We start from the raw sequence: 230,686 nt of genomic DNA on the forward strand, positions 1-230,686 counted from the left end.
TTGATATTCTTCTAAATCATAATTAAAAGATTTTATATATTTGATTTCTTGAATCAAAAAATCAATATTCTCTATTTTATCAAATCTTTTTATCTTTATGTTTTTTATGATATCTAAAAGAATTTCTTTTTTTTCCAATTCATCTATAATTTTATATTCATTAATAAATTCTTTATTACTAACACTAATATATTCAAAAGCAAGCTTTTCTATTGTATTTATTCTAAAATGTTTTTTTGTATCTTTTTCAAAAAAGCTTTCTTGATAATATTTTTCACTTTCTATATTATTGTAAATTCTTTCTGATTTTTTTAAAGATTCTTCAAAAGGAACTATCATTAAAATACTATCATTTTCTGCTAAACAATATGATTTTAACAAAAATGGAATTCTATTTAAAATAGTAGTAGTTTTTCCAGATTTACTTTTTCCTTTAATCATGTTATAGCCATTTGGTTTACTTTTTATAATTTTTGCTTGTCTACTGTTAAATTCCATTTTTATTCCTCCTATAATATATATTTTGTATCTTATTAATTCTATTTATTAATAAATAATACTATATAAATTCTAATAATGCAAAGAAAAACATTAAAAGAGTTAATATGAAAGATGTTTCTGTAAATTTATTTACATCAATGTTATAATAAAAGCAGATTATTTTTATTATCTTTTCATTTATATGCTTTATATATTATTAATTTACTTAGGAGGAGAATATATGAATTTACAATTTTCTAATAATCTATCTTATTTTCAAACAGGAATTTTTAATGTTTTAAATGATAAAAAATCAAAACTAATTGCCAACGGCAAAAAGGTGTACAACCTATCTGTTGGAACACCAGATTTTAAACCAGATAAACATGTTATTGATGCTCTTATAAACTCAGCTTCTAATCCCGATAATTGGAAATATTCCTTATGTGATTTGCCTGAATTAACAGAATCAGTCTGTACATATTATAAAAATAGATTTAATGTTGATCTATCTTCTAATGAAGTCATGTCATTATATGGATCACAAGAAGGCTTAGCACATATAGGATTATCACTTTGTAATAAAGGAGATATTGTATTGGTTCCTAATCCTGGTTATCCAATTTTCGAAATTGGGCCTTATCTTTCTGGAGCTGAAATCATTCATTATCCTCTTTTAAGTGAAAATAATTACCTTCCAGATCTAAAAAATATAGATGAAGATATTTTATATAAAACAAAATTTATGGTAGTTTCCTATCCACTTAATCCTGTATGTGCAATTGCTCCACCAGATTTTTATGATGAATTAATAAAATTTGCTAAAAAATATAACATAATTATAATTCATGATAATGCATATTCAGATATAATTTATGATGATAATATAGGCGGATCTTTTTTATCTCATAAAGGTGCTAAAGAAGTTGGAGTTGAATTTTATTCTCTTTCAAAATCATTTAATATAACTGGTGCAAGAGTTTCTTTTGTCCTTGGTAATGAAGAAATTATTAATCATTTTAAAATGCTTCGCTCACAAATAGACTATGGTATATTCCTTCCAATTCAATATGCTGCTATTGCTGCTTTAAATGGTCCACAAGATAGCGTAAAAAAACATTGCAGAGAATATGAAAAAAGACGAAATGCTTTGTGCTCAGGACTAAGAGACATCGGCTGGGATGTTCCTGATAGTAAAGGTACAATGTTTGCCTGGGCCCCTATTCCAAAGAATTACAAAACTTCATATGAATTCTGCATGGATCTCATGGAAAAAAGTGGAGTTATTTGTACTCCTGGAAGTGCTTTTGGTACTCTTGGTGAAGGCTATGTAAGATTTGCTTTAGTTTTACCAGTTGATGTTATAAGACAAGCTATAAAATCCATAAAGGATTGTAATATTATTTTATAGTATTAAAAATAATATTATAAATAAAAAGAATTAATATGATAAAGAGTAATTTTTATCATATTAATTCTTTTTATTATATAATTTATCTATTTTTAAATACTGATATGTCTATTATTTCATTTTGAAAAGCTTTAAGTAATGCTTTTTCTAAAACTAATTCTTTATCAAAATTTTTAACATCTTTACATTCTGCAAAAACTTTATTTTTTACTCCTTGAGCATTTCTATAAGTTAAAGTTACATATGGCTTATCATATTCAACTTCTAATATTTTTATTCCCCATGAAATTTGAGCAAAATCACCATCAACAGATAAAGTAGTTAATTCCTTTAGTTTGTCTGCTTCCTTATTAGGGTCTGATACTATTATTAATTCGTCTCCAACTTTGTACTTTGACATTTTTATCCTTCCTTTTCTAGTAATTTAGTTTATACTTATAAGTTTATTTTATACTTATTCAACATAAATTTAAAGCAATATTATAGATTTTTTTATTCTTTTCCTCTAAAAGTAATACTTACTAACTCTGGCTTATTTTTAAGTCTTATTCCTGGTCTGCTATGACCAAGTCCTCTACTTACAATCATGAACTTATTTTTAATTTCATAAATTCCGCTATTATATTTAGGAAAAAATTTGCGTTCTGGTGATAATAATGCTCCAACTAATGGAAGTCTTATCATTCCTCCATGAACATGACCTGAAAAGATTATATTAGCATTATATTTAACATATTCATTAAAAAATAATGGATTATGAATAAGTATGATATTATATTGATCTTCATTTAAATTAGTTAATGATTCTTCTATTTTATTATTCAACATATCTATTTTTTTAGCATTATTTATGATATAAAATTCATTAGATAAATTTATTCCGTATATATTGATGTATTGATTATCTATATATATTTTTTTATGATCATTATTTAGAATACAAATATTATACTTTTTCAATTTTAAATAAATATAATTTAAATCTTCTTTATCTAATCTATTCTCATGATTTCCACATATAAAATATGTCTTGTATCTACTTGCTATATTTTGAGCTAAATCTAAAAATATATTAAAGTCAGATTTTTTATCATATTTATTAATCATATCTCCTGTCATAACAACTATATTGGGCTCTTCTTTATTTATTTGTTGTATTATTTTATCTTTAATATCATAATTACTATGAAAGTCTGATAAATGAATTATTTTAAAGTTATCAAATTTCTCTGGGAGATTTTTATCTTCTATTATATGTTTACTTATTTCAAAGGATTTATTTCCAAAATATAAAAATGATAATAAGCTTTTTTTCATTAATTCCTCACTATATCTAATTATTAACTTTAATATTATATTGTTCACATTATACAATAAATTTATCCATTTATATATATTATATCTGAAATTATCTTTTTATACAAAAAAGGACACTATAAGCTTCAAAATAAATTTTGATTTTTCATAGTGTCTTTGTTATCTTATTTACTTTTGTTTTCATTATTTCTACAGTTTAGTTTACATAATAATTATTAAGAATTATAATATTACCTCTATACGGATGAATAATTAATTTTTTCTATGTCAATTATATATATATATGATTTTATTTCAATAATATAAACCTAATTTTATAAATATTTTTTAAGGCGTGATTTTTAATGAATAAAAATAAATCTATATTTACTTTTTCAATTATAATTTTCATATGTTTATCCTTAATTTCCACTTATTTTGGGGGATTTTATCCTTACAAGGACTTATCTCCTATAAGTACATCATCGTCTGAGATAAATTTATCTTATCTAATTGATAAATTAAATAATCCAAAGCTTAACTTATCTTCTAATGCCCTTTCTTTTTCTACATCTATCACTCTTAACGAAAATGATTTAAATAATATCTTAATGAGTGTACTAAAAGAATACAAAGATAATATAAATAAAAATAATTTAACTATATCTGGTGTAAAGTCAGAAATACATAATAATAAAATAACTATATTATTTAATGCTTATTATCATAAAATTCCATTTAGAGGACATATGATTTTTACACCAGCCTCTGGCTCTAATAAGATCATCTTGCATTTAGATGAAAGTAAAATTGGATTTATAAGCATAAGTAAGAGTACAATCTTAAGTAAAATATCTACTAATAATATCATTAATGTAGATATGAATAATAATGAAATTATTTTAAATTTAGATAAAATTCCAGGAGTTAAAATAGAAGATATAAATATTTCTGATAATAATCTCGTAATTACTTTTCAAGGAGAAATTAACATATATGAAATTATAAATTATATAATTCTGCATATAAAATAGATAAATAATAAAGACCACATATATTCTTATATTACTTTTAACATATGTGATCTTTGAATATTATTTAATTATTTCAAATATTCCTGCTTTAGTTGTTATCAATATTTGTTTATTCTCTTTTATGTAATTATCCAGATAATCTTTAAACTCGATTCTTTTCTTTCCTATAAGAATTGACTTTCCTTGTATGGTAGATGCTTTATATGAAACTAATGGCTCTGATTCACTTAAAATGATTTTACCTTCAAGTACGTTAAGACTTACATTGTTAAAATACTTTTTAAGTAGCTTTTCACCTTCTTCTAAATTAAATCTTTCTGAAAGCCCGTTATTACTTAACCCTGAATTAGGTGCGAATTTTTCACATAATTCATTTAGCTCATTCATTGTATTTTTTGAGTTAGTAGTTATATAGACCTTCCCATTTGGCTTAAGTACCCTTTTTATTTCTTCCAATGCTTTCTCTATATTAGAAACAAAATAAATCATATGCTCTGCTATAATTACATCAAATGTTTCATCTTTATATGGAATTTTCTCAGCATTAATTTCTTTATATTGAAAATCCATATTTATTTCCTTCAAATTATTTTTAGCACTTTTTATCATACTTTTGGAAAAATCTGATAAAGTTATATTTAGATCTGTTTCTATTTTTTCTTTATTTTTAAGCCAAAGCTTTCCATTGCCGCATCCTAACTCTAATACTTTATCATTTTTACAAAATTTCATATTCTCAAAGCACCAAACATCCCAGTCAATTTTATTTACATTATAGCTATGTAGATTACTTCTTAAATTCAGATTTTTATCACTATTATACTGCTCTTTTATTGTGCTCTCCATATTAGTTATTTTTATTATGTTAATTAAACTATCAGCATCTAAACTTCCATTTTCTTTGGCCTGCATTTCTGCCTTATCAAATACTTTTATAACTTCTTCAATATGTTTTTTCTTTTCTTCAAGGGCCTTTTTTTGAATACATATCATATTTTCTAGATTTTCGTTATTCTCATTTATAATGTGATTTATTTCTTTTAAAGATAAACCTATATATTTTAATGTAGTTATCTGCTGCAATTTTAAAAAATCCTCTTCTAAATATACTCTGTATCCATTTTCATTTCTACTTGATGGTATCAATAACCCTATTTTTTCATAATGAAGAAGAGTTTTTATTGTTACACCTGATCTTTTAGCAAACTCACTAATTTTCATTTTTAACCTCATTATATTAATTTCTTCACATCATTTCTTTTCTAATTTTATTCTTATTATTACCTTTAACTTTAACAAAAACTTAAATCTACATCTAAATTATACTAAATGTTTAATTTTATATCCATGTCTATATAAAACAAAAAGACTTATCTATATTAAAAATTCCTTAATACAAGTTCATTTTAACATTCAAATAAGTCTCTTCTTTATTTAAAATTTATGCTAAAATTTCTTTAATTGCTTTAACTGTTTCTTTTGCTATATATTCAGCATCCTCAAGAGATAATGTACTATACACTGGTAATGTTATTTCATTTTCATATTGTGCATATGCATTAGGATAATCTTTTATATCATATCCTAGGTTTTTATATAAAGTTAACATTGGAAGTGGTTTATAATGCACATTTGTAGCTATTCCTTTTTCAGCTAAATTTGTTATAAGTGCATTTCTTTGCTCTTCTTTAAATCCTTTTACTCTATATAAATATAAATGATATGATGTTTCTGTACCATTATCATCTTTTGTAAATGGGATAATTGAAAAATCCTCTTTGCTTAAAATATCTGTATAAGTTTTAAATATTTGTCTTCTTTTTTCAAGCATATCTTCATATCTTGTAAGTTGAACGAGTCCTATTGCTGCACCTATATCAGTCAAGTTACATTTAAGTCCATCATTTATTATATCGTATTCCCATGCGCCTGCTTTTAATTTGCTTAAAGCATCTTTTGTCTGTCCATGCATTGCAGTTGTTCTAAGCATTTTTAAAAGATCCTCATGTCCTTTAAAATTATTATCATTAAATGTAAGTCCACCGCCTTCACCTGTAGTTAAATTTTTTACTGCATGAAAAGAAAATGAATGAAAATCACATTGTGACCCAACATGCTTTCCTTTATACTTGGCTCCAAATGAATGTGCTGAATCACAAAGGATAATTATATCTTCACGATTTTTTTCTTTTAATACTGCCTTTAAAGCGTCATAATCAAAAGGTACACCAGCTATATCAATTGGCATTATTACTTTTGTCTTATTAGTTATCTTTTCAGCTACTTTATCTATATCCATTTCAAATGTATCTTTTTTAACATCTACATATACTATTTTAGCGCCTCTATGAACACCTACACTTGATGTAGCTGTATATGTATATGGACTTGTTATAATTTCATCGCCTTCTTTTATATCAAAGACTTTTAATACTAATTCCATTGCCGCTGTAGCACTGTTTAACCCAAGTGCATAATTTGCTTCACAATAGTTAGCCATTTTTTCTTCAAATTCAGCTAGTCTTGGACCAGATGTTATCCATCCTGACCTTAGTACTTCTGAAACGGCATTTATCTCACCTTCTGTTATATCTGGTGGTGAAAATGGTATTTTTTTCACTTCTCATCTCTCCTATCAATTTAATTTTGTTAGTTTTGATATTTGTTAGTTTTGATTTGTTTAATATTTTTTCTTTATCATAGATTAATTATATTTTATACCCATACCTTAGGTATGAGTCAATGCTTTATTATCTTTTATTTAAAATTATTATATATTTTTTAACTTTAGTTTCCGCAAAAATAAAAAGTTTATGAAATGCAGAATTCATAAACTTTTTATATAATATTTTTTTAAAGTACACTACTTAAAAATTTTTATGTTTGGGATTAGTAAAAGTTTCTTTAGATGTACTGTATTGAATTGTATGTATAACTACATAATCTATTTAAATACTTCACTTATATAATCTTTTATCTCTTTTAAATTCATGAAATTTTTATTACAATATCTTAAAATATCTTCATCTGCTATTTTTAGGTCTTGTACATGAAATCCAATCATTCCTCCAGCATATGCTCCCTTAATTCCGGCTAAAGAATCTTCAATTACAATACAGTCTTTTGGAGCTACCCCAAGCTTTTCTGATGCCTTTAAAAATATCTCTGGATTTGGCTTTCCATTAATTACGTCTTCTCCACAAACTATTGTATCAAACATTTCAAAAATATCAAACATCTTAATTTGTAAATCCAATCTTTCTCGTCTTGATGATGTTGCAAGAGCTATTTTAAAATTATTTTCTTTTAAATAGTTTAACAATTCATAAGCTCCATCCTTTATAGGAACCAATCTCCTTTTCACTCTATCTAAAAGCTTTTCATCTTTTTCTTTATACATCTCAATTATAGGTAGATTTTCACCATATTTTTCTTTAAAAACTTTCATTACATTTTCTTTTCCAGTTCCCATAAGAGAAATATATATGTTTCTATCTAAAGCATATCCATGAGTTTCAAATACATTTGTCCAAATATCTAGATACGCTTTCTCTGTATCAAAAATTACACCATCCATATCAAATATAACAGCTTTTACATTTTTCATGATTTCCTCCTAAAATTTCATTTATGCTATAATAATACCGAATTAATTCTAACATAAAATTAACTTTTAGTGTATTTAAAGTACTATACGTAATAAAATTCAATAAAAATAGGCAGCTCATGGCTACCTTTTTCTATTCTTAAGCTCTTATAGATTCTGTTATATCAACAAAAATTCGATTCTCTTCCAATATATTTATTATCTCTATCAAATCTAATTGACTAAAATCATTAAATAAACTTTTAAATGTGCTTTTTCCTATAGTATTTTTTTTACTTAAAAATGGCTTTACCCTTTCTAAAATAATAAACTTGTTCAAAATTCTACACCCTTCCGTTCTCTTTATACCTTAATAAACCAAATAACTTTACCCACTTTATATTATATATCATTTATCATTTGTTATAAACACTTTTAGTAATTTTTTACAAAAATATTTTATTATAATCATCTTTATTTATTATTTTCTCCTGACAATTGACCATTATATGATACTTAGTTCAAAATTGTTCCACACCATATTAATTTGCTATTTCTTTTTAAATATTCCTATGCGCATATCAACAGTAATATTTAAAGAATCAATTTCTTCTAATTTAGTTTTATTTTCTGGTGTACTCTTCCAATAGTGTGGAGTCATCTTTAAAAGACTTTGTATTTCTTCTTTATTTAATTCCATATTAAAACTAATATTTTCTTCTCTTAAATATTCATCTTTGTTTTCATCAGCTATATATACTTTCTCATTTAAATTAACTTCATTATAAATTATTTTTCTAAGCTCAATTAAGTGATTAGTCCTTGGCAGAACTCTAATAAAAATACCATTTTTCTTTAATACTCTATTAATTTCATCTATATCAATTGGACTGAAAACTGAAAGTACACAGTCTACAGAATCATTTTCCACTGGAATATGATAGTTATTGCCAACAGCAAATATACAATCTTTGTAGAGCTTAGCTGCATATTTTACTGCTTCTTTTGAAACATCCATTCCATAATAATTTCCTTCCACATCTTTTTTATCCATATAACTCTTTAATTGGCTTAAATAATAGGCCTCGCCACATCCAACATCCAAAATATTTATTTTTTCTTTTATGTCTTTTAAGTACTCATATATTACTTCATTTATTTTATTACATATAGTCTTATAGAATCCTCTATTTAAAAAATCAACTCTTGCTAAAACCATTTCTTTAGAATCTCCTGGATTCTTACTTCTTTTCTGATTGCTTATTATAAGATTAACATATCCTTGTTTTGCTATATCGTATGAATGATTATTTTTACATGTATAAACTTTCTTTTCCATGCATTTAGTAAGTTTGTCTTTACAAATTGGACATATTAGTATCATATTATTATTATTCATTAGTTATAACTCCCTTTCTTAAGTTTCTATTTCTGAAATAAAAATGCTAAATCTAATTTTAACATTATTTTAAATCTGTATTATACTTTATTGGGTAATTTTATAATTGTATTTTTAAATCATCTTAATCCAAAAATTTCATTTATCCTCGTATATTATTGCTTTCTACTACTCAATTATAGCATCTTCACACACAATATTTATATAATTATTTTAGAGATAATAAAAATCATCAGTAACATTCCTATTACTGATGATTTTTACGGTAAAGGTTTTTTATCTAAATGAAGATTTACAAATTATAGTTCTTCTCCATTTGTAGCAATAACATTTTTATACCAATAGTAACTATCTTTTTTATAACGGTTTAATGAACAGTCTTCATTTTCATCTCTATCTACATAAATGAATCCATATCTCTTTTGATATCCATTTAACCAACTTAACAAATCTGTACATGACCATGTACAATAAGCTAAAACTTCACATCCTTCTGATACAGCTTCTTTTAATGCTTCAATGTGTGCTTTTAGATAGGCAATTCTATAGTCATCATGAATTACATTACCTTCTTCTAATTTATCAAAAGCTCCAAGTCCATTTTCTGAAATAACAATTGGAAGGTAATATCTGCTTGTTATTTCTCTACATGCATATCTTAATCCACTTGGATCAATAGTCCAGTCCCAATCAGTCTTTCTTAAGTATGGATTTTCAGTTTTCTTAAATAATCCTGGTATACCATCTTCAGAAGATGTTCCTTTTTTACCAGTTGTATTCATTTCCCCCATACCAACTCCACCTTCAAGTGGATTATGCTTAATTGCAGCAGTTTGATAGTAGTTAACTCCCATAAAATCTAAGCATTTAGCAGCATCTAAAAGTATTTCTTTATCTCCATCTTCAAATACTGGAGCAATACCTTGTTCTTCTAATTGCTTCATTACAGTAACTGGATATCTTCCATATGCATAAACATCCATCCACCAATAGCTTTGGTATTCATCAAAATTTAATTTAGCAATTGCATTCTCTGAACTGCAGTCAAAGCTATAACTTGGTGAAAATGCGAAGCTTGCACCAATCATTCCATTAAGACCTAATTTCTTATATTCTAATACAGTCTTAGCATGTGCTATGTTTGCATGGTGATTTACTTGATAGAACATTTTTCTATCATTTACTTTGCCTGGTGGGTGATAACCTCTAAGCCATCCATGTTCAGTAAATACGTTTTGTTCATTCATTGTAATCCAGTACTTAACCTTATCTCCAAAACGTTTAAATAAAGTAACTGCATAATTTACATAATCATCAATTATGTTTCTGCTTTCCCAGCCATGATACTGATCTTCTAAAGCTTGTGGCATGTCCCAATGATATATTGTAACCATTGGTTCAATACCATATTTAATACATTCATCAATTAAATTTTCATAGAATTGTAATCCATCTTCATTAACTTCTCCATTACCATTTGGATAAATTCTAGTCCACGCAACAGAAAAACGATAAGTCTTTAATCCCATTTCTGACATAAGAGCAATATCTTCTTTATATCTGTGATAATGGTCTACTGCAACATCTCCAGTAGTTCCTTTGAATGTTTTTCCTGGAACTCTAACAAACTTATCCCAATTCGACATTCCTTTGCCATCTTCTAAGTATGCGCCCTCTACTTGGTATGCTGCTGAAGCACTTCCCCATAAGAAATCTTCAGGGAACTTCTTTTCTTTCATAAAAACCCATCCTTTCAAAACTTTTAAATAATTTATTTATGATGTGATTTTATCATTATAAATATGTATATATCAATATCTATTGCCAATATTGGTCAGTTGCTTCATATATTACTTAAACTATTATTTATATTGTGAAACAAATATTCATTTAAACATTCCCTCTTGACCAAAAAGTATCGTATGTCTTATTAAGATTCATTGATTTATCATATTGGCTTACAAATACCATACTGAAAAAAATATCAATTATATATTTTACTGAAGTAGAAAACATTATAGCTCCTAACTCCTCTATTTTATATGCATATGATGCATGAACATATTCGTCACATATACTTGCTAAAGTACTATCTTTTCTCATAGTAATAACTATTGTTTTCACTTTAGATTTCTTTAATGTTTTTGCTGCTGCTATAAGTTTGGGATTTTCTCCATCTCTACTAATAAAAATGCCAAGATGATTTTGTTTTGCAGTTAAAGCTAACAACTGCTGAGCATTACTTGCAGAATAAACATTTGATATTTTTCCACAATGAAAAAATTGATTACATGCATACTCTGCAAGATATAAATTTAAATCATAAGCAAAAAAATCAATATATTCTGCTTTAAGAATATAATTTGTTATTTTTATTATATTTTCTATAGATAATTCATTTTTAGTTTCATTTATAACCTGATTATTAAGTGATGTTATTTTTTCTACAACTGATATTGCACTATCTTTATCATTAAGGCTTATTTCATCATCTAGATTTAATAGTTGTGCTGATTTAACTTCACTTAAAAACTTTACTTTAAAATCACTATACCCTTTGCACCCTAGTTTTTGGCAAAAACGTACTACTGATGAAGAACTCGTATAAGTATATGTACCAACCTCTCTTGATGGCATATCAACTATTTTTTCATAATTTTCTAGTAAAAATCTACTTATACTTTTTTCTTTTTCATTAAAGCCTTTTTCACTCTTCATCATTTTTAATATATTCATTCATGTGCTCCTTTCTACCAAAAAAAGTATCTTGTGGCTACATAATAAAATATTCCACTTTTAATTAAACATTATTATTTTATCTTCTCTTTTGAATTTTTTAAATCCTTTTTCTTTAAAATTATATTTATTTAGTACTATTTTAGATATCTTTAAAAATTCTTTAAAATCAAAAATAATAAAGTCCATATAAGAATAATAAAATCCTGTTGCTCCACCAATGAGTTTTCCTATTCCATGTTCTTCTATTAAACTTACAATTTCATCTTCTATATTTATTCTGACTGATATCACTTCATTTTGATTTATATTTATATTTTCAAAAAATAAAAAACCATAAACTACTCCATTTTCGTAATTTCTATTATACATTTTATCAGAATAATTATAATATTCATTTATAATTGAAATATCTAAGCATGCTCCAGCTATTACATCTTCTCTCATATCATAATCACTTTCGGTGCTTGGCTGCATATGATAACTATAAAATCTATCAAATGGATTTTCATAGTCCTTCCACTTATTTTGGTTAATTACTTCATCTATATATGATTTTAGCTTATTCATAGATATACTTGTTTTTTCAAATATTTCTACATTTAATTCATAATTTAAATATTGATTTCCAGCATCATCTTCTTTTTCTTCTTCAATTAACATATCAAATTCATCTTTTGAGATATTATTTCGTTCTAATTCTATTTTTTTAGTATATTATCTTTTGATTTTTCATAAAAATCAATATAACCTATAAAATCCATAGAGTAAATTTCACTTATATACATATCCAATAATATAAAAAATAAATTATACCTTTCAGTTTCATTTAAAGTAGTAAGTTTTTCACAATACACTTTTAAATTAACTCTTTTTTGTTCAAAATCTATCTCTGGAATTATATACACATCTTCATATATAAGATTAATATCATACATATTTATATTGAAATTTTCCCCTTCTTTTATACGCGGCCTCGTATAATAAAAATTCCATTTATCTTTTAATTCTTCATTTGAACGTATATACCATTCATATAATAAAAATAGCTTTTCCCTACTTCCTTCTGGTGTTAGTATAAGTTCGTACTTCTTTTCATCATTTACACCTATTTCAAAATAAATTTCTTCAAAGGCAATATTTAACAAGTCATTTATATAATCATAAGCCTTGTCTATCTCATCAGTATTATCTATTAATTTTCTTATATATGCTTCATCTTGGATAAACTTACTCCAAAATGCTTTAATTCTTTCTTTAAAACATTTTTTCATTTTTGCACCTCACCTAATATTGCATTTTTATAGTTCTATGTTACATAAAATTTATAAAATACAATATTAGTTTACCATAAATTATCACTTTATCCATAAAAATATTCCCTCTTTATACTTAACATATAAAGAGGGAATATTTTTAGAAGCAATAAATAATTGATTTGGAACTAATTAACATTATTTTTACTGTTACTTTTGACTTTTTCTAAATAGTTAGTCTGATTTACTATATTTTCCTCAAAATTTTCTACTGCATTTTTTGTAAAATGTCCTACTCTTGCCATATTAATAAAACTGTTATTAGCATTCTTATTATCCATTATTTCTACCTCCTTCATTTGTTTTTTCATTTTAGTTTTCCACTAATATATGTTTTATATCAGTTTAATTTATTTACAATTATTAATGGTATAGTATATTCTTTCCCTTTGTCATATATCTGTGTAGAATCTATAATTCCTTCTACCTTTATTGGCTGATTTTCACGTAAGCTTTTAATATCAGTATATTGTGCTGCTATTGCAAATACTTCCGCATCTGCTCTGCAGCAATTCATGACTATTTTTCCTAAAATAAATTGATTATTAGATAAGTAATTCTCTTTACACACAAAACCATCTGTTATTATTTTATATCCTAAATACTTTTTAGGATTCATAGATATTTCCTCTAAAATAACAGCATTTTCTTCATTTATTACTATAGTCCTGTCATTTATGAGTTTTATAAATTCATCAACATTATACTTATGCTCATGATTAGTATTTGCTATTTTATCATTTAACAAAATATGTTTAAAATTTCCTGCATTATTTAAAGAAATCATTCCAAGTACTAAAGTTAAAATAAGCGGAAGGCTTTTTATTAATATATTTTCTGAGCTTTTTGTAGTAAATATTCTAGGGAATTGAAAGATCATCATAAGTGAAATCATTATGATAGCAAAAAATACATATATAATCATCTTTTTTCCCACATAAAAATCCACTTTATTCGTTAACATAATATATATCAAAAATATATCTAAAAAACAAAGAGTTAAAAAATATATTAACTCTCCAAAATTGAATCTTCGCAAAATTTAGTTCCTCCCATACTATTTTTTAAAAACCACATATCATAAATAATAAACAGATTAAGAAAACACAGCTTATGGTTACAAGTGACAATTTAAAAACGAAATTTTTTCTAAAGCTTCCATATAATATTATTAAGTTTTTTAAATCAAGCATAGGTCCAAGAATTAAAAAACCAGCTAGTCCACTTAATGAATTTGAATATATTAATGACTTTCCAACAAATGCATCTGCCTCTGAACAAAGTGATAAGCTAAATCCAAGAAACATCATAAATAATATAGTCATTATCTTATTATTTGATATAGATGTAAAATCAGCATGATTTGTTATTATTTGAAATCCACTTGATATTAAAGCTCCAAATATTAAATATTTAGTAATATCTAAAAACTCTCTGCTTGTATGGTTTATTATTAACTTTATTTTGCTTTCATTTCCATAAGATAAATTATTGCATCCACAATTGCATAAAATATCATTTTCCATATAATTAGATAATATTACTTTATCTTTATCCTGAATTTTATCTATTATTACACCTATTAATATTGCAACACAGAATCCTCCTACAGTACGTAAAAGTACCATTTCATGCATATCATAAAATGCATAATATGTAGATAATATAACTATAGGATTAACTATTGGTACTGCAAGCATAAATGTTACCCCAAGTCCTACTGGAAGCCCTTTCTTTATTAGCCTTCTTCCTATGGGTACTATAGCACATTCACATATAGGAAAAATAAATCCTATAAGAGCCATTTCAAAATATCCTAATATTTCATTTTTAGGTATAATTCTTTTTATATTATCTTCTGAAATATATATTTGAATTATAGCTGATACAAAAGATCCAAGGATTACAAATGGTATTGCATCTATCATTATACTTATAAATATTGTTGAAAAGTCACCTATGTCATTGAATTTAAAATTTATATTGGTTTTACTTATAATATGAAAGATAACTATAAACAAAGCCAATATAAATGTAGAAAAAAAACACTTTCTATTTTTCATATACTTACCTCATTCTTATCTACTCCAATAGTTTTTCATTTTTACTTTTATTTTTTTTATTATTCCTGTATCAAGCACATTAGCTTCTCTTAAATTTTGTTTCATTGTATATTTATTATTTACATTTAAAATATATGAGTTTGAATTCAAGCTTTTTATTTTTTGAATATATTCTTCTATTTGACCTTTGTTAAGCTTATCTGTGTTATTTAACACAACCATGTTTGCATTTTTTATAAAAGGAATTATAAAATTACCTAAATTATCTATATACTCTTTTAAATTAGTAGAATCACCTATAAAATATATAGTTGAAACTTTCATATACTGCCTATATACTTTCTTATTTATAATTCTTAAAATATAATTTATATCAGCTGTTCCATTATATTCTATTAATATTCTGTTGGGCTTGTATCTATCTATTTCATATAATATGCTTTCCCTAAAATCTTTTAGCTCTTTTATATAAATCACTTTGATAGGATAATTTATATCATTATTTCCATTTATATAAGTCTTACCTTTTTCAAATTGGAATACTAATACTTTCTCATCCTCAACTTGCGTTTCACTTATAAGTGAGTTTAAAAAAATTGTTTTTCCAGAACCTAAAAAGCCTGTTACAATCTCAACATTTATCTTCATTGCTAAATACAGCCCTCCCTTTGTTAATTAAATAAATTTAAAAGCTCCTTTTTATTTAATTCACTTCCTATAATTGAAATAACTTTTTTGTTTGACCATTTTATTTCTCTTATTTTAAATTCATTTGGAACGTAGTCAAATTGATAATATAATCCTGATTTATCTTTTATTATTCCCTTGGCTCTTATAATGTTCCCATATTTGTTATTACTGGAAATAAAATTAAATTTATGTTCCAGCTCTTTTGTACTTATAAATTTATCTATATGAATTGGATAACTTTCAAATAATTCATCTGCATTATGATTTCTCTTAAATTCTTTTCTAAATGCTTTTATATTGCTTTTATTGCTTAAATTTAATTTTTTCACGTTTTCATTTATTTTTAATTTTTTCATAAAATCTTCTTTTTTTAAATTATTCCAAGAATCTGAAAAAATGATAGCATTTCTATTTAATCTTTGTAGACTTAAATTTACTTCATCAACTGTTCTTTTATCTACAAGCTGCGTCCTGCTTATAACAATTTTATTAGCATTTTCTATCTGATCTAAATAAAACTCCTTAAAATTTTCTAAATATATATTATAATTATTAACATCAATTAAAGTGAATATATTACGTATTTGAATTTTATCTATAAATTTAATCTGCTCTAATATTTTTAAAATCTCACTTAATTTTGCAACTCCAGATGGTTCAATTATTATATTTTCTGGATCATATTTTCTCATAACCTCAAGTACTGAATCTCCAAAATCACCTGATACCTGACAACATATACACCCTGCATTTATTTCCTTAATCTTCAAATTACTTTCCTTTAATATTGCTCCATCAATAGACACTTCACCAAACTCATTTTCTATTATTACTGTATTTTTTCCATAAGCATTTTCATTTAATAATTTTTTTATAAGCATTGTTTTTCCTGAACCTAAAAATCCAGAAAATATATCTACAATTGCTTTCATATTCTTCTCCCTTGCATTACTATACGTATTTATTTATATTATTGTTTTTAATATTTAAGAACAAATTTACTACATAATAAAAAAGATTTGGTAGGTAATTAACCACCAAATCTTTTTTATTATAATTATATATTCTTATTTTTTATTAAATTTCAAATAGTGTTATTCATCGCTGCATACGCAAAATGAATTTTGAAGTTCTATATACTCTTCTTTGCTAAGAGATTTTAAAAATTTATCATAATGCTCCTCACTGCAAAATGTATCTACCTTATTTGTGATAAAATTATCTTTTAATTCTTTTTTACAAAATAAGCATTTTTTCATTCGATCATCACCTTTAACTATATTCCATTAAAATGTATTTCTTATTCTATTATACGTAATTGATGATATTTAATAAATTTTCTTCTATAAATAATACTAATACAATTAAATTTCTATAACTTTTGATACTATAAGATCTCTTTTCAACAGTCTATATGCTTTAATTACTACTAAGTGTCCATGGTTTTTCTATATTATTCTTAAGCTTATCATGTGTATTTACTAGTTTTCTAAGATTACTTTCAAGATCTTTTGCGCTCAAAACTTTTGAATTGTAGTCATTTTCTGTCATTAATCCATTTTCTACGCTTGCTTTTGCAAATTCTAATTTTTTATTTGTTGAATTTACTGTATCACTTAAATTATCTATTGTATTTTCTAAATCAAGTAATGCAGCATAGGATTCTTTTAATCCATTTTTTAATTTTTTCTTAGAATCCTCGAGCTTAACTTTTCCTTCATCAATCGAATATTTTCCATCGAGATAAGATTCATATCTTTGCAAATGTTTTATGTAACTTTCTATCTTGCTTTGATATTCCATCATCCCTAATGCATATCCACCATAATTAAAACTTGCAGTAGGTTTTCCATTTTCATCAGTTTCTGTAGAAACATATTTTGCTTTGTCTGGTACACTTGGTGGATCTTCATCAAGGATATCATCTACTCCATCATCTTTAACTTCATTAAATGTATCTTCTGTAAGATTTAATATTTCTTCATTATAATGCAAATATTCATCTAATTTCTCATCTATATAATTATCAATAGAACCATCAATTTTAAATTTATTATAATTAACACTTCTATCAAAAATACAATTTGATGTATTTAAATTTGTTAATACACCAAAATATTCCTTGTTTATGCTTAAAGAATTTTCTTTGGCTGTTATACTATCCTTTAAAGATTTTACTTCTATTTCTTTATCTTCTAAATCATTACTTTTGGCTTTTCCTATTTGTACTTTAGCCTTTAAATAATATAATTCATTATTTTTAATCTCAAAACTTTTCTTCAAATTTTCAATTTCTATCTCTTTTAGGATTATTGCATTATATTTATCTGTAATATCAGCAGTTATCTGATCTTTAAGAAAATTTTTTGTAGCTTCAGATTGATCTTTTTGAATTTCTAATTTATCATAACTAAACTCTAATAATTCATTATCAATGTCATCATCATTGATATCTTCATAAAAGTCATTTGAATATTCTTGAAGCTTTAATTTATCTTTATAATATTTAATTTCTTTTGATTTTAATTTTAATGAATCACTATTGCTAATAGCAGCATCAATTGCTCTGTCTAATGTAATAACTGAAACGCCTATATTATTGCTTGTACTTACATTAAAATCAGATTTTTCAATTGCTGAAACGCTAATACAATTTCCTCCAGCTAAACTTACACTTAATGCTAAAGCTATTAAAAGACTTATATTCTTTTTCATTTATTGCCACCTTCTAAAAAATATTTTTATAAGCTTACTCTAAAGTAAATACTGGTTCTTTTTCATTTATTTCTGACTGAATTTTTGTGTCATTCTCTTCTTTTTCATCTATATTTTTCTTTTTTTTCATAATCATAATCTTAATTGTAAATGATATAATCCCTATAATAAGCCATATAATTCCGAACCTCAAACTGCCATATATTCCAGGAATGGCTGCATCCCAGCCTGCACCCTTTAAATTCAAAAATTTTAGCGGTATTGCAACATGTACAAGAGGCAAAAACATCTTTACAAAAGCAACCAGTTTTTTGGGCATCATATATAGGGGATAAGTTACTCCTGATAAAAGTACAAATGCTGAGTTAAACATAAGATATCCTTGTAAAAATAATGCGGTATTGTCTACAATAGCTGAAATAAAAAATGATATACCTATTAAACTAAATAAAAATGTACACATTATTCCAGCGTATATAAATATATCCCCTCTTAATGGCAAAAAAAACATCTTACGACCTATTAATAATACAATAAAACTTGCAGCAACGCATCCAATTGACATTATTATTATTCTAAGTATTATATCTAAAATTATATATACAGTCTCCCTAGACTTAATATTAACTGATGTAAGTTCCTTTTTCTTTTCATTTAATAAAGGAATTATGAATTTTGTTATGAATGTCATTTGAAGTACCAATGGTATTAATGTATACATTATATTTCTTATATAACTTCCAGTCGGATCATACAATAAACGTTCTACATAAGAAAAAGTTCCCATAGTTGATGTTATATTAGTTGCATACATGTTATATCCCTGCATCATTTTCATTTGAACACCTGCATTTAATGTCCCAATAACCGTACCTGCATATGATAATGCATTTCCTCCAATCATCATGTTTGTATCATCTATTAAAAATAATACACTAGGTGATTTTCTTAAACTTACATCATTACCAAAATCTTTTGGTATTATCATTCCTGCAGTTATCTTTTTTTCCTGTATGGCCTTCTGCAAATCTTCCTGCGAATCTGTATAATAAATTACATTTAATCCTGGATGATTTTCAATCTGTGAAACAATATTTCTTGATAATGCTGAATCATCATTATTGCATATTCCATAAGGTATATCATTTATATAAACTAATTTATATGCATATGATATTAATATAAGTGGTACCAAAAGTGTTATTAATACAGAAATTACACGTGCAAATTCTTCTTTTAATATTTTTGATATATTCACTACACTTCCACCTCACTTTTTACAACTGCTTTTTTCTTTAAAGAAATTATTTCCATAAAAAACTTTAATGAAGTAATGAATATCATAACTAGTATAAATTTAATTAGCCATATAATGTGACTTGAGATACCATAAGCTTGATTTCCTAAAAGTGATATTTCTCTAAGAGGTATTATATAGTGACTGTTGGGAAGCCATTTTTCTATCTTACTAAATATTTCTGGCATAGCCATAACAGGAAAAGTATATCCAGCTAAAAGCATTGTAAGTGATATTAAACTGCAAGATGAAATAGGTCCTTCTTTATCATCTCTCTTAACTGACATTCCAAAAAATATTCCTATAAATGCATTTCCAATATTACATAGCAGAGATAATACTAATCCTGTTATTATAGAACCTTTATATGGCATATAAAACTGTTTAACTGATATTGCTACGCATATAAAAGAGCATATTGTTCCTATTATACCGACTAGAATTCCTTTCATAATAAGCTTAAGAATACTTTTATTTTCACATATAAATGCTCCAACAGCTGCGATTCCAACTTGTACTCCTGTTAATACTAACCCTTGAAGCATAAAGATTGCCATATTATTAGCTGGATTACCTAGTAATCTATAACTATAGCCCAGAGGTGCAACAAATGATTTTGCCATTTGCGGTGTCATTTTGAACTTTCCTTCTGCAATTTTCATAAGATAACCGCTTTTTATTGTATTTAATACTTCTGCGATTTTTCCTTTACTAGTACTTGCAACAGAACTTAAAGCACCATCATAAAAGGTCATTATCTTTGCTTCATGTCCATTAAGAATGTTTTCTGAAAAGTCATCTGGAATTAATATTCCTACCATTGCTTCACCCTTATCTATAAGTTCTTTTATATCATTATTATTTTCACTATATTTGATAACATTAAACGTATCATTTTGAGAGATCATATCAACTAAATTTTGTGTTGTTTCTGAAGTATCATGATTTACCACTACAGTTGGCACATTAGCAATTGGAAGTTTTGAAAATTCACTTCCTAAACATACTTCTAAACCTATTGAAACTACAAAAAGTATTATAATTGGAATAATCATATGCTTATGTTTAATGATTTTTTCATAACAATATTGAAATGCATGTCCAAAATATTTGAATATTTTGCTTTTATAGACTGATGATTTTTTAACTTTAATTATAATATTATTTTTATAATTACAAATCTTTTCAAAAAAACATTTAACTTTTGCCTTCATAATACTAATCACATCACTTTCCAAAGTCCACAAATGCAGTCATTCCAGCATGAAGATCAATATCAAGTTTTTCTAAATCTTTGAATTCAACTTTTACCCCATATGATAATATATCAAAATCTCCATTATCATTTGTGGCTTTCTTCATGGCAAAGTCAGCATTTTTATTGATCTGAACAACTTTTCCTTTAAATGCTTTATCTCCATATCCAGAAAGTTTTATACTAACCTCTTGATTCAACTTAACTTTTGAAAGCTCTGTTTCTTTAACATTACATGTAATTGATGGATTAGCTGTTTCTGTAACAACAACTACAGGCATACCAGAAGAAACCAAATCACCATTTTTAACATTAACCTTTGTTACTACGCCATCTACCGGAGCTGTTAATGTTGTATAACCTAGGCTGACTTCAACTTGTGCAAGTGATGCTTCTGCCTGCTTAAGCTGACCTTTGGCTGCTGAAATTCCTGCATCTGCTTGATCTACTTGTGCCTGAACGGCTGCAATTGTTTCGGCTGTTGCTCCTTCTTTTGCAAGATCATACTGATCTATAGCAGAATCAAGCTTAGCTTTAACACCTTCAAGTTCTGCTTCTGTACTAGCCCCAATATCATATAAAGCCTTTACTCTATCATAATCAGACTGTGCTAGTTTGTATGCATTTTCTAGCTGATCAAGCTGCTGCTCCCTTGTCCCATTTTTAGTGTCTTGAAGTTTTGCCTCTGCTGCTCGTTTACCAGCCTCAGCACTTGCTATTTGTGCTTTAATAGTTTCAATTGATGCTTCAACTGCTTGCTTTTGGGCAAGTATTGCATCACTATCTATTATAGCCAGTACTTGTCCTTTCTTTACAATATCACCTTCTGAGACATCTACTTCTTTAATCTTTCCAGCTGCCAAGGAATTTATATTACTTTCATCCATTGACACATTAGATTGTACTACTAAATTTGTTTGCCCCTCTACTATTTGATCACCTGTAATATTTGCTAGTGGTAAACTACATCCTGTGACTAAATTTACTAAAATTATTAGTGTTAATATTAATTTGATTTTTTTTATTTTCATACAAGTAATCCCTCCAAAGATTTATTCTTCATAATCTTTAATTAAGTTATTTTTAATTTTTAATAATAATTTATAAAAAGTTAATCTTTCTTCTTCTGTTAAAAAACTTAAACTTTTCTTTTTGAACTCCTCATTAAGTTTTAAAGCTTCCTCCATTATTTCTTTTCCGTATGAGGTTATTATTATTCTAATTCTCCTCCTATCTTCTTTATTTGAAACTCTTTCTACCATAGATAATTTAACCATTCTATCAATTAATGTACTTGCACTTGGCTTAGTTATATCTAATTTTTCACTAATTTCAGATAAACTATATCCTGTTTCACCTACAACATATAAGAAACCCAATGCTGTAAATTGTATTCTTGTTAATTTAAATCTCTTATAGAATTTATCATTAATTTTATTTGTAAGTTTTGACACTTTTGCCATTTCTGATATTATTTCCAGTGAATCTATTGTAGTTTTCTCATCCATTTTTCTATTCTCCAATCCACAAATATTAGTTAGGATACAAATAGTTAGTATGCTAACTATTTCATAAATAATAATTATATATATTTTTTTAACTTTGTCATATTTCATATCTTAAGATAAGTTTCATTTTTAACACATTGTTATATTTTTTTTTTTTATTATTAATAATAATTTTGGAAACGTTATTATTAATTTATAATTAAATTTAAACATTTTCAAACCTTAAAATATTTTTTATCTGAACTTTTTATATACATATAAAAAAGTTTAGATAAAATAATTAAAAGTGCAAATAAATAATTTTTTACAATTATTTATTTGCACTTCTATACTAAAACCTCTATATTTCATTTAAATTATACGGAATATATCTTAACTATTTCCAAAATAATATTAGTACATATATCCATTGCTTCTGCTGTTATATGCTCATATTCACCATGAAAAGCATGCCCACCGGTTCCAAGATTAGGACATGGTAAACCCATATAGCTTAATGTTGCTCCATCTGTTCCTCCTCTTATTGGTTCAACTATAGGTTCAACTCCAAGAGTCTCCATGGCCTTTTTAGCATTTTCAATTAAATGAAAACATGGTTTAATATGCTCAACCATATTCTTATATTGATCTTTTATTGTTACCTTAACTGTATTTTCACCATACTTTTCATTTAAAAGTTTTTCTACTAATAATAAAGTGTCTTTTTTAGCTTGAAGCTTATTCATATCGTGATCTCTTAATATATAATTCATGCTTGCTTTTTCAGTGCTGCCATTGAATTTTTCCAAATAATAGAATCCCTCATAGTTTTCTGTGTACTCAGGTCTTTCACCAGAAGGAAGCATTGAGTTAAATTCTATAGCCACATTTGAAGCATTTATCATAGTGTTTTTAGCAGATCCTGGATGAACGCTAACACCTTTTATTTCTACTTGTGCAGAAGAAGCATTAAAGTTTTCATATGAAAGCTCACCTTCTACTCCACCATCAATTGTATATGCAAAATCTGCTCCAAAGTTTTTAACATCAAATAGATCTGCACCTCTGCCAACTTCTTCATCTGGTGTAAAACCAATACATATTTTTCCATGAGGAATATTTTCCTTAATTATTCTTTCACAAGCTGTTAATATTTCTGAAATTCCAGCTTTGTCATCTGCGCCAAGAAGTGTAGTTCCATCTGTAGTTATTAGTGTTCTGCCTTTTAAATTTTTAAGGTGTGGGAATTTTTCAGGACTCAAAAATTTATTTGCTCCTTTTAATAAAACATCTCCCCCATCATAATTTTCTATTACTTGTGGTTTAACATTTTCACCTGGCGCTGCTGGTGCTGTATCCATATGTGATATAAACCCAATACTTTTTTTATCTTCATATCCCTTAGTTGGCTCTATATATCCATAAACATAACCATTATCATCTACCCTACAATCTTTAAGGCCTAATTCAATCATTTCTTCAACAAGAATATGTGCTAAATCAAATTGTCTTTTAGTACTTGGATGAGTTGTTGAGCTTTCATCTGATGTAGTATATACCTTCACATATTTTAATAAACGTTCGTAAGCTTTCATTTAAATTCCTCCTTCAATTTTTAGATATTTTTCTAAAAATTCATTTTGTCTCTTTCTTATTGTAAAAACTTTATCTATAAATAAATTACACACAATGAGTGTTATAGATGAAATCTTGAAAAATTTTACTAAGCTAAATAATAAAATTAATTGGACAACTAATGTATTTACTCTAGAATGACTTAAAGAATATACTGTTTTATTGATCAATGATATACTATCTTGTATTAGGAAAAATAACATAACATATACTGTAGATTTTATAAAGATTCTACAGTATGCAATAGGTTTTATGAATCTTATGTTTAAAAAACTAATACCAGTCAATATGCCTATAATGCCAATAAATATACTTTTCCTTGAACACGATATTAATGAACCATACCTTTTAAAATTTCTTATCATTATATACTTTTTATTTGATACTTCATCTAAAAATCTAAATTTTTTTCCAAGAAATAAAGTAAAAATATACGTAAGCATCATAGTTCCAATTGGAAGAGATATTATCGACAAATAAAATATTGCATTCTTTACTTCTTCACCTAATATTGCAACATATGAAAGCTCACTTTCTATTCCTTTTATAATGCTCTGGCCTGTTATCTTGGAAAAATTAAAATCTATAAATATCATTACTATGAATGATAATATTGACCCATAAAAAAGATCATCCAATATACTCTCTTTTTTAGAAACCAAAAAGGCAGATATGATACCAAAAATCATGCTTTGGCTCATAAATATAGCAGATGCCAGATCTCCAATTGCAAATACAATTAGCATTAATGATGTTATGCTTGATAAAATTGTATATCTAAAACCACATCTTAGGTATATTACAGCAATCAATACAGGGACAATAAAATCTATGTACCCTAAATACCCCATACCCGTGCCAATAAATATAACACTCAAAACTACAAATGCAGCTGACAGCATAGCCGCTTCTGTCATCTTTTTAATCTCCAAGTATATTCACCTATTCTTTCGTTAGATTATGAATAAAAATTTCTATAAATTCCTTTTATATTATTATAATACTTTATCTACAAAATATAACTATTAAAATTTATTTTTGACGAAATTTTTGATAAATTTAATTTTAATGCTGAGAAAATTCTATTTAGTTAAATATAAGTATATTAATTTTATAGTGTTTTCAAGTGCACTTATATGAGTTCTTTCCATACCATGTGATGCTGAAACTCCAGGTCCTATAAGCGCTCCACGAATATTATTTCCGCCTTTAAGTGCAGCACCAACATCTGAACCATACATTGGATAAATATCTACAGCATATTTTAATTCATTATTTTTAGCTAAATTAACAAGGTCAGTTACCATATTATAATCATATGGACCTCCTGAGTCTTTTGCACAAATAGATACATCATATTCTGTACAACTCAAATCATCACCTATACACCCCATATCAACTGCAATCATTTCTGTAATATCTTCAGGTATATATGATGCTCCATGCCCAACTTCTTCATATGTTGATATTATGATCTTTGTTGTATATTTAGGCTTTATATTTTTCCTATTTAATAATTCTAAAAGTGCCATAAGACACGACACACTGCCCTTATCATCAATAAATCTTGATTTTATAAATCCACTTTTTGTAATTGTTGTTTTAGGATCAATAAATATAAAGTCTCCTGGACATATTCCTAATTTCATAGCATCTTCTTTTGATCTTACTACTTCGTCAATTCTTACTTCCATATTTTTTAAATCTCTTGTTTTAGTAGTACTATCTTCAAAAACATGCACTGCAGGGCTTGTGCTTAAAAAAGTTCCTGTATATAGCTTTCCTTCCCTTGTTCTTATAATGCAATATTCACTGTCTAAAGTTGGAATTATAGGTCCTCCTATATTAGTGAATTTTAAAGTTCCATTACTTGCTATTGATCTTACCATTGCACCTAATGTATCCACATGTGCTGCAAGACCAATGACCTTTTCATTTGATAATCCTTCTATTGTAATTATGCCATTTCCTTTATTAGTTGTCTCAAACTTATATCCAAATCCTTCTGATATATTTCTAATTTTTTCTATAATATCAAAACAAAATCCTGTTGGACTATTAAATTTTAATATTTCTTCTGCTGTTTTTAATAAATAGTCTTTATCAATGTCTAGTTTCATAGCTTTCCTCCGTCTAATTAATTTATTCTATAATTGTATTATTTTTAATATTATTTTTAATAATTATACTATGTTCTATTTGTAAAATGAATATCTTAAAATACCAATATTAGAAATAAAGTCAAATTCGGTTAATAATTACAAAAGAGGCTGCATCAAAATTATATAATTATTTTGACTAAGCCCCTTAAATAGTATAAAAATGTTAATTAGGATAATAGTAAAAATGTGTAGATCTATCTGAAATTGATGTATCTTCATAAATTTTTCTTCTATGAAGTATTTGATCTCCATAATTATATTTTTGATTATCTACTATATACGCATATCCATCAGTATCCCACCCCATAAATATAAATACATGTGAATAATTATTAGTAAATACTATATCCCCTGGTTTTAAATATGATAAATCACTACATGATACAAATCCATAATTTTTTAGTGTATTTTCAAACTGATAAGTATTGCACATACTGTTTGGAATACTTAATCCTATTCTTCTAAGTGCTTCTGATGCAAAATAAACACAATTATTATCTGTTCTTCCATCATGAAGCTCAACTGCTCTTTTATCTACACTTTGTTGATTATTTATGTTTGTCATATATTTAAATAATCTAAAATTAACATTTGAATGAGAATATGTAGATGTTATAGTTGCATACTGTCCATTAGGTTGAATATATAAGCTATCACTCATCCACATATTTTTAGTTATTTTTCCATTAATATCAAGCCTATATTTTTTGCCACCTACAACTATATCAGAATTAACAACCATCTCTCCAGTTTCAGGTCTAAAATAATATTCTTCATTATTACTTAAAGTTACAAATCCATACTGCATTTCTCCATTTTCATTGAAATAGTATCTCTTTCCATCATATACATATAGGCCTTTAACCATAGCACCATTATCATCTACACAATATTTTTTATTGTTAAGAGAGAGCATTGTACTTTTTTGCATTTCTCCATTTTCATTAAAATAAAACCATTGTCCATTTACAGCTTTCCAAGCATTTTGGGCAATTCCTGTCTTATCATAATAATATGTTTTTCCATCTTTCTCCTCTAATCCTTCTCTAACAGTTCCATCTTCTTTAAAGTAAAAAGTTTGTCCTTCTATGTCTTGTTCTCCTGTTAAAGGATCACCATTTCTATCTAGATAGCACCATTTTCCTTTTAAAAAATGCCATCCTTTATTAAGATCAAACTTATTATCACTTACATCACAATATGTATAAGTTCCTTTTATAATCTTATTCTCAACTTCTTCAGGAATCTTTGTGAGTTTGTTCCACCCTAGATCTAGATATGAAAGTTTCTTTAATTCACCCAATTCTTCTGGAATTTCTCCATATAGTTTAGTGTTGTTTAAATTTAAATATTCAAGATTTGTTAACAATGTTATTTCTTCTGGAAACTTATCATCTATTTTCGTATTATTCAAGTCTATTTTCTTAATTAATTTAAAATCATTTTCAGTAAGAGTCTCTCCTGATTTTCCTAATTGCTTGGCTACTTCTTCTGTAAGCCAATTTTCATCTGACTTAATTTTATATACTGATTCTGTAACAGCAATATTATCTTTTTCACTTGCATGTGCTATTGCTGGTACACCACTAATTCCAACAGCTAACGCTAATAAAACAATTATTTTTACTTTATTATTTTTCATTTTGTCAATCCCCCCATAAGCATTTTACTTATAAAGTATATCATTTTATAGCAAATTCTACAAACACAAGAAAAAATTAAAGTTTATTCTAGATATTTTTAAAAATTTTATAGCTGATGACATTAAAATATAAATAAAGGGTATAGAATCAAAGTTTAGTGGATAACAACCGAAAATCAATATATGATATGCTCGATTGCGTAAATATTTCAGCCTAAAATAGAGTTTGCAATCAATTGTACTAGTTTATGTGATTACTTAGAAAAGCCTCCTATCCCCAATAAATAAGAAAAGATCCGAATTGCAGCATAGCTGCTCTTCTTATAAGTGCACATTCTTAAGAATATATATTCCTATATTTATAAATTGATACATTTTAAAAAATAATAAAATATTAACTTTCTAAATCTTTAACATATATAAATAACTCTTCCTTAATTTAAAAATATATTTATAAAAATAATATTGACACTATAAATTTAGATGAAACAAAGAAATAAAGCTCTCACGTTCGGCCAATGTCGTCAACTTAAGAAAATATAGAAAATTTAATAAAAAACACTTGACAATAGGTAAAAAAATGCAGCCTCGCTATAGATATTAAATTTATAGCGAGGTTTGATTTTATGAAAAATATTAAATTACTATCACAAATTTTAAAACGAACAAATAAATTAATTGTTTCAGATGAATATAAGCAGTCATATAGTTTAGGAAATTCTTTTTCAAGGAAAAGAAAACTATCGTTTTCTAATGTAGTTTATTTAATTTGTTCTGTATTACGAAAGTCTATACCTTTAGAAATAGATAATTTTATTGAAAATCATACATGTTTAAACTTTCCTAATATATCAAAGCAAGCATTTTCTAAAGCAAGACAAAATATTTCACCTGAAGCCTTTAAAGAACTATGTAGATTATTTGTTGATTCTTTTTATAATTCAAAAAAGAAATTGAATAAATGGCATGGATTTAATATTCTTGCAGTTGATGGAACATCTATACAAGTTCCTGATACTATTGAATGTGGTAAATACTTTGGAGTAAGTAAAAATCAAAATAAAACTCAAACAGCAGTTGCGACGGCATCAGCCTTATATGATATATTAAATGATATTATAATTGATGCTTCAATAACTAAATTTAAAACTAGTGAAAGAGAATTAGCAAAACAACATCTAGATCAAATCAACAATGAAAAATTATCAAAAAACAGTATTGTAATATTTGATAGAGGATACCCTTCTTATGAGATGTTTGACTATTTAGATACTAAAAATATGCTTTTCTTAATGAGAGTACCATCATCATTTAAAACAGTACAAAATATTGATTCCAATGATTGTATTTTGGAATATAAAATAAAGAGAAAATACAGAAAATTGCGTGTTATAAAAATAGAGCTTTCAAACAACATTACAGAAATATTAGTCACTAATATTTTTGATGAAAACATTAAATATGATGAATTTAAAGAGTTGTATTTCCTTAGATGGGGAGTCGAAAGTAAATACAAAGAGTTAAAAAGTAGTATTCAGATAGAAGAATTTTCGGGAACAAAACCAATTTCTATAGAACAAGACTTTTTTGTTTCTATTTATTTATCAATGGTTGTAGCTCTTATAAAAGATGAGGCCGATGCTGCGATAGCAGATGAAATTAAAGATAAGAATTTAAAATCAATGTATCAAGCAAATCGAAATTTTATACTTGGGCAAGTTTTTAATAGAATTATTAATTTATTAGTTAATGCTAAATTAACAAGAAAAATTTTAGAAATAATATTAGAAAAATCTAAAAAAATTCGCTCACAAATACGTCCCAATCGTTCTCGTGAGCGAAAAAACAAACATCCAAGGAAAAAGCATCATCACAATAAAAAATCATGCATTTAAATTACAAATAATTGCATATTTCAAAATTCACTTTAACCAGTGGATTTATTTAGTGTACCATTTTTTAGAAGAAATTTAAATATATCATCTAAAAATAATCGTGATTTATATTTACAAATTACTTAAGTTGACGACATTGCACGTTCGGCGGTGCCTTGCATTCAAAAATGAGGCTTTAGAATTTTTACATTAATGATTGTTCCAAAATTGTTTGTCCAATTTTACATTGGAGCAAACGATTTTGGGCACAATCATTGATGTTTAAATTCTTAGTCTCATTTTTGTAGCAAGCGAGCCGAATCTGAGAGCTTTATTTCGGTTATTTAACTCTAAACTTTCTACATCCTATATTTATGTTATGATTTAATTATCCTTTTGTTTTAGTATAGCGTCAAGTTTCTTTATTAATATTTCCATCTCTTCATCTGTTCCAATTGTTATTCTTAAATAATTATTTATTCTTTCTTTATTGAAATATCTTACAAGTATACCATGATCTTTTAGTTCCTTATAAAGAAACTCACCTTTAGCTTCTTTATGCCTTGCAAAAATAAAATTAGCCTTAGAATCAAGTACTATAAATCCCATTTCTTTGAGTCTAGCTATTGTCTTTATTCTTGTATTAATTATTTTATTTCTAGTTATTTCAAAATATTCTTTATCGTCAATTGCTGCACTAGCTCCAGCTAAAGCAATTCTATCTATTGTATAAGAATTTATACTATTTTTTATTTTATTTAGCCCCTCAATAAGATCTTTATTACCTATTGCAAAGCCAACTCTAAGGCCTGCTAAAGAACGTGATTTTGAAAAAGTCTGAACTACTAAAAGATTATCATATTTTTTAGTATATTTAACCATGCTTTCCCCACCAAAATCAACATAAGCTTCATCTATTATTACAACATTTTCTGAATTTGCTTCTACAATATTTATAAGATTATTTGTATCTATAAATTTTGCTGTTGGTGCATTAGGATTAGGAATAACAATTCCACCATTTTGTGTTCTGAATTTTTCAAGAGGAATATTGAAATTATCATCAACTTTTACTAACTCATAATTTAAATCTAATAATTCAGCATAAACCTTGTAAAATGTATAGCTTATATCAGGAAATAAAATCTTTTTATCTTTTGAGAAAAATGCCATGAATGAGAATGCTAAAATCTCATCTGATCCATTTCCAATAAAAACTTCATCTTCGTCTGCATTATAAAATTCTGCAATCTTTTTTATAAGATCACTACATGTTGGATCTGGATATAACTTCAAATCACCATTTACTGCATTTCTCATTGCTTCCATTGTTTTTTCTGAAGGAGGGTACGGATTTTCATTTGTGTTAAGTTTTATGTATTTTTTATCCTTAGGTTGTTCCCCAGGAATATATGCTTCTATGTTTTTTACTTTTTCATTCCAAAATTTACTCATAATATAAGCCCCCATTGTATGTAATCTAATTAATGTATATTATACATTAATTCAAAAGCATATGATAGTTTCTATTTTTAATTTTTCATTTTTCTGTAACATTATCTCATATAATACATAATATATAGTATAAATGAACTTAGGAGGAATAAATGAATGTCAAATAATAGAAACGAAAGAAATAGATCTTTTAATTGTACTAGCTCTGATGAAACTCATAATCATGAATTCTTAACTAGTACAAATTATGATGAAAATGATGAGTGTGAAATTCACAATCATAGAGTTGCTGGAGTAACTGGCCCTGCTATTCCTTGCAGAGGATCACACGTTCATAAAGTAGAAGCATTTGTAGACACTTACGATGGTCATATCCATAAAATTTGTGATACAACTGGACCTGCTCTAAGACTTCCTAACGGAAAACACATTCATATAGTTAAAGGTGAAACTACTAAAAATGATGAGAATAATCATGATCATGCTTACTACTTTGCAACATTAATCGATAATCCCTCAGATATTGATGAAGATGAATGTTCAAGATAGAATTTAAGCTATTAAAATAGTCTATATAGAAAACTCTATAAAATAATAAAATAGCTTCCTATGATAGATTTTAATATCATAGGAAACTATTTTATGTCAGTAAAAAATAAAATACGAGTTAATTCTGAAATTTTGAATATCTTTAATATTTACTATAATAATTATAATCTCAGTTCTGTTTTATATTAAAATCTTCTAATTTAGACCTTTCATATCCGAATTTTCTATTTATATATCACATATCCAATTATAATACTTTTATAATTTCAATATCAATATTTCTTATGGAATCTACAATAATATCCGCTTTAGATAAATCCTGATTGCCTGAATTTACATTTCTAAAACCGAAACATTTCATCCCTGCGTTTTTGGCAGCTAAAACTCCATTTCTAGAATCTTCAATTACAATGCATTCTTCTGGATTTACACCTATTCTTTTACTTACTTCTAAATAAATATCTGGCTTTGGCTTGCCCTCTTTTACTTCATCACCGCTTACAATACAATCAAAATATTTTCCTAACTGAAACTTTTCTATAACTGTAATTATTAATTCTTTTGGTGATGATGATCCTATTGCTGTCTTTATATTATTGTGTTTTAAACTTATTAACAATTCAGGTATTCCTGAAATTGCATTTATTTTAGTTTCTTTTATTCTCCTTATTGTTAATTCCATTTTGTATTCTAATATTTCCTTAATAGATTTTTGTATTTTATATTTATTTATAAGATCATTTAACATATATTCATTGGTAGTTCCAACATACTTATTTAATTCATCTTTTGAAATATTTACACCAAACTCTCTCATTGTCTGCATATCAACTTCAAAATGTATTGGCTCACTATCAATAATTACCCCATCCATATCAAATATAACAGCTTTCATTTTTTTCACCTTTTAATTATATTTCAGTATAAAGTTTTCTAAATACTCTTATACCATCAACGAATCCCATTTTCTCATAAAATTTATAAGCATTTTTACGAAAATCTGAAGAAACTAAAATAGTATAAATATATTTTTAAATATCTATGAACTATAATCATTCCCTTTAATTACATTTTAAATTTCAAATAGCTTTTCTCCTAAAATCACAAAACTTTGTAGTAAAAGAAAGCACTTTATATCCATATTACTATTTTCAGAAATTATTTTTTTTGCTTCTTCTCTTGAAATAATCATTGGCTCAATGCACTCATCATCTTCTAATCCATCAGTGTCTATTTCACCTTCGCACTCGCAAAATACTAAACTAACACATTCATCTGTCATACCTGGAGATAAATATAGTCTACCTTTTCCATTTTCCATTATATTAGTAACAGTAAGACCTGTTTCTTCTTTTAATTCACGAACAACCGAATTCTTTGCTTCTTCTCCATCATCAATAAGACCTGCTGGAAGCTCATAAACATAATCATTAACTGGGATTCTGAATTGTCTTATAATTACAAGCTTATTTGATGGTTTATGAAGTGCTGCTATTACCACTGCATCATCTTTATCTTTTTTCCCATTAAAGAATTTTTCTTTTAAATCTTCATCTTTTTTTCGTGAAGCAATCATCCAGGTTCTCTTATTACCTTTTTTATTTTCATATTCTGCTTCATAAAAACTTAAAAATCTAGTTTTGTTTAGTGTTTTAATATTAGTCACCTTATTTCTGTCCATTATGTATCCTCCCTATGTCGTATTAACTTTATTATCAACTAATTTCTTAAAAATAATTATACCATTTTTATTTCTTTTACAAAATACACACTATTATCAATTCCAGAATAATTTAAATTATTAATAAAAAAATATCTAAGATAAAAATTAAATTTTCATCTTAGACAGCTCTTACTATTATTCTTAAAATTAAATAGTTCTATTAATTGTTACATTGTTTAATGCAAATATTTCATTATTTATTAAGTTGCGTAAATAATTTTATAAAAATAAAGATATAATAATTCTATTTAGCTTTTATCAGAATTATTATATCTCTACAAAATTATTTTTATTAGTATTGGCTTACAACTAATAATTTTTTATATTTACTTTGAATCATTTTAACTACTGGAACACCTACTATTGTTACGACAACAAATTCTCCAATTGCAACTTCACCCATTGAAAGTACAAGAGGAAGTTGATAAAGGTAATTAAGCATCCATCCTATTATTAATCCATTAAAAATAGTAGGCCAAAGTGATGCAATAACAAGTGACTTTGTATTATTTTTAATATACTTTCCTGTAAGTGATATTGCATAAACACTTATGAATGTCGCAATGGTACCAAAAATAATATCAGCTATTCCATTAGGACCTAATATGTTTGCAATCAGACATCCAAGAGTAAGTCCACCAATATAAAATGGATCAAAAAAAGCTAAAAGTACCATTATTTCTGAAACTCTGAATTGTACTGCTCCATAACTTATAGGTGCTAATGCTAATGTTATAACAGCATAAAGTGCTGCAATTATTGCTGTCCTTGCTAATCTTTGTACTGTCTTTTTTTTATTATCCATAAAATAATACCTCCATAAATTAAAATAAGTGTAATTTAATAAATGGATTCCTCCTAAATTCTACTGTCAATTCTTAAGCAGTCATAAGGTTATTTATTCTTATATAGATAATAACTTTATAAAAATTGCATGTACTTAATATTTGGTGTTTAAATTCTAAGTATTAATAAAAATTTTTAAAAAATAGTATGATTATTTTTAGATATCTGCTCTTCACACATATACAAAAAAGTAGTATGCTGATAATTTTTATTTTTTATTATTCATACATTCCTTTTCTTATTTTTATAAAATTAATACATACATTATTCCATAAAAAATATATTAAGTGTAGATTTTACAATAATATAGTTTAATCAAAAATAAAAAAATCGTAGGTTAATATTACCTACGACAAATAAACACACAAAAATTAAGAATTTTAAAAAATATAAAATTCTTTTATTATTTGACCGTAGTTTTATTTAAAGTCAGGAGGCTTTCGAACTGACATTTATTAAATTTTCTTTTATGATTATATCAGATATATATGATAATTACAATATAAGTATTTCAACTTATATTATAATTATCATCTTTAGTAGCTTATTTTATTAACTAGTATCATTAACCACTTTTTAAAAATACATAAATTAAATATTAATTTCTTTTTACAAGAGCATAATACTTTCCAAATCTTCTTATCTTTTTTATAATTTCAAATCCCTCTTTGGATTCTCCTAAAATTTCATCTTTTGCTACTTCTAATAACATTGTTGGCTTTTTTTCTTTTCTACTTCTTGAAATAACTACTTTTTTCCCTTTATTATTTCTGTTTGGCATATTATTCTTATCCTTATTTAAGTACTACAGTTAGTATATTAAATAATTAAAAAATATGTTCTCAGATATTGTTTCAGTATCTAATCTTCTATAAATTTATTCATAATTTCCTCAACAATATAAATAAATTATCTTAACTTTATAATTTAAGTCTTTTCGATTATAAGATTAACATACTTGATGCTTCTATATTTAAATTCCACATTTTTTATAGTTTTATATTTAATAAAAATACTACCTCCTGAATTTGAATGTTCAGGAGTTTATATAATCTAAACATTACTTTATTAAACATTATTTTAATTGCATCAAAACACCTAAATAGACATTTAATTGATTATAAAGTCTATTTATCAAATAAAACTGTTTTTACCATAGCAAATCCTTCTCTTACATAACTAATAGGTATAAGATACCACTTAGTAGCACTAGAATAATTATCTACATTAGAATATCCATGTCTTTTAGCAATAATTCTGCTTCTTAGTGCATGAAAATCTGTCGTAACTATTTTTACGATACAATGCACCAACCTTTTCTGCAAAGCTATTGCTATTAGGATCGCCTTTTCCATCTATCATTATAAATTTCTGTTTAGGCACAGTAATTAACTCTGGCTTAGTTTTAGGTAGATATAACCCTTTTTCATGTTTTCTATATTCATGTTTCATAAACTTACCTCTCAATATTTCCATTTAAATAATCCTGTTTTTAATATGTATTACCAAAAAATCATTAATTTAGATTTAAAATCCTTACCAACCTTTCTTTAAAATATTTTTCTATAATAAAAATGTAATATTATCATAATGTCGATAAGGATTTAAAATTTATCCGTACATTTAATTATTTCTTCTTAATAGGAAAATAAATTTCTGTTATTATTTCTTCCCCGTCCATAGGTCCCTTAATATATTTTTCATAAGGATGTCCCCATATTTCATATTCACTGTTTTCAATATATTCAACCATTTTTCCATAACCTTCTGGAAGCTTTTCTGAGTATGGTCCTTTTACTACGGTCATTGCATATATCCCTCCTTTAAGAACCTTTGTAAACTCATTTGATTCTTTAACTGGAAGTGCTACTTCTGTATCATTTTCTTCCGGATTAAATTCACCATCATAATATATAGACATTGGTGCTCCAGCTACAGTTAATTTATTTTTTGCTACTATCTCAAATAACTTTCCAATATATTTTCCATACTCATCTACTTTCATAATTTGTCTGCTGCTTAAAATGTTCATATCCTCTGCATTAATAATTTTAACTTCTATATTTTCAATAAATGACATAATATCATATCCCTTCTCTAAATTTAATAAATCTACTTTTATTGATTTTTCAATATTTTTATATTTATTAAGTATTTCTTTTATTTCTTCTCTTTTTTCTTTAATTTTATTTTTTGTATATTCTAAATCATTTCTTATAAGTATTTCTTTTATTTCATCAAGTGAAAAGTTATAATTTTTTAATCTGTTTATTAAAAGCATTATTCTTACCTGGCTTACTTCATAAAACCTATAATTATTTTCTCCATTTATTTTCACTGGTTTTATTAAATCAATATCATCATAATGTCTTAAAGTCCTTGTTGTCACATGACATATTTTTGAGAATTCCCCTATAGATAACATTTAAATACTCCTTTCAATTTATATCTATCCGCTAGCTTGATTAAAGTATACTGTTTGACGTTACGTTAAAGTCAACTATATTTTAATTTTCTTATGATTAAATTATCACATATAATAGGATGATTTTATATTAATAAATATATTTAATAAATTTTAATATTAGTTTAATTATAACAATATGCTTAATTTATATGTTGTAAGAAGTGAATTGGAAATAATAAAAAATTATAAAAAACGAGAAATTACTTAAATTTCATAATTTCTCGCTTTTTAATATTTATTTAAATTTTAAAATTTATTAAACTTTTCTTAGTTTATATAAATTTCTGCATTTTCATGAATTTATATAACTTCTAAATATTTCCGAGCAAAGCAATAAAAGTGAGAGATTATCATAAATTTTCTATAATTTTAGAATTAATTATTTTCTTGGCTTTCTCATATTTATTAATTCTATAAATCTTTTTTGGCTTGGCAGATCTGAACTCTTTTCTTTTTTAGGAAAACCTTTTTCAAATTCATCTGCTTTTTCTCTGTCAACTTCAAAAATTCCATCCTCAAAGAATCTCCCCTTGCAGTTTTTTAAAGCTCCATTGTAAAGTTCAAAAGCCTGTAATGGTGCAGAATACATATCATCTGGAGTTCCTATTTCATAATTTTCAGCTGGAACAAAACCATATCTCTTATAATAGTCTGGATCACCATAAATTAATATTCCACGATATCCAAGCTTTCTTGCAACTTCCTTACTATGTTCAATGAGCCTTCCTCCAACCCCTCTATTTTGAAATTCTGGCAAAACAGAAATTGGTCCAAAACAAATAACGTCATTATATGAAGTCTTATCATCACATAATATTTTTGCCTTACTGTAAACAATATTACCTACAATTTTATCTCCAAGCTCTGCTACTATATCTAACTCTTTTATAAATGCATCTGACTTTCTCATAATATGAATTATATAATGTTCATCACATCCTGGAATATAAACATTCCAAAAAGCTTCTCTTGTTAAATTTTCAACTTCTTTATAATCTTTTGGCTCTTCTAAACGTAAATTTATATTTTCTATATCTATCATAAATTTCCTCCACTCTTGCTAACATACAATAACTAAGAGAATTTTTATATTTATTTACTTCATCTAGTATCTTAAACAAACTTCATATACCTAAAAATAATTATATCATAATTAAAATTCACATATTAAAAATATTTTTAGATTATTTAATATAATATATTTTTCTTATTTTTATTAAAATATAAAAAAATGAGAAATTATGAATTTTTATAATAATCTCTCATGAATATATAGAAATATAATTCTTATTAAATTTTACTATAACCTATATTTTAACATTGATAACTCTTTAATCCATGTGAGCTCCCTATAATAATTATAATTTTATAGTATCGTATTAATCTCAATAATATTCCGTTGTAAATACAATGTTGCTATTTTAATACGTTAATACTAATAATTAAAAACTTATTTGTAATCCATTAAAACATAATATTATTTTAATGAAATATAAATATGAATTTCAGCATTATCAATATCTGTATTTATGTATTCCTCAAAATCACATGTATAAGCTCTTTCCAAATTCATCTGCCAAAGTTTTTGCCAAAATTCATATACTGCCTTTTGCATTTGTCCTTTTACAACAAACTTAGCATAATTTCCAGCAGGTATTATTTTTAATATTGTACCAGTCGGAATCTTTTCGTCATTACTTATTTCACAACCTACACTCATATCATAATCTCCATTATAATCACTTTCATAATCAGAATACAATCCTATAGTTTTGTCATTAATTTTATTTTCAATTGCTGTAAAGATTCCTTCTTTAAAAAATTTATTCCAAAGTTCTCCAATACTCTTGTTCATATTAGGATCATTATTATTAGTCCTAATATTTAATCCTGCTACTTTCTTTTCTTTTAAATTTACAATTTCATAATTCATAACTTATCCCTCTTTTCATGATTGATAAGTTAAATATATCATTTATAAACTGACAGCATTATGTCATATTTATTATAAAATTCGCTTAAAATGATATTAAATCAGCTGTAATAATATATACTTTTCTAATTCATATTTTCTAACAACATTTATTTAATACATATACTATAATTAAATACATTGCTCTATTTTACTTTCATTATTTGTTTTATGAATTTCCTATAAAACCATTAGTTCTATTTGTACTTATAAAATCTACACCATAATTTATTAATGTACTTATCATTTCAGATTCATCAACTGTCCATACATTCACTAAAACTCCTTTATCATGTGCATATACAATACATTCCTTTGTTACAGTTCCTTTATCAGAATCTATATTCATGTGATTTTCAGAGCAAAAATCAATATTCTCTTTATTTAAATCAGCAAGCCATTGAATATTTATATTAGAATTTTTATGCCTTATATTTTCTAATATTTGTTTATTAAAACTTATTATTATTACATTCTCTTCGGCATTAAATTCATTAATAATATTTAAAAACTTTTTTATGTTTCTTTTTGATAAGCTTTTTATTTCTATTACTGATTTTATTTGTTCCTTATTGCATACATATAAATATTCTTGTAAAGTTGGAATTTTAATTTTTTTATATTTTTCAACATTATTTCCCGCATCTATGTTGAACTTTCTCAATTCTTTTAATGTAAAATCACTTACTCTACCACTTCCATCTGTCATTCTGTCTATAGTATCGTCATGCATAATAATAAATTCGTTATCCTTTGTTTCCTGAATATCACATTCACATGCATAAAAATTATGTTTACCTGCTAGAACATATGCTGGTAGAGTATTTTCCGGTGCACATGAACTTAAGCCTCTGTGTGCTATAAATTTAACTCTACATTCTTCATTCTTTATAGTTGCTTCACTTGTCAATATATTAAAATTCATAAATGCTAGCGCTATAGTAATTGTAATTATTGTTAATCTATAAAATAATTTGTTCATTAGGCTTCTCCTAATTTTCTTCTCTTATTTTCATATTATAAATAATATTATTTACATAATTATATTTTTTATAGATTAATTTTCATACTATTTAAAATATAAGAAGATAATTATATGTCCACCAAGCCAAGCTGTAATTAATAGATTATATTTATAAAATTATGATTAAATATATAATTTAGTTGTTTTAAAAATAATAACTTTTTAATAGTTTATATATTTTATAAATATAAAAATATATTAATTTACTTTTTCACCTATTTTATTAAGCAATTCTAAATTTCACATAACATAATAAGAAGCTGGTAAAAAAATAAATATCATCTATTTTTTGCCAACTTCTATAGTTTATTTTAAAATAGTATTTATATAATTTAATTTTGTTCTACAACACAATAAACTCATTACACTATTGCTGAAGCACTACCAGTTTCTTTTTCACCTTTTCCAAAAAGTTTCTTGAAACATGAAACTGCAACCATAAATCCAAGACAAATTAATAATATTGCAAATATTAATTGTAATCCATCAGTAAGGAATACAAATTCTCCAGCCCCTATTTTTTTTGCAATACCAAGAATAGATTGTACTAATGCTGTAAAAGTAACTGCAAGCATTATTCCCATTGGTGCCCAGAGCATAAATCCTTTTCTTTTTGTTGTTTTTAAAAATACTGCAAGTGAAATTAAAACTAATGCTGATAATAATTGGTTTGCTGCTCCAAATAGAGGCCAAACATTATTATAGCCACCAAGTGAAAGTATAAGACCAAGTGCTAATGTAAGTATTGTTGCAAAGTACTTATTAGTCATTAATTTTGCAATTCCACTTACTTCTTTACTATCATCACTAAATAACTCTTGAAGCGACATACGTCCAATACGTGCAACTGAGTCAAGTGATGTAAGTGCTAATGCTGATACGCACATTGTCATGATACAAGACGCTACATGTTCAGGAATTCCGAGAAGACCCAAAAACCCCGCTACATTTCCAGCAAATATTGAAAATGGTGTTCCTTCTGGCATTTGTCCACCTTTTGCTGCATATCCAACAACAACAAGTGCAACAACACCAAGTAATGATTCAATAAGCATAGCTCCATATCCTATGAAAAGCATGTCCTTTTCATTCTTAACTTGTTTTGATGAAGTTTCTGATGACACTAAACTATGAAAACCTGAAACAGCACCACATGCTATTGTTACAAATAATGTTGGAAATAAATACTTACCATTAACCTCAAAACCAGTAAATGCAGGTAAATTCATATCTGGATTTGCAACAACAACTCCAAGTACTGCACCAACTATCATTCCAATAAGTAAAAATGTACTTAAATAATCTCTAGGCTGCATTAAAAGCCACATTGGTGTTATTGATGCCAAAAAAAGATATATAAAAGTTACAACAAGCCAAGTTGACTTTCCAAAGTATAATGGAAATTTAATTCCCACAAATAACATTCCTACAAAAAGAATAATTCCTATAATAAACTGAAGTATCTGGCTTGGTTTTTTATATTTTATAAATAATCCAAATATCATAGCTACAACAATATATAACATTGATATAGATGCTGCTGCTGCATTAGGTGTGACTAATGAACCATCCTTTGCAAATCCATTAAAAGTATTAGCAACTATGTCTGAAAAAGCTGCAATAACTAATAATGTAAATATCCAAGCAAATAAGAAAAAGAACTTTCTTCCTGTTTTTCCTATATACTGCTCTATAAGTCCACCGATAGACTTACCTTCATTTTTAACTGATGCATACAATGATCCGAAATCATGTACTGCACCAAAAAATATACCGCCAATAAGTACCCATAGTAATACTGGTACCCATCCAAACATTGCTGCAATAATTGGTCCTGTTACAGGGCCTGCTCCTGCAATTGATGAAAATTGGTGTGAGAAAACAACTTCTTTTGGTGTTGGAATATAATCTTCCCCATCTTCCTTAGTATATGCAGGTGTTTTAGCATTTGGATCGATTCCCCAAGTTTTAGCAAGGTATCTTCCATAAGTAACATAAGCAATTACTAATACTACTATAGATATACCTACTATAGACAATCCATTCATTTTTAACATCTCCCTTAAATTAATAAATAAAAGAATAATTTCTCTTTTTTAAAATCATTAATAATATTATTACTTTTTTAATAGTTTGTCAAATTATTAATTGATTATATATCTATTTAACGCTATATTGCTATTTTTTATAGGCTTATATAAAATACAACAATATTTAAGACTAAAGTAAGCATTATAAATTTCTATCTATAAGTATATAAATTTGCATAAAAAACTGACATATGTAAAATAATATGCTTCCTTTATGACAGATAATTTTATCTATCTACCATAATAGGAACATATCATTATACACATGCCAGCAATATTTTAATAAATATAATCCAACACAACATAAGTTTACTCAATAATTTAATTATTACATTACTCCATATGCCATAATAATTAAGTCATCTTCCTTTATTGCATGTAATTTAATTAAATTATTATTTTGTATATATAAAACAGCATCATTAAATTCTTGTTTTGTGATTTCAAAATCCTTAAACCCAATTGGACCTTTACAAACTATGCCTCTCAAATCTCTTAGGGGCATCTCTTCAACTCTCTCTAATATTCTGATACAATTTTCATTCATAAAAAAACACTTCCCTTCTTTTATATTATTATACGCCCTTTCTGAAAACCTTTCCATAGTTTTTTGAAATTTATTTTCAATTTTTTGTTTTAAAATACATATTTTTTAATTTTTTTCTTTTAGTTTGCACTACTTTTGTTAATATTTAACTAAGAAGGGAGAATATGCGTTTTGAAAATTGAAAAGAAATTCATTATATTAACAATTATTTTTTCATTAATTTTGATCATGTCTCAATATCAATATACATATGCTAAAGACTTAAATGATCTTCTAATAATATCAGATACAAATATAACAGCTAATGATGCGGAGAAATGGGCTAAATCTAAAGGCGCAACAGAAACATTTATAGATTTGGCTGATCTATACTTGGAGTATTCTGAAGATTGCGATAATGTTAATCCTGCAATTGCTTATGTACAAGCCACTAAAGAAACAGGATTTGGTAACTTCGGTGGGATTTTAGATGAAAGTTATCATAATCCTTGTGGACTTAAAATTTCTTCAGGTGGAGGTAATAACTCCGCATCATCTCATCATGTATTTGAAAATTGGGATGAAGGTGTACAAGCACATTTAGATCATTTAGCACTATATGCTGGTGCAGATGGTTATCCAAAAAGGGATACTTATGATCCAAGACATTTCATTACACTAAAAGGAAAAGCAAAAACTGTAAATGACTTGACTGGTAACTGGGCTACAAGTAATATTTATGGTGAGGAAATAAATAAACTATATAGGGATTTACTTAAATATTCTGATGCTTCTATAAATGATGAAGAAATTGAGAATAATAATTATAATAAGTACTCTGTTCCTTATCCTGCTGAGCCAGAAAGTATACCTGAAGGATTAGACGCATCATCTGTTATACCATTAACAATAACAGATGATAAAGAAGACACTACTCCTAATGAAGATTCAAATATTGGATTTAAAACAGAAAATGATTCACTTGTTTATTATAGATCTGATTATACCAAAGTTATAGGCTGGCTTAAAACAAACGATAAATGGTATTTTATGAAAGATGATGGTACTGCTTTAACTGGATGGTTAAATGATTATGGAAGATGGTATTATTTCAGTGAATCTCATGAAATGATTAAGGGTTGGGAAAAAATCAATGATAAATGGTATTATTTCAAAACTTCTGGTGAAATGACTACTGGTCCATTATATGATGGCACTAATCTCTATTACTTTGATAGTTCTGGAACTATGGTCACTGGAACTGGATGGAAAGACTTCAATGGAAACTTTTATCACATTTCATCAAATGGAGTATTAAAAACAGGATGGATTAAAGATAATAATATATGGTACTATCTCCAGGGTGATGGAACTATGGTAACTGGATACAAAGTAATAAATTCCAAAATATATGGATTTGATAAAAGCGGTAAAATGATTACAGGATGGATTAAAGATAACAATAACTGGTATTTCTTTAATTCTGATGGAAATATGGCAACCGGCTGGTTAAAGGATTCTAATAGTAAGCGGTACTATTTATATAATACAGGTGCCATGGTGAAAGGATGGATTAACTTAAATGATTCGTGGTATTACTTAAATAATAGTGGTGATATCCAAACAGGATGGCTTAACTTTAACGAAGATTCTTATTATTTAGATCCTTCAACTGGAAAACTTTTAACAGATACAGTTATAGATAATATTCAAATATTCTCAGATGGTACAACAAAAAATTCTGATGATAAAAGTAATATATCAAGCTCTTCTAAAAAAAATAATGATGAAGTAATAATAGTGATTGATGCTGGACATTATAATAACGGTGACAAAGACAGTGAAAGAACTTTTAATGGAATTACATATTCAGAAACTGATCTTAATTTAGAGCTTGCTAAAAAACTCAAAGATAATTTAGAAGAAAAAGGATATACTACACTCATGACAAGAGAAGATGGTGATGATAGTAGTGTTAGTGTTACTTCTAGTTTAGCAAATAGGGTTAACATTGCTAACAATGCTGGCGCTGATTTATTTATAAGTATACATAATAATACTACAGCTGATTATGAATCTGACATAAAAGGTGTTGAAGTATATTATAGTTCTACGCGTCAAGATGATGAATTTGGAGGAAACTATAATTATGATAGAGTATTAAACAGCAAGAATTTAGCTACTTCTGTGTCAAAAAACATTGCTAGCTCAGTATCTACTAATAATAGAGGTGCAAAAGATAACAATTTATTCGTATGCAGAAATACTAATATGCCCGCAATATTAATTGAAACAGGATTTATTTCAAATATTGAAGAAGCTAAAAGATGTGCTGATAAAGATGAACAAGAAAATGTAGCTGAAGCTATTGCAGATGCAGTTTCTGAATTATATTAAAAAACAAATGGGTAGAGGATACATTTACACAAATATCCTCTACCCTAGTTATTTTTTAAATTCCATCTAAAGATATTATACTTACTATATTGTACTACTATATAAATATATCCTATTCAATTATTTTATATAATTTTCTTTACTTGTATACGCTACTATATAAATTCAATTATACCTTCATCAAGTCTAGCTATTCTAGCAAGGGAATATACATCGTATCCTTTATCTTCTAATAACTTTCTTCCAGGCTGAAATGATTTTTCTATAACAATACCTATACCAGAAACTTTTGCACCTGCTTCTTCAATTAATCTTGCTGCTCCAAGTGCAGCTTCTCCATTTGCTAAAAAATCATCAATAATTAATATATTATCATCTTCATTTATGTATTTTTTTGATAATGTTAACTCATAATCACTATTTTTAGTAAATGAATGAACAGTTGTTTGATATACTTCTCCATTTAGTATTTTAGAAGTTTGTTTTTTTAAAGTTACCATAGGCAAATTCATTTGCATAGCTGTCATAACTGATGGTGCTATACCTGAACTTTCTATTGTAAAAACTTTTGTTATATTATGTTCTTTAAAATATTCCTTAAAATATGTACCCATTTCATACATAAGTTTTGGATCTACTGCATGATTTAAAAATGAATCTACTTTTAATACACTTTTTGAAAGAGCTCTTCCTTCTTCTAGTATTCTTTTACGTAAGCTTTCCATAAAACTTTCCTCCAAACATTTTAATTCAAATTATTTTTCCTTTAAAACTAAGTTTAAAACAAGTGCTGTTATTGTTCCAGTAGAAATACCTGATGAGAATATCATACTTATTCCTAGTGGTAAACTTGATAAAATTTCTGGTCTAAATGTAACTCCAAGTCCAAGGCCGATTGAAGTGGCAATTATAAGTAAATTACGATTTGTAATTTTTACTTTGCTTAATGTCTGAATTCCAGCTGCTGCAACTGTTCCAAACATAACAATTCCAACCCCGCCAAGTACCGGCTGTGGCATTATATTTATAAGAGCTGCAAATTTAGGTAAAAAGCCCAAAATAACTAATATTATACCTGCCATAATTGCAACATATCTGCTTGCAACCTTTGTAAGTGGAATTATACCGATATTTTGGCTAAATGATGTATTTGGGAATGTACCAACTGCACCTGCAATCATACTTCCTATTCCATCTGATAGTACTCCACGACCAATAATTTCATCATTATCTTTAATACCAGAAACTTGGCATATAGCCTTAAGACATCCTACTGTTTCAATAGTTGTAACAAGATATGCTGGTATAAAAGGTATTAAATATTTTAAATTAAAATCTATACCATACTCAAATATTTTAGGAATCGAAACCCAATTTGCTTCTTTTACTACTGAAAAATCAACCATTCCAATTGGGATGCAAATAATATATCCAAACACCATACCGATAAGTATTGAAGCTGTACTTGTTAGTCCTTTTGCATAATGATTAAGTAATAATGTAAATATCATTACAAATAAAGCAATTGAAATATTAAGCATGCTTCCATAGTCTGCTGCACCATTTCCACCAGCAGCCCAGTCAATTGATACTGGAATAAGTGTTAAACCTATTAAGCATACTACTGTTCCTGTTACAAGAGGTGGAAACAACTTCATCAATGGCTTTATAAAAAAACTTAAAATAATTTCTATAAATGCACCAAGTATTGTAGCACCAAGTATTCCTGGAAGTCCAGCTATTGAACCTACTGATATTGCAGGTGATACGAATGTGAAATCTGTTCCCATTATACAAGCAACTCTTGATCCTACTGGTCCAATTCCTTTAGCTTGTATGAATGTTGCAATCCCAGCTGCAAGTATTGTTGCACTCATAAGCGCTGTTGATGTTTTTGCATCAAAACCCAATGAACTGCTTATTACAAGCGGTACAACTATTATTCCTCCAAATGCAGCAAATATATGCTGAAGTCCAAGTAAAATCTGTAGTGATAATTTCGGCTTGTCCGAAATACCATAAATAAGTCCTATTCCCCCATTATCAATATCACTTTTTTCTTGTATTTTTTGTTCCATTTTGTCTTCTCCCCCATGCATAATCTAATTTTTAGTCGATCATACGTGAACTTGGATTTTAATATTATGAACAAAAAACACCCTAAGATTATCTTAAGGTGTTTAAAATATGATAAATTCCTACTTTATCATAGAATAATACCTCATAGTCTGCTATTTTGGCTAGCAGGTAGAAACTTTTCAAGCCATAAATCGAAAATATACGAGTTCTGTATGATTGCGTAGAAATTATATCACGAATTAATAAATATGTAAAAGTTTTTTCTTATAAATTTACGCTTTTTGATATTGACAAGTAATGTAATACTTTTTAATTGATAAATTAATAAAATTTATACAAAGATATTATTAATTTTTACTACTAATATTCTAGTATTATTTACTTTTTATGCTTAGAAGTTTTCTTCTACTTTATTTAACCCATTGAATAGTCGTTTAGCAAAAACTATAAAGCATATAACTGTTGCTATTGTTGCAATTACATCAGCAAAAGGTTCTGCAAGAAGTACTGCTCTAAATTTATCATCCATTATCATAGGTAAAATGAATATTAAAGGTACTAGAAGTACAACTTTTCTAAGAAGTGCTAATAATAATGAAATTTTTGCTTTGCCTAAAGCTAAAAATGTTTGTTGACATGCTATTTGTGCTCCAAATATAAATATTCCTGCAAAAAATATTCTCATGCAATAAGAAGTTGTTTCTACAAGCTCCGGCTTATTATTAAACATATTAACAAATATTTGTGGCCATACCATTACAAGTGTACACATAATAAATGTATATGTTAAACATGATATTAATAATAATTTAAATGTCTTTTTTACCCTTTTAATATTATTTGCTCCATAGTTAAAGCTTAAAATCGGCTGTGCACCTTGGCTTATTCCCATTAAAGGTAATAGTATAATCTGCATTACACTGCTCATTATTGCCATTGAACTTACTGCAATATCACCACCATACTTTGATAATTGATTATTTTGAGATATCAATACTAAACTTTCTGTCGCCTGCATTATAAATGGTGATACACCAAGTGCGACAATTGAACTAACAACTTTAATATCTGGCAATAAATATTCTTTTCTTATTTTTAATATGCTCTTCTTTCCAAATAAGAATTGTAGTGCCCATATTGCTGACGCTAGTTGCCCTATAACTGACGCTAAAGCCGCTCCTTTAACACCAAAATCTAAGACAAAAATAAATATAGGATCTAAAATAATATTTATAACTGCACCTATCATAACAGTAAACATGCCTATTTTAGCAAACCCTTGAGTGTTTATAAAAGGATTCATTCCAATTGCTATTTGAACACAAATTGTTCCAAGAACATAAATCTTTAAATAATCAATGGCATAATTTATAGTAGCTTCGCTAGCACCAAAAGCCCAAAGCATTTGCTCCTTAAATACAGTAAATACTATTGTTAATATTACTGATATAATGATTATTGAAGAAAAACTGTTGCTAAGTATTTTTTCAGCTCCGTCCTTGTCCTGTTTTCCCATTTTTATCGCTGCAATAGGTGCACCACCCATACCAATAAGAGCACTAAAAGCAGAAATTAATGTAATTATAGGAAAGGCGACTCCAACACCAGCCATAGCCATATCACCATTTTCAAGCCTTCCGATAAAGACTCTATCTATTATATTGTATAGTACATTTACAAGCTGTGCTATTATTGCTGGAAGTGCCAGTTTAAATAAAAGTTTACCAATAGATCCACTTCCTAAATCATTTCTGTCACTTGAATTATTTTCTGTCATTTGTTTCTCCTCCATAATATAATTATAATTGCAATTATAATTATATTATATAACTTGTTAACCATATATTAAAATTCTATTAACTTTTATCATTGTTAATTGTATTCATACTTTCAATACATTAATTGCCAATTAAACATTATATATTTACATAATTAAAATAATTGTTATCAGCTATTATATCTATATATACTTTAAATAAATTCTATTTTGTTATTACTTTTATGTGCTTAGAACTCTAAAAACATATCATACCAAATAACATTTCCATGAACAGACTCTGAAATTCCCATATTATTAAATCCAAACTTTTCATAATAATGTATAAGTTTATCTTTACAAGTAAGAACAACTCCTTCTCTATTATATTTCTTAGCTGAATTTATCATATGATTCATAAGACTTTCTGCAATGCCTCGATTTCTAAACTCAGGAATAACATCTAATCCAAAAACACTTTGATACTTTCCATTTTGATTATGACGATTTATATTTTCATAAAGTTCATCAAAAATTGTCTTAGAATCAATTACAGCTCCATTTATAAATCCAATGACTTCACCATTTATTTCACCCACAAAAAAACTTTCTTTAAATGCTTTAATTCTTTCTTCAAGAGACCTTTTAGTTGCCGCTTCAGCATTTGGAAAACATATTTTTTCTATTTGGCTTATTCTTTCTAAGTCATTTATAGATGCTTGTCTTATAACTAAATTCATTCATTTTTCCCCCATTCTTTTAATTGCTCACATTTTTTATTATTTTGTTTTTCATACTTATATTAATATATTTTCACTTCATAAATATCAAGAAAATAAAGTCAAAAACCTATTATTTTTATATTTATGTTTTTACAATATATAAATATTCTTGTATAAAGATTAAAATCACTCAAGAATTATATCTCAAGTGATCTTAACCATTTTATAAACCTATTGAAATTATATATAACTATTAACTTTTAATCAATAATCATCATCTAAATATTTTTTATAATAAGAATTTTTGATAAATAATCTTAATATATCTAATTGATTATTTAGGTTATAAATATAGTTTTTCTTCAATATTTATAACCTTCCATTAATATTAAAATTTATATTTTTAAAATAATACTTATTATCTTGAATCTTTTCAAGTTCCCAAAATAGCTTATGTTTCTTAGACTCATCATTAAATTCTTGCTGAATATTTCTTTTTTCTTTTCTCATATTCATTATTATAGAGTTTAGATTTTTCCTTTTCCAATTTTTATAATCAAATTCCATTTCATTCAGCAGATTTACTGATGATATACATTCTATTCTCGGACCTCCTAAGTCCCTTTCAAGATTTCTTATAGTAAAATCATTTTGTCCAGGATCTAAAATAATAAAATACCCATAATCATATATACTACGTATTAACCTTCCATATATCTGTTTAACTTTAATACATACCTGAGGATAATTCACATCTCTATACTGTTTGTTTTGATATTCTCTAATTGCTCTAAGTATTGGATAATCAGGACTATAATTTGGCAGTTTATCAAGCATAACGCAGTTTAATCCATCTCCTGGTACATCAATTCCTTCAAAGAATCCTTTGCTGCCCAAAATAACTACTGTCCTATCTTTATCTTTTAAAGCATTTATGGATTTTTTATTCATATGAATTTCAATTTTACTTCCTCTTGTAAGCATTTCAAGTTCTTCATTAACCTTTTCTCGTCTTGCATTATTATTAAAAAGTACAAGTATATGCCCATTTATTTTTTTAGCTGTTTCAAATATAAACTTAGAAATATTTCTTACATATTTAGCATCATCATACCTTCCCACATCATTAAGTGCAAAAATTTTCGTTTGATTTTTTAATTTAAATGTTGAAGGAATAACGAATTCATTTGCTTTTTCCTGACCTAAATGCTTTTTCATCTGCATAAAACCATTATCTATCCTAAGTGTTGCAGACAAAAATGTAGTACTTTTTACATCCTTTAACATGTGCTCATTTACAAGTTCTCCAACATTTAAAGGGACATTTGTACATTTAAAGTATTTGTATTCACTTTCCACTTCCAGAACTTTGGCATAAAATTTAGATTTTTCTAAAAACTTATCCAATATATCAAAGGCATTTTTTATCTTAGAAATAAATTCTGTAATGCTTTTATAATCATTATCTGAAGATACATCCTCATCTCCAACAATGTTTTCTACATAACCGCTTAAAAGCTTAAATAAAGGATAAATGCTATATTTCAAATCTGATAGTTCCTGTCCTAATGGCTTTGTAATATATTTCAAATCTTCACGTGGTAGGAAAAACTCAGTTGTAAAATTATACTCCGTATCACATAATCTCATGCATCTTAAATCATTCATTACTATTTGAGTATTTACAATTATGTCATTTACAATGTAACGCATCTTATCTCTGTCTATTGTTTCCCTATGCCCAAATGAAGCATTTAAATTTAAAAGTAAGTATAAAATATTATTGTGCCCTTTTTCTATTGTTTCAAGAAGTTCTAAAAATTCTTCTGAATTAAATTCTTCACTAAAAAAATCATAACATTTTTCCATAAGATTATGTCCCTCATCTAAAATAATATGATTTATTTTCTTTTTTTCTCCATAAGGCCAACATGCTAAGAGTGAGTGATTTATAACCGTTAAATTTTCTTCGGGTAGTTCATTATATCTTTTTCTTAAATAACATGTTTTCTTACATTTCTCTAAATTACAATTATCATTATCACAGTTTATCTTGTTAATATAAGTATCAAGCTTAAAATGTTTATATATAACATAATTTATATTTTCAATATCTCCAGCATTTCCATCTTCAGCTAATCTTCTTAAAAATAATAAAGCCAAATTTCCCTGCTTATCAAATTCAAGTTCTTCACATTTATTTAATCTTTCCACACAAACATAATTACTTTTACCTTTTATAGCTCCATACTTTAATTTATCATCTAATTTTAATTTTTTTAAGATTGTTGGAATATCTTTTTCTATAAGCTGATTTTGAAGTTCCTTTGTATTTGTGGATATTATATAGCTTGAATAATCTTTTTTATTCTTCTGTTTATTCATATAAGCTTCAAGAGCTGCTATTGTAACATATGCAAATGTTTTTCCACTGCCTGTTGGTGCTTCGATAAAAATCCGTTCTTCTCTTTCAATGGTCTCTCTTATCTTTTTTGCAAATTCCTTTTGATCTTTTCTATACTGATATCCAAAATCTCCGCCATTATTCCATATTTCCTCATTTTCAAATAAATCTTCATACTTTTTATAATCAATATTTATATCTTTTAATATAATATTATTTTTAACCTTATCTTCATAATTTACATATTCATAATCTCCAAAATTAAAAAAAGCTGGTCTTAAAAGATATTTAGTCCAACACCACTCCTTCAGATGCTCATAATTTTTAGTTACTTGTTCATATAATGACTTCTTCTTTGGGCTTTTTTCTTCTCTATCGAATAATCTGCATAAAAGCGAATTTACAACTTTTAAAGTGTCTATCGAATCGTCTAGTCCTCTATGAGCTTCATTTTTTTCCATTATAGTTACATCTCCTATAATAGATTCCAAATTATATTCTCTTCGATCTGGTTCAAGTATTGCACAAAGCTCCATACTATCCATAATTTCATTTTCTACTTCTTTTATATGTGTCTTAAAAAAACGTCTCTCAAAACTTCCATTGTGACAAATAAGAGGTAAATCTTCTAAAAATTCTATAAGCTCAGATATTATTGTATTTAAAGTTCTCGCACTATAAAGTTCAGCTTCATTTAATCCGCTGCATAACTTATAAATCTCAGCAGGAACCCTTCCTCTTGGTCTTATTAGTGTTGTATATGTACTCAGTTCATTATTTTTGATTTTTACAGCACCAATTTCTATTATTTCAGACGTATTTTCATCTAGTCCAGTAGTCTCTATATCTAAATATATTACATTATCCAAAATGCTATTTAATGTATTTGGCATAATTACTCCTAAATTTTAAACAATCTATTTTTGCAGTATAAATAATCCAATAAAAATTTATATATTAGTTTTCATTCGTATTTTTCAAACCTTAGTATATATTCTGTATAACAATTGAATATATACTTCCTTTTTATTTAAATTGTTCAAAAGAACATATGTGCTATTTTTTATAATTATATCATATTTTCAAATATATAAACACTTATAGTACATTGAAGTTTATCATTAAAATTCGCTATATATAATATTATAACTATATAAATGCATATTAGAACTTATAAATAAATGTAACCATAATAAAGGAATTAATATTCTTAATTTAAAATATTTTCACAAAAAATCAGTTAAAACAAATCACTTATCTTTTTTGCAAATTAAATAGAATATTAATTCCTTTTGATCTACTTATTTAATTTTTATAAATTTATCCAGTATTCTTGCTTATTTATAAAATTAACTTTCTTCAATTAATCTTAGTCCCGCTGTATCAGTAACTGGAAGTGAAAATACAATCGATTTTGCTTTGCTTTCCATTCCAGCATTTTGCATTACAGCTTTCATTACTTTATTTTTTTCTTCTTTTTTAGTTACAAGAAATATGATTTCTTTTTCTGATGCTAATGAAACTCCAAGAAATTTTTCTGCAAGTTCCATTCCAATTCCTTTTGCATGTATAATAGTTCCACCATTAGCATTAGCACTTCTTGCAGCTTTCATTATTAAATCACTATATCCTTGATTTGCAATTACAACTAATAATTCATGTTTGGTTTCCTTCAATGTGCTTTCCTCTCCTTTTTCGTACTTTTGACCTTCTGTTAAAAACAACAATTCGCGTTTTCCACCAATGCTACTTAGTGGGATTGTAAATGCAATCCCAGTTCCTGGCACATCAATTTGAAGTTTACTTTGTAATCCTTTTTTTATATAATCCCATACTTCATCTGTAACTATTCCAAATATAACAGCTTTTTCTGATGACTCCAATCCAAAATAATCAAGCATCTCACTATTAGCTGTCCCACCCCCTAATGTAACCAATGAAACTGCCATTTGGCTTTCTTTATAAAAAGATAGAAATTTAGTAACCATATTACGACTTGTAATAGTGGTCATCATAAATAATTCACTCATATAAAACTCCCTTCTTATAATTCAACAATATCATAATCACCAATTAATTCAAGTGATTCTTTGACATCATTAACATTACCAGATGCCTTAGATTTTTTAGCTTGAAGCTTATGAATAAGACCAAGAATTTGTATTGTAATTAAAGGAGTCATAGCAACCATAGCAACAACACCAAATGCGTCCATAACAATATTTCCTCCAACAGATGCACATGCTCCCATGGCAAATGGTAATAAAAATGTAGCTGTCATTGGACCTGATGCTACTCCACCAGAGTCAAAAGCAATTGCAGTAAATATTTTGGGCACAAAGAAGGATAATCCTAATGCCACTACATATCCCGGAATCATAAAATATAAAATTGAAATTCCTGTAAGTACACGAATCATAGCCAATCCAATAGAAAAAGACACACTTATGCATAAACTAATTTTCATAGCAGATGCAGGAATTGCTCCATCTGTTAGTTCTTCAACTTGTTTTGTCAAAACATATACTGCTGGTTCTGCCATTACAATAAAATAACCTATTAGCATTCCAATAGGAACAATGATCCAATTATATGGAAGTAATGCAATTATTTGTCCAATATAATTACCAGCAGGCATGAATCCTACATTAACCCCTGTCAAAAATAATACTAATCCAATATAAGTATAACCAAGTCCAATTAAAATTTTAATTAAAGACTTTTTGTTCAGCTTTAAGGAAATCAATTGAAAAATTCCGAAAAACACGATAATTGGTAGAAGTGCTATTGCAATCTCAACAATATATGTTGGAAGTGCATTAGAAAAAAGCTGCCTAAGGGCAATAGAATGAGCAATCTCAGGAATAGTGACTGTAGAATATTCACTACCAGCTGGATTAAAAATCATTCCAAGTAGAAGAACCGCCATAATCGGTCCTATAGAACATAAAGCAACAAATCCAAAACTATCATCTGTTGCATGTTTATCACTACGAATTGAAGAAATACCAATGCCAAGTGCCATTATAAATGGTACTGTCATAGGTCCTGTTGTTACACCGCCTGAATCAAAGGCGACTGCTAAGAAATCTTTAGGTACAAAAAATGCTAATATAAAAACAATTGAATAAAAAAATACCAACATAGGCGGCAGTGCAATACTAAATAATATTCTAAGAAGAGCAATGCTTAAAAAAATTCCTACTCCTAAAGCTACTGCTACAATTAATACGCCATTAGAAATTGACGGTACTTGATTTGCTAATACCTGAAGATCTGGTTCAGATATAGTAATAATAAAACCAAGTATAAATCCAAGCACTATCATTATCCATAATTTTTTTGTTTTAGTCATAGAGGTTCCTACTCTCTCTCCCATAGGTGTCATAGCAATTTCTGCACCTAGTGAGAAAAAAGTCATCCCTATAATCAAAAGTACCGCACCAATTATGAATGCCATCAAAATACTTGGCGAAATAGGTACAATTGTGAAACAAAGCAAAAGAACAATTCCTATAATAGGCAGGACTGCTTTCAGTGACTCATTTAATTTTTCTTGAAGTTTTGTTCGATACAACCACATTCTTCCTTTCTTTTTTAAATTTTTTATTTCATATTTACATTATACATTAAAATAACCTTATTACACACCCTCTATTCAATAAAAAACTATTAATTTTTTGTAAAGTTAATTTTATATCAATACATTTTAATAATATTTTCTAAATTTTAAATATTTTATAGCTAAGTTTTTATCATAAAATTATCCCAACTTAAACTTTAAGTTGGGATAAGAATTTTATAGCCAGTATAATAATTATATACCGCCACATTCTCTCTTAAATATATCTTTAATCGATTATTATGGTTATTTTAAGTGATTATTTTAGTCATACGTGTATGCAGATAAAATTGTTATTATTAATTTAGTTTGCTGATAGTTTAAAAGAACTATTTAGTAATACAATCCTTTTAATCCTAATTATTTATTTTTAATTTAACTTAATTTTCATATGTTCTTCATACATTTCTAAATTTAAGATATTTTTAGTTTACTCTAATCAACCTTTTATAGCCAAAATAAATTTAATGATTGTTTTCCATTTTTCTAAAAGGCGTATACTTTTCTTTTCTTGTTTTGGGATTATAAGAAATATATCCGCCTTCATGTTCATAATATTTTTCTTTTGTATTTCTTTTATTCAAATTATATTTATTCATAACAAATCACGCCCTCTCCACATTTTAGACACATATAGTAAAATAATAAAATATTATATTATTTTTTAGAATATGTCATTATTTAAAACTATGGCTAAAAAAATATATGGTTTATATCAGTTGTTATAAATATAATATTCAATTTTTTGTGTATTTGCTTATTTATGAGTAGAACACCACTGATTATTTCCAGCTGTTTTTTCATGTTTGTCAAATGATTCTGCTGAATCATATGTCTTAGGAACTGAATCCCAACTATTATAAAATTCGCTTTTTTCATCTTTTCCATGACATGAGCAGCTGCTACATTTTGTACATTCACAATTTTTCTTATTCTCCATTTCAAACACATCCTTTCTTCTTTAATAGATTGTGCATATTTGAAACTTATATCCGTATATTTCTTCTCCTTAATTGTAATAGTTATGAAATACACCTTTCTGATTGGTATCTCGCACCACTTAATTTTACTTTTTCTATGTTCTTCTGCAATAATATCAAAGTCTTTTTGCGTATAATCTAAATTTAGTTTACCTTCAACATGATTAAAGTATAACTTTCACTCTTTACATTCCTTTTTCTATTCTTTCTAAAACCTCTAAGAATAAATTATACATTTCTACCTGATTATCTTGAATTGTTAATAAATAAATTGCTAAAAACACTACAATTGAGCAATATAATACTGCAACTGGTGATGTGAGTTTCTTGAAATAGCTATTCATATATGTGAATAAGCTGCTTCCAACAAGACTTGTTAAAAGTGATGGCCCAATTCCACATCCTCCACTTAAATATGAACCAAGCTTTGTTTTTATATGAATTTTTTCCATTGATATATTTAAATTTTTCTTTTCAATATAAAGAGCATAAATTTCATTAAACAATATACATATAGCTTTGTCTCTATTTTTCACTTTTTTTAATAATTTTTTATATCTATGTTTATATTTATAAGCTATTTCTGGCGTAACAATCTTGTAATTATCTTTTGATATTTTTTTAAATTTTATTATTTTTAATTCACTCAATCTTATACTCCTTAAAATTGCTGATACTATTCTAACTCATATTTTTGCTTATTTATTCTATGATTTTATTTTTTAATTGTGTTATATTATGGACATAAATTCTATATGAGATATAATAAAAAATGTACTATAGAAAAATTAAAGGAGATTTTTAATATGCTTTATGATTATCATATGCACTGCTCTTTTTCTGCTGATTCGAAAACACCAATGAAGGATATGATAGAGCAGTCAATAAACCTTAACTTAAAAGAAATTTGTTTTACAGATCATGTTGATTATGACATAATAGGGAATCCTAATGTTAAGATTGATTATAATAGATACTTTGAAGAATTAAATGCTTATAAAGAAAAGTATAAAGATAGAATTTCAATAAAAAAAGGTCTTGAAATGGGACTTCAACCTCATCTTCTTGAAAGATGCTCAAAAGAAATAAAAGAACATGATTTTGATTTTGTAATTTGTTCAATTCATACAATTGATAGAAATGAGCTATATACAAGAGACTACCATAAAGGAAAAACTCTGTACGAAGCTTATGAAGGTTATTATAAAATTTTATTTGATATAGTTAATTCTTATAATGATTATTCTGTTTTGGGGCATCTTGATTTAATAAAAAGATATGATACTACTATATTAGAAGATAAGTTATTTATTGATTACATAGAAGCTATTTTAAAAAAAGTAATTGAAAATGGTAAAGGAATTGAGCTTAATACATCTTCATTTAGGTACAACCTCCCCGATTTAATGCCTTCAACAAATATTTTAAAATTATACAAAGAATTAGGTGGAGAAATAATTACAGTTGGTTCTGATTCACATACTACTGAACAAATAGCTACTAAGTTCGACTATGTTAATGAAGCACTTAAAGACCTTGGCTATAAGTATACTTGTAGATTTAACAAGATGAAGCCTGAATTTGTGAAGCTATAATTGCATACAAAAATGCTTATACAAAAGTTTTTAACAATTGTATAAGCATTTATATATCCACTTTTATAATATAAATATATTCTCTAAAAACTTATATTTTTTATTTATGCATTTATATCTAAATTTATTCCTAAAATGGTAAAATTTGAATTATCGTCAGTAATAGCATTTCCTTCTGAATTACTGGTATTATCTGATTCACTGCTTTCAAGTACTTCTTTATAATTTACAATAGGATTTTGCAAGATTCCTTTTGATTTATCACTTAAAAATGTTGTTTGATCTCTATAAATTTTTCTGCTTATTTTTCTTACCTCATCCATAAAGCTTTTCTTAGTAATTGAATCTTTATTAGATGATAAAAATTCGTCTAATTGACCATCCTCTGCTACACTTAATAACTTAGTTTCATTTACTACTAATTTTCCATTGCTTTTTAATGTTATCCCAATATTTTCAAGTTCTTCTTTATTATCTTCAACAAGACTCCTTAACTTTTTTGTTAACTTCTTCACACCTGAATCAGTAGAATATTCTTTATTAGTATCTATAATATCATTATAACATTCAGTAAATTTCTTCATTGACCTATACATTTCTTTTTCGTCACCTTCACTTTTATTTTTATAAAGATCTGTTATGGTCTTCATCATATCTTTTGAATTTTCCTTTATGTCAGAAACATATGTAGATAAAGCCTCTGGAACAACATTTTTTGTTGTGATTTTTATATTTGGCTTTACTTCTGTACTAGCTTCACTGACACTATTTCCACTTTTTGCAATTTTTGAAGTAAAACTTACCGAACTAATAGATTTATTGTAAGAATTATTTATTATTGCTGAATTTATCTTAATTGACATAATATATCGCCACCTTAAATACCTGTTTTAATTCAATTTATTTTCGATATATTTTTTATTTACTTAAGATAATGTTTATCAATTTTATATAACTAATAAATTTGAAAGAAGCATTACTAAAAACTCTATAGCAATGCTTCTTTTTATAAATTTTAATGTGTTTATATTTAATTAGATTTTTCTTGTCTTTTCCAAAAAACAAAGCCTGAGCATAAGATTGAGAAACAAATAATCATAAATATCCAGAATAAATTATTACTCATACTACCAAACACAATTATTAAAGCTCCAATTATTGCTAATATAGGCGTAATTATTCCTATAAATATACTTTTAATTTCTTTATTTATTCCAAACTTTAATACTTTTACATAAAGAATTATATATAATAAGTAACTCATCGCCACTGATATTTCTGATATATCAGAATTTCCCATCATCGATAATTTTGTTGTTATATAGTGAATAGCCAGCCAGAATATTGATATAACAAATCCAACAATAGCCGAATTTACTGGTATATATAATTTTTCATCAATTTTTGAAATCTTATCTTTACATGGAAACATTCCTCTTATTGCTAATGAATATGGTTGTCTTATCATTCCAATGATTAACCCATTAACAGTTCCAATAATAGATATAACAACAAATGTTAGTAATATTTTAGACCCCAAATGACCAAAGATGTTTCTTGCTGCAAGATATACATGCTCATCTCCCAATGCCATTATTGTTTCAGGGCCTAAATATATACTTATTCCAACAAAATATAAAATATAAATTATTAAAATTAAAATTGGTGAAATGATTAAAGCTCTTGGAAGATTTCTTTTAGAATTTCTTACTTCGTGACCTATAGATGTTGAGACTGTCCATCCATCAAAAGAAAATGCTATTGGTGCAATTGCCGCAATCCATCCACTTGAATTTATTCCTTCACTCATATTACTAAGAGATAATCCATCTACATTACCAAAAACCAATCCTGCAAAAGCTATTATAGCCAATGGAAGAAGCTTTATTATTGTCGAAGCACTTTGAAAAATACCACCTAATCTTGCTGATATAGTGTTAATAAAAAACAATGATACTATAACAATAAGTCCTATTAATATTTGTAATTCAAAGCTTCCATTGATACCAAACAGCATACATAAATATATTCCAGCCACATATGCAACTACTGCTATTAATGTTGGATAATATAAAAATGTCATAAACCATCCAAATGCACATGCTATACGTTTATCCCAACACATTTCAGCATAAGCTATAACTCCTCCTGGCTCAGTAGTTCTAGAAGCTAATTCGCCCATTGCGAGGCCTCCAAAAATTATTGCAATTGCTGCTATACAGAATACAATAACACCAAGACCAATGTTTCCTCCAGTTGCTACTAAAATATTATCGCTTTTAAAAAATATACCTGATCCTATTACAACTCCAACTATCATAGCTATGGTTGTAAATAATCCATATCCTTTATTCTTCATTTGTTCCCCCCTATTTTCTTTATAACATACTTTTAATGCATAAATTATTGCGTATAAAGTTATAATTATACATTTTGTTTAGTATATAGCATTCTTCACCATTTTTCAACGACGTTTTGTATATAAATATTAATTTTTAATATATATAATTAAATTATAACGTATTGATATAATTTAATCACTTTTTATATTTAACTATCAATATATTTTCTTATACTTATAAATTGAATTTCTTTGTCTTGTCATAAAAATCATAGATACATCACGTCTTAAGTTATAATTCAGCAGATTAAGCTGTTCTTTTTAATGTATTGATATTTATAATCTAAATATAACTATCTCTTAATCTTAAAACATATGTATTTATAATAACACTTGATACAATGATTTTAGATGAAACAAACAAATAAAGCTCTTATGTGATGCAGTGTATTGCATTAAAAAATGAAGCTTTAGAATTTTTACATTAATAATTATTCCAAAATTGTTTGTCCGATTTTATATCTCACAAACGGTTTTTGTAACAATCATTGATGCTTAAATTTTCAGCTTCATTTTTCTAGCAAGCGCACACAGCATAAAGGTTTTATTTCAGTTATTTCACCCTAAACTTAGTACGTTCCTTATTTATGTCTCGCAATTATACTATTTAATTGTTGTATAAATTTGAAAAATGATTCCAAATTTATCTTTGATTAAAGCATGTGCTGGACTAAAATGAGTTTTTTTAAGCTCACTCATAATCTCTCCGCCTTCTATTAGCTTTTCATAAATACGTTTTGCTTCCTGAACATCATCTAAATTTATACATATAGAAACTTGATTTCCCTCTTGATAATCCATTCCTGGAAAAACATCTGAAATATTAATATTAGTTTCACCAATTTTTACTATTGAATATGTAATATAGCTTGATATTTTATCATTATTAGAACAATCCTTAGTTTGCTTAAAAATAACTTCAGCGTTTAGTGCTTCTTTATAAAATTCAATCGCTTCATTTCCTCTTCCATTCATAAAAAGAAATGGTGCAAGTTCTAATGCCATAGTTAAACACCTCCTTCGATCTATTATGACTATTATTCTCAATTACATTATACTACTAAAATAAAATTAAATATAGTGATTTTATAATCTTTTACCAAATTATAACTGATATTATTTTTAATCCCTTTATTAAGAACCATAATAAAGCTAAGTGAATTTTTAATTCTTGAATTAGCTATACGTAATTTAGTATAGCTATCAATAGTATTCATATAATAGTACCTCCTTGAACACTAAAAATTCTTCTTAATAAGATATCGGCTTTTTTACATATTATTTTATATATTCAATATTTTACTTGACTTGTGCATTAATTTAAGAAAATTTACCATTGGATTTTTATTGACATTTTACCAGTATAATTTTAAATAAAAAAGTAGCATATAAACCTCAAACATGCTAGATTTATTGTTGCGAAACCAAATCTAAGGAGATTTATATGCTGACAACAATATTAAACCAAAATGAAACAATTATCAACTATATTTCAGAGCTAAATCTGCCATATTCTTCTGCGATAAAGAATCATATGGTAAATATAGTATCTGGAATTATTGTAACAGAAGGAAGCAAAACTATTTCATCTGTTCATAATAAAATTACATGTAATAGAGATCGAAGTACTGGTTCAAGGTTTCTAAGTTCATATTCATGGAATCATGAATATGTTACGCAAGAACGCATATTTCATGCAATATCTGAAATTTCCAACACTTGTGAAGCTAGTGATGTTGGATTCCTAATCATTGATGATACCTTAACTAAGAAAAATACTTCAACTAAAAAAATTGAAAGCTTAGATTTTCACAATTCACATGCTGATGGCAATAAACCCAAATGGTCACACTGCTTAGTTACATCGCATTATAAGATTAATGATTATTCTATACCTTTAGATTTTAGACAATATCACCGAAAGGAATCGAGTAAAAAATTATCTAAAAAATTTCTAGATAAAAATGAACTTGCGATGGAACTGATGAATGAATTCACTCCTGTAACTAAAAACAATTATTTACTAGTTGATTCATGGTATACTTCAGCAAAAATTTTGCTTCACGGTTTAATAAATGGTTGTCACACTATAGGCAGAATAAAATCTAACAGAGTAATATATCCGGCTGGCATTAAAACAAATGTCAAAAAGTTTTCTTCATACATTAGGACTAATGAGACTAGCTTAGTTACCGCTAGTAATAACAAGTACTATGTTTATAGATATGAAGGAAAACTTAATGATATTGAGAATGTAGTTGTACTTATAAGCTGGACTAAAAACGATTTATCTGATAATCCAGCATTCATTATAAGTACGGATGTTTCACTCGATAATAAAACCATAATTTCATATTACGAAAAGCGTTGGGATATTGAAGTAAGTTATAGATATCATAAAACAGCTCTTGGTTTTGATGAATTTCAAATTCAATCTTTAAAATCAATACATAGATATTGGAGCATGATATTTTTAACGTATACTTTTCTTGAGATTTTCAGAGTCAAATGTGGGAAATTATATAAATTTAAAAATATTGGAGATGTAATATTACACTTCCGAAACAACTATTTGGTAAAAATAGTTTCTTTTGCACATGAATGTGCAGATAACGGGATTGATTTACAGTCTACTATTGCCAAATTAGGACTAGTAGCTTAAATTTTTCCTATTTACTGCACAAGTCTAGTATTTTATTTAACAAAATTCTATATAACTCTATATGTACCATATAAGAATAAATATGTTTTTTATATTTATATCTTACATAATGAATACTTATTTACTCTTCCAAAAATCTATGTAATTTTGTTTTAAAAAAATGTTGTTAAAATTATAAATTCTGCTATAAAATAAAGTAACCATATCCTATATATAATCCTCATATAATATTATGATTACTTTATTTCATTTTTTGTTTTAATTATGCTTTACCAAATATAACAACATTTATTTAAAACATTTCCCTATATCTTTTTCAATTACACATAAACATTCCAAAATTACATCATTAATATGTCTTAATTGTAACTACAAATATAAGTTTAATCTGTTCGCAAATTAATAAAGTCATAGTAGAAACTATAATGACCTCATATATTTTCTAAATATATGAGGTCATTATTATGTTTAACATATTTAATTTTAATCAAGTATATCGCTTTCAATGTAATTCAAATTTTTCCTAAGTGTGCTCGCCACATTCCATGTAATATCCCCAGTTTCAAATAATGCTTGTATAACTTCTCTTTCCAATTGCAATGCTTTAAATTCAACTCTTTTCTTTTCAGCTTTATTTATCTTTTTAAGAATTGGTTTATTTGCTACTAATATTAATCTTTGATAATATAAAATTGTATTTTTTACATATTGTTCATTTTCTATTGTCATATTCTTCTTAAGGTAATCTATTATATACTCTGCATTAATAATATGAAGTGACCTTAGTGCATCAATTTTCAAGCGTTTAACAGAATTCTTCTGAGCTTTCAATTCCTTTAAAATAAGATTTATTCTTCTTATATTAAAAATTATAATTGATACTATCCTGATTGCTTCTTTAACTCTTAATAAAATATTTTCTCTAGATGACACTAGTTTAATTTTATTTCTTACTAACATTTCATATGAATACGCTGCTTGTTCATCTATTTTTTCTTCTTCTAAAAGCTTTCTTGTATTTTCTATTTCTTTTTTATAACAAAGTACTCTAAGCTTCTTTTCTTCCTTATTAACCACATTCCAATTATTATAATCTGAAGTGCCATTTAGTAATTCATTAATTTTATGATTATATTCTGCTACAGTTAAATCAATATACTTTTTATCATAATTTTCTAACTTTAATTTATTTATTGTATTTTCCCATACCTTTACTTGAGAACTCTTTAATATTCTCAAATTATCAAGTTCTTCTTTAGGATCTTTTTTGGCAAACATAGGAAGTATAAATGTTGCTATGCAGAGTGTAAGTAAAATTACTCCTACTGCTAAAAATAAGATTAAGTTTCTTTCAGGAAATTTATCTCCATTTTCTAAAAATAATGGTATAGATAGAATAGTTGCTAAGGTAACAGCTCCTCTCACTCCAGACAATGCACTTAAAAATGCTGAACGTAAATTAACTTTCTTTTGTTCTTTTGTAAGGTTCTTATTTCCAAACTTAAAAATTAAATAAACCCATAAAAATCTGATTATATGTAGAGCTAATGTTATTATTAAAACATCAACTATAGCTTTCATTGTATTTATTGTTGATTCATAATAAGCAACCTTAATAATTTCTGGCAACTGCAATCCAACCATTATAAATACCAGACCATTTAGCATGTATACAAATACTGACCATATATTTTCCGATGCTTCATTTAATTTGGGATTTTTAGACTTTAATCTTTTATTTGATAATGAATATACCATTCCAGCCACAACTACAGCTAATATCCCAGATACTTTAAATATTTCTTCTGAAATAACATATATTATATATGGAGTTAATATCTGAAGGAATAATTCTATTGTAATGTCCTCCATACCAAGATTCCTTATAAATATTTCAAAATATATTAATATCTGCTCCAATATAAATCCTACAATAATACCACCAATTGCAACTAAAACAAAATTTGCTGTTGCATCAAATATAGAAAAGGTTCCTGTTAATGCAGCAGCTAAAGCAAACTTAAAAGATACTATTCCAGATGCATCATTTAATAGTCCTTCCCCTTCTATAAGATGTATTACTTTCTTAGGTAATGATATTTTCTTTGAAAGTGCGCTTACTGCAACATAATCAGTTGGTGATAATGCTGCTGCTAAGGCAAATGCTGCTGCCAAAGATATTGAAGGTGATAATTTATTTATAAGAAACCCAACCAATATTACTGTAATAAAAACTAATGCAAGCGCCATTAAAATTATATCTTTTCTTTGATTCCATAATGACCTTTTATCACTATTTTTTCCATCATAAAAAAGAAGCGGAGCTATAAAGACTACTAAAAAAATGTGTGGATCAAGTTCAATTATAAATTGTGGATGCAAGATTGCTATTATCGCTCCCATAAGTATTTGTATAATAGGTACTGATAATTTCGGAATAAATCTACTTATTATATTAGAAAATAATATAGATAATAATAATACTAAAATATAATTAAACATTCATTCATCTCCAGTCTTATGTGATTATTTGTGCAAAATAACTATAATTATCCCAATGACGTACTTTTAATTTTATCATATCTTGAGAATACAAATTTATAAATATTAATGTCCATTTGGTAAATTTATTGTTAACATAGGAAAAAATTTTTAGAGCAGATTTCTCTAGTAGATATCAACTAATATTATCAGCCATATAAAAATAGAACTTGCCTAACAAGTTCTATTTCCCTTATTTACTGAATAGTCAATATGCACATTTTTATTGGGTAATAGTCTTATTTTGAGAATCACATTAAAAATTGCACATGTTATCTAACATTCCTTACTTTTCATCATAGTTCCATCCAAAATCATCATGATAAATCATAAGTTTTGTCATCCCGCCATCAACATTTATATTTTCACCAGTAATGAATGAATTTTTTTCATCACACAAAAATAAAGCTGCTCTTGCAATATCTTTCGGAACCCCTACACGTTTAGATAAATGCTGATTTAAATCTCCATCTGAGTATTTTGGTTCTTCCATTCCATATGATTCATATGTATCAATCCATCCTGGAGATATGGAATTAACCCTTACCTTTCCAGAAAGGCTCACCGCAAGTCCATGAGTAAGTGCAGCAATTCCTCCCTTTGCAGCAGTATAACTTTCAGTATCTCTTTGAGACATAAATGCTCTTGTTGAAGATATGTTTAAAATAGCTCCACCTTTGGCAAAATTATTTTTAAATAAAAGCGATAACATATATGGCGCTGTTACTCCTATTTTCAACACATAATTAAAGTCATCAAAACTACATTCAGAGATTATTCCTTTTCTGCTTATACATGCATTATTGATTAAAACATTAATTTTTTCATACTTGTTTATAACAAAGCTTGAAAACTCCTTTAGCACGCTTTCCTCTGCAATATCTCCAAAGTACCCTTCTACATTAAGTTTATCATGTCTAAATTCTTTTTCTGTCTTACTTATTGCTTCTTTATTATTATCAATAAATATTACTTTATATCCTTCCTCTGCAAATTTCTTCACAAGTTCCTTGCCAATACCAAGTGCTCCACCTGTTATTACACATACTTTATCCATGTAATTCCCTACTTCCTAATAATTAATCAAAGACTTGCTCCTATGTTCATCTTATATTTTATAATTATACTGAATACATGATCTAAAAGCAAAAGAACTCGAATAAAAACGAGTTCTAGCTTACATATATACATTAATTAATTATATATATTTCTCCATTAATCATTATTATATTTCCAACTTAATTATTCTTCTACAATTGCAACTGCTTGTATCCAACCTGCACTTGCCTCTTTAATTTTAATAGGGAAACAGCTTACAGTGAACCCAAAAGAAGGGAGCTTTTCAAGATTCGTAAGTTTTTCTATATGACAATACCCACATTCAATTCCTGCAAAATGTCCTTCCCAAATAATTGATGAATCATTGGTTTCATTAAACTCTTTTGCTATAAGTGGCAATGGACGATCCCAACTCCATGCATCAGTTCCAACAACATGTACACCTTTTTCACACAACCATAAAGTCGCTTCTTTTCCCATTCCACAACCTTTTACAAGATATTCTGGTTTATCCCAATACTTATCTGCACCAGTATTGACAAATACAATATCATTTGGCTGAAGCTCATATCCAATTTCTTCAACTGCATTTTCCATGTCCTTAGCTGTTACAAGATATTAATCTTCAAGGTTTCTAAAATCAAGTTTAACACCATTTCCCATACACCATTCAAGATATATGAATCGTATTTAACTAAATAGCATAATATCCATGTCGAAAATTTTTCCTCTCAGTCATAAATAATTAAGTTGAAAAATATACTTTTTTGTTTTTGCTTGACATATCTTAAAACTTACTGTAGAATTATATTTGGTTATTGACCATATAACCTCTCATAAATTCTCAATACCCTTTTATACCATAGTTGAAAGATGGATACCCACCATCTTTCTTTTTTTATTTATAATAAGGAAAATAATGCTCTTTCTTTGATTAAGATTCTTTTAAAGATATATCTTCTTCTATCCATCCATTGAAATAACTCTTAATAATTTTTTCGTGAATATTCATTTCACACCTTTTTTCTTTATTTTTAATAAACATCTTCTATATTTAATGAACTTTCTTTCATTAGCTTATAGCCAATGCAATATGTTAAATATACCATATATACTACTATGATAATATCCATCTAAAATAAATATTAATTATTATTTATTTTAAGTTATAAATATTAATTATTATTTATTTTTATGCAAAAAAATATTAATATCGCAAAAATTGTTATATAATGCCGTATTTTAAAACCGATATATTATTGATTACAGATTTTAAATAAGTATTTATTAAAATTTCCAGTGATTTTTTATTCATTTTATAGTATAATAATAAAAAATTAAAAAGCGAAAGGATAGATATTAATGCAATTAATAGGAATTTTAATAATTATAGTAGGGTTTGCACTTAAATTCGACACAATAGCAGTTGTTGTAGGTGCTGGTGTAATTACCGGGCTTGTTTCTGGTATGAGCATAACAGAAATACTTACAACACTTGGAGATTCATTTGTGACAAATAGAACTACGTGTTTATTTATGTTAACTTTACCTATAATAGGTTTATGTGAAAGATATGGCTTAAAAGCTAAAGCAATTAATCTTATAAAAAAAGCAAAAGGTTTATCTACTGGAAAGCTATTAAGCGGATACACATTAATAAGAGAAGCAACAATAGCTATGGGCGTTACACTTGGAGGCCATCCTCAATTTGTAAGACCTTTAATAAGTCCAATGGCAGAAGGAGCTTCAATAGCAGAATATGGTGAACTAGATCAAAAAGATATTGATAAAATCAGAGCCTACTCAGCTTCTTCTGATAACATCGGAAACTTTTTTGGTCAAAATGTATTTTTAGCCAATTCAGGTGTTCTTTTAATAGTCAGCACTTTAGAAGGTGTGGGAATAAATGTAGATCCACTTCAAATTGCTAAAGCATCAATACCGGTTGCTATTACAGCATTTGTTTTATGTGCTATAAGAAACTACCTTTTTGATAAAAAACTTCAAAAAAAATATTCTGCTAGAAGCAAATAAATTTAAGGAGATTAAAAGATCATGGATATATCGACAATTTCAAATATACTTCTTGAAGTATTTTACATAATGATTGGATTATATATGGCTGTTACTATGGTATTTACTTTAAAAGACAAAAACCATAAAACACGAATAGGTACTGCTTTATTTTGGGGTATAGTATCTGTAATTTTTATTTTTAGTAAATTAATACCTTCAATAATTACTGGTACTCTTATTATAATCATAGCTTTATTATCCGCATTCAAACAAATTAATATAGGAACTTTAAAGCAATTAGATAGTACTTTTACTAACTTAAAAGCTGAAAAATTAGGTTTGAAAATATTTATACCATCACTTACTATTGCCTTTGTTGCTATGATTATAGCTTCATTTACTCCACTTCCTGGAACTGTAGCTATCGGAATATCTTCAAGTGCTGCTTTAATACTTACATTTATATTAACAAAAGCAAAACCAATTGAATTTGTTGAAGATAGTAATAGAATGTTCCAATCCGTAGGTGTATTTTCAATATTGCCTCAGCTTCTAGCTGCTTTAGGAGCACTCTTTACAGCTGCTGGAGTTGGTGATATAATTTCAAACCTTATATCTGGAATTATACCAGAAGGTAATGTATTATTTGGAGTTATTGCTTACTGCGTAGGTATGGTATTATTTACCGCAATTATGGGCAATGGGTTTGCTGCATTCTCTGTAATAACTGTCGGAATCGGTATCCCATTTGTATTCGCTCAAGGTGGTGATCCTGTAATTTGTTCTGCTTTAGCATTAACAGCTGGATTCTGTGGAACACTACTTACACCTATGGCTGCAAACTTTAATATGCTTCCAGTTGCACTTCTTGACATAGAAGATAAAAACTCAGTTATAAAGGCTCAAGCACCTTTAGCTATAGTTTTATTAATAATACATATTGTACTTATGTACACTTTAGGTTTTTAAATTATAGTCAAATCTTGTATTTGTCTGACCCAGTTTAGTCAAAAATTTAAATCTTTGATTTAATTATTTTACTTACACAAAGTGTACTCACGTTGGATCCAATCACTTACTCCTACGAACAAATGTAATGTAAGTAGTGAGTTTCATTTAAGTGAGAGCCAAAATCTTGTATTTGGTTGCCCAAGCTTACTACTACGAATGTATATTAGTAGTGAGTTTACTCTATATATCTAAAATAAGCGAAATCCACATAATTCTATGTAGATTTCAGCATAATACTTAAGGAGCTGATAATAATGAAAGTTTTAATAACAGGATTTGATTGTTTTGGTGGAGAAAGTATTAATCCAGCTTTAGAAGCTGTAAAAAAACTTCCTGATACCATAGAAGGAGCAGAAATAATTAAATTAGAAATTCCAACTGTATTTAGAAAATCATTAGAAAAAATTGAAGAAAATATAATAAAGCATAATCCAGATATAGTTCTTTCAATCGGTCAGGCTGGTGGAAGATTTGGAATAACACCTGAAAGAGTTGCAATAAACATTGATGACGCCAGAATTGAAGATAATGAAAAAAATCAACCAATCGATGTTGCAATATTTGAAGATGGCGAAAATGCTTATTTTAGTAACCTCCCTATAAAGGCTATGGTAAAGGAAATGAACGAATCTGGTATTCCTGCTTCAGTTTCAAATACCGCTGGAACTTTTGTATGTAATCATGTTATGTATGGCATACTTTATATGATAGATAAAAAATATCCAAACATAAAAGGTGGCTTTATACACGTTCCATACTTGCCTTTCCAAGTAGTAAATAAACCTAATACACCTTCTATGTCACTACTTGATATAACAAAAGGCTTAGAAATCTGTATTAAAGCGGCTCTAACTAATAATAATGATGTAAAAACTATTGGTGGTGAAATTTGTTAATGAATAATATAAATATTTTTGTTTATGGAAGTCTAAGAGAAGGTTTTTTTAATTATGATAAATATTTGAAAGGTAAAGTAATAAAAAATATTCCTGCTGTTTTAGAAGGAATGGATTTATATCATATGCCTTATAAGGGATATCCAGCTATAGTTCCAAATGAGCACAGTAAAGTCTTTGGTGAAATAGTCGTTGTTAAAGATTATGATGAAACTATAAGAGATATAGATGAAATGGAAGGTGTTATAGACCATAGGCACCCTGAAAATGAATACCATAAAGAGCTATTAACTGTTGAGCATTTAGATACTGGTATAAAAGAAGACTGCTATGTTTACTTTTATAATTTAGATAATGATTCAATTTTTAACGAAAAAGCTATACATATTCCAGATGGAGACTGGAAAAAATATATGTTAAATAAATAGCGATGTACTAAGTTTAGATTGAAATAATCGAAATAAAGTTCTAAAATTCTTAGACAGAGGATGTTCCAAAAATATTTGTCCAAAACTTGTTTTTTGGGAGCAAACATTTTTAAGCACATCCTCTGTCTTTAAAATTTTGACCTTCAATTTTCCTACAATACGAGTATATCATATATTGAATTTCGGTTGTTATCCACTAAACTTTGATATTGCGTAATATATTTATACCATCCTTGTTTTTAGGAATAAACTTTTCCTACGTTTAATATGCCACTTTTATCAAAAATTCGTTTTATTTCATTCATATATTCAATATTATCTTCATTGGTAACTTCAATAAAATACTCTTTTTTATGAAGTCCAATTCCATGCTCACCTGATGGAAGTCCTTTAAATTCATGACTTTTCCCATAAAGTTCATATAAAAAGTCATGAGATTTCTTTTCCCATACCTTTTCTTCTAAATGGTTTCTCAAAACACTTACATGTATATTTCCATCACCAGCATGACCAAAATAAATTAACTTAATGTTGTATTTTCTACCAAGTTCGCTTGTAAACTTAGCAAATTCAGATATTTTTGTTATTGGTACTACTATATCAATAGGTATGCTTTCATCATTTGCTTCAATAGCATTACACAAAGCTCCTCTTATTTTCCACGTATTTATTGCTTCTTCTTCATTTAAAATAATAAAATCTAAAGCATCAGAGTTTAAAAGCACTTTCTTTGCTTTCTCAGAATTTGATTTAATTTCTGACTCATCTCCATCAAATGTTAATAGTAAAAATGCTTCACCTTTATCAGAAGGCAGTTTAAGATCTAAAAATTTCTCTGAATTTTCAGCTACATTTCTTTCCATAAATTCTATGGCTGTAGGATTTGCACTGGCTTTAAGAATTTTTATAACAGAATTAACTCCATCTTCCAAATTATTAAATGGAACTAATACACTTATTGACTTTTCTGGTTTTGGTATTATTTTTAAAACTATCTTAGTAATAACCGCAAGAGTTCCTTCTGATCCTATAATTAAGTTTTTTAAATCCAGTCCTGTACTATTTTTTATAGTTTTACCACCAACAGTTATAGCTTTTCCATCACCAGTTACAACTTCCATTTCTCTTACATAATCTCTTGTAACTCCATATTTAACAGCTCTCATTCCGCCTGCATTTGTGCTGACATTTCCACCAATTGAAGCAGTTTTTTCTCCTGGATCTGGTGGATAAAAAAAATTTCTTTCTTCAACATAAGATTGTACATCTTTTAAAAGAACACCAGGCTCAACTGTTAATGTTAAATTTTCTTCATCTATTTCAAGTATTTTATTCATTTTTGAAAAATCTAATACAATACCTCCATGAAGCGGTACAGTTGCTCCAGTAAGTCCAGTTCCAGCACCTCTTGGAGTTATATGAATTTTATTTACACTCGCATACTTTATTATATTTTGAACTTCTTGTGTTGATTTTACAAAAACTAGTGCATCGGCATGTCCATATTCTCTTTGTAAACTATCACTTAAATACTTTTTTTCAATTTTATCTCCAATGACAATTTGACTTTCATCTTTTACTATTTTTTTAAGTTCATTAATATCCATATTTCCCCTCCTATGTTAAAATCAATATTGCTTATTCCTAAATAATATTTGATCATAATTTTCTATCTTCTATAAACTTTTCCAGCTATTAAATCACCACTAATTTGAATAAATTGAACCAATATTACTAATATAGCCACAGTTACAATCATGACTCCAGTTTCATATCTATAATATCCGTATCTTATGGCAAGGTCTCCAATCCCGCCTCCACCAACAATTCCAGCCATTGCTGAAAAACCTATTAAACTTACAAGATTAACAGTTATTGCTCTTATTAAACTTGGAAGAGCTTCAACAATAAGAACATCTGTTAATATTAATTTAAAGCTTGCACCAGATGATATTGCCGCCTCAATTACTCCACTATCAACTTCACTAAATGCCCCTTCACTAAGTCTTGCAAAGAATGCAATAGATGCAATTGTTATAGGTACTGTTGCAGCTTCAGGTCCAATGCTTGATCCTACTATTAATTTTGTAACTGGTAATAATAACACTAACAATATTACAAATGGAAGTGAACGTATTATATTTATAATAAAACTTGCAATACCATTAATTATCTTGTTTTTAAAAAATAGTTTATTAGAAGTTAAATAAAGTATAAGTCCAATTGCTCCCCCTACAAACAAAGATATAATCATAGCTGTAACAATCATTTTAGAACTATCTAAAACTGCCTGCAAAAGTTCCACTTTTAAAATTTCTATTGTATTTTCCATCTATATCACCTCCAAATAATCATTAATTATTCTTTCAGTTTTTACCACATTATTCTTTATAAACTGCTTTGCTCTTGCTATTTCTTCCTTATCGCCAACTATACTTACAATCAAAGTTCCTATTGGTTTATTATCTATATAATCTATCTTTCCATGAATTATACTAATATCAACATTATAATTTTTAGCTACTTCTGATATTACAGGTTTTAAGCTATCATTTCCTTTATAATTTATTTTAATTATTTCGCCTTCACCTAATAAATCAAAAATTTCCCTTGGAAGATCAACACTTGAATTTTTATTAATTAAAGACTTAGTAACTTCATGTTTAGGATCAGAAAAAATTGAATATACATCATTAACTTCAACTATTTCTCCATTACTCATAACTGCTACCCTATTAAATAATTTCTTTGCCACTTCCATTTCATGAGTTATAAATACAATAGTAATATTTAGCTTATCATGTATATCCTTTAATAGATTAAGTATTTCTTCAGTATTTTCTAAATCCAATGCTGATGTAGCCTCATCACACAAAAGCACTTCTGGATTGTTAGCAATAGCTCTTGCAATACCTACTCTTTGTTTTTGCCCGCCACTTAAGTTTGCTGGATATACTTCTTTTTTTTCTTCAAGTTTAACTAAGCTTAGTAATTCATTGATTCTTTCATTTCTTTTATCTTTTGGATAATTATTTGCTTTTAAAACGAACTCTATATTTTCATATATTGTCTTTCCACTTATTAAATTAAATTGTTGAAATATCATTCCTATTTTTAATCTTTTTTCCCTAAGCTTGCTTCTGCTTATATTAGTTATATCTTCATCATCTATAATTACTTGTCCTGATGTAGGTTTTTGAAGTAAATTTATTACTCTGACAAGTGTACTCTTTCCCGCTCCACTTAATCCAACAATTCCAAAGATTTCACCTTTGTTTATTTTTAGATTCACATCTTTAACCGCTTGCACTTTTTTTCCTTTTATTTTAAATTCAACATTTATATCTTTTAATTCAATCATTCTTATCACCACCCATATAATTTTTTCTAGCTTACAATAATATTGCCATTATCGTAAGCTAGATTTCTGCATTAATATGATAATATTACTTATATTTTAGTTTATATTACACTCTAATATAATTTAAAATTTTTTTCTTAATTATATTATTTCCACCATTCTGGTTTAGAAAAGTCTTTAAACTTACTGTTTTCTATTGCTGTTTTAAAATCATCTGATTCTATTACTTCTAAAAGATCTTTTCCTAGTTCTTTATCTAAATCTTCTGTTCTAACTGCTACTACATTTTTATAATTTTCTGTTAATGGCTCTACAGCTAATGCTTTGCTATAATCAAAACCTGATGCAAATGCATAATTTCCCGGAACAAGTGCAGCATCTACACTATCTAAACTTCTTGCAAGTTGAGCACCTTCAACTTCAACGAACTCAATATTTTTAGTATTTTCTGCAATATCAAGTGTACTTGCTTTTGTTGCATCAACATTATCTTTTAACTTAATTAATCCATTAGCACTCAACACGTTTAATGCTCTTGCAAGATTTGATGCATCATTTGGAATAGCTATTTTTGCACCATCTGGAATTTTGTCAATTGAATCATATTTTTGTGAGAACATACCCATTCCAAGTGTTGGTACAGTTTTAACAGCTGAAATATCTAAATTATTATCAGCGCTAAATTTCTTTAAGTATTCTGTATGCTGCATTAAGTTTGCTTGAATTTCTCCATTATTTAAAGCTTGATCTGGTTGAATATAATCACTAAATTCCTTTACTGTGATTTTATATCCCTTTTTTTCAAGTAATGGTGTAAACACTTCCTTAATCATATCTCCATAAGGACCAGGGCAAACACCTACAATAATATCCTTTGAACTTCCACTTGAAGCTTGGTTATTACTCTCTGTACTTTTATCCTTTGCTCCTCCGCATGCAATTAAACTAATGCCTACTGCTGTTATTAATGATAATGCTCCTAATTTTTTTAAAATTTTCATATTTTATTCTCCCTATAATCTTCACTAAATTATTATTGCTTTTTATTTTTTAATTATAATAATTCTTATATAATTAGTCATATTTATTTTGATTTTTTATTTATATATTGTGATTTCAATGTACTTTCTTTTATTCTTTACCTTTTCTTGAAATCACAATATATTGTTATATTTTATTTATCAGAATCTTAATTTAAATTACACCTACATTTATATATTAATTTACTTTTTCATATAATTTTTTAAATTCTCTAATCTTTTAAGTGCTTCTCTAAGAGTTGCTTCTGTTTTGGCAAAATGTAGTCTTATATAATTATTAACATTGCCTCTAAAGAAACTTGATCCTGGAACTGCTGCAACTCCTATTGTTCTTGCAAGCCATATACAGAATTCATAGTCATCTTCATATCCAAATTCTGATATATCAACCATAACGTAATAAGCACCTTGTGGTTCAAAATACTTTAATCCTATTTTATCTAAACCTTCTAAAAAGAATTTTCTTTTCTTATCATATAGATCTGTTAATCCATCATAATAATCTTGTCCAAATTCTAGTCCTTTAACAGCTGCTTCCTGAAGTGGCGCTGCTGCTCCAACTGTTAAGAAGTCATGAACCTTCTTACATTGTTCTATCACTTCTTTGCTTGCAATTATATATCCAAGTCGCCATCCAGTAATTGAGTATGTCTTTGATAATGAACTACATGATATTGTTCTTTCAAACATTCCAGGAAATGAAGCTATGTAAGTATGTTTATATGGAGGATATACCAAATGTTCATACACTTCATCTGTTATTACAAAAGTATCAAACTCTATGGCAAGATCTGCAATGTACTGAAGTTCTTCCCTTGTAAATACCTTTCCTGTTGGATTTGATGGATTACAAAGAACAAGTGCTTTTGGATTTTGCTCAAATGCATGTCTTAATTCATCTTTATCAAATGTAAAAGTTGGTGGTTTAAGCTCAACATATATTGGCTCAGAACCTGAAAGAACTGTATCTGCTGTATAGTTTTCATAAAATGGTGAAAATACAATTACTTTATCATCTACATTACAAACACTCATCATTGCAGCCATCATTGCTTCTGTACTTCCACATGTAACTACTATATTTTCTTTAGGATCAATATGAATTCCCATAAACTTTTCTTGCTTAGCTGCAAGCTTTTCTCTAAAATTTTGTGCTCCCCATGTTATTGAATATTGATGCGGTCCTTCATCTGCCACTTCTTTTAATCTATCTGTTATTTCTTTTGGTGGATCAAAATCCGGAAATCCTTGCGATAAGTTTATAGCACCACATTCTTCAGAAACTCTTGTCATAGCTCTAATGACTGATTCTGTAAATCCATCTAATCTTCCACTTAATTTTGCCATATATATGCCCCCTTCTAATACTATCAAGTTACTAAGAATTAAATAAAAATAAAACGCCAGAGAATAAACTCTAGCGTAATAATCACCATAAAATTCATCCTCTTATCTATCAGTTATAAAAAATAACTGCAGGAATTAGCACCATTATATATAGTAAATGAACTAATATATCGGTTGCTGGGCTTCATAGGGCCAGTCCCTCCACCACTCTTGATAAGTTATATATTCAATTGTTAGTTGATGAATTTAGTATATATTTATTTTCTTAAAATGTCAATATATTCTTTAGATAAATTTATAATATTAACTTATTTATTCCATAATATAAATATAAGATATACTAAGTTTAAAGTAAAATAATCAAAATAAAGCACTTATATGGTGCTCACTTGTTACAAATAATGAATCTAATAATTTAAACATCAATGATTGTACCCAAAACTGTTTGAGTCATCTAAAATCAGACAAAAAATTTTGGAACAATCATTAATGTAAAAATTCTATAGCTTTATTTTTGAATTTAAGACACCCATGAGCCGAGAATCTAAATCTTGTATTTGGCTCGAATCGCTAGCATTTATTATGTAATAAGCGACTCTATAAATTACCAGAATTGTATTTTCACGCATGAACAAAAGAAACTTAGTATTTATGATTTTATAGAAAACAAAGAAATTCAATATATGAATATACGTAGTATTGTATTAAAAATTGGAGTTATTAAATTCTTAGACAGAGGCTGTTCCAAAATTGTTTGTCCAAAACTTGTTTTTTGGAGCAAACAGTTTTGGGCACAACCTCTGTCTTTTGAATTTTTAACTTCAATTTTCCTACAATACGAGTATATCATATATTGAATTTCGGTTGTTATCCACTAACCTCTGACACTCGTAATTTATTTACTGTATAAACGGTTGATTGCACTTAGCATTGCCTTAATAGATGCTCTTGTAATATTACTATCTACACCAACACCAAATGTTTTTTCTTTATTATCATTTCTTTGCATATAAACATAAGATGCTGCCTTTGCTTCAGAACCTGTACTCATAGCATGTTCATTATAATCAATTATTTTAACATCTATATCAATATTTTTTCCTATAGCATTTTTAAATGCATCAATAGGCCCATTACCTATACCTTCTATACTTCTAGCTTGTCCATTATAAACAACATTCATATTTACTTTAGTATCATTATCCCCATTAGTTTCAGAATAATCAAAGAACTGACATTTATCAAGCTTTAGAGCATCTTGTCTTTCTAGATATTCACGAGTAAATGCATCCATAACTTCAGTAGGTGAAACTTCTCCTTTTCCTTCTGAAATCTTTTGAATAACATCTGCAAACTCTTTCTGCATAGTCTTAGGTAGCTTAAATCCATAGCAATGGTCCATTACAAATGCCACTCCACCTTTACCTGATTGACTGTTAATTCTAACTAATGCCTCATATTCACGGCCTAAATCACTTGGGTCTATTGGTAAGTATGGAACCTGCCATATTCCATCATGTCTTTCTTCATACTTCTTCATCCCTTTATTTATAGCATCTTGGTGAGATCCTGAGAACGCTGTAAATACTAAGTTACCTGCATAAGGATGTCTTACATGTACAGGTATTTTAACGCATCTTTCATATACTTCTACTATTTCATCAATATTTTCAATATTAAGCTCTGGATTTACTCCATGCGAAAACATATTATAAGCCACAGTTAAAATATCAACATTACCGGTTCTTTCTCCATTACCAAGAAGTGTTCCCTCTACTCTATCTGCACCTGCAAGAAGAGCAAGCTCAGCATCAGCAACACCTGTACCTCTATCATTATGTGGATGAACACTTAATATGATTCTTTCTCTGTCTTTAAAATGCTTAGACACCCATTCAATTTGATCAGCATACACATTTGGCGTATCCATCTGTACAGTTGATGGTAAATTTATAATTATTTTATTTTCTTTAGTAGCTTCCCATACATCTGCAACTGCATCACAGATTTCAAGAGCATACTCAACTTCTGTTCCTGTAAAGCTTTCTGGTGAATATTCAAGTACTATCTTTCCATCAAATTTTTCTACATATCCCTTTACAAGTTTAGTTCCTTCAACTGCAATTTGCTTTATTTCTTCCTTACTCATATTAAAAACAACATCTCTTTGAAGAACTGAAGTTGAATTATATATATGAACAATAGCTTTATTTAAGCCTTTTAAACTTTCAAATGTTTTTTCTATAAGGTGAGGTCTTGCTTGTGTTAAAACTTGTACATAAACATCATCCGGAATAAGATTTTCGTCTATTAATTTTCTTAAGAAATCATATTCAATTTGTGATGCAGAAGGAAATCCGACTTCAATTTCCTTAAATCCAAGCTTAACAAGTAAATTAAAAAATTCTACTTTTTCTTCCACAGTCATAGGATTAATAAGTGCTTGATTCCCATCTCTTAGATCAACACTACACCAAATTGGTGCCTTCTTTATTTCATTATTTGGCCATGTTCTTTCCTTATAGTTTATTGTTTCAAATCTCTTATACTTTTTATAATTTAACATTTTTTGCCCCCCAAAATATATTTATTATAAAGCTCTTTCCACATGCATTTTTAAATCGCAGATATAGCCCCTCAACCACTCCACGTATCTTCATAATAAATATAATCGTTCTATCTACGGTGTTATTAACCCCACAAGAATCACTCCTTTGTATTTTGAATATTAAGTGTATTTTAACACACCGATGAAGGTATGTAAATATTTTATACAAATAGCCATCACTTTTTTAATATATAACCTGTTATTTTATAAAATTCATAACCTTTTTATAAATATCAACATTTTTTTTCTTTATAATTAAGTTCCCTTTTATGCTTAATTTAATATACTAGCAATATAGCAATTATTTTAGGAGAAAAAGAAAATATGAATTATTTTTCGCCTATTTTACTTACCATTACAGCATGTTTACCTATTATAAGTGCTACTCACAATTTAAAAGTAAATTCAATATCCATCCATAAATCAAGTTCTACTTTTATAAGTATACTTGTAACTATTGGAACATTTCTTTCTATGCTTTTAGGTAATTTAATTAGTATTCTATTAGGTTCTTATATATCAAATATTTTTGGAATTGTATTACTGTTTATCATAAGCATATATTTTCTTTGTGAATATAAAAGACATCATGAATATTTCTTAGGATATGATACATCATTTTATTATGAAACTAACCTTAAATATAAAAATATACTGGAAAATCCAAAATGTTTAGATAAAAATAATTCTAAATTAATTGATATTCCTAAAAGCATTCCTTTTGCATATGCAATTGTAATAAACAGTTTTTCTTTATTTTTTAGTGCAGGAGTAATTCATATAAATTTGGATTTATGCTTGATTTTTATTTTTTTATTTTCTCTACTTTCATTTTACCTTGAATGTTTCATAATTAAGTTTAAATTCTTTAGATTTATTTTAAGATATAACATTTTGATTACTGGAATTCTATTACTCATAATGAGTATATATGAGTATGGTTTAATATTTCATATCATTTCTTAAAATTGTATGCCTCACAACAAAAATAAATGACGTACTGAGTTTAGTGTGAATAACCGAAATAAAGCTCTTATGAGGTGCTCGCTTGCTAAAAAAATGAAGCTAAGAATTCAAACATGCAGACTTGCACCCACAAATGTTTGCTCCAATATAAAATTGGACAAACAATTGTGGGTGCAGTCTACATGAAGAATTCTAAAGCTCAATTTTTGAATGCAAGACACCGCACACATAAGAGCTTTATTTCTTTGTTTCATCTAAATTCAGAGTATCCGTATTATTGCTGCTATACATAAATACATTTTAAAATTAAGGATTAGTTATTTATAGATATTAAAGATTTAAAAAGTTAATATTTCACCATTTTTTAAAAGATATAGATTTATAAATATCAGAATATAAATCCTTACGAATGTGCACTTATAAGGAAACCTATTCATCATTATATGAATAGGGGCTATACTGCTAAGTTCGTACCTCAGCAAGCATTATATGCCAAAGAGCAGCTATGCTGTAATTCGGAACTTTTCTTATATATTGGGGAATACTTGGATTTTATAAATAGCCACATAAATTATAACTAAAATAAATTAGATGTCTATGATTTTAGAGAAAAACAAAGAAATTCAATATATGAATACCCGACTCACATTCGTTCGCTCAATGTCGTCAACTTAAGAAAATATAGAAAATTTAATAAAAAACACTTGACAATAGGTAAAAAAATGCAGCCTCGCTATAGATATTAAATTTATAGCGAGGTTTGATTTTATGAAAAATATTAAATTACTATCACAAATTTTAAAACGAACAAATAAATTAATTGTTTCAGATGAATATAAGCAGTCATATAGTTTAGGAAATTCTTTTTCAAGGAAAAGAAAACTATCGTTTTCTAATGTAGTTTATTTAATTTGTTCTGTATTACGAAAGTCTATACCTTTAGAAATAGATAATTTTATTGAAAATCATACATGTTTAAACTTTCCTAATATATCAAAGCAAGCATTTTCTAAAGCAAGACAAAATATTTCACCTGAAGCCTTTAAAGAACTATGTAGATTATTTGTTGATTCTTTTTATAATTCAAAAAAGAAATTGAATAAATGGCATGGATTTAATATTCTTGCAGTTGATGGAACATCTATACAAGTTCCTGATACTATTGAATGTGGTAAATACTTTGGAGTAAGTAAAAATCAAAATAAAACTCAAACAGCAGTTGCGACGGCATCAGCCTTATATGATATATTAAATGATATTATAATTGATGCTTCAATAACTAAATTTAAAACTAGTGAAAGAGAATTAGCAAAACAACATCTAGATCAAATCAACAATGAAAAATTATCAAAAAACAGTATTGTAATATTTGATAGAGGATACCCTTCTTATGAGATGTTTGACTATTTAGATACTAAAAATATGCTTTTCTTAATGAGAGTACCATCATCATTTAAAACAGTACAAAATATTGATTCCAATGATTGTATTTTGGAATATAAAATAAAGAGAAAATACAGAAAATTGCGTGTTATAAAAATAGAGCTTTCAAACAACATTACAGAAATATTAGTCACTAATATTTTTGATGAAAACATTAAATATGATGAATTTAAAGAGTTGTATTTCCTTAGATGGGGAGTCGAAAGTAAATACAAAGAGTTAAAAAGTAGTATTCAGATAGAAGAATTTTCGGGAACAAAACCAATTTCTATAGAACAAGACTTTTTTGTTTCTATTTATTTATCAATGGTTGTAGCTCTTATAAAAGATGAGGCCGATGCTGCGATAGCAGATGAAATTAAAGATAAGAATTTAAAATCAATGTATCAAGCAAATCGAAATTTTATACTTGGGCAAGTTTTTAATAGAATTATTAATTTATTAGTTAATGCTAAATTAACAAGAAAAATTTTAGAAATAATATTAGAAAAATCTAAAAAAATTCGCTCACAAATACGTCCCAATCGTTCTCGTGAGCGAAAAAACAAACATCCAAGGAAAAAGCATCATCACAATAAAAAATCATGCATTTAAATTACAAATAATTGCATATTTCAAAATTCACTTTAACCAGTGGATTTATTTAGTGTACCATTTTTTAGAAGAAATTTAAATATATCATCTAAAAATAATCGTGATTTATATTTACAAATTACTTAAGTTGACGACATTGACCGTTCGGTATACGGCGGTTCATTAGAATTTAATGTATCATTTGATATATTTGTGTTAGACTAACAAATCCTAGTGATTCTAGGTATTTGTTATTTAAAGACTTGCTTAAAATTGGGCTTTTGGAAATTCTCCAATAGCCTTTTCTTGTATTTGCATATTCCCAAGCCTTGTATTTGTTGATTCCTAGCTTAACTAAATTCCTATGTCTGGTGCTAATTTTCTTCCATTGTTTCCAAATGCAAGCTCTTAGTCTTCTTCTAATCCATTTGTCTAGTTCAACTAGCTTTCCGCTGGCGTTGGCTATTTCATAGTAATTTATCCATTCCCGCATAATTTGATTTAATTTTATCAGTCTATATTCCATACTGATTCCTTTGTTTCTATTAGTATAAAATTTAATCTTTTCTTTAAATCTCTTTATGGATTTCTCGTGGATTCTTATCTCGGCTCCACTTTTCGAAAAATAGAATGAAAATCCTAGGAACTTTCTTTTAGATACAGAGTCTACTGCACTTTTATCCTTATTAACTTTAAGTTTTAGTTTATTTTCGATAAGATTAATCATAGATTTCATAACTCTATTTCCTGCTCTTTTACTTTTAACATATACATTATTGTCATCTGCATATCTGCAAAATTTGTGTCCTCTTTTTTCAAGTTCTTTGTCCAATTCATCTAGCATTATATTTGCTAGTAATGGACTTAACGGACCGCCTTGCGGAGTTCCTTCTTCACTTGTTATAGAAACACCATTAATAAGGACACCACTTTTAAGATATTTCCTTATTAATGCTAATAATCTTCTGTCCTGTATTTTCTTTTCAAGTTTGCTCATAAGAATATCATGATTAACTTTATCAAAGAACTTCTCTAAATCCATATCTACAACCCATCTATTTACTTGATTAATATATTCTTTTGATTTCTTTATGGCATTCTTTGCTCCTCTATGAGGACGAAACCCAAAGCTATTTTCAGAAAATGATGGTTCATAAACCCTAGATAATATTTGAGCAATTGCCTGCTGAATTAATCTATCTTGTACAGTTGGTATTCCTAATAATCTAACTCCACCATCTGGTTTCGGTATTTCTACTCTTTTTACAGGTGATGGATTATATTTCCCTTCTAGTAGTTTAGCTTTAATTGTATGCCAGTGTTTCTTGATATGCTCTCGAAGTTCATCGATTTTCATTCCGTCAACTCCATGACTACCTTTATTACTAATTACTCTTTTAAGTGCTAAAAGCATATTATTTCTTTCAAGGACTTCTTCAAGTAATCTACTAGTATCAAATGCTCCATTGTTTACGCTTTCCCTATTTGGTAAAACCATAGAATTACTCGGCGCCTTTGATTTACCTTGAAGTTCCACTTCTACTTCCATCACTTGGCCTCTATATTGAGTTTTCTGCTGTCTCTGTAATTTCTTTGATTTCTCCAAAGTTGTAAACCTCCTAACGTTCAGTCCTTCATCCGCTATCGCGATTAGCGGAGTTACTATGACCTCTGCTGACTTCTGATAGTTCAGTTATACATCACTGTATAGGTTGTAACCTAGAAATTTAATTCATTTGGTACGTACCTATCAGACCTCCCCAGGTAAGAACACGCACTTTCACCTCATCTATCTGCCACATTTACTCTAGCTATTTCGGATAGTTATAGGGCTTTACTTTGTCGTGCAAGCTTACCCATAGCTTTGAGCCTCAAATGTGATTCGTGTACCTCAGACCAAGGCTTTGCCTTAGGCTTCCTTCAGATTCCACCTCACGATGGACACCCTTGCCGTTGGCTATGCAGTTGGCACTATCAGCCTCTGCTACGGACTTTCACCGATTAGTACGTGCCCATGCTGGGCACACAAGAAAAAAGTGCTTAGTTTAAACATCTAAGCACTTTTTCTAATATTATATTATAAAATCAAACCACATTTACCCTATATCACTTTATTAAATCAAACATAGTTTCTTGGTCCACATACTCTCTTTCACCGATTCTAAAAGAACTCATCAATACCTTTTCTTGTTCTTTTTTATTAATATTTTTAATTTCATTAATATCAACATATTCTTTTCCAGAAGTTGTTTTCTCAACTGTCATAGTATAAATCTTTTTAAACATTTTTCTAACAGATTCATTAGTAACATGAGTATACGATATAATTTGTACATTAAATTTTTCAGCAAGATCAAATATTTCTCTAAGTATGGCTTCTTCACTTGTTTCTCCAAAAGGATTATCAATTAGTAATACTTTTCCTTTGTTTTTACTATTATCAATTACTGCATTTCTATCATAACGCTTATATTCAAGTAAAATTACGGTCATAATAAAAGCTATAGAAAATCTTTGTGCCCCGGTAGTTTTATTACTTATATCATTCCATCTAATATTTCCACTTTTATTTAATTCGTAAGTTATGACTGATACAGGTATAGTAGATATACTCAATACTCTATTTAATATATAGAAAGTATTTATCTTTTGCTTAATATCATTAGGATTCATATCCTCCATTATTTCATCAAGAAGGACATCAACAATGCTTAAACTATTTTCTATCATTTCATCCTTAGGCAACTTTATGTTAAATAATTCTTTCCCTTTATGACGACCTAACTTATTAATTGTTCTAAATTCTTTAATACAATCAATAATATAATCCTTAATCTGTCTCCCGATTAAGTTTTTCTCATTTTTTACTACTTCACTATGCTTTTCAACCTTACTTATTTCTTCTCTTAACACAAGAAGCACACGATCTATTTGCTCCTTTTGCTTGATATATTTTTCTTTATATACTAATAATCCATCAACATACTTTTTATATCTTTCTTCTGCTGCTAAATTAAATTCTTCTATTTCTTTAAAAATATTATTGTAATTAACTTCTATAGACTCATAATCCTTAGTTATCTTTTCAAGGTTATTTTGAAGTCTTTTACTCTCTTCAAATACATCTTTGGGCTCATTAGCAATAGCTTTGCCTTCAACTTTGTATTTTTTTAATGTTACTAATTCAATTTCTAATCTCTTGCTTAAATCTTGATTATCTTTTATTATTTGTATTATATCTTTTAAATCTTGATTTATTAATAATCTTCTCTTTTCAAAATTAAAATCACTTATTTCAGATAATGAAACAGGAGCTTTACCACTAAAATCTTTGAAAATTTCATCTTTAATATGTTCAGCGACCTCTTCTAAACCCGTTATTTTATTACTAAATTTTTCTCTTTCTATATTTAACCTATTCAACTCGTCTTCATTTTTCTTTATTAATACCTCTAGCTCTTCATCTGTATAAAGTATCAACATATCATAAAAATTTGTTTTAGTTATTCTTTTTTCTAATTTTGTCAGTGCTTTTGCATATCCTTCTATCCTTTTCACTGCTAAACTTATCTCTCTATTTAAATCAGTTATTTGCCTTGAAGTAGAATCTTTTGAATATTCATCAAAATTAATTTTTAAATCTTCTAATGATTTATTAGATGTATTTAATAGCTCATATTCATTAAAATTTGTTATTTCTTTTTCTAAGCTCTCAATTTCCATTCCATTTTTTGTTTCTGAAATAATTAAGCGATTGTGTTCTGAATCAAGAATATTTATTTGATTATTTATAGTTGAAAAATTTAACTCTATTTCTTTTAACTCTCTCTCGTTTTGATCAAATTTTATTTTGTTTTGAGATATTATTTCAAATTCATCTCTTAACTCTTCTACTTTCGTATACTTACTATTAATTTCATTTATATTATTATTTAGATTCAATTTATTTTGGTTTAAATAATTAATTCTTGTAGTTAAATCAATTTTATTATTTTCCTCATTTATTATTCTATTTTCCAAAGTAATTATTGAAGATGATGTTTCTGATATTCTTTCTTCTAAATTCAAGTCTTCTTGATTAAAATTATAAAACATCATTTTGGCTTCAAACGCATTTAATTCTTTTATCTCTACGTCTATTTGATGTATTCTTTCCTCTGTAGCCGAAATTTGTTCCTTTAGTTGTTGTATATCTTTGAGCCTTTGTTCCGGATCTAAAGTTTTGGTATCAAACGAAGTTAATATGCTTATATTTTTGCATAATGCTAAATTATTAGAAACTTCTATGAAATTATCTTCTATAGTGCTTCTAATTAAAACTGGTATGGACATTTTCATCTTTGTTTTCAATTCAATATTCTTCAATCTTTGATATTCATTTTCCGTTACTAATATCGAATAAGGAAGAAGCGGATTTTTATTTATGAGAGAAATCTTGTATTCTATAGTAGCGCTAGAGCTTATAAGATACTTTATTCCTTCAACCGGTTTTATATTATTTCTTTCTAATTCAAATAATACATCTTCATCGAAATTAATAGTTTTAAGTTCTTCAAGATCATTAAGATTAGTAGATAATTCTGCTTTTTTTCGTCCTAAATCATTTTTAAAACTATCTAAATGAATAAGTGATTTTTTTATTGCAATAATTACTTTATTAGTATCTTCTAATTTTTCATTTATCTCAAATTTTTCACAAATAGTATTATATTCATCTTTAAATTCATCAATATGAATTTTTCTTTGTTTAAGTTTTTCTAAGTCCATATATTGATTTTGTTTATCTTCATTTAGTTTTTTAAACAACTTATCTATATTATCTATTTTAATTGTTTTCTCTCTAATTTCTTGATCTTCAGCTATTAATGTACTTTCTATTAATTTTTTTTCTTTACTAATAGCTTCTAAATATTTTTCATAATTTATTATTTCACCTAAAAAATTATTAGTAATAAAATTATTTATATCTGAATTGACTTCCTTAAAATCATTTATTTTTCGAGTATATATTTTTTCATTTTGATTAAAAATTTTATTTTGGGATTTCAATTCTTGTTCTTTATTTTTTAATTTTTCTTCTTCACACTTCAATTTTTCTTTTTGCTCTTCATTTTGAAGTTTCTGCGCTTTAATGTCAACTTGTTTATTAGCTAATTCCTTTTTGTTTTGTATTAGTATTGAATGAATGTTTCCTCCTACCTCCTTAATAGCTTTAGCTATTTCAGCGGCAGTTTCATTTTTTCTATTTCTTTCTATTTCCTTTTTAGACTTTTCTTCAATTTCAACTTGCATTGAACGGCTTTTGTCTTGATATTGTACTATATAGAGACTTTGAGTATTTAATTCTTTATCTTTTTCTTCGTTTTCTATTAATCCAAGAACTTTATTTAATTTTTGTTCAAATTCTACTTTTTCATTTATTTTAGAACTATACTCAGAACTCTTTTCCTCATATTTTATTTGCGTAAATTCTTGCATTAAACCATCTTCTTGCTTTTTATAAGTTTCTATTTCTTCAAGCAAAAGTGTATTCTTGTTTTCAATAAACATATAGAGACTTGCTAATTGTTCCTTTATAATATTTTCATCTTCTTCTATTTGAATTAAACTTAATAATTTATTTTGTAGTTCCATAACAAAATTTGTCAGTTCAATATAATTTTTATGATCAGCTAGTTTATCCTGCATTTCTATAACATTATTTAAGCACTTTTCGACTTGATCTTTTATAACTAAAATACGTATTTTATCAGCATCTTTACTTAAACTAGATTCTATTAAAGGAAGCAAACTATCTCTTATTAGCTTTTCTACATTATCGTACCTTTCAAGATACTCTGAAATTCCCCCTTCTTTATTATCATTATTTAGCTTAATTATTACTTCATTCCATTCATCCTGAGATATTCCATATTCCAGAAGTCTTTCTTTATATTCTTTTCTTGCATAACTATTGTTACCAAATATCTGAACTTTACTTTTACCGTATTTACTTTGAAGGCCCTTCAACCACTCTTCAATGTTAGCTAGCGACTGAACTCCAACGTTACCATTGGGGAATTTTTTTGTAAATGGCAAATTGTCTATAGTTATTCCAAGTTCAGAAGATTCTACTATAATGAAATTGAAATATTTATACAAATCATATTTATTTCCTTTTCCTTCTTCATTTGAAGAATTAGCTTTCTTTTCAAAGCCTATTCCAGTTATTAAAAGAGTTTCATTATCATCAAGAATCCATTCTATAACTGAATATATCGGCTCTTTTCTTGTATAAACCTCTTTAAAAGGCTTAGCTACATCTGATAAAGGTCTTATCCCCTGAATTACAGTTTGAATACTCATGCTTTTTCCTACAGTATTGGTAGCTTCAACTTGTAAATCATCACCATTTAATACCATTGTTTTATTACTTAACAATCTATCAGTAGTTAAACCGTACTTGAAGTGTTCAATTTTGTATTTATTAAACAAAGGCATCTATAGTTCCCTCCTTTCTAATAAAAGTGATTCTATTAATGTTTTCCTATCTTCATCCAGGAAATAATGATTCATTAACACTGTAAATCTTGTAGTTGGTTTGATTTTATCTTCATCTTTAATATAAGTAATTAATTCTTGCATTTTAAGAAAATTTACTATTCTTCTAATAAAACCAATCTTAAATTCACTTTTGGTAGTTCCAAAACCATTCTTCTCATTTTCATCCCAAGAATTTTTATCTGACCATAATCTATGTACAGCTACGATATTAATCAAATGTTGTCTATCAATCTCTTCTGCATTAGTTCTAGATGCTGCTCTTTCCAGTGATTCATTAATTAGCTCTAATAAAGTGCTAACCTCTATATAGGATGCTGGACTAAATTCATTAGTGAACTCTGCGAAAATTATAGTCATTATTAAATATGATAAATAACTATCTGCTAAATCATTACCAAGAAGCGAAGCCTTTCTATAATCGAAACCTAAAATATCATTATCCTCATTAGGAATTAAATATAGCTTATCGGAGATAGAAATTACTCTTGCTTTTGACGCCTCACACACTATTTCCAATGCTTCTCTTACCCCTTCGTTATTAATGTAGGCTAAGAAAAGTTCCTTATAATATTTTTCCTGTACTTCATTTTTCTTAAGCAGTTTAAAAAATATTTCATTAGCAGTTTTATAGTCTTGTATGGATATACTCATAAAAATTCTCCTTATAACTCAATAAATTTAAACTTAACATTAGTTAATTCTAATTTTGTAGCCGTCATTTCTTCAAGATTAATTTCAGTATTTATTTCCATTTCATCATCTATAATTTTATCAGAGATCATGGATTCAATTCTTCTAACATATTTATGTTCGTCTTTATATAGCCTTACAACAATATTTTCAAATACAAATTCAGCATCTGATGAAAATGTTACTTCATGTATCATTTTTATTATCTTATATAATTTAATACCTTCTTTTTGATAGGCAAAAAACATCACAACGTTCCTCATTAATTCTGCATCTTTTGTTATTTCCATATATGATGAAGTATCATTTTTTAATAAGTCATTTAATAATTCTTTTAAAGTAAAGCTTTCATTCAATTCTGCATAGTTAAATAAAATATTAACAAAAGAATAGTAATAATTTTGACAATCCTCAATTCGCTTTTTCTTTTCTTCATTAGAGACAATATTAAAATCATGAGAATCTTGAATAATATCTTCTTTATTTATTTCTTTTTTTAGTGGTGTTTGTTCTAAATATGGTATGTTAATTGTGAAAATATTAGGTAAGTTTATTTTAAATAATGGCGTGTATATATCTCTCAGTGGAATTAAAAACTCTGGATTATCCTCCAGTTTATTTAATATCTCTTCTTTAAAATTAAATCTTTTTAGCACAGGCATCCTTAATAATTTTTCAAGAATATCTGAATATTCTTCTCTAAATATTTGAACTCTGCTTATCAATCCAGATGCAGCTGATTTTGCTAAACCAATTCCAATTATTAAATCTTTAAGTTGAATAAGTTGAGTTCTCAATACTTTAGCTTTTTCATGTAAATTTTCTCCTAAACCGTCTAAATAATCTTCTTTATCTTTTATTTTTAATAACGTTGATTCTCTAAGTTCTTCATATTTATCCATTTCTTCAAGTAATACGCTTAAGGTTTGGTCTATTATATCTGAATATTTGACTTCTGATGTATTAAAGATATTATTTCTAATTATTTTCATAAAACCATCTATTTTTTGATATTGAATCTCTAAATTATTGATAATATCGTAAATATCCTCCTTAGCGCCTTCATAATCATCATTTTTAAGTCTTATTTGAGCTAAGGTTTGAGAAATTTTAATTTGATATAATTCATCTATTTCTTTAGTAGATAATAAAAGTCTATAACCTTCTGGAGTTAGACTGTATGTTATTCTGTTTTCTTTATTAACTATAACATCAGTATCTTCAATTATTTTAATATATCCATTAGTTATATCCTCTTTTTCATTATTATAATATGGAAAAGCAAAAGTCTTACCTTTATTAGTTAAATGTTTTATTGTAAATTTAGTTAGTTCATCTAGATAATCATTTGTTAAAGGTTTTTTATAAGCTAATATGTTAACTTCCTCTATAAATGATTTTATATTTTCCTTAAAACAACGTTTTCTTCTTAATGATCTTTCAAATATAAAACAAAGAATTTGAATTAATAAATTATAAAATTCTACATTTGAAAACTCTTGAAATTTTTTTCTATTATTAACGATAGAGGATATTAGAAAATACGATCCAATGACATTAACTCTCTTTTCATATCCTCCAAGTATTCTTGTCATGTCCAATAACATCACACCTCCAAATCATACATATTAAGAGCTTCTTGAGGTATATATTTATTATGTAATAATATATTAAAAATTTCTTCTCTAATAAAATTGTCTTCTATTAGAAAAACGCCTCTTTCATATTCAAAGTTTTGTTCTTTTGGAATATCTTTTAGTTTCTTTCCTCTACACTTTTCGATCATCATTTTATAAGCACATTCAAATAAAGATATATTTTTCAAATTAAATGTCTTTTGTAAAGAGGAATATACTTTTTCATAGAATGATGAAAAGATATTAAATCCTGCTTTATCTATATCACCCCAATAATAAAAATTATTATCTGGATGTGTTAAATACTCTAAAGTAGTATCATCAGCTATCCCTTTAAAACTATTGTTTATTTTTCTCCCAGCTCCAAATATAATGGTATCTATACTCTTCCCTAATATATATTTGTTCTCTAAGAGCATTTTAGATATCGTTACATAAGTATCTTTGTTCTCTACAATCAATATATTTTGAGGAGCCTCTCTTTTTATAGAAAGGTAAACAAACGGTTCTGGTGTTTTATATACATTAAGATCTTTTACTATATCTATTTTTAATTTACTTAATATTGATGCTCCTTCATTTGAAGCAATTAATTTCTCATCTTCGAATATTTCATAAGATCGTTCATTCACTGAAATTTTCTTATTCAAACAAGCCTGTTTTTCTATCAGATAATTATTTAGTTCAAGAATGGTCTTCTGATCTATTACATATTGATCTAAATTCCTTCTATAGTATTCTATATCTAACTTCGGATGAATTATATAATTTATTTCATCTAATAACGCTTTTTTTGATTCATCATCTTCTTTAATCACTCTATATTTAGTATATATTTGCTCATGCAATATAGTAGGTTCAGAAGATGTAATCGACTTTAATTTATTTTCACAAATTAATTGTTTAACCAGAACCACTACATCTTTATGATTAGTTAATTTATAGAGCTTTTTGATTTCATCATAAGTAATAAATGGTTTCGAATATTTATCTAACATATTGCCTCCAATATCAACTCTTTCAAATACATTAAATGTTTATTATAAATTAACTCCTCCTATTTAAGTTGTAGAATTAACCTTATCAATTGCTATCTCCAATTCCCCCGAACTTATGTTAAGTTCTTTCATCAAAAATTCAACCTTCTTACTTTCTTTATCAATAGTCTCATCATAAATATCTTTAATTTCAATATCATCAGGATCATCTAATTTATTGAGCTTACTTAAGAGTTTAATATATGAACGTTTGGTTCTTATTAATTCTATTAATCTATTATCCTCAATTGAATATCCATTAGTAATAAGCTTAATTTTGACCTTTTTAATATCATAAGCTTTATATATTTCTTTGATTATTTCTATCCCATCAATCCCAGTCAACCTAAATATTTCATCGCTGTTTTTAATTAAATATTCAGATAAATTATCTGTATAAAATAACTCTGATAATTCATTAGTAACATTATTATTTAAAAACTCCAGCGATTCAATATTTTTACAATTATCAAAATCATCCAATATACTTTTAAAATAACTTTTGAAATCAGCATATTGTTCTAAATTACTATCATTAGAAAATCCTATTTTTCTCTTTATATCATAAAATTTTCCTTTATTTATATTTCCCTTTATAACACCGTATTTATATTGCATTTTGTATTCATCAAATCCAATTGAATATATAAAACTATATCTTCCTTCTTCCTTACTTATAAAAATATTTCTATTGTTAATGATTATATTTTTCAGAATCTCTTTTTTCTCACTATACATCTTTTTAATGATCTCTGAAAGTTCTATGCATATATGTTCTATTTCATCTAAATCATCTTTTATTGATATAGCATAATTATCTATTTTTTCTTTAATGTTATTTACCAATATTGCACCTTCACTACAATTATTATCTGACAAATATTTTACTATCTCATCATATATACTAGCTTTATATTCAATAAAAGGTAATTCTATATCACAATTGTTAATTACTTCTCCCATAATCTTTCTATCATATAACATAAAATTAAATACCTCCAAATGAAAATTATTGAATCTACTCTTTAGTGCCTTTCATTATATAGTCTGTATTAAAATACATATGCTCTCGTTTATGTATTTTTTTAAATCCGATACTTTTATAAAATTTTTGTAATCGCTTGGTTAAAACAACATATTCTTCATTATCAATAATTTGTTTTAACTCATCATCAACCTTTTCAATAGCACTTGGCAATAAAATAAAATTACCTATTGTACAATTCAATGAGTATTGAAGTATTTTTTCTAAATCTGTTATTACTCTTGTTCCTATTCCAAAATTTCTATATTGATTTTCTATATAAATTCTATCGATTGAAAATACATTGCCATTAATTCCAATAACTCCTTCCTTTTCACTATCATCTGAATTAAACAAATTAGTATATACGTCGTAAGTTTCTTGAGATATGCTATCAAAAATGTCAAATTTACATATCCCTTCATTATCCATATCATCAATTTTAAAATAAGTGCCTTGCATAAATCCTAATTCAATATCTTCAAAATCATCAAATTCTTTATCCTTTGTGCTTCCTAGAATATGAATATATACATATTGCCAATACGAATCATATTCATAAATATCTAATGATTTTTCTTCTTTCAAATTAATACTTGGTGTTATAGATGTACTTGAACTGACCCTATATCTTATTTCTTTTATTTCCATATTAAATCTCCTATACTTTTAAAAATTTTAATTAGCATTCCCTTTTATTCATTATTTGCAAGTATTATATTTAAATATATGTAACCTATTTTTCTAATTCTTATGATTTTCCATTATTCTTTTCCCTATATCATAAATCTTATTCCTAAGTTCAACTGGTTCCAAAACCTCAAACCCATCACCAAGCCCTAGTAGTTCAATACACATTCCATCTATTCCATAAGCTATAAATTCATATGTAACATACTGATTTTCTTCTTTTATTATTTTTTTATTTCTTCCTAATTTCTCATTAATTATTTTTGCTGTTTTTTTATTAAACTTAACTACTATTTTAACTTCTTTACCTCCAAACATACGCCAGGATTTAGAAAGATAATTTGAAAGTGAAAAATCAAATTCTTCTTTATCTTGCCTTAATACTTCTATGTGTTTTATTCTATCTAGCCTATATGTTCTATTTTCCTTATTCTCATTTAATGCTATAAGATATACTCGTCCATTATCAAATGTTATGTTCTGTGGCTCAATAATGTATTGACGTATATCGTCACTAGATCTTCTATAAAACAATTTGATTTTCTTCTTATCTATAAATGCAGTATAGATATTTTTTAAAATATCCTCATGATAATATTCCTCTAAATGATTCGTCTTTTCAAACGCGAACAATTTTTCCATTTCAGCTTTTTCTTTGCTACCAACAGATTTTAACAATTCCTTTTTTATTATTTTAACTTTAGTCGGTAGTATATATTGTGATCTTAATAGTATAATCAAAATAAACCATATATCCATTGCCTCAAGTTTACTGTTATTAATTATTTCCTTGAATATACCTTGATCTTCTACTACATATTTCTTACTTTTCTTATCCCATATCATTTCTACACCTAGTTCTTCTTTTAGGTATTTAACATAACTACTTATAGTTCTTTCAGTAACTCCAAATTTATCTGCTAATTCTCTTCTTCCTTGATTATTAGAGTTGTTTATTGATATAAATGTATTAATAGCATTTTCACAAAAATTTTGTTTCATTATACTGTTCTCCTTAAATAGCATTTTATAGTAGAATAAAATTTAAGTTCACTTATACATAATAAGTTTTGTAATAAACATTACTTGAAATTTTAAAATGTATGATTAAATATATTTCTATTCACAATTTTAACTACATTATTACAAAACAGTTGTAATGACAAATCTTTAATCATTCATTCATTTCCAAAACACCTCAATTATTTACTCAGCTATATTAAATAATCTATAAAAATACTCTTTGTCATCTTCTAATTCTTTTTGTATATCTTCATATTCCATAAATGTATCTTTATCATATACACAATATGCATGTTTTGCTGTAAATCTTTCTTCTTCCGAAACTTTATATGCTGTAACAACACATTTAATATGTTTCTTATAGGTTTCAATAACTACTCTGTATGTTTCATTTCCAATAATTTTTTCATAATAATATGTTTTACTGCTCCAAGATGACTTATATACATAATCAGGAGAATTCAAAATTACTTCAATCTTCCTCATTGTCATTTCTGGATGCTTGAGCTTAATATGATTTTTATAATTAGCGCTATACAAAATAATCTTCTTATGTAATTTTCCAACTAATTTAAATATTTTAAATCTATCTTTAAAATAATATTCCATAAATACCCCATCCCTATAATATGTAAATTTATTAGAAATTTCTATCTTAAAAAGATCTTATCATAGTTGGATGAAATAAAAGTTCACTCTGCTCTATTTTATTAAAAAATATATTATTTATATACTTCAACTTACCATATAATTTATAATTGTATAAAAAATAATTATAAATCACATTCAGTAACCAAATTCTTATTTTTCAATCTCTAAATTTCTCTCCTCATAATACCTAAGCTTCCTATATTCCACCGAATCAATAAATTCATCTATAAAATATTTATCCTTAATATATTCTTTTAATACATCACATAAACCTATCACAGGATAAACATCATCTTCATCAATTTCCATCTTCACCTTTCCATCATTGTAAAAAGCAAGGAAAACAGGAATTTTACAACTTTTGCTCATACTTTTTATTTCTATCATTTTTATAAATTCATGAACTTTTGTATTTATTAATAATTCTTCACTTTTTGATAATTCTTTGATTTCTTGTAAAAATCCTAAATAATAATTAAATGAATTTAATGAACTTTTTATTTTATTTATTGCAGAATACACTTCATCATCAATATTATTGAAAAACTCTATTCTTCTTATCTATGTCATAGAAGTTCTTTTAATCTAAAGCATTCATCAGATATTCTTTTAAAATTAATGATTTTCTACGCTCTAACTATTAGATATAAAATCTTCATTTTTATTAATTATTATATTAATAATTTCTTCCCCATACTTTTGAGCTTTAATTTCACCAAATCCCTTTACTTTTAAAAGCTGCTCTTTATTTTTAGGCTTCACATTAATTAATTCCTCAATTTGATCGTCTTTAAAAACCATAAATGGTTTTATTTGCTCTTTTTTAGCTGTTTCTAATCTAAATTTCTTTAATTTATTTCTTATTTGCTCTTCATTATCAGTACATGTTTCACTTAAATTTTCCTCATTTAAATGGACTATTTTTAAAACATGTTCTTTTATAATATTTAAAATATCATTACCATATTTATTAATCTTTACTTCACCTAATCCTTTAACCTTAAATAATTCTTCTGTAGTTTTTGGTTTTATTTCTACAAGACTACTCATTGTGCTTCCTGAAAATACATAATGATATTTTAGCCCACTATATCCTTCTTCTTTTGCTTTTTCATTTCTATATAATTTTAATTTTTTTAAAAGCTCATCATCATCTTCATTTAATAAAGGCTATTTATCTTCTATATTATTATCATATGCTTCTATTTCTTCCATTTCACTTGAAGGTTCATAATCTATTCTAGGTGTCTTTATAGCAGCATCAGCTTCAGAATAATCTTCTTCAGTTATCGCAAATTTTGCTTCATAATCTATGTTTATTGGTGTATGTTTTTCCTTAAAATAATTTGCTATTTTAAAAGCTACTTCTTCTTTAAAAACAGCTTTGTTAAATTTATTCTCTAACTCCTCAATATAATTTCCTAATTTTTCAGCTCTTATTATTTGGTTTTGTATATCTTCTGGTGCATATTTTTTTCTTATTATTGCTTTTGGATTAGCCATTATAACAAGAGATTTTATTGGTACATTATCGCAGTCAAAAACATCCTTAAGAATTCTCTTGATTAAATTTACATGTTTTTTATTTTGCTCAATTGGACTTGACATGCATTCTTTATTTTCATAACCATTCTTATTTTTATAAACTCTTATAAAATCTCCATCATCATTTATATTTACATCTCCTAAAAGCTGTTTTGTTTCGATTACACAAATATATTTTTTAGTTATTAGCAAATAATCAATTTGAGCATTTAAATTATCATACTCAAGTCTTATATCATGCAAATATAAAAAAGGAGTCATACAGTTTCTTAATTCAAAATCAGCTGTTCTTTCACCTTGTAGTCCTCTCTTCATAGCTTTTATTTCTTTATTTACTATTATCTTTTTAGAATCATTCTTTAACTTTGCTAGTAACTCATATAATCTGTTTAAATTATCATTTTCTTCTACGAATTCTTTTATTGCTGTGGGCTTTGAAATACTTTTAAAATCTGCACTTTCCACATTTAATAAATTCGAAATAAACCCCATCTTATATCTAACTCACTTTCAGTAATTATATTTTAATTAAATTTCTATAATAGTGACATAATACCCAAATTATAACATAATAATTACTTTTTAACCATATTTTGTGTTTTGTGAATTGTGATTCTTTTTTAAACAAAAATAAATCTAACACATAGAAATTTTTCTAAGTCAGATTTACTTTAATATAAATATTAATTACCAAGTACTTTAACCAATTTTTCTTTTAATATATCTTCTTCCCCAATTCCATTAGTAGGAAGCCTCAATATTGGTATATTATATTTCTCCAAAATTCCATCTTTCATTCTGTCCCTCTCTAGCTGCTTAGGATTATTGGCATGAAAAGCATAACCATCAACTTCTACTACTAAAACAGGTGCTTTATCTATTTTTCTAAAAATGAAGAAAATCAATATGTGTTAATGAATTAGCTACATATTTAAATTCTTTTTCATCTAGTTTTGAAGTATCACGAATAAGCATTTTAAGTGGATAATGAAGAACTTTCACCAAAGACTTAAACTCTTCATAAAAGAACTTCTTTCATCTTAATTGATTCTCTATATTGTTCAGCATCTGGTATTTTCTTAAAGTCAACTGTTTTATCATAATTAGCTTTAACTACTTCTTCAATTTCTTTAAGTGTTACATTAAAAAATTCTCTTCTTTTGTTTACCATATTAGCTTTTTTACTATCAAATGCTTTATGAAGTGAATTTTCTAAAGCTGGTGCATCATCTGAAAAAATCATAGCATGTATATCAAAATCAAAAGGTACCGATGCATCACCTAATTCATCTACTCTCTCTTGTGGATCTAATCTTCTAGTCATACCAATCTTGTATACATTTTCACCAAATGCACCTATGTTAGAAATAATATAAACATAACCTGCTTTTTGATTATTTTGCCTATAATCAATATCCTTCAAGTTATTATTTAATTGTTCTAGTTGCTCTTCTAATTCAACTTTTTTATCGATTAAAGCTTTTCTTTTTTCTTCTTCTAAATCCCCAGCCTCTAATTGTGATAATATTGATTTAAGCGCGTTATCAAAGTGTTTTATATCTTTATTTATATTCTTTTTAGCCTCTTCTAATTCTTTCTGCAATCTTGCTTCTTCACGTAATTCTTCTCTGATACGTTTTTGTTCCTCTTTTTCTTCTTGTTTCTTAACTTGATATTCATATGCTAAATATAATTCTTCAATTTTAATATCAAGATATTCTTCTTTTATTTGAACACATACTGTTACATTGAGCTTATTTAAGGCTTCAAATGATTTTTCTATTCTTTTTTTCATGTTATCAATATTGTTAAATTTGACTTTATCTATAGCATTTTCACATTCTGTATTAAAACTTCTCAAAATTTGTTTAATATTATCATTAGTCATCTTTTTTCCTTTAGCCTTGCTTCCATCAACAGTCCAATTTTCAGAATAACTAACTGCACTTTTATTTTTAATCATTTCTTTTTGATTTTTTCTTATTTCATCTAACTTATCTTTATATTCATCAGATGTTACAAAATCATATTTAGGTGTATATAATCCAAATTCTTGCATTAGCACTTCTTCTTCAAGAAGTATTAATTCTTTCTTTTTTGCTTCAATATCATTATTTAATTTTAATATCTTATTGTCTAATTCTGAAACTTTATTTTCTAAATTATCTCTTTTTATGTTTAATTCATCTATGTAATCAAGTATTTTTTTAGCATCTAACATTTCTGGTGTACACAGTGAATGTAATTTTTCAATTTCTGCTTTCAATTGTTTATTTTCTTTCGCTTTGAGTAAATCCATAAATCCCATTGTTATCCTCCTATTTCCTTCTTTTCTATTTATTTAATATTAATAGTTTTGATTCGTATTATATGAATAGCACTAAACCGCTAGCGCGGTGGTAATATATGTTTTCACTTATTTAGTTCTCATATTTTAATTATAACAGTTTATTTTTTCTATAAATCCTTTAATATATAGATAATTCTAATTTTAAAGGAGATGTTTTAATTATGACAAAAGAACAAGTCTTAGAAAAGTTGAAATTTGATGTGGAGCTTAGAGGTCTAAGCAAACATACCCAAGCTGAATACTATACTAAAGTTAAAATTTTTCAAGATCATTTTAACAAATCCGCTACTGAACTTGACGAAAAAGATATTAGAAAATTCCTTCATTATCTTTCAACAGAAAAAGGTCTTACTTCCGGAAGTGTAAATTCATACAATAGTGGTCTTAGATTCTTATATGGTGTAACTTTAAATACTACTTTGAACTACAAACAAATCCCTCGCCACCGCAGGCAACGTAAATTTCCAGAAATACTTACTAAAAGTGAAATCCAATGCCTTTTTGATGCATGTGATAATCTTAGAGATAAATGTATATTAATGACTCTCTATGGTGCTGGGCTAAGGCTTAGTGAAGTTGCTAGTTTAAAAGTTACTGACATTGATAGTAAAAAAATGCAGTTATTTATTCGCAATGCCAAAGGCTCTAAAGATCGCTATGCTTTGCTTTCGCAAGCTAATCTTGAAATTCTAAGAACTTATTGGAAAGCTTATCGTCCAGAAGAATGGCTTTTTTATAGCAGAGTCAACACTGGAACACATATAACTTCTAAGGCTGTACAAAATATATTCCACAAATACATAGAAAAAGCTAATATCTCGAAAAAAGTTACCGTTCATAGCTTAAGGCATAGTTTCGCTACACATTTACTTGAGTCTGGAATAAGTATATTTCATATTAAACAATTACTTGGACATTCAGATATAAGCTCTACGTGCTTTTATTTGCATTTACTTAAAATTCAATCCTTAAATGTACAAAGCCCTCTAGATTTCTTGACAGAAACGGAGAAAACTAATGGTTGAGGTTCAAGATATATTAATGGAATACGGTGACGATTATTTGGATAATCATAAGATTACCCTTGTTCAACATAAGGCTATATCTGCAATACGTAAATGTAGAACTTCACATTTAGGTGGGCATGTAGATATCTGTGATAGCTGTGGAAATACTCAGATTTCTTATAACTCCTGCCGTAACAGGCACTGTCCAAAATGCCAGACTCTTGCTAAAGAACGTTGGATTTACAATCAAAAATCCAATTTACTTAACGTAGGCTATTTCCATGTCGTATTCACTATTCCAGATACTTTAAATTCCATAATATATCAAAATCAAAGACAGCTCTATACTCTTTTATTCAAGGCTACTTCTGAAACTTTGTCTGAATTATCCTCAGATAAAAAATACCTTGGTGCAAAACTTGGTTTTACATCAATTCTACATACTTGGGGACAAAACCTTATGCATCATCCACATATTCACTGCATTGTACCAGGTGGGGGATTGTCTTCAACAGGAAAATGGATAAACAGCAGAAAAAAATTTTTTATACCAGTTAAAGTACTTTCTCGCAAATTTAGAGGTAAGTTTTTGTATTATCTTAAACAATTATACTATGAAAATAAGCTTGAATTTCATGGGAATCAAAATTATCTTTCAGATGAATCTGAATTCGAAAAATTGCTTTCAGCTACCTATTCTAAAGAGTGGATTGTTTACTGTAAACCACCTTTTAAAGATGCTGCCTGCGTCGTCGAATATTTAGGTAGATATACACATAGAGTTGCCATATCAAACACTCGTATTCTAAGCATTGATAATGGCACTGTCACATTTAAATGGCGTGATTATAAAGACAAAAATAAGTATAAGGTAATGACTATTTCTGCTGATGAATTTATTAGAAGATTTCTTATTCATATACTTCCAAGTGGATTTATGAAAATTAGGCACTACGGTTTGCTAGGTAATCGGAATAAAACTGCAAAGCTGAATATTTGTAAACAACTTACTAATACCCCTATTTTACTTAGACATAAAATTCCAACTCTTGAACTAATTAAAGAAATTACAGGCAGAGATTTATCAAAATGTCCTAACTGCGGTTCAAACAAACTTAGTAGGTCTATTACATTTTGTAACTCTCCTCCTACAATTATCAAAACTTCATAACATTTGTAATGTGTCTTATAATGGGGAGGGGGAAACTATGCCTAGTTTACAATATTTTATGATTTTTTGTATCTTTATATCTATATTTTTAAATTTAATTTTTAAATTATCTTCTAAAATTAGTAGATGTGAGGTTATTCAATCCCCATAATAACTGCTTGTATTTCCGCGGTTTCGTGCTATTGTAATTATACAAAGTTAGGCGGACTTCTGTAACTTTTAAACTCAAGCTAAAATCAAAGTTTGAGTTTTTTTCTGCCTAACTTCGTATAATTTGCTATGAATAATGGTCAGTTAAAATTGTAATTCTATTTTTCCTTTTGCTTCTTCTAAAAAATACTCTGAATTCATATATAAAGGATGAATTGGATATTCTACATTTCTTAACTCACCTTTACAATTAAATTTACGAACAACAATTGCATTAGTATATTTCTCTAATATTTGTTTTTGTTTATTTATTTGAATATTGATATTTCCCCACGCTAACCAAACAAATTGATATGAATCTTTTAAATCTCGTGATTTATACATTAGCTCATCAACATCAGACAACTTTTTTGCTAACTTTTTAGCTTCATCACTTTTTTTCTCTCTAATATTAAACAGATTCTCCACATGAAATGTATACTTATCTGGAAGGATAATATTATTTTCTTTATATGCCTTTTTTATTAGCCTTATCACTTTGTTCATCGTTTTATCAGACTTAGTAATCACAGGCTCTTTAGTTTCATATTCAGAAGTTGAAAGTTTCTGAAATAACTTATCTGATTCAGTCCTTGCATCTCCAGGATTCATCATATAAATTAGCCCTATCACATTACCAGGACCTCTTTCAGATTGAAATACTGTATCATATCTAAATATTTTGATGCCATCAGTTGTTTCTACAGATTTATAATTAGCTAATGTAATCATCCTTAATCTCCTTTTTTATTAATACCTTTGTTTATTAATCATTTAATTATATAACTCAACTAAAATCATGCATTTTACAATTATTATAACTACCTAATTAGAATCATCATGGCACGTCCAATTATATGAATAATAAAAAGTTAATAAATAAGCCTTCTTAATTCTATAGCTCATCACATGAAGTTCAATAGAATTCACAACTAGTAATCAATATTTTCAATTGGTAGCCTCGATTCTGATTTAATTTTATAACATATATTGTTTTTCCAATTATTATTAATTTTTTCTGAATATAAAGCTGCTTCATCAGCGAATTGCTTTATATATCGAATATATCTATCATTTCTTTTTTGTTCTGAACTACATATTAATTTTTCTATTTCACCAATATCTGCGTAACATTCTTCATCAGTAATTTTATATCCATAATTCCCTTTAAGTGCAGCTTTTATTGATCCTAAAATCATGCTTTCTCTAACCAAAGCCGGTGGATGTTCTTTTAATCTATATAGCTTGGTGTCATAATCTCTAAACACATATAGTAGACCATGAATTGAATATTTAACTATTTTCAAAATATCTTTTTCGTTTTTTATAATACTAAATATCTTGTCTCTCTTTTTTAATAAATTCGCTACTTCTTCAATAACTCTATTTATAGCAAATGTATCCGCATCCATCTCCATAGTTTGTAAATCCAAATATAGTTTTTCTATATCACAAACTGGAGCATTATTCTTAACAAAATCATCTATTTTTTTGCGAACCTCTAGATAGTATTTTGTATGACCATTATAAGCATGACCAATTTCATGTGATACTAGAAATTTAACTGCAAACATAGACATATATTCTGCAATATTATTTCTATTAATATCATCTGATAAAATTAACTCTGTATTAATAGGCTTGGCTAGTTTATTTTCATTATTATAACTTATGTTACATCTTATCTCTCTACGTGGCTTAGCTGGTATAATAGTACTAATAGTATTTGTTCTAGTATTTAGTTTGTAGAAAAAATTATAGATTTTTATAATAGTTCCTTCATTTACAGTGATTCTATCTAGCATGCTTTCTTCTGAACTTCCAGCATTTACACTATCTTTCCATAAATATTCGAAAGATAGATTTTTTAACATTTTTTTATTAAATGGATTATTAGTTGGATGAAGATTATATATTAAAGATTTAGCAAATTCTTCATAGTACTTATAGCATGTATCTATATTAAGATATCTAAAGTCATTTTTAGTATCCCCTTTAACAAAAAAATTCAAATTATTCTTCATTCCTATACTCCTCCTTATATTTCGTTGCATATCCTACTTGACACTATAACAAATGATAAGAGTTATGTACAATATTAAATTGTCTAAAATTAATTATTCCACACCTTTCACAAATTTAAAAAGTGTAAAATATTATTTAGAATTATATACAAATAAAAAACATTTTGCCGTTTCTATTGCTCTTTTGGTTGCTAAAATAGTAGCGCTTTATTATAAAAATTGTACATTAATTAAATATTATAGAAAATCCTTAATTTTCCTGTTATAATTATTTATAAATTTAATTATTAAACTTTTATGGGAGGTTCTTCTATGGCTTATATGTCGTTTTACTCTTGGATTAATAACCTTAATTTAACAGATGATAATCTACAATTGATTGATCAAATAAAATTTTGGGACCATAAAAAAGAATTAATTGTTGGATATGCAGATGATATAAAAAGTATCCATTTATATTACAAAGGTTTTGCATTCTTGCATCTATCTTTTAAAGATCGAATTTATATAATAAATAGACTAACAAATAGTGCAAATAATCATTGTTCCAAAGTGGTCAAGCTAAAAATCACAAAACAAGTGACTGATTTATATACAAATATAGATTCAAGGGAACTCTATAATACATTAAATAAATTTACTGCAAAGGTACTAACTAAATATGATATTCCTACATTATTATACTTTATTAAAACAATTATTAAAAAAATTGATACCTATTATATATTAGCGGATGAAAAATTTAAAAATAAGGAAAATAATTTTAATGAATCGCTAGGTGCAATTGAAATTCTATTAAATGATGATTTTTATGTTACAGAGCTATCTACAATGTTAGATGATTTCAATAATTTATACGAAATTGCAAATGATATATTACAAATAATTGATTTTTTTCAGCAATATTCTAAACCAGATTTCTCCATTAGTAAAGAAATTGCAATTTCACTTGCGCCTAGTGATCCTAATATAGATTTAATGCTATTACAAATAAATCTATCATCAGATGGAGGTTTACTTCTAGGCGGAGCAGCATCTATTACATCAATTATTAAGGACATAGCTACAATATCTAAAATCAATTCCGAAAAGGAACTAAATAGGATAAAAATAGAAAACGAAATTGACAATAAAATATATGAAACTAAACAAAAATATGTAAAACTTCTTCAACAAATAGAAGAATGTAATCACCCTGCTGGTAAAGCAATGCTACAACAAGAACTTAAAAGATGCCTTGAAATTATCCAAAAGTATGACAAGTCTATACAGGCTATAAATGTCACTGTTTAATTCTCCAATTATTTCAATACCTTCGCTAAGAGTTCTAGCGAAGGCATGACCTTTTGGTATTATCTTTGTTCATACCTTATTATATCTACTGCACTTCAAGAACATTCAAATTGTAATAACAGATATGACAAACGTAAATTTCTTTTTGCTAGAGACTGCCTTTGCTTATGACACTTGTACTATATATAACACATACAGATGAAGCCTTTATAATCAATATTGGAATAGATTTAAAATTATATTTTTATGAAAGTAAACTCTTCCAACAGTTAAAACTATTATTTGTTCAATAATACCAATATTTAACAACCAACTCACTTATTTCTATAAATTCACCATTCATTTTCCTATAACTTATTCTATAATTTGATTCTTTTATCTGGTCACGTTAACTTCCCATTATAGATATAATTACGATTTCTACTTTTAAGCATCAAACTTCCTCTCCTCATAATACCTAAGCTTCTTATATTCCACAAATCAATAAATTCATCAATTTATGTCTAAGCATATGCACTTTATTACTTTCTTTATAATAAAATTCATAAAAGCTATTATAAATATCATCTTCATTAATTTCCATTTTTATATTGCCATTATTATAAAAAGCTAAAAATTCAGGAATTTTATAACTTTTGCTCATACTTGTATTTTCTATCATTTTCATAAATTCATGAGCTTTTGTATTTATTAATAACTCTTCACTTTTTGATAATTCTTTGATTTCTTGTAAAAATCCTAAATAATCATTAAATGGATTTAATGAGCTTTTTGTTTTCTTTATTGCTGAATAGATTTCATCATCAATATTATTGTAAAATTTTACTCTGCTTGGTCTATGTCCTAGAATATCTTTTACTCTATAAAATTCTTCTGATATTTTTTCTTTTATGTTCATTTCTTTATCATATAAAATTATACTCCAAAAGTTAATTATCTAATTTTCTTTATCACAATTATTTATAGAATCAAAGATTATATCAATTAGTTCTTGAAATACTTTCCAATCACCATCAGGTTCACTCCACCAATAATATTGCGAAAAATTTCCATTATTAAATACTGTAATAATATAGTAATGTCCATCTACTCCAAAATTTTCAGGAGGTTTTATTGATATTCTAGCATTTTCAATTATATTTATAATATTTTGTGCACAATCATTTGTAATCCTAATTTTTTTTGCTTCTTTAAAAATTTTCTTATATAAAATAAAATATTCTTTTTCTCCTTTTAGATCTTCTGAATATGCAAAAATTAAATTCATATTTCCTGAAAACGAATGAGTATATTCTAAAGAAAATACTATTTCCAAATCATCATCTTCATATTCATCTAAGAAATTAAAACCAGTATTATTTATAACCAAAATAATCATCTCACTCTCATATAAATTAACAGCCACCCCATAAATCGGTTCTATATCTTGTCTTTCATGATATTATATTGTCACAATCTAATGCATCCTTAAAAATTGTTATCAATTGAATAATCTAATCCCACTTAATGCCACCTCATAGACTTTTATTTAGCAATCTTCAATATACACATCACATTTTTCATCTATTGCACTTTTTAATAGTGATAAAATTAAAGCTTGTACTTCTTCTATTTCTTTCACCCATCCCTCATCAATATTCTTATAATCTGCTTCAACTAAATTTCTGCTATCAAAAATTGAAAATTCTTCAATCATTTGATTTATGTTATGAATTTTGCTTTTACTAGAATAAACATCGCACCAGCCTATACACATGTTCCATTCTAATACTATTCCGCCATCATACAAAGTACCTCTTTTATTAATCTCTGCTACCATTATTGCTTGCATCATAGGTTTAAAATATCCATCCCAAATGCTTAATTCATATATTTCTTCGTCTTTGAAATGAATATATAATATAATTCCAGGTTCACCTTCATGTCCATCATAATATTTAGTATTAGTCATTTCTTCTCCCAATCTCTTTTAATAAAATAACCTTCTTTTTATCTAACTTCTTATCTTAGCAATATTTTCTTCTGATTACTATATTTTCTTACAATGCTTATATTCTATAATTTTTTATATTTATTCAAAAGTAAATTATAATATTTATTAAGCCCTCCATTCATGCTAATTATCTTTATTAACTCTGTATGCTAAAGGAATACCTATTCATACAAACAAGCATTTCTTTTATATGGTAGAACCTTACTATATCTATACTATCATCATTTTCTTTTTTTATACGTATTGATTTATCCATATTACTTTAACATCATTAATTTTTATGCCTTAATATATTAATGTACTTCTTGATTATAAATAAGTAATTAATTCCTTATAAAAGCTCTCAACATCGTAATCCTGCAATCCAGAGACTTATCCATCACCTAACTCCATTATAATCCATTCTCCATCATATCTTTTAGCTATATCAGCAGTAAAGAAATTGCTATTTACATTTCTAAGTTTTTCTAAAATTTCATCTATAAATTTAGGATATTCATTAATTTCTATGCCATCCCAATAACTTATTAAACATACAACTTTATAGTCAAATATAAACAATCTTAATTCATTGGAAATTGGCATCCCACTCTTTTCATGAAATCCAATTGATTCTAAATTAACAAACTCTCTTAAAACTACACCTTGGTTTAAATCTTCTCGCTGTCCTTCAATAAAATTATTTACCACTTGTAGTGCTTTTTTTGTTTCAGATGCATTTTCAATGTAACAGCTTTTATACCATTCATGCTTACGAGATTTGACGTAATCTTTAACTATTACTGATTCTTCTCCAAATTCTTTTAACAATCTCACTGTTTCTTCTTTCTCAGGAATACCATCACTCCATATTGATTTAGGTGTTAGATTCTCTACATGATTATACCAATTAGGTAAGTAATGTGTATTCACATATTCTTCTGGATTATTTATAAGATAATAATTTTTTTCTGCAAGCTTATTATAAAGACATTCATAATCCTTAGGTTTAAGCATCCAGCCTCTATAAATTACCCTGAAAATTTCTTCACTTAATATTATATTTACTTTACCAAATTGTATTAAATCTTCATAACTAAATAAAAGTACCTTAAATCCATTAGCTTTTGCGGCTTCATATTCTTCAGCATAATCCATATCTGGTTTTCTTTTATTCAATGGATCACTGCAAAACAAAAAGCAAGTATCATATCTATTAAAGAATATTTTTCCCTTAAGATCTGTGTTTCTGCAAGCTTTTGCATCAGTTAATATACCCATATGATCAATTTTTTCTGTAGAGCACGGTTTTAATAATTCTATACCTAAAATTTCAATCTTTTCTCCTGTTAATGACAATAATTCATTTCCAATTCTTGCAACTCCCTTATATTGTCCAGAAATAACTGTTCCGCGTCCTTTAATATTAAATATATTTTCCACCTTAAATACAAAATTGTTTTCCATTTCTTCACCCACTATACTCATAAAAACTCCCCTCCTTGAATTCTGAATTTTATCTACTCAATTTTAATTCTTCGTAAGTCATTTTTCTTACAATCTTTAATTTATCATGTCCATCTCCATAAAATTCAGTACCTAGATCATCTGCTAAAAATGGTTCTCCTTTGTCAAAACCCATCCATTTAAAGTTCATTTACTTTCCTCCAAATTCATAATCTAAATATAGATTTTCTAATTAAACCTCATCCTTATTAAAACAAATTAGTTACTATTCCAAACCCCTGATTAACAGCAATATTATAAACAGGATAAACTTCCTTTTTAATCATCTTAAAAAATACCTCTTTAGATTCTCTCTCCAAAAATCTTTTAGGATCTGCTATCTTTAACATTTCTCTATATTCTTCAATCTGATTTTTCTTTTTTGTATTGACAACAAAAGAAAAAGCTTCATACTGAATATTGCAGAACTTGTCTATATAAGTATCATAATCTAATAAGTTATCATTCTTTTTGCTATTTATATTTTTAAATGTAGGTACTAAATTCCACATTTGATCATGAAGAACAAAGCTCCATGGTATAAAATGATCTAAGCTTAAAACACCATATAATTTATAATTATCATCTATAAATTCTTTATCAGTATAAATATCTACTATATGTTTCCTTTGTATTATTTCCTTCCATATAGCAGTTTGTGCAGTTAGATTTCTGCTTTTAGGAGCTTCTAGTTTCATTGCTATTCCTGGAGTGTTAGGATTACGCTTTTGCAAGAAGCATACTAACTTATAATAAGCCCATCCTTGAATTATTTTATAATTGTATTTTAAATAATTACCCCAGCCATTATTTATCCTAATATAACTTTCATTATCTTCATTTCTATATATTGAATAAACACAAGTTTTGCTTTCCTTTGAAAGCTCTTCTATTATCTTTTCTAGTTTAGTTGTCTCACCTTTAAGCTTATCTTGAAAGAATGGCGATAAAAATCTATAAGGAACATTATAAGTTAAATCCTTCATCATCTTAGTTAAAGTTTTATCTTCATTATTATATATAAATTCTAAAAGCTTCTTTTCATTATAATTGCTCCCTAAATTATATGTATCTGCAATATAATTAACGACCTTTACTAAATTATCACATAATCCAAAGCTAAGCTTATATGCTAAAATTGGATACCATGCATATGTTATCATTCTGCTTATTAATTTTCTAAAGCTTATTTCTACATTTCCCATAGCAGCTTCATCTAACAATCCTAAGAGCCAGTACATTTTATAAGTTGCAACAACTTTACTGTCACTTAATACTCTTGAAAATGTAGCATAGTCTACTTCATTACTATAAGGAACATAACTTATCTCATTAATTCCAATATTATTATGAATTTCATGAATATTAATATTTTCTTCATTATTATTAATTTCATGAAAATTTATATTTTGTTCAAAACTACTATTTTTATGAATTTCTAATTTTTCTATACTTTCTTCATTTTTTAGCTTTTTATCATTTTCTTCAAAAACTAAACTTTTCTCATTTTTATTAAAAACTTCACTTTTTATATTTTTCATAACATTAAATCCCCTAAAATCATTTTCGCCTAGATTCCATTAAATAAAGAAACTTTTAAGAATTATATAATTCTATCTTATCACCACAATGAGGACAATATTGATCTTTATCAAAATTTTGTCTTAGATCTAATCCATTTTTACAATAAGGACATCTATAAAACTTCCATTCAAATAATAAATCAACTATCGCTACAGTTAATGCTATTCCTATCTTGCCGAATATTATAAATAATACGCCTATTATACTTAAAACTGTACCTATACGTTTTATTAATTTTAAATTCTTCTTGAATTCCTCATAATCTTTCATAAAATTTACTCCTATTAGTTCTCCCCCTATAAAGTCAATGTCACTAAAAATATATGCATTGAACATATAAATATTAATTTAATAGTTATACTACCATCAGATTATATTTTACCATATTATTGCAGATAGTTTTCTTAAACTTCAATAAATTCTTTTTTTTACTATTTTTAAATTTTTGTAACTTTCTTCTGTTTTTCATCTTTTTATGAAAAACATCTAAATCAGTATTTTTTATATTTTTCTAAAAACTACTTTAATAACTAAAAAAGCAGATAAGACTATTTTTGATTTAATCTTACCTGCCTTTTACTATTAAACTAATAAATATTTCATCATTAACTTCTAATTTAGTCTATAATTAGGTAGTTAATCTTAACTACCTTTACTAGATTATCCTCTAGAATTATCTGACTTCTATATAGTTATTACCTTTTATGCACATAAAATTCAATAACTTTTTTCTCATTTCCATATCTAAACATGCTATCTTCCTTACAGTATTCAATGTTAAAATCTTTAAAGAAATATCTAATATCTTCTTCATCAAAAAATCTTTTATAACCATCTTTAGTTAAATAATAATGCTTCTCTATTTCTTCACCCTGACTAGCTCCATAATTAGTATCATTCATAGAATTAACTCTTCCAATAAGATATCCATCAGCTTTTAAGATTCTCTTTATTTCTTTAATTATTTCAATAGTTTTTCTTTTCTTAAAATAATGAATACTTAAATCAGCTATAACTAAATTCATGGATCCATCTTTATATGGAAATCTTTTTGTTATGTCATGCTCTAATAATTTTACGTCCTTAAAATTATTTCTTACTATCTTAAGTGCTTCTTCTGAATAATCACAAGCATAAATATCTTTGAATCCTCTTTCTGTTAAGTATAAAAGATTATTTCCTGTACCACATCCCATATCTAGAACAGGTTCATCTTTATATTTACTAATTATATCCTCATACTTATCTAACCATAAATCATAAACTATCTTATTATTACTTTTTTCTTTGTATATGTTGTTCCAATAATCTTTATTACCTTTCATGTAATTTATCTCCTAAATTCTAATGGTTAACTTGTATTTTTTCTTCTTTGTGAAATATACAGCTATCATATAAAATTAAATGCAGCCCTTCAAATATTATTAACTCAATTATATAGTACAATATATAATATCAACAATATTAATTTTGTATTCTAAATATAAGGAGCCAACACAGCTAACAGCAAAATAAAGATAAATTTTCTCATATTAAATCAAAATTCTATCGAATACATATATAAAAACATTGAAATATATTATTTTTCTGCAAATTCTTAAGCAGAGAGCCCAAATCTTGCATTTGGTGCGAATCGCTTACACCTATGAATGTATATGAGTAGGTGTTTCCTTGGCATATAATGCTTTATGAGGTACGGGCTTAGCAGTATAGCCCATTTTCATCTACTGATGAAGATGTTTCCTTTAAAATAAAAAATATATATTCTTAAATTCTAAAATTCTTAAGAATATATATTCTTTACATTATTTTTTATTTAACAGATTTAAGAACAATTCCATCCTTAAATCCTTCACGCTCCTTAAGTTTTTTATTTATTCCTTTAAACCTCAAACTTCTTAGCAATTATATGAATTATCTGACTAGTGAGCCTCTTTAAATCTGAACATAAAACTACAGATGGATAAATTAGTTTTAATTCCTCGTAACATCCCTCTTCATCACTATCATTATCATCATCCAGTGCTACTGCTATTATTTCAGTTCCACGTCTTAATATTTTTTTGACTGCATTTTTTGTGTCCTCTATTGATACTGGAGGAACATAATAAGCTTCCTCACATGTATGTAGTGGAACTCCATCTGATACAACAATCATAAGTTTGTGTTCATCAAAGGATGTATTATATTTTAAGTATTTTTCTGCCCATAATAAGCTTAAGCCATCACGATTATCTCCAGAAGCTTTCATTTTCATAACATTATATTTCTGATCATCTCTGCCATTAAAATCTATTAATATATTACATGTTATAGATGGTTCATCAAAAGATGCCCTATGTTCTACTATTGAGTGCTTAATTTTTTGATTTTTTAGTACTTCATGAAGAATCAAAGCTGCATTTCTTGCACTTTCACATCTTTCACCACTCATTGAGCCTGAGCCATCAATTAATAAAAGTAGAGAAAGCTTTGGAATATCAATTCTTTCTATATTTTTATACCAGTATCTCTTTTTTACGTCACCCATATACTTTGATGTAATTCCTGTTCCAAATTGTAATCTTTCTTCTCGCCCTGATACTCTTGCTCTTAGTATTGCACTAAATTTTGCATTGTATGAATTAATATTTATACTATAATTTTTATATATATTATTGTAGGCTTTTTTCAAATTCAAATTTATCTTTGGCTTAATTACTTTTATTTTTACATCTTTATGAATTCTGCTGTCATTAAAAACACTTCCATATAATTCTTCATATTCACCTTTCTTAAAAAACAGTCTTAAAACATTTTCCTTTTCTGAATTTAATTTATTAATTATCTGCTTCCATTGTTCATTATTATTATCACTGCCACCAAAAAGTACTTTTGTTATTTTTATTTCTTTCCCCTGACTGTTAATATCCATAGGGGAATCATTCTTTGATTCATGAGTTTTAATAGCCCCTAATTTCTGCCTTAATATAGTTTCATCTATATTTTTATCATCTTCAGGAATAAGATTTTCAATTATATCAAATATTTTTTGTACGTACTTATGCCTTTCATAAGGATTTCCACAAATCATTCCAGAGTGAAATAATTCCTTAGTAGCATTTACATACTTTCTTATTGCAAATATTGGTGCAGGCTGAATTACCATTGGATATAATAAGTCAGTAGCCATATAATCAAGATATATCATTAATAATTCACATTTATCTTTATGGAGTTTCTCTACAATATTACTTAATTTATTCTTCAATTTAAAACTTCTTACCATATGCTTTTTTAAACCAAAAGATTCATTATTTATGTTTTGGGATTTTTTATAATCATGCATATGATCATTATGAAATGCTCTTTTTACAGTTCCTTCCTTAGGATTGCTTGCAAATAATCTTGAAACTCGTCCAAATTTCAAATAAAATTCAATGTTATCAAAATAACTGCACCCTGCTGCTTCTATAAATGCATCTTCTATTATATTTGCAATCAAAGATAAAGTTTTCAGTCTTGCATTTGTTGTACTTCTTACATCATTTACACAAAACAATGGAAAATGAGTAAATATAATATGAAGGCTTTCATGAATACTCTGACTTCGTGTAACTATTTTTAAGGCAAGCCATTTATCTTCACATAATTTATGCTCACATCCAAGATATTCTTCTGCTTTATAAAGAGCAGTTCTGTCTTTGTACATTTCATCTAAAGCAGGATCTACAATTATATTTCTGCCATCTGTAAAAGCTTCATTTTCATTGATGAAAAATAATTTAAGATATTCTGTATCACATAGCATATTTACAAAGCTTTCTTCAATTTCCCTATTATAATCACTTTGAAAAGCATCTAATATTTCATTATCATCATATTCCATCTTCTATTCTTCCTTCCACTTATATAAAACGATAATACTTCTTATTGTCTCTTCAAATATTCGGTCACATTTTGCAATAGGTATTATTGTCTTTTCAGCAGCTGAAACATATCCCTCATACTTTGCAAGCTTTGCCCAGTTTTCAAGATTTCTTGGTGATATGACCATATCAAGTTCTTCATTTTCAATTTTTCTCTTAATTTTATTAAAAACACTTATTATTTTTTCTACCATTGGTTCACATTGAGGTACACGCGATATAAGCATCCTTCTTATTGATTTATCTGAAAGTTCTCCTATTTCAATTATATTATTGAATCTGTTGTATAGTGCTTGGTTCAATTCTCGTGTACCGTAATAACCTATATTCATTGTTGCAAAAAATCTAAAATTCTTATGCCTTTTAACAATTTCACCATTATCAAGCCTTACAAATCCATTATCATCTAATAATGAATTCAAAAATGCCAGATACTGAGGCTTTGCAAAATTTATTTCTTCAAATATTACAGCTCCGCCTTCCCTTACTGCTTTTGTTACAAAACTTTCCTTAAATACTATCTTATCATCTTCAGGTATATACTTTCCAAGTATGTATTCATCAAGATTTTCTGTGCAGTTAATTGTATCCATTATTGGAATGCCTGTCTCCTGACATATAAGTTTACAACTTATTGTTTTTCCTGTTCCAGATGGTCCATGAAGCAAAACAGCTAAAGTATCTCCTTCAGTTACTGCATTACATACACTTTTTAACTTCCATGGCAGAATAAATTCATCTGATAGCTTTGGTATGAGGTTTCTGTATTGTTCAGAAAATTCATCAACATTGAACTTTATTACTTTTTCAGGTAATCTTATGCTATTATCTTCTTTATTATCCTGAACAATTTTATTTATGCTGCTATATGATTTTAATCTGCTTATATCATAATCAGAAATATCTTCATATATAACATTGTAATCATAATTTTTATGATTTTGATAAATATCTTCATGGAGATTTGCAAACAGATCTACGGAAGGACTCTTTATATATTCATTAAATAATTTGCTGTAATCTTCATTGAATCTGCTTTCTTTAGCAATAATAACTGCAATACATGGCAAGAGCTTGTATAGTGGATGAAGATGCTCCATATCTCCACGTATATATTCATTATTCATATCATAAGCAGCAATTCTTATAGTTTCCATATCAAAAAATGCTTTATAATTGTAAATGTTGTACTGTACCACCCCATTTTCACGCCAGTCATCCTGTATATTTATATTTGCAAAAAATATCCTGTTATCATCTGAAAAATATATATCACCAATTTTTTCTGTGTTCCCTTTGTTTATTTCCACAATCATTGATGATAATAATGAAAGAGCTTCTCCTATGGGCTGACATAAAGTTGTTTTTGGTGGAATCAATTCATTCTTCGGATGAATATAGTACTGTGTCGCATCAGACAAATGCCTGAATCCAAATCCTTTATAAATGCTGTCACTGTTTTTTCTTTTTATTCTATAAGCTGTCTTAAAAATGTACATTGATGATAGACCTCTCTTAAATTCTAATTTATCGAATATAAATTTTTAGCATAATTAAAATTAATGCATAATATATGAATATTTTACCACATAATTTATTTAAATTTTAATTATCATTCCACATTTTAATTTGTATTACATTGTTGTTTCAATTTCAAATCCATATTCATGTAATATAAAATCATCATCAATTACTTCATCATAAATTCCCTCTGCCTTTTTAAATCCATTCTTTATATAAAGATTTATTGCAGGTTCATTTTCATCAACAACAAACAGCCTCAAATATTTAGCCTTTTTATGATTTGCAAGTGCAATAGCCTTCTTTAACATTAAACTTCCCATTTCTTTTCTTAAATAATTGACATTAATTCCAAAACGGTCAATATATAAGGCTTTAGCATGTTTATTCTCCCATTTTATATATTCTTCGCCAGCATTTGAATCACATAAAGCAAATGCTCCAATTATTTCATTATTTTTTACTAAAACATAAAGACGATTATTTTCAATATCCTCCTTAAGAAATTCACATGGATAAATGTCATCCCAAATTTCCAAATTGTTACTATTCATATTATCAACAATCTTTTTGTATATAAATTTAAGTTGTGATAAGTCATCTATACTGGCTAGTCTCAAAAACACTTTTAAGTACAATTCCATCTTTAAATCCTCCACGCTCATTAATCTTTTTATTCCTAGCTTTTAATAAATCGTCTTCACTATATCCAAGTGCTTCTGCAAGTCCAAATAAAACTTCCATAACATATGCAAGCTCTTCTAAATTTTGTCTTCTAGATATTCATTTACTTCTTCATTTAATTTATCTTCTAATAAACTGTATTTTTCCTTTTCATATGCAATTATAATTTCACATGTCTTTCCTTAAGATTTAATTATCTCTGGAATTTTATCACGTACTAATTTATTGTATCCCTTTATACCTTGACTCATATATTTTATCTCCTGCAATGTAAAATATTAAATTTATCGAAAAACACTATAATTTCTTAAATTCATAATTTTATGTTTTTTGAACTTTTAAGAGTTTTCTTTAAAAAATCATGTTTTTTCATTTTTATCAAAAATTATATAAATCAGATTTATTTATATTTTATCATGAATAACTAATATATCTACAAATATTAAAAGCAGATAAGATTAACTTTTAATACTCTTACCTGCTTTTTTCACCTTATTTTAATTTTTCTCACATTCTTGCCTAATTTTTTTAACTAAATCTAGTGAAACATTTGCAATTTTACAAATAATATCATCATTTAATCCATTATTTATAGAATTTCTAACAACTTCTAGTTTGCTTTTTTCAATGCCTTCCTTTCTACCCTCTTTTCTTCCTTCTTTTCTTCCCTCTTCTATTCCTTCCTCTCTGCCTTCTTTTTTAGCATTTTCTTTCATTTCATCTAATATAAAAGCATTTCTTGCAACCATAAGTTCTACCTCCCTTTTATCCGCTTCTAAAATCTTTATGGCAGATTCTGCAAGTGGATCAACTACAGTGTTTTTTATCCATTTTTTAATTGCTTTAATTTCAGCATCACTTAGTGAATTAAAATATAGTGCTATCACCTTTATTCTTTCTAAGAATTCTATTGCATCCATCTTTTGATCTAATAAAAATATAGCTGCAGTTACATTTTTTAAATCTATAAGTGCATCTTTGTTTAATTTTTCATCATTACTTATATCAAAAATATCATATTCAAAATTTAAAATATTATTGCCAAAAAGCTCTTCATTATAAATCATCTTTCTAAACTGATTAGGTACATCCCATACCTGCTCACCATTATACAATACTATTGGAACTATAGCTGGAATTTTCACATTTTTATCGTACTTTTTATGTTTAGTATTGACTGCATATTCTTTTAGTATTTCACACATATAAAATAATAATCTTAATGGCATTGTATAATCTACACTTGATTGAAATTCTAAAAGAATATAAAAAACCACTTCACTATTATTTATATTAGCCTTATATACTATATCGGCTTCCCTTTCTTCATAATCTGCTGTTATGTATGTATTATTAACTAATGTTAAATCTTCAGCCTTAAGATCTTTGCTCCAGTTAGCATTACTAATATTTTTAAATAAATCTAGAGCAACTTCACGTTTTGAATATAAGTCTTTATAGCTTTTATCGTGAATATGATGTATGTTCTTTTTATATTTTTCTTCGTTATTCATTTTTTACTTCCTCAATTTTATCTTTAGTGTAATTCTTAACTTAATTATAACTAATTAAACAACTCTGTTCAAGATTGACTCATATGAAGAACATTCTCCATATCATCTGAAAGTTTATCATAATCATTTTCCTCTATACTAGATAAATACTCTTTTGAAAAATTATATTGTTCAATTGTCCCATTCCATTTACCTACAATAATAACCTCATTTTTATATTTAAATGCTATATGGCTTAAACAAGTTCTTGCTACTAAATCATATTCTTTATTAGAATATGCTCCTGCTTTTCATGTCAGATACACAAGTATGTTGTTTTTATATTCTCCTTTATCAAATTTACCTTTTTGATATAACATAAATAGTACAATTAGTATTACAGGCAAAAATAATAACTCCATACGATCGCCATCTTTTCTAATTATACTATTTTTTGTATTTTATAGTTTTTTATATTTTTCTTAAAAAGTTACGTTTCTTCACTTTTATCAAAAATTATATAACTCCGCTTTATTTATATTTTATCATGAATCTCTAATATATCTATAAATATTAAAAGCAGATAAAATTAACTTTCAATAATCTTATCTGCTTCTTACACTTTATTTTTTAAGCTTAATTAATTTCTTTTTCTGATAAACCTGTCCCTTCACTTATTAACTTAATTTACCAGTACTTGCTATATGTTTCATGTCCAGAAGCTTCCACCTGTCCAACTATAGTCTAAGCAGTTTCATTCCCTACCAAACATGCTACACAAAATATCTTCCACACAAAAATAATTCTGCTTCTGCCTTTCTTCTATTAACAAGCCCTGGAAGCACTTTCCCATCATACCCCTTAACATATCTTAAAAAGTTTTCTTTTATTATAGAATAATCTCTTATTGCATTTTTTATATTTTTCCAAAGAGTAGAATTTTCAAGTGTTATTATGCCACAATTAAATGAAAATGATATTAATGCTTCACGCTGAAACTTGTTTAGGTTAACATTATTTCTAGAGCATAAAATATCAACTTCTTCTAAAAAGTTCTTAATATCCTTTCTAAATTCTTCATATGCTCTTTCTTTTGTAATAGTACCAAGTCTTGTCACTTCATTTCTTGTACATCCAATTCCTATTGTCTTTACACCGCTTGGACAATAATATGCATTGAGTCTGCAGCCTTCAAAGAAAGCTACAAATTTACAAAACTCTTCTGAAACTTCACCTTTACTTGAAATATTATAATTTAAATCCTCCTCTAGCCATACTCCATTATAATCAAACTTTTGATATTTGTTATTTATAAAAAATGTTCCATTACAATACATTGCTCCTAGATTTTCTTCATCATATTCTTCAAAGTAATACCATAAATCTTTTAATTCAAGCCATCCTGTACATATCTGCCCTTCATAAAATACTTTATTATCCTTAACTATTTCTTCATAAAATGCATAATACCAATTATTATCTCTTGTAGTCTGGAACCATCCTTTCACCATTCTTCCGTCTTTCTCTAAATAATACATTCTATTTTCATGCTTTACCCATGTTGCATTAAGCTTTTTGCTGTTTTTATAAAAATACCAGTTTTCCTCTTCTTTTACCCATTCTTTGCTCAATACCTGTTCCCCCCATATATAAAAATTTTTAATTTATGTTAAGCAACACTCTTTTCATTTTTTCATCATATATAAGTTCTAATAAATTTTCTACGTTAATCATATATAATCTGTCTTGCTTTGGTGCAAATTTAAATGAATAATCATAATTAGAAGATATATATTAACCTTCACATTAATGAAAGCCTCCAAAATATAACAACATTTATTTAAAACATCTTCATATAAGTAATTACGTTACAATATCCCAATTTTAAAATTTTTATGATCAATATTAAAACTCATTTATTACTTCCACCCTAGAAGTTTCTCTTCAAGATCATCATAATCATATTTCCTGGCTTCAAAATTGTTAAACCTAAGTTTAGGCTTTTCTCTAGATATTTCAATACAGCCATCAGATGAAATACCAAGCTCTTCTTCTGGATATCCGTTTTTTCTCCAATTTTTCAATATGCCTTTTATATAATTTATATCATGCTTATTTTTTTCAATTGCTTTTATTGCTGCAAGAAGTATATATCTTTCATCATGAACATCTAAAAGCTTTTGAAGAACAGAGACAGATAAGCCTTTTGTATTAATGCCAAACTCTTTAAGCTTTTTTAATAAATCATCTGTATTTTTATTTTCTTCTTTTTCTTCTACTAATTTCTCATTCTTAATTTCTTCATTCTCTTTCTGAGTCTCTTTCTCTTTCTCATCCATTACATTACCATTACAATCATCATTACAATTTTTATCTATACTTTCTTCCTTATTCTCATTACCTTCATGACCCTCAAGTTTCTTCTTTTCTCTAAATCTTTTAACTCTTTCTTTATTCATTTCCTTTGCACGCTTCATGCCTTCAACATTTTGATACTTTTCCCAATTGCATATTCTTATGATATTGTTTTGTGATACATCTATCATTTTTAACGATGATAGTGTCTTTAAGGCTTCACTTATTTCCTCAACAGTTATATCAAATACTACACTTAACATTTCATTTGTATATGGAATATCTTCATTTAAATAAATAAATCCATAATCATTAACCTTTCCAGCCTGAGTGAGAAGTTTAAGCCATATCAAAAGTTTTATTGTTCCATCTGGCATTGATAATATTATTCTTATCTTTTCATCTTCAAACATTCTAGTTGAAAGCTTTATCCAGTCTATCATTTTATATCTACCCCTCACTTTTATATAGTAATTTTTCACATAGCTTAACTAATGATACCTGCTAAGTATACTTTTTTCCTGCCCTTTACATACTAATAATCAATGCAATAATTCAGCCTTTAAAAAAAGACCATCTTAAATCTGTTTTCATATACAAAGATATATTATCTACATATTTAAGATGGTCTAAAGAGTATTTTTTAACCTAGTTTTACATTTTAGAATATCGTTCAAATCCATTCCATGAAGGTATAAGATTTAAGGTATTACATGCTTTTATATATTCTCTAAATTTCTTTGACTTTATTTCATCTATACTTTCTTCACTTATTTCATCTTCTGCATTTTCTAATTTTTCAATTGTTTTTTCCTTTGCAGCATCTTTATTTGCAGTTTTATTTTTACTTTTGCTCATCTTTTTATTAGCTTCAGGAACATCTACCAAAAGCTCAATTACTTCTGTTTCATCCTCTTCATTTATTTCCCCAATTCTGTCTCCAATCATTATTACTGATTCAGCATCTTTATTATCTTCTAAGCCTAAATCAAATGATTTAATAACTGTTTCTGTATTTAAACTTTTAAGATCGTTTACTCCACCCATAATAATTCTCCTTACATACCACAACAATTTCTATTTATCTTCTATACCATTATCTTTGTCCACTTAATTTACCTATTAATATAACTTACTAAAATATTTTTAGAATCATACACTCCCTAACTTACAGCTTTTTATTTAATTCCAAAAATCGTTTACAAATATCATAAATAATCATACAGGACAATATTAAATCGTAGTTTTATTATGACACTGTCCCGTGATGAAAAATCAGCTCCTCTTCCATTTAAAGCCTTATTTATAAATGACAGTGACTTTCCTAATATTTCGGCTAATTTCTTTTGTGTTATTTTCATTTTAGATAAAAATTTTTTAAAATCTTCATATGGCTTATTATTATTCACATAGACTCTCTCCCTTCTATATTTTTTATAATGATTATTAAGTTAACCTCCTTTCAAATATTCCTTTTATAGCTGTTATTTTTTATAAATTATTCAAATATTTGTGTCACATTGGTTAATTTAAATTATACTGATTTTTGTGTCTATGTCAACAACTTTATTGAAATTTTTTCCAATTCCATATTGCTTTTTAAAATTTATAAATATATACTTATCATAGTATTATTAATTAATAATTAATTGTGGAGGAAAAATGAATATTACAGGCACTATTCTAAAAAATTTAAGAATGAAAAAACATCTTACACTTGAAGAATTAGCTAACGAATTAAATGATAAGTTTGATATAAACATAACACGCAGTATGTTATCTAAATGGGAAACTGGGAAGTCAGCCCCTGTATATGGGCATTTAAAACGTTTAGCTACATATTTTAACGTAACTACTGATTTTTTGCTTGGTTTTAGTGATGATAACTTTCAGAATATAGATATTGACTTAGATACTCCCAAACGAATAAGAAAGACTAAAAAATCTTATGAAATAGACAATATCATTGAAACTTTGAACAATGATAAATTTACTTCAAAACATATAGCCTTAATACAATATTATATACGCTTTTTAGAATATGAAATCGATAATAATATAATAAAATAGCTCTATTTAACATATTTCTTAATAACAATACTGTGATATATTTTTTTCAGTATTGTGTTTACATACCTATTAATTATTCTTTTTAATACTTTTTTTAAAAAAGTGTTTACTAAAATATTCTTAAATCATATATCCCTAATGTAAGCAATTATAAAAATTTAGGAGGGATTATGTGAATTATGAATTTATAGAATACATTGTTAGAAACATTAAACAAACTGACAGCAAAGAATCTAAAGAAGATTTAGTAAATGAATTTCTCCCACTTATTAATTCAATATGTAAAAGAACCTTTATTTCTGGCTATGACATAGCTGATCTTCAAAACGAATGCATAGTTACTCTGCTTGAGTGTATTTCAAAATATAATGTAAATTCACACAGGTTTGTTGGCTATGCAGGTAATTCAATAAAAAACACTTTGAATCTTCTTATTCGTGTATCTGCAACAAGGCAAAAATACAGTTGTCTTTCTGACTTTTCTTTAAGTAGCACCATTAATGATATTTCATCTGATGAAGCATCATTAGATGAAATTATTATACTTAATAATGATAATAAACTGATTCAAATGGCTATTGAAAAATTAAATACTGAAGAAAAATTTTTATTTAATTACTTATTTATCAATGAAAATACCCTTTATGATTATTCCTGCATAAAACATTTTTCATATACTACAGCCAAAAAGAAAAAAAAACAGCTTTTAAATAAGCTTAGAAAAAATATTTCTATATAAAATATTTCTTACTAGGGGGTAGTTTATTTATGGACTTTGAACAATTAATTGCTTTAATTTCAAATACTGGCTTCCCAATAGCAATTTGTGCATATCTGCTTTTTCGTTTAGAAAAACAGCTAAACCTTCTATGTTCTACAATAATAAAGCTTAATACCATAATATCAACAAAGCTTGGAATTGTTATAGATACTGATAAAGATGAAAATAATTAATAAATTTTAAAATTTTATTCATAAGGTGTTTCCTTTTTCTCATCTTAACCATATATATTATATGTAAACAAAATTTAGGAGGTATTTAATTATGGCTGTAAACAAAACTATTGAAACTGCATCTATTAGTATTGAAATTCAAAAAGGTGTTGATCGTGCTGGAGATCCAGTGTACTCAAAGAAAAGCTTTTCTAATGTAAAACCTGAAGCTTCACCTGAAAATGTCTATTTAGTAGCTCAGGCTATTAAAAATGTTATGGAAGCATCTACACGAGATTCTTATCTAAATGAAACATCAAGTTTGACTGAAAATTAATTTATCTTTTTAGGCTGATATTGAAGTCCACATTTTAACTTTTCATCTCTAAAAATATGTCCAAATTATAATTTTATTAAATTTTAGGAGGATTAAATTATGGATTATACTTTAACAATGACATTTTTAACTTCTGGAGGCCAAAAGAGTACTTTCTCTATAAGTGGTATAAAGCCTGATATTACTACAGCCGAAATACAAACACTAATGAATACAATAATAGAAAAAAATGTATTCTTTGCTCAATCTGGAACACTTGTAGCCATCTCCGCTGCACAGGTTACTCAAAAGAAAGTTACTAAGTTTGAAGTAGCATAAACCTAAAAATGAGGCTGCCCATTAAGAATCAAGCTCAGAGTATATTCTGGCCTAATTTCTTAATGGGCGCCTTATTTTTTAAGCTTCATTAATTTCTTTCTCTGATAAATCTGTCACTTCGCTTATCAACTTAATTTCCATGCCTTTTGCTTTCATATTTTTAACAACTTTAATTGCTTTAAATTCTATGATTTCCTGTATAAAAATATAATATTGCTTTTTTATATCTTTCCATTCTATTATTATGATGCCCATATTCATCCCATTCCAAAGATACATTAGATTCATCATTAACATTTGATTTAAATATTTCATATCCCTTTTCAACAGAGGTTACTGCATTTTTTTGGATTGTTTTTTTTCCATCAGCTTCTTTAAGTCCAGATATAAGTAATATATTAATATCTTTATTAATTATCTCATTACTTTTAATGAAGTCTATCCAACCCTCGTACCATTGTGATCCACAAATACTAACTACTTTATCAAAACAGGCGTGCTTGTACATAGCAAATAATGATATTAAACCACCTAGCGAGAATCCCATTATTCCAGCATTATTTTCGCAAGTATTATAAGTTCTATCTATATACGGTTTTAATTCATTTACTATAAATGATAAATACTCTTCACCCTTTCCTCCAAATGCCTTGAATTTTTCAACTAAAGGTGCAGCTGGCCATGGAGTATATTCATCCAGTCTATCTATAGGAGTGATGCCCACTATAATATGTTCACTATAATTTTCGCTCTCAAGTTCTTCTGCAAAACTCATAAGTTCCTCTAAAATATCTGCAAATGAGTCTCCATCATGAACATATATAACAGGATACTTTTTACCACAATTATATGACGGAGGTAAATATATAAAAATATCTCTATTAAACTCTTTATTATAAACTAATTTACCATTCATTATTTTCTCCTTCTGTAATTACACTTATGTTTTTATTTTTTATTTTACTTGGAACTACTCCAACGTGTTTTTTAAATAATCTACTAAAGTAAAACTCATCATTATATCCTACAGCTGATGCTACTTTTTTTACTGAATTACCTTCCTCTAAAAGCCTAGTAGCAACTGCCATCCTATACTTAATTAAGTAATCAATAGGTCTAATTTTAGTATATTTATAAAATACATATGAAAGATGATTTATAGATTCTCCATATCTTCCTGATAATTTTTTTAGTGATATATCCTCCATATAATATTTAGATATGAATTCTATTATATCAGAAACTAAGTCACTTTCACTATCATGAATTTTATAGTTTTGCTCACTAAATAGTTTTCTTAGAAATAAATTAATATGTATTTGTAATTTTAATTTTGATGTTATTTCTGATTTATTGGAAATTTCTAATATATTATTTAATGACTTTATTACTAAATCGTAATTTTTTATCTTCATTTCAAAAACAGAATGTATATAATCAGTATTTGTACAATTACTATAAGAAATATAATATATATTTATATATTTAAATTTTTCATTGCCTAAGACATTAAACGAGATTTGTTTATTTTGACATCCATGAATAACCTTTCCTGGTTCAGCAACATAAATTTCATCATCAAATTGAATCTTAGCTAGGCCGCTTACTGGAAAAATAAATGCTGAAAGATTAGTTTGATAGCTATCTTTTTCTAAATTAGGTTGTTTTTCGAAGTATCCAACTCTAACTACTTGAATAGAATTATCACCAAATTCATTAATTAAGTCACTTGCTTTCACTATTGTCATTTCTTTACTGTCTCCTTTCTTAATACTTACAGTTCAAAATATATACTAATATGATTAAAATTTCATAATATCATTAACTCATATTTTTATTTTGATTCATATTAATACTTTAAATACATTTTTAATAATTGTCCATGTTTTTATAATTGTATATTCATTTACTTAAGAATGTATATTATAATGTTTGAAGCAGTTGAGAAATATTCTCAATCAAATTCAAAATCATATATGCTAGGAAGGAAAAACTTTATGGACAGTACATCTTATACTTCTTTTGAAGATAATGAAAAATTTAAGAGAAGATTTTTCATTCTTTTACTTTCATTAATTGTAGTATTAATAATTTCAGTTATATTATCTGTATCTGTTGGTTCATTAAAAATTCAGCCTTCAGTTTCCTATAGGATTCTTATTAATAAATTATTAGGTATTACTATTGGAGATCAATCTGAATTAATAGGAAATGCTAACTATAATATAATTTGGATGATTCGTTTTCCTAGAGTATTACTTGCAATAATTGTAGGTGCAGGTCTTTCTCTTTGTGGAACCATAATGCAAGCAACAGTTCAAAATCCATTAGCAGAACCATATATTTTGGGTATTTCATCTGGTGCATCTTTAGGTGCTACTTTTTCAATAATGCTTGGTATAGGTTCATTTAATTTATTAAGTATGCAAGGTACTTCATTTTGGGCTTTTTTAGGCGCATTAATTTCTGCAGCTATGGTACTTCTTCTTGCTTCATTTGGTAGTAAAATATCTTCAGCAAAACTTGTACTTTCAGGAACTGTAGTAAATGCACTTTGTAATGCACTATCTAACTTTATTATTTCTATAGCCAGCAATGCTGAAGGTATGCAAACAGTAAAGTTTTGGACTATGGGATCTCTTGCTGGAGCCAATTGGGGTAATATTTTATTTCCAAGTGTAGTTGTAATATTATGTTGTATTTTTTTCATTATTCAAAGTCGTACTTTAAATGTATTACTAATGGGTGATGAATCAGCAATAACACTTGGTATTAATCTTAACTTTTATCGCAAACTTTATATGATAATAACTTCTCTCTTAACTGGAGTATTAGTTTCTGTTTGCGGTATTATAGGCTTCGTAGGTCTTATTATTCCTCATATTGTTCGTTCATTAGTTGGCTCTGATCATAAAAAGCTTACACCTGTTTCAATTTTACTTGGTTCTATTTTTATGATATGGGCTGATGTATTTGCTAGAACGTTAATACCAAATTCGGAACTTTCAATTGGTATTATAACTGCACTAGTTGGTGCACCATTCTTTGTTTACATACTACTAAGAAGAGGTTATGGATTCGGAGATAAATAGGAGGTTACGTATGAATTTATCTGTCAAAGATTTAAAGGTAGATATTGCTACTAAACAAATTGTCAAGGGAATTTCTCTATCTGTTAATGATAATGAATTTATTGGTCTTATTGGTCCAAATGGTAGTGGAAAATCCACATTATTAAAAGCCATATATCGTGTTTTAAAGCCTTCTTCTGGCTCTGTATTTTTAGATGGAAAAGATATGAAAGATATTAATCCCAAAACTATTGCTAAAAATCTAGCAGTTGTAAGTCAATTTAATAATATTAATTTTGACTTTAAAGTTATAGATATTGTTTTAATGGGACGCTCTCCACATAAGTCTTTACTAGAAAGTGAGAATAAAAATGACTACTCTATCGCAACTGAGGCTTTAAAAAAAGTTGGAATGGATCATTATTCTAATAGAAGCTTTACTTCTCTTTCTGGTGGTGAAAAACAAAGAGTTATTCTTGCTAGAGCATTAGCTCAAGAGCCTAAAATATTAATATTAGATGAACCAACTAATCACTTAGATATTAAATATCAAATTGAAATTTTAAGTTTAGTTAAAAATTTAGGTATTTGCGTGTTGGCAGCATTACATGATTTGACTTTGGCTTCTCAGTACTGTCATAAGCTTATAGTCTTAAAAGATGGAGAAATAGTAGCAGAAGGCATACCAAAGGAAATAGTTACTTCAGAAATGATTAAGGATGTATATGATATAGATAGCTATATTTATACTAATCCAATAACTAATAATATATCAATTGATTATTACCCTAGTAACCAATACTAAAAAATTAAATACATCCGTGTACAAACAAGTACACGAGATATGACAAGGAGATTTATAAATATGAAAAGAAAAAAATTAGTTCTTATTACATCAATAATGATTATAGCTACTATGCTATCTGGTTGTGGTCAAAGCCAAAAAGATAACAGTAACGATACCAATAATAGTTCAATATCATCTAATTCTGAAGCTAGTGAGACTTCTTATCCTCTTACTATTGATGCCTTTGACAATGATGGTAATACATATCCTCAGACATTTAATAGTATTCCAACAAAAGTGGTAACAAACAATCAATCATCTACAGAATTACTTTTAGAATTAGGCTTAAAAGATTATCTTGTTGGTACAGGTGATTTAGATAATAAAGTATTAGATAGATTACAAGCTGATTATGAATCTATTCCTGTTGTATCTGAAAAAGGGCAAGTTGCTAAAGAAGCTATAGTTGGAACAGGTGCTGATTTTGTAATAGGAAGATCTGCATCATTTACAGATGAAACTTACGGTACTATTCCAAATCTTAATGCAATGGGTATTAATACATATACTCAATTAGCTAGTAAAATGAATACTACTCAATCTTTAGATAATATAATTTTAGATGTTAGAAATGTAGGTAAAATTTTTGACATACAAGATAAAGCAAATAGTTATGCTGATAATCTTCAAAAAAGATTAGACACACTTACAAGTAAAATTTCAAACATTAATGGAGAACCAATTAAAGTTATGCTTATGGTTAAATACATTGATGGCCAATTTGGTGTATACGGAGCAAATGCTTCTTTACAAACAGAGATGCTAAAAATTTTAAATGCTGAAAATGTTGCTGAAAAAGGCGGAACACTATCTACTGAAAACTTAATTTCACTAAATCCTGATGCTATTGTTTATGTACATGCTGATAAAAATGCAAGTACTGATAAAAATGCCGTTGAGTCACTTTTATCAAATGATTTAATACAAAGTGTTAATGCTATTGCTAATAAGAATATTATAGAAATTGATTATACAGAACTTATGGGCTATGGTTTTAGAACTTTTGATTGTTTAGAAAAAATGGCTAGTGCCCTATATCCTGATTCATTTTAATACTATAGGATAGGACTGTGTATAATGAATAAAAATTCATTATACACAGTACATTTTGCATAGTTTATATGAAATGATATATATTTAATACAAATATCATTAACAAATAACCGTTTGCAACAACCCAATCTTTTTTTCTGTGTGAGCCATATATTCTGGTTTTTGAATATTGTATTCTCTTCTACCCTTTCTCAAAATTCATGTAAAAAAATAGTATGCAGAAATTTTTTCCTGCATACTGTTTTTTAAAAAACTTATAAAAAATTATATCAAGAATTAAATAATGACCCACCAGTTATATTAAAAACTTCAAAATTTCTCTATAATTATATTTTATCATGAACAGCTAATATATCTATAAAATATAAAAACAGATAAGATCTTACTTTTTAATCTTATCTCCATAAATCAATTATCCTACATATAAATTTCTATATATAGGATAGTCTACCTGCTTGTCTATTAAATTAGGTTTTACGAAATTATCATCTCTAATTAATTATTCATCTACTTATACTCTTGATATTTTAACAAAAAAATATATAATTTAAATAAAAAATTATATATTAAATAAAAAAATTATATATTAATTTTAGAAATATTTTCCTTTCACTTTTTGCTCTTAATTAGCTAATAATTTATTTTAGATAACAAATGATAATTGAAAAAAATGGAGGATTACTAAAGTTGAATTATACTATTCTAAAAAATATAAGAAAATTTAATAAAATCATTTTAATATTTGGAATTCTCCTCATATGTTTTAGCATTCAAACAAAATCCATACAAGCTGAAGAAAATAATGTAATAAAAGTTGGATACCCAATTGTTGAAGGTTTTACGGAAATTAAAGATGGTGTTTATAGTGGATATGCATATGAGTATTTAAGAGAAATCGCTAAATATACTGGTTGGGAATATGAATTTGTTGAGATGAGTCTCAATGATGCAATGAACGAATTAAAAAATGGTAACATAGATATTGTAGCAGGTATGCTTAAAAATGATCAAAGTATTACGATTTATGATTTTCCAGAATACGATTCTGGTTATACCTACACTACTCTATCCATTTTAAAAGATAATGAAAACATTAGTCAATCAAACTTTGAAACATTAAACGGACTCAAAGTAGGTTACTTTGAAACATCTAAAGTTAGACTGAATAATTTTATTAAATTCTGCGAAAATAATAGCATTACCAATATTGATTTAATTCCTTATCCTTTTCAAACTGGAAAAGAACTTTCAGAGGCTTTAGAATCTAAAGAAGTAGATGCTATTATCGACGGAGATTTATTAACAAATAATAATGAGAAAGTAGTTGTTAAATTTGGTGCTATACCTTACTATTTTGCAACAACTAAAGGAAATACTAAAATAACGCAACAACTAAATCATGTGCTCTTTAAAATTAAAGAAAGTGATCCTGCATTTAATCAGAAATTATATAATAAATACTTTCAAATTAATAAGGAACATTTCTTTATCTTAACAGAAGAAGAGCAAAGCTACATCAATAACATGGCTCCTTTAAAAGCTATCTATATTGATAATTATAATCCACTTCAATATTACGATATTAATACTAAAAAGCCAGCTGGTATTTTTATTGATGTAATGAACTTAATCACTCAGAAATCTGGACTTCGTTTTGAATTAGTTCGAGTAAAAAGCTATGAAGAAGCATATGAATTAATAAAAGCTAAAAAGGCTGATTTAATAATTGGCGCTCCCAGTATTTATCCAATTGCAGATGAAAATGAATTTACACTAACAAAATCTTATTTAAAATTTGATATGGTAGAGGTAGTTCGTAAGAATAAAAATAATCAACAAAATAATCCCAAAATTATTGCATTACCTATAGGAGGTGCCTATTATAATATAAATAATGACTATGAAATAAATTTATACGATACATTTGAAGAATGTTTAACAGCAGTTGAAAAAGGAACAGCAGATTTAACTTGCGGAAATAACCATTCTGTATCTAACTATCTTGCTACTGGATACTATCCTAATTTAACTGTTATTTCAAATGATTTTAAAACGGAGGTTTCAATTGGGCTTGCTAAACCAACCAATAATAACTTACTAAGTATTATTAATAAAGCAATTTATAGTTTATCAGAAGAAGAAATTAAAGATATTATTTATCTGAATACAATTAACATTAAACACTCTGTTACATTAAAACAATTTTTCTTTGATAACTTAGCTTTATGTATAGCAGTAATTATATTATTTTTAAGTTTAATATCTATAATTACTTATCTATTGGTGCGAATAAAATTTAAAAATTTAGTATTATCAAAAGAATTGTTACTAAAAAAGTCGCAAACAGATCCATTAACAGGACTTTATAATCGTGACGCATTTGAACAATCAGTTATAAATTATTTAAATACGAAAAATCCTATATTATATGGTGCGTTCATTATTATCGATATAGATTATTTCAAACAAATAAATGATTCTTTAGGGCATAAAGTAGGCGATGATCTCTTAAAAGATTTTAGCCAATTATTAAAGGAATTTTTTTCACTAGAAGATATTCTTTGTCGATGGGGCGGAGATGAATTTATTGTCTTTATGAAAGATATTGAAGAAAATAACCTCCAAATTGTGAATCAAAAGTTACAACAACTATGTCAATTAATGAATAAAGACATAAGCTATAATGGTTGTAGTAAAAAAATCTCTCTTAGTATAGGTTCTACCGTTATTAAACAAAATCTCGACTTCAATGAAATATATCAACAAGCAGATACATTACTTTATGAAGTAAAACGTAATGGAAGGAATGGATTTAAAGTAAATATTAATTTCTAAATCATATTTTTTTCACTTTTATTAAAAACAAAAAACCTAACTAAAATCCTTTATCTATATTTTAGTTAGGTTAATGTTTGAGGCTAACATACATTTAAACTTCACTATGAAAGCCTCCAAATTTATAATAATCTTTTTTAAATCAATAATTTATTCTTCAACACTCATATAATAAAGTTTAGCAGCATCGCCTTTTTTAATAGTATGATATCCAGCTTCTAATTCTACAGTAACTGTACCTTTATCAGCTTTGTATTTAACTCCATCTACAATTATATATTTTGAGAAATCTGAGTTAAGCACTAAAGTTAAAGTTGAAGTACTATCTGTAGTAAACGAGATACTCGTACTAGTTTCAATCTTTAAATATTCAGTTAAAAATAATCCATCATATGACATTCCAGTTTTATTTGTTCCTAAGTTACCTTTGATAGTAAAATATGAACTTTCCTTACCATTCTCTGTGAAATTATGCACAGTGTCTTTAGATGTATCTGGTGTTTCCGGTGTTTCTGGAAGCTCTGGTGTCTCAGGTACCTCTGGAACTTCCGGTACTTCTGGTACCTCTGGTGTTTCAGGTACTTCTGGAATTTCTGGAAGCTCTGGTGTTTCAGGTACTTCTGGTACTTCCGGAATTTCTGGAACCTCTGGTACTTCTGGTGTTTCAGAATTATCACCATCTGGATCAACAACTACTGAATTTCCTCCAATAGAAACTACATCAGACTTATAGCTTAGAAGTTTTTTCATAAGATCTTTATTTAGTGAAGATGATTCATCATCTGCTTTTGTAAATGTCCATTCAAAATCTCCACCATTAGTTCTTCCTGCATAAGTAGTAACATTATCTACTACATCTTCTACATCGTCTGCTTTATATTCATACATTTTTGAGCTTGTATCAAAATTATTATAAGTTGTTTTTCCACTTACTGTCTTATAAGAAGCTGGTACAACTTCATCTCTTGACTTTGCAAGATAAGCATCAAATTGAACAGCATTATCTTGTGCATAAACTAAAGCTTTTTCTCCAGTTATGCTATTATTATAAGCCTTGATCATTCCACCTGCTTCACCTGAGAATGTTCCAGTAGAGCTTCCTGCAATATCTGATCCTTGAAGCGAACTAAGCATTGGATATTTACAGTTTCTAAATGCATTTGCTTCTACAAAAGCTGATGCTCCCTTTGTAACACCAACACCATATTTTGAATTACCATCAAAATAATTATTGTAAATGTGTATTGTACCTACTCTAATACGAGGATGTCTTGAATCTGAATGATCAAACCAGTTATGATGATATGTTACAAAAAACTCATCTGTATCACTCATACCACAAAGTGAAGACTTTCCAGAATCCAAAAAATGGTTATATGAAACAGTAACATTAGTTGATTTTCCCTTAACATCTACTGAACCATCACCCTTAGCTTGATCTGCATCACTTCCTGCTGTTCCATAGAATATATCATTATTATGAATCCATATATTCTCATTATCAGTATCTAAAGAAATTCCGTCATCTGGGAATAGCATTATTCCAAGGTTTCTAACCTCTACATTTCTTGCTCCTCTTATAAGAATTCCCCAGCCATTTACTGTAGAATCTTCACCTACACCTTCAAGAGTAACATTGTAACATCCCTTTAATTGAAGATATCCACTACTGTTAAGTCCAGATATATCTGATGCTTTAATTTCACCAATTATACGTATAATAAGATGAGATTTGTCATAACCTTTTTGACGCTTTGATAAAATGTCAACAAGACCAGTACATGTAGTTTTAGCTCCCTTTGAATTTGTTATAACATCAGCCTTTACTGTATTTATGTTATCTGCTGTAACATAAAGTATAGTAGCGTCTTCAGCTACAGTTCCATCATCATTATATCCTCCTGAGCCAGTGCCCATGGCAGAATCTTTTGAAAAAGCAAAACCTTCTCTTGTATGAGATTTTACATCAATTGATGATGTAACTGCAGATTTTGATTTGCTTTCTTTTCCATCAAATAATGGAACTACCTTTATAACATAAGATCCTTCTTCAACCCCAAGTACGTCAGCTCTAAAATAAGATGAATATTGTCTTATTAATTCACTATCTAATTGTCTGTATTTAGAATCAGCTTCCCCATCTTCTTTATAGTACACATTATAACCTGATGCATCGTCTGCACCTTGCCATTCAACACTTGCAGTTTCTAAATCTCCATAGCTATTTAAAATAACTACATTTTCATTATTATAATTGCTTATAGATATTGAATCTACACTTTTATCTAATGCATAAGCATTAATTGAAGCTCCCTGTCCAATTATAACTGATGACACTAGTGCAATAGCCATAACCCTTTGTGCTAATTTTTTAGACATACATCTGTATTTCTTTTCTTCTGGTTCTTTAAACATTTTTTCATTCCCCTTTAGTATATTTATGTAAAAAAGTACATTAAAAAAGTGACTGCACCACATTTTATACGTAGAATATAAACCTTAACACTATAAAATAGGCAATCACTAAAACACTTTTTTAAATAAGAAGCCACTTTTTTTACCCATGCAAAAGGTTCCAAAACTTGCTTTTGGGTTCTTTTGCGGGACTATAATTTATTTTTTAACGTATTGGACTATCTAAGTTACAGAAAACTCTATTCTAAAGGCTTTTGTTATTGTAAGTATTTTATACTTTCCAATACGTTAAAAAAGCTACTCATAAAGAGTAGCAGAAATAATAATCAAAGCCATTAATAAATACGATTATTAAACTATCATAAATATAATTATATAGATTTTAATATAACAAAAAGTAATGCACTCTTTGGCAACTGGCTGACATAGTTTATTAAAACATTAGTCCCTATAGCTTTGCGCCCTTAGATTTCCCTAAGTTTGCCTATTAAATTTTACTTGCTAATTATACATTATCTTTTTAATATTGTGAACACTAATTTTATCTTTGGCTTCATCTGAATAATTACAGGCATAAATATCTATAAATCCTCATTCTATTTGATTTTATCAAGCTCATCTATAAAAGCTGCTCTTTTGGCATACTTATCCTTTAATTCACTGACTATTTCTTTGACATTATCTTTACCTGCAATTTTTTTATATCTTTTAATAATTGCACACACACCTTTATACTGTTTCCTATTACTTGAACCTTCTGCTTCATATTTAATGTGCTCTTTATATATGCCTATAACTTCATCATAAAATTGATCTTTTATCTTTTCTGCATGTTCTTCAATACTTGTTGGATTATTTCTTACATACTCCATTATTTCATCAAAATCATTTTCTACATATATAATATCAATAAATACATATTTGCTTTTCCAATTTTCGCTATTCTTTAATTTTTGCTTTAAATCCTCATAGAATTCTTTTTTATTATATGCTAATTCTTTAAGATCTTTATAATATTCAAACTCTCCTTGAATTAACAGGCTAGTGCCAAGGTCTTCTTTCTCTTTCTTCATCCCTAAATTTTTATATGCATCATATCTTATTTTTCCCATTTATGTATTAATCTCGGATGTTTTTCATCTTGCTTTTCTCCTTCAAAAGTCAATTCTATAACTTTCTCATAATTTTTTAAAGCAATATACTTATTAATAAGAAGCTCCCTAAAAGATGAAAATATAATAATCATATCCTCTTTCCAAAATAGTGCTATTTATATGTTCTTCAAAATCTCTTATATTCATATTTTCCCTCGCATTATCCTTATTATAATTAGTTAATATCAACCTCTGAAGGTGCCTTTAAATCTTTTACTTAATCATTTTAACCACTCAATCTTTTAAACTTTTATTAAAATAACAAAAATAGATAAGATTTTATTTTTTATCTTATCTGAATAAATTGCTTATACTAAATTTTGCCATTTACTTTGGCAAATATACATAAATAATACTGAAATTATAGATATTGTTTTATAGCATCTATGTAGTCATAAAAATCTTTTAAATTATAAGCAATAATGGATTCAACAACTTTTAAATTAATAGATTGATAATCATGTACTACAATATTTCTAAAACCAACCATAGCTTTTAAATTTTTTGATAATTTATCATCAATTGTTTTACTTTTACTTAGAACATCAAAAGCATCTCTGCTAGTCTGAGGAATTCCTAATTTTTTCTTTGATATTATATGCATGGCTAAATCAATAGATGCTTCACACGCTCTTTGTATATTAAGCATTATTGAATCCTGCTTCGTATAATCTTTTAAGTTTTCAGGATTATTTTCATATACTATATTAATTCTGTTTATACACCTTTCAATAGTTTCTATTTTATTTAAGATTACATTATTTTCTTCCATATACAGTCCCGCTTTCCCTAATATTATCAACAATTTCTTTTCGCTCTTCATTAAGTATTGCATATTCCTTTAAAGTCCGCATTTCAAAAGCCATACGCTTGTTATTATTGCTACAATAAATTAATTTTCCATTATAAGTTATCTGTACTTTAAATACTGAAGATGCTGAATTTACATGAACTAAATCAACATCTCTTTTAAATATATCAGCCAGCTCTTGAGCTTTAATAAATTTATCATATTCATCTATTTGAGCATTATAGTCAGTTAAAAAACCTAAGTCTATATCACTATCTTTCCTAAGTTCGTTTCTTGATGCTGAACCAAATAAATATATTGCAATAGGATCAAAATATTTAACAATAATATCAACTGCTTCTTTTAACTGGAGTTCAAAATCCACCTTATTCACCACTTCCATTAAATCTGTATTTTGGTCTATCTCCTCTAAAAATCATTCTGATTATACTCTATAATAAATATTCTTAAAAAGAATATGAAAAAGGCCTGCATAAGTTACTTATATCAAATGTAAGTTTCTATAAACTCTTTTCTTACCTCTTTGTATTCATTAAGAATATAATTGTGCTTCTATATTAAAATTATATCCTATATTATTTATCTTTAAAACTTATTTTACAACTTGTTATAAAAAAGAACCTGCTGTTACGCAAGTTCTAATTTACAAATTTTTTATACCAACTTTATTATATTGTTTCTCCAAACTTTTCATAATATCACATCAAGTTTGGAGCGGCAGACGGGACTCGAACCCGCAACGTTCACCTTGGGAAGGTGACACTCTACCATTGAGTCACTGCCGCATAATATTAACTACACTTTTATATTACTCTTGTCCATTTTCAAAATCAATCCTTTTCACCAAAATATAGGTTTTCATCATTTTTAATTTTTTCTGAAGCATTAGTATATTTCTTAAGTTTAGAATAAATCTCCTGGATCTCGTCCTTAGATAAAATCTCAGGAGAATTTTTTATGACTGTTTTTAATATTTTTGCAAGATCTTTTCTATTAAATACATAAACATCATTGCTTTTAATTGTTACAACCTTAAGAGTACATCTCTGACTAAAAACTATAAGTGATTTCATTTTATTTTCATGAATATTTAAAACTTTAGCCAAAGATTTTATATGAGTCTTATTTTGAAATACAGGATTATAAAATTTTTCTTTCTTATTGCCACTATAAACCTGTGTCCAGTATCTATGACTTTCATCTCCATATATCCATCCACTATAATTTTTAGATTCAATAACAAAGACGCCATAAGGACATATATATATTACATCAATTTCAGTTGTTTCATGATCATTTTTTGGAATATATACATTAACAGCCATTCTATGTTCAATATCGAATCTTTCAAGTTCTTCAACTGTTAAAAATTCACCATATTTACCTTTGTCATTCATTACTTCGTTATATGTGTTACCAGTCAAATCTTTATAATTACTATTATGATATTCATATCTGTTTACCAAATATACAAATATCATAGCTACTGCTAAAAAAATTAATAAATACATCCAACACCCCTATCTAAAATTTCTATTATACCATAGCAATATTATACCATAATTTTACATTAAAATAAAAAAGTCTTTGGGATGCTTTTCTTTATTAATTTATAAAAATCATAAAAATAAGAGAATCAATAAAGATTCTCTAAAAACACATAAAAATAACACACATATTAAAATTAATGCTTATTTTAATTTTTCTCACATATCTTCATTATTTAACTTTTTATCATTTTCTTTGAAATCTATACTTTTTTTCAAGTTTCCATATAAGGTATTATCAAATGTACCACAGAACAAAAGCTTTTCTAAGCCGTTTTATAGCTTAATAATACTTCGGAAACATCAAAGTACTCTGGTGTTCCCGAGGTATTATTTTAGTTTTAAAACATTTTACTATATCAAAATTTGTTTCATTGATTTATTTTGTTTAAAAGCCAAACCATATTATTAATAAATCTAAAAAAAGAACCTGCCTTAGCACAAATTCCATTTCCATAATTAATATAAACTAAATTCAAAACTACATTTTAGCAAAATAAATTATTAACAAATTTCTACATATTATAGCTAATTCTTATTAAATAATAAAAAATATTAAATATATACATTTGCATGACTCCCCTATATTTCAGGGTTTAAATACAATAATTTCTATTTTTAAACATTGTTAAATAATTAATTCAATTGTATTAAATTAAATTGTATGCTATACTTAGTTCATAGAAAAAATGTAAATAAAACATAATTTTAAGAAAAAAGGTGATTATTATGAAAGTTAACTTTCAAGAAAAATATAAATTATTTATTGGTGGTCAGTGGCAAGATGCCTCAGACAAAGCTACAATAAAAACTTACAATCCAGCTACTGGTGAATTTTTAGCTGAAATTGCAGATGCATCAGAAAAAGATGTAGATGATGCGGTAAAAGCTGCAAGAAAAGCTTTTGCTACATGGAGTAAAACTACTCCAGTTGAAAGAGCAGCTGTATTAAATAAAATTGCTGATATTATTGATGAAAATGCAGAATATCTAGCTACTGTAGAAACTATGGATAATGGAAAACCAATTAGAGAAACATCAGGTGCTGATATTCCATTAGCTTCAGATCATTTTAGATATTTTGCAGGAGTTATTCGTGCAGATGAAGGCTCATCATCAATGATAGACGAAAATACTTTAAATATAATCTTAAGAGAACCACTTGGTGTTGTAGGACAAATAGTTCCTTGGAATTTCCCATTTTTAATGGCTGCCTGGAAACTAGCTCCAGTATTAGCTGCAGGAGACGTTTCAGTTTTTAAGCCATCAAGCAGCACTTCGCTAAGTGTATTAGAGCTTATGAGATTAATACAAAATGTTATTCCAAGTGGCGTAATCAATGTAATTACAGGTAAGGGCTCAAAGAGCGGTGAATACTTACAACATAATAAAGGAATTGATAAATTAGCATTTACAGGATCTACAGAAGTTGGTAGACAAATTGGACTTGCTGCTGCAGAGCGTATCATCCCTGCTACTTTAGAGCTTGGAGGAAAATCTGCTAATATCTTCTTCAGTGATGCAAATATGGACCTTGCACTAGAAGGAATTCAATTAGGTATTTTATTCAATCAAGGACAAGTTTGTTCAGCTGGCTCTAGAATCTTTGTACAAGAAGATTTTTATGATGAATTTATGGGAAAAGCAATTGCTGCTTTTGAAAAAGTTAAAGTTGGAAATCCATTAGATCCTAACACTCAAATGGGTGCCCAAGTTAGTGAAGCTCAACTTAAGAAAATTCTTAATTATATAGAAATAGGTAAGCAAGAAGGTGCTAAAGTAGCCACTGGTGGTGAAAGATTCATTGAAGGTGATGCTAAGAATGGATACTTTATGAAACCTACATTACTTACAGATGTAACTAATGATATGAGAGTCGCTAGAGAAGAAATCTTTGGTCCAGTTGGAGTTGTTATTAAATTTAAGACTGAGGAAGAAGTTATTGCCATGGCAAATGATAGTGACTACGGTCTAGGTGGCGGAGTATTTACTACAAACTTAAATCGTGCAATAAGAGTTGCTAGAGGTATAAGAACTGGCCGTGTATGGGTTAACACTTATAATACATTCCCTGCTGGAGCAACTTTTGGTGGATATAAAGAATCAGGAATCGGCAGAGAAACTCATAAAACTATATTAGAAGCTTATACTCAAAAGAAAAATATTATAGTTAATTTAGCTGAAATCCCTGGTGGAATGTACGTAAAATAATATAAATTTTAAAAACTTACTTTTCACCAAATATATTCTTTATTATATTTATCATTTTGTGAATAATAATTTTATAAGTCTAATAGAAATGGCTGTTATTAACGGTTGATAAATCCGTTAATAACAGCCATCTTTTCATATTTTTTATGTTTTTAAACTTTTATAACTTTCTTGAAAATTTCATCTATATTATAAAAAACAGCTGATTTTATATTTTTTCTATATTTTATAAAATCAGCTTTATAACTAAAAAAAGCAAATAAGACTATTTTAATTTAATCTTATCTGCTTTTCCTGCTTATAAAAATATTTAGTTAAATAACTTTTCTATATCTACTTCAAACTCTTCTATAAGTTTAGATTTAACAACTCCAACTTCTGTTTTCACTATTGTTTGTTCATATACATTTTCTTTATTTAAAGAATATAGCATAACCGTATTTAATATAGGATTAACTATCCAATATTCTTTTACTCCATATTTCATATATAAATTTAACTTAGTTACTAAATCATGTGATTGATTTGATGGACTCAAAATTTCTATTATTAAACTAGGAACTCCTATATATTTATTTTCAGTAAAACCACTTTTGTCACATATTACACATAAATCTGGTATTACCAGCCTTTCACCTTCTATGTCATCCCTTTTTAATACTATATGAAATGGAGCATGAAAAACTTCACAACTCTTTTCTTCTAAAATATTAAATAATTTTGCATGTAATTTACTAGAAATTCTCTGATGCTTTGTAGATGGAGATGGTGACATACATATTACACCATCAATATATTCTAATATCTCTTTACTTTGTTCTTTTATTTTCAAAAATTCATCATAAGATACAACAAGATTTTTTGCTAATGGTGCCATAATTATCACTCCTTTAAATAGCCGCTCAAATATAATCTTTTCTATATTATATCCTATTTTTCATCTTTCTTAAAGTAAATAATCTACTGTAGCCATGACTATATCAAATACCTAGTATACCTTAAACTTATTTCTTTAAGATTTCTTGTTTATGTTTAAAGTGCTTCATCTGAATAATCATATTCTTTCCATATTTAAACTATAAACAGAAAATTTTCTACTATTTCTTCATTTTCTAAATTTTTATTATTTTCTAAGTTTTATCATTTTTCTTTAAAATCTAAACTTTTTATAAACATACTGACTTTTATAAATATATTAATAAAAAAGATAAATATAAATTTTTTCATTATTATCATCTTTTCATTAAAATATTTAAAATTTGCTGCATTATTATTATATTGTATATGATTCTTGAAAATTTCACGTTTCTTTATCATAATATATAAAATCTAAAAAAGAACCTGCTTTTACACAAGTTCTTTTTCATTAACTGCTTTTAATTGCTTAAAATATATCTAAGGCTAATATCATTTAATATGCCAAAATATCTTTAACTCTCTCTTTATTCATTTCCTTTGCACGATTCATAGCTTAAACACTTTGATGCTTTTCCCAGTTACATATTTATATCATATTATTATCAGATACATTTATCATTTTTAATGATGACATGACTATTAAAGCTCACTCCTTAATATTTTATAAAAAATGACTGTATCAAATTATTTTTTGATACAGTCATTTTTATTTTGTCAAAAACAGATAGTTTTATATCTCTCTACTATATTTCTTTTTACTTTAGCCAACAGGTACAAATCCTGAAAGGTTCTCTTCCTGTTCTTCAAGGCTCATGTTAATATAAATTTTAAATTGTTCTCCATAATATGTTAAGATAATCTTTTTTCATGAAGCATGGCTATGTAGCATTAGATTTGTCAGAATATTAATCACAACATTATATATTTAACTTTATTGTATTTCTGGAGTTTCTTTATTAAACTTAGTTTTTAAGAAGCCAATTATAGCTGGCATTATTGATATAATTATTATTGCCATTATAACAATTGTGAAGTTATTTTTAACTGCTGGAATATTTCCAAAAAAATACCCAAGGCTTGATACTAATAATACCCAGCATATCCCCCCTATTGCATTAAATGATATAAAATTTTTATAATGCATTTTTCCTATACCAGCTACAAAGGGTGCTAAAGTCCTGACTATTGGAATAAATCTTGCAACGATTATAGTCTTTCCACCATATTTTTCATAGAATTTATTTGTTTTATCTAAATGTTCCTGCTTTATAAGCCTGCCATTCCCAACTTTGATTATCTTATTTCCAAATCCTCTGCCTATTTCATAATTTACAGTATCACCCAAAATTGCCGCTATAATTAAAATAGCTACTAATATATGAATATTAAGCATTCCTATAGCTGCAAATGTTGCTGCTGCAAATATTAATGAATCCCCAGGCAAAAATGGGGTGACTACCAAACCTGTCTCTAAAAATATTATTAAAAATAATATTAAATATGTTTCAAAACCATAATTATTTATTACTAGCCCAAGATATTTATCAAGATGTAAAAATATGTCTATAACATAAGTTAATGTATTCATTTTTTCTCCTTCTCCTTCTAATTTTATAACTACCACATAGAATTTTATTACTTAAAATCTAAATATACCAATATACTTCCTATACTCTACATTTTACTACATAACCTGTAAGTACATTTCTTAAAGTTCTATTAATTTTTAACCTTTCTTTGATTTTTAAAATATTCTAATACTTTCCTCCAATCTAAATTTCTTTATGTTTATTACACGTATAAAATAAGAAAAGGTTGATATTTTTTATTATAATTATGCCTTATAATATTAAAATAGTGAAAATTAAAACTATCATATAGTCTATAACTAAGTTGAATATTATTAAATTAGAATATTATTAAATACTTATCAACTTTTTTAAATCTGCAACGTGTAATTAATTAGAAACGGGGGATGAAATATTGGATGAAACAAAGTTAATACAAAATTGCCAAAAGGGTGAAAAACAAGCTTTTAATGAACTTATTAAATTCTATTACCCTTATCTTTCTAAATTTCTCTTAAAGCTTACGAGTGATCAGGTTTTAAGTGAAGATTTATTACAAGAGACTTTTATGAAAGTTATTAGAAATATCGAAAAATTTGATATTTATGGCAAAGCTACTTTCTCCACATATATTCTAACAATTGCAAGGAACTGCTATATAGATTATTTAAGAAAAAATATAAATATGAACTTAGATATTTATGAATTAGATGTTGATGATGGTATTAATCTTGAAAATACCGTACTAAATCATATTGAGGTGTCTGAAATTCTCAAAGAAATGGATAAGCTTCCATATGAACAGGCAGAAGCCATAAAAATGAAGTATTTAGAACAGCTTACTCTAAAAGAAATCGCTGAAAAATTTAAAACAGAACCTAAAACCATAAAGAGTAGAATACATAGTGGAATAACAAAGCTAAATAAAATTTTGCATACAGGAGGAAAAAAATATGGATGAGGATTTGAACAAGTTACTACTAAATCTTGATAATGAAATTGAAAGAAAATGTTATCAGATAAAAGAAAAGAAAAAAGATGAAAAAGCAAAAAAACTATTTATGCTTGTCGCTTTTTTATTCTTAACTATACCATTTTTATTTGTTTTTATGGGAATTAATATTTTAATAGTTTGTTTTCCAGTTATGTTGTTTTTAATGATTTCTACAATTATTCTTTCACCGATTATATTAAGAATCTGAATTAAAATATATTCTACTTTTTATAATTTCTATTTTTATTAATACAGTACATCAAATTTATTATAAATATAATTTGATTACAAATTTAAATTTGTAATATATATATATTAGCAAAGGGGAGATTTATAAATGAAAAATATTGACCGATTTATCGATAAGCTTAATTTTAAAAAAATAACTGTTGCATATATAATATGTGCATTCGTTGTTGGAATATTTTCTATTTCCTTTTTAGGGTATAAATTTAAAGAAAAGATTATTTTTGCCATAAATTATAACAAAATTAGTGAGAAATTTGAGGATGAAAAAATTGGAACTGATTCTATAACTGCTGATATTATTGACTTTGCAAATAAGTCAACTGATATTGCAGATATTTTAATAATAAATAAAGATAATAGGGTTTTATTCTCTGCTAAAAACTCACAATTCAATCAATCTGAATTTAATTTAGAATTATCTAAAAAAGATGAAAGAACTTCATATTTAACTTTAGCTAATGATTCTAATATAAACTTTAAATTGGTAAAATCCGAAGAACTTATTTTAAGAGCAGCTTTTCTTGGTAATGAAAAAGAAATAGAACATGATCATAATAATGAAATATTTTTTAGAAACAATTTTAATAATGAAAAGCTGTACTTATTAAGTTATAGTGCTAATAAAAGCACTGGAGATAAAATCTATTTTATCAGTGACATACATCCAATTCAAAATGCTGAAATGTATATAAAAATTGTCTGCGCTGCTGCTATGCTTTTCTTTATGATGTATTGGGTTTTACTTTCTATTTTCATATATCAAAATGCAAAAAAATCAAAATTAAGTCCTGCCTTATGGGGAATAATTACATTGTTCACAAACTTAGCTGGGGTCTTTGTTTATTTAATCTACAAGCAAAATAATCAAAGTTGCTTTAAATGTGGTGCAGTTCAAAGTAAAAATAATATTTATTGTATCCATTGTGGAACAAAAATAAGTAACACTTGTAATAAATGTGGCCACGTGGTAAACAAAGGAGATAAGTTCTGTAATAATTGTGGTAATGAACTTCCATCTGAAGAAAAGAGTGATGAATAATGGAAACAATATTAAATATAGATAACTTTATATTGGAATTTATTAGACTTAATATACAGAATAATATACTAGATAAGATAATGCCTTTAATCACAAAATTAGGAGATATGAGTATTCTCTGGCTTATAATTTCTTTTATTTTTTTAATAAATAAGACATATAGAAAGTATGGAATATTAATAATAGCTTCATTGATACTTTGCATAGTTGTATGTAATTTAATCATGAAACCACTATTTGCAAGAGTTAGACCTTGTGATGCAAATAGTATAATGAATTTATTAATCTCTAGACCAAAAGATTTCTCATTTCCTTCTGGACATACTATGTCTTCCTTTGCAGCTGCAACTATAATCTTTAGTGCAAATACAAAATTAGGAGTAATTTCTCTATTAGCTGCTACGTTAATAGGATTTTCAAGACTTTATTTATACGTTCACTATCCCTCCGATGTATTAGTTGGATTATTCATTGGAGTTTTCTTAAGTATATTTACACTATATATATCCAAATTAACTTTCATAAATAATTTATTAGCTATGCATAGTTAATAATATTTGAAGAATTTCTATATCTAAGTAGCATAAAATTACTTTAATTTCAGATAATACTTTTGGTTTTCTGCCAAAAATAAAAAAATCGCCAAGGCGGCTATGATATAGTCTTCTATAAAAATGCGAATCAAATAGAATACAATAGCTTTTATAAAATGTAATTCTGCCATCTTCGGCTTATCTTTATTACAATATAAAATGTTTGTTCTAGGCCTTACATGGTTTTATATACAAAATGGAACTTTATTACCCATGGAAGTATATCTATAAATATATAGCCATTTTATTTATAGAATTTATTCCTTTAAGAGCATAAATTTATATGCTTAAATACGGTCTACCACACACCTACCTTTCTAAGGTCTGGTTATTTAAATAAAGTATAGGAGGCAGATAATTAACATGTGCACAGCAATGACGCTACAATCAAAACAGTCGGAAAACTTTTTTGGCAGAACCATGGATTTTTCTTATGATATTGATCCTGAGCTTTATATTGTACCTAAATATTATGTACGGAACAATGCTCTTAACATGCATAAATCTTATAATCCCTATAGTTTTATAGGAATCGGACAGGAAATAGATGGAATCCTTGCCTTTTTTGATGGGGTGAATGAAAAAGGATTTGCAGCTGCAACATTATATTTTGCAGGTTATGCAAAATACAAAACTCAATCAAACTATATTGATAAGGAACCTATTTCATCTTTAGATTTTCTCGATTATATTTTAGGAAGATGTGGTTCAGTAAAAGAACTTAAAGAAATCCTACTAGAAATATGTATTGTAGGTTTTGAAGATCCAGTAACACATACAGTCGCACCTTTACATTGGATTGCCACAGATAAAAGCGGAGAGTGTATTGTTATTGAACAAACAGAAAAAGGTCTACAGATATTCCAGAATCAAATTGGAGTTATGACCAACAGTCCTGATTTTCAGTGGCATATGACTAATTTAAGAAATTACATGGATGTATCACCAACACAAAACGATGATGCATACTGGGGAAAAATTAATTTACAACCATTTGGTCAGGGTGGAGGAACTGTGCAGTTGCCAGGAGGTTACACGTCCCCAGAAAGATTTGTAAGAACAGCATATCAAAAAACACATATTCAGACACCTAATAACAGTTTAGAGGCAATAAACGCATGTTTTCATATTATGGAAAGTGTTTCTATTCCAAAAGGAGTAGTAATAACAAATAGAGCTACTTATGACTATACAAAATATACTGCCTTTATTAATACAAATACTTGTGAATATTTCTTTAAAACTTATGACAATACCAATATTACAAGTGTATGCCTTTGGGAGAACTACAAAGATAGTGCTAAGCCAATCTCCTTAGGAAAGTTAAAACGTCAAGTTAAGTTTGAAAAAATACAAAAATGAAGTACTCATTCCTATTTGTAAATTGCTGCTTTTTAATACACTCCTTTTTTATTCTGCTATAAGATAAAGCTTTCTATAAATGTCTAAAAACTAAAATAAACCACGACCATATGTAAGCAGCTATTAAAGCTACATACTTATTTTCGTGGTTTTAATGGTGAAGGTGAAGCACAATTAACCTCTCTCCTATATTTAATTATCTAATTTTAGTAAAAGCATTATTTATGATACGATTCACCATATCAGTAATAGTTGATGTAAAGAAATCACTAAGTCACATTTAGATGATTATAACAACGATGGCTCGAATGAAAAACAAGAATTACGAAACATGAACTGTCACTTTAGATTGTGACGATTTGCCTTTCTTAGAAATAACCAGTTGGCTTTATTCTCCATCACCTATGACACCTCGTCCGCATATTAGTCTTTATTATAATTTCTAAGAAAATAAAAAATCACTACATTCTTTATAAAATGTAGTGATTTCATCCTTTTAGACTTTATATTAATTTGAATCCCATACCATCAGTAATGTAATCTAAGTATTTTATATCTGAATGTATTACACATCCAATAATATTAACTTTAGGCTCTATATCAAGGTCTTTTCTTGCTATTTCTAGTTCACCAGAATATCTTAGATATTCTGAATTTCCAATGGATATGCTACCTTTTCTGCGTTCCTTAATATTATCTGGCGAAAATACTTTTCCTTGGGAACTAAATTCACGAGATTCCTGAGATCTAATTACATATTCACTTGAATCAGGTCTCTCATGGTGAATCATATTTTTTACAAATGAATATTTTTCATATATTTTAGTATTTAAAGATATATATCCTTCTGAAAGTTCCTTTAATTTAGTATAAGCTTCATCAGTACTATCTATATCTCCAATTAAGCATATATCAGTTTCAGCATCTTTTATTAATTGAAGTATATTAAATAATACATCTCCATTTCTATGTTCTTCTACTGTTGGAAGCCCCATATGAAGAGGCCCCCTTAATTCTTTATCTCCAGATACAAAAGCCATTGTAGTAATTCCTAAGTTCTTTAATCTTTCATTAATTTTAGCAACCTTTTTTAAAGATAGCCCAGTTAATGGTTTAGGATAAAAGTTATGACATGCATAAAACTTTGAAAAATCAGCATTTAACTTTTTTAATTCGTTTATATCTTTATCTAGTAGAGTTGATGCATTAAATACAATATTAAAATCTTTTGATAATTCAATTATTTCTTCATAGGTAAATCCATAATCTAAACGCAAATGAGTTATGCTTGTTTCCTTGAGTTGTTTAAAGTTATTAAATCCAAGCTTCTTTAATGTTCTTGGTCCTACGTCTACTATTAAATTAATTTTATTAGTATTACATAGGTTTAATAACTTCTTTACTTCAGCTTCATAATTCTCTAAATTTTCTTCAGGAATATGAAGAGATGTAAACGCATATTTTGCATTATTTTTAACAGCTTTTTCAATTATAATTTTATTTCTTTCATATCCTGTCCCAAGATATATTGATATACCAAATTCATTCATATTAAGCACCTTTTTCTATTATTTATTTTCCATAAACATCATCAATTCTTTGGTGATCAACTCCAAAGAAGTATGTTAATATGAAGCCTCCTATATAAGCTCCTACCATAGCAATTATATAAAAAAGTTGTGTTCCAGGTACAACTATTAATAATCCAAACAATCCTGATACTCCTTGTGATACTGTACCTAAATGGAATAGTGAAGCTAATATTCCGCCAAGTCCTGAACCTAAACAAGCAGTTATAAATGGTTTTCCTAGAGGAAGAGTTACTGCATACATCATTGGTTCTCCGATTCCTAATATACCAACAGGTAATGAATCTCTAGTTAATTGTTTTAATTTTTTATTTTTTGTTTTTAGATATAATGCAAAACCAGCACCAACTTGTCCTCCACCGGCCATCATAAGAATAGGTAATAAATAATTTATTCCTTGTGTTGCTCCATTCGGATCATTTAGCATAGCATGAATTGGAGTTAATGCTTGATGGAGTCCAACTGCTACTAAAGGTAGGAATCCAGCTGATAATATATATCCTCCAACAACCCCTAATTTATCATATATAAAGTTTAATATTACGAAAATTCCTGTAGTTAAGAATGCGCCTAGTGGTTGAAGTACTAATAATGTTACTAAACATCCAATAATAACTGTTAATAAAGGGGTGAAAAATGTTTGAAGTATATCTGGCATGATTTTTCTAATTTGACGTTCTAATAATGCAAAAAACATACCACTTATAAGTGCAGCTAAAAGTCCACCTGCTGCTGGATTAAATACTTTATTTGTAAGAGGTAGTATTACTTCTGCATCATTAAATTTTGCTAAAAGGGGCATTGCTGCATTTGCAATTGACATAGCGCCTGCCATAGCTCCAAGAACTGGAGAGCCCTTAAATTCTTTAGCAGCATTCATACCTACAAGTATAGGTAAATAAGCAAAAAGTGCCCATCCCATTGTTCTTATACATTCATACCACCATTGCCCACTTAAAGAGCCATGTGAAGATACATTAATAACATTTGTTATACCATTAATAAGTCCTGCTGCAATTATTCCTGGAAGTAAAGGTACAAATATATTAGCAATTTTTCTTAAGAAGACTTGTACAGGATTTGTCTGCTTTGCTTTATTAGCAGCCTTATTTTCTCTTGCAAGGTCTTCTGCATTTACTTCATCAGATGTTCCAAGAGCTATACCTGTTAATTCAGAAAATTCTTGACCAACTTTAGTTACCTTTCCTGGTCCAAAAACAATTTGTAAGGTATCAGATTCAACAACGCCCATAACTCCTTCTACTTTTTTTAGATTTTCTAAATCTACTTTAGATGAATCCTTTAAAGTAACACGAAGTCTTGTCATACATGTAGCATTTCCATAAACGTTATCTCTTCCACCTATTAAGGTTAAAACTTCTTTAGCAATTCTTTTATAATCCATAAATAACTCCTTTCTGCTACTTGACTAAATATATAGTAAACGTTGTCGGTGATGAAAATAATTTTACCAATATATTTATTTTTCAGTAACATTTACAAAATTTATTTTATAATTTTATTATAGTCTCTCATATGGTATTGTCAATAATATTTCAATAAAAAATATTATATATTAAAATATTATTTTATTTCTAAAGTTATATGTATAAATTTTATTTTTATTCCTAAATATAAAAAATATAGATTTTTTAAAATATATATTCTTATGCATCAACATATATAAAGTACTGTATATCTATCAATTTATATTAAATTACTATACTAGTTTTAAATTTTATATAATATGAAATTTAAAATTAGTATTTTCATAAATTTTCTTTTTGAAAAAATAATTACTTTTTTTATTTAATATATTGAAATTAAATTTTATTATTTATATAATAATAGCAAGGAGTGATGTTTATGAAAGTTGATTTAAATGTTCTTGATACAGAAACTATAAATGAAAATACTGTAAATATTGATACTATGAATACAAAAGACATTTTAACAACAATTAATTCTGAAGATAAAAAGATAACTTTTGCTGTAGAAAAAGCTATTCCAAGTATCGAAAAATTAATTGACTTAGCATATGAAAGAATGCTTCTGGGTGGTCGTATAATATATATTGGAGCTGGAACAAGTGGTAGACTAGGAGTTTTAGATGCTAGCGAGTGTCCCCCAACTTATGGTGTAGATCCATCATTAGTACAAGGTATAATTGCTGGTGGATATGAAGCATTATTAAAAGCTAAAGAAGGTGCTGAGGATTCATTAACTCTTGCTAAAGATGACCTAATTAAAATTAATCTAAATAAAAATGATACTGTTATAGGTCTTGCTGCAAGTGGAAGAACTCCTTATGTAGTTGCTGGATTAGATTATGCTAATGAAATTGGAGCTTTAACAGGAGCAATTTCATGTGTTCATAATTCCATAATAGGTAAACATGCAAAAGTATCTATAGAAGCTGTAACTGGTGCTGAAGTTATTACTGGAAGTACAAGAATGAAGGCTGGTACTGCTCAAAAGATGATTTTAAATATGATTTCTACATCTCTTATGATCAAACTTGGTAAGGTGTATCATAACTTAATGGTTGATGTTCAGCCTACTAATGAAAAATTAATAGAACGTGCTAAGAATATCATAGCTAAAAGCAGCGAATGTACTTTAGAAGAAGCAAATAAATATTTAATTGAAAGCGATTATAATGTTAAAATTGCAATTTGCATGGTTCTAACAAAGAAAGATAAAAATATATGTTCAAATATTTTAGCTAAAGAAAACGGTAATATATCTAATGCTATTAGAACAATAAAAAGTAATTCTTAATGTAAATTACAATAAAATTTGATACAATACATTATATAAAGATATATTTTAACTTAAGTGAGGTCTTAGTATGAGCTGTATTTATAAAATTAAAATTTGTGATAATCTAACCAAAAATGAAAAAAAACTTTCCACTTACATTTTAGAAAATGTTAATGAGGTAATTTATGACTCTATTCAGAGCATTGCATCTAAAACCAATACTTCCCCAGCTGCTATTATAAGATTTTCAAAAAAGCTTGGATATAATGGATTTAGTGAACTAAAAGTTGATCTTGCCAAAGATAACACCGATGAATTACCTTTATTTTCTGAAGAAATTTGTGCGAAAGATTCATTAAATACTATTGTAAAAAAGTCTATGACCTCCGATACTTCAACTGTCGAACAAACTTATAAGCTTTTAAAAATAGAAACTTTAGGAAATGCTGTTGAAGCAATGAAAAAAGCAAAAAAGATTTATTTATTTGGAATAAGTAGTTCTGGAATCTGTTGCTATGATTTAGCACAAAAATTATCTCGTATCGGATATGATGTAGTTTTCTTTAATGATTTTCATATGCAACTTGCTGCAACAACTTATATAACTAACGAAGATGTAGCGCTTGCTATAAGCTATAGTGGAAATACAAAAGAAGTAAATGTAGCTATGGAATATGCAAAAAGTCAAGGTGCGGCAACTATTGCAATAACTCAATTTATAAAAAGCCCATTATTAAAATTCTCAGATTTAGTTTTATATGTTCCTTCTCAAGAAAAAGATTTGAGGCTTGGTGCAGTTTCTTCAAGAAATGCATCTTTAATTCTAACTGATTTGTTATATTTAGGCATGATAAAAGATGATTTAGATGAATACAAGGATAATCTAATATCCTCCAGAAAATTGGTAAAGAAACTAAGAGTATAGTATATATTAATATTATGTAAGTATAGCCATTGCTTATGCTTAGCTATAAAAATTTGTTCATTTCATATAGCACGATTTTCCTTAATGATGAATATCATGTATCTGAAAGGAGATGATTTAGAAAATGCTATTAGACGGATTTGACTCTAGCAACAGCACACAAAATTTAAAAAGCAAATGCAAAAAATACTTATACTATAATGTTACTTTAATAATGTCAGATGGAAGCATATTTGATGGAATGATTGAAAATATAGATCAAGATCGTATTGTCATGTTGGTTGGCGAGGACGTAATTGATCTAGATGATGATGATGAATCTAATTATGATGGAAACAGACAGCATGGAAATGTTGGATTTCATCGTCGTCCACGAAGAAGATTTAGACGTTTTAGACGTAGATTTTTCCCATTCGCTAATGTGGCTGCATTAGAATTATTACCATTCTTTCCTCCACACCCTTATCTTTTTTATTAAGAAAAAGAGAGAGACTGTCGCATTAAAAAGTTTTCTACAATACATTGTAGAAAACTTTTTATTAGTTAGACAGCCTCTTTTATATATGAATTATTATTAGATTTTAACTATTACACCGAAAAATCATAATTTACTTATTATTTTTCAACCACATAATTGCACTATATGCATGCATAGCTGCTCCTGTAGGTAATATCTCTTCATTAAATACAACTTTAGGATTATGCATTGGCTTGCCATATAAAGCATTTTCCTCCTTTGTGCCTGCCCCTAACATGACATATAAACTTGGAACTTCATATGAATAAGAAGCAAAATCTTCTGAACCCATTCCTCCAGAGTTAAATAATATCACTGAATTTTCACCTACTAAATCCTTTATATAATCAGTAATTTCATGAGCTAAATTATTATCATTACTTAATGGAGGTACTGAAGATAATTCTATTAATTCAGCTTCTCCCCTAAACATCTTAGCAGTAGAAGTTACTATTTCATTCATTCTATTAAATATGAATTCACCTATTTCTTTATTTAAGCTTCTAATAGTACCTTCCATAATAACTTCTTTAGGTATTATGTTTGGAGCATCCCCTCCAGTAAATTTTCCTATAGTTATAACTGCTGATTCAGTAGCTGATATTTCTCTGCTTGTTATCTCCTGTAAACATATGTATATATGAGAAGCTATATTTATTGGGTCTACACCTAGCTCAGGCATAGCCCCATGACATCCAGTACCCTTTACAACAATTCTAAACCTGTTACACCCAGCTATACTAGTACCTAAGCCACATAATACTACATTTGAAGGTGTTCCTGAGTGGACATGCATTGCCATAGCTGCATCAACTTTAGGATTTGTAAGTACTCCTGCTTTTATCATCTTTTTAGCTCCAGTGAATCCTTCTTCATCTGGCTGGAATACTATTTTAACAGTTCCTTCTATTTGTTGTTGATTTTCTTTAAGTAATCTTGCGGCTCCTAAAAGCATTGCTGTATGCATATCATGGCCACAGGAATGCATACATCCATTAGTTGATTTAAAATTACATTCAGTTTCTTCACTCATTGGTAGTGCATCCATGTCAGCTCTTAATAAGAATGTCTTTCCTGGTTTAGGTCCTTCAATTGTTGCTACTATCCCACTTTCGCATATTTCTTCTGGATCATAACCAAACTCTTTTAACTTATTAATTACATACGTTTTAGTTTTTGACAATTCTGAGCCTACTTCAGGATTTCTGTGAATAGCTCTTCTATAACTTATAAGGTCATCCTTCAATAATTTAGCTTGATTCATTATTTCATTCATAACTCCACCTCATTTCATCTTAATTTTAAATATATTTTTTACTTTAATTTTAATATTAATTCATTAATATATTCAAGAGTTTCTATTAAACCATTTAATACAATGTGATAAACTAATCTTTTAATTTAATAATATTACTTAGCATATAATTTAAAAATTATTCTTATATATTAAATAACTTTTCATTAATATATTTTTATCATTTTTTAATTTTTAACTGCTTTCTTCATTTTTATTAAGAATCCGTTTTAAATCAATATTAATAAATACTATAAATAAAGTGAACATCTAAAAAAATGTCCACTTTATTTATAGTTTGTATAGTTTAACTGTTATTTAATAAATACTTTAATAAGTAATAAAGCTATCATTAACCATATTAATATGATTGGTATTGAAAAACACCATTTTTTAGTTTTCCCATTATTCCAGAGATTTTCTGCTTCATCTCTACATTTATTAAATATCTCTTTAGGTATAAATTTAACTGTTATTGCTATGAGTAGTGGAAGTAAGATTAAATCATCTAAAAAACCTATAATAGGTATAAAGTCTGGTATCAAATCAATAGGAGATAAAGCATATCCAACTGTAATTAAAGCAAAAACTTTTGCAATTATAGGTGTTTCTTTCTTTTTTAATGCAATGTATACAGCGGGTATGTCTAATTTTAATTTCTTTGCACTGCTTTTTAGATCTACCATCTTACTCTCCTAAATCTATATTATTGAAATCATTTATACAATATATTCAATATTATTTTCATCGCACCACTTAATAGCAATTTCTCTTTCTCTATATTCTCTATAATCATACCATTCACTTAAAAGATTTTTATCTTGAATTATTTTCCTTAAATCTTCTTCTTTTTCAATTTTATCTGGCATACTAATATCGCTAAAAGAATTACAAAACTCCATCATTATATTTAATTCGTATGACTCATCCTTTACAGGAAGCTGAATATAATCTTCTGGGTTCTCTTTTAAATCATGTAAATTAATTACAAGCTCTCTTTCCCACTCTTCAAGTTCATCAAGCCTTTTTATATCTTCTGCATTATAAGATGCTGTAGTAAAATCTTCTTTATAAATAATTACCCCAGTCTTTTTATTATAAAAATGATTTAATAATTCATTTTCAAATTCTATTGCCTCTATTACATCATTAAGTTCAACTTTCATTTTATTCTCCTTATATAAATTAGAAATGTTCTAATTTATAATTATACATAAAATTATAAACTAAGTCCATTTCCAAGATACTTAGTTTCTGCACAATTTATTCCAAGACTACGTGCTATCAAATAGCATAATTCCTCTGCTATCCAATTGCCTTTTGTTTGCTTTCTTGTGTTTTGATACGCATAATAATAAATACACCGCTAAGCATAATTAGAGCATTTCCAATTATATTCGCCATTCCATATGCAAATAGAATGATACTGATAACAGATATACTATACCCTGTTTCTTGACTCAGGTATTCTGATAAATAACTATAGACACCAAAGATTGAACCATTTAGCAACATTACACCTACAATCGAAATCCAAACATTCTTTTCTTTTAAAGCACCTAATTGTTCTCCATAAGACATCCTATGTTCTACTGGTGAAGTAGGAATAAACATGATGGTAGCTATTAATGCTAATCCATTTACTATTGCAAAAAATAACATAGCAATAGTAAGTGATGTTACATTAGCGATATAACTGTCAACAATGAGATTTCAGGCTGGTTAGGCAAAGATTTTGAAAAATTGAATGTTATTGCAACATACAATTTGATTTATAATGCTTCTTTAATGGTTGAAGAAGGAATAGGATATGCTCTATGTCTTGACAGACTTGTAAATACTACAGGCAATAGTCCTCTATGCTTCAAACCATTAGAGCCAAAATTAGAGGTTAATCTAGCAATGGTTTGGAAAAAGTATCAAATATTTTCACGTACATCAGAATATTTTTTAAAGTCTGTTAAGAATGAGATAGCACAATTAAAAAAATAAAGTCATGAAGCAAATTAAAATGTTCCCTAACTTGTAATGTGTTTATATTTATAATAGCTGATTGAAAAGAGCACTACTTTTTCTTTCCAGCAGTGCTCTTTTTTATTATTTACATATTCCCATTGTGTATGCCTTCCAGGCTATAGCCAATACATATTCATTTATTTATATAATTTAAATTCCCAAAATAGTTTGTCCTTGATCCCTTGAAAAAATCCCTTCTGCTCCATTAATAAGATAAATATATGCTATTATACTTATTAGATTACTAATAATAATATATATATTAGGTGCAAGTGAATAATTAATCTCTTGATTCAGCTTCCTTTTATATAAAATATTATATTTAGCAATGGCTATTCCTGTAGATATTAATTGAGCTATAAAGAAAATATACACTGCTTTTAAACCTGTTTTATCCGCTCTTGCAGCTGTATTATTTATATTATCATTATAATATTGACTAAAAATCAGTTCAATACCTTCTAGTGATGATCTATACAAAAAAATATATCCATAAATATTAATATATATTAATAATATTTGTAACCCTAATAACTCTAAAGTTTCAATATCACTTTCGCTCATTTCATAAAAATTTTCTGAACCATTGTTACACTCATCATATGTATCTCTATTCATTTTTTCATCATAGTTATATTTTTTATTTTTCATAAAATTATTTCCTGAATTAATGCTCATATATTATAGTATTTATACTTTCATTATTGGCGCCAAAATTTAGCTTTTTTATTTAAGATAATTTTACAAACTATACAAATAAATTTATTCCTGAATCATCAGCAGCACCTAAATAAGATGCAACGCCTCCTATTTCTACACCATCAATAAATTCTTCCTTCTTTATTCCCATAAGCTCCATGCTCATTGCACAGGCAACTATTCTTACGCCCATATTTATTGCATTGGTTATTAATGTTTCTAAATCATCAACATTATGTTTTTTCATAATCTGTTTTATCATTGCAGGTCCCATACCCATCATATTCATTTTTGATAATGGTAATTTTTCTGCATTACTTGGAAGCATTATATCGAACATCTTTTCCATTGCATCCTTCTTTACTTTTGCTTTTTCCTTCTTCTTCAATATATTTAATCCCCAGAATGTAAAGAACATTGTAACCTCTTTACCCATTGATGCTGCTCCTGTAGCTATTATAAATGAAGCAATTGCTTTATCAAAATCACCACTGAATACTACAAGTGTAGCTCCATTTTTATCTTTAGTCTGAACCTGAGCAGTTTCTTTATTCTTTGTACCTTTTTGAACTATAGCAACGAAATTCTTATTCTTTTTATCAAATTCTGATTTTAAAAGAGTATTACCTGTCTTTTCACACCATGATTTTATATCTTTAGTGAAGCCAGGATCACTTGCTTTTACTTCAAGTACTTCTCCTTCATTCATTTTATTAATTTCTTCAAATACTCTTCTTATAGGTCCAGGGCATTGAAGTCCGCATGCATTTAATGTTACATTTGCATTAATTTCACTTACATCTAAATCGTTAAGATTCATTACAGCTACCTCTTCTTTTATTTCTTCTTCTCTTTTATTGTTAAATTGATTTTTTATACTTTCCTCAGCTCTCTTTACATAAAGATAAGTTTTCATTCCTCCATCGATGTTTACTGCATTAATACCATAGGATTTTAGAATTCTGCTTGCCACATATCCTCTCTGACCAACCTGGCATGTTACATAGACATCCTTATCTTTTGGTATTTCATCTATTCTATCCCTGAGCTCTCCTAAAGGAATATTTATTGAATTCTCTAATGTTCCAGTAACAAGTTCAAATTCTTCTCTTACATCTACTATGATTGATTTATCTTTATGGAGTTCATCTATCTTATCCCATTCTATTACTTCTACTAAGCCATCAATTATATTAGCTGCATAAAATCCTAGCATATTTACTGGATCTTTTGCTGAATTATATGGTGGCGCATAACAAGGTTCAAAATCCTGCAAATCAAATACATTAAGATTTCCTTTAATTGCTGCTGCAATTACATCAATACGCTTTTCAACTTTATCCATGCCTACACCTTGTGCACCTAAGATTTTTCCGGATTTAGGATCAAACAGCATCTTAAATGCTATTGGAAAAGATCCTGGATAATATCCAGCATGAGAGCTTGGATGAATATGAATCGCTTTATAATTGATTCCTAATTTATTTAATGTTTTTTCATTGTTTCCAGTAACTGCCACTGTATAATCAAATACTTTGGCTACAGATGATCCAAGGCTTCCTTTATATGAAGATTCTCGTTTGCATATATTATCTGCAACTATTCTTCCCTGACGATTTGCTGGCCATGCAAGTGGTATCATTGCTGGCTCTTTATTTACAAAGTCTGTAACCTGAATAGCATCTCCTAATGCATATATATTATCTTTTGAAGTTTTCATATGATCATCTACTATGATTCCACCACGTTCATTAACCTTGATTCCTGCTTCTTTAGCTATTGAAGTTTCTGGTTTTACACCAATAGATAGTATTATTAGGTCTGTATCTATTTCCATACCACTTGATAGTACGACTTTTTTACCATTGTTTTTAAATTCTTTAACTCCATCATTTAAAATCAGATTAACACCATTATCTATTAATACATCATGAATAATATGTGCCATTTCTATATCAAGAGGTGCCATAACCTGTTTTCCTGCTTCCACAAGTGTAATTTCAATTCCTCTTTCATGAAGATTTTCAGCCATTTCAAGGCCAATAAATCCTCCTCCGATTACTACAGCTTTCTTCGGTCTTTCATTATCAACATAGGCCTTGATTTTATCTGTATCTGGAATGTTTCTTAATGTAAACAAGTTTTTACATTCCTGTATTCCAGGTATAGGAGGTTTTATAGGACTTGCACCTAATGATAAAACCAATACATCATAATTTTCTTCATAGACTTCATTGTTTTTAAGATTTTTTACAGTTACCTTGTTATTTTCCTTATCTATTTTTATTACTTCACTTAAATTTCTAATATCTATTTTAAATTTACTGCTCATTTCATCAACAGTCTGAACAATTAACTTTTCTCTTTCATTAATAACTTCTCCAATGTAATATGGAAGTCCACAGTTTGCAAATGATATATATTCACCTTTTTCAAACATTATTATTTCTGCATTTTCATCTAATCTTCTAAGTCTTGCTGCTGTTGACGCTCCTCCTGCAACTCCACCTACAATTATAATTTTCTTAGACATGCTATCAACTCCTTAAACTCTCGCTTATTATTTTAAAGTAAAATTTTTCTAATTTCATGTCCTAATTATAATCTGGGATTTGAAAGTTATCAGTGACATTGTCACATATAATTTATTATTTCTTTATGTGTGATAAAATTTATTATACCTTATATGTACTCCTCTATCCCAATGTATAGCTAACATATTGTTAATTTCCTGTAATCTTATTTATAAGATTTATTTGTCTGTATTCCAAAAAGGAATGCCCAAAGTTATTATTACTCTAAGCATTCCTCACTATTTTTACATTATTATAATATATAAGTTTCAATAAAGTTACTTCATATGAGCCATATATCCTTTTTGGGCTTAGGGCAGATTTTAATGAATATTCTTAATTAGAACATATATATTTTTTTAGAACATATATATTTTTAAAATATTTAATTACTACACTTAAATCGCTTTCTATCTGCATTCAATGTTATTATTTCCATTATAAAATTTATGATACGGTTCTCCATACTATAATCAAGTTATAATATTTTTATGGCTCTACTTCACATCAAGCAAATCCATAAAAAACATATATAAGGGAATAGCCAGTATCAGTCCCCATACTCCCATAAGTTTTTCTCCCATCAATAGCAAAAAAAATGTCATAAATATTGGTAAATGAGATTTGTCAGACATTAATTTTGGACTTATAACATAGCTTTCACATGCATGTATGATAATAATAAGAATTATCACTTCAATAATCTTTTTAATTCCACCAATCTGCAATGCTATAAGGCATAATGGAAACAATGATATTATTGTTCCAAAGACAGGTATTAAAGATAAAAATAATATCATAATACCAAGAGACATAATTTCAGGAAAACCTAAAAAATATAAACCTATCATTGATATAATTGAATTTATCAAAGCAACAGTTATCTGTACCTGCATGACTTTCCCAAAAGAATTCATAAATTTTTTAAATAAGTTTTTATATATTGTGTATAAAAAGGATACCTTGCTGCTATTGAACTTTCTACAATACTTTACCATAGCGTCCTTACTTAATAAAAACAATAAGCTTAAAATTAAAGAAGAAAATACTGTTATTGTTTCATCTTTAAATGTTAATATAGTTTTTAATATGTTATCTGTATTATCTTTAAAATAGTTAATAAAATATTCTGTATTTGACATCTTTAAAATATAATTGTTCATAAAATCATTATTAATCTTCATATTGTCAAGCAGTTTAAATAATTCACCATTTAATCCAAGCAATTCTTCAATTAATTTGGGAATATATATAGATCCTGCAGCAATAAATAACACAAGTATACCTGCAAGTACAATATATGTTATTATTTTTTTACTTATATTAAGCATTATTATTTTATTAACAAAATAATCTATAATTTTTTCTATCTGACACAAAATATATGAAATGATAAATGTTAATAACAACAACTCTCTAAATGGCATTAAGCATAACGCCCCTGCTATTAATATAGCCACTGCAAATATCTTTTTTGCTGCATCTGTTTTTAATAATTTCTGTATTTCCAATACATTTTCCCCCACACCTTATTCATCTTAATCTCTATCATAATATTAAATTATTTCATCACTCTAAACTTTATGTGATCTTTCATTTCTTATAAAGCTACTATGACAATTACTACGGCATTAATTCCCTTTTACTTATTCTATCATATTTTTGTTATTTTTTTAAATTATTATATATTTATATATTCTTTTTCCATTTTCAATTGTTCTATAAAGCTTTGGCATTTAATAAACTTAGCACTTCCAATGTTACTCTTACTTTTATCACAATGTATAATGATGTACATTTATGGTATCTTTGTATCATATCGATTAATGGGTAAGAATTATGATTCAGCCGTAATGGTAGCAGGTTTAACTGGGTTTGCAATGGGTTCTACATCAAATGCAATGGCCAATATGAATTCAGTTACTGAAAAATATGTATATTCAAGGACTGCATTCTTCATTGTACCAATAGTAGGATCATTATTTATAGACTTTATAAACATTGGAATTATCTATGGATTTATTAGTTTTCTTTCTTAGAGATATACATAAAATGTGGACACCTGTTCTTTCATAGTTGTATTTTCTAATACAAAAAAATTTTTCTAATATAATCTAAAAATCGTTTGACTGCAAGTGATGTTATCTTTTTATTTATCTAGTATTTCTATTTTTTGTTTTTATCTTTTAACTAAAGGAAATGCAATAACATCCTTTATTGTATTTGATCCAGTCAGAAACATTATCATTCTATCGATACCAATACCTAAGCCTCCAGTTGGTGGCATTGCTGTATCAATAGCTATAGCAAACTCTTCATCCATTGGACTTGCTGTTTCTAGGCCTCCTCTTAGTTTTTCAGCTTGGTCATGTAATAATATACGTTGTCTTAATGGATCATTTAATTCTGAATAAGCATTTCCAAGCTCTACCCCATAAGCATATGGCTCAAATCTTTCAATTAAATCTGGATTTTCCCTATGAACTTTACAAAGTGGTGATGATTCTTTTGGAAAGTCTATAACAAAAGTAGGTTGTATTAATTTCTTCTCGCTATATGCTTCAAAAAGATTTACTATTAATTCTCCTTTAGAAACTTCATTTATATTTAAACCTTCATTTTGTTCCTCAATCAAAAGAGAATTCTCTTTAATTTTATTGATAATTTCTTCTTTAGTTAAATTCTCTACATCAATACCTGTATCTTGTTTTACAAGATTACACATAGTTTCTCTTTTCCATGGGGCTTTAAAATCAATTTCTTCTTCACCATATTTTATTTTGGTAGAGCCGTTAATGGACATAAATACATATTCATATATTCCTTCCATAATTCTCATCATATCCTCATAATCCGCATAAGACATATAACATTCCATTAGAGTAAATTCTGGATAATGTGTTCTATCAATTCCTTCATTTCTAAAAGATCTTGCAAATGTATAAACTCTTTCTATTCCTCCAACAATAAGTCTTTTTAAATATAATTCTGGAGAAACATTCATATATACTTCACAGTCTAAATCATTAACAAAAGTTTTAAATGGTTTTGCTTCTCCTCCACCATATTTAGTATCAAGTACAGGAGTATCACATTCAATAAAATTCATATTATTTAAATATTCTCTAATTGCAGTAACTGCTTTAGAACGTTTTATAAATCTTTCCTTAACTTCTGAATTCATTATCATATCTAAAGATCTATGTCTTTGTTTTAAATCTGAATCCTGAATTCCATGATATTTTTCGGGAAGGGTTCTTATTGATTTAGATAACAATTCAAATTTGTTTGCTCTAATAGTTATTTCTCCAGTCTTAGTCTTAAATACATTTCCTTCTATCCCAACAATATCCCCAACATCAATTAATTTTAAAATATTATAATTTTCATTTCCAATTAATTTTTTACTAAAAAATATTTGTATATTTCCTCTTTCATCTACTATATTAGCAAAAGTTGCATTTCCCATTCTTCTAAGAAACATTATTCTTCCTGCTAAAGAAAATATCTCACCCTCATCAATAGTATCAAAATTATCACATATGTCTTTTGTATAAGTTTTTTTGCTATAATCGTAATTATAAGGATATGGATTTATTCCTAATTCATTAAGCTTATTTAGCTTTTTTATTCTTTCTGTTATAAATTCATTTGCATCTGTCATTATATTTTCTAATTCATCTAAATTTTCATATTGCTCATACATTTTTGTTACCACCTTTACTTATTTTATTGATTAATTTGATTCAAATAAAAAAACTTTCACCTCCAAGATTTCTAATCTTGAGGACGAAAGTTATAAATTCGTGGTACCACCTCAGTTTATGCATGCGTTGCCGTATACACCTCTTCAAGTACATCAAAAAACGAGATACTCTATACCTATAACGGGGTATTCCGTCACATCCTACCTCTACAAAGTAGACTCAGTGTGCAGCTCCAAGACCTTCTTCAATAAAAATCCATTGCTCCATTTCACCATGCAGAGCTCTCTGAAAATGAACTATTTTACCTACTCTTCTTTTCATTGCTTTTAATATATTTTATAATATAAGTTTGTTTTTGTAAATATAATACCTAAAAATTCTATTCTTAGTATTTATCTTCAATTAAATATTAGTATAATCACTTTCTATTCTCATATCCAATTTCAATAAATTTATAATTTACTTATGATACAATTCTTATTAATTTTATTATTTTATCAGCTTTAGTTAGATTTCCATTCATTATAATAGTTAATGGAAATTTAATTATTTAGAATGTTTGCATACATGTTTTACAACAAGTTCATATAATGTTTTAACAGGTGCTCCTGTTCCTCCCTTAGGTGTACAATCATTTCCATTATCTGTCCAAGAAGTTCCAGCAATATCTAGATGTAACCATGGCTTATCTTGTACAAACTCTTCTATAAACATACCAGCTGTAATTGTTCCAGCATTACGTCCACCAGTATTTTTTAGTTCTGCAAAGTCACCCTTATATAATTTTTTAAAGCACTTATCATTTGGAAGTCTCCAGAATTTTTCTCCGCTTCTCTTTCCTGCTACTAATAATTCATCATAAAAATCATCATTATTACTTATTACACCTGTTATTTCAGTACCAAGGGCTACTAATACTGCTCCTGTAAGTGTTGCTACATCTACTATTTTTTCTACATTTTCTTTTTCAATAATATAAGTAATAGCATCAACTAATGTTAATCTACCCTCTGCATCTGTATTTAGTACTTCTATATTCTTACCTGCCATAGACCCAATAATATCTCCTGGTTTATAGCTTCCACCTGAAATAGCATTTTCACAAGCTGCTACTACCGCTATTACATTCTTTTGTACTTTATTCTTTGCTAATGCTTGCATTGTGCCAATAACAGCTGCTGCTCCACCCATGTCACTTTTCATAGTGTCCATAGATGTTGATGGTTTAAGAGAATATCCACCTGTATCAAAAGTAAGACCCTTACCTACAAGCCCAATTTTTTCATTATTCTTAGGATTACCCATATATCTCATAACTATTAATTTTGGTTCATGAATAGATCCTTTTGCAACCTCTAAAAATGCCTTCATTCCTAATTTTTCTATTTCATTTTTATCTAATATTTCTACTTCAAATCCACTTTCTTTTCCAACTAAGGCTGCACGTTCTGCTAAAGTTTCTGGATATAATATGTTGGCAGGTTCATTTACAAGATCACGAGCTAAAATTACACCATCAATAACATTGCTAGCTTCTGCTATTTTTTCTACCATCTTTCCTGCCTTTTCCTTTGGTGCACCTAATATAGTTACATATGGATTATAGCTTTCTTTCCCTTTATTATACTTGCTAAACTTGTAGCCTGATAATTTCACACCTTCAACTATAGCTTTTGTAGTAGCACCTGTACATAACTCTTTAACTTTTATAAAGTAAATACCAAGGTTATCTACATTTAACTTTTCAGCTTGTTTCATAGCTTTAGCAATTGCATTTACAAAGTCATTTCTTTCTAGCTCTTCATATTTGCCTAATCCCACAAAAATCTCATAATTTAAATCATTAGTCGTTCTATAAAATATTTGTTCACTTTTTCCTTCAAATACTTTTTTTGACTTCAATCTTTCTAAAATCTTACTATCTGTTTGTTGATCTTCATATACAAAAGTAATAGTACATTGTAAACTATCAACATTTAAATCTTTTACTTCTATCATCTTATGTTTCTCCTTTATTAATTAATAATCATTATTATTAATTATTATAACATACTTTTAAAAATTTATTAAATGATTCGTACATATATTTTCTTTCATTTGTTTGAATTATTTTGATCTACATCTGCTAAAAAATCTCTTTAATATTATTTATACTTTTCTTTTTTATTACTGAAATAAAAAATTAATTAAATCATATATAGCTTTTATTTCATGAACTAAATATTTTTTTATTATCTAACTCCCATACAGTAATATCTTCATAAGGATTAGTCTTAGATAAAGCAATTCTTGTTACCATGCCGCTAAAAATAGTAAAGTTCTTTTCTAACTCTTGGAATGCTGCCATCAGTTCTTCCCTAGTCAGCTTTTTTGCAATAGTTGTATGGGGCATCCACTGAAATGGCATATAATATTTACTAATACATATATTTTCTACTAAAGATATACTTTCATATATACTAACTGATAAATTATGCAGATATTCATTTAAAATTGGTGCTAAAAATATAACAGATGACTTAAATAGTCCTATTGATCCCCAGTTTATTATTCCTATTTCAATATCTTTAATCCTTTTATCTAATATTTCTATGATTTTGTTTTCTTCAGCAGCTTGAAATGATGCAATAGTTATATGTGGTGGAACCTTTCTGTCAATCATAAAATTATTACCACTTTTAATTGCTACTTTATTTATAAATCCTTGTATTTTTCTTGATGCTTTATCATCAAAATATAGAGATACTAAATACATATTTTCCTCCACTCAACGAAAATTTCTTCTATAAACTTACATTATAGATAAAGGCACTAGATAATAGTCATATCTAATGCCAAACTTTTATTTCAACACTTTTGATTTTGTTAACTTGCTTTAAATCAGCATGTAAATGGGATATTAAAACTTTTGGATACTTTAGAAATCCAAATATATTTTTTAACACAAAATCAACTTTTGTGTCTAGCAAGCCTCTCATAAAATTTTACCTCACGTATTTTAATTATTTATATTATAGCCTATATACAAACAATCTTAAATAAGTTAATGCATGTTTGGCATACTACTAATAAGTTCAGGATTTATCATACCAAATATCATTGCAATATGTGAAACAACTAGAAATCCGCCAATAAGAATAAAGTGAATCTTCATCTTTTCATCAATAGTCTTATTTCTAAATATTAATCCTAATTCCATTAATGTAATTGGCAGAAGAAATATAACTCCTGCTAAATAAAATGCCACAGCTACCACGTCTATAGCTCCATGCCATCCTCCAAATTTAGTTAAGGGTATCACAACTGTTACTAATAAATAAATAAAAATACCACTGAAATATACTCCATCAAATATTCCTACAATCTTATTGAAAGTTCTTAATGTTCCACTTTTCTTTCTATCAAAGATTATGAAAAACTCTGATATTGTAAGAGCTTCTGCGCAAATTACAGGTATCGCCATAAAAATAAGTAGATTCCAAGGCTGATTATCTGCTAGTAAAGACATATAATGGGTCATGTTCATATCTATCACATCTCCTTAAAATATTACTAGTTCATTGTACAAACTTCATATGAATATTTTATGAAGAAACACAATTTATGGAAAAGATTCAAATTAGGTCTTTATATTATTTATCTAAACAAAATACTCTTGCCTACATTTTATTATAAGCAAGAGTATTCTATACTATATATTCTAAGTTAATATGGTATGCTTGGATGAAATCTTAATTATTTCTAGGCGAAATATGTAATCATTTTAAGATTTAATATCTAGTTTCCATATATTAATATCAATATCAGTTTTTCCTTCAGCAAAAAGACTGATTCCATTACTTTTTTCATCAGTAAATATTCTTGATGTAAATACTTCTTCTCCATCATTTACAAAAATTTCAACAGATGATATATCTACAAAAATTCGTAGCTTTAAGCTTTCATTTTTATAGTCGCACTTTCTTTCTCTACCATATTCTACTGCAAAATCTTTTCCTGATTTACTTCTATCTAAAACTAATTTATTATCTTTTATATCATAATAAAATACTGTTTCTTCATCTTTTCCTTTTCTTAATTTTATTCCTACACTTGTACCACTAATATTTCTAAAATCGCATTCTACTTCATACACTTTTCCATTGAATCCTTCAATGCCTACTTCTTCATTATCTAAAGCATATGATTCACTTCTTTTATTTTTCCTTAATCTTTCAAGCTCTCTTATTGGGTTTTGAATTAACTTATCACCATGTAACGTTAACTCCCTTGGTATAGTCAAGCAATGAGCCCATCCATTTTCATCGGTAGGATACTCTATTTCAGGTAATCCCATCCATCCAATTAATATATTTCTTCCATCATCACTTTTTGTAGTTTGCGGCGCATAAAAGTCAAATCCTCTATCAAGTTCTAAAAACTCTCCATGCTTAAATTCACAGTTATCAAAATTAATTTTATCTCCTACTAGATATCCCGATTGGAATATATTTTTATACTTATCCCCTTCTGGCTCTAATCCTTGAGGACAGAATATAAGAACACCTTTATCACCAAATTTTATATAATCTGGACATTCCCACATGAATCCATTACCAAAAAAGCTGCTTTTTATCTCACTTTTAAAGTTCCAATTTAATAAATCATCTGATTCATATACTACAACAGTACCAAGATTATTTTCTTTTCTTTCAGCACCTATTAAACAGTAATATTTATCATTTTCCTTAAATACTTTAGGGTCTCTGAAATTGTCAGTATATGACTCTGGAAGTTCTTCTATAAAAGGTTTCTCATTTTTTATTATTTTATTATCACTATCCATAACAGCCAAGCATTGGTAAGGGTGTCTAACCCATTCATCATTTCTTGTATTTCCTGTATAAAATAAGTGTAACTTATCATCTTTAACTATTCCACTTCCAGAAAAAGCACCATGACTTTCAAAATATTCTGTAGGAATTATTCCTACACCACAATCATTCCAATGAACTAAATCCTTTGATGATACATGATACCAATGCTTAATTCCATGAACAGGGCCTAGTGGAAACCATTGATAAAACAAATGATATTCTCCATTATAATAAGAGAATCCATTTGGATCATTTAATAACCCTGTTACAGGCTGAATATGGAACTCCTGTCTATATGGACAATTGTCAACCTTATTTTTTAACTCTTTCATTTCTTCATCTGTAGCTTCTAATATTGTTCTATATCTTTCTTTTCTTGACCATTCTTTCATTCAAATCTATCTCCTTATATTAAAATAATCACTTATAAACTAAAAAATATTTATATATTAATAGCGTAAAATAGAAGGTATTAGAATAATCTAATCCTTCTACTTTTTTATTTATTATCTTATGCTTGCTTCTTTTCATTCATAAACTTAGCTAGCATAATAGTAGAAATAACTGCAACAGCCATTGATATTACCATTCCTATTATATAGTTAACCATTGAATCTGGTCTTATTGAAATAATACCAGGCAGTCCTGCCGCTCCTGGAGCTAATGCAAGTACCTTTGTTAACATTATATACGCTGATGAAACTGCCGATCCTATCATTGCACCAAAGAATGGATAACGTAACTTTAGATTTACACCAAATATAGCCGGTTCAGTGATTCCAAGTAAAGCTGAAATACCAGAAGCTGATGCTATTCCCTTCATTTTATTATCATTTTTAAGAGTAAGTATTACTGCTAAAGCAGCTGCTCCCTGAGCAACATTTGACATTGCTGCAACTGGGAAAATAAATGATCCGCCTGTTGTTGCTATATCTGCAAGTAATTGAGTTTCAACTGCTGTAAAACTATGATGCATACCTGTTATAACTATTGGTGCATAGAAGAAACCAAATATAGCTCCACCTATTGGCCCTAATGTATCAATTAATCCTATTAACCCTGCTGTTATTCCATTACCTACTATTCTCATAACAGGTCCTATAGCTACAAATGTTAATAATCCAGTAATAAATACAGTAAATAATGGGGTTAATAAGTTATCTAAAACTGAAGGTATAATTTTATGTAATGTTTTTTCTGTTTTTGCTAACACAAAAGATGATGCTAAAACTGGAAGCACTGTTCCTTGATAACCAACCTTAAGGATAGAAAAACCTAATATATTCCAAGATGGTACAGTTCCTTCAAGAACAGCTGCTGGATAACTGTAACCATTTAATAAATCACCATGAATCATAAGCGCTCCTATACAAGCACCTAAGTATGGATTACCACCAAAAGCTTTTGTAGCTGAAAATCCTAAGAATATTGGTAAAAATGCAAATCCAGTATTAGCAAATGTATTAATCATTTCTGCTAAATCTTTAAACTGTGGATAAGCTTCAATTAAAGATTTTCCTTCTATAAATAATCCTTGTGAAGTTAATATATTATTTATACCCATTAATAATCCTGCTGCAACAAGTATTGGTAATACAGGTACAAATACATCTGCTAAAGATTTTATTAATTTTTGCAATGGATTTAATTTCTTATCTGCTTCCTTTTTTAATTCTTCTTTACTACCTTCACTTATATCTGCTAGCTTTATAAATTCCTTATAAACTTCATTAACAGTACCAGAACCTAAAATTATTTGAAACTGCCCAGAATTATTAAAATTACCTTTTACTATTGGCATTGCTTCAATTGCACTAATATTAATCGTGCTATCATCTTTAAGAACTAATCTTAATCTTGTAGCACAATGGGCTGCGCTAACTACATTATCTTTTCCCCCAATATGCTCTAAAATTTCTTCACTAATTTGCTTATAATTTTTACTCATGTTACTCTCCCTCCCATACAAAAATGTATTCTGTATGAATATGAATTTTTCTTTCGTGAAACGTTTCATTTTTCCTCGTTTAAATATTAATACGTTTTCAGATTATAGTCAAGTATTTTTTTGAAAATTAATTAGATTTCACTAAATAAATATATTTAAGTGAAATCTATTAAAACATATAATTATTATTTAGTTGTATAGCCCTTTATAAAATCTATAGGAAGAATTATTTCCTTTTTAACACTTTTCTTTTCAATAATATCTATAAGGGCATTGACAGATTCCTGTGCTATAAGTTCAATAGGCTGTCTTATTGTTGAAATTTTAAATTCATCTTTAGCACATGATCTCATTCCATCATAGCCAATAACCTGAACATCTTTTGGGATATTTATATTTAACTTTTCTAGTCTTTTAATAAAATCTAAAGCATAATTATCTGTTACAGCAAAAATCCCGTCAATTTTTATATTATCTTTAAAATTCTCTTCTATAAATTTATCTAACAAAATTTCAAATTCTTCTTGTGATCCAAATAATTCACAAGTATCATATGAAATATTTTTTGCCTCACAATATCTTATAAAACCTTCTTTTCTTTTTCTTGTTGCATTATCTATTTTAGAGCCTCTTCCTATATAGGCTAAATTCTTACATCCAGATTCAATTAATTTTTTAGCTGCTAATTTACCGCCGTTAAAATTATCACTAGAAATATATGTAATGTTATTTGAAAAATACCTATCAATACTTACAAATGCAATATTATCAGAAACATATTCATCTATATTATTATAAGTTATTGCAATAATTCCATCCATCTTGTTTTGCTTAGCCATTAATATATACTCAATTTCACTTTCTTTATTCTTTTCAGAATTACAAAGAATCATTTTCATTCCTACTTTTCTTAAGCATTTCTCTATGTTATAAGCTAATTCACTAAAAAAAGGATTCCATATTGTTGGCAAAATTACTGCAATAGTATTAGTCCTGTTAGTTTTTAAACCTCTAGCATAAATATTAGGTTCATATTTCAATTTTTTTATAGCATTTTCCACTAAAACTTTAGTTTCTGGTTTAACAGCTATATTATTTATAACTTTAGAAACAGTACCAACTGCTACTCCTGCTTCTTTTGCAACATCTTTAATTGTCGCCATACTCATATACTCTCCTGCTTTTTTTCTTATAATTTTAACATATTATCACTTTTAATTAAATACTATTGATAATTAATATTCTAATGCTTTCATTAGCTTTCGATAACAAATTTAATTCATCAATTTCACTTTCATAACCATTAATTTTTTTAAAATATATTACTTTAATAATGTTCATCCTCTTATCAGGAAATCATTGTAAGGAAAGTTCATCACAAATTGAGCAAGCCATTTCACGTACTTTATTATTTTCATTATTGCATGCATTTATAATAAGTGATTTATAACTTTCCTTATAGTTATTACGCATATAGCATAATACATCTACCTTCCATTTCCAAAGATCATCTGCTGATAAATAGAAAAATTTAGGTTGAACTTTATTACGATAAAAATCTTCTTCCATATTTAAAATATTCTCTGGGATTAATGAAGGAACTAATTCCTCAAGTCCAGAGAATTCTTCCTCGTCCTTCCATTTTCCTTTGTTCATAGGGCATGCATCTTGACAAATATCACAACCATAAATGCAATTTCCAAATGTTTTGCTTAACGGCTCATGTGGTAAATCTCGTCCACCAAAAGTTGTCAGAAAAGAAATACATTCTGTAGGTGACATAGTATATGGATCAGAAAGAGATTTTGTAGGACACGATGCTATGCAGCGATTACATGACTTTGGACACTCTACAACATTATTTGTTTCCTTTAACTCCATTTCTCTATCAGTTACCCATGCTTCAAGATGAACCCACGAACCAGACTCTGTGTATAAAAAGTTATTTCTACGAATAATACCAAGTCCCGCTTGCAAAGCTGCCCATCGCATCCCAACCACTCCAAATTTTTGGTTTGTCTCTACCTTTAATCCCAGTTCCTGCATATATTTTTCCAATGCACGATTATTCTGATATTCTTTTGTATTTTCATCCACACGTGTATCAAATAAATAAGCCTTAGCTATGAGCCCATTTAGCATCTCTGGAACTTTGTATTTTCCATATGCTACTGTAAGCACCACCACAGATTTTGCCCATGGATATATTTCTCTAAATTTAGCCAAACGCTGCTGATTTTCATAGAACATCTTTGATTTTGGAATTTTTTCAATACGTTCATTAAATTTTTCTGTATATCCATCCATTAAACCAATTGGAATAATACCACCTTTCTCATATCCCAATTCATAAGCCTTTTTTTGAATCATTTGCTCAATGGTATCCATATTGAACACCTCCTTTGATAAATTTAATTAAATAAATCTATTGTCACTACAGTATTCCCTATTCTCTTTCAACTACTAGAGCTGTTCCCTGGCCTCCACCAATGCATAGTGTCGCAAGTCCTTTCTTTGCATTCCTTTTTTCCATAGCGTATAGTAATGTTACTAAAATACGTGCACCCGATGCACCTATAGGATGTCCAAGTGCTATAGCTCCACCATTAACATTAACTTTACTCATATCTAAATTTAAATCTCTAGTTACTGCTATGCTTTGAGATGCATATGCCTCATTAGCTTCAATTAAATCTAAATCTTCAGGTTTTAAATTAATTTTATCTAAGGCTGCTTTAGTTGCATAAAAGGCACCATATCCCATTATTGCTGGGTCTAATCCAGCTGATCCATAAGAACTAATTTTAGCAAGTGGCTTTATTCCTAGAGATTTAGCTTTATCAGCACTCATTATTACTAATGCTGCTGCTCCATCATTTAAACCAGATGCATTTCCTGCTGTAACTGTACCATTTTCTTTAAGAATAGGTTTAAGTTTTTTTAGAGCTTCAATAGTATTACCAAACCTAGGAAATTCATCTTGTGCAAATACTATTTCACCTTTTTTAGTATTTATTACTACAGGAACTATTTCATCTTTAAATTCACCATTTTTAATGGCTTTTTCAGCTTTTTGCTGTGATAGAAGTGAAAATTCATCCTGCTCTTCTCTTGTTATATTCCATTTTTCTGCAACATTTTCTGCGGTTACTCCCATATGATATTCGTTGAAAGCATCCCATAAACCATCTTTTATCATTTCATCAACTAGTTCTCCATTTCCCATTCTCTGTCCCCATCTTGCATTCTTTAATAAAAATGGTGCACTAGACATGTTTTCCATACCACCTACTACAATAGCGTCTGCATATCCAGCTTTTATTATTTGAGCTGCTAAACTTACAGATCTTAATCCTGAACCACAAACCTTATTAATTGTAAATGCAGGAATTTCTACAGGTAATCCTGCTTTTACAGCTGCTTGTCTTGCTGGGTTTTGTCCTAATCCTGCTTGAAGTACATTTCCAAAAATAACCTCATCAACTTCCTCATGCTTTATATTTGCTCTTCTAACTGCTTCTTTTATTACTATAGATCCTAAATCTGTTGCAGGTACATCTTTTAAAGTTTTTCCATACGCTCCTATTGCAGTTCTTACTGCACTTACTATTACAACATCTCTCATATTTTTTAACCTCCTAAAATATAATTAATTTTCTAGTCTTTATACTAGATATAAATGACCTATAGAATTTAGTTCAGCACATATTATAAAAGCATTATCCAATCATATTATTAGTATTTCATAACCTTCATTGACATCTCTCAATCAATCTCTATTTTTTAGAACGATCATTCAATTAAATGTATAGGTATTCCTCTGCTTCCATAAAACAAACATGCTATCTAGCCATATTATAAGTGTTCAAAACAGGTTTACTTTTTTGTACTTCCTTAACTCTATGAATTTATTATATATTTTCTTGAACAACCAGTCAAGTATTTTTAAAAAAACAACAATTCACATTTTAGAATTGTTGTTAATCTAATATAGATAAAGTTGCTTCTATAATATTTTCAAATACTTTTCGATCGTTAAGTGTTTTTCCTAAAACTCTGATTCCTGTCCATGAATTCAAAAAATATTGAGCTAACATTGTAGCGTCCTTGTTCGCTCCTATTTCTCCTGTTTCTTGGCCTTGCAATAATAGTTCATAAAAAAGAGTTTCAATGTTCTTATAGTGCTCTATAGATCTTGTTTTTGCTTCATCATCACATGCTGAAAGCTCTACTGCCATATTAACAAATAGACATCCATGTTTACGAAACCTTTCATTATCAATAATCATATAAAATAAATTCTTTATAATTTCTTTTATGGATGATCCTTGTATTAATTGTTTTTTTATATTTCTCTCAACAATTTGTTGATAGCGTTTTACAGCTTCCATATACAGTTTATGCTTATCACCAAAAGTATCATATAAACTTTTCCGATGGATCCCCATAACATCTAAAAGGTCCTGAATCGAAGTTTTTTCATATCCATTGCTCCAAAACAATTCCATAGCCTGTATTAGTGCTTTATCTGTATCAAACTCTTTACTACGTCCCATTTTAGTCCTCCAAAAAATAATTATATATAAGAACTTTAAATATATCTTATAAAATTTCTCTGATTATATTGATTTAATAAAATTAGTATACAAATTCTATACTGCCTAGTCAAATATTTTATTTACTGATGATAAATAAGCCATTCTTATGTGATTTACTTATTTTGCACCAAATTATATCACATAGTGAATGGCTTATAGATAATTATGCATTTATAATTATCATATACTACATTTTAGTTTTTATGATACTTTTTATTTGATTCATACTTAGGTTCACAAGTTAAATGAACACCAAGTCTCTTAAATGTCTGCTCATCTACAGATGAAAGAATTACTGATGAATGTACATCACAGTTCTTTAATTTAGAAACCTGAGCTAAAGCAAGCTTTGCATCACTACTTGTAGCAGCACTTATTGAAAGTGCAATTAAAACTTCTTCTATATGAAGTCTAGGATTTTTACTGCCAAGGCAAGATGTCTTTAAATACTGTATTGGTTCAATTGCAGATGGTGATATTATTTTTGTACTATGATCTATTCCAGCAAGCTTCTTTAATGCATTTAAAACCATGGCAGCAGATGCACCTAAAAGTTCGCCTGTTTTTCCTGTGATTATTTCACCATCTTCAAGCTCTATTGCAACGGCTGGATTATTTGTAATTTTTTCACGCTCTAGTGCCATATTCACTACTTTTCTATCATATTTAGAAATGCCCATCTGCTTTAATAGTAATTCAAGTTTATAAACAGCATTTTTTGCATCTTTACCACGCTTTACATCACAAAGAGCAGTGTAATATCTTCTTATTATTTCCTGTTTTGAGGCTTGACAACATACTTCATTGTCAATTATGCAGTTTCCTACCATATTTACACCCATATCTGTTGGAGACTTATATGGACTTTCGCCTAAAATCTGTTCAAATATTGCATTAAGTACTGGGAATACTTCAATGTCACGATTGTAGTTAACAGTTGTTTTATTATATGCTTCTAAATGGAATGGATCAATCATATTAACATCATTTAAATCTGCAGTAGCTGCTTCATAAGCAATATTTACAGGATGCTTTAGTGGAAGATTCCATACAGGGAATGTTTCAAACTTAGCATATCCAGCCTTTACTCCCCTTTTATGTTCATGATAAAGCTGTGAAAGACATGCTGCCATTTTTCCACTTCCTGGACCTGGAGCTGTAACAACAACTAATGGACGAGTTGTTTCTATATAATCATTTTTTCCATAACCTTCATCACTTACTATAAGCTCTATATTTGATGGATAATCTTCTATTTTGTAAAGTATGTACGATTTAACATTTAATTCTTTTAAACGCGATCTGAATTTATCAGCTGCAACTTGACCACTGTATTGTGTAATAACTACACTTCCAACCATGAGTCCAACACTTGCATAAGCATCAATAAGACGAAGAACGTCTGAATCATATGTTATTCCAAGGTCCCCTCTTACCTTATTTTGTTCAATTGCTTCTGCGCTTATTGCAATTACTATTTCTGCTGAATCTTTTAAATTAAGAAGCATTTTTAGTTTACTGTCGGGCTTAAACCCTGGAAGAACTCTAGATGCATGATAATCATCAAAAAGCTTTCCTCCAAATTCCAAATATAGCTTGTCACCAAATTTTGCGATACGCTCTTTAATATGCTGTGACTGCATCTCTAAATACTTATTATTATCAAAACCAATTTTCATAAAAGGCTCCTTTTCTATAAAATGAATAATCATTTCTGTATATTTTATATGAAAAATTTCTATGAAACATATTATCATTTTGATGAATAATTTTCAACTAAAATTATTATATTTAGTTACAAATTATTCATATTTTTTTAATAAATCACTATATTTATAAAAAGACATGAGGAATGGTAAACTAAATCTAATTTTACTATTAAGGCTACTTTTTTACCATTCTTTCTTAAAAATCCTGCTAATGCTTTACCACCTTTTCCAAATCCAATAATAATTCCATCATATCTATTCATAATTTATCTTTCCATTACTACTTACTTTCAACTTTTAATATATGTTTAACATTTCAAATTTGCAGTAACGCTATGAATTAATCTCACTATTACTAAAAAATTATTATTTAAAATATCTTAAAATGTTTTTTAAATAATGTCTTTTAATCCTTCACTTTCAAATTCCTTTTCATTAAATATGCTTTACCATTTTTAAATTCTCCCAACTTTTGAGTTGTTATTTCTAACTTGCCTTTATTATAATCACTAAAATCTATGTGAACAATTAATCACTTTTTATTAACTACTTTGTAGTTGTCTAAAACCTAATTAGTATTTTAAATTGCATTTTTTTGAAGTCTATAATATTTACCATATAAAATCAAATGTTATTTTCATGCTTTATTCCCTAGGTATTCTTTTGACACTTCTATAACTTTTATTTCAAACTAAATCTGGATTTTATCATGTTTCTTTTTATTTAGATTTTAATTCTTTGTTCATATATCCTTACTTTATTTAAATACTTAAACAACTTTTACCATAAATAGCGCATTTATCTATAATTATATCTTTTTCCTCTTTAATATTTATATTTCTACATAAACTATATTACCAAATCAGCTATTATATGGTATTATATAATAATTAATATTTAACTATAAATTATTGACTATTCCAATAAAATTTAGACAAGCATACTAGGAGGATATTAAATGAAAAAAAAATCTAAAGAAAATTTAATTTTTAAATTTTTCGAAAAACAAATTAAAGACAAAAATATTAATCAAAAACTAAAAATTACATTTGTTTCTATTATGGCACTATTCATATTAGCAGTTATTTCATCCTTTATTGCATTACAAATTGTTGGGAATAAAATCAAGACATTTTATGAACATCCATTTAATGAAGTATCTTTACAATTGGAAATAAGAAAAGATACACAAGTGTTTGTAAAAAATGTTCTATTAGCAATAACAACAGATGATGAAACCAAGACTAAAGAATATGTTTCAGAAGCAAATAAATATAGTGAAAATGTTTCTAATAATATTGAAAAGTTAGAAAAAATTTTTTCTAATGAAGAGCTCATATCACAGTTAAAAGAAGATAGAGGAGATCTATTAGTCATAAAAAATAAATTGATTGAATTAGCAGCTGAAAACAAAAATGCTGAGGCCCTTAAACTTTATAATTCAGACTATGAAAAATCACTTGATAAGCTCCAAAATACATTAATTGAAATTGGAAATGAAGCAGAAAATAACGCAGTAAATACGTATAATGATTCTGTAAAAATAAAAAATTTAGCATTTATAATATTAATTTTAATTTCAACTATTAGTATAATAGCTTGCATTTATATGGCTCTTGTTTTAGTAAAACTTCTTACAGAACCAATTCTTGAGTTAGAAAATGCTGCAAAAAAATTAGAAAATGGATCACTTGATATTAATATTGAATATAAATCAAAAGATGAATTAGGAATTCTAGCAAACAGCTTCCGCAAAACATGTTCTTTCTTAAAAACTATAATTTTAGATATTAACAACATATTAGAAGAATTATCTAATGGTCACTTTAATATTACAAGCTCTTGCACTGATCAATACATAGGTGATTTTACAAGCACTAAAGATTCACTCGAAAAAATCGTAAAATCTTTAAATGAAACATTCTATGAGATAAAAGAAGCAACAATACAAGTAAAAGGTGGTTCAGAACAAGTTGCGCAGACATCTCAAACAATCTCAGAAGGAGCAACAGAACAAGCAAGTGCAATAGAAGAGTTAACTGCATCAATGGGTGAAATTACTGAAAAGGTAAAAAATTCAACTGGTCATGCTAAAAAAACAAATCAAATTGTAAATGAATTAGGTCTTCATATAAAAGAAAGCAATGAAAAAATGACTGAAATGGTAACTGCAATGGATGAAATAGAAGATTCTTCTAAGAACATTAAAGAAATAATAAATACTATAGATAGTATAGCAAAACAGACAAATCTTTTAGCTCTCAATGCAGCAATAGAAGCTGCGAGAGCTGGAGAAGCTGGAAAAGGATTTGCTGTAGTTGCAGAAGAAGTAAAAAAACTTGCAGAAGAAAGCTCACAGGCAGTCAAAGATACGGCAGAATTAATTGAAAGCTCAATAAAATCAGTGAATAATGGAAAAGAAATTGCAGATACAACAGCAGTTTCATTGGAAGATGTTGTTGAACATACTAAGGAAGCTGTACAATTAGTTGATAATATAACTAAATTATCAGAAGAACAGGCCATATCTATAGAACAAATAAATGGAGGAATAGATCAAATAGCTGATGTAGTACAGTCAAATTCAGCAATAGCAGAAGAAAGTGCAGCAGCAAGCGAAGAATTATCTGCTCAAGCAGAAACTTTGGAAGTTATGATTAGTAAATTTAAATTAAAATAATATCTTTGATAAATTAATAAAAGGCTCTGTAAAAAATTTTGTGTAAACTTAATAAAAATAACTCTTTCTTGGCAATAATTGAGATAACAAATTGTTACAAGAAGGAGTTTTTTTATATGGGAAATATGTCGAAAGAATTATTAAGAGAATACATCAAAGAACAGAATTCCAGTAGCATTGGTAGGTTTAAAAGAAATGTTTAGGGATGTATTGCAAGAATCATTAGAAGCTGAAATGGATGAAGCTTTAGGATATGGAAAATATAATAATATGGATAAAAATAATGATAATAGCCGAAATGGATATTCAAAAAAGACTGTAAAAACAGAACTTGGTCCTGTGCAGATTAATATACCAAGAGATAGAAATGGTGATTTTGAGCCTAAAATTGTGCCAAAGCATCAACGTTCCGTTAATGGAATCGAAGATAAAATCCTAGGTCTTTATGCAACTGGAATGACAACTAGAGACATTTCAGAACAGATAAAAGAATTATATGGTGTTGATATAAGTGCAGAAACTGTGTCAAACATAACAAATAGAATATTGCCATTGGTTTCAGAATGGCAAAATAGACCACTAGAAAAGACATATTCATTTATATTTATGGATGCTATACACTATAAAGTAAGAGAAGATAAACAAATTATAGTTAAAGCTGCTTATGTTGTAATAGGGGTAAATATGGATGGTGAAAAAGAAGTTTTAGGAATATGGATAGGTGCTAATGAAAGTAGTAAGTTTTGGTTATCTGTGTTAAATGACCTTAAAAATAGAGGTATTCAAGATGTTCTAATATTCTGTGTTGATGGCTTAAACAGCTTCAAAGAAGCTATCGGAGCTGCTTTTCCTTTTGCTAAAATACAAAGATGTATAATCCATCAGATAAGATTTAGTATGAAGTATATTCCTTATAAAGACAGAAAAGCCTTTATAGCTGACTTAAAAGGAATATATAGAGCTGTTAATGAGGAAGTTGCTATGGATAAATTGCTATCATTAAAGGAAAAATGGTCGAGTAAATATCCAAATGCAGTTAAAAGCTGGGAAGATAATTGGGATAATTTAAGTACATTCTTTGCGTTTTCTGATAACATAAGAAAGATAATCTATACAACTAATACTATAGAAAGCTTGAATAGCCAATTCAGAAAGGTAACAAAGACAAAACTAATATTTCCTAATGACGATAGTTTACTAAAAATGCTCTATTTAGCCGTTGAGCATGTAGCTAAGAAATGGACCAGAAGCTATTCAGATTGGGACCTAGTGATTAATCAATTAAAAATAGTTTTTAGTGATACACTTTCAAAAGATGCATAACAAAAGGACTCTAAAGTTAAGAATACTTAACTAATAAAGTCCCAATAAATATTTGCCCTATTGCATATTATCGCCATATTTTGGTTATAATATACAATATGAGTAATAGAAACAATATTGCATATTACTACAATTTCAGACGAAATTGTTTAATAAATTTTAAGTTAAAAATTTCGATTATTTTTAAGAAAAAGTTAGGAATACACAAAATTATTTACACCCTCTAATAAAATAAATAATAGTCATCATATATAGAAAGTTTTCTTACATATTAATTAATTCTAATTATTCATAAAAAAATAGCTTATAATGCAAAAAATTATATTCCATTTTTAAGGGAAATCGAGAATGATTTCCCTTTATTCATATTTTGTAAACTATATTAAATTATCGAAATAAATATAGCATACTAACTTACAACGTTAATTCAATATAATAATCACTATTCTAATAAGGTTTATTAAAAAACTTTCTCTATACAAATAGATCTTATATTATAATTTAACATTTGGATTTAAATATCTCTTTCTCTTTTCTGTCTTTCCAGCATAATTTATTGCTTCGCTTGAACAGCTCTGAATACATGCTAAACACAATTCACATTTATGATTCCAGACAGGCTTTCCTTCATTTATTGTTATATTATTTACTGGACATCTTTTTACGCATAAACCACAGCTTATACACTTATTATTTACAGTGAAATTTCTATCTGCTTCATGAAAATTTGCAACATCTTTATAAAAATGATTTGTGAATACACGGTCAATAATCAAATGGCTTTTTTCAATATCACTCTTTTTTCTATTCCTTACAAGGCTTGATATATTCTTAACCTTTTTCTCTTCTTTTTCAAACATTTTTTCTGAGTTTGTTTACTTTGTGCACCATAACCTATAATATAATTTCCAGGCATATTAATTAAAAATCCACCTGATAATATTCTATTTTTATCTTTCAAAATATCTTCGCACTGGTCAAGTGCCCTTCCTGGAGCTCCTCCATAATTAGCAATAGCATATATAAATGTATCATTTGAAACATTTAATTTGTTTAAAAAATCACAAATTATTAAAGGCAGTCCCAAGTTATATACTGGAAATACAATTCCTAATGTATCTGAATTTATATTTTCTCCAGAATATTCAGCTATCTTATGTGTTGTACAATCACCCAGCTCATTACTTAAATTCTCTGCTATCTGCAAACTATTTCCTGTTCCTGTAAAGTAATATATATTATTCATATGAACTCTCCCAATAATTAATTACGTTCTGTTAAGTTATATGAACATTTCTCTTCTCAATTGAAGTGAATACAATAAGTTTGTCTAAAACTAAATATTCCCCCTTGAAAGGAGAAGAACAATTAACAAAACAAAAATTAAATTTCCTCGCTGTCACTCTGACCAACTATATAAGTTTGACTTAGATAAGCAGGCTAATCAAAAATATCAATGTAAGAACTGTAAGAGGCAATTTGCTCCTAACTACATCAGTAACCGAGTTGCAAAAAGCTATCCTAAATGTCCAAAGTGTAGCAAAGCAACATACCTACACCACACTTATAAATATTATAATCGTTATAAATGTGGTAATAGAAAATGTAACCATATAATAGTACAACACCATAATTTAAATATTAATAATGCGTCTAGTCAAAATATAACCGGCACCCTTTCTATGAAATGAATGCGATTTCTATTACATGCTATACTCACAGCTTTAACCTTTTATTTTTTAATAATACATCCACAAGAGCTATTTCACACTTTCTATATACAACAGCAAGTATAAAAGTTTCTCATGTAACAATATTCAGTTGTCACATAAATTTACGCCTTTTTTCGAACAAAAAGCTGATTCATTTAAATCACAATTAAATTTGCAATCTGACGATTTGCACGCTGATGAAACAGTTGTATTTATAAATGGTGAACGTTATTATTTGTGATTGGCTATCAATTCAGAAACTCGTTTTATATTGGCATTTCACTTAACGAAATCACGCAGTGAAGATTCTGCTTTCACATTAATTAATGAAGCAAAAAAGTTTGGTGAACCTAGTAATTTTATAACTGATAGATTACCTTCATATAATCAAGCTGTAGCCAAAGTATTACCCAATACTAAACATATTCCTGTAGCACCAATGTCTAGCGATACGAATAACAATCTTATAGAGTCTTTTAATAAAACATATAAAGCTTGTTATAAAGCTAAAAAAGGATTTAATTCATTTGAAAAAGCAAATAACTTAATATACTTATTTATCTTTCATTATAACTTTATAAGACCTCATGGATCTCTAAACAGCCATACTCCAGCTGAAGTTGCCGGCTTCGCTAGCAATAGCAAGTCTAAAAAAATCATGGTTTGTTGCCGCTTAAATTAATTAATCAATATCTTTGATTAACCTGCAAAAAATCTTGTCTATTGCAGGTTTATTTGTCATGCAATAAATTGATCAAACTTATATAATTTTTAAAGATCGGGAAATTCTAAGAATTATTAAGCTATTTTTTCATAATAACCTAACAGAATCTTATTAAGCTTCGCATTTTTTATAAATTTTATAAATAAAGAGGCAACTAACATCATATTACTCAATTAGTTGCCTCCCCATTACATCATCTAAATTTTAATAAATGATACTTATGAAATTAATATGCTATATCTTTATAAAATTAAAATTTATCTAATCCAAGCTCCATTTGCATCTAATTTATAACCATAAATTACAGTATTATATGCCATTGATCCATCAGCATTTAAATAGTACCATTTTCCATTTACTTGCTTCCAGCCTGTTGCCATTGATCCATTAGTATTTAAATAATACCAAGTTCCGTTCACTTGCTTCCAACCTGTTGCCATTGATCCATTAGTATTTAAATAATACCAAGTTCCGTTCACTTGCTTCCAGCCTGTTGCCATTGATCCATTAGTATTTAAATAATACCAAGTTCCGTTCACTTGCTTCCAGCCTGTTGCCATTGATCCATTAGTATTTAAATAATACCAAGTTCCGTTCACTTGCTTCCAGCCTGTTGCCACTGATCCATCTACATTTAAATAGTACCAAACACCATTTATTTGCTTCCAGCCCACATCAACTGTTTCTTGTTGTGAATTTGAATTAGTATTAGTTACATTTGTATTGGCTTCATTTTCATTCTTATTTTGGTTTGATGAAGACGAACTTGATGATGAGCTTGAACTACTACTTGATGAGTTTTTTACAATCTTTGAAGTAATAGCTTCAAAAGTTTTATTGCCAACAGTAACCACTACTTTTATATATTTCCCTCCATCTTTTGACACTAGTTTATAGCTTTTATTTGTCCCAATTAATTCTGCATTATCAAAGTTTGTATTAGTTGATCTATACCACTCATAACTTACTGTTTCTGAAGTACTCACTGCACTTCCATTTTTATTTATTAGTTGTGCACTTAATGTATTTCCAACTTTCTTTGCTCCATCAATTATTACTCCTGTTGGCACTGATTGTTCTTCTGAATTACCGTTGCCCCCTTCTGATGAATCAGCTTCAAACACTGCATTTACATTTATATCTGCGCCTAAATTAGTGTCTGTTCTATCTGCATTAGTAACACCATCACTCCAACGTACAAAATGATATCCTGAATTAGCTATAGCTGTGACTTTACTTCCGCTCTTTCCGTAATCAACTGTTTGTGACGTATCTCCTTGAATAAATCCACCTTCTCCTGCTGTATACGTAAATGTACAGCTTTGTTGATTTGGTGTTTCTGTTTCAAATTTCCAATAATCCATATTAAATAAATTGATGTTTTCTTTACCAAGAAATTCAAAGAAGATACTATGAACTCCATTTATATTTTCAACTTTGCACTCTATCTCTTTCCAGTTTTGTTCACCACCTGTAGAATTTACATCAAGTGTACCAATCACTTTACCCTCTAAGCTGTCTAAATGTATTTTTATTTGTCCTCCAGCTCTTGATGCAACATTAGCCTTGAAAGTTGTTGTTGCCTCTTTTGGTACTGAACCAAAATTAGCATTTGCTACTGCAATCCAGTCGCCATTGTTTATATCTGTAACATTAAGATTAATACTTTTCACCTGACTGCCTGGTGCTGTGCAATCCTCTGTTGAGATTCCTGAATTCCAGCCAATAGTTTCTGCTTCATTTCTAGTATATGGATTAAGATTAGCTGTTTGTGGCACACCTTTCATATCTGCATCAACTACTTTAATTTTTCCACTATCATAATAGTTTACTTCGTTAATATGAGGAGAACGGTATCCCTTCGTACTACTTAACAATTCTCCACTAACAGTTTGTGCATGATATACTACATATTCTTTGCCATTATATTCGAAAATACTATGGTGATTGTTGCCTCCATATCCGAAATACTCTGCTGGATTCTTTAAGAAAGCTCCACCATAAGTAAATGGTCCCATCGGGCTGTCACTTGTCATATATGCAATTTGTCCAGCTCGCATATTATCTGGATGTGTTCCAGCAAAATTTAAACAATATGTGTAATAATATGTGCCATTATGCTTATGAATTCCACTATCTTCAAACATATATGGTGCATTAATTTCTTCTGCCGCACCTTCAATACTTGTCATATCATCACCTAATTTAATAACTCTAGCAGTTTTTGGATTTGCAATTTGTTCATCTGTTGGATTGTTCCCACCAGGTATTCCGCCTCCAAAATATAAATAGCCTTCTCCATCATCATCTACTAACACAGCGGGATCAAAAAGCCATACAACTCCATTTCCAACTCCATCTGTCCTTGAACTTACCAACGCTTGACCAATTGGGTCTGTCCATGGACCAATTGGACTATCTGCTGTAAGTACACCTATTCCACCTCCACCATTTGCAAAATAAAGGAAGAATTTATCTTCACCATTAATAACCTTATGAGTAGCAGCCGGAGCCCATGAACCACCTGCCCATTTTGCAATCCCATCTTTTCCTGCTACTGGAATGTAACCATGGTCAGTCCAATTAATCATATCATCAGAAGATATAACCAAAACTCTGTTAAGATTAGCAAATGTGTTTTCTTTAATGTTTCCATTATCATCATACATATACTCATCACTTGACAAATATACGTATACTCTTCCGTCATATACTATTGCATATGGATCTGCTCCTAATTTATGAGTTATAAGAGGATTGCCATATCCCGGAATTTTAGCAATTGCATCAGTACTTAAAGCTTTTAATGTAATATTAGATACCGCATTTTTAATATTGTATCCTGTATTTCCACCTTTAACATTAATATAATCTGTAGTAATTGTTTCAGTTATATCTGATTCAACGTAATTTGCAACTTTTAACTTAATGGTTGCAAACAATCTATTAGAAGTATTATTTTTATAATTTACTTCATTGCCAGATACATTTAATTTAAGCTGATTATTTGAATAGGTATATGAACAATTTCCTGTTATATTATCAGTATTAAAAATAACATCTGCTACTGATAAATCTTTTGGTATACCAAAAGATGCAGAAATATTTGTATAATTACCATTTGGCAATTCATCCATTGTTATTGGAACCTCAAAATCTACATTAGGAACTCCTAGAACATCTGAAACATTTCCAAGTTCTGCATTCAATGTATCATTGGAAGGAACTTCTCCTGTCATTTCGCCATCTAATCTAAAATAGTCAAAATCAACATAACCACCTGTTGTCTTTGTAGCATAATTAAATAATCCAAATCGATATCCCATAAAATGAGGTAAAGTATAAACTAATGACAAATCCTCCCCCATTTTGTTCCATTCTTTTCCATCTAAACTGTAATAGAAATACGCTTTATTAGTATTATTTTCATAGTTAAAGTCTATTTTCAAATATACTTTTTCTTGATCAAGAGGAATTCTTGCTATTTCTACTGGCTCACTTTCTTCAGAAGCATCATTTGTACTTCCTCGCATCATAACAATATATTTGCTGTTACCTTCCATTTTTACACCAACAGTTCCATAATAAAATTGGAATGCTGCTAATCCTGCATAATCACCATCTTTCATATTACTTACATCTATCGCAACGTCTCCTGAACATTGTGGTCCAAATGTTCTTTGCGTAAGTGTATTTCTTGCATCAAGAATACTTGTACTCTTTCTTCCTGTAGTAAGTCTTAAATATCCATCTCTATCTGTAAGTGACCAGTTATTGTTATCTGGATTATGATTCCACTGCCATACTAGTCCAAGATTAGAACCATTGTAATCATTTTCACCATCCTTAATACCTGATCCTCCAGTAGATACTGGCTCTAACAAAACATCATCAACATAAAAATCCATTAAATCATTAGTTGCATCCGGATTTGCTGTCCATGGAGTTTCTAAGAAAATATACGTATCTGTTGATGTATCTGCACCATCAGGAATTGTATATGTGCCTTCTATAACTCCCCACTCACCTTTAGTTATATTAGCCGATCCCATAACTTTTGTATCACCATTTGTATGAATTGTATAATTAAAGTATTTAGAATCTGGTCCATCATCATATTTTACTTTTGCTGAGAATTTATATTTTTCTCCAGCCTTAACTTTTCCTGAAAGAGGCTGTAATGGACCTCCTCCAGTTCGTGTTCTGTCATATACATGTACTACTCCATCATCATTCCATTTAACTTTGCCAGCCCAAGTACCTTCCCATGATTCTATATCACTGTCAAATTCGCCATTCTTAATTATATTTGCATCTACTGTCATATCTACGAATGAAACATCATCTACATAGAAATCCATTAAATCCTTGTTCTTATCTTGCTCTGGTGTCCACGAAGTCTCAATAAAAATAAATACATTGTCTGGATCTACATCTTCAGGCATGGTATATGTGCCACTTATTGTTCCCCATTCACCTTTTTTTATAGATTTCGATCCTAAATTTTTTCTATACCTATAATCGGGACCATTCTGCATAGTAAAATTAAATGTTCTATTATCAGGAGCAGAATCTAATGCATCATATTTAACTTTTGCAGAAAAATAGTACGTTTTACCTGCTTCTAATTTTCCAGTGAGATTTTGTTTAGGACCAGAAGTTGTACCCTTTCTATTAGAAATTTTTAAAACTGCTGTACTATTTGTATAAGAAGTTTTTAAAACTACGGAATCATCAGTTGTAGATGACTCTCCACTTTCATTAGCCTCCCAATTATGTGTTCCATATAAAACTACGGAATCATCAGTTGTAGATAACTGTCCACCTTCATTAACCTCCCAATCATCTATTCCATCATCAAAATCCCCGTTTTTTAACAACTCTTTTCCATCTGCTGGATCATCTAATACTAAGTCTCCGCCTTCTGAATTTTCATCATCACTTGTTTCCAATACAGTATGTGAATATCCTATTTTTTCTGATCCTTGATAAAATTCATCAGAGGAAACTATATTAGTTTTTGAAAGATCCAGTTTAATTCCTGTATCCTCAGGAACTTTACCATCTACTCCAAATATTGGCCATCCATCCTCCCATGTAACTGGAACAAGATACGGCATGCGTCCTACTGGACCAGAATCTCTAAACAACATTCCATACCAATCTCCATCTGGCGTATCGACAATTCCACCTTGAGCAATACCATTGTAATTTAATACAACCTTTCCTTCATAATCACCATCAATGCTATCGGCGCGGAAGCATAGCTCCTGACGACTTCCACCTGTTGGCCATGTTATAAGAAATACATAATACTTTCCATTTATTTTTTGAATATGTGCGCCTTCTGCTAGAAGTCCTACATTAGAACCTGCAAGCAAACTTGCATCTTTAATAATAGTTTTATCAAGACCACCTTCCTTTATTGCTGTCGCATCTGAAATGAGTTCAGTAATATGAATATCTCCAGAACCGTCTACCATATATACCCTGTCATCATCATCAAATAGCAACGACATATCATGAAAAAGACGATCAATAGTTGAATGTTTCCAAGGACCATTTTCTATATCTTCGGTTTGATATATATATGTTTTGCCTGTAGAATTAGATGAAAAAGCTATATAATAAGTTCCATCATGATATCTAAGACTACTTGCCCACGAACCTTCTCCATATTCATTTTCTCCATTAGTAAGAGTCTGTTCATCATCTCCATCAAGCACATCATAAACATAATTTACGATTTTCCAATTAACAAGATCATAAGATTTCATAATTGGAACTCCTGGATTCATGTGCATTGTAGTACTTGTCATATAATAGGCATCTCCTACCCTAATAACATCATTATCAGGTACATCTGCCCATATAAATGGATTTTGGGCCCTATCACTTGTTTCTGTTGCTAATACTGATATTGCTGGTACTAAGCTAAATGAAAATGTACTCGCTAATAAAACAGAACCTAATTTTTTATACATTATTTTCTCCCTCTTTCTTTTAAAAGTTCTTTCCAATAGTTTTCACAACCTTTTTACATTACTTTTCTTCCTCCTTTACTAAAACATATACTAATCAGTATCTTGCAGAATTCCACAATCATTGCTTTATCTAACTTTTTTAAAGTTAGATATTTATAATTTCCTCCATTATGTCAAAATATAATTGAAAAGAAAAAGTATAACAGAATGAAGGTAAACATCACGATTTCTATGAGAAAATCTAAACAATTAAACTTATTTGCTGAAATTCTTTAGCTAAGTTACCTTATATTCTAATCACATAACTAGTTTTATTAACTTAATTTCAATTAAGTTCTTCTATACAGTCTTTCTAGATATCGTTTTCAATGGTTCATAAAGTATCATTTATTTTATTATATATACTTATTTTAAAAAAGTATTTATAATATTCAGCACTTTTTTATACTTTTTGATACTTTTACATATAAATTTTATATATACCAAAATAGTTATAAATTCTCAGACATTCTCACATATATTTTATACTACTTGCATCATTTCATTAGTATTTTAAGTATATTTATTATTAATGTTTGTATTTAGTTATTAAGAATAAAATAAAAGGATAGCTGCTATGCATTGAAAGATTTTTATCGTTAACCTCCTCTCAATTATGACAGCTATCTTTTAAATTTTTCTATTAGCTTAAGTTTTATTAAACAATTTCCTCTATATCAATTATCCTATCTGCCCACTCTTCATAAAAAGCAGCTTCGGTAGAAACTAATACTACAGTTCCTTCATATGATATTAAAGCTTCTTTTAATGCCTCTTTAATATATAGCTCTATTTATTCACTTATTACATTCTTATTTGTTTTCACATTAGCTAACTATACCAATATAGTTAGCTAACATTTTTCAAAATTCAGTATTCCATTAAATATTATATTAAACACACTGTCCATGGCCTCATTGTATTTTTTATTATTATCATGAAGCATATTACTATCAAGCAGCTTTTCACTCATTACATCAATCATAAGAGCTGAAATAAATAAATCTGCGTTTTCTTTAATTTCGCCATTAGATTTTGCCTGCTGAAAAATTTCTCTAATTATATTTATTTTATAATTTCTAACTTCCATAAGCTTATTCCACTCTTTTTCATAGTATATTTTTATTTCACTGATTATTGAAGATGGCATTTTATATTTATGATAAGTATGAATAATCTTATTACATTTTTCATTTAATGGCATATTTTCATTAATTATATTTTCACAGCTCTTCATATCTGCATTAAATACTTCATTTATATATGTTTCTACAATTTCATCCTTACTATTAAAATATTTATATATTGTCTTCTTGCTTATTTTTAAATTACTACATATATCATCCATTCTGAATTTCCTTAATCCACGTTCTTGTATGATTTCACATGCAGCCTGTAATATTTTATCTCTCATTAAATCTCTCCTTTTTTACATATGTCTTTACAATAACAGCTCCTGCAATTCCTGCTATACAAAGTACAATAAATGAGTATATTTCACTTATTGACCATATTTTCGCAACTACTAGTGAGCCTATAAATGATCCAATATATTGAACGCTATTTAATATTCCATTGCCTGCTCCCCTATATTCATTTGCTAGCAAATCATTTCCAAGGTTTGATAATACAGTTGATATTCCAATATAACCACTCATAAATAACATTGTTCCAATTAATATTAAAATAAGTGATGATTTATTAAGATAAAATAACACTCCAACTGCAGTTAGTATAAAATTAATTATAAGAAATTTTATACTTTTTACATTATCACATTTCTTTACTACATTCTGAATTACAATTATTGCAATTATCACTGATGGCATAAATACCTTCCACATTCCATCAAGTCCTGTTATGTTTTCAAGATACTGTGGTATACAAAAAAATACGCCTGTCATTATAAAATTATTTAATAATCCTGCAATATTCAATGCATCAAAGCACTTGTCCTTAATCAGGATTTTCATTACATGCTTTGTTGATATATTATTATTATTTACATTTTTATTATCCTTCAAAAATACAGCTATTACAATGGATGCGCCTAAAATAAGCACGGCTGAATACATAAACATATTTTCTACACTTACAAATTTATTTATTATTGACCCCAAAGCAAAAGATGCTGCAGCTGCTCCACTTACCATCATGCTAATGATACTTAATGACTTAAGTCTTTCTTTAGAATTTGTACATACTCCAGAAACCCATGAATATCCTACAGCAATAACAGCTCCACTTCCTTGCATAGCTCTTGCAAATATTAAAGCATATATGTTATCTGCAAAATGTGCAATTACAAGACCTATAACTACCTGCATTAGACCACATAACATGACTCTTTTATTACCTTGCTTATCGCTCCAGATTCCATAAAATATCTGAAATACTGCCTGCATAAGCCCGAAAATTCCAAGTGCTACACCTGCTAGAACTGGTGTATAATATTTTAATTGTTTGCTGTAAGTACTTATAAATGGCATAACCATAGTCATTGCCATTTGACGCATACCTAACGCAAAGCCTAAAGTAGTAACCAATAATAAATTAGTATTTTTTATATTTTCCTTTTTCACAAAGCTCCCTCCATTTGTTTAGGAAACTATTTTTCTTTTTTGAGTTTCTAATAAATAAAATAATAGGAAACCATAATTAAACTTTCAGTTTCCTATTACAATAATATTCCAAAAGATGAAGGCTGTCAAATATATATTTAATTAAAATTATGATTTAAACTTATAATAAAAATTTCATCAATTTCATAAATATATGTATATTATCAAAAACTCATAAAATCAAATTTTACCATAATTTTATTTTTTTATTTTTTGCAACAAATAAAGTAAAAATCTGTTTTTTACGAATTCCTGCATTTCTTATATTTTTTATCCTTTTGACTATAGAATGTTCATCAATGCTAAACTTACACTTAAATAATTATCTTCAAAATTACTAATATTTTATCAGTAAAAAATTTCATTTGATATTTTTCCGCCAAACATTAATCATAGAAATTCTTAATTTTATCAAAAGAAAATAAAGACATCTTAAATCCTGAAGTTTTAATTATAGCTGAGATTTTGTTAAATATTTTCATAACTTCACATTCATAAAAATTATTTTCTTTATATTTATCATCATTTCCTTTTTCCGGATTATATTCTTCATCAATTATATTCCATGCAGTAATTTTATATTTTGTTCTATTTTTATAAAAGAAAAATTCATTACTCTCTCCATCACATGATCCATTATCAAGATTTTCAGGTATGCTTTCAATTTTACTTTCATTTATTATATTCAATATTTTTTCTACAACATCAGACTTTAATGTATATCGCTCTTGTTTTAAAAGTATATTTTGAACAACATATTCAGAATACTCTATCTTACCATCATAAAATATCTCTATTTTAAAACCTTCATATTGTCCATATTGACAGCATGCAGCATTTCCCAATCTATAAGAAAAAATTACAGTACGATCTATCATAATAATTTTCCTTTCAAATATATAATTATTGTTTCTAAACTAATGAAAATATGTATAATAAAGATAATTACCTTTAATTATACATATTTCTAATCCTTACCTCAACCTTATAACTTTTTTGATAAATGAACATGAGATATAGACGTATATTTTTACTCTATCCATTCCCATCCATCTCTACCAGCACCTAATTCAAAATGACATTTAACAATTCCTAAATCTAGTTTGCTATAAAATGCAGTTAATGCTTTAGCTCTTACTTTATTACCTTCTAAACTAATCAAAAACTTTTGCTGGTTCATTGCTGTTGGAGCTAACATTGCTGCCTCCATTCCTTTTTTAAACCAATCTGGCATTTCTCCATTGACTTTAGAGAGTTCTTCAATTGACTTACTTTTATGGCTTACGCCTTGATTTTCTCCATATCCTAAGGCTATTACACAAATAAGTTTTTCTCCTTTTTCTACTTTAATCATAGCCTTTGATTTGCTATATGTCATAGCCACCCAACATGTATTTAATCCTAACTCAGCAGCCTTAAGAACTATCTTTTCACCATAATAGCCACCTTTTTCTTGAAGTTTATCTTCCTTTTTGCCAACTATAGCAATATAGTTTTTTACATTACTAAATTTACCATAGTGCGCCATAAAACTATCAAAAGCCTTTGGTTCATCTGTGCATAATTGGATATGCATATGTCCTTCATTATTACATTCATCAATAATTTCCATGAGCTCTTTCTTAACGTCCTCATCTATTTTCTTATCAGTATAACTACGAACAGAATGACGTTTTTTCATTATTTCTAAAATATCCATAATCAATTCCTCCAAGTAATAATATTTATAATGTTTTTAAATTAAACCTTTTTTCATAGCTTCTCTTTCAGCATCACTTTTAAAGCAATCATTTTCTTTTGATACTTCTTCAATTATTTCATTGATATTATTCATTAACCCTGAAAGCTGTTTCCATACTGTATCACAAGCATTTACAAAGTAATAATTTTTAGTACCTTCTCTATACATACTTATAACCCCAGCATCCTTAAGTATTTGCAAATGGTGAGATACTGCAGGTCTTGAAAGATGTGTTTTCTTAGTAATTTCCCCAACTCTAATACCATGGGCATCACTTTCAAGTAAAGCTATTAACATTTGCTGTCTTGTTTCATCTCCTAATGCTATAAATGCCTTTCTACAAGCTTTAAAATCTTCAGCTACTTTCACTCTTCTCTCATAACATCTTTCCATTTCTACACTCCTTCAATTAAAATTCATCTTATAGTATTACTATTTTTTCTTTAACATCTGGATCATGAGTAGCAAATACGCCTACACATTCTTTTTTATGTGCCATATTTTTAACCCATTTTAAAGAAGTGATCATATCATCTTTATTAACTAAGGGGCCTGGCATACGAAGATTTTCCCATGAATCCTTAGCATATCCACAATCTCCTGTAAGCAAAATAAACTTATTATTATTTTTTACCATAACTACAATATTCCCTTCTGTATGTCCCTTAGCATCTAATAATAGTATTGTTCCATCTCCGAATACATCATATCCTCTATTAAATGGTCCATATTCAAGTTTATCCATTTTAAAAGATTCTACATTTACACCATTCCAAAATCTTTTAGCATATCTAACATTACCTTTATTTATTGCCTTCATTTCTTCCTCAGATATCATTATTTTATTAGCATCTTTAACTAAACCTAGGCCACTTGAATGATCACAGTCCATATGAGTGACAAATACATAATCTAAATCTTTAGTTTGTATATTCAGCTTTTTTAGCTGTTCATTTACAGCTTCTTCTTCAAGTAATTTAGGCTTACTTGCCATATATAATAATGGAGATAAATGCTTTATAGGATTAGTTCTAACATCACTATGCCATCCAGTATCGATTAATATTTTTCCATTTGGATGCTCTATTAAATATGCTGTAACAGGCAACCATATTCTTAATTTTTTACTTCTTCCTATACCTGTATATGCTATAGGATTTTTAGATACATCTCTAAAAGGTACTGCTGGATCAACACCCACTTCTCCACAGTTTAAAATATGAACTTTAATATTATTCATAATAAATTCACCTCTATGTTATAATTTTAAACTTTGTCTATTGGTCTAAACTTTATTCCTTAGTTCTAATTCTAATTTTTAGTTTATACTTAGTTTATTGGTTTATACTTTTAAACAATTATAGCATTAATTTTTTTCTGTGGTTCAATGGTTAAGAAAATCAAGACCATTACCTTTTTTCAAAAACTCCATTATTATTTCATATGCTTAACACTTGGAAAAAGGATGCTTTTTATAGCACCCTTCAAAGCTTATCTAATTATTTATTGTTTTCTTATATTCATAACTATTTTTTAATAGAATTCATGTTTTAAAAACATATATTGCATCATCACCAAATTTGAATTTAATGATATATACTAATTCCCTATAATTTATATAGATTTCTTATTATACTTTTTCATTCCAATCTATCTTTGGATAGCTGTCATTTTCTTCAATAAGTAATTCTGATAAATTTACAGATGCCAATTGGCTGTTAAATGCTTTAATTCCTAAATCAATAGTATCAATCACTTTTTTCTTACTTTGTTTAGTATGTTCATCATCATTAAAAACATGTTCAGCTAAATCTGATACATCAAAAGTGATTATATCCGTTTCAATTGCATTATATACATCATATAATGTTATTTGTTTTAACGACTTTTTTAATTGAAACCCGCCATCTTTACTAGCATTGGATGTAATTAATTCTGCTAAAACCAGTTTTCTTAGAATTTTCTTTAAATAAGAATCTGATACCTGCAAAATAGTACTCATTACATTACTTTTTACTGTTTGATTATCTTTTTGCAACCCTAGCATCAAAAGAACGTATATACCTTGTTCAAAACTTTTACTTATTTTCACAGCAAAACTCCATTCTTATCTTGTCAATTTAGTAATTAATTCATTAGCTACATCTTCTACACGAACAGGCTTTAATTTTTTAGAAAATACTCCTAAACATTTAAAAATAGGAACCATCTTTGCTAATGCGTCATTTCTATCTTTACCATAAACGACTGTAGGCTCTACATACTCCACTCTTTTTTTGCTTGATTGAAGCATCTTGATTATATCAGCTTTAATATCTGTAAAACTTTTAGGTCCTAAAACACCACCAATAAAGCCCATTTTATCAACATTATAGTTTTTAGCAATATTAAGCATTACTTCTGCTGGTTGTTTATTAATTTTGATAAGTTCCTTACTATCTTTTTCTGGACGACCTATAAAATCTATAATACATGCAATATCTTTAGGTAATACACTTGCTACAGAATCATAATCAGTTACATCAGCACATAAATTATGTATTCTTTTGTCCTTTAATTTATTATTACCTGTTCTCGAAATAATATAAAATTCTGCACTTGAATCTTTTTCTAACCACTGTCTTGTTACCTCTCTACCAATATATCCATTTCCCCCAAGTAGTACTATATTTTTCATGAAACATCTCTCCGATCTTTAGATTTATATTATCTATAGATATTATAAATCCATAGATATAAAATATCAATGGATTTATAATAAAAAATAACAAAACCTCTTTGAAATTTTTCTATTAGCTTAATTAATATTAAATCATTTCCTCTATATTAATAATTCTGTCTGCTAAGTCTTCATAAAAAGAAGCTTCATGAGAAACTAATACTACAGTTCCTTCATATGATACTAAAGCTTCTTTTAATGCTTCTTTAGAAGCTAAATCCATATGATTTGTTATTTCATCTAAAATCAAAAGATTGCATAAGGTAAGTGTAAGACGACAAAGTTTAACCTTAGACTGCTCTCCCCCACTTAAGCTTTTTATACTCTGCAAAGCTGTTTCACTTTTTACTCCACACTGTGAAAGGTGTTTTCTAATTTCATTTTGGGTCATTTTAGGAAACTCATCTGAAATAATTTCTATAGGATTCATTCCATCATTTTGCCATTTCAGATCCTGTTCATAATATCCTGGTTTTATATTCTCACCAAATTTAACTTTTCCAGCTAAACTTTTAATTTCACCAACAATGGTTTTTAAAAGAGTAGATTTTCCTATGCCATTAAATCCTGTTATAACAACTTTCTCTTTATTTTTTATACTAAAATTCATTTTAGGAAGAATTGCATATCTGTATCCAACTTCTAAGTTTTTAACGCTAAGAGCAATATTTGGAGTTGCCTCAGCATATTTAAATTTTATTACTGGCTTTAATGTTCTAAAGGATGGTGCATCAATTCTTTCAATTTTATCAAGCTGTTTCTGACGTCCTTTTGCCATTTTGGCTGTTGATGCTCTTACTTTATTCTTAGCAATATATTTTTCTAGCTTTTCTATTTCTCTTTGCTGCTCACTATATCTTCTTACATAATCCTCCTGTAATCTTTCTTTCTGCTTAAGAAATGTACAGTATCCACCATTATATTTTCTTATATCTTTATGGTCAATATCACATATACATGTTGTTATTTTATCCAAAAAGTCAAAATCATGAGATACTATTATAAAGGCTCCTTTAAAATCTTTTAAATATTCTGAAAGCCATTTAATATGCTCTTTATCTAAAAAATTAGTAGGCTCATCAAGTAATAATATATCTGGGCTTTGCAGTAGAAGTTTTGCCAGTATTACTTTTGCTCTTTGACCTCCACTTAATTTGTTTAGCTGACTATCATAACCAATTGCATCTATTCCAAGTCCAGTTGCTACTTTCCTTATAGAACTATCTATACTATAAAACTCCTTTTCTTCAAGGATTTCTTGATATAGTGCTGCTTTTTTCATAATATTTTCATTTATATTGCATGCCATTTCTTCATATGATTTATTTAATTTTTCTTCAATTTTATACAATTCATTAAATGCAGTCTTTAAATAATCATATACGCTGTAATCTTCAATTATTTCTGCATACTGATCCAAAATTCCTATATTTATATTAGGCTGCCACTTTATTTCTCCTTCATCTGGAATTGCTGTACCACAAATGATTTTAAGTAACGTACTTTTACCAGCACCATTTACTCCAACAATCCCCATATGCTCACCCTTATATAATTCAAATCCTGCATTACTGTATAGTTTCTTATCTCCATAAGTGTGTGATAAATTTTTTACTTCTAATAAACTCATTTTTCTTTCCTCCTATAATACAAAACAATATATTCTGCTTTCAGGTTTGGAATCTTTTGCACATTTTGAAATTCATATATTTAAGCATCATATAACTTATAAAGCATTAATATATAATTTTATAAAAAACAAAAAAGCAGAAGACTCAAAGTTTACAGCCTTCTGCTTAAGTGATAGCCCAAATTTTGCATTTGGATACTAGAACTTACTACTACATATGTATATAAGTAGTGAGTTTCATTTTAACACTATTATATGCTAAAATAAACAAAAGCTGAAAGCAGAGATACATTGCTTTCAGCTTTTAATAATATAATCATAAATCAATAAAAATTTCTACAACAAATAAAACATAGTAATATCCTATATTTTTAAAGTTATATACAATTTTTAATTCCTCAAAAGAGGATGATTTATGATTACGCTCCTCACAATGCATCTATCACTAACATTGATTGGAGCTACTGCCGAAGTCTTTGTCATTATAACTTTATTAGTATACATATAAATCACCCTCTTTCTTGTATTATTTATTTTATAATATACCTATCTTCTTTTTTTGTCAAACTTTAGAAATTAAAAAAGTGTCATTTTTATCACTCCATGATATTTTACTCACTATATAAAAAAATATAAATCCATATATTTTTCAATTTATATTTAATATTTAAATAATTTTGCTTTTTTATGAAATTCTATAATTTTTAACTTTTTATGATTTTCTTTAAAATCAAAACTTTTTTAAGTTTACTGCTATAATGGCTTTTAAAAATTAATTTTAAATATATAATCATTTTTATCTAAATCTATAAATTTTCTTCAATCTTTCTAACATTTCAAAAACTACAGGACACACACTTGCAGACTCAATAATACTAAGCAAGCTAAATAATCTTTCAGGTTTATTTGTAAAGGGATATTCTCTGCATCCTTCTGGTTTACAGTTTTCAATTTTACAAGTCCCATCTTTTTCATTTAAGAAACAGCATATTTTATCTTTTGATTCATAACCGTTGCCAGTAATTTTTATATATTTATTTATAACTTCATCTTTAGTTATTTTAAGTTCTTTAGCAACTGAATTTATATCACTTTCTTCAAATGTCATTACATATTCTCTGCAACAATTTCTGCATTTATTACAGTCATAATTTTTGAATAATTCATTATGAAGTTCTAAAAACTGCTCATCCAATTCATCTTCATCTGCATGTATTTTTAAATATGTTCTAAATCTATGGTTTTCTTTCTCAACCTTTTTAAATTCATCTTTTATCCTAGATGGTTCTATCATAACTTTTCTCCTTGATTTTTAATAAATAATATTATCAATACTATTAAAACATATTTTCATCAAAAAAACACTATTTGTGAGTACTGCACTAATTATACAAAAATAAATCGTCCTATTCTTCCATTATCATCTTGAAACGGTTGCATACATCCAACCAATAAATATATACAATAAATTACAGTTTAATAATTCCATATATGGTATAATATATTCAAAATATTTTTTAAACTAAATAACTAAATTATGAGGTGTTTTATGAAAAAAAGGTTAGCTACTTTACTACTAGCATTTATGTGTATTATCATATTAACAAGCTGCCAGCAAACAAAAGCCACTAAATTAACTTATAAACCATTTTCTGATGATGAACAATATTTACTAAGCTTAACTGACAATAAAATATTGATGTATGACTTAAAAAATCTTCCAACTGACAATAAGTATACTCTTACACTTACATATGAAGTATATAAAGATTCTAAAAAAATTAAAGATGAAATTATAACACAAGCTTATTATGATGGCTCTTCAAAGAAAGATACAAAAACTGAAACCATTGGAATAAATATTACTTCTGATAAAATACGCTGTATTACAGCTACTGATTCCGCATTCTATACTAACAAGCTTGATATTGATGAGGATTTATCTAAGTGTTCACAAGCATTGTTATCTAATGATGTAGATTTGCAGCCTGAGAAAGACGTCTATCTTTTCTATGCTACAACTTCAACACCCATTCAAGATAGTCTTACAGATGGAACGCCTGTAGATGAGAATAAGATAAATGAGATTGTCAAAGATAATGAACTTCATGCTTTTATTAAATTGAAGTTTGAAAAAAATTAATATCCTAATATAAACAACACAAGGCAGATAAGATTTTTATTCATAATCTTATCTGCCTTATAAAATCCACTTTCTTTTCATAACTCATATTATACTTCTTTTAAAGTACATTCAAAATCAAATTCAATTGCATTAGAACCTTTAAATAAATTTCTAATTTCAATATTCAGTTTATATATTATCTTTTTTACAAAATCACAATTTTTTAAATTTTTCTTATTTTCTTTAAAACTCAAACTTTATTCATTTTTATTAAAAATTTTACTTTTTATAAAATAACTTAAAAATCACTTTACTGTGTTTTTCCATAATGCATATTCATCTTAAGCCCATTTATATCTTCCATTGGATTTTCTAAAATACAGCCAAAACCATTTTCTAAACCTAAAATTCCATTAATAGCTAAACACAGCGCATCTAGTACATCATCAATCTTCTTTCTAGATTTCACATCATTTAGAAATTTACTAACAACCTTGTCTGTGTCTTCATAGTATCTAGACAATATATCTATTCTCCTATTTTGTCCTTCAATTTTAGTTTTGTTTTCTAAAATAGGCTTTTCATTATTTAATTTAGCAAAACACACTTCTGGATGCCCTTCAAGAAGTCTATTCTTCCATTGAGGATTTTTATTTAAAAATTCATTAACTTCTCTTATTTTAGAGCATACATTATATGATTGCTTGCTTAAGCCTACACCTAAAATGCTTCTATTTTTATTACATGCTTCTTCATAACTGTCTGAATATACAGCTTCTCTACATGGGACATTAAAAATACTTGAACTCTTTCCTTTTAAATATCTTCTAGCTGTACTTTCTGGTCTTACTTCATTAGTATTTTCCACAAGACCAATAGGCATATCTATAATCATACTGTTAGAATTACTATACCTTTCACAAATTTCATCTATTGTATTAAATTTATCTACTTCAAATGAATTTTCATTTAAAACAACTGCCACCCATTTTCCTTTACATCCATCTATTCCAACACTTAAATATTTATTTAAATTATCCATTTACTACACCTCAGTCGTTTTGATTATCTTTTGATAGATTTTTAATTTTTCTATAAATTCTTAATTTTTTAGATTTTTCTTATTTTATTAAAAATCTAATTCTTTTTCATTTTTATAAAAAACTTAACTTTGTTATACTTTTAATAAAATATATCTAATACTTACTTCTGTTTTATTTTATCATAAATCTCACCAATAAATAAAAGGCAGATAAAATTCTTAAAATTATATCTGCCATAAAATTTTGATTAATTAATGCCACTTTTCAAGTAATTATATTGTCATAAAATAAAAGGAACCAAATACCGAATTCTTGCACAAAATAGTCATAATCTTAATGCTATTATTTAACAAGGATTGTATTTGGCTCTATGAATAGTATTGGCAATAATTCAGTATAGTATTCTCTATTCTCATAGAATACATTATATTTTCAAAAGAAGAGAACCTGTTAAAAGCAAGCTATCCTATAATACTTTAACATCTTCTGCTAAATGTTCGTATTCTTTTCTGATTCTTTCTCTAAATTTCTCTGGTGTATTATCTGTTATTATTTGTTTACCTGGTATAAGTCCCAATTGATTTACCAAAAATTTATTTAATGCTAGATTATACGTACTATCACCAACAACAGCATAGCTAGCTGGAAGACCCCACCAATACTCTGCATAAAAATCGCCAAATTGCTCTAAATATGAATAATAATTTTTTTCTTCAGATTGAATGAACTTTTGCGCTATTTCACTATCTATCTTAGCAAACTGTACTACTTCATTTAAAAACCTGCTTGTCTCCTTTGCCCCTATTGGTAATACTGGTACATGAAGATATGGCTGATTATACTTTTTTCTAATAAGTTAGCTATTTTTACTCCCATCCATGGGGATATTACTAAGTTAAATTGTGCATTAGGTATCTTTTTCCATTCACTGACACCTGCACTTTCATTTCCAAATAAAATATTTACTTTAAAACCTGCACCTTCTAGTATTCTTTTAATTTCTCCTAAATCACCACGCCAAAATGTATTTTGATATGGCAATTCACTCCACACATTAATTAACCCTTTCTCTTTAACATCTTTATTCTCTGCAAACTTATATACATATTGATTTATAATTGATTCAACTATAATCTCATGTCCAATAAAATTATTTCCTTTAAATCCACCTGTTTCTGCATAAACTATAGGAATATCTTGTTTTTGAAACTCTCCAACTACAGAACCAATATCATCACCAACAATTTCACCTATACATCCATTTAAAACTACAAATAATTCAGCATCTAATATGCGCAAAGATGATTTAATAAGTTCACGTAACCTGTTTTCTCCTCCAAAAATAACTTCTCTTTCTCCTGCATTTACACTTGGTGTAACTGAACCTCCTGCATATCCGCCACCTTGAAACCCATTATAAAAAGCTAAACTTGTATATTGTTTATCAACACATCCTGGCCCACAATGAGTTATAGGCATGGCATCTGGTATTGCTACCACACTATGTAATGCCCCAAGTGCACAGCCATATCGAACTTGATTTATAGAATTTGTTTGACCATTTACACATAAATTTTCTGACATAATAAAAATTCCTCCTCCAAATACTTATTCCAAATAACTTTCTATTAATTCAGGCTGTTTAGCAAAAATATATGGATCTTTTTGATCCAGCCACCATTTTTTATATGGAAGTTTTACGTGATCTTTTATATCATCATGAAATTTTTTATGTGATAAAATCTCTAATATGGTTTCTCCTAAATTAATAATTCCCTCATATCCAATTGCAATATGCTCATCTCCAAGAGGTGCTGCTGGTATACCTATTTTAGAAGCTAAAGGAGCTAATCCATTATGTCTTATTAACATAAAATCAGGTTTTATCTCCTTAAGAAAAGCATAAAGCTGATATTGTTGTCTGTTACTTACGTTAAAATATTTCACATCACCATAATGTTCAATTAAATGTCCTAATGAATCTTCCCTTATATCTCCGCTATCATATACAGGATCATGATGAAATACCATAGTTCCATCTACTTCTACCTCAAGTTCTCTTAACACTTGAACTAATCCATGTGCATATGCTGAACCTGTTGCAACATATCCTCTTGTACCTTTTAACTTTTTCTTCAATTCTTCAATTTTAGGTTTAACTCTTTTATGTTCTTTTTCTATATACTTTTCAGCCAGTTCGCTTCTATTTGTAACGCTTCCAATCTCTCGTATCCATTCATCTGTTCCATGAAAACCATATGGCATTGGAGCCTTTACTTCTGGCACTCCAAATTCCTGTTCCAGTGCAGCAGCCATGTAAGATGATAATGTATAGCAAAAGCCAACTGTTGCAGCAGCTTCAGATAAAATTTCTAAGTCTTTAACCGATGCTAAATCAACAACATAATTTACCCTTAAATCCAGTTCCTTTAACATTGGTGTAAAAACATCAGATCCCCATAAATTTATAACATTAACTAAGTCCTCCTGCTTTTTAGGATTTTTCTTAACTATTTTTCTTAAAATTCCATGTTGCGTAGCATCAAATCCAGTGCTCCAATGTTTTGATCTAAATCCTTCACATTGAAGCGGAATAATTGGTATACCATATTCTTTTTCCTTCATATTAGCCACACTTTCAATATCTTCTCCTATAATTCCTGTTGCACATGAAGTTCCTATAAAAATTGCTTCTGGTTTAAATCTTTCATAAGCATCATCAATAGATTGCTTTAATTTATTTAATGCCCCAAACACCATATCATCTTCTTGTAAATTTGTATTTATTATTCTAATATTTTCAACTGGATGATTTCGCATGGCTAATCCATTTCTATATATTGAATTATATGGTACCTGGCCAGCACCACATCCAATAGGAGCATGCTGTATTAAAACCGCATTTCTTACGTTTCCTGCTTGACATTCTACCATTTGTTCACTACACACTGACCCTTGTGTAAATGGGCCTTTAGCCTCACAAAGCCTGCATCCTTTATTTTTGCCACATCCATCGCCCCTTCTTTCATATGAAGACTTCTCTGATAATTCCGAAGCACTTCCAGTCCATGCTATTATAGTTCCAAGTCGTTGCTCTCTGCTTTGAACTTCAGAAAGATTCAAATTTATTTTTTTAGCCATTTCTATCTCTCCTATACTAATTAATTTTATATTAATATTATTTATCAATATATTTTTACTGAAAAAGAAATAGCCTCCAGTTTTCTAGTCGACCATTTAAATCAAATCCTGTTAAATGCATATACTTTTTATGCTGCCAATAACTATTGTTTTCATGAGCTTTTCACCACCTTTCAAAACTATCTAAATCTTATCTTTTCATTTTTATCAATTTGGATAAAGGCTCCATCCTGTATTTTTAATGTTAAAAAACCATATTTAAGATTTGATATTAAATCTTGTATTAATGTAATTTCGTCAGTTTTTAAAAGTCTCTCATTCTTTAATACTTTAATTTCATTATTAACCATCTTTCTTTCCTCCAATCCTCATAATTAATGTTTATCACTTAAATAATGCAAAAGAGGATGATCTTATATTGTTAGATATAAAATCATCCTCTAGATTTCTAGTCAGATATAATCTTTCTTATTTAATTCTTTTATTATTCAGTAATCCTATTTCAATATTTAAAACTATCTTAATAAAAATTATTCTATTATTTGATCTTTAAAACTTTTTTACTTTTCCATATTACACTTCATTAACTCTTCTATATAAAAAAACTGCCTCCGCTAAAAGCTAACAGAGGCAGATAAATATCCACGATTCCACTCCGATTATTATACGAATAAGTACAACATCTCATTTATGCTGTAACAGGCATACCTGCTAAGACTACTATTACTTCACCTTAGATGCTCCCGGATGCACTTCCATTAATCTCTATTTAGAATTCCTTTCAGCTTGTTTAAGAATTCCTCTCTGAAAACTTTAACTAATGTACTCTTTCCATTCAACGCATTACTTTAATTCCTATCTTTTTAATATGATTTACTTTAGTATATTTTCTTTTTTATTTCTTGTCAATATATTCCTTGATAAAATTTTGAAATTATATCATTTTATTCTGAGATTCTTATGATTATATATTTTTTTAGGATTTTATTAATTTGATTACGTAAATATTTCAACTAAAAATTTTAATAAAAGAGGTTGCACTCAAAACAGTTTGATTCAACAGAAAGTATTGGACAAACAATTTTGCAAAAACCTCTTTCAAAGAATTTAATGCAATACTACTCATAATCAGAACCCAAATCTTGCGGATTCAAATCCGAATGTTTGAAATTCGGATCTTATCTTTTGTAGCAAAGCTAGCATAATCAGAGAGCCCAAATTTTGCATTTAGTGCGAATCATTTGCTAAGCGAGAAACATGAGAGCTTCATTTTCGTTATTTCACTCTAAACCCAGTACTATCTTCATTTATAGTGTATTTAAATAAACTTTTAATATCATGAAATATCCTTATCATTTTTCATGTTAAAGACTTCATCTTTATCAATTTGCAATTCCTCACATGCTCTATAAAAATCGCAACCATTCTCATCCATATACTTTGCAACATAACTATTGATATCAATTTGAGCATTTTTTAAATCCATATTATTTTCCCCCTAAATATTTTATTCATACTTCAAATCTACTAGTCATTTGTTATATATCTATATTATTAAAACGTTTTTAATAATATTCTTACTAAAGCAAAGAACTTTAATACTTCATATTTCTACATATAATTAAGATATAAAAATAACTAAGAAAAACTTTTATTGTTTTTCTTAGTTCATTTTGTCTAGTGTTATACAAATAACACTTATCTTACTAACATAATATATCTTTACATTTTGGAAGAATCACCAAGTATAGTTACTTTAACTGATTTACTTCCCCAATTATAGCATTCAGAAAGACTATTAAAATAGACATCTATCTTATTTCCTTTAACTGAACCGCCAGTATCTGCCGCAACAGCATATCCATATCCTTCGATATACACCATAGTTCCAAGTGGTATTATACTTGGATCCACAGATATTGTACTAATTCCATCTGGATCTCTTTCGCAGCTCATTCCAGATGATGTTCTTCCACCTCCAGTATAAGCTGTAGCTGAACATATTATTTCTTTATTATTTACAGTCACATTTGATGCCACTTGATGTGCTGGAACAAATGTAGCATCTCCTTCAGTGTCATAACTAGAAGATATGTTAGTAGTTGATGCTTGTACACTTATTAATGCATCATTTCCTCCAATAAGTGCAATTGAGTTAATTATTGCATAAGCTGCAACAATCTTTAATGTCATTACTTTCGCCTTTGTAATGTCAGAGAAAACTTTCCTCTTAAAATCTTTTGAATTTTTCAGCATTATTTTTTCTCCTTTGGCTAGTATTTAATTGTAAAATATACACATTATTAATTTATAAACAATTATGTTTTATATTTTACAATACTTTTCCTCCTTTGTAAACGTATTTCTATGAACATATTTTTTTATGACTCATTAATTAATAAAATTATTCACTTCTAAAATCCCCATTCAACCTGGATTTTTTCAATTAATCATAAATATATTTTTTAATAATATTAATACATTCTATTAATGAATACATATATTAAAATAATCATATTTTTACTATGTGTGTATTTTGAAAGGAGATAAAAATTGGTTAAAGTATATAATATTTCAATGAAAACTCCTATAGGAACTCAAAGTGGAAAACTTACTTTTGTAATAAATGAAAATTCTTTAAGTGGTACCATAATTGGCAATAATATTAGAAGCAGTTTTAATAATGGAAAAATATCAAATAATAATTTTGAGTTTTCAGGAACAATAAATAAAGGATTTCTTTATATATCATATTATGCTAAAGGAACTTTAAATAAAGATATAATTACTGGAACTGTAAAAACAAAGTATGGGACTTTTTTACTTGAAGGAAATATAATTAAGTAAAAAGATTATTCTTACTTAACTATATAAATAAAAAATAGCTCAAGGTAAACTTGAGCTATTTTTTATTTATTAAAGTTAATACATACTCTGGATCATGGTTAGATTGAATCATCATAGACTCTGTAGAATTTATTAATATATTAGATTTTACACTCTCCATAGCTTCATATGCCATATTAGTATCTCTTATTCTTGATTCAGAAGCCGATACATTTTCTGATGTATTATCTACTGATTTTAGTGAGTGCTGTAATCTATTTTGAACTGAACCTAGATCGACTCTTCTAGTTGATACATCATTTATGGCTTTTGATAAAGAACTTAAAGCTTTTTGTGCATCATCTTGAGTTTTTACATTTAACTTATCAATTCCTAACGAATCACAAGCTATGCTTTCTATTGGTTTAAAAGAAATTATAAAGCCTGGGTTTTCTCCAACTTGTATATCAAGTCTTTCTCCAGTAGTTCCATAACTTCCATCTAATACTTTTTTACCATTATACTCAGTATCTTTTGCTATTCTATCAATTTCTTGTTTTAGTTGTTGTACTTCTTTATCTGCTAAATTCCTGTCATCATCTGTTAAAATTCCATTTGAGGTCTGTATTGCTAAAGATGTCATTCTATGAAGAATGTCATGTACCTCTGTTGTAGCACCTTCAATAGTTTGCACTAATGCAATTCCATCTTGAGTATTGACGCTTCCTTGGTCTAACCCCCTAATTTGACTTCTCATTTTTTCTGATATTCCTAGTCCAGCCGCATCATCAGCAGCATAATTTATTCTCGATCCAGACGTTAACTTTCTGACTGCTTTAACATTATCTAAATTATTTTTATTTAGCGTCCTACATCCAGATAGAGATGCCATATTATTTTTTATTCTCAATTTAACCACATCCTTGTTATAAATCTTACCTTTATTATTTCTCGTATAAGTTAATAAAAACTTTATAAATGTTTTTAGGATATCATATTATGTTTTACAATATGATATCCTAGCTTATGAAAATAAATATATTCAATTAATTATCCTATTGAATATCCTGTAAACTTAAGTCCCCATATAATACCTATAAATGATAATGGAATTGTACTCATTATCATAAGTGGCTCTCTTAAATGACCAAACTGCATTACAAAAATTAAACAGATAATTACTAGTGCAAGTATTGATGGAGTTATCATTGATGTAAATGTACTTGACTGTTCTTATTTTTCTCCACCTATTTCAAGAGTGTATCTATTCGGAGGCTTGTACACAATGGCCTTCATCAACAGTTATATCTGTTATTGTCCCTGGAATCTCAAAAGACAATTTTACAGTTTTTGTAGACGTAATGTTTCCACTTAAGGAAATAATGTTAGAATGATTACTAGCACCAATTAACTGAGTTGATACTTTTCTTTCAGTTTTCAAAATAACCTCTTCTTCACTTCCGCATCCTGTCAAAAATACACAAGAAATTAGGGATATAATAAATATTTTTTCATTATACAAATCCCCTTTCCTTTCTACATATGTATAATAATTATTCCTTGTATATGAACTTTACAAGTGTATATTTATAATTTATACTGTTACTATAAAGTGTACAAGAGTCATTTTTTTGATTTTTGTATATAAAACTACAGAATAAGCTTTTTTGTATAAATCCGCTCCAAAATCAGCTTATTTTTTCATCATTATTTTAATATTATTAACTTTTTATTAAATTGCAGAGAGGATCTGATAAAATGAAACATACTCACAAGAAAGATGATTTAAGGATTAGGAGAACATACAAATTGCTCTCTGAATCACTTTTAGATTTATTGTCTGAAAACAAATTTGAAGATATTAGCGTCACTGATATTTGTGAAAAAGCTATGATTCATCGTACAACTTTTTATAAACACTTTGAAGATAAATATCAACTTTTAAAGTTTTGTGTTAAAGAATTTCAAATAAATTTTTCCAAAGAAAATAACTTTGATTATAAATTTAACAATTTAACTGATTATTATATCAATACTATGAAAAATATTTTAGAGTTTATAACATCTCCAAAGAATAAATCTCAGTTTGTAGCTTTACTTAAAAACAATCGTAATTCAATACAAACAATATTTCATGAAACAATAGTTGAAGATGTTATTTTAAAATTAGAAGATGTTAAAAAAAACGGAAATGAGTTCTCAGTCCCAATACCTATGATTGCAGAATTCTATGCAGGAGCAATAATTTCTGTAATAAGATGGTGGTTTGAAAGTGATATGACAATATCTGTAGAAGACTTAATAAGATATTCTACTTTTCTATCTCAAAAAAATCTTTTTATTAACAACTAGCTATATAAGTTATAATTATTACTACAAAATTTTATTGTAATAATAATTATAACTTATTAACTTATTGCATATTCTAGCAAATCAATAGCCTCATCTTTAGATAAATTTTTAGCAATAGATATTTCCTCAATAACTATTTTTTTTGATCGGTAAAGAAACTGTCCTTCTGTGGAATTTAATTCATGTTTAATCTTCAATTTTGTAAGTATATATATAACCTCTAAATAATTCTCAATTGTTCCTATTTTCATTTTTTCAATAAACTTTTCTTTTCTATCTTTATAATTGTAATCAGCAAATTCTGAAAAGTTAGCCAGCCTATTTGAAATATCCATTAAAATGTAGTCTATAGTATCGGTATCACTTATAAGTCTCACATGAAAATTTTCTACTTTATCTAATGGTAAAACAATTTTCATTGGATTATTTATGAGATGAAATTCATAGTAACTTTTTGTTTCTCCGTTAATTTCTTTTTCCTCTATACAATCAATTATTCCTACACCATGTTGTGGATAGAATACTACATCACCAATTTGAAACATATAAACACCTCACTAATAAAATTTTTTTCAATATTTAGTATCATCAATTTTTATAATTTTATTCCTTTTAGAATTATATTTACCTAAAATACATATAAAAATTATGATCTTTTCATATTAAAATAATTCAATATTTTTAATTCTGTTATTAGTTTAATGAGTATATATATGAAAATTCTATATTTCAAATTTATATTTTCATTCATCATATTTAAGATAAATCCAATAATGCATCACAACAAATAGCTCTTCTAAATCGTTAATATCATAATGCCTTTCCATCCCCCATACCTATTTTGTAAATTTGCATTTCTAATTATATTTTTTGCAGTATTCTTTACCTTTTTAAGTGATATGCATAATTTTTTATTCTTTTTATAAATTTAAAATTGTTAATATGCAAAAAAGAGTAGAATAGACTTCATAAATATTGAAATCTTATTCTACTCAACTTTAAAACTTTTATATAATTAACTAGACTTGTGCAGTAAATAGGAAAAATTTAAGCTACTAGTCCTAATTTGGCAATAGTAGACTGTAAATCAATCCCGTTATCTGCACATTCATGTGCAAAAGAAACTATTTTTACCAAATAGTTGTTTCGGAAGTGTAATATTACATCTCCAATATTTTTAAATTTATATAATTTTTCACATTTGACTCTGAAAATCTCAAGAAAAGTATACGTTAAAAATATCATGCTCCAATATCTATGTATTGATTTTAAAGATTGAATTTGAAATTCATCAAAACCAAGAGCTGTTTTATGATATCTATAACTTACTTCAATATCCCAACGCTTTTCGTAATATGAAATTATGGTTTTATTATCGAGTGAAACATCCGTACTTATAATGAATGCTGGATTATCAGATAAATCGTTTTTAGTCCAGCTTATAAGTACAACTACATTCTCAATATCATTAAGTTTTCCTTCATATCTATAAACATAGTACTTGTTATTACTAGCGGTAACTAAGCTAGTCTCATTAGTCCTAATGTATGAAGAAAACTTTTTGACATTTGTTTTAATGCCAGCCGGATATATTACTCTGTTAGATTTTATTCTCCCTATAGTGTGACAACCATTTATTAAACCGTGAAGCAAAATTTTTGCTGAAGTATACCATGAATCAACTAGTAAATAATTGTTTTTAGTTACAGGAGTGAATTCATTAATCAGTTCCATCGCAAGTTCATTTTTATCTAGAAATTTTTTAGATAGTTTTTTACTCGATTCCTTTCGGTGATATTGTCTAAAATCTAAAGGTATAGAATAATCATTAATCTTATAATGCGATGTAACTAAGCAGTGTGACCATTTAGGTTTATTGCCATCAGCATGTGAATTGTGAAAATCTAAGCCTTCAATTTTTTTAGTTGAAGTATTTTTCTTAGTTAAGGTATCATCAATGATTAGGAATCCAACATCACTATCTTCACAAGTGTTGGAAATTTCAGATATTGCATGAAATATGCGTTCTTGCGTAACATATTCATGATTCCATGAATATGAACTTAGGAACCTTGAACCAGTACTTCGATCTCTATTGCATGTAATTTTATTATGAACAGATGAAATAGTTTTGCTTCCTTCTGTTACAATAATTCCAGATACTATATTTACCATATGATTCTTTATCGCAGAAGAATATGGCAGATTTAACTCTGAAATATAGTTGATAATTGTTTCATTTTGGTTTAATATTGTTGTCAGCATATAAATCTCCTTAGATTTGGTTTCGCAACAATAAATCTAGCATGTTTGAGGTTTATATGCTACTTTTTTATTTAAAATTATACTGGTAAAATGTCAATAAAAATCCAATGGTAAATTTTCTCAAATTGATGCACAAGTCAAGTAATTAATAATTTTTTCTCCATATTGATGGGCTAAACATTATAAGCATTGGATAAATTTCTAATCTTCCTGCCAGCATACAAAAAGATAAAACAATTTTACTTAAAGGAGAAAACTCCGAAAAGTTTCCAATCGGTCCAACCATTTCAAGACCTGGTCCTATATTACTTATTGTTGCAATAACAGATGTTGATGTTGTTACCAGATCAAATCCATCTAAAGCTACAATAAACATTGCAATAAGGCTTATTATTATATATCCGCCTAAAAATAGAAAAACACCATGTATTGTATCTTCATCTATAACTTTTCCGTCCATCTTTACACTTTTTACTCTTTTAGGATGAAGTATTTTATCGATTTCTCTTTTAATTGCTTTAAATATTATTACTATTCTAACTGTTTTTATTCCACCACCAGTAGAACCTGCCATGGCACCTGCAAACATAAGCATAATCAGTATCATCTTACTTAATGTAGGCCATAAATTAAAATCTGCAGTAGCATATCCCGTTGTTGTTATAATAGATGCTACTTGAAATGATGAATCTCTAATAGATTTTGATATATCTCCTCCATTAAAATCAATAATATTTATGGCTATTAAAACTATTGATACCAATACCATAAGAATATAATATCTTAATTCTTCAGACTTTAATACATCTTTTTTATTCCCTTTAATCATTTGAAAATATAGTGCAAAATTAACACCAAAAAGTATCATAAAAATTGTAATAATCCATTCAACTGCTGGATTATTAAAAGCCGCTACACTTGCATTCATATTAGAAAATCCACCAGTACCTGCTGTTCCAACTGCATGAAGTGCTGAATCAAACCATGAAAGTCCAGCTATCTTTAAAAGAACTGTTTCGATCATAGTTAATATAAAATATATTACATATAATATTTTAGCGGTATCCTTTATTCTAGGAACTATTTTTCCTGGATTTGGTCCTGGACTCTCAGCCTTCAATAAGTGAATTGAATTATTTCCAAGTGAAGGTATAAGCGCAAGTATAAATATTAAAAATCCCATTCCACCTATCCAATGTGTAAAACTTCTCCAAAATAAAATTCCGTTTGGAAGTGATTGTACTTCTGTTAAAATTGTTGCACCAGTTGTTGTAAATCCTGATACTGTTTCAAAAATAGCATCTACAATTGAAGGAATGCTACCACTAAAAACAAATGGCAGTGCGCCAACAAATGAAATAGTAATCCATGTGAGTCCTACTGTTAAGAATCCTTCTCTCGCATACATTTCATTTTTTGTAGTCCTAACTTTACATAATGCTATTGCTATTGGAGACATGAGTAATATAGTAAATATAAATGATTTTACTTCAGCTTCCTTATAATAAAGTGAAATTACTATAGGTATTATTAATAATCCAAGTTCATATTTCAAAACATTTCCTATAATTTTCATGACCATTTTATAGTTCATTTTATTTCATACCTCCAGAAAAAATCCCGCTAAGACTTAATAAGTTTGCGTTTTGAGTGACTACTATAACCCTATCGTCAGGCTTTAGATGATCATCTCCTGTTGGTATTATTATTTTATTATCTCTAACTATTGTTGCTATTAAACTATTTTCAATAAAACACATATCCTTTAATTTAACATCTATGTACTTAGTGTTATTACTAACTATAAATTCTATTGCTTCAGCTTTTTCATTACATATTTTATATACATTTTCAATAGGACATGTTTTCTTATTTTTTAAAGTTCTAACGTATCTTATTATTTTCCCTGCCGTAACACTTTTAGGACTTATTGTAGAATTTATTCCTACTGTTTGTGCTATTTCAGTATAATTATCTCTTGTTATTTTAGTTATTATATTTTTAACATCATTTTTAGATGCAAAAAGCGATGCTATTAAGTTATCTTCATCTCTTCCCGTAAGTGCAATAAACGCATCACTATCTGTAAGATTTTCTGACAATAATAAATCTTGATCCATTCCATCCCCATTTATTATAATTGAATCTGGAAGAAGTTCTGTAAGTTCTTCACACTTTTTCAAATCTGATTCTATTATCTTACTATGAACTCCTACTTCACTTATAATCTTTGCAAGGTAATAACTAATTTTTCCTCCACCTATTATCATGGCACTTTTTACACGCTTTTTATATTTCCCAAGTCTTTTGAAAAACTCTTGTATATCATTATGTTCCCCTATTACATACACTCTATCATCATTATGGAAAATATAATCTCCTCTTGGAATTAAGAACTTTCCATCACGTTCCACTCCACAAAATATTAAATTTCCTCTTATAAAATCTATCTCACTAATCTTTTTATTAATTAGTCCGCTACTTTCAGAAACATTAAATCCAACCATATTAACTCTATTGTTTGCAAAATTATCTATACTGCTTACTGATGGATATTTTATTAGTTTTGCAATTTCTGTAGCTGCTGCTTTCTCAGGATTAATAACTAAGTCTATTCCAACTGCCTCAGTTAAAAGTGTTATTTCCTCATCATATCCTGGATTTCTCACCCTTGCTACAGTATATTTTGCGCCTAATTTTTTTCCTGAAAGTGAACAAAGCATATTAAGCTCATCACTATTTGTAACAGAAATTAAAAGATCTGCTTCTCTAATTCCAGCCTCGTAAAGTACTTTTAAACTTGTACAGTTTCCTTTAATGCACATTACATCTAAATTATTATTTATTCTTTCTAGTGCCTGAATCTTATCATCAATAATTGTTACATCATCATTACCTTGTGACAAATACTTAGCTATATTATAGCCTACCTTACCCGCACCTACGATTATAATATTCATTTTCTATCTCCTTATTAAAAATCAACTTAATTATTTTTAAATTACAATTATACATTATACAACAAATTCTCTTAAAGTTAATACTATATTCTTTAAAATGTCTACAGTTTTCTACTTTTTATTAGATAATTAAAAATTCCTTTAATTTATTATTCCACTGTTTATATAGAATTATAACTATTTAACAAATCTATTTAATTTTTAACTCAGTAGATTTTATTTCTATATTAGCATATGATATAAAAAGTAATATTTTCAAGGTACAAAATGAGATACATTTTAAACAAAAAAGATTGCAAATTTCTAGGGAAAGGTAAAGAGGGTGAAGTTTATCTTACACCTGAAGGATACGCTTTAAAGATTTTTTATAAAAAGAAGAAAGCTAAAGAAGAAGTAAAATTATTAGAAATAGCATCAAAAAGTAGATTTTTCCCAAACGTGATTTTCATTGCTCAAAATATGATTTTAAGAGAATATATAGAAGGTATAAATTTAAAAGAATATATAGATTTAAATGGACTAAGCTATAATCTTTCTTGTGAAATTATAGATTTAGTTGAAAATTTTAAAAGTATGAAATTCACAAGAATAAATATACGAAATGCTCATATTTTTGTAGATAACCATGAAAAAATACACGTTATTGATCCAAGAAAAGTTTTTTCCAAAAACACACCTTATCCAAAAGATATAGTTAAAATTCTTGTAAAAAGTAATGTTTTTGATGATTTTGTAAAATATCTTTTAGATTATAAGCCTGAACTTATTAATTACTGGATTGCAGCTTATGACTATTATGTCTATAATTCAAAGAAAACATTACGTATTGATATGTATGCATGAAAATAATAAAAGCAGGTGACATTTCCTGCTTTTATTATCTTTAAAAATATATTTTTTTGTTGTCTCTTGTAAACGTAATAACTTCTAACACTTCATCTCAAGAATAATTTATTAACTAATCTTATCAATATTAAATAATTAAATTTTACATAAATAAAAGCTGACTTATTACCAGCTTTTTAATCATTTAAATTATATGTAATTATAACTGTTTAGACAAATCTTTTAATAATGCCACAGTTGAATTCAATTCTTCAAGTGATGCCGAAATTTGTTCAAGTGCCGCTGATTGGTTTTGAGAAACAGCATTAGTCTTGTCCAAATTATCATTAATGCTTTGTATAGATGTAGATATATCTTTTATTATTGTATCAATCTTATCAATAGATTCTTTTGAAGTATTAGAAAGTTTTCTTATTTCTTTCGCTACAACTGAGAATCCCTTACCATATTCCCCTGCTCTAGCAGCTTCAATTGATGCATTTAGTCCTAATAAATTTGTCTGACTTGAAATTCCTTGTATAATGCCTACAATTTGATCTGTATCTTTTGCATTATTGTTAGCTTCTATTGTTTCTTGAAGTAATTGGTTATTCATTATTGCTAAATCTTGTACGCCTGTATTTACCTCTCTTATACCTACTGATATTTGTGAAAGTGATTCAGTTAAATTGTCTATAATGCTAATCAACTGATTCTTTTTATTCATATTATCTATATTTTTATCAGCTATGTTTTCCATTCTAATTAGCTCCCCCTTTGTTTACCTTAAAATATTAATACAAGTAAATTATATCATTAATATCGTTTTTTGAATATTGTTTTTTGCCTATATATTCATAAATTTCTTTATCTTATTATATAATTATGACTTCTCTAATTATGATGTTTTATTTCCTAATAACATAAAAATTGTTATAATAATTTTCATAAAACAAAATGAGGTGGTTTTGTGATTTTTTCTAATTTAAAACTAAATAAAAATGAACCGATATATATTCAAATAAAAAATCATGTTATAGATAGCATAAATAAAGGTGATTTAAAAAAAGATAGTAAACTTCCTTCAACAAGAGAAGTATCTAAATTTTTAAGTATAAGCAGAAATTCAGTTATTGCAGCTTATGAAGAACTTGAAAGTGAAAATATTATTGCCACAAAACGTGGTATTGGAACCTTTGTGCTAGCTGAAGGTAGAAATAATAGTCATGAATACTTTATAGATTATTCTAAATCTTTTAACAAGTATGCTTATTCCTTAAAGCATCTAGACATAATAAAAAGTGAACTTCCATATAAAAAAAACATGATTTCATTTAAATCTATTGCACCTGATAGCAGTTTATTTAATTTAGATGATTTTAAAAGATGCTTTTTAGATGCATTTGCTTATGAAGGCCCTAATCTTTTAAATTACGGATATGCTAAGGGTTACAAGCCTCTTATTGATTATCTGTTCTCTTATATGGAAGATAAAGGAGTAAATTCTATAAATAAAGACATATTAATTACAAATGGATTTACAGAAGCTCTTCATATGATACTAAGCTCCTTAACAAGTACAAATGATATTATAGTATGTGAAAAACCAACACATAATACTGCACTTAAAATAATGAAAAGTCTTGGTCTTGAAATAATTCAAGTTGAATTAGATGCAGAAGGTATGAATTTAAAACAACTTGAGAATACATTAGAAAATAATAATGTAAAATTTGGCTATTTAATTCCTTCATACAATAATCCAACCGGTATCGTTACTAAAGTTAAGAGAAGAAAGGAAATTTACAACCTATTTAGAAAATACTCTGTTCCAATAATTGAAGATGGTTTTAATGAAGAACTTCTTTATTCTAGTTCTCCTATTGAACCAATTGCTTCACTTTCTGGAGAAGGAAACGGTGTTGTATATATTGGCAGTTTATCAAAAATTCTTTTTCCTGGACTTAGAATTGGATGGATACACGGTGATGCTCAATTAATTGAAACTTTGGAAAGCGTGAAACGTGGTATAAATATTCATTCATCCTTTCTAGATCAAAGTACATTTTATTATTACTTAAAAAATGGTTCTTTTAATAAACACATTAAAAATGTGAGAAAATATTATAAAGATAAATATAACTTAGTTATGGAAATGATCGAAAAACATATTCCTTATGAATCTGTTTTGGGTGAAGGTGGCCTTCATGTTTTCATTAAATTAAAAAATAATCTAAATGCAAGAGAACTTTTGGAACTTTGTTATAATGATAATGTTCTATTTATGCCTGGAGATATTTTTTATAAAGACTTTTATGACACTAATGGCTTAAGCATAGATGGTATTAATACTTTTAGAATAGGCTTTGGAAAAGTATCAGATGAAGATATAATTACAGGTATAAAAATTATTAGCAAAAATATACGCATCTTGGAGAATAATCTCACTAAATCTAGTGATAATAAATAAAAGAATTTTTAACTATAAAGTTCTTTTTAGAACCACTATTTTTATGAAATGAAAAATTAGTGGTTCTTTATACTTATTGTAGAATACATTAAAATAAACACGTATTACAAATTGCTGTTTTAAATTCAACAGCTTGAATAAGAGCTTAATAAAAAATTACTAATCAATAAAATTTTTAGAAGAATTATGACAATTGAGAGGCGATATAAATGAAAAACATATTTAGAGCTGCATATGCAGAAATTGATTTGGATAAAATAGCTTATAACATGAAAAATATAAAAAGATTAGCTAAAACTAAAGAAATAATGGCTGTTGTTAAAGCTAGCTGTTATGGTCACGGTGCTGTAGATGTGTCTAAAACTTTACTAGAAAATGGTGCTACAAGACTTGCCATTGCAGTTCTTAGTGAAGGGATAGAACTTAGAAAGAACAATATTACTGCACCTATAATGATCCTTGGTTTTACTCCATTATATTTAGGTGAAGATTTAATAAAATATGATATTGAACAAACTGTATATGATTTAGACTATGCTAAAGAATTATCTAATATAGCTTTAAAGTCTAATAAAAAAGCTAAAATTCATATTGCACTTGATACCGGTATGGGAAGAATAGGCTTTCTTCCAAATGAAAAAAGCTTAGAAGAAGTTAAAGAAATATGCTCTTTAGACGGATTGGAAGCTGTAGGAATATTTACCCACTTTTCTTCTGCTGACGAAGCTGACAAAGAATACACTCATATGCAATTTTCTAAATTTAAAGATTTTACAGATAAGTTGACTAAGATGGGAATAAATATTCCTTTAAAGCATACGTCTAACAGTGGTGCTATTATTGACTCACCTGAAACTTATTTAGATTGCGTAAGGGCTGGAATAATTCTTTATGGTTACTACCCTTCTAATGAAGTTAATTTTAAAAATTTATCATTGAAACCTGCTTTAACATTAAAAGCAAAAATTGTTCATGTTAAAGAATTAGATAAAGATATGTGTGTAAGCTATAACAGAACTTTTAAAACAACAAGAAAAACTAAAATTGCAACCATTCCAATAGGATATGCTGATGGATATTCTCGTGCTCTTTCTAATAAAGGAAAAGTTATTGTAAATGGAAAATTTGCACCTGTTATAGGGAATGTTTGCATGGATCAATTCATGATTGATGTTACAGATTGTGGTGATGTAAATATTAATGATGAAGTTATTCTTCTTGGTGAAGATGGTGATTTAAAATTTAATGCTGATGACATGGCTAAAATTCTTAATACAATAAATTATGAAGTTCTTTGTATGATAAAAGATAGAGTCCCTAGGGTTTATATTAAAGATAACAAAATAGTTGATATAAAAAACTGTATATAAATTTCTTATAAAATATTAACCAAAATAAGATGGCTGCAATGGCCTTGTATTTTGGTTATTTTTTAACATGTAGGAAAGTATAAAATTTTTATCATAGCAAAAGCCTTAAGAATAGATCTTTTCTATAACTTAGATAGTTAAATATGTTAAAAAATAAATTATAGTCTCGCAAAAGAACCCAAAAGCAAGTTTTGGAACCTTTTGCATGGGTAAAAAAAGTGGCTTCTTATTTAAAAATGTGTTTGAGTAATTGCTTATTTTATAGTGTTAGGGTTTATATTTTACGTATAAAGCGTGGCGAAGTCACTTTTTTTCTTTAGACCAGTTATACAAAAAAATTGAAATTTTAAAAAATTATTTTTTTAAAAAAGGTATACTTAATAAACCATTATTATTTTACGAATGATGGACAAGATAAAATCAAAAATTATACACTAAATAACTATTTCTAAATGTCTTTCTAGATATAGCTTTTTATGAGTTTCAGGTAGTCTGAGTTCGAAAGTTTTTTTATCTCTCAATATAGCAAAAAAATGGTTTATTAATTTGTGCATTATAGCACAGATAGCTATTTTCTTTGCTTTAGATGTAGTTAACTTTTTATAATATGCAAGTAAAACAGGATTAGCAGGGACTCCGTTTCGGAAACTTTTAATTGATGCAAGTGATAAATTATATAATACTTTTCTAGCTAAGTTGGAACCACGTTTTGTAAGTTTATTATGCGTGCTTGTGAAAGCACCAGACTGAGATACCGACGTGTCAACGCCTAGAAATGCAACAAGCTTTTTTGCATTTGAAAAGTTTTTTATGTTTCCGATTTCAGCTAAGAGAATTGTAGCACTTATTTGCCCTACTTCAGGATGCGAGCATAATAGTTCAACATTTTCCTTGAATCCTGGTATAATCACAGAAAATTTAAGGATTTCTTCTTTCAATTTATTAATAGCAGTTTTAAATGAGTAGATTAGATTAATGAAACAAACAATTTCTATTCCAAGACAATCTACAGGTAATTTTAATAATTCAGCTTCTTTAGCAAATTTAAAGAGTAAATTGTATCGTTTATCAGCCCATTCTGTAGAATGATTTACAGTTGATGTTATAAGAGTAATAACATCTGATTTAGTAGCAGATAAAAAATCAACATAGGTTGGATATTTAGATAAGAGAGCAAGCGGAACTGGACTAAATGCATCACTGAATATTTCATTAAATTTTGGAAATACTAAATTGAGTAATGAATTAACTTTCTTTTTGTATTGAGCAGCATTGCTAACTAAAGAATCATATTCTCGGCATAGTTTTTTCAATAAGAAAGTATTTTCATCAAAAACAGATTCAGTTGAAAACATTGGGGATTGTGCTAATTGCGCAATTCTCAATGAATCGACTTTGTCGTTTTTTACTTTTCGTATACTTTGTTTTGCAAAGTTCTTAGTATGTATTGGATTTATAATATAACACTTATAGCTGTTTTTACTGAAATAATTATAAAGTGGAATATGGTATAATCCAGTAGATTCCATAAAAATTTCAGGTCTTTTTGAAAATTGTTTTTCAACTTTCTTTAAAGTAATTAAAAGTTCAGTGAATCCTTTTAAATCATTAGTTATGTTTAATTTTTTCCCATAGGATTCCCCGCCGGGCATCAAAATAGTTATAACAGAAGATTTAGAAGATATATCTACTCCGACAACGAAGTTATTAATGAAATTATTCATAAATCATGTCTCCTTTAGCTTGAATAGAGGTCTCATTTAAATTCAATAGACTATATCCTCGTTTGTTATTCGGATAATTCTACTAATATTAAAAATCCAACCAGTTACTTATAGAATCTATTGAATGAGATGACAGTCTAAACAACGGGTATGCATATGCTCCCAGGAAATTAACATCAATATCTCTATTCAAATATTAAATTTTCACTAGTTAGACTTTCACCATATAGACTTAAATATTCGTCTATGGATTTAGTATTTTCAAATACGAGGAAATTATATTGACGGACAATCTGTGGATAAGTTATTAAAAAAAATATTGCAATAGACTAATGCATAGTTCCTAAAGAATAAAAAATAAATTATATGCGCCTGGCCTTTTCTTCGGCAAGCTCAGAAAATCCAGAGTGCGCTGAAAAAATCGACGGCTTAAAGGATTACGTTTTATAAAAGCTATTGTATTCTATTTGATTTGCATTTTTATAGAAGACTATATCATAGTCGCCTTGGCGATTTTTTATTATTACAATTTGTTAAAAATTTCATAAATTCTTAACAAATTGTAAAGCTTTAATATTATTTTTTCATTTGCAATCATACTGCATTAGTACTAAACTATTTAAGGCGGTTAAATACTAATGCGTAAAATATATTAAATTTTAATTGGAGAAATGTACTATGTCTAAAGAAAATACAAAAAGAATTCCTTATTTTGATAATGTAAAAGGTCTATTAATAACCTTAGTCGTTCTAGGTCATATAATTGAGCCTTTCTTATATATTCATAGTTTGGATTTTATTTATATATTAATTTATTCCTTTCATATGCCTTTATTTATTTTTTGTTCTGGATACTTTGCATGCAAAAATAATAAAAAAATTCTACATAATTTAATTTTTCCATACATTTTATTTCAATGTCTGTATATATTATTTGAAAGATATATATTACATAATGATGTTACTTTTACTTTTACAACTCCTTATTGGATCTTATGGTATCTCCTTTCAGTATCAAGCTTTAATATAATCATTCAGTTTTTTGAGAAAATTAATATTAAGGTAATTTTTATATCTTTTATAATTGGTTTAGCAGTTGGATATGATAACTCTATTGGACATTATTTGAGTTTATCTAGAACAATATCTCTTTTCCCTTTTTTTCTTTTAGGTTACTACTTCCGAATCAGCCGATTTGATTTTAATAAACTCAAAAAAAATAATAACATAGTTTATATTTCTGTTTTTTTAACATTTATATTTACTATATTACTTTATTTATTCTGTAATTCAATTGATAAAAATTGGCTCTTTGGCTCAAATCCTTATGAAGCTTTCAATTACAATTTCATAATAAGATGTGCTTCATATATAGTAGCCATAATCTTTTCTGTTTTTATTTTAATAATTTTACCAAATAAGAACATTAAGTTCATCACAAAAGCTGGGACGAACTCAATGTCAATATTCTTATTACACGGTTTTGTGATAAAGTTCTTACAAAAATATTTTAATTTTGGTATTTTTCATACAAACTTTAATATAATAATTGCAATGATCCTAATTACATTATTGGTTGTTTTGATTTTTTCCTCAAAACTTATTTCTAATTCTTTAAATAATGTTCTCTCTGTTGGGATTGCGCAACATAAATAATGTTAAAGAGGATACATCAGAATTAAGTGTTTTGATGTATCCTCTTTAACATTATTTACTTACATTAAATTTTTCTTCATCCGTAAGCGTAAAAAATTAACGGATAGATAAATGTAAACCTCTATTGCTAAAATTGACATAGATTTTAACAATGGAGGTTTATTTGAATGAGAGAAGAAAGAGTAAGAAGTGAAATCACTGTAGTTCCAGCCGATAGATCTAACATAATAATTGAAATAGGAGCAGCAAAAGCTGTTAATGCCCTTCCTAAAAGTCAATTAGGCAAAGCTCTTGCATATGCTCAAAATTTGTTGCCATATATGAAAACTTTTTTGACAAATGGATATCTTGAAATTGATAATAATGCAGTTGAAAGAGCTATAAAGCCATTTGTAATTGGCAGAAAAAACTGGATGTTTTCCAAGACAGCAAAAGGTGCAAAATCAAGTGTAGTACTTTATAGCATTACTGAAACGGCTAAAGCCAATGGCTTATCAGTGGAAAAGTATCTAGTATATTTATTTGGAATGTTTGCAAATTCAAAAATTAAGGAAAGGGACATACTAGAAAAATGTATGCCATGGTCTGAAAACATTCCATATGAACTGCGCGTTCAATGTCGTCAACTTAAGCAGTTTAAATATATAAATTAGAGTTATTTTTTTAAAGAACAGAGAATATAAGTTGAGAATGTGAGAATGTAGTAGATTTGTTTTACACAAATCTATCTACATTCCCTATAAGTTTTTCTGTTGGGTTTATTTTATCACTTAAATTATACTACCGCTACGTGTCGATTCTTTGACGCTTACATAATTACTTCCTTAATATTTCCCTTTAATTCAATAACTACCAGTGACCTATTATATTTTAAACCAAAACTTCACCCCAAATTCAGTATTAAGAGCACCAAATTCCATATTATGAAGTTCTAAAATATTTTTTACTATAGCTAGTCCAATTCCACTTCGTCTTTCACTGCGTTCTCTTGATTCATCTTCTTTATAAAACATATCCCAAATTAAATTTATTTTATCTTCACTTATATGCTCACCATCATTTTCAATAATCACAACTCTGTTTTCAATAGTAATATTTATCTTTTCTTTTGCATGATTCATTGCATTAGAAAGTAAATTATCTATTACTTGTTCAAGTCTAAAATAGTCACCTTCTATTTCATATATTTCATCACTTTTGTAATTTATTTTTATATTTTTATCATTTAATAATTTTTCGTTTTTCTTTAAAATCTTAGAAAATAACTCATTTATGCAAAAAGCTTCTTTTTTTAATTCATATGCTCTGGACTCAAGCTTTGATAAATCAAGCATTTCTAATACAAGTTTGTCCATTTTATCCGTTTCATCAATTATAACATCTAAATAATAATCTCTTTTCCTTTCAGAAATATTTTCTTTAATGCTTTCACTATATGCTTTTATTATTCCAAGTGGTGTTTTTAATTCATGAGCTATTGAACTTGTAAGTTCTCTTCTATTTTTCTCTAGTTGAATTTGTTTTTCATATATTTTGTATAAGCCCTTTGATAATATAATTGTTAAAATCCCTATTATGATAAATATAGATATATATAAGAATAATAGTTGTGGAAATATATCTTCTAATGGATAATATAATGACTCCACAGCTGTATAATATGTTTTTCCATTTAATCTTAATGTGTTTACTGTTTCATCTTTTATTTTAAAAAACTTTTTATTTTTATTGTACAAAAATAAATTACCATTTTTATCAGCCTGTTTAACTAGTTCATGCCCACTTGGTTCTTTTACTTGTGAATATCTTTTAAATAACTTATCATAAAAAGCATTTGATTCTACTTTTACAAATTTTTCGTCGCTATTTCTAAATTTTGATGCCATATTTGAACTTATATTAAGAGGATAATCAACTTCCTTATCGTATATTTTTAGTTTTTCAGCATTATCTATATCAAAACTATAGTTTTTGACTCCCCACCTAGATATAGGTCCATACATATCTTTTGATTCTTCTTTCCATTTCATTGCATAGATATATATATTTTTTGGAATTAATTCGCTTTCATTAACATACATATTACCTGTCTTTGCACCAAGCCAATAATCAATAAACTCATCACTTTCTGTCTTTTTCATTGTCTGCGTTTGGTCTTGAGACTCCTCTTCCTGCATCTTGTACAATTCTATTAATTCATTTTTAGAAAAATTCTTTTCTAAATCAATATATCGATATCTATTCCACACTCTAGAGCTATTTGTAGGTACATCTTCACTTATAAATAAGTATTCACCACTTTTTGCAAGTAAATTCCCTTTATTATCATACAAATATGCCTTTGAATAATTTTTTTGACTAGCCCAAAATAGACTATATGTCATACTTCGTCTTAACTCTGTCATCAAATTTATCTTATCTTTATCATATTCTTCTGCATTTTCTATGGCATTTGAATATTCATAATCATTTATATTTTCTATGATACTTGAATTCAAATTATTTACCATTAGAGAAATTTGTGAGTTATTTTTGTTTACTTTAATTTTATAATAAGCAACAGTCACTATGCTCATCATAACAACGTAAAATAACAAAAACATGCAGCCTGTTCTAATAAATATACTTTTAAATGTTTTATCAGCTTTCATCACTATTCACCTCAAATCTGTATCCAACTTTTATAATAGTATGGAGATATTTTGAAGCATGTCCTAAAGAATTTCTTAGCTTTTTAATATGTGTATCTAATACTCTATCATTTCCATCAAAATCATATCCCCAAAACTTTATAAGAAGTTGTTCTCTTTTTATAATTCTGTTCTTATTTAAAATAAAGTAGTAAAGCAGGTCATATTCCATCTTTGGAAGCTTTACTTCTTCATTATTTATAAATACCTTATTTTTAGCTATATCAACGCATATTTCATTTGCATATAGCTTTTCTTCATTATTTATGCCTTTATATCTTTTAATAAGTGTAATGCATTTAGCATATAAAATATTAAGTGAAAATGGTTTTGTAACATAATCATCTGCCCCAATTTCATATCCATACAAATTATCATCTTCCTCACTTTTAGCTGTGATAAAAATAATAGGAATATCTTTTTTATTGTAGATATTATCAATGTTTGTTCTGATTTTTTTGCATACAGAAAATCCATTTAATTTTGGCATCATAACATCTAAAAGAATTAAATCAAAACTATTTTCTTCAAACATGTCTAATGCTTCTTCACCATCATATGAACATATAACTTCACAACCTTTTGCATTAAAGTAGTCTTTTATAATTTCTTGCATTCTAATTTCATCTTCTACCAGTAAAATTTTATAGCCCATATTATGCCTTCCCCCTTCATATAAATATAATAATAGCATAATCTGTATTTTCTGTGTCCTTTTTGTATTTTCAAAATATCCTAAGTAAAATAATACTTAGGATATTTTGAAAATTTTTTTTTACATAAAAAAACTGCAGATATTATTGTAGCTTCAACATATAATTGAATATTTTACAACTTGATATCTGCAGTATTTCTAAATTCTCACCTTAATAAATTACTAACTTTCCATAACCCTTTGTATTGCATTAACAACCTTTTGATTTGCTAGCATTTATTTCAACTCTAAAATAATTCTGATTTATTCTTTCTATATTTTTCTGTATATCACTAAAAAAATCAATTTCTATGTTTATCATCATCTAATAAGTTTTTTTCATATTTTTTATTTTTCATTAAATTACTATTTTTGATGAGCCTTTTTGATTATAGAAATTCCATTCTGTATATAATATTCTTTTTACACAAATTACTTTTATCATAAATGTTACTTTAACCTTTTATATTGCTTATTTTTGAAACACTGTCTCTATCACTCATATGATTACTTCCCTATCTAGTATCTATTAAATTATTCTAGGAATATTCTATGTGCAATAGCATCCCATTCTAAATTTTATTCTAGTATTCCTAAATGTTCTAAAAGAATCTTTATTCCCATTAGAATTAAAATTATTCCACCTACAAGTTCTGCTTTAGATTTATATTTAACTCCAAAAATATTTCCTATTTTTACACCTATCATTGATAAAACTAAAGTTGTAATTCCTATGAATGATACTGCAGGGATTATGTTTACTTTAAGAAAAGCAAATGTTACCCCAACTGCTAATGCATCTATGCTTGTTGCTACAGCTAATATACTCATATTTTTGAAGCTTAATTCTTCCTCTTCTGTTTTGCATTCACTTTTTTCTTCCTTTTCTAAAGATTCTTTAATCATGCTAATTCCTATTAAACTAAGAAGTATAAAAGCTATCCAATGATCAATACTTGAAATTTTATCACTAAATTGACTTCCTAATATATAACCTATCATTGGCATACCAGCCTGAAATAATCCAAAATATAATCCAACTATTCCTGCTTTTTTGATTGTAACTTTCCTCATACACAGACCTTTACATATTGCTACTGCAAATGCATCCATCGAAAGACCTACCGCTAAAATAAATAATTCTACCACACTCATTTTTATAATGCTCCTTTTATGTATTATTTTATAATAAAGTTTCGTAAGCGACTTTAACTTAAATTATTATTATGATTCTATATACTTATCTATAAATATATTTTTATATTATAGATAAGTTGCACACTTTATATAATTCTCAAATTCTTAAAATATTATAATTCCACATAAAAAGAGACCTATCTATAGCCATATAAACATAAAAAGCTATAGATAAGTCTCATTATTTAAAATAAAACCAGATAGAATACATCTATCAGTATGTTGGTCTTATTACACATTCGTACCAACTACTCCCTTATCATAAAGTTAATAATAATAAAATTATTGGTATATGTCAATATATTAATATATAATAGTTCACATAAGTTATATTTTAAGGAGTGAAAATTATGTGTAAAAATAAAATAGATGCTAAATACTTTATAGATAAATTAAATCTTAAACCACATATTGAAGGTGGATACTTTAATGAATGCTTATCATCTGAAGATAACTATAATGATAATCAAAAGCTTTGGACAAGTATTTATTTCTTGCTTGAACAAGGTGATGTTTCAAGGTTACATATCCTTGAGGAAGATGAGCTTTGGTATTATCATGCTGGAAATTCGCTTAATATATATATGATTTCTCCAGAAGGTAAACTTACAGTATCAAAGCTTGGTCTTAATATTGATAATGGTGAGACTCCACAAGTTTTAGTTCCAAAAGGTTATATATTTGGATCTATTATGGAAGAAGAAGGATTTTGTCTTGTAGGAAACATGGTTGCTCCAGGATTTATATATGATCATTTTAAAATAGTTAATCAAAAAGAATTATTATCACGTTATCCTGAACACAAAGAAACTATATTAAAATTAACTAAATCAGAATAGGAAAAATCCCTATGAACCTCTAGTTTGATTTTCATAGGGATTAATTAAAATTTATAATTAATTATTCTTAGTACTCTCTTAAATCAAAAATCTATTTTTATTATATATGTTTCAATTAGTTTTCTACATTTTGTATTCTGGTATTTACTTAGGCTGTAAACATCTTAAATGCAATTTTATTATTGAAACATATATATTAATTAAATATTTAAGGTCTACTTTTTCTCATATGCATTAAACATAGTATTTAATTAATTTTAAAGCTATTAATGGCATCTTGTAACTCTTCAGAATACTTTCTTAATTCTTCTGCAGAAATATTTAAAAATTCTGCTTCACTTAATTGAGAGTCAGCTGATTCTTGAACTTTTGAAGAAGCTTCTGCGGTTTCTCTTATTACATTTGAGATATTTCCAATAGCATATTCAGTCTCATTTTTTGTTTTTTCAATATCTTTAATACGCAATGAAATTTTTTCTATATCACTTGTTAAATCTTCTACATGATTTGTAATATCTTTAAAAGATTCTATTGTTTTTTGTAATGCCTCATCTTGAGAAATCATGATCTTTTCCGCTCTTTTTGCAGTATCTACAGTGTTTTGTGTAAGAGAATTAATTCCATTTATAATTTCACTAATCCTATTAGATGCATTTAATGATTCCTCTGCCAGTTTTCTAACCTCTTCTGCTACAACTGCAAATCCATCTCCAGCACTTCCCGCCCTTGCTGCTTCTATAGATGCATTTAATGCTAATAAATTAGTTTGCTCTGCAATTGAATTAATAGTATCTATAATACTTCTAATGAAAAATGATTCTTTTTCTAGGTTTTCAATATTCTCAATAACACTATTTGTTATTTTTGAAGTTTCATCAGATTTATTTACAAGTTCTTTAATTGTTAATATTCCTTCACTTACGATTTCTTTAGTCGTTGCTGCAAACTCAGATATTTTTATAGTGCCTTCATTTACATTTGTAATCTTCTCTCCAAGGTTCTCCATTTTATTTAAACATACTTTTGCATCTTCTACCTGTCGTCCTATTCCATTATCCATCTCTTCAATTATTCCTGTAATATCTTTAGATGATTCAACCAATTTAACTGATGCATTTGTCAATGATTTTGACGATCCTATAACTAAATTTGATACATCTCTAGTTTGATGAATTAATTTCTTTATACTTTTTAGCATTTCCATAATATTTTTAGATAATAAACTAAATTCATCTTTTCTCTTTGTACTACAATTAACAGTTAAATCACCTTCTGATACTTTCTTTACTGTATTAGTCACTTTATGTATTTCACGTCCAATCCCATTAGCTAAAATGAAACTAACAATAACTGCAATTAAAGTAGCAATTATAACAATTATAATTGTCATATTTTTTATTTCATCTGCTTGCTTTATGATTTCAGCCTTTGGGATTAAAGTAACTAACATACATCCAGTGTCTTCAACTTTATAATGCATGTAAAGATACTCTTCACCATTGTAATTTAGCTGGCGTATTCCTTTATATTCTTCACTTTCTAAAGAATCCTTATAATATTTTTGTCCAAAAAAATCATTAGTTCCATTTTCTCCTTCTGATGTAAATTCTCGTCCATCAGGTGTAACAAATGCACACTTACTGCCTTTAGGAAGATCTATACTTTCCAATGGCGCTATTAAGGATTCACTTTTTATGCTAACTATAAGAATACCAACAGACTTCATCTGATTATTCATAATTTGCCTGCTAATTGTAATACCATATTGTTTTTTAGGTATATTTAGCTCTTCATCTAAAAGATAATTATCACCTCTCCATATTGCGTTACCTTTCATACCACTCACTAGACTTCCATCTTCTGTACTTATATATTTTTCATACGCTTCTTTTTTTATCTGACCATTTGATGTTATTAATTGTCCATATGGCGATAAAACTGATATTGTATTAATATTTTTATCTGATATGGTTTCACTGATTGCTTTTCCATTAATCTCTAAGAATATCTCTTTTTCTATTTTAGGATCATTTTTATACAATCCACTATAATAATTGCGTACATCAGAGTAACTTGAAAATTGCTGAGACTTACTATCTGCTGTTTGGAATAGTATTTTATAAAAATCCCCTGTTTTTTCAATCATGTTCATATTTGCCTGCTTATAATTTTCAACTATTATTTCTGAAGCTTTTTTATATGAAAATATTCCAAAACTAATAAATAATATTATTGGTAGAGAATACGCAATTATTAATTTTACTCTAATGCTCCTTATGCGACAAGTTAATGAACCCATTTTAAACTTTTCTTCATGATTTTTGAAGTGTATCTTTCTTTTCATACAGAATTACTCCTATTTTGTAATAATTTAGAAAGGCCACAAACCTAAGAAAAAATGGCTTGTGGCTTTAGTATTACTTATATAATGGTCCGTAAGTTGCACATGCTTTATAGTCTGAAGCTTCTGGTGTCTCTGTTCCAAACGCTGCCCAGCTATGTGGTCTGAATATTCTATCATTTGATACATTATGCATAGATACTGGTATTCTAAGCATAGAAGCTAATGTAATTAATTCAGCACCAACATGTCCATACACTGTTACTCCATGATTTGCTCCCCAGTTAGCCATAACACTATATACATCCTTGAATGCGCCTTCACCTGTTAAGTCTGGTACAAACCATGTTGTAGGCCATGTACGATCTGTTCTTACATCTAATGTATTATGAACCTCATCTTCTAATACAGCGGTTTTTCCTTCTGCTATTTGAATTACAGGTCCTACTCCCTCTACAATATTTACACGAAGCATTGTTACAGGCATTTCAGCTTGTGTTTTAAAGTGAGAAGAGAATCCGCCGCCTCTAAAATATTCATAATTTGCACGACACCAATCTGTTGCATCTGTACAAGCATCAATATCACTTTCAGTCATATCCCACCATGACTTCATACAACCTTCACCAGATTCATTCTTAGCTGCTCCTGTACAGTCTAATGCAGTAGCTCCTGAATTTATTAGATGTATAAATCCTTCTGCTGCTGTTCCTTGTGGTCTCTTACCAGTTACTCTTTCACATGCATCTGCACTCCAGTAAGTTCTTACATCATGGAAGCAAGGTGCTTTATCTGAAACTAATGTACCTAATAGCATTGCCACTCCATTTAAAGTATCATTTTCAGTTGCAAATGGTGTTGGTCTCTTTGGTCCATTCCAGTCAAAAGTTGATGCCATAATAGCTTCCATGAAATCTCCATTTGGTAACCAGTCTGTCCACA

201 protein-coding genes, 1 tRNA gene, 8 pseudogenes, 3 riboswitches and 2 other annotated features (1 of these 215 cut by a window edge) are annotated in these 230,686 nt (G+C 27.5%); of the genes and pseudogenes, 48 read left to right on the top strand and 162 right to left on the bottom strand.

What is annotated here, in order from left to right:
* Positions 1-498: UvrD-helicase domain-containing protein (locus CNEONATNEC86_RS11590; RefSeq protein ID WP_338149281.1), on the bottom strand; the 498-nt coding region annotated here is incomplete at its 3' end.
* A gap of 223 nt (positions 499-721) precedes the next feature.
* Between CNEONATNEC86_RS11590 and CNEONATNEC86_RS11595 the strand changes: the two genes are divergently transcribed.
* Positions 722-1,891, top strand: a complete 1,170-nt coding sequence (locus tag CNEONATNEC86_RS11595; protein WP_058295153.1) for an aminotransferase class I/II-fold pyridoxal phosphate-dependent enzyme — start codon at positions 722-724, stop codon at positions 1,889-1,891.
* Between the two features lie 82 nt (positions 1,892-1,973).
* Here CNEONATNEC86_RS11595 and CNEONATNEC86_RS11600 read toward each other — a convergent pair whose 3' ends face one another.
* Together CNEONATNEC86_RS11600 and CNEONATNEC86_RS11605 are read right to left on the bottom strand one after the other, a co-directional pair.
* Positions 1,974-2,291 (bottom strand): hypothetical protein, encoded by a 318-nt coding sequence (locus CNEONATNEC86_RS11600; protein WP_058295152.1) that lies wholly within the window; start codon positions 2,289-2,291, stop codon positions 1,974-1,976.
* A gap of 92 nt (positions 2,292-2,383) precedes the next feature.
* Positions 2,384-3,208, bottom strand: coding sequence for a metallophosphoesterase (locus CNEONATNEC86_RS11605; protein WP_058295151.1), 825 nt, complete (start codon positions 3,206-3,208; stop codon positions 2,384-2,386).
* Between the two features lie 344 nt (positions 3,209-3,552).
* Here CNEONATNEC86_RS11605 and CNEONATNEC86_RS11610 point away from each other — a divergent pair, with 344 nt between their 5' ends.
* Complete coding sequence (locus CNEONATNEC86_RS11610; RefSeq protein WP_058295150.1) at positions 3,553-4,221, top strand: hypothetical protein; 669 nt, start codon at positions 3,553-3,555, stop codon at positions 4,219-4,221.
* 60 nt (positions 4,222-4,281) lie between these two features.
* On the opposite strand, the gene CNEONATNEC86_RS11615 is transcribed toward CNEONATNEC86_RS11610, so the two are convergent.
* From CNEONATNEC86_RS11615 to CNEONATNEC86_RS11720, 24 genes are all read right to left on the bottom strand, one after another.
* Entirely contained in the window at positions 4,282-5,442 is a 1,161-nt protein-coding gene (locus CNEONATNEC86_RS11615; protein ID WP_058295149.1) for a MerR family transcriptional regulator, read from the bottom strand.
* Positions 5,443-5,662: 220 nt separating this feature from the next.
* A complete protein-coding gene (locus CNEONATNEC86_RS11620; RefSeq protein WP_058295148.1) occupies positions 5,663-6,841 on the bottom strand; it encodes a DegT/DnrJ/EryC1/StrS family aminotransferase in 1,179 nt (392 codons plus the stop codon).
* Between the two features lie 324 nt (positions 6,842-7,165).
* Positions 7,166-7,828 carry an HAD family hydrolase gene (locus CNEONATNEC86_RS11625; RefSeq protein ID WP_125148164.1) on the bottom strand — a complete coding sequence of 221 codons (663 nt, stop codon included), beginning with the start codon at positions 7,826-7,828 and terminating at the stop codon, positions 7,166-7,168.
* A 139-nt stretch (positions 7,829-7,967) separates the two neighbouring features.
* A complete protein-coding gene (locus CNEONATNEC86_RS11630; protein ID WP_058295146.1) occupies positions 7,968-8,147 on the bottom strand; it encodes a hypothetical protein in 180 nt (59 codons plus the stop codon).
* A 210-nt stretch (positions 8,148-8,357) separates the two neighbouring features.
* Positions 8,358-9,206 (bottom strand): putative RNA methyltransferase, encoded by an 849-nt coding sequence (locus CNEONATNEC86_RS11635; protein WP_058295145.1) that lies wholly within the window; start codon positions 9,204-9,206, stop codon positions 8,358-8,360.
* A 299-nt stretch (positions 9,207-9,505) separates the two neighbouring features.
* The gene (locus tag CNEONATNEC86_RS11640) at positions 9,506-10,945 is read right to left on the bottom strand and encodes a glycoside hydrolase family 1 protein (protein WP_125148163.1); all 1,440 of its coding nucleotides are present in this window, start codon (positions 10,943-10,945) and stop codon (positions 9,506-9,508) included.
* Positions 10,946-11,096: 151 nt separating this feature from the next.
* Complete coding sequence (locus CNEONATNEC86_RS11645; protein ID WP_058295143.1) at positions 11,097-11,942, bottom strand: MurR/RpiR family transcriptional regulator; 846 nt, start codon at positions 11,940-11,942, stop codon at positions 11,097-11,099.
* A gap of 60 nt (positions 11,943-12,002) precedes the next feature.
* The gene (locus CNEONATNEC86_RS11650) at positions 12,003-12,605 is read right to left on the bottom strand and encodes a hypothetical protein (protein WP_159136080.1); all 603 of its coding nucleotides are present in this window, start codon (positions 12,603-12,605) and stop codon (positions 12,003-12,005) included.
* A 38-nt stretch (positions 12,606-12,643) separates the two neighbouring features.
* Complete coding sequence (locus CNEONATNEC86_RS11655) at positions 12,644-13,216, bottom strand: hypothetical protein (protein WP_159136081.1); 573 nt, start codon at positions 13,214-13,216, stop codon at positions 12,644-12,646.
* Between the two features lie 170 nt (positions 13,217-13,386).
* Positions 13,387-13,539, bottom strand: a complete 153-nt coding sequence (locus tag CNEONATNEC86_RS21270; protein WP_185738680.1) for a hypothetical protein — start codon at positions 13,537-13,539, stop codon at positions 13,387-13,389.
* A 59-nt stretch (positions 13,540-13,598) separates the two neighbouring features.
* Positions 13,599-14,195 carry a TIGR03943 family putative permease subunit gene (locus CNEONATNEC86_RS11660; RefSeq protein WP_125148161.1) on the bottom strand — a complete coding sequence of 199 codons (597 nt, stop codon included), beginning with the start codon at positions 14,193-14,195 and terminating at the stop codon, positions 13,599-13,601.
* Positions 14,196-14,322: 127 nt separating this feature from the next.
* On the bottom strand, positions 14,323-15,321 hold the full coding sequence (locus CNEONATNEC86_RS11665; RefSeq protein WP_159136082.1) for a permease: 999 nt from the start codon (positions 15,319-15,321) through the stop codon (positions 14,323-14,325).
* Between the two features lie 15 nt (positions 15,322-15,336).
* Positions 15,337-15,969 carry a GTP-binding protein gene (locus tag CNEONATNEC86_RS11670; RefSeq protein WP_058295139.1) on the bottom strand — a complete coding sequence of 211 codons (633 nt, stop codon included), beginning with the start codon at positions 15,967-15,969 and terminating at the stop codon, positions 15,337-15,339.
* 23 nt (positions 15,970-15,992) lie between these two features.
* Positions 15,993-16,943 (bottom strand): GTP-binding protein, encoded by a 951-nt coding sequence (locus CNEONATNEC86_RS11675; protein WP_159116397.1) that lies wholly within the window; start codon positions 16,941-16,943, stop codon positions 15,993-15,995.
* Between the two features lie 162 nt (positions 16,944-17,105).
* On the bottom strand, positions 17,106-17,270 hold the full coding sequence (locus CNEONATNEC86_RS21275) for a hypothetical protein (RefSeq protein WP_185738679.1): 165 nt from the start codon (positions 17,268-17,270) through the stop codon (positions 17,106-17,108).
* Between the two features lie 160 nt (positions 17,271-17,430).
* Positions 17,431-18,726, bottom strand: coding sequence for a TolC family protein (locus CNEONATNEC86_RS11680; RefSeq protein WP_125148158.1), 1,296 nt, complete (start codon positions 18,724-18,726; stop codon positions 17,431-17,433).
* Positions 18,727-18,760: 34 nt separating this feature from the next.
* Positions 18,761-19,984 carry an ABC transporter permease gene (locus tag CNEONATNEC86_RS11685; RefSeq protein ID WP_125148157.1) on the bottom strand — a complete coding sequence of 408 codons (1,224 nt, stop codon included), beginning with the start codon at positions 19,982-19,984 and terminating at the stop codon, positions 18,761-18,763.
* Positions 19,984-21,237, bottom strand: a complete 1,254-nt coding sequence (locus tag CNEONATNEC86_RS11690) for an ABC transporter permease (RefSeq protein WP_159136083.1) — start codon at positions 21,235-21,237, stop codon at positions 19,984-19,986. Before CNEONATNEC86_RS11690 ends, CNEONATNEC86_RS11685 begins: the two co-directional genes overlap by 1 nt.
* A gap of 13 nt (positions 21,238-21,250) precedes the next feature.
* Complete coding sequence (locus CNEONATNEC86_RS11695; protein ID WP_058295134.1) at positions 21,251-22,309, bottom strand: HlyD family secretion protein; 1,059 nt, start codon at positions 22,307-22,309, stop codon at positions 21,251-21,253.
* A gap of 21 nt (positions 22,310-22,330) precedes the next feature.
* The gene (locus CNEONATNEC86_RS11700; protein ID WP_125148154.1) at positions 22,331-22,786 is read right to left on the bottom strand and encodes a MarR family winged helix-turn-helix transcriptional regulator; all 456 of its coding nucleotides are present in this window, start codon (positions 22,784-22,786) and stop codon (positions 22,331-22,333) included.
* Positions 22,787-23,142: 356 nt separating this feature from the next.
* Positions 23,143-24,360, bottom strand: coding sequence for a peptidase T (gene pepT, locus CNEONATNEC86_RS11705; RefSeq protein WP_125148153.1), 1,218 nt, complete (start codon positions 24,358-24,360; stop codon positions 23,143-23,145).
* Positions 24,361-25,332, bottom strand: coding sequence for a YybS family protein (locus tag CNEONATNEC86_RS11710; protein WP_125148152.1), 972 nt, complete (start codon positions 25,330-25,332; stop codon positions 24,361-24,363).
* 150 nt (positions 25,333-25,482) lie between these two features.
* Positions 25,483-26,520 carry a M42 family metallopeptidase gene (locus tag CNEONATNEC86_RS11715; RefSeq protein WP_159116403.1) on the bottom strand — a complete coding sequence of 346 codons (1,038 nt, stop codon included), beginning with the start codon at positions 26,518-26,520 and terminating at the stop codon, positions 25,483-25,485.
* 205 nt (positions 26,521-26,725) lie between these two features.
* Positions 26,726-28,204, bottom strand: a complete 1,479-nt coding sequence (locus CNEONATNEC86_RS11720) for a cell wall-binding protein (RefSeq protein ID WP_125148150.1) — start codon at positions 28,202-28,204, stop codon at positions 26,726-26,728.
* Positions 28,205-28,830: 626 nt separating this feature from the next.
* Between CNEONATNEC86_RS11720 and CNEONATNEC86_RS11725 the strand changes: the two genes are divergently transcribed.
* Positions 28,831-30,099: an IS4 family transposase gene (locus CNEONATNEC86_RS11725; protein WP_125147759.1), complete on the top strand. Its 1,269-nt coding sequence runs from the start codon at positions 28,831-28,833 to the stop codon at positions 30,097-30,099.
* 363 nt (positions 30,100-30,462) lie between these two features.
* On the opposite strand, the gene hisC is transcribed toward CNEONATNEC86_RS11725, so the two are convergent.
* The gene (hisC, locus tag CNEONATNEC86_RS11730; RefSeq protein ID WP_159116404.1) at positions 30,463-31,533 is read right to left on the bottom strand and encodes a histidinol-phosphate transaminase; all 1,071 of its coding nucleotides are present in this window, start codon (positions 31,531-31,533) and stop codon (positions 30,463-30,465) included.
* Between the two features lie 156 nt (positions 31,534-31,689).
* Here hisC and CNEONATNEC86_RS11735 point away from each other — a divergent pair, with 156 nt between their 5' ends.
* Positions 31,690-32,082 carry a YmaF family protein gene (locus CNEONATNEC86_RS11735; RefSeq protein WP_125148148.1) on the top strand — a complete coding sequence of 131 codons (393 nt, stop codon included), beginning with the start codon at positions 31,690-31,692 and terminating at the stop codon, positions 32,080-32,082.
* 247 nt (positions 32,083-32,329) lie between these two features.
* On the opposite strand, the gene CNEONATNEC86_RS11740 is transcribed toward CNEONATNEC86_RS11735, so the two are convergent.
* From CNEONATNEC86_RS11740 to CNEONATNEC86_RS11790, 12 genes and pseudogenes are all read right to left on the bottom strand, one after another.
* Positions 32,330-32,977, bottom strand: a complete 648-nt coding sequence (locus CNEONATNEC86_RS11740) for an HAD family hydrolase (RefSeq protein ID WP_058295125.1) — start codon at positions 32,975-32,977, stop codon at positions 32,330-32,332.
* Between the two features lie 177 nt (positions 32,978-33,154).
* Complete coding sequence (locus CNEONATNEC86_RS11745) at positions 33,155-33,763, bottom strand: NUDIX hydrolase (RefSeq protein ID WP_125148147.1); 609 nt, start codon at positions 33,761-33,763, stop codon at positions 33,155-33,157.
* A 334-nt stretch (positions 33,764-34,097) separates the two neighbouring features.
* Positions 34,098-34,610, bottom strand: coding sequence for a QueT transporter family protein (locus CNEONATNEC86_RS11750; protein ID WP_125148146.1), 513 nt, complete (start codon positions 34,608-34,610; stop codon positions 34,098-34,100).
* A 639-nt stretch (positions 34,611-35,249) separates the two neighbouring features.
* Positions 35,250-35,432: a hypothetical protein gene (locus tag CNEONATNEC86_RS11755; protein WP_058295122.1), complete on the bottom strand. Its 183-nt coding sequence runs from the start codon at positions 35,430-35,432 to the stop codon at positions 35,250-35,252.
* Between the two features lie 346 nt (positions 35,433-35,778).
* Positions 35,779-35,949: pseudogene (locus CNEONATNEC86_RS21555) on the bottom strand (YdcF family protein); the annotation flags it as partial.
* A complete protein-coding gene (locus CNEONATNEC86_RS11760; RefSeq protein ID WP_159116405.1) occupies positions 35,897-36,103 on the bottom strand; it encodes a hypothetical protein in 207 nt (68 codons plus the stop codon). The gene CNEONATNEC86_RS11760 and the pseudogene CNEONATNEC86_RS21555, both read right to left, overlap by 53 nt.
* 175 nt (positions 36,104-36,278) lie before the next feature.
* Positions 36,279-37,076, bottom strand: a complete 798-nt coding sequence (locus CNEONATNEC86_RS11765; RefSeq protein ID WP_159116406.1) for a MerR family transcriptional regulator — start codon at positions 37,074-37,076, stop codon at positions 36,279-36,281.
* 421 nt (positions 37,077-37,497) lie between these two features.
* Positions 37,498-38,160 (bottom strand): GNAT family N-acetyltransferase, encoded by a 663-nt coding sequence (locus CNEONATNEC86_RS11770; protein WP_159116407.1) that lies wholly within the window; start codon positions 38,158-38,160, stop codon positions 37,498-37,500.
* A 435-nt stretch (positions 38,161-38,595) separates the two neighbouring features.
* Positions 38,596-39,051, bottom strand: a complete 456-nt coding sequence (locus tag CNEONATNEC86_RS11775; protein WP_058295117.1) for a GyrI-like domain-containing protein — start codon at positions 39,049-39,051, stop codon at positions 38,596-38,598.
* Positions 39,052-39,259: 208 nt separating this feature from the next.
* A complete protein-coding gene (locus tag CNEONATNEC86_RS11780; RefSeq protein ID WP_058295116.1) occupies positions 39,260-40,072 on the bottom strand; it encodes a glycerophosphodiester phosphodiesterase in 813 nt (270 codons plus the stop codon).
* A 404-nt stretch (positions 40,073-40,476) separates the two neighbouring features.
* A complete protein-coding gene (locus CNEONATNEC86_RS11785) occupies positions 40,477-42,162 on the bottom strand; it encodes a carbon starvation CstA family protein (protein ID WP_159116408.1) in 1,686 nt (561 codons plus the stop codon).
* A gap of 370 nt (positions 42,163-42,532) precedes the next feature.
* Positions 42,533-42,751 (bottom strand): hypothetical protein, encoded by a 219-nt coding sequence (locus CNEONATNEC86_RS11790; RefSeq protein ID WP_058295114.1) that lies wholly within the window; start codon positions 42,749-42,751, stop codon positions 42,533-42,535.
* Between the two features lie 171 nt (positions 42,752-42,922).
* Between CNEONATNEC86_RS11790 and CNEONATNEC86_RS11795 the strand changes: the two genes are divergently transcribed.
* Complete coding sequence (locus tag CNEONATNEC86_RS11795) at positions 42,923-45,127, top strand: N-acetylmuramoyl-L-alanine amidase (RefSeq protein WP_159136084.1); 2,205 nt, start codon at positions 42,923-42,925, stop codon at positions 45,125-45,127.
* Between the two features lie 155 nt (positions 45,128-45,282).
* Here the strand turns inward: CNEONATNEC86_RS11795 and CNEONATNEC86_RS11800 are convergent, their stop codons facing one another.
* The 10 genes from CNEONATNEC86_RS11800 to CNEONATNEC86_RS11840 all read right to left on the bottom strand — a co-directional run bounded on the left by CNEONATNEC86_RS11800 (position 45,283) and on the right by CNEONATNEC86_RS11840 (position 57,340).
* Positions 45,283-45,852: a xanthine phosphoribosyltransferase gene (locus tag CNEONATNEC86_RS11800; RefSeq protein ID WP_058295112.1), complete on the bottom strand. Its 570-nt coding sequence runs from the start codon at positions 45,850-45,852 to the stop codon at positions 45,283-45,285.
* 30 nt (positions 45,853-45,882) lie between these two features.
* Positions 45,883-47,205, bottom strand: a complete 1,323-nt coding sequence (locus tag CNEONATNEC86_RS11805) for a uracil-xanthine permease family protein (RefSeq protein ID WP_125148139.1) — start codon at positions 47,203-47,205, stop codon at positions 45,883-45,885.
* A gap of 126 nt (positions 47,206-47,331) precedes the next feature.
* Positions 47,332-47,431: riboswitch (purine riboswitch) on the bottom strand.
* A 166-nt stretch (positions 47,432-47,597) separates the two neighbouring features.
* Positions 47,598-48,983: an MATE family efflux transporter gene (locus CNEONATNEC86_RS11810; protein ID WP_159116410.1), complete on the bottom strand. Its 1,386-nt coding sequence runs from the start codon at positions 48,981-48,983 to the stop codon at positions 47,598-47,600.
* A 230-nt stretch (positions 48,984-49,213) separates the two neighbouring features.
* Entirely contained in the window at positions 49,214-49,702 is a 489-nt protein-coding gene (locus CNEONATNEC86_RS11815) for a GNAT family N-acetyltransferase (protein WP_058295109.1), read from the bottom strand.
* A 351-nt stretch (positions 49,703-50,053) separates the two neighbouring features.
* Positions 50,054-52,981: a helicase C-terminal domain-containing protein gene (locus CNEONATNEC86_RS11820; protein WP_159116411.1), complete on the bottom strand. Its 2,928-nt coding sequence runs from the start codon at positions 52,979-52,981 to the stop codon at positions 50,054-50,056.
* Between the two features lie 456 nt (positions 52,982-53,437).
* A complete protein-coding gene (locus tag CNEONATNEC86_RS11825) occupies positions 53,438-54,118 on the bottom strand; it encodes a P-II family nitrogen regulator (RefSeq protein WP_058295107.1) in 681 nt (226 codons plus the stop codon).
* A 14-nt stretch (positions 54,119-54,132) separates the two neighbouring features.
* Positions 54,133-55,665 (bottom strand): DUF1538 domain-containing protein, encoded by a 1,533-nt coding sequence (locus tag CNEONATNEC86_RS11830; RefSeq protein ID WP_425306062.1) that lies wholly within the window; start codon positions 55,663-55,665, stop codon positions 54,133-54,135.
* 509 nt (positions 55,666-56,174) lie between these two features.
* Positions 56,175-56,309 carry a hypothetical protein gene (locus tag CNEONATNEC86_RS21825; protein WP_268259156.1) on the bottom strand — a complete coding sequence of 45 codons (135 nt, stop codon included), beginning with the start codon at positions 56,307-56,309 and terminating at the stop codon, positions 56,175-56,177.
* A 158-nt stretch (positions 56,310-56,467) separates the two neighbouring features.
* On the bottom strand, positions 56,468-56,650 hold the full coding sequence (locus CNEONATNEC86_RS11835; protein WP_159116413.1) for a hypothetical protein: 183 nt from the start codon (positions 56,648-56,650) through the stop codon (positions 56,468-56,470).
* A 225-nt stretch (positions 56,651-56,875) separates the two neighbouring features.
* Positions 56,876-57,340, bottom strand: a complete 465-nt coding sequence (locus CNEONATNEC86_RS11840) for a hypothetical protein (RefSeq protein ID WP_159116414.1) — start codon at positions 57,338-57,340, stop codon at positions 56,876-56,878.
* 156 nt (positions 57,341-57,496) lie between these two features.
* On the opposite strand from CNEONATNEC86_RS11840, the gene CNEONATNEC86_RS11845 reads away from it, so the two are divergent.
* Positions 57,497-58,285 (top strand): histidinol-phosphatase HisJ family protein, encoded by a 789-nt coding sequence (locus CNEONATNEC86_RS11845; protein WP_125148134.1) that lies wholly within the window; start codon positions 57,497-57,499, stop codon positions 58,283-58,285.
* Between the two features lie 104 nt (positions 58,286-58,389).
* On the opposite strand, the gene CNEONATNEC86_RS11850 is transcribed toward CNEONATNEC86_RS11845, so the two are convergent.
* The 4 genes from CNEONATNEC86_RS11850 to CNEONATNEC86_RS11865 form a co-directional block, all read right to left on the bottom strand.
* Positions 58,390-59,148 (bottom strand): hypothetical protein, encoded by a 759-nt coding sequence (locus CNEONATNEC86_RS11850; RefSeq protein WP_159136085.1) that lies wholly within the window; start codon positions 59,146-59,148, stop codon positions 58,390-58,392.
* 167 nt (positions 59,149-59,315) lie between these two features.
* The gene (locus CNEONATNEC86_RS11855) at positions 59,316-60,644 is read right to left on the bottom strand and encodes an APC family permease (protein ID WP_159116416.1); all 1,329 of its coding nucleotides are present in this window, start codon (positions 60,642-60,644) and stop codon (positions 59,316-59,318) included.
* 645 nt (positions 60,645-61,289) lie between these two features.
* On the bottom strand, positions 61,290-61,691 hold the full coding sequence (locus CNEONATNEC86_RS11860; protein WP_125148131.1) for a VOC family protein: 402 nt from the start codon (positions 61,689-61,691) through the stop codon (positions 61,290-61,292).
* Positions 61,692-61,738: 47 nt separating this feature from the next.
* On the bottom strand, positions 61,739-61,903 hold the full coding sequence (locus tag CNEONATNEC86_RS11865; protein WP_159116417.1) for a hypothetical protein: 165 nt from the start codon (positions 61,901-61,903) through the stop codon (positions 61,739-61,741).
* Positions 61,904-62,130: 227 nt separating this feature from the next.
* Between CNEONATNEC86_RS11865 and CNEONATNEC86_RS11870 the strand changes: the two genes are divergently transcribed.
* On the top strand, positions 62,131-63,348 hold the full coding sequence (locus CNEONATNEC86_RS11870) for an IS701 family transposase (RefSeq protein ID WP_159136039.1): 1,218 nt from the start codon (positions 62,131-62,133) through the stop codon (positions 63,346-63,348).
* Positions 63,349-63,831: 483 nt separating this feature from the next.
* Here CNEONATNEC86_RS11870 and CNEONATNEC86_RS11875 read toward each other — a convergent pair whose 3' ends face one another.
* From CNEONATNEC86_RS11875 to CNEONATNEC86_RS11885, 3 genes and pseudogenes are all read right to left on the bottom strand, one after another.
* Complete coding sequence (locus CNEONATNEC86_RS11875; RefSeq protein ID WP_125148130.1) at positions 63,832-65,850, bottom strand: Na+/H+ antiporter; 2,019 nt, start codon at positions 65,848-65,850, stop codon at positions 63,832-63,834.
* Between the two features lie 325 nt (positions 65,851-66,175).
* Positions 66,176-66,946, bottom strand: coding sequence for an SDR family oxidoreductase (locus CNEONATNEC86_RS11880; protein WP_058295098.1), 771 nt, complete (start codon positions 66,944-66,946; stop codon positions 66,176-66,178).
* Between the two features lie 185 nt (positions 66,947-67,131).
* Positions 67,132-67,551: pseudogene (locus CNEONATNEC86_RS11885) on the bottom strand (cyclase family protein); the annotation flags it as partial.
* Positions 67,552-68,310: 759 nt separating this feature from the next.
* Here CNEONATNEC86_RS11885 and CNEONATNEC86_RS11890 point away from each other — a divergent pair.
* The 4 genes from CNEONATNEC86_RS11890 (at position 68,311) to CNEONATNEC86_RS11905 (ending at position 71,299) form a co-directional block, all read left to right on the top strand.
* Positions 68,311-68,982 carry a DUF969 domain-containing protein gene (locus CNEONATNEC86_RS11890; protein WP_058295097.1) on the top strand — a complete coding sequence of 224 codons (672 nt, stop codon included), beginning with the start codon at positions 68,311-68,313 and terminating at the stop codon, positions 68,980-68,982.
* A 21-nt stretch (positions 68,983-69,003) separates the two neighbouring features.
* Complete coding sequence (locus CNEONATNEC86_RS11895; protein WP_125148129.1) at positions 69,004-69,933, top strand: DUF979 domain-containing protein; 930 nt, start codon at positions 69,004-69,006, stop codon at positions 69,931-69,933.
* A 296-nt stretch (positions 69,934-70,229) separates the two neighbouring features.
* Positions 70,230-70,871 (top strand): pyroglutamyl-peptidase I, encoded by a 642-nt coding sequence (gene pcp / locus CNEONATNEC86_RS11900; RefSeq protein ID WP_159136086.1) that lies wholly within the window; start codon positions 70,230-70,232, stop codon positions 70,869-70,871.
* On the top strand, positions 70,871-71,299 hold the full coding sequence (locus CNEONATNEC86_RS11905) for a gamma-glutamylcyclotransferase family protein (protein WP_058296903.1): 429 nt from the start codon (positions 70,871-70,873) through the stop codon (positions 71,297-71,299). Before pcp ends, CNEONATNEC86_RS11905 begins: the two co-directional genes overlap by 1 nt.
* A 239-nt stretch (positions 71,300-71,538) precedes the next feature.
* On the opposite strand, the gene CNEONATNEC86_RS11910 is transcribed toward CNEONATNEC86_RS11905, so the two are convergent.
* The 6 genes from CNEONATNEC86_RS11910 to leuA all read right to left on the bottom strand — a co-directional run bounded on the left by CNEONATNEC86_RS11910 (position 71,539) and on the right by leuA (position 79,613).
* Positions 71,539-72,906, bottom strand: coding sequence for an FAD-binding oxidoreductase (locus tag CNEONATNEC86_RS11910; RefSeq protein WP_159116421.1), 1,368 nt, complete (start codon positions 72,904-72,906; stop codon positions 71,539-71,541).
* Positions 72,907-72,968: 62 nt separating this feature from the next.
* Positions 72,969-73,631, bottom strand: coding sequence for a methionine ABC transporter permease (locus CNEONATNEC86_RS11915; RefSeq protein ID WP_058295093.1), 663 nt, complete (start codon positions 73,629-73,631; stop codon positions 72,969-72,971).
* Positions 73,632-74,660 carry a methionine ABC transporter ATP-binding protein gene (locus CNEONATNEC86_RS11920; RefSeq protein WP_159116422.1) on the bottom strand — a complete coding sequence of 343 codons (1,029 nt, stop codon included), beginning with the start codon at positions 74,658-74,660 and terminating at the stop codon, positions 73,632-73,634.
* 146 nt (positions 74,661-74,806) lie between these two features.
* Positions 74,807-75,661 carry a MetQ/NlpA family ABC transporter substrate-binding protein gene (locus CNEONATNEC86_RS11925; RefSeq protein ID WP_125148125.1) on the bottom strand — a complete coding sequence of 285 codons (855 nt, stop codon included), beginning with the start codon at positions 75,659-75,661 and terminating at the stop codon, positions 74,807-74,809.
* A gap of 222 nt (positions 75,662-75,883) precedes the next feature.
* Positions 75,884-77,047 carry a pyridoxal phosphate-dependent aminotransferase gene (locus CNEONATNEC86_RS11930; protein WP_125148124.1) on the bottom strand — a complete coding sequence of 388 codons (1,164 nt, stop codon included), beginning with the start codon at positions 77,045-77,047 and terminating at the stop codon, positions 75,884-75,886.
* A gap of 99 nt (positions 77,048-77,146) precedes the next feature.
* Positions 77,147-77,267, bottom strand: a riboswitch (SAM riboswitch).
* A 675-nt stretch (positions 77,268-77,942) separates the two neighbouring features.
* The gene (leuA, locus tag CNEONATNEC86_RS11935) at positions 77,943-79,613 is read right to left on the bottom strand and encodes a 2-isopropylmalate synthase (RefSeq protein WP_125148123.1); all 1,671 of its coding nucleotides are present in this window, start codon (positions 79,611-79,613) and stop codon (positions 77,943-77,945) included.
* Positions 79,614-79,979: 366 nt separating this feature from the next.
* On the opposite strand from leuA, the gene CNEONATNEC86_RS11940 reads away from it, so the two are divergent.
* Together CNEONATNEC86_RS11940 and CNEONATNEC86_RS11945 are read left to right on the top strand one after the other, a co-directional pair.
* Positions 79,980-80,621, top strand: coding sequence for an MntP/YtaF family protein (locus CNEONATNEC86_RS11940; protein ID WP_058295087.1), 642 nt, complete (start codon positions 79,980-79,982; stop codon positions 80,619-80,621).
* 768 nt (positions 80,622-81,389) lie between these two features.
* Complete coding sequence (locus tag CNEONATNEC86_RS11945) at positions 81,390-82,658, top strand: IS4 family transposase (protein WP_125147759.1); 1,269 nt, start codon at positions 81,390-81,392, stop codon at positions 82,656-82,658.
* Positions 82,659-82,827: 169 nt separating this feature from the next.
* On the opposite strand, the gene ltrA is transcribed toward CNEONATNEC86_RS11945, so the two are convergent.
* From ltrA to CNEONATNEC86_RS12015, 15 genes and pseudogenes are all read right to left on the bottom strand, one after another.
* Positions 82,828-84,243 (bottom strand): group II intron reverse transcriptase/maturase, encoded by a 1,416-nt coding sequence (gene ltrA, locus CNEONATNEC86_RS11950; RefSeq protein ID WP_200848525.1) that lies wholly within the window; start codon positions 84,241-84,243, stop codon positions 82,828-82,830.
* 500 nt (positions 84,244-84,743) lie between these two features.
* A complete protein-coding gene (locus tag CNEONATNEC86_RS11955; RefSeq protein ID WP_159136087.1) occupies positions 84,744-89,117 on the bottom strand; it encodes a coiled-coil domain-containing protein in 4,374 nt (1,457 codons plus the stop codon).
* Positions 89,118-89,831 (bottom strand): DUF6063 family protein, encoded by a 714-nt coding sequence (locus tag CNEONATNEC86_RS11960; protein WP_159136088.1) that lies wholly within the window; start codon positions 89,829-89,831, stop codon positions 89,118-89,120.
* A gap of 11 nt (positions 89,832-89,842) precedes the next feature.
* Positions 89,843-91,471 carry a hypothetical protein gene (locus tag CNEONATNEC86_RS11965; RefSeq protein WP_159136089.1) on the bottom strand — a complete coding sequence of 543 codons (1,629 nt, stop codon included), beginning with the start codon at positions 91,469-91,471 and terminating at the stop codon, positions 89,843-89,845.
* Positions 91,472-91,476: 5 nt separating this feature from the next.
* Entirely contained in the window at positions 91,477-92,505 is a 1,029-nt protein-coding gene (locus CNEONATNEC86_RS11970) for a Wadjet anti-phage system protein JetD domain-containing protein (protein WP_159136090.1), read from the bottom strand.
* A 63-nt stretch (positions 92,506-92,568) separates the two neighbouring features.
* Positions 92,569-93,528 (bottom strand): hypothetical protein, encoded by a 960-nt coding sequence (locus CNEONATNEC86_RS11975; protein WP_159136091.1) that lies wholly within the window; start codon positions 93,526-93,528, stop codon positions 92,569-92,571.
* A 34-nt stretch (positions 93,529-93,562) separates the two neighbouring features.
* On the bottom strand, positions 93,563-94,219 hold the full coding sequence (locus CNEONATNEC86_RS11980) for an N-acetyltransferase (protein WP_159136092.1): 657 nt from the start codon (positions 94,217-94,219) through the stop codon (positions 93,563-93,565).
* Between the two features lie 93 nt (positions 94,220-94,312).
* Entirely contained in the window at positions 94,313-95,260 is a 948-nt protein-coding gene (locus CNEONATNEC86_RS11985) for a helix-turn-helix transcriptional regulator (protein ID WP_159136093.1), read from the bottom strand.
* Between the two features lie 204 nt (positions 95,261-95,464).
* On the bottom strand, positions 95,465-95,890 hold the full coding sequence (locus CNEONATNEC86_RS11990; protein WP_159136094.1) for a helicase: 426 nt from the start codon (positions 95,888-95,890) through the stop codon (positions 95,465-95,467).
* A gap of 192 nt (positions 95,891-96,082) precedes the next feature.
* Positions 96,083-96,454, bottom strand: coding sequence for a hypothetical protein (locus CNEONATNEC86_RS11995; RefSeq protein WP_159136095.1), 372 nt, complete (start codon positions 96,452-96,454; stop codon positions 96,083-96,085).
* A 111-nt stretch (positions 96,455-96,565) separates the two neighbouring features.
* Positions 96,566-96,907: an HRDC domain-containing protein gene (locus CNEONATNEC86_RS12000; RefSeq protein ID WP_230131965.1), complete on the bottom strand. Its 342-nt coding sequence runs from the start codon at positions 96,905-96,907 to the stop codon at positions 96,566-96,568.
* Positions 96,884-97,069 (bottom strand): annotated as a pseudogene (locus CNEONATNEC86_RS21830) (HRDC domain-containing protein); the annotation flags it as partial. The gene CNEONATNEC86_RS12000 and the pseudogene CNEONATNEC86_RS21830, both read right to left, overlap by 24 nt.
* Positions 97,070-97,102: 33 nt before the next feature.
* Complete coding sequence (locus CNEONATNEC86_RS12005; RefSeq protein ID WP_159136097.1) at positions 97,103-97,969, bottom strand: nuclease-related domain-containing protein; 867 nt, start codon at positions 97,967-97,969, stop codon at positions 97,103-97,105.
* Positions 97,970-98,160: 191 nt separating this feature from the next.
* Positions 98,161-98,382, bottom strand: coding sequence for a DUF2726 domain-containing protein (locus CNEONATNEC86_RS12010; protein ID WP_230131963.1), 222 nt, complete (start codon positions 98,380-98,382; stop codon positions 98,161-98,163).
* Positions 98,383-98,495: 113 nt separating this feature from the next.
* Positions 98,496-99,785: an SNIPE associated domain-containing protein gene (locus CNEONATNEC86_RS12015; protein ID WP_159136098.1), complete on the bottom strand. Its 1,290-nt coding sequence runs from the start codon at positions 99,783-99,785 to the stop codon at positions 98,496-98,498.
* A gap of 203 nt (positions 99,786-99,988) precedes the next feature.
* Between CNEONATNEC86_RS12015 and CNEONATNEC86_RS12020 the strand changes: the two genes are divergently transcribed.
* Both CNEONATNEC86_RS12020 and CNEONATNEC86_RS12025 read left to right on the top strand, forming a co-directional pair.
* Positions 99,989-100,852 carry a tyrosine-type recombinase/integrase gene (locus CNEONATNEC86_RS12020; RefSeq protein WP_125148298.1) on the top strand — a complete coding sequence of 288 codons (864 nt, stop codon included), beginning with the start codon at positions 99,989-99,991 and terminating at the stop codon, positions 100,850-100,852.
* A complete protein-coding gene (locus CNEONATNEC86_RS12025) occupies positions 100,845-102,005 on the top strand; it encodes an IS91 family transposase (RefSeq protein ID WP_125148297.1) in 1,161 nt (386 codons plus the stop codon). The genes CNEONATNEC86_RS12020 and CNEONATNEC86_RS12025 overlap by 8 nt, the downstream gene beginning before the upstream one ends.
* A 294-nt stretch (positions 102,006-102,299) precedes the next feature.
* On the opposite strand, the gene CNEONATNEC86_RS12030 is transcribed toward CNEONATNEC86_RS12025, so the two are convergent.
* Entirely contained in the window at positions 102,300-102,926 is a 627-nt protein-coding gene (locus tag CNEONATNEC86_RS12030) for a DUF1643 domain-containing protein (protein WP_159136099.1), read from the bottom strand.
* 200 nt (positions 102,927-103,126) lie between these two features.
* Positions 103,127-104,218 (bottom strand): hypothetical protein, encoded by a 1,092-nt coding sequence (locus CNEONATNEC86_RS12035; protein WP_159136100.1) that lies wholly within the window; start codon positions 104,216-104,218, stop codon positions 103,127-103,129.
* A gap of 312 nt (positions 104,219-104,530) precedes the next feature.
* Here CNEONATNEC86_RS12035 and CNEONATNEC86_RS12040 point away from each other — a divergent pair, with 312 nt between their 5' ends.
* On the top strand, positions 104,531-105,511 hold the full coding sequence (locus CNEONATNEC86_RS12040; protein WP_159136101.1) for a hypothetical protein: 981 nt from the start codon (positions 104,531-104,533) through the stop codon (positions 105,509-105,511).
* A 466-nt stretch (positions 105,512-105,977) separates the two neighbouring features.
* Here CNEONATNEC86_RS12040 and CNEONATNEC86_RS12045 read toward each other — a convergent pair whose 3' ends face one another.
* The 17 genes and pseudogenes from CNEONATNEC86_RS12045 to CNEONATNEC86_RS12125 form a co-directional block, all read right to left on the bottom strand.
* On the bottom strand, positions 105,978-106,409 hold the full coding sequence (locus CNEONATNEC86_RS12045; RefSeq protein ID WP_230132274.1) for a hypothetical protein: 432 nt from the start codon (positions 106,407-106,409) through the stop codon (positions 105,978-105,980).
* A 39-nt stretch (positions 106,410-106,448) separates the two neighbouring features.
* Positions 106,449-106,889, bottom strand: a complete 441-nt coding sequence (locus CNEONATNEC86_RS12050; protein ID WP_159136102.1) for a hypothetical protein — start codon at positions 106,887-106,889, stop codon at positions 106,449-106,451.
* Between the two features lie 150 nt (positions 106,890-107,039).
* Positions 107,040-107,462, bottom strand: coding sequence for a hypothetical protein (locus tag CNEONATNEC86_RS12055; RefSeq protein ID WP_159136103.1), 423 nt, complete (start codon positions 107,460-107,462; stop codon positions 107,040-107,042).
* Between the two features lie 414 nt (positions 107,463-107,876).
* On the bottom strand, positions 107,877-108,971 hold the full coding sequence (locus CNEONATNEC86_RS12060; protein WP_230132275.1) for an ATP-grasp domain-containing protein: 1,095 nt from the start codon (positions 108,969-108,971) through the stop codon (positions 107,877-107,879).
* Positions 108,972-108,999: 28 nt separating this feature from the next.
* Entirely contained in the window at positions 109,000-109,140 is a 141-nt protein-coding gene (locus CNEONATNEC86_RS12065; RefSeq protein WP_159136104.1) for a hypothetical protein, read from the bottom strand.
* A gap of 58 nt (positions 109,141-109,198) precedes the next feature.
* Positions 109,199-110,530, bottom strand: coding sequence for an HNH endonuclease domain-containing protein (locus CNEONATNEC86_RS12070; RefSeq protein WP_159136105.1), 1,332 nt, complete (start codon positions 110,528-110,530; stop codon positions 109,199-109,201).
* Between the two features lie 55 nt (positions 110,531-110,585).
* Positions 110,586-110,843 carry an FmdB family zinc ribbon protein gene (locus CNEONATNEC86_RS12075; protein ID WP_159136106.1) on the bottom strand — a complete coding sequence of 86 codons (258 nt, stop codon included), beginning with the start codon at positions 110,841-110,843 and terminating at the stop codon, positions 110,586-110,588.
* Between the two features lie 425 nt (positions 110,844-111,268).
* Positions 111,269-111,898, bottom strand: coding sequence for a class I SAM-dependent methyltransferase (locus CNEONATNEC86_RS12080; protein ID WP_159136107.1), 630 nt, complete (start codon positions 111,896-111,898; stop codon positions 111,269-111,271).
* Between the two features lie 557 nt (positions 111,899-112,455).
* Entirely contained in the window at positions 112,456-114,441 is a 1,986-nt protein-coding gene (locus CNEONATNEC86_RS12085; protein ID WP_159136108.1) for a vWA domain-containing protein, read from the bottom strand.
* A gap of 3 nt (positions 114,442-114,444) precedes the next feature.
* Positions 114,445-115,980 carry an AAA family ATPase gene (locus CNEONATNEC86_RS12090; protein WP_159136109.1) on the bottom strand — a complete coding sequence of 512 codons (1,536 nt, stop codon included), beginning with the start codon at positions 115,978-115,980 and terminating at the stop codon, positions 114,445-114,447.
* Between the two features lie 135 nt (positions 115,981-116,115).
* The gene (locus CNEONATNEC86_RS12095; RefSeq protein ID WP_338149283.1) at positions 116,116-116,646 is read right to left on the bottom strand and encodes a GNAT family N-acetyltransferase; all 531 of its coding nucleotides are present in this window, start codon (positions 116,644-116,646) and stop codon (positions 116,116-116,118) included.
* A pseudogene (locus tag CNEONATNEC86_RS12100) lies at positions 116,600-116,925 on the bottom strand (phosphoribosyl-ATP pyrophosphohydrolase). The gene CNEONATNEC86_RS12095 and the pseudogene CNEONATNEC86_RS12100 overlap by 47 nt, the downstream one beginning before the upstream one ends.
* Before the next feature lie 258 nt (positions 116,926-117,183).
* Positions 117,184-118,200, bottom strand: a complete 1,017-nt coding sequence (locus CNEONATNEC86_RS12105) for an Rpn family recombination-promoting nuclease/putative transposase (RefSeq protein ID WP_159136110.1) — start codon at positions 118,198-118,200, stop codon at positions 117,184-117,186.
* A gap of 752 nt (positions 118,201-118,952) precedes the next feature.
* Complete coding sequence (locus CNEONATNEC86_RS12110) at positions 118,953-119,810, bottom strand: lysozyme (RefSeq protein WP_159136111.1); 858 nt, start codon at positions 119,808-119,810, stop codon at positions 118,953-118,955.
* 288 nt (positions 119,811-120,098) lie between these two features.
* Complete coding sequence (locus CNEONATNEC86_RS12115; protein WP_159136112.1) at positions 120,099-120,977, bottom strand: phage replisome organizer N-terminal domain-containing protein; 879 nt, start codon at positions 120,975-120,977, stop codon at positions 120,099-120,101.
* 211 nt (positions 120,978-121,188) lie between these two features.
* Positions 121,189-121,581, bottom strand: a complete 393-nt coding sequence (locus CNEONATNEC86_RS12120) for a hypothetical protein (RefSeq protein ID WP_058295442.1) — start codon at positions 121,579-121,581, stop codon at positions 121,189-121,191.
* Between the two features lie 161 nt (positions 121,582-121,742).
* Positions 121,743-121,943, bottom strand: coding sequence for a helix-turn-helix domain-containing protein (locus CNEONATNEC86_RS12125; protein WP_058295443.1), 201 nt, complete (start codon positions 121,941-121,943; stop codon positions 121,743-121,745).
* Between the two features lie 253 nt (positions 121,944-122,196).
* Between CNEONATNEC86_RS12125 and CNEONATNEC86_RS12130 the strand changes: the two genes are divergently transcribed.
* The 5 genes from CNEONATNEC86_RS12130 (at position 122,197) to CNEONATNEC86_RS12150 (ending at position 124,192) form a co-directional block, all read left to right on the top strand.
* Positions 122,197-122,604 carry a helix-turn-helix domain-containing protein gene (locus CNEONATNEC86_RS12130; RefSeq protein WP_058295444.1) on the top strand — a complete coding sequence of 136 codons (408 nt, stop codon included), beginning with the start codon at positions 122,197-122,199 and terminating at the stop codon, positions 122,602-122,604.
* 172 nt (positions 122,605-122,776) lie between these two features.
* On the top strand, positions 122,777-123,343 hold the full coding sequence (locus CNEONATNEC86_RS12135; protein ID WP_159136113.1) for a sigma-70 family RNA polymerase sigma factor: 567 nt from the start codon (positions 122,777-122,779) through the stop codon (positions 123,341-123,343).
* A 29-nt stretch (positions 123,344-123,372) separates the two neighbouring features.
* A complete protein-coding gene (locus tag CNEONATNEC86_RS12140; RefSeq protein WP_058295446.1) occupies positions 123,373-123,558 on the top strand; it encodes a YvrJ family protein in 186 nt (61 codons plus the stop codon).
* Positions 123,559-123,649: 91 nt separating this feature from the next.
* Complete coding sequence (locus CNEONATNEC86_RS12145; protein WP_058295447.1) at positions 123,650-123,874, top strand: DUF1659 domain-containing protein; 225 nt, start codon at positions 123,650-123,652, stop codon at positions 123,872-123,874.
* A gap of 99 nt (positions 123,875-123,973) precedes the next feature.
* Positions 123,974-124,192, top strand: a complete 219-nt coding sequence (locus tag CNEONATNEC86_RS12150; protein WP_058295448.1) for a DUF2922 domain-containing protein — start codon at positions 123,974-123,976, stop codon at positions 124,190-124,192.
* 178 nt (positions 124,193-124,370) lie between these two features.
* Here the strand turns inward: CNEONATNEC86_RS12150 and CNEONATNEC86_RS12155 are convergent, their stop codons facing one another.
* Together CNEONATNEC86_RS12155 and CNEONATNEC86_RS12160 are read right to left on the bottom strand one after the other, a co-directional pair.
* Positions 124,371-125,108: an alpha/beta hydrolase gene (locus CNEONATNEC86_RS12155; protein ID WP_159136114.1), complete on the bottom strand. Its 738-nt coding sequence runs from the start codon at positions 125,106-125,108 to the stop codon at positions 124,371-124,373.
* Positions 125,098-125,940 carry a helix-turn-helix transcriptional regulator gene (locus tag CNEONATNEC86_RS12160; protein ID WP_125149794.1) on the bottom strand — a complete coding sequence of 281 codons (843 nt, stop codon included), beginning with the start codon at positions 125,938-125,940 and terminating at the stop codon, positions 125,098-125,100. Before CNEONATNEC86_RS12160 ends, CNEONATNEC86_RS12155 begins: the two co-directional genes overlap by 11 nt.
* Positions 125,941-126,189: 249 nt before the next feature.
* Between CNEONATNEC86_RS12160 and CNEONATNEC86_RS12165 the strand changes: the two genes are divergently transcribed.
* The 4 genes from CNEONATNEC86_RS12165 to CNEONATNEC86_RS12180 all read left to right on the top strand — a co-directional run bounded on the left by CNEONATNEC86_RS12165 (position 126,190) and on the right by CNEONATNEC86_RS12180 (position 131,998).
* Positions 126,190-127,284 (top strand): FecCD family ABC transporter permease, encoded by a 1,095-nt coding sequence (locus tag CNEONATNEC86_RS12165; protein WP_058295451.1) that lies wholly within the window; start codon positions 126,190-126,192, stop codon positions 127,282-127,284.
* 10 nt (positions 127,285-127,294) lie between these two features.
* Entirely contained in the window at positions 127,295-128,068 is a 774-nt protein-coding gene (locus CNEONATNEC86_RS12170) for an ABC transporter ATP-binding protein (protein WP_159116430.1), read from the top strand.
* 60 nt (positions 128,069-128,128) lie between these two features.
* Positions 128,129-129,163 (top strand): ABC transporter substrate-binding protein, encoded by a 1,035-nt coding sequence (locus CNEONATNEC86_RS12175; RefSeq protein ID WP_159136115.1) that lies wholly within the window; start codon positions 128,129-128,131, stop codon positions 129,161-129,163.
* 687 nt (positions 129,164-129,850) lie between these two features.
* Positions 129,851-131,998, top strand: coding sequence for a transporter substrate-binding domain-containing diguanylate cyclase (locus CNEONATNEC86_RS12180; protein WP_159136116.1), 2,148 nt, complete (start codon positions 129,851-129,853; stop codon positions 131,996-131,998).
* Positions 131,999-132,148: 150 nt separating this feature from the next.
* On the opposite strand, the gene CNEONATNEC86_RS12185 is transcribed toward CNEONATNEC86_RS12180, so the two are convergent.
* The 7 genes from CNEONATNEC86_RS12185 to CNEONATNEC86_RS12215 all read right to left on the bottom strand — a co-directional run bounded on the left by CNEONATNEC86_RS12185 (position 132,149) and on the right by CNEONATNEC86_RS12215 (position 137,889).
* Positions 132,149-134,413: a pectate lyase family protein gene (locus tag CNEONATNEC86_RS12185; protein WP_200848526.1), complete on the bottom strand. Its 2,265-nt coding sequence runs from the start codon at positions 134,411-134,413 to the stop codon at positions 132,149-132,151.
* Positions 134,414-134,821: 408 nt separating this feature from the next.
* Positions 134,822-134,908: riboswitch (cyclic di-GMP riboswitch) on the bottom strand.
* Between the two features lie 101 nt (positions 134,909-135,009).
* Positions 135,010-135,525: a hypothetical protein gene (locus CNEONATNEC86_RS12190; protein WP_159136117.1), complete on the bottom strand. Its 516-nt coding sequence runs from the start codon at positions 135,523-135,525 to the stop codon at positions 135,010-135,012.
* The gene (locus tag CNEONATNEC86_RS12195) at positions 135,513-135,659 is read right to left on the bottom strand and encodes a hypothetical protein (RefSeq protein ID WP_159136118.1); all 147 of its coding nucleotides are present in this window, start codon (positions 135,657-135,659) and stop codon (positions 135,513-135,515) included. The genes CNEONATNEC86_RS12190 and CNEONATNEC86_RS12195 overlap by 13 nt, the downstream gene beginning before the upstream one ends.
* A 269-nt stretch (positions 135,660-135,928) precedes the next feature.
* Entirely contained in the window at positions 135,929-136,339 is a 411-nt protein-coding gene (hepT, locus tag CNEONATNEC86_RS12200) for a type VII toxin-antitoxin system HepT family RNase toxin (protein WP_058295457.1), read from the bottom strand.
* The gene (gene mntA / locus CNEONATNEC86_RS12205; RefSeq protein WP_230132280.1) at positions 136,326-136,742 is read right to left on the bottom strand and encodes a type VII toxin-antitoxin system MntA family adenylyltransferase antitoxin; all 417 of its coding nucleotides are present in this window, start codon (positions 136,740-136,742) and stop codon (positions 136,326-136,328) included. Before mntA ends, hepT begins: the two co-directional genes overlap by 14 nt.
* Positions 136,743-137,088: 346 nt before the next feature.
* Positions 137,089-137,163, bottom strand: a tRNA-Gly gene (locus tag CNEONATNEC86_RS12210).
* Positions 137,164-137,208: 45 nt separating this feature from the next.
* Complete coding sequence (locus tag CNEONATNEC86_RS12215) at positions 137,209-137,889, bottom strand: nuclease-related domain-containing protein (protein ID WP_159136119.1); 681 nt, start codon at positions 137,887-137,889, stop codon at positions 137,209-137,211.
* Between the two features lie 765 nt (positions 137,890-138,654).
* Between CNEONATNEC86_RS12215 and CNEONATNEC86_RS12220 the strand changes: the two genes are divergently transcribed.
* Complete coding sequence (locus CNEONATNEC86_RS12220; RefSeq protein WP_159136120.1) at positions 138,655-140,136, top strand: aldehyde dehydrogenase family protein; 1,482 nt, start codon at positions 138,655-138,657, stop codon at positions 140,134-140,136.
* A gap of 310 nt (positions 140,137-140,446) precedes the next feature.
* Here the strand turns inward: CNEONATNEC86_RS12220 and CNEONATNEC86_RS12225 are convergent, their stop codons facing one another.
* Complete coding sequence (locus CNEONATNEC86_RS12225; RefSeq protein WP_159116437.1) at positions 140,447-141,013, bottom strand: Uma2 family endonuclease; 567 nt, start codon at positions 141,011-141,013, stop codon at positions 140,447-140,449.
* Between the two features lie 972 nt (positions 141,014-141,985).
* On the bottom strand, positions 141,986-142,642 hold the full coding sequence (locus CNEONATNEC86_RS12230) for a DedA family protein (protein ID WP_159136121.1): 657 nt from the start codon (positions 142,640-142,642) through the stop codon (positions 141,986-141,988).
* Positions 142,643-143,037: 395 nt separating this feature from the next.
* On the opposite strand from CNEONATNEC86_RS12230, the gene CNEONATNEC86_RS12235 reads away from it, so the two are divergent.
* The 5 genes from CNEONATNEC86_RS12235 (at position 143,038) to CNEONATNEC86_RS12255 (ending at position 146,859) form a co-directional block, all read left to right on the top strand.
* Positions 143,038-143,583: an RNA polymerase sigma factor gene (locus CNEONATNEC86_RS12235; RefSeq protein WP_058295472.1), complete on the top strand. Its 546-nt coding sequence runs from the start codon at positions 143,038-143,040 to the stop codon at positions 143,581-143,583.
* Positions 143,576-143,824 (top strand): hypothetical protein, encoded by a 249-nt coding sequence (locus CNEONATNEC86_RS12240; RefSeq protein WP_058295473.1) that lies wholly within the window; start codon positions 143,576-143,578, stop codon positions 143,822-143,824. The genes CNEONATNEC86_RS12235 and CNEONATNEC86_RS12240 overlap by 8 nt, the downstream gene beginning before the upstream one ends.
* A gap of 129 nt (positions 143,825-143,953) precedes the next feature.
* Positions 143,954-144,904, top strand: coding sequence for a zinc ribbon domain-containing protein (locus CNEONATNEC86_RS12245; RefSeq protein ID WP_159136122.1), 951 nt, complete (start codon positions 143,954-143,956; stop codon positions 144,902-144,904).
* On the top strand, positions 144,904-145,455 hold the full coding sequence (locus tag CNEONATNEC86_RS12250; RefSeq protein WP_125149811.1) for a phosphatase PAP2 family protein: 552 nt from the start codon (positions 144,904-144,906) through the stop codon (positions 145,453-145,455). Before CNEONATNEC86_RS12245 ends, CNEONATNEC86_RS12250 begins: the two co-directional genes overlap by 1 nt.
* Positions 145,456-145,860: 405 nt before the next feature.
* A complete protein-coding gene (locus CNEONATNEC86_RS12255) occupies positions 145,861-146,859 on the top strand; it encodes a linear amide C-N hydrolase (protein ID WP_159136123.1) in 999 nt (332 codons plus the stop codon).
* A 503-nt stretch (positions 146,860-147,362) separates the two neighbouring features.
* Here CNEONATNEC86_RS12255 and CNEONATNEC86_RS12260 read toward each other — a convergent pair.
* Together CNEONATNEC86_RS12260 and CNEONATNEC86_RS12265 are read right to left on the bottom strand one after the other, a co-directional pair.
* A complete protein-coding gene (locus CNEONATNEC86_RS12260) occupies positions 147,363-148,409 on the bottom strand; it encodes a MupG family TIM beta-alpha barrel fold protein (RefSeq protein WP_058295477.1) in 1,047 nt (348 codons plus the stop codon).
* 22 nt (positions 148,410-148,431) lie between these two features.
* Positions 148,432-149,853, bottom strand: a complete 1,422-nt coding sequence (locus CNEONATNEC86_RS12265; RefSeq protein ID WP_058295478.1) for a PTS transporter subunit EIIC — start codon at positions 149,851-149,853, stop codon at positions 148,432-148,434.
* A gap of 461 nt (positions 149,854-150,314) precedes the next feature.
* Between CNEONATNEC86_RS12265 and murQ the strand changes: the two genes are divergently transcribed.
* The 3 genes from murQ (at position 150,315) to CNEONATNEC86_RS12280 (ending at position 152,614) form a co-directional block, all read left to right on the top strand.
* The gene (murQ, locus tag CNEONATNEC86_RS12270; RefSeq protein WP_058295479.1) at positions 150,315-151,229 is read left to right on the top strand and encodes an N-acetylmuramic acid 6-phosphate etherase; all 915 of its coding nucleotides are present in this window, start codon (positions 150,315-150,317) and stop codon (positions 151,227-151,229) included.
* 70 nt (positions 151,230-151,299) lie between these two features.
* Positions 151,300-152,136: a MurR/RpiR family transcriptional regulator gene (locus tag CNEONATNEC86_RS12275; protein ID WP_058295480.1), complete on the top strand. Its 837-nt coding sequence runs from the start codon at positions 151,300-151,302 to the stop codon at positions 152,134-152,136.
* Between the two features lie 124 nt (positions 152,137-152,260).
* The gene (locus tag CNEONATNEC86_RS12280) at positions 152,261-152,614 is read left to right on the top strand and encodes a hypothetical protein (protein WP_058295481.1); all 354 of its coding nucleotides are present in this window, start codon (positions 152,261-152,263) and stop codon (positions 152,612-152,614) included.
* 130 nt (positions 152,615-152,744) lie between these two features.
* Here CNEONATNEC86_RS12280 and CNEONATNEC86_RS12285 read toward each other — a convergent pair whose 3' ends face one another.
* From CNEONATNEC86_RS12285 to CNEONATNEC86_RS12300, 4 genes are all read right to left on the bottom strand, one after another.
* Entirely contained in the window at positions 152,745-153,929 is a 1,185-nt protein-coding gene (locus CNEONATNEC86_RS12285) for a M20 metallopeptidase family protein (RefSeq protein ID WP_058295482.1), read from the bottom strand.
* 332 nt (positions 153,930-154,261) lie between these two features.
* Positions 154,262-154,633: a YkvA family protein gene (locus tag CNEONATNEC86_RS12290; RefSeq protein ID WP_058295483.1), complete on the bottom strand. Its 372-nt coding sequence runs from the start codon at positions 154,631-154,633 to the stop codon at positions 154,262-154,264.
* Positions 154,634-154,666: 33 nt separating this feature from the next.
* Positions 154,667-155,113: a hypothetical protein gene (locus tag CNEONATNEC86_RS12295; protein WP_058295484.1), complete on the bottom strand. Its 447-nt coding sequence runs from the start codon at positions 155,111-155,113 to the stop codon at positions 154,667-154,669.
* A 139-nt stretch (positions 155,114-155,252) separates the two neighbouring features.
* Positions 155,253-155,528 carry an MFS transporter gene (locus CNEONATNEC86_RS12300; protein ID WP_058295485.1) on the bottom strand — a complete coding sequence of 92 codons (276 nt, stop codon included), beginning with the start codon at positions 155,526-155,528 and terminating at the stop codon, positions 155,253-155,255.
* Between the two features lie 162 nt (positions 155,529-155,690).
* Here CNEONATNEC86_RS12300 and CNEONATNEC86_RS12305 point away from each other — a divergent pair, with 162 nt between their 5' ends.
* The gene (locus CNEONATNEC86_RS12305) at positions 155,691-155,939 is read left to right on the top strand and encodes a type 2 periplasmic-binding domain-containing protein (RefSeq protein ID WP_353885336.1); all 249 of its coding nucleotides are present in this window, start codon (positions 155,691-155,693) and stop codon (positions 155,937-155,939) included.
* A gap of 174 nt (positions 155,940-156,113) precedes the next feature.
* Here the strand turns inward: CNEONATNEC86_RS12305 and CNEONATNEC86_RS12310 are convergent, their stop codons facing one another.
* The 3 genes from CNEONATNEC86_RS12310 to CNEONATNEC86_RS12320 all read right to left on the bottom strand — a co-directional run bounded on the left by CNEONATNEC86_RS12310 (position 156,114) and on the right by CNEONATNEC86_RS12320 (position 160,746).
* On the bottom strand, positions 156,114-156,614 hold the full coding sequence (locus tag CNEONATNEC86_RS12310; protein WP_058295486.1) for a hypothetical protein: 501 nt from the start codon (positions 156,612-156,614) through the stop codon (positions 156,114-156,116).
* A gap of 97 nt (positions 156,615-156,711) precedes the next feature.
* The gene (locus tag CNEONATNEC86_RS12315; protein WP_159136124.1) at positions 156,712-159,195 is read right to left on the bottom strand and encodes a CoA-disulfide reductase; all 2,484 of its coding nucleotides are present in this window, start codon (positions 159,193-159,195) and stop codon (positions 156,712-156,714) included.
* Positions 159,196-159,732: 537 nt separating this feature from the next.
* Positions 159,733-160,746, bottom strand: coding sequence for an AI-2E family transporter (locus CNEONATNEC86_RS12320; protein ID WP_058295488.1), 1,014 nt, complete (start codon positions 160,744-160,746; stop codon positions 159,733-159,735).
* A 102-nt stretch (positions 160,747-160,848) separates the two neighbouring features.
* On the opposite strand from CNEONATNEC86_RS12320, the gene CNEONATNEC86_RS12325 reads away from it, so the two are divergent.
* A complete protein-coding gene (locus CNEONATNEC86_RS12325) occupies positions 160,849-161,274 on the top strand; it encodes a sodium/glutamate symporter (protein WP_268259196.1) in 426 nt (141 codons plus the stop codon).
* A 140-nt stretch (positions 161,275-161,414) separates the two neighbouring features.
* Here CNEONATNEC86_RS12325 and lysS read toward each other — a convergent pair whose 3' ends face one another.
* The 13 genes from lysS to CNEONATNEC86_RS12390 all read right to left on the bottom strand — a co-directional run bounded on the left by lysS (position 161,415) and on the right by CNEONATNEC86_RS12390 (position 176,316).
* Positions 161,415-162,941 carry a lysine--tRNA ligase gene (gene lysS, locus CNEONATNEC86_RS12330; protein WP_058295490.1) on the bottom strand — a complete coding sequence of 509 codons (1,527 nt, stop codon included), beginning with the start codon at positions 162,939-162,941 and terminating at the stop codon, positions 161,415-161,417.
* A 76-nt stretch (positions 162,942-163,017) separates the two neighbouring features.
* Positions 163,018-163,272, bottom strand: a binding site (T-box leader).
* A 216-nt stretch (positions 163,273-163,488) separates the two neighbouring features.
* A complete protein-coding gene (locus CNEONATNEC86_RS12335) occupies positions 163,489-164,940 on the bottom strand; it encodes a leucyl aminopeptidase (protein WP_058295491.1) in 1,452 nt (483 codons plus the stop codon).
* 211 nt (positions 164,941-165,151) lie between these two features.
* Positions 165,152-165,697 (bottom strand): 2'-5' RNA ligase family protein, encoded by a 546-nt coding sequence (locus CNEONATNEC86_RS12340; RefSeq protein WP_058295492.1) that lies wholly within the window; start codon positions 165,695-165,697, stop codon positions 165,152-165,154.
* Positions 165,698-165,770: 73 nt separating this feature from the next.
* Complete coding sequence (locus tag CNEONATNEC86_RS12345) at positions 165,771-165,920, bottom strand: hypothetical protein (RefSeq protein ID WP_157065780.1); 150 nt, start codon at positions 165,918-165,920, stop codon at positions 165,771-165,773.
* A 65-nt stretch (positions 165,921-165,985) separates the two neighbouring features.
* Positions 165,986-166,468: a DUF6803 family protein gene (locus CNEONATNEC86_RS12350; protein ID WP_058295493.1), complete on the bottom strand. Its 483-nt coding sequence runs from the start codon at positions 166,466-166,468 to the stop codon at positions 165,986-165,988.
* Positions 166,469-166,705: 237 nt separating this feature from the next.
* Positions 166,706-168,190, bottom strand: a complete 1,485-nt coding sequence (locus CNEONATNEC86_RS12355; protein WP_058295494.1) for a glycoside hydrolase family 32 protein — start codon at positions 168,188-168,190, stop codon at positions 166,706-166,708.
* Positions 168,191-168,309: 119 nt separating this feature from the next.
* Entirely contained in the window at positions 168,310-169,746 is a 1,437-nt protein-coding gene (locus tag CNEONATNEC86_RS12360) for a sucrose-specific PTS transporter subunit IIBC (protein ID WP_058295495.1), read from the bottom strand.
* Positions 169,747-169,931: 185 nt separating this feature from the next.
* Positions 169,932-170,909, bottom strand: coding sequence for a LacI family DNA-binding transcriptional regulator (locus CNEONATNEC86_RS12365; RefSeq protein ID WP_083498791.1), 978 nt, complete (start codon positions 170,907-170,909; stop codon positions 169,932-169,934).
* Between the two features lie 193 nt (positions 170,910-171,102).
* Positions 171,103-172,134: an epoxyqueuosine reductase gene (locus CNEONATNEC86_RS12370; RefSeq protein WP_058295497.1), complete on the bottom strand. Its 1,032-nt coding sequence runs from the start codon at positions 172,132-172,134 to the stop codon at positions 171,103-171,105.
* 58 nt (positions 172,135-172,192) lie between these two features.
* Complete coding sequence (locus CNEONATNEC86_RS12375; RefSeq protein ID WP_058295498.1) at positions 172,193-173,371, bottom strand: acetyl-CoA C-acetyltransferase; 1,179 nt, start codon at positions 173,369-173,371, stop codon at positions 172,193-172,195.
* A gap of 355 nt (positions 173,372-173,726) precedes the next feature.
* On the bottom strand, positions 173,727-174,302 hold the full coding sequence (locus CNEONATNEC86_RS12380) for a TetR/AcrR family transcriptional regulator (RefSeq protein WP_058295499.1): 576 nt from the start codon (positions 174,300-174,302) through the stop codon (positions 173,727-173,729).
* Between the two features lie 236 nt (positions 174,303-174,538).
* Entirely contained in the window at positions 174,539-176,023 is a 1,485-nt protein-coding gene (locus tag CNEONATNEC86_RS12385; RefSeq protein ID WP_058295500.1) for a DUF1846 domain-containing protein, read from the bottom strand.
* Positions 176,024-176,160: 137 nt separating this feature from the next.
* A complete protein-coding gene (locus tag CNEONATNEC86_RS12390; protein ID WP_198157512.1) occupies positions 176,161-176,316 on the bottom strand; it encodes a hypothetical protein in 156 nt (51 codons plus the stop codon).
* Between the two features lie 695 nt (positions 176,317-177,011).
* Between CNEONATNEC86_RS12390 and CNEONATNEC86_RS12395 the strand changes: the two genes are divergently transcribed.
* Both CNEONATNEC86_RS12395 and CNEONATNEC86_RS12400 read left to right on the top strand, forming a co-directional pair.
* Positions 177,012-178,733, top strand: a complete 1,722-nt coding sequence (locus CNEONATNEC86_RS12395; RefSeq protein WP_058295501.1) for a methyl-accepting chemotaxis protein — start codon at positions 177,012-177,014, stop codon at positions 178,731-178,733.
* Positions 178,734-178,849: 116 nt separating this feature from the next.
* Positions 178,850-180,056: pseudogene (locus CNEONATNEC86_RS12400) on the top strand (IS256 family transposase).
* A 494-nt stretch (positions 180,057-180,550) separates the two neighbouring features.
* On the opposite strand, the pseudogene CNEONATNEC86_RS22030 reads toward CNEONATNEC86_RS12400, so the two are convergent.
* Positions 180,551-181,302, bottom strand: a pseudogene (locus CNEONATNEC86_RS22030) (EFR1 family ferrodoxin).
* 121 nt (positions 181,303-181,423) lie between these two features.
* Between CNEONATNEC86_RS22030 and CNEONATNEC86_RS12410 the strand changes: the two are divergent.
* Positions 181,424-182,445: pseudogene (locus CNEONATNEC86_RS12410) on the top strand (IS6 family transposase).
* A gap of 304 nt (positions 182,446-182,749) precedes the next feature.
* On the opposite strand, the gene CNEONATNEC86_RS21575 reads toward CNEONATNEC86_RS12410, so the two are convergent.
* The 11 genes from CNEONATNEC86_RS21575 to CNEONATNEC86_RS12475 all read right to left on the bottom strand — a co-directional run bounded on the left by CNEONATNEC86_RS21575 (position 182,750) and on the right by CNEONATNEC86_RS12475 (position 198,520).
* Positions 182,750-188,476, bottom strand: a complete 5,727-nt coding sequence (locus CNEONATNEC86_RS21575; protein WP_243145358.1) for a family 43 glycosylhydrolase — start codon at positions 188,474-188,476, stop codon at positions 182,750-182,752.
* Positions 188,477-189,368: 892 nt separating this feature from the next.
* Positions 189,369-189,929, bottom strand: a complete 561-nt coding sequence (locus CNEONATNEC86_RS12430; RefSeq protein WP_058295502.1) for a TetR/AcrR family transcriptional regulator — start codon at positions 189,927-189,929, stop codon at positions 189,369-189,371.
* Entirely contained in the window at positions 189,919-191,097 is a 1,179-nt protein-coding gene (locus tag CNEONATNEC86_RS12435) for an MFS transporter (RefSeq protein WP_058295503.1), read from the bottom strand. Before CNEONATNEC86_RS12435 ends, CNEONATNEC86_RS12430 begins: the two co-directional genes overlap by 11 nt.
* 425 nt (positions 191,098-191,522) lie before the next feature.
* A complete protein-coding gene (locus tag CNEONATNEC86_RS12440; protein WP_058295504.1) occupies positions 191,523-192,014 on the bottom strand; it encodes a hypothetical protein in 492 nt (163 codons plus the stop codon).
* 152 nt (positions 192,015-192,166) lie between these two features.
* Positions 192,167-192,835 carry a nitroreductase family protein gene (locus CNEONATNEC86_RS12445; protein WP_058295505.1) on the bottom strand — a complete coding sequence of 223 codons (669 nt, stop codon included), beginning with the start codon at positions 192,833-192,835 and terminating at the stop codon, positions 192,167-192,169.
* A gap of 36 nt (positions 192,836-192,871) precedes the next feature.
* A complete protein-coding gene (locus CNEONATNEC86_RS12450) occupies positions 192,872-193,270 on the bottom strand; it encodes an ArsR/SmtB family transcription factor (protein WP_058295506.1) in 399 nt (132 codons plus the stop codon).
* A gap of 28 nt (positions 193,271-193,298) precedes the next feature.
* Positions 193,299-194,117 (bottom strand): N-acyl homoserine lactonase family protein, encoded by an 819-nt coding sequence (locus tag CNEONATNEC86_RS12455; protein WP_058295507.1) that lies wholly within the window; start codon positions 194,115-194,117, stop codon positions 193,299-193,301.
* Positions 194,118-194,507: 390 nt separating this feature from the next.
* Positions 194,508-194,969: an RrF2 family transcriptional regulator gene (locus CNEONATNEC86_RS12460; protein ID WP_058295508.1), complete on the bottom strand. Its 462-nt coding sequence runs from the start codon at positions 194,967-194,969 to the stop codon at positions 194,508-194,510.
* Positions 194,970-194,984: 15 nt separating this feature from the next.
* Positions 194,985-195,554, bottom strand: coding sequence for an NAD-dependent epimerase/dehydratase family protein (locus CNEONATNEC86_RS12465; protein WP_058295509.1), 570 nt, complete (start codon positions 195,552-195,554; stop codon positions 194,985-194,987).
* Positions 195,555-195,684: 130 nt separating this feature from the next.
* Positions 195,685-197,226, bottom strand: coding sequence for an ABC-F family ATP-binding cassette domain-containing protein (locus CNEONATNEC86_RS12470; RefSeq protein WP_058295510.1), 1,542 nt, complete (start codon positions 197,224-197,226; stop codon positions 195,685-195,687).
* A 796-nt stretch (positions 197,227-198,022) separates the two neighbouring features.
* A complete protein-coding gene (locus CNEONATNEC86_RS12475) occupies positions 198,023-198,520 on the bottom strand; it encodes a YkgJ family cysteine cluster protein (protein ID WP_058295511.1) in 498 nt (165 codons plus the stop codon).
* A gap of 255 nt (positions 198,521-198,775) precedes the next feature.
* On the opposite strand from CNEONATNEC86_RS12475, the gene CNEONATNEC86_RS12480 reads away from it, so the two are divergent.
* Positions 198,776-199,369 (top strand): hypothetical protein, encoded by a 594-nt coding sequence (locus CNEONATNEC86_RS12480; protein ID WP_058295512.1) that lies wholly within the window; start codon positions 198,776-198,778, stop codon positions 199,367-199,369.
* 292 nt (positions 199,370-199,661) lie between these two features.
* On the opposite strand, the gene CNEONATNEC86_RS12485 is transcribed toward CNEONATNEC86_RS12480, so the two are convergent.
* From CNEONATNEC86_RS12485 to CNEONATNEC86_RS12505, 6 genes and pseudogenes are all read right to left on the bottom strand, one after another.
* Positions 199,662-200,393 carry a DUF429 domain-containing protein gene (locus tag CNEONATNEC86_RS12485; RefSeq protein ID WP_159136125.1) on the bottom strand — a complete coding sequence of 244 codons (732 nt, stop codon included), beginning with the start codon at positions 200,391-200,393 and terminating at the stop codon, positions 199,662-199,664.
* 479 nt (positions 200,394-200,872) lie between these two features.
* A pseudogene (locus CNEONATNEC86_RS12490) lies at positions 200,873-201,978 on the bottom strand (nitrogenase component 1); the annotation flags it as partial.
* Between the two features lie 24 nt (positions 201,979-202,002).
* Positions 202,003-203,535: a nitrogenase component 1 gene (locus CNEONATNEC86_RS12495; protein WP_159136126.1), complete on the bottom strand. Its 1,533-nt coding sequence runs from the start codon at positions 203,533-203,535 to the stop codon at positions 202,003-202,005.
* Between the two features lie 179 nt (positions 203,536-203,714).
* Positions 203,715-203,885 carry a YezD family protein gene (locus tag CNEONATNEC86_RS12500; RefSeq protein WP_159136127.1) on the bottom strand — a complete coding sequence of 57 codons (171 nt, stop codon included), beginning with the start codon at positions 203,883-203,885 and terminating at the stop codon, positions 203,715-203,717.
* Between the two features lie 273 nt (positions 203,886-204,158).
* Positions 204,159-204,383: a binding site (T-box leader), on the bottom strand.
* A 488-nt stretch (positions 204,384-204,871) separates the two neighbouring features.
* A complete protein-coding gene (locus tag CNEONATNEC86_RS21285; RefSeq protein WP_172437810.1) occupies positions 204,872-205,021 on the bottom strand; it encodes a hypothetical protein in 150 nt (49 codons plus the stop codon).
* A gap of 236 nt (positions 205,022-205,257) precedes the next feature.
* Entirely contained in the window at positions 205,258-205,791 is a 534-nt protein-coding gene (locus CNEONATNEC86_RS12505; protein WP_058295515.1) for a 3D domain-containing protein, read from the bottom strand.
* 297 nt (positions 205,792-206,088) lie between these two features.
* Between CNEONATNEC86_RS12505 and CNEONATNEC86_RS12510 the strand changes: the two genes are divergently transcribed.
* Positions 206,089-206,382: a hypothetical protein gene (locus CNEONATNEC86_RS12510; RefSeq protein ID WP_058295516.1), complete on the top strand. Its 294-nt coding sequence runs from the start codon at positions 206,089-206,091 to the stop codon at positions 206,380-206,382.
* Between the two features lie 55 nt (positions 206,383-206,437).
* Here CNEONATNEC86_RS12510 and CNEONATNEC86_RS12515 read toward each other — a convergent pair whose 3' ends face one another.
* From CNEONATNEC86_RS12515 to CNEONATNEC86_RS12525, 3 genes are all read right to left on the bottom strand, one after another.
* Positions 206,438-207,271, bottom strand: a complete 834-nt coding sequence (locus CNEONATNEC86_RS12515) for a flagellin N-terminal helical domain-containing protein (protein ID WP_058295517.1) — start codon at positions 207,269-207,271, stop codon at positions 206,438-206,440.
* 140 nt (positions 207,272-207,411) lie between these two features.
* On the bottom strand, positions 207,412-207,570 hold the full coding sequence (locus CNEONATNEC86_RS12520) for an efflux RND transporter permease subunit (protein ID WP_141443134.1): 159 nt from the start codon (positions 207,568-207,570) through the stop codon (positions 207,412-207,414).
* Positions 207,571-207,625: 55 nt separating this feature from the next.
* Complete coding sequence (locus tag CNEONATNEC86_RS12525) at positions 207,626-207,883, bottom strand: efflux RND transporter periplasmic adaptor subunit (RefSeq protein WP_058295518.1); 258 nt, start codon at positions 207,881-207,883, stop codon at positions 207,626-207,628.
* A 236-nt stretch (positions 207,884-208,119) separates the two neighbouring features.
* Here CNEONATNEC86_RS12525 and CNEONATNEC86_RS12530 point away from each other — a divergent pair, with 236 nt between their 5' ends.
* Entirely contained in the window at positions 208,120-208,713 is a 594-nt protein-coding gene (locus CNEONATNEC86_RS12530) for a TetR/AcrR family transcriptional regulator C-terminal domain-containing protein (RefSeq protein ID WP_083498797.1), read from the top strand.
* Between the two features lie 56 nt (positions 208,714-208,769).
* Here CNEONATNEC86_RS12530 and CNEONATNEC86_RS12535 read toward each other — a convergent pair whose 3' ends face one another.
* From CNEONATNEC86_RS12535 to trkA, 4 genes are all read right to left on the bottom strand, one after another.
* Positions 208,770-209,258 carry a CarD family transcriptional regulator gene (locus CNEONATNEC86_RS12535; RefSeq protein ID WP_058295520.1) on the bottom strand — a complete coding sequence of 163 codons (489 nt, stop codon included), beginning with the start codon at positions 209,256-209,258 and terminating at the stop codon, positions 208,770-208,772.
* Positions 209,259-209,760: 502 nt separating this feature from the next.
* On the bottom strand, positions 209,761-210,978 hold the full coding sequence (locus CNEONATNEC86_RS12540; RefSeq protein WP_058294124.1) for an IS701 family transposase: 1,218 nt from the start codon (positions 210,976-210,978) through the stop codon (positions 209,761-209,763).
* 145 nt (positions 210,979-211,123) lie between these two features.
* Complete coding sequence (locus CNEONATNEC86_RS12545; RefSeq protein WP_058295521.1) at positions 211,124-212,572, bottom strand: TrkH family potassium uptake protein; 1,449 nt, start codon at positions 212,570-212,572, stop codon at positions 211,124-211,126.
* A gap of 1 nt (position 212,573) precedes the next feature.
* Complete coding sequence (trkA, locus tag CNEONATNEC86_RS12550) at positions 212,574-213,938, bottom strand: Trk system potassium transporter TrkA (protein WP_097919304.1); 1,365 nt, start codon at positions 213,936-213,938, stop codon at positions 212,574-212,576.
* A 267-nt stretch (positions 213,939-214,205) separates the two neighbouring features.
* Between trkA and CNEONATNEC86_RS12555 the strand changes: the two genes are divergently transcribed.
* Positions 214,206-214,781: a hypothetical protein gene (locus CNEONATNEC86_RS12555; RefSeq protein ID WP_058295523.1), complete on the top strand. Its 576-nt coding sequence runs from the start codon at positions 214,206-214,208 to the stop codon at positions 214,779-214,781.
* Positions 214,782-214,983: 202 nt separating this feature from the next.
* Here CNEONATNEC86_RS12555 and CNEONATNEC86_RS12560 read toward each other — a convergent pair whose 3' ends face one another.
* Positions 214,984-215,523: a methyl-accepting chemotaxis protein gene (locus CNEONATNEC86_RS12560; protein WP_058295524.1), complete on the bottom strand. Its 540-nt coding sequence runs from the start codon at positions 215,521-215,523 to the stop codon at positions 214,984-214,986.
* Positions 215,524-215,733: 210 nt separating this feature from the next.
* Between CNEONATNEC86_RS12560 and pdxR the strand changes: the two genes are divergently transcribed.
* Positions 215,734-217,233 carry a MocR-like pyridoxine biosynthesis transcription factor PdxR gene (pdxR, locus tag CNEONATNEC86_RS12565; protein WP_058295525.1) on the top strand — a complete coding sequence of 500 codons (1,500 nt, stop codon included), beginning with the start codon at positions 215,734-215,736 and terminating at the stop codon, positions 217,231-217,233.
* Positions 217,234-217,442: 209 nt separating this feature from the next.
* Positions 217,443-218,603, top strand: a complete 1,161-nt coding sequence (alr, locus tag CNEONATNEC86_RS12570; protein ID WP_058295526.1) for an alanine racemase — start codon at positions 217,443-217,445, stop codon at positions 218,601-218,603.
* 434 nt (positions 218,604-219,037) lie between these two features.
* Here the strand turns inward: alr and CNEONATNEC86_RS12575 are convergent, their stop codons facing one another.
* Entirely contained in the window at positions 219,038-220,327 is a 1,290-nt protein-coding gene (locus CNEONATNEC86_RS12575; RefSeq protein ID WP_058295527.1) for an IS110 family RNA-guided transposase, read from the bottom strand.
* Positions 220,328-221,005: 678 nt separating this feature from the next.
* Here CNEONATNEC86_RS12575 and CNEONATNEC86_RS12580 point away from each other — a divergent pair.
* Positions 221,006-221,983 (top strand): acyltransferase family protein, encoded by a 978-nt coding sequence (locus tag CNEONATNEC86_RS12580; protein WP_058295528.1) that lies wholly within the window; start codon positions 221,006-221,008, stop codon positions 221,981-221,983.
* Between the two features lie 167 nt (positions 221,984-222,150).
* Entirely contained in the window at positions 222,151-222,636 is a 486-nt protein-coding gene (locus CNEONATNEC86_RS12585; RefSeq protein ID WP_058295529.1) for an IS66 family transposase, read from the top strand.
* A 210-nt stretch (positions 222,637-222,846) separates the two neighbouring features.
* On the opposite strand, the gene CNEONATNEC86_RS12590 is transcribed toward CNEONATNEC86_RS12585, so the two are convergent.
* The 3 genes from CNEONATNEC86_RS12590 to CNEONATNEC86_RS12600 all read right to left on the bottom strand — a co-directional run bounded on the left by CNEONATNEC86_RS12590 (position 222,847) and on the right by CNEONATNEC86_RS12600 (position 226,522).
* Positions 222,847-224,634, bottom strand: coding sequence for a sensor histidine kinase (locus tag CNEONATNEC86_RS12590; RefSeq protein WP_058295530.1), 1,788 nt, complete (start codon positions 224,632-224,634; stop codon positions 222,847-222,849).
* On the bottom strand, positions 224,624-225,328 hold the full coding sequence (locus tag CNEONATNEC86_RS12595) for a response regulator transcription factor (protein ID WP_058295531.1): 705 nt from the start codon (positions 225,326-225,328) through the stop codon (positions 224,624-224,626). Before CNEONATNEC86_RS12595 ends, CNEONATNEC86_RS12590 begins: the two co-directional genes overlap by 11 nt.
* Before the next feature lie 618 nt (positions 225,329-225,946).
* On the bottom strand, positions 225,947-226,522 hold the full coding sequence (locus CNEONATNEC86_RS12600) for a manganese efflux pump MntP (RefSeq protein ID WP_058295532.1): 576 nt from the start codon (positions 226,520-226,522) through the stop codon (positions 225,947-225,949).
* 392 nt (positions 226,523-226,914) lie between these two features.
* On the opposite strand from CNEONATNEC86_RS12600, the gene CNEONATNEC86_RS12605 reads away from it, so the two are divergent.
* Positions 226,915-227,403, top strand: a complete 489-nt coding sequence (locus CNEONATNEC86_RS12605) for a cupin domain-containing protein (protein ID WP_058295533.1) — start codon at positions 226,915-226,917, stop codon at positions 227,401-227,403.
* A 247-nt stretch (positions 227,404-227,650) separates the two neighbouring features.
* Here the strand turns inward: CNEONATNEC86_RS12605 and CNEONATNEC86_RS12610 are convergent, their stop codons facing one another.
* Together CNEONATNEC86_RS12610 and CNEONATNEC86_RS12615 are read right to left on the bottom strand one after the other, a co-directional pair.
* Positions 227,651-229,747, bottom strand: coding sequence for a methyl-accepting chemotaxis protein (locus tag CNEONATNEC86_RS12610; protein ID WP_058295534.1), 2,097 nt, complete (start codon positions 229,745-229,747; stop codon positions 227,651-227,653).
* A 73-nt stretch (positions 229,748-229,820) separates the two neighbouring features.
* A protein-coding gene (locus tag CNEONATNEC86_RS12615) for an L-fucose isomerase (protein ID WP_370468871.1) crosses the window boundary here: on the bottom strand, positions 229,821-230,686 show its 3' portion. It continues 940 nt past the right edge of the window; 866 of the gene's 1,806 nt are visible here — the last part of the coding sequence; the start codon falls outside the window, past its right edge; it ends in the stop codon at positions 229,821-229,823.

It is taken from the genome of Clostridium neonatale (assembly GCF_900465025.1).
Lineage (GTDB): Bacteria > Bacillota > Clostridia > Clostridiales > Clostridiaceae > Clostridium > Clostridium neonatale.

Coding starts and splice junctions, on each gene's coding strand:
- CNEONATNEC86_RS11595 (WP_058295153.1), top strand. CDS start 722: ATGAATTTACAATTTTCTAATAATCTATCTTATTTTCAAACAGGAATT.
- CNEONATNEC86_RS11600 (WP_058295152.1), bottom strand. CDS start 2,291: ATGTCAAAGTACAAAGTTGGAGACGAATTAATAATAGTATCAGACCCT.
- CNEONATNEC86_RS11605 (WP_058295151.1), bottom strand. CDS start 3,208: ATGAAAAAAAGCTTATTATCATTTTTATATTTTGGAAATAAATCCTTT.
- CNEONATNEC86_RS11610 (WP_058295150.1), top strand. CDS start 3,553: ATGAATAAAAATAAATCTATATTTACTTTTTCAATTATAATTTTCATA.
- CNEONATNEC86_RS11615 (WP_058295149.1), bottom strand. CDS start 5,442: ATGAAAATTAGTGAGTTTGCTAAAAGATCAGGTGTAACAATAAAAACT.
- CNEONATNEC86_RS11625 (WP_125148164.1), bottom strand. CDS start 7,828: ATGAAAAATGTAAAAGCTGTTATATTTGATATGGATGGTGTAATTTTT.
- CNEONATNEC86_RS11635 (WP_058295145.1), bottom strand. CDS start 9,206: ATGAATAATAATAATATGATACTAATATGTCCAATTTGTAAAGACAAA.
- CNEONATNEC86_RS11640 (WP_125148163.1), bottom strand. CDS start 10,945: ATGAAAGAAAAGAAGTTCCCTGAAGATTTCTTATGGGGAAGTGCTTCA.
- CNEONATNEC86_RS11645 (WP_058295143.1), bottom strand. CDS start 11,942: ATGAATATATTAAAAATGATGAAGAGTGAAAAAGGCTTTAATGAAAAA.
- CNEONATNEC86_RS11650 (WP_159136080.1), bottom strand. CDS start 12,605: ATGTTAATTGAAGAAGAAAAAGAAGATGATGCTGGAAATCAATATTTA.
- CNEONATNEC86_RS11655 (WP_159136081.1), bottom strand. CDS start 13,216: ATGAAAAAATGTTTTAAAGAAAGAATTAAAGCATTTTGGAGTAAGTTT.
- CNEONATNEC86_RS21270 (WP_185738680.1), bottom strand. CDS start 13,539: ATGGATAATAAGAATGCTAATAACAGTTTTATTAATATGGCAAGAGTA.
- CNEONATNEC86_RS11665 (WP_159136082.1), bottom strand. CDS start 15,321: ATGAAAAATAGAAAGTGTTTTTTTTCTACATTTATATTGGCTTTGTTT.
- CNEONATNEC86_RS11670 (WP_058295139.1), bottom strand. CDS start 15,969: ATGAAGATAAATGTTGAGATTGTAACAGGCTTTTTAGGTTCTGGAAAA.
- CNEONATNEC86_RS11675 (WP_159116397.1), bottom strand. CDS start 16,943: ATGAAAGCAATTGTAGATATATTTTCTGGATTTTTAGGTTCAGGAAAA.
- CNEONATNEC86_RS21275 (WP_185738679.1), bottom strand. CDS start 17,270: ATGAAAAAATGCTTATTTTGTAAAAAAGAATTAAAAGATAATTTTATC.
- CNEONATNEC86_RS11680 (WP_125148158.1), bottom strand. CDS start 18,726: ATGAAAAAGAATATAAGTCTTTTAATAGCTTTAGCATTAAGTGTAAGT.
- CNEONATNEC86_RS11690 (WP_159136083.1), bottom strand. CDS start 21,237: ATGAAGGCAAAAGTTAAATGTTTTTTTGAAAAGATTTGTAATTATAAA.
- CNEONATNEC86_RS11695 (WP_058295134.1), bottom strand. CDS start 22,309: ATGAAAATAAAAAAAATCAAATTAATATTAACACTAATAATTTTAGTA.
- CNEONATNEC86_RS11700 (WP_125148154.1), bottom strand. CDS start 22,786: ATGGATGAGAAAACTACAATAGATTCACTGGAAATAATATCAGAAATG.
- pepT (WP_125148153.1), bottom strand. CDS start 24,360: ATGAAAGCTTACGAACGTTTATTAAAATATGTGAAGGTATATACTACA.
- CNEONATNEC86_RS11715 (WP_159116403.1), bottom strand. CDS start 26,520: ATGAAACTAGACATTGATAAAGACTATTTATTAAAAACAGCAGAAGAA.
- CNEONATNEC86_RS11720 (WP_125148150.1), bottom strand. CDS start 28,204: ATGAAAAATAATAAAGTAAAAATAATTGTTTTATTAGCGTTAGCTGTT.
- CNEONATNEC86_RS11725 (WP_125147759.1), top strand. CDS start 28,831: ATGAAAAATATTAAATTACTATCACAAATTTTAAAACGAACAAATAAA.
- hisC (WP_159116404.1), bottom strand. CDS start 31,533: ATGAGTAAATTTTGGAATGAAAAAGTAAAAAACATAGAAGCATATATT.
- CNEONATNEC86_RS11735 (WP_125148148.1), top strand. CDS start 31,690: ATGTCAAATAATAGAAACGAAAGAAATAGATCTTTTAATTGTACTAGC.
- CNEONATNEC86_RS11740 (WP_058295125.1), bottom strand. CDS start 32,977: ATGAAAGCTGTTATATTTGATATGGATGGGGTAATTATTGATAGTGAG.
- CNEONATNEC86_RS11745 (WP_125148147.1), bottom strand. CDS start 33,763: ATGGACAGAAATAAGGTGACTAATATTAAAACACTAAACAAAACTAGA.
- CNEONATNEC86_RS11750 (WP_125148146.1), bottom strand. CDS start 34,610: ATGGATAATAAAAAAAAGACAGTACAAAGATTAGCAAGGACAGCAATA.
- CNEONATNEC86_RS11755 (WP_058295122.1), bottom strand. CDS start 35,432: ATGCCAAACAGAAATAATAAAGGGAAAAAAGTAGTTATTTCAAGAAGT.
- CNEONATNEC86_RS11760 (WP_159116405.1), bottom strand. CDS start 36,103: ATGAAACATGAATATAGAAAACATGAAAAAGGGTTATATCTACCTAAA.
- CNEONATNEC86_RS11765 (WP_159116406.1), bottom strand. CDS start 37,076: ATGTTATCTATAGGGGAATTCTCAAAAATATGTCATGTGACAACAAGG.
- CNEONATNEC86_RS11770 (WP_159116407.1), bottom strand. CDS start 38,160: ATGATAGATATAGAAAATATAAATTTACGTTTAGAAGAGCCAAAAGAT.
- CNEONATNEC86_RS11775 (WP_058295117.1), bottom strand. CDS start 39,051: ATGAATTATGAAATTGTAAATTTAAAAGAAAAGAAAGTAGCAGGATTA.
- CNEONATNEC86_RS11780 (WP_058295116.1), bottom strand. CDS start 40,072: ATGAACAAATTATTTTATAGATTAACAATAATTACAATTACTATAGCG.
- CNEONATNEC86_RS11785 (WP_159116408.1), bottom strand. CDS start 42,162: ATGAATGGATTGTCTATAGTAGGTATATCTATAGTAGTATTAGTAATT.
- CNEONATNEC86_RS11790 (WP_058295114.1), bottom strand. CDS start 42,751: ATGAATGAAAATTGTATCAGAATATTAGAGAGAGTTGAAGAGATGCCC.
- CNEONATNEC86_RS11800 (WP_058295112.1), bottom strand. CDS start 45,852: ATGGAAAGCTTACGTAAAAGAATACTAGAAGAAGGAAGAGCTCTTTCA.
- CNEONATNEC86_RS11805 (WP_125148139.1), bottom strand. CDS start 47,205: ATGGAACAAAAAATACAAGAAAAAAGTGATATTGATAATGGGGGAATA.
- CNEONATNEC86_RS11810 (WP_159116410.1), bottom strand. CDS start 48,983: ATGACAGAAAATAATTCAAGTGACAGAAATGATTTAGGAAGTGGATCT.
- CNEONATNEC86_RS11815 (WP_058295109.1), bottom strand. CDS start 49,702: ATGAATTTAGTTATAAGACAAGCATCTATAAATGACTTAGAAAGAATA.
- CNEONATNEC86_RS11820 (WP_159116411.1), bottom strand. CDS start 52,981: ATGCCAAATACATTAAATAGCATTTTGGATAATGTAATATATTTAGAT.
- CNEONATNEC86_RS11825 (WP_058295107.1), bottom strand. CDS start 54,118: ATGAGTGAATTATTTATGATGACCACTATTACAAGTCGTAATATGGTT.
- CNEONATNEC86_RS21825 (WP_268259156.1), bottom strand. CDS start 56,309: ATGAATAAATATAATTTGAATAAAAGAAATACAAAAGAAAAATATTAT.
- CNEONATNEC86_RS11835 (WP_159116413.1), bottom strand. CDS start 56,650: ATGGAGAATAAGAAAAATTGTGAATGTACAAAATGTAGCAGCTGCTCA.
- CNEONATNEC86_RS11845 (WP_125148134.1), top strand. CDS start 57,497: ATGCTTTATGATTATCATATGCACTGCTCTTTTTCTGCTGATTCGAAA.
- CNEONATNEC86_RS11850 (WP_159136085.1), bottom strand. CDS start 59,148: ATGTCAATTAAGATAAATTCAGCAATAATAAATAATTCTTACAATAAA.
- CNEONATNEC86_RS11855 (WP_159116416.1), bottom strand. CDS start 60,644: ATGAAGAATAAAGGATATGGATTATTTACAACCATAGCTATGATAGTT.
- CNEONATNEC86_RS11860 (WP_125148131.1), bottom strand. CDS start 61,691: ATGGCATTAGAACTTGCACCATTTCTTTTTATGAATGGAAGAGGAAAT.
- CNEONATNEC86_RS11865 (WP_159116417.1), bottom strand. CDS start 61,903: ATGAATACTATTGATAGCTATACTAAATTACGTATAGCTAATTCAAGA.
- CNEONATNEC86_RS11870 (WP_159136039.1), top strand. CDS start 62,131: ATGCTGACAACAATATTAAACCAAAATGAAACAATTATCAACTATATT.
- CNEONATNEC86_RS11875 (WP_125148130.1), bottom strand. CDS start 65,850: ATGTTTAATTATATTTTAGTATTATTATTATCTATATTATTTTCTAAT.
- CNEONATNEC86_RS11880 (WP_058295098.1), bottom strand. CDS start 66,946: ATGGATAAAGTATGTGTAATAACAGGTGGAGCACTTGGTATTGGCAAG.
- CNEONATNEC86_RS11890 (WP_058295097.1), top strand. CDS start 68,311: ATGCAATTAATAGGAATTTTAATAATTATAGTAGGGTTTGCACTTAAA.
- CNEONATNEC86_RS11895 (WP_125148129.1), top strand. CDS start 69,004: ATGGATATATCGACAATTTCAAATATACTTCTTGAAGTATTTTACATA.
- pcp (WP_159136086.1), top strand. CDS start 70,230: ATGAAAGTTTTAATAACAGGATTTGATTGTTTTGGTGGAGAAAGTATT.
- CNEONATNEC86_RS11905 (WP_058296903.1), top strand. CDS start 70,871: ATGAATAATATAAATATTTTTGTTTATGGAAGTCTAAGAGAAGGTTTT.
- CNEONATNEC86_RS11910 (WP_159116421.1), bottom strand. CDS start 72,906: ATGGATATTAATGAACTTAAAAAAATAGTAAAAGATGAAAGTCAAATT.
- CNEONATNEC86_RS11915 (WP_058295093.1), bottom strand. CDS start 73,631: ATGGAAAATACAATAGAAATTTTAAAAGTGGAACTTTTGCAGGCAGTT.
- CNEONATNEC86_RS11920 (WP_159116422.1), bottom strand. CDS start 74,660: ATGATTGAATTAAAAGATATAAATGTTGAATTTAAAATAAAAGGAAAA.
- CNEONATNEC86_RS11925 (WP_125148125.1), bottom strand. CDS start 75,661: ATGAAAATTTTAAAAAAATTAGGAGCATTATCATTAATAACAGCAGTA.
- CNEONATNEC86_RS11930 (WP_125148124.1), bottom strand. CDS start 77,047: ATGGCAAAATTAAGTGGAAGATTAGATGGATTTACAGAATCAGTCATT.
- leuA (WP_125148123.1), bottom strand. CDS start 79,613: ATGTTAAATTATAAAAAGTATAAGAGATTTGAAACAATAAACTATAAG.
- CNEONATNEC86_RS11940 (WP_058295087.1), top strand. CDS start 79,980: ATGAATTATTTTTCGCCTATTTTACTTACCATTACAGCATGTTTACCT.
- CNEONATNEC86_RS11945 (WP_125147759.1), top strand. CDS start 81,390: ATGAAAAATATTAAATTACTATCACAAATTTTAAAACGAACAAATAAA.
- CNEONATNEC86_RS11955 (WP_159136087.1), bottom strand. CDS start 89,117: ATGCCTTTGTTTAATAAATACAAAATTGAACACTTCAAGTACGGTTTA.
- CNEONATNEC86_RS11960 (WP_159136088.1), bottom strand. CDS start 89,831: ATGAGTATATCCATACAAGACTATAAAACTGCTAATGAAATATTTTTT.
- CNEONATNEC86_RS11970 (WP_159136090.1), bottom strand. CDS start 92,505: ATGTTAGATAAATATTCGAAACCATTTATTACTTATGATGAAATCAAA.
- CNEONATNEC86_RS11975 (WP_159136091.1), bottom strand. CDS start 93,528: ATGTTATATGATAGAAAGATTATGGGAGAAGTAATTAACAATTGTGAT.
- CNEONATNEC86_RS11980 (WP_159136092.1), bottom strand. CDS start 94,219: ATGGAAATAAAAGAAATAAGATATAGGGTCAGTTCAAGTACATCTATA.
- CNEONATNEC86_RS11985 (WP_159136093.1), bottom strand. CDS start 95,260: ATGAAACAAAATTTTTGTGAAAATGCTATTAATACATTTATATCAATA.
- CNEONATNEC86_RS11990 (WP_159136094.1), bottom strand. CDS start 95,890: ATGGAATATTATTTTAAAGATAGATTTAAAATATTTAAATTAGTTGGA.
- CNEONATNEC86_RS12005 (WP_159136097.1), bottom strand. CDS start 97,969: ATGGGGTTTATTTCGAATTTATTAAATGTGGAAAGTGCAGATTTTAAA.
- CNEONATNEC86_RS12015 (WP_159136098.1), bottom strand. CDS start 99,785: ATGGGATTTATGGATTTACTCAAAGCGAAAGAAAATAAACAATTGAAA.
- CNEONATNEC86_RS12020 (WP_125148298.1), top strand. CDS start 99,989: ATGACAAAAGAACAAGTCTTAGAAAAGTTGAAATTTGATGTGGAGCTT.
- CNEONATNEC86_RS12025 (WP_125148297.1), top strand. CDS start 100,845: ATGGTTGAGGTTCAAGATATATTAATGGAATACGGTGACGATTATTTG.
- CNEONATNEC86_RS12030 (WP_159136099.1), bottom strand. CDS start 102,926: ATGATTACATTAGCTAATTATAAATCTGTAGAAACAACTGATGGCATC.
- CNEONATNEC86_RS12035 (WP_159136100.1), bottom strand. CDS start 104,218: ATGAAGAATAATTTGAATTTTTTTGTTAAAGGGGATACTAAAAATGAC.
- CNEONATNEC86_RS12040 (WP_159136101.1), top strand. CDS start 104,531: ATGGCTTATATGTCGTTTTACTCTTGGATTAATAACCTTAATTTAACA.
- CNEONATNEC86_RS12045 (WP_230132274.1), bottom strand. CDS start 106,409: ATGAACATAAAAGAAAAAATATCAGAAGAATTTTATAGAGTAAAAGAT.
- CNEONATNEC86_RS12050 (WP_159136102.1), bottom strand. CDS start 106,889: ATGATTATTTTGGTTATAAATAATACTGGTTTTAATTTCTTAGATGAA.
- CNEONATNEC86_RS12055 (WP_159136103.1), bottom strand. CDS start 107,462: ATGACTAATACTAAATATTATGATGGACATGAAGGTGAACCTGGAATT.
- CNEONATNEC86_RS12060 (WP_230132275.1), bottom strand. CDS start 108,971: ATGAGTATAGTGGGTGAAGAAATGGAAAACAATTTTGTATTTAAGGTG.
- CNEONATNEC86_RS12065 (WP_159136104.1), bottom strand. CDS start 109,140: ATGAACTTTAAATGGATGGGTTTTGACAAAGGAGAACCATTTTTAGCA.
- CNEONATNEC86_RS12070 (WP_159136105.1), bottom strand. CDS start 110,530: ATGAAAAATATAAAAAGTGAAGTTTTTAATAAAAATGAGAAAAGTTTA.
- CNEONATNEC86_RS12075 (WP_159136106.1), bottom strand. CDS start 110,843: ATGAAAGATTATGAGGAATTCAAGAAGAATTTAAAATTAATAAAACGT.
- CNEONATNEC86_RS12080 (WP_159136107.1), bottom strand. CDS start 111,898: ATGAAAGGTAATAAAGATTATTGGAACAACATATACAAAGAAAAAAGT.
- CNEONATNEC86_RS12085 (WP_159136108.1), bottom strand. CDS start 114,441: ATGGAATATGATGATAATGAAATATTAGATGCTTTTCAAAGTGATTAT.
- CNEONATNEC86_RS12090 (WP_159136109.1), bottom strand. CDS start 115,980: ATGTACATTTTTAAGACAGCTTATAGAATAAAAAGAAAAAACAGTGAC.
- CNEONATNEC86_RS12095 (WP_338149283.1), bottom strand. CDS start 116,646: ATGGAATTGTACTTAAAAGTGTTTTTGAGACTAGCCAGTATAGATGAC.
- CNEONATNEC86_RS12105 (WP_159136110.1), bottom strand. CDS start 118,200: ATGAATAACGAAGAAAAATATAAAAAGAACATACATCATATTCACGAT.
- CNEONATNEC86_RS12115 (WP_159136112.1), bottom strand. CDS start 120,977: ATGATAGACTGGATAAAGCTTTCAACTAGAATGTTTGAAGATGAAAAG.
- CNEONATNEC86_RS12120 (WP_058295442.1), bottom strand. CDS start 121,581: ATGGGTGGAGTAAACGATCTTAAAAGTTTAAATACAGAAACAGTTATT.
- CNEONATNEC86_RS12130 (WP_058295444.1), top strand. CDS start 122,197: ATGAATATTACAGGCACTATTCTAAAAAATTTAAGAATGAAAAAACAT.
- CNEONATNEC86_RS12140 (WP_058295446.1), top strand. CDS start 123,373: ATGGACTTTGAACAATTAATTGCTTTAATTTCAAATACTGGCTTCCCA.
- CNEONATNEC86_RS12145 (WP_058295447.1), top strand. CDS start 123,650: ATGGCTGTAAACAAAACTATTGAAACTGCATCTATTAGTATTGAAATT.
- CNEONATNEC86_RS12150 (WP_058295448.1), top strand. CDS start 123,974: ATGGATTATACTTTAACAATGACATTTTTAACTTCTGGAGGCCAAAAG.
- CNEONATNEC86_RS12155 (WP_159136114.1), bottom strand. CDS start 125,108: ATGAATGGTAAATTAGTTTATAATAAAGAGTTTAATAGAGATATTTTT.
- CNEONATNEC86_RS12160 (WP_125149794.1), bottom strand. CDS start 125,940: ATGACAATAGTGAAAGCAAGTGACTTAATTAATGAATTTGGTGATAAT.
- CNEONATNEC86_RS12165 (WP_058295451.1), top strand. CDS start 126,190: ATGGACAGTACATCTTATACTTCTTTTGAAGATAATGAAAAATTTAAG.
- CNEONATNEC86_RS12170 (WP_159116430.1), top strand. CDS start 127,295: ATGAATTTATCTGTCAAAGATTTAAAGGTAGATATTGCTACTAAACAA.
- CNEONATNEC86_RS12175 (WP_159136115.1), top strand. CDS start 128,129: ATGAAAAGAAAAAAATTAGTTCTTATTACATCAATAATGATTATAGCT.
- CNEONATNEC86_RS12185 (WP_200848526.1), bottom strand. CDS start 134,413: ATGTTTAAAGAACCAGAAGAAAAGAAATACAGATGTATGTCTAAAAAA.
- CNEONATNEC86_RS12190 (WP_159136117.1), bottom strand. CDS start 135,525: ATGGGAAAAATAAGATATGATGCATATAAAAATTTAGGGATGAAGAAA.
- CNEONATNEC86_RS12195 (WP_159136118.1), bottom strand. CDS start 135,659: ATGATTATTATATTTTCATCTTTTAGGGAGCTTCTTATTAATAAGTAT.
- hepT (WP_058295457.1), bottom strand. CDS start 136,339: ATGGAAGAAAATAATGTAATCTTAAATAAAATAGAAACTATTGAAAGG.
- CNEONATNEC86_RS12215 (WP_159136119.1), bottom strand. CDS start 137,889: ATGTATTTATTAATTTTTTTAGCAGTAGCTATGATATTTGTATATTTG.
- CNEONATNEC86_RS12220 (WP_159136120.1), top strand. CDS start 138,655: ATGAAAGTTAACTTTCAAGAAAAATATAAATTATTTATTGGTGGTCAG.
- CNEONATNEC86_RS12225 (WP_159116437.1), bottom strand. CDS start 141,013: ATGGCACCATTAGCAAAAAATCTTGTTGTATCTTATGATGAATTTTTG.
- CNEONATNEC86_RS12230 (WP_159136121.1), bottom strand. CDS start 142,642: ATGAATACATTAACTTATGTTATAGACATATTTTTACATCTTGATAAA.
- CNEONATNEC86_RS12240 (WP_058295473.1), top strand. CDS start 143,576: ATGGATGAGGATTTGAACAAGTTACTACTAAATCTTGATAATGAAATT.
- CNEONATNEC86_RS12245 (WP_159136122.1), top strand. CDS start 143,954: ATGAAAAATATTGACCGATTTATCGATAAGCTTAATTTTAAAAAAATA.
- CNEONATNEC86_RS12250 (WP_125149811.1), top strand. CDS start 144,904: ATGGAAACAATATTAAATATAGATAACTTTATATTGGAATTTATTAGA.
- CNEONATNEC86_RS12255 (WP_159136123.1), top strand. CDS start 145,861: ATGTGCACAGCAATGACGCTACAATCAAAACAGTCGGAAAACTTTTTT.
- CNEONATNEC86_RS12260 (WP_058295477.1), bottom strand. CDS start 148,409: ATGAATGAATTTGGTATATCAATATATCTTGGGACAGGATATGAAAGA.
- CNEONATNEC86_RS12265 (WP_058295478.1), bottom strand. CDS start 149,853: ATGGATTATAAAAGAATTGCTAAAGAAGTTTTAACCTTAATAGGTGGA.
- murQ (WP_058295479.1), top strand. CDS start 150,315: ATGAAAGTTGATTTAAATGTTCTTGATACAGAAACTATAAATGAAAAT.
- CNEONATNEC86_RS12275 (WP_058295480.1), top strand. CDS start 151,300: ATGAGCTGTATTTATAAAATTAAAATTTGTGATAATCTAACCAAAAAT.
- CNEONATNEC86_RS12280 (WP_058295481.1), top strand. CDS start 152,261: ATGCTATTAGACGGATTTGACTCTAGCAACAGCACACAAAATTTAAAA.
- CNEONATNEC86_RS12285 (WP_058295482.1), bottom strand. CDS start 153,929: ATGAATGAAATAATGAATCAAGCTAAATTATTGAAGGATGACCTTATA.
- CNEONATNEC86_RS12290 (WP_058295483.1), bottom strand. CDS start 154,633: ATGGTAGATCTAAAAAGCAGTGCAAAGAAATTAAAATTAGACATACCC.
- CNEONATNEC86_RS12295 (WP_058295484.1), bottom strand. CDS start 155,113: ATGAAAGTTGAACTTAATGATGTAATAGAGGCAATAGAATTTGAAAAT.
- CNEONATNEC86_RS12300 (WP_058295485.1), bottom strand. CDS start 155,528: ATGTCTTATGGAGAACAATTAGGTGCTTTAAAAGAAAAGAATGTTTGG.
- CNEONATNEC86_RS12310 (WP_058295486.1), bottom strand. CDS start 156,614: ATGAAAAATAAAAAATATAACTATGATGAAAAAATGAATAGAGATACA.
- CNEONATNEC86_RS12315 (WP_159136124.1), bottom strand. CDS start 159,195: ATGTCTAAGAAAATTATAATTGTAGGTGGAGTTGCAGGAGGAGCGTCA.
- CNEONATNEC86_RS12325 (WP_268259196.1), top strand. CDS start 160,849: ATGACAATTACTACGGCATTAATTCCCTTTTACTTATTCTATCATATT.
- lysS (WP_058295490.1), bottom strand. CDS start 162,941: ATGTATGAGCAATATGAAAATTTAGATGAATTAGAAAATATAATGACA.
- CNEONATNEC86_RS12335 (WP_058295491.1), bottom strand. CDS start 164,940: ATGATAGAAGTAAAAGATTTAAATGTTGATAGTTTACAATGTACTATT.
- CNEONATNEC86_RS12340 (WP_058295492.1), bottom strand. CDS start 165,697: ATGTATTTAGTATCTCTATATTTTGATGATAAAGCATCAAGAAAAATA.
- CNEONATNEC86_RS12345 (WP_157065780.1), bottom strand. CDS start 165,920: ATGAGAGGCTTGCTAGACACAAAAGTTGATTTTGTGTTAAAAAATATA.
- CNEONATNEC86_RS12350 (WP_058295493.1), bottom strand. CDS start 166,468: ATGAACATGACCCATTATATGTCTTTACTAGCAGATAATCAGCCTTGG.
- CNEONATNEC86_RS12355 (WP_058295494.1), bottom strand. CDS start 168,190: ATGAAAGAATGGTCAAGAAAAGAAAGATATAGAACAATATTAGAAGCT.
- CNEONATNEC86_RS12360 (WP_058295495.1), bottom strand. CDS start 169,746: ATGAGTAAAAATTATAAGCAAATTAGTGAAGAAATTTTAGAGCATATT.
- CNEONATNEC86_RS12365 (WP_083498791.1), bottom strand. CDS start 170,909: ATGGCGACAATTAAAGATGTTGCAAAAGAAGCAGGAGTAGCAGTTGGT.
- CNEONATNEC86_RS12370 (WP_058295497.1), bottom strand. CDS start 172,134: ATGGATACCATTGAGCAAATGATTCAAAAAAAGGCTTATGAATTGGGA.
- CNEONATNEC86_RS12375 (WP_058295498.1), bottom strand. CDS start 173,371: ATGAGAGATGTTGTAATAGTAAGTGCAGTAAGAACTGCAATAGGAGCG.
- CNEONATNEC86_RS12380 (WP_058295499.1), bottom strand. CDS start 174,302: ATGGGACGTAGTAAAGAGTTTGATACAGATAAAGCACTAATACAGGCT.
- CNEONATNEC86_RS12385 (WP_058295500.1), bottom strand. CDS start 176,023: ATGAAAATTGGTTTTGATAATAATAAGTATTTAGAGATGCAGTCACAG.
- CNEONATNEC86_RS12390 (WP_198157512.1), bottom strand. CDS start 176,316: ATGAATAGATATGATGGAATTATTATTGGATTTGGAAAAGGTGGTAAA.
- CNEONATNEC86_RS12395 (WP_058295501.1), top strand. CDS start 177,012: ATGAAAAAAAAATCTAAAGAAAATTTAATTTTTAAATTTTTCGAAAAA.
- CNEONATNEC86_RS21575 (WP_243145358.1), bottom strand. CDS start 188,476: ATGTATAAAAAATTAGGTTCTGTTTTATTAGCGAGTACATTTTCATTT.
- CNEONATNEC86_RS12430 (WP_058295502.1), bottom strand. CDS start 189,929: ATGAGAGATAAAATATTACAGGCTGCATGTGAAATCATACAAGAACGT.
- CNEONATNEC86_RS12440 (WP_058295504.1), bottom strand. CDS start 192,014: ATGATAGATCGTACTGTAATTTTTTCTTATAGATTGGGAAATGCTGCA.
- CNEONATNEC86_RS12445 (WP_058295505.1), bottom strand. CDS start 192,835: ATGGATATTTTAGAAATAATGAAAAAACGTCATTCTGTTCGTAGTTAT.
- CNEONATNEC86_RS12450 (WP_058295506.1), bottom strand. CDS start 193,270: ATGGAAAGATGTTATGAGAGAAGAGTGAAAGTAGCTGAAGATTTTAAA.
- CNEONATNEC86_RS12455 (WP_058295507.1), bottom strand. CDS start 194,117: ATGAATAATATTAAAGTTCATATTTTAAACTGTGGAGAAGTGGGTGTT.
- CNEONATNEC86_RS12465 (WP_058295509.1), bottom strand. CDS start 195,554: ATGAAAAATATAGTACTACTTGGGGGAAATGGATATATTGGTAGAGAG.
- CNEONATNEC86_RS12470 (WP_058295510.1), bottom strand. CDS start 197,226: ATGAGTTTATTAGAAGTAAAAAATTTATCACACACTTATGGAGATAAG.
- CNEONATNEC86_RS12475 (WP_058295511.1), bottom strand. CDS start 198,520: ATGATAGAACCATCTAGGATAAAAGATGAATTTAAAAAGGTTGAGAAA.
- CNEONATNEC86_RS12480 (WP_058295512.1), top strand. CDS start 198,776: ATGAAAAAAAGGTTAGCTACTTTACTACTAGCATTTATGTGTATTATC.
- CNEONATNEC86_RS12485 (WP_159136125.1), bottom strand. CDS start 200,393: ATGGATAATTTAAATAAATATTTAAGTGTTGGAATAGATGGATGTAAA.
- CNEONATNEC86_RS12495 (WP_159136126.1), bottom strand. CDS start 203,535: ATGGCTAAAAAAATAAATTTGAATCTTTCTGAAGTTCAAAGCAGAGAG.
- CNEONATNEC86_RS12500 (WP_159136127.1), bottom strand. CDS start 203,885: ATGGTTAATAATGAAATTAAAGTATTAAAGAATGAGAGACTTTTAAAA.
- CNEONATNEC86_RS21285 (WP_172437810.1), bottom strand. CDS start 205,021: ATGGATTTAAAAAATGCTCAAATTGATATCAATAGTTATGTTGCAAAG.
- CNEONATNEC86_RS12505 (WP_058295515.1), bottom strand. CDS start 205,791: ATGCTGAAAAATTCAAAAGATTTTAAGAGGAAAGTTTTCTCTGACATT.
- CNEONATNEC86_RS12520 (WP_141443134.1), bottom strand. CDS start 207,570: ATGATAACTCCATCAATACTTGCACTAGTAATTATCTGTTTAATTTTT.
- CNEONATNEC86_RS12530 (WP_083498797.1), top strand. CDS start 208,120: ATGAAACATACTCACAAGAAAGATGATTTAAGGATTAGGAGAACATAC.
- CNEONATNEC86_RS12535 (WP_058295520.1), bottom strand. CDS start 209,258: ATGTTTCAAATTGGTGATGTAGTATTCTATCCACAACATGGTGTAGGA.
- CNEONATNEC86_RS12540 (WP_058294124.1), bottom strand. CDS start 210,978: ATGCTGACAACAATATTAAACCAAAATGAAACAATTATCAACTATATT.
- CNEONATNEC86_RS12545 (WP_058295521.1), bottom strand. CDS start 212,572: ATGAACTATAAAATGGTCATGAAAATTATAGGAAATGTTTTGAAATAT.
- trkA (WP_097919304.1), bottom strand. CDS start 213,938: ATGAATATTATAATCGTAGGTGCGGGTAAGGTAGGCTATAATATAGCT.
- CNEONATNEC86_RS12555 (WP_058295523.1), top strand. CDS start 214,206: ATGAGATACATTTTAAACAAAAAAGATTGCAAATTTCTAGGGAAAGGT.
- CNEONATNEC86_RS12560 (WP_058295524.1), bottom strand. CDS start 215,523: ATGGAAAACATAGCTGATAAAAATATAGATAATATGAATAAAAAGAAT.
- alr (WP_058295526.1), top strand. CDS start 217,443: ATGAAAAACATATTTAGAGCTGCATATGCAGAAATTGATTTGGATAAA.
- CNEONATNEC86_RS12575 (WP_058295527.1), bottom strand. CDS start 220,327: ATGAATAATTTCATTAATAACTTCGTTGTCGGAGTAGATATATCTTCT.
- CNEONATNEC86_RS12580 (WP_058295528.1), top strand. CDS start 221,006: ATGTCTAAAGAAAATACAAAAAGAATTCCTTATTTTGATAATGTAAAA.
- CNEONATNEC86_RS12585 (WP_058295529.1), top strand. CDS start 222,151: ATGAGAGAAGAAAGAGTAAGAAGTGAAATCACTGTAGTTCCAGCCGAT.
- CNEONATNEC86_RS12590 (WP_058295530.1), bottom strand. CDS start 224,634: ATGAAAGCTGATAAAACATTTAAAAGTATATTTATTAGAACAGGCTGC.
- CNEONATNEC86_RS12595 (WP_058295531.1), bottom strand. CDS start 225,328: ATGGGCTATAAAATTTTACTGGTAGAAGATGAAATTAGAATGCAAGAA.
- CNEONATNEC86_RS12600 (WP_058295532.1), bottom strand. CDS start 226,522: ATGAGTGTGGTAGAATTATTTATTTTAGCGGTAGGTCTTTCGATGGAT.
- CNEONATNEC86_RS12605 (WP_058295533.1), top strand. CDS start 226,915: ATGTGTAAAAATAAAATAGATGCTAAATACTTTATAGATAAATTAAAT.
- CNEONATNEC86_RS12610 (WP_058295534.1), bottom strand. CDS start 229,747: ATGAAAAGAAAGATACACTTCAAAAATCATGAAGAAAAGTTTAAAATG.